The organism is candidate division WOR-3 bacterium (assembly GCA_013177935.1).
Classification (GTDB): Bacteria; Hydrothermota; Tepidihabitantia; order Tepidihabitantales; family Tepidihabitantaceae; genus Tepidihabitans.
The window spans coordinates 288,357-519,042 of sequence record JABLXZ010000002.1 but is presented as its reverse complement, the minus strand read 5'-3'; the positions used below and the strand labels follow the sequence as shown (position 1 = coordinate 519,042).

Below are 230,686 nucleotides of genomic sequence, written 5' to 3'. Positions count from 1 at the left end.
TTGCGTACCGAAGCGGCAATTCGCGCCGCGCTCTGGGCAGCACCGGTCGGTTTCTCATTTCTCATCTCCGGCTATCTGTACAAGTTTCTTGCGCGGGTGCGCATAGGCAAATTTCTCATTATGGCGCTCATCGTTGGACTGGCTCATCTCGCTGTTGTTCTACTCTTCCGGCTCCGCACCGGTCAGGAGTTTCACCGCAACCTGCTGTCCTATCAGTTTTCCATCGGCGCACTGTTCGGGACCCTGTTCGGCATTATCATTGAAATTTCGGAACTCATCTTCCCCAACAAAGGTAAAGAAACTGCCTTTGACCTCCCCGCTTCCTAATGCGCCTGTTTGATATCCTCAACTGGCATATCAGACACTATCCATTGCTACAAGCCGAAGATATCTACAAACTTATCTTTCAGGGCGTTTTCGGACCAAGCCACCTACTGAACGACCAGCAAAAAGAAAGGGAGAACCTGAACCGGGAAGTTGCCCTCGCCTCCACTTTTAAGATTAGGGTGGAATCAGAACCGGTTGACCCTGACGGACTGCTAATCCGGGTTAATCTCGCCTCTCTTGCCGGCTCAGCAGCAAAAACCGAGCAACTGTTTCAAGCATTGATTGAAACCGCCCGAACCTTCAAGCCACGCCCCGAAATTCTGCCTTCCCGCATTGACACCGCATTAAAATGGTGTCTGTGCACCTTACCACGGGAGGCGCCCCGGCTTAATCTCATTGCTGCTAAACCGCAACATCCTCCCCAGCACTCAGCAACTTATTTGCAAAACTACCGGCCCGCCTACCGCGTGGTCTTATCCCGACTCTGGTTCCCCGTTTAAGACACATTGAATCGAGCGGGCATTTGCGGCAAAGCGGCTTGCGCGGCAAACAGACCGTCTGTCCCAGTGCAACAAACAACCGGTTCCATTCTCTCCAGAACCGGACCGGGACTATTTCACACAATCCTCTCTCGGTCTCTTCTGGCTTTTTGGTTCGAACCAAGCCGAGCCGGTTGGAAATTCGGTGCACGTGGGTATCAACCGCTATTGCCGGTGTTCCAAACCCCTGAGACCGCACAATGTTCGCAACCTTGCGCCCGACCCCGGGCAACTTTGTCAACTCATCAATTGAATCCGGTACCTGACCTTGATACCTATCGCGAATCGTCCGTGCCAGTACAATTAGTTTTTCCGATTTCGTCCGGTAAAAACCCACCGGATAAATAACTTCGGCGACCTCAGCCGGACTTAAACGAGCAAGGGCAAAAACATCCGGTGCCAGTGATTGTAAACGGCGAACCGCTTCAATCGTTACCGTATCCCGGGTTCGAGTCGACAGAACCGCACCGATAAGAACCCACCAGGGGGTTTTGTCCGGCATCCTTTTAACCGGGGCGTTCAATCCTAAATACGCTTTTTTCAACCTTCTAAAAATTGCGGTGACCTTTTCCCGGCTTCGGATTGGACTCAAAAAAAGTTAAATTCTTAACACCTTTAACAGCGCGGTGAACGCCATCGTCATAATAAGTGCGAGGCTTATCACCACCAGTACTGGATGCCACCTCATACTCTGGGGTAGCTCGCCGGGCTTTCTTTTGCCCATCGTAACAACAAAGGCAAGAAGAGCCGCAACTACCGTCGCAATCCCCAGAGGCATATGGGCAAAAATTACCACACCCCGACCCTGACTCCGGAGAATGGCGTTCACCACCAGCCCGAACACCCCGCTGATTAAGGTAAAAATAAAGTAAATCAAAGTTCTTTTTTTCACCCGGCGCAGGGGAAAATCCCAGTCATCCAGTTTGGTCATACTGACCTGACCAATAAAAAGCCCGTAAACAAAGGTCCCAAGCGCCATTATCGGATGGATAAAACCAAACCAGGGCATAACCCTACCTCAACTTAAATGCTGCTACCCCAGACTCATCCATCTCAGGAATATAGGTAACAACCTCGCGCAGGCTATTGAACCCCTGCTCGCTCTGGGCAAGATGGGTCCAGTTGTTGCCCACTTTCTGTAATATCAATGCCCGTTGCGCTCCTGCGGTACTGTCATAAGGATAACGAATCAGCACATAATTCTTCCAGACAAGATACTCACTTGCCCCTGGATACCCCTTTTTGACACTGGCAAGCGGGTCTTTGCTCCCGCAACCAACCAGCATCAGCGCCAGAAGCAAAATAGCAATACGTGCCATTTTCCTCCACCTCGCTTTCAACTCTGCCATTACCATTAACCCTGTTTTAAGAAACAAAGCGGCCAACGGGAATCGAACCCGTGTAACCGGCTTGGGAAGCCGGGGCTCTACCCCTGAGCTATGGCCGCAATCCTCTTTTAATATAAAACCATCATCCCTCCCTGTCAAGAACTAAAACATAATGAACTTTATTATATTACAATCGCTCTCTTCACACGTACGGGCGATAAGAGACAAAAACAACTCTGGATTGTCCGAACAACGGGCTAAAATTGAGGGAAAAAGGTATATCACATTGGCATGCGACATCTGCTTGACAGATGGGTTAAGGGGGGGTATAATAGCAGTAGCGATGTCGGACGAAGAATTCTTTGAGACACTCCTCGCGGAGTGCATCCGGCGGAACGCATCCGACCTCCATCTGACGGTGGGACGTCCTCCGACATTCCGTATCGATGGGTTTCTTCAGTCAATTGAAGGATATCCGGTCCTGACTCCGGAGAAAACCGAAAGCTTTAAAAACATCGCCACCAAGGACCTGCGCCATCTGCGCGCGCAAATCGACAACGGCGGCGGTGGTGACTTTGCTCTCAATTTTAAGAATATGGCTCGGTTCCGGGTCGCAGTTTACAAGCAGAAGGGGTATTTTGGTCTCGCCCTTCGTCTTATCCCCCGCCGCATCCTATCTTTTGAAGAACTGTTTGTTCCGACCCAACTAATACCCCGTATCAAGTCACTGCTTGACCGTCCCCACGGTTTAATTCTTGTAACCGGTCCAACCGGAATGGGTAAAACCACCACTCAGGCGACATTTGTTGACTACATCCTTGAAAGCCCGCGCCATGTTCTAACAATCGAAGACCCGATTGAATTCGTCCACGACCACAAAAAAGGGATTATCACCCAGCGGGAAGTTGGGGTGGATGTGTCCAGTTTCCGGGAAGCAATTATGAAGGGTTTGCGTTCCAACCCCAATGTGATTCTTGTCGCTGAAATCCGCGACCTCGCTACCGCTGAAGCGACTATCTGGGCTGCGGAATCGGGCCACCTTGTCATCGGCACCCTGCACACCACCAATGCGCCGGAAACTGTCACCCGGTTCATCGATATCTTCCCGCCCGAAATCCGTGACCAGATTCGTATTCAGTTCTCAATCTCGTTACTCGCCATCTTCTCCCAGCGTCTGCTCCTCCGTGCCGAAGGTAAGGGTCGAATCGGCTGTTACGAGGTGATGATGGCAACACCGGCGGTCCGCAACCTTATCCGGGAACGTAAAATCGAACACCTGCCTTCTGCCATTCAAACCAGCAGCGCCGAAGGCAGCATCTCCTTTGACGCCTATCTGGCTGAACTTTACCGGGCGGGCAAAGTTACCTATGAAACCGCCATCTCTTCGGCATTTGACCCCAAGGGGTTCAGAGAACTGGTGGAGTTCGGAACCAAGACCCGCCGCCACCAGTAATACAACTTCACTATTTTCCAATTAATTAACCATTGCCCTTACCAAAAGTTTAGTGCTGTCGCGGTTGCCCTCTAAAACTCAACTTTTACCTTCAGTCCTTTAACCGTCGCATTTCAATATCAGTAAACCGCTGCATACTCATAAATAGCGCCGGCACAAAAGATGTATATTTATAACCGGAACAATTGAGGGGCGCAGTTAGGCAGGGGGTGGAGAGAAACCCTCAGGCAGAATCTCCCCCGGCAGCCTGAGGGTTTTCTCTTTTAACCGCTAACCAATCGCCCGTCGCTCCCGGAAAATTACCGTAACTGAATGATTTGCCACCTCATTCCACTCTACACCCGGAATTTCAAAAGATGGCAAAGAGGTAAATATCCGTACAAGTTCGCCTTTACCCTGCCATAACTTGAAACTGTGCCCTTCGCCCTCTTTTACCCAATGTGCGACAATCATCATATCCGGAGACATCATTACGCACGAAAGTTCTGGCTCTTCAGTAAGTTGCGTTAACATCGCCTGAATCGACTCTATGGGCTGGTCTGCCTTGAAATGGTCAAGGAAGTACATAAAGAAAAGTTCACTCGGGTCCGGTCCATCAGGCGCACGCGCCGGGTGTATCAATCGTTCTGGATGCCTTATCGTGCCCATATGGCAGAATGCCCAGTTTAACCCTGCCTCCCGACGAAAAAAAGGCTGGACAAGACGCGGACTCGGCAACTCACTATGCTCGTGGAGATAAAACCCTAACATATCGGTTTTTATCTCGGCCAAACGGGTAAACTCATTAGCCATCTCTCGAGCCCGGTGCACGCGCAGCGACTCGAGCCTGTTGCCGTGGCAGTAAGCGATACCCCATGCGGTAATAGGAACATTTGCGCCATCTGTTAAACATGAACTACTCAACGCAGTTGAAACCAGCCAGTTTGTGTCAAACCTGCCTGCCGCTGCTAAAAGATTACCCATCACCACAATGCCAGTTGGATACCTATATGCCCCCAGCCCGCGCTCAATCGCATCTCCTGGTCAAAACCAAACATCTGCGCCGATACATAAGCGTCCGCCATTGAAAATGCGACCACCGCGCCGGTCCACCAGAGAAAGGTGTTCCTCTGGTCCCGGTACTTGAGATAGGCAACGGTATCCTGCCGGGCAAAGGCATCTCTTGCCTTCATATGTTCCGAATAAGAAAGATAACCGAGCACTATCTCTGCCGGAGCGATTAGCACCGCCTTCCAGTAATTGCGGGTGTAAATCTGACCACCCCCTGGAATCAGAAAAGAGTATAGCACCGCTCTACCTGGTGACTTTGACGGAACTGTTCGCAAAATGGAATCAGCACCCGGAGACAGAACCGAATCGGGTGACCCGACAAGCAAAATCAGCGCAATGGCAGCGGTCATTGGCTTCGGACCGCAATCTCCACCCGGCGATTTAACAAAATCGCATCTGCTGAACCCTTTTTAACAAGCGGCCGGGAATCACCGGCACCGCAGACCATAATTTGACCGGCTGGAATTCCAAGGTTCACCAGTTCATTGGCAACTGCGGCTGCCGCCGCAGCCGAGTACTCCCAGTTTGTCCGATAGGGCAAATTAATTGGCGGCTTTGCGCCATCGGTGTGCCCGATGACATCAAATTTAACATTCAGCGCCTTCAACTGGGGCGCAACCTCGCGCAAAAGCAACTTACCCTGAACCGACAATACCAGACTTTCCCCGCTAACAAACAGCTCATCAAACCGGTAAGTCCGATTAAGAGTGGTATCTCGGGCGCTATTCAAGCGTTCCAGACTGTCGGTAAGTTCGGTTATCTGTTGCGTCCACATATTGATTTCCTGTTGCAACCGCACAATTCGCTCTTGCTTGGGCAGATAACTTATATTGTAAAAAAGTAAAACCAGAACCGCCAGCGCCAGAAACATAATCCAGCCCAGACTGGAAAATAACCCCTTCATTTTGTTACCCCTCCAGCAATTTCTTCAGCCGTTCCCGTCGCGCGGCAAACTCCTGCCGGCGCATCTGCTCCCGTTCGATGACCTCATTCTTTGCCCGCTCCAGGAAATCGGGGTTGTTTAGCCGCCGGTCAATCTCATCGATTAATCTTTTGAGCTCCTCATCCTCGCGCCTTAACCGCTCCAGTTCCTTTTCAATATTTATCACTTCTGCCAGCGGCAAATAAACTTCACAATCGGAAAACACAATCACCGCTGACCCACTGGGCCGCACTGAGCCAATATTCACTGCCCGTACCTTTGCCAGTTCACAGATTAACAACTCCTGCTCCTTGAGAAAGTTTGCCAGCTCCTCATCACCGGTATTCACGATGCACTCTACTGTACTCTTTGCCGGCACCCGCATCTCCGCCCGCACCTGCCGGATACCACCAATCACATCCCGCATCCGTTCCACCAGCCTGACCTTGTCCGATTTTGCTGGCAGTGGTCTGGGCCAGGACGACTCGAGAATTGACCTGCCGCCCATCTCCAGTCGGTGCCACAACTCCTCGGTAATGAAAGGCATAATCGGGTGCAAAAGCTGTAACGACCCGCGAAAGAGGTAGTAAAGAACCGCCTTAACCGTTTCGTCCCCGGACTTCAAGCGGCGCTTGGCAAACTCCAGATACCAGTCACACAGGTCATGCCAGAAAAAGTCGTAAAGCGCCTGAGCAACAGTTGAAAATGTGTAACTGTCTATGCCCTTATCCACCCGCTCCAGGGTTTCGTTGAACCGCATCACTATCCAGTGGTCCAGCGCAGTCAGTGCGTTCGGGTCCGGGAAGTCCCTGCTGCTGCCGGTAATATGTGGTGCTACTAACCGGCACGCATTCCACACCTTATTGGCAAAATTCCTGCCCAGTTCAAACCGCTCATTCCACAACCGGTAACTCTGGGACTGGCTCTCAAGATAGGCGATGGTAAAACGACAGGCATCGGTGCCGTAATGTTCAATAATCTCCAGCGGGTCAACACCTACCCCCTTGGAACGGCTCATCCGGGCACCGTTTTTGTCTAAAACGGTCGAGTGAATATAAACATCAACAAACGGTATACGGCCCGTAAACTCCAGACTGGAAAAAATCATCCGCGCCTCCCAGCGAAAGATGATATCCGGGTCGGTGGTCAAAAAGTCTGTAGGGAAGAATGTCCGATAATCAATCGTCTCTTCGGGCCAGCCCATCGTTGCAAAGGGCCAGAGGGCAGAAGAAAACCAGGTGTCGAGCACATCCTCATCCTGGCGCAAACTCTTACTGTGGCAGTCCGGACATTCAACCGGGTCCTGCCTTGCAACGATAACCTTACCGCAATCACAGTACCAGACCGGAATCCGGTGTCCCCACCACAACTGCCGGGAAATGCACCAGTCCTTAACATTACGCATCCAGTCAAGATAAACCTTATTCCACCGCTCGGGATAAAAACGGACCTTACCCTCTTCCACGACCCTGATTGCCGGTTCCGCAAGCGGCTTCATTTTGACAAACCACTGTTCACTCGCCAGTGGCTCAATTGCGGTCCCGCATCGGTCACAGGTCCCAACCGAATGCTCATAATCCTCAATCTTCTCAAGAAGCCCCTGCGCCTTAAGGTCATCCACTACCGCGCGCCGGCACTCCTCCCGTGTCATCCCCTGATACTGCGTCGGCACCAATGTCGTCATTTTACCGTCATCATCAATCACCTTGAGCCGCTCCAGGCGATGCCGTTCTCCGATTTCAAAGTCAACCGGGTCGTGCGCTGGTGTCACCTTCACCGCCCCGGTGCCAAAATCCATCTCCACCGCCTCATCTGCGACAATCGGAATCAGTCGCTCGGTTAAAGGCAGCCGTAACATCTTACCCACTACCGCCTGATAACGCTTGTCTTCCGGATTGACCGCAACCGCGGTATCACCGAGCATCGTCTCCGGTCGGGTCGTGGCAACCACCACACCACCCGTACCATCAGCAAACGGATAACGGATGTACCACAACTGGCTCTTTTCCTCCTGATACTTCACCTCTAAATCCGAGAGTGCAGTCCGGCAGCGCGGGCACCAGTTAACAATCCGCAAACCCCGGTAGATTAACCCTCTTTCATAATAACGAACAAAAGCCTCGCGCACCGCCCGGGCACAAACCTCGTCAAGGGTAAACCGAAACCGGCTCCAGTCCAGACAGCACCCCAGGCGCCGCAACTGCTTTACAATCTCATTGCCGTACCTCTCCTTCCACTCCCAGGCGCGGCGTAGAAACTCCTCTCGTCCCAGGTCAAACCGGTTCTTTCCCTCCTTTGCCAGCATCTGCTCAACCTTTACCTGCGTACCAATGCCCGCATGGTCGGTACCCGGTAACCAGAGTGTTTCAAAACCCTGCATCTTTTTTCGCCGAATCAGAATATCGGGCAAAGTGTTGTCCAGGGCGTGACCCATATGCAAAGAACCGGTCACATTGGGCGGTGGAATCACAATCGAAAACTTAGGCTTGGGCGAATCGGGATTGGCGGTAAAGAACCCGTTCTCCTCCCAGAACCGGTACCACTTCTCCTCAACCGGTTTCGGGTCATAACGGGGTGGAAAATTGGAATGATTCTCTTCAGACATTGTCCTTTATTATAGAAAACCCCAAATTATGGTCAAGAACCATCTTCGCAAACTGACAGTTCTTACATAGCGCTGTAATTAACCTTACTAATATTATTATATTAGCCTGCGGTGGTACGGAACAACTCACCTACCAAACATCGTCCAGCAATGTTGTTGTCAAATTACCCTTGCGAAACTGTGGGCTTGACAAAAGCCGGCGATGAAATTCAATTGTCGTCGCAATCCCACCAATTGTTGTCTCCGCCAGCGCCCGCTCCATCCGTCGCACCGCTTCATCCCGGTCCCGACCCCAGACAATGATTTTGGCGACGAGCGGGTCATAAAACGGCGGCACCTGATAACCCGGATACAGATAACTGTCAACCCTAACACCAGGACCGCCCGGTAAAACAAGGTCGGTGATCAATCCGGGCGAAGGTCTAAAATCGTCATCCGGGTCTTCGGCATAAATCCGGCACTCAATCGCGTGCCCCCTGGGCCAATCTTGCTGCTCCTTCACTTCCAGTGCTTCACCACCCGCAACCTTCAACTGCTCTACGACAATGTCAACGCCGGTAACCATCTCTGTTACCGGGTGCTCAACCTGCAGCCGGGCGTTCATCTCCATAAAGTAACAGTTCCCCGCCTCATCGCAGATGAACTCAACCGTTCCCGCGCTCACATAACCCGCCGCCTGTGCTGCCCTTTTTGCCCAATCACCCAGTTTCTTTCTCAACTCGGGCGTAATCCCTGGTGCCGGACTCTCCTCTAACAACTTCTGGTGCCGGCGCTGGGCAGAACAGTCCCTTTCGCCCAGACTGATACAATTGCCCCTGCCATCGGCAAGAATCTGGACTTCAATGTGTCGGGCATTGGTGATGTACTTTTCCAGATACAGACGGTCATCGCCAAAAGAGCTGCGCGCCTCAGCCTGACACAGATTCCAGCCCATCTCCATCTCGCCTTCATCGTTGATAACCCGCATACCTTTACCACCACCACCCGCTGCCGCCTTGAGCAGAACCGGAAACCCAATCTCCTTTGCCAGTTTAACCGCAGAACGGAAGTTATCCAGAGCCCCATCTGAACCGGGCACAACCGGCACCCCTGCCTCCTTCATGCGCTGCCGTGCCATCACCTTATCACCTAAGAGTCGAATCGTCTCCGGTTGCGGCCCGATAAAAATCAAACCCGAAGCGACCACCGCCTCGGCAAAATCGGCGTTTTCCGAAAGAAACCCATAACCGGGATGGACCGCATCGCAACCTTTCACCAGGGCAACCGATAACACGCGGGAAAAGTTAAGATAAGAACTGCTTGCCGCTGCCGGACCGATGCACATCTTCTCCTCAGCAACCATAACCGGCAACGCCTCCCGGTCTGCCTCAGAATAAACAACAACACTCTTTATCCCGAAGTCGGCACAAGCCCGCATAATCCGCAGGGCAATCTCGCCCCGATTGGCAACCAAGACCTTCTTCAACATTGTCCTATGTAGAATAAATGGTTATCTTCAACTGTCAACAGGATAAAACCGCGCGCGGTCTTCTTTTGTATCTTCCTGATTAACTTGGGGTACTATCTGTTAACGATTAATTTCTCGGTTTGGTCACCCACCTGGGCGAAATACACTCCTGACCTTATTCCATCAAGTTGCAGAATAACGGTTTTTACATTACCACCTGTATTATAGGTCTTTACCAACTTCCCGGCAACATCGTACAAAAAAATCCGGTCAAATGAAAAGGAACTTTTGACCGTAAATGAGGTTTGAGCAGGATTGGGATAGAGGATAACACCCAAAGAACCGGGCTTTTTCTCGCTTGATTCAGCAATGCCCGGTCCGGTTGGGGGATATTTCATCACACACCAGTCGTAGTCAAAACTGTCAACGGTACCAGTGCCAACAAACCCGGTTGTGTAGATGTAACCCTGATTGTCAATTTTCAGGTCATAAAGCCACGCATCAAGTGAATCGTCTCCACAGTAACGCGCCTCCCAGATGAGGTTGCCAAACGGGTCGTATTTAAGCAGGGTGTAATCCGTTCCCCAATCGGTATTGCTTCTGGGAGAACCGCTGTACCCACCTACATAGCAACAGTTACTGGAATCAAGGCTAATGGCAAAGGGATACTCATCCCAACCATAGCCAGTATACCTTTTCTCATATACTACCGTCCCATCTGGAGCATATTTTATTAAGACGATGTCAAAATAGGTAACCATCCCGGGCCTCTCCGCGGTTCCCACCGCTACATAGCAGTTATCATCCCGGTCAACTGTAAGGTTCTGCCCGTCATCATAGCCCGGACCATCAAAAAACCTGACCCATTGCCGTTCACCGTTAAGATTGTATTTAGCCGTTACCGCCACATATGGCCCAATATTATCAATAAGGTTACCGGTTACATACAACCCATCACCCTGTAATGAAAGTTTAAGTTTGTTAATCGCACCGTTAATTGAATCTTCACATACCCGCCAGAGCAGACTGCCATCCGGCGCATATTTCATCATCAGAAATCGATATACTACTGATGAATCTGGAAGGTACAGCCAATTATAACCGGCAACATAAACATTGCCCGCGGTGTCAAGGGCGATGCTGGCGGTCCAGCCGGTGCTACTGGAATCAACTCTAACCCATTCCTGGTCGCCCCGGGGGTTGTATTTTATCGTAACCGGATACTGCCAAATCGGCACGGCAACATCCACATAACCAGTTACATAGACATTTCCCTGCGGGTCAACAATTAGGTCGCTACCCCAGAAATATTCTCCATAGGTTCTGACCCAGGCACAATTGCCATTTGGGTAGTATTTTATTGTTACCCTATCACCGGTTACATACACATTACCGCAGGAATCGGTGGTAATCGCCAGACCAAAGCCGGAATCAAAAAACCTTACCCATTGCAGAGCACCATCGGGGTCGTACTTAATTGTACAGTAATTGGGGATGGTGTCACCATTGTGGGAAATAGTGACATAGCCGGTAACCAGGACATTTCCCTGCGGGTCAAGACAGAGGGCATACGAATTGTCCATCCCTCGTGCCGGACCATCATAGGTCCTAATCCACACCTGGGCATAAACAAGATTTGCCAAGAAAAAGGGGAGCAGAAAACCAAAAACCGTTAATGTCCTCTGCTCCCCGTTCCTCATATCTTCTCTTTACTCTTGCGTGTAATAGGGCGGAATCGGGTCCGGTGGTGATGTCCGGTGGATGTTTAAGACGTCGGAGTCGAACGGATGTTGTGGTGAATACTCCATCTCTTTACTCCAGTCACTATAGTACCATTGCTGTGTAAGTTGGTCCTGACGCTTAGCGTAAAAACGCCATCGGTATCTTGAGTCACAGGGAATGTAATAGCCACCCGACTGTCTAAATATACACAGATTGTAATAGGGCGGATAATCGGTCAAGCCTCCTGGACCAGTGTTGCCAACTGTGTAGCGCTGTGCCGGTTCACTTGTCGTAATATCTCTTATGTATGCCACAACTGAGCACCGGTTTGCAGGATTAAGCCCGAGATATGTTGTATAGAGCCACAGCCCGTTTGGGTCTTGGTTATCATCTGCAAATGCGCTGCCCACACCCATTATTGTGATTGCCAGAATCGCAATCACAAGGCTCTTGAAACCTGCCATCTCATACTCCTTTCACTGCCGGTATCTTTTCCGGCAGCGGGCAAATTATAATAAACTCTCTCTCTCTCCTGTCAAGCGAAATGTTGTGTTCTGCGGTCTAACCATATAATAAGAGATATGTTAAATTGTTTAGGGCACACCGTTATCGTTAACAGTTATGTAGGCCCTATTCCGACATCTTCTGTAATGTTAACCGCCTCTAAATCAGTAACTTGTTGTCATTACACCATATCCCCTGTTACCCCACCGGTAGGCGTTTGGTAAACCGCTCCGGGAGCGGTTCCCGGAGTCGTTCCTCAATTTACTTGAAGATTCACCTGCTGAACGCTATCCACTACCCTATCCGATGTAAACTCAGATAGTTATATGCAGAAGCCCTGGCTTATCATTAGCACAACCACTTACTCCTGGCACGCTAACATATTAGCCTTTATAGTTCAGCGGTGTCAGCGGTAGTGCCTGTTAATCAGGGTAAAAGCAATAGAAGGGAAATCGGTTCATCAGGCAGAAAAATCAACTTCCCGACCCGTTTTTATTGTGACCTTTTTCCGCCAGCCTCTGGAGAAGTTTCTCAATCCGTTTCTGGTTTGTAAGGTAGAGTGCGGTAAATATCAGGGCGATGAGTATTAAAATCGCCCACTCTCGAAATCCGAACCCAACCGCACGGGCACCAACCCAGCACTCAAGGATGTTACTCGGAAGCCGGGCGATAAAAACCAGTAAAAGAAAAAAGAGCAGCGGAATTCTGGTCAAACCCGCCAGATAGTAAACCCAGTCGCCAAGCGGATTGGGCACTAAAAGCAATAAAAATATGTAGAAAACACCCCGGCGCACAATCAGGGAGTCAAATCTTGCGAGAGCATCCGAGCGGACAAACATCTTCAACAGATGTCGACCGGAAAATCGCGCAATAGAAAAGGCAACAGCAGAACCCGCCAGCACCCCAACAATCAGCCAGACAATTGTGGGCCAGAACCCTAAAGCATACCCGCCGACAAACGCCATTAAATTCCCGGGCAGGGGCGCAAACACAATCTGAATCAGTTGTAGAATCACAATGCCTAAGGGCGCCCACACCCCCCAGTTTTTTACTAACAGCCGCAGCTCCTCGGGACTGCGAAAGTATCTTGCAAAATAGCGTCCAAAAAATAAAAAAACTGTGATAAGCCCGATAAGCAAGAGTCCAATTAGCACCGTAGAAACCAGCCGGTTTTTCTTTTGCGTTTCTTTCATAAGTCCACTTAACCATAGGAGATTCCATCTAATTGTCAAGAAAACGAAATAATTGACAGTGCATTATTATTGTATATTATTTTGTATATGACACTTACGGAACGGAGGGGTAAAAAGGAACTCCTCCGCAAAATATAAGCACTAAATAGAGGAGGAAGTATATGAAAAAGGTTGTCCTGTCACTACTCCTGATTGTAACAGTTTTCCTCACCGGTTTGTATGCTGACCCCGCGCTCGGTGGTGGTCGTGGTCTTTTCCGTGTGCAGGACGCCCGGGTTGAAGAGGATGGCGCCCTGGTTTTTGCCACCCGCTGGATGTTCAGCCGCGCCAACCTTGGAGAAAATGTCACCCTGTACCGGGGACCGCTCTATGGGATGGAAATGAACTATGCGCCCTTCCCGTTCTGCGAACTGTTCGGTTCTCTGGTCGGTGTTGTTGACTTCCGCACCAACCCCAACGCCCTTTTCTACGACTGGCAGGGCCAGATTCTCGGTGCGAAACTGTCATTCCCGTACCTGCCGGTGGTTAAGGTCGCCGCGCTCGGTACCTGGGTAATGCCCAAGAGCACCTACAACTTTAAGGAAACCGACGGATTCCTTGACCGGCTCGCATCCGATAAAAACTCCTGGCGCGCACTGCTCTCGTTACGCTTCTGGGAGCTGCACAAAACTCTGCCCACGCTGATGTTTAACTATGGCCAGACCCTGACGGGCGAAAAGGAGAACTTTGCCGGCATCGGCATTGAAATGGCGAGCAACGCCATTGACCTGTTTGTTGAGGCAACATCAGAAGCGGACGCCAGCGCCGGATTTTCCGCACTCCTGGGCAAGGATTACACACCGCGTGCCCGAATCACACCTGGTGTCCGGATTAAGATGGGCGTTTTGCACCTGAACGGCGGTATTGAACTGGGTTTAACCGATGCGGTTCCTGATTACGAAGGTATTTTCGGAATCAGTTTTGTCTCGCCATTTCCCAAGCCGCCGGAAAAGCCCTGGGGCAGGCTGGTCGGCAAAGTTGAGGACGCCCGTTCTGGTATGCCACTTGAGGCAAAGGTCCGATTCATCAAACGCCGGCTGCCAACACTTAAAACCGACCCGGAAAATGGCACCTTCTTTTTGGAGAAGCTACCCGCGGGTGTGGTCGTAGTTGAAGCGTCAAAAGAAGGCTACATTCCGGAAGCGGTTCCCCTTGTCATCCCGGATAAGGGCTATGCCACATACACCTTCAAACTGAAGCCGCTTGTGCCTTATGGCACCGTTGCCGGCAGGGTGTCGGACGCTTACAACGGCAAACCGCTTGAGGCAACCGTCTCATTTGTCGCCACCACCGTTCCACCGGTAACATCAAACCCGACAACCGGATTTTTCCGTTCCGACAATGTACCGGCCGGGCTGGTTGTAGTCCGGGTAGAAAAAGAGGGCTACTTCCCGGAGGAACGGGCGGTCGAAGTTGAAGATGGCGGTGTTACCAAACTGAACATTGCCCTCTCCTCACTGGAAATGAAAGGTGTGTTCAAAGTCAAGGTTGTGGACAAACAGACCGGTGCACCATTGACCGCCACCATCTCATTCACGCAGGGTGAACGGCCCTCATTTACGACCGATGCAACAACCGGCGAATATCAGATGGAACTGCCTGTTGGCTCCTATGAGGTAAAGGTGGAAGTTCCGGGCTATCTGCCTCAAACCAGCAGTTTTGCAATAAACAAAGGCGAAACCACCACCCGGACCTTTGAACTGGTCGCCAAGGGTATGGTCCTGACCCTGAAGGGTGTCTACTTTGAGTTTGGCAAGGCGACACTGCGCACCGAATCGTATCCGGCACTGATGGAAGCCGCCCAGATTATGAAGGATAACCCGGACATCCTCGTGGAAATTCAGGGACACACCGACAACATCGGCTCGGATAAGGCAAACCAGATTCTCTCTGAGAAGCGCGCCTACTCAGTGATGAACTTCCTGGTGCAGTACGGTGGTATTGACCCGAAACGACTGACCGCGAAAGGGTATGGTGAATCCCGACCTATCGCCTCCAACGACACCGACGAAGGCAGACAGCTCAACCGCCGTGTTGAGTTTGTCATCCGCCAGTAGCTTGGCTAAAGAATAAAAACAGCCGGGGAGGCAGCAGTTCACCTCCCCGGCTTTATTAATTCACTATTAACTGTTATATGCCCATCGCCCGCAGGTAAAGGTTAAACAGCATCTCACCCCAGTACAATCCTACCAAACCGCCCAGGGCTAAAAATGGCCCAAACGGCACTTCTGCACCAGCCTTTGTTCTGCCTGAGATGCGGCTAACAATGCCGGCGATTACACCGCTCACCACCGCTATCGCCAGTGCCACTGCCATACCTTTTGGTCCAACAAACACACCAATCATTGCGGCAAAAGGCAAATCACCCCAGCCCATTCCTTCTCTCCTTTTTACCCCAAGACTCTGAAACGGCTTTGCCAGTACAAACCGCCAGAGCGCCCAGCCAAAAAGGACAAACATCGCACCGATTAACCCACCCCAGATCGCCTTCGCAATGCCAGACTGAAATACCGGGAAAATTGCCGTAATTAACCCCAGAATCAGACCGGCGAGCGACAGCCGAAAGGGCAGAATCTTATGGTCAATATCAATGCCCGCGAGAACGATGAGAAAGCCGACCAGAATAAGGGGACGTAAGACCGCCCAGTGAAATCCAAATCGGATAACTGTAAAAAGGAAAAAAAGTCCGGTTAACAGTTCAATCAGCGGATAGCGAATCGAAATTGGTTGGCCACAGTCCCGGCAGCGCCCCCGGAGAATCAAAAAACTGAGAATCGGTATGTTGTCGTAAAACCGGATGCGTTTACCACAACGCGGACAGTGCGAAGGTGGATAATTGATTGATTCACCGCGTGGTATGCGCCAGATGCAGACATTAAAAAAACTGCCGAAAACCAGCCCGAGAATCAGCGCTAATAAATAGGTCACTGACCTTTTGGACCGGGCGGCGAAACAGGACTGGCAGGAGGGGTAAACAGTTTTTTGTCGGTGGCTCTCGCGTAGGCAACTTCCGAAGCAATAAGTCCGTTCGCCACCAGCGACTCTAAACACTGGTCCATTGTCTGCATACCGTACTGTGAGCCGGTTTGCACCAAGGACGGTATCTGGTGGGTCTTCGCCTCCCGGATAAGGTTTTTCACCGCCGGCGTTGCAACCAGAACCTCCATCGCGGCTACCCGTCCTCTACCATCTTTCCGGGGCAACAAAGTCTGGGAGATGATACCGCGAATCACATTGGCAAAAATCTGCCGCACATATTCCTGCTGGTCCGCGGGAAAAACATCAATCACCCGGTCCACGGTTTCAGCAACACTGTTGGTGTGAAGCGTAGAGAGTACTAAATGGCCCGTTTCCGCAGCGGTGAGCGCCAGACTGATCGTTTCCAGGTCCCGCATCTCGCCGACGAGAATCACATCCGGGTCTTCCCGCAGACAGGCACGCAGCGCCGCGGCAAATGACCGCGAATGGGTACCAATCTCACGCTGGCTGATAAGGCAGTTCCGCGGCTGAAAGATGTACTCAATCGGGTCTTCAATCGTAATTATCCGCACCGCCCTTTCCTGGTCAATCAGGTCAATCATACTTGCCAGCGTGGTCGACTTACCACAGCCCGTAGGACCGGTTACCAGAACCAGCCCGGAATGGCTCCGGGTCAGCTCCGCCACCGAAGGCGGCGCCGGTAGCTCTTCGAGGGTGCGGATTTTTGCCGGAATGATGCGAAATGCTGCCCCAACCCCACCTAAATCAAGAAACACATTCACCCGCGCCCGGACCCGCTCCGGACTGATGTAATCAAGGGTTACCGCCTCCGGGGCTAAGTGCTGGGAAGCTTCACCCCAAGTATAAGAAAGGTCCAGTTCCCGTTTGCGCTGGACCGCCTCACGCTGTTCGTCCGATAAAATAGAGTAGACCAGCATCTGGGCATCCTCTGCCGTCAGTGCTGGTCCGGGAATTTTTTTGAGTCTGCCGTTGACCCTGATTATCGGCGGATTGCCCGCAGTAATGTGAAGGTCAGATGCGCCGTACTTCGCCGCATACCGAAGGAGTTCGTCGATATTCATTCATCAGCAGAGGGCAAAACCGCCTGCGTTTCCTACCTCATTTCCTATCCATTTTCGGGCGTTAGGATGTGCGGGATGATGAAAATCATCAGGTCGCTCTTGGTTCTTTCCACCGATGTCTTCTTGAACAGATGCCCGATTATAGGAATGTCGCCAAGGAGCGGAATCTTGCCGACATTTCTTGTCTCCTCATCTTTGACCAGACCACCAATCACCACCACTTCATCTTCGGCAACTTTCACCTGGGTCTCGGCTTCGCGTTTCGCAACAATCGGTTGCCGGTCATCAGCCGACCCAACCCAACCGGTTATCGCCTCAACGCTGGGTTTTATGCGCATCGTAATCATACCATCTGAAGTCACATGGGGCGTAACTTCCATTTTAATGGGTATCGACCGTGTGCGCCAGGTGTAGGTAATTTCTCCGGTATTCGGGTCTTTATGAATCTCCCGCACCGGAACGTCAACGCCCATACTAACCAGCGCGGTCTGGTTATCCAGTGTCACGGTGCGCGGGTTGGCAAGAACCCGTGATTTGCCGCGGGACATAAGTAATTCAAACGAGGCGCTAAACTGGGCAAAAGATATCTTGCCCAAAAGCATCTCTTTAACGATAACCGGGAATGACACCTCTTCACCAATTTTGGGCACCTCGGTAGAAAAGGATGCGATGGGCCTCCAGTCAATACCATAACGGTCTTCGCCGGAATAGGTTGTCTCGATGAACTTCGCCTCAATCGCAATCTGGGGCATCGGCCGGTCCAGTTCGGCAATAATCTGCGCGATGTTGTCAAGAGCCTCGGGCACATCGGTCACAACCAGTATCGCACTCCGCTCTTCACCGCCTGCTGCCTTGGTTCCTACCCGCCGGAATCCAACCTCAACCGTTCCGTTCTCGGAGAGCGCCTTGGTAATTGCATTTTTAGCGTCACTGGCTTCCAGATAGTCAAGCTGAAATACCCTTGTTTCCATCTCGCCATACATCGTCTTCTTCAGCGGCTTAACAATAATCACCCCGCTCTTATCTTCCACCATATTACACCCTGCCGCCTTCAAGAGCGCCTCAAAACCGGTGCGCAATGGTACCTCGTTCAGCCGTACGCTCACCACCGATTTAACATCCTGGGTAATCAGCACATTAAGGTCAAACTGCCGGGCAATCATTCGCACCACGCTCGCAATTTCGGCATCCTGAACGAGAAGCGTCAGTGGTGGTTTGCCACTGAACGGGTCTTCACTTTTAATCTCGGGTACCGGTGTCACTGGTGTCGTACCGAGGTCAATCGTCACCACACCACCTTCATTGGTAATCCGGTGCCTGACCATATCGCGTAAGAATACGGTAATCCGAACACCATTCGTCGCATCGCTTGGTTTAACCGTAACCGCACTTACCGGGTAGAAACGAGATGTAATCCGTTCTTGCGTTATCCTGGAGGTTGCATCCATAACATCCACAATCACCGCCGGTGGCTCCTGAGAAACATAGGAACTGATGTTGGGCGTCTGGTTACAGGCAACGGTCACCCGAACACCCTCAATTAACTTTTCTACCGCAACATCTTTTACGACAACCTGTTCCTGGGCGGCAAGTATGCCCAGACAGACAAAAAACGCCGCAACCAACACTGTTGTTTTATTTTTCATAAGTTACTCCCCCAGTGTCAAAGTAAATGTTCGGCCACCCTGCTCCAGGGTTACCTGGTCCTCTTTGATATCAACCACTTTTTTACCACTGATTTCATCCCCGACTTGCAGAATCTGGTCGTTGATTAAAGCGCTCGCACCAGTGGCGGTAACCGTAATTGCCTGCAGATTTAGATTGGCAACCTCAGTACTCAAAACCCAGTCGCGCACGAACGGGTCACTGCCCCAAACCACCTCTACTTCGGCCGGGGCATCAATTCCCGGCATTCCTTGCGGAGCGCCCGGTGGTGCTGTCACCTTTTGAGCTGCGGGTGCATCAGTTTCCGATTGCATTGAGCGCGACACCTCGGCCGTCACCCCTTTAGCAATTTCGGTGTAAGCCATCCCATCTGCAATCTTCGGACCGGCACCCTTTGTTCTAAAGAGAAAGGTGTAACCACCCAGGGCAACAACCGCGATTGCTAAAATTGCTAAAAATTTCTCTCTCAAGGTGCTCCTTTCCTGTTTAAATCCTTTTCTTTCGCTCCGTAAAATAAGAAGTGGGTAAAATGCTTTCACCCACCCGGACTATCGTCCTTCGTCCAAAAGCCTCAATCTCAATCCGGTCAGGTTGAATGTCTACAATCCGGCGCCCCATCACCACATCACCGACCTTTACCCGCCGGCTATCAATTAAAGCGTAACTTTCATTACCCAGCGATACCACCGCTTTTACCACATAGTAAGTTCCCTTCCGGCTCGATTTTCTCGTGCTCCGCTTTGCGCGCGCATATTTTAGCATCCGGCGCCGCTCCCGCTCCCGCCGCTTCAACTCCCGACGCTTCTTTTTTTCTTCCTCCCGCAACCGCTTCTTTTCTGCCAGCCGCTCCTCTTTGGTTTTGGCTTTTAACCGGCCAACCGTTTTACCTTTTGCTCCCCGCGCCGCAGTCGTAGCCATTTGTCCTTCCGCTGTTGAGTCGGTTTGCGCTGTCTTGCTCTTCGACCTTTTAGCCGCTGAAGCCTTCGGCTTACGCAAAAGCAGTATCCCGCCGACAACAACAACCGCTGCCAGGAGAATCAGTATACCAACTCTTCTCACAAGTTACCCCCACCCGCCAGACTGGAAACATATATGTTCACAAGCAATTTTGCCTCAATCTCCGGTCTGATATCGTCCCGGGCATTGATGTCAACATCCGGCACCCGGACAAAGTATTGATAATTATTCAGATTCTGAATGTATCGTCCGATATCAAGGTAACGACCCTGAACCGTCACCAGGAACGGCACCGGTCTAACCTGGGCAGTTGGTCCCTCTTCCTGGAGGAGGGTATCAAGCCCGGGCGGCACAATCTCTAAGAAGTGCACCCGCGCCTGTTCTGCCTCCTTGGAGATGCGCCGGAACAACCCTAACATCTCGGAACGGGGAACAACGCGTGCCCAGATACCCGCAATCTCCTGTTCCAGCTGCTCCTTTTTCTGGCGCAAGCGGGGCAACTGGGCAATCCGGGCTTTGGTGTCGTCAAGTTCCTTACGCAATTCGGCGATTTCTTTTGCCGCTTTATTCCGGGCGTTTATCCTCGGTTGGTAAAGGAGAAACCAGGCTGCCACACCTAAGACAATGTATACAACCAGTCCAATGATGACTACCCTTCTTTCAAGTATCCCCATAATTTACTCCGTAACACACTGGATTTCAAACTCTAAGACCGTTTCCCCCTGTAGAGTACTCCGGTTCTTAGAAACCAACTGTACCTGTTTAAACACATTGCTTCGTTCGAGGTCAATTAAAAACTGGGCGAGGTCGACATCAAGCAGGTGCGGTTCACCACTCACCACACCGGTGATTTTCACATTAGAACGATTGCTCAATGTGAAACTGCTCAACTGAATATTGGTCGGCACAATCGTCGATAGTTCACCCATAACCGGAACCGTGGGCATGACCTCACCGACCACACCCTTTAATGCCCGCTCTCGCGCCTCGAGGTCCGCTATCTCCTTCTCAAGCGCAAAATAGCCCCGGTTCTGTTCCTCAGTCGCCTTAATCTCGTTGCGTAATTTAGACACCTGACCACTTGAAATACCAGTCCACCCCGCGACCAGAATGTAACCGACGATTAAAATGCCAACCCAGACGATTCCACCCAGGGTCATCATCCGGACATCGCGCGCGATAAATCGGCCCGACTTCATCTCCATCGGTAAAAGGTCAACCGCAGAATGGTCGTAATACAGACCCAATGCCGCTACTAACCTGTACCCGACCTCCTCATCAGGACTTGTACCTTTCCGATAAAGACCAAAGTCCCGGAATGGGTCAAACACCTCAGTCGGAATTCCCAGACTGGTCTGGAGGTACTCCCGCAGACCTTTCATCGCCGCCGAACCGCCGCAGATGAGCAACCGGTCGATCTTCTGCTCGCCAAACTCCCGGCGGTAATAGTCAATCGACCGGTTGATTTCGGCAACAAACCTCTCCAGGGCCGGCCGCTGCAAGGTCAGCAACCGCTTCACCATAATGCCGGAAGGAAGCCGCTCCTGACTGTCTTCAGGCGGAATTCCATACTTGCGTTTCAACTCCTCAGCATCGTAGGCATCCAGTGCCAGCTGCCCTTCCTCGGTTGTAATCGCCACCGTCATCGCTTCGGTTATCGCATTGCCCGCCGTTGTTACGGTGCGCGCCAGGTCGAGCCGTTCCCCCTTCATAAATATCATATCGGTAAACTCGGCACCGATGTCAAGCAGGCATACCGTTTCGTCCGGTCTTACCCGTCCGAACTTCTTAACCGCTGCCTGCAAAGCAAATGGTACAACACTGATCGTTGTCGGCTCGAGCCCTGCCTTACGCAATGTTGAGATGTGGTCGGAGACGATATCCTTACGTGCCGCAATAACCATAACATTGTCTTTTATCGCCCCGGCTTCACGCACCGGTCCCAGGGTCTTGAAGTCAAATATCGCCTCGTCGAGGGTAAATGGCGAATACTTATCCAATCGCAAGAGAATCGCCTCTTTCAGCTCCCGGCGATTCATCTTCGGAAATGGCGCCTGCCGCACACTGACCGAAGGACCGGAGACGAATGTGTACACCTCACGCGGTTTGTAATCCTTAATCAACTCGCGGAGAATAGAAGGGACATCAAACGCCTCTCCAATCTCCTTCAGACCATAGTCAACAACTCGGCCACCTTCTACCTTAACAAACTTTACCGAATTGGAACCGATATCAATACAGAGGGTGCCTTTGCCACCCCCGCCAAAGACCTTAGTTGCCAATGTACCTCCTTATTTCCGCCGTCACTGACGCACCGGCGTGACGGCAAACTCCGAACCATCATTAAACCTCAATCGAAACAGTTTATTGTAAATGTTTGCCTTTGTCGAATCCATAACATTCGGGGTCTTACAGAACCCGTAAAAGCTAAACTGAACCTCCTCCGTTTTGTTGGGCTGAATTGAAAACGGAGGATACACATAAAGACTATCTCCCATCCCCACGCGCGGGCTAAACTGTTGCTCCTGCGGCGTACCACCCTGGGTAACGCTGTAAACCCTCAGATAACTCATATAAGCGCTATCCGGGGCAACGAGCAACCTTATCGATTTAACCGTGTCCACACTTGTACCACTGTTGACAACCTTAATGGTGAACCCCGCGCTGTCGGCAAAAAGCACCGGTTCGCCAATCATCTCCAGGTAGTTACGGAATGTACCGGTAAACCGGAAGTCCAGCACCACTTTGCTGCGCGGTGTTACCGTAACCCAGCGTACAATCGAATCCCCTCCCGGCCGCTTGGCAACTATCTTATGAACGCCAATCGGCACCGGTCCATGGGTTTGAGGCGTAAACTGATAAAACCCACCGGGGTCCGGTCGGGTAAAGTAAAATGTACCGTTGGGTAGATACAATCTGATGTCAATTGTTGCCGCCTTTTCACCCGGTGGGGCGTTCTCGGCATCGGAGACATTTCCCATCACCCAGTTGTCGGTTAAATGGCTAATTGCCTCGGCAACCCGCATTGTCATCGGATACTTGCCATTACCCAGTGTCGCAATCGTACCGGTTGTTCGGTCATAGGTGTAGGGATTGCCCCAGGCATCCAGGCGATAACCCATCGTATCCTGCAAAAACTCCCGGCGGATATATGGACCACGCCAGTAGGGTGAACCGGTCGTGTTTTCGACCAGTTCCGTCAAATCATTGGGCAGGCGCATCATATCGCCGTAAAACCCAAAATCCACCCTCCGACCATTAGCCACAATTTCCGGATTGCCAACCATCGCATAAACCAGTTCCTTCATCTCCTTTGCCGTCTGGTCGAAAAGAGAACGGTCCCGGGTCGCATCAATCGTCCGAACCGCAACGGTGCTTAAAACACCAATGATTAACAAAACTACCAACAATTCCATCAGGGTAAAACCGTGCTGTTTACTCATAAACACCTCACGGGTTGTTCCAGTCAACATTCATCCTTACCTCAATACCCCTTGCCCCAACCCGCGGCAATACCGTTAACACTTTAACAACCGTATCACACCGGGGTGGCGGAGGATAATAACTCCAGAACATCGCTCGTAATGTATGCACACCCTGCGGGACACCGATGAAATCAAAAGCACCGTTGGTTCCAGGTCTAATTGAAGTTGTATCGCGGAAGAGCACCCCGTTCCGCGGGTACTCCAGTTGAACGATTACTCTCGGTGCAACACTGTCGGGCGGCGGTTCACCTCTTTGGTCAACCACCCAACCATCTACCGTATTGGCTAAAAGGTCGTTGCGGGTGTAACCCAGAGACCTTGTGAGCCAGCGACTCGGAGTAACAAGCCCCCCACCACCATAACTGCGTAAGAACAAACTATCCTGATTATAAACAATCGAATCGCCCCAGCCATCTATTCGATAAGCCTCCGGCGATTCGGCAAAGGGCGCCTTTACATAAGGACCGCGCCACCGGCTGCTTTCTGGAGGAGTAACCCAGTTGGGCTGGTTGGCAAGGTCAGCAAGGGTTCTGGGCAGACAGCCCATATCGCCCACAAATCCGAAATCGGCTCGAACACCACCGATCACATAGTCCGGGTCACCCGTAATTGCCTTTGACAACCGGTCAAACTTCTGGCGTGTCTGCTCAAAACGACCTCTTTCTAATGTCACATCCCAGGTTTTAATCGCCGCGGTTAAAATCAAACTGAGAATCATCAAGACAACCAGAAGTTCTACCAGGGTTACACCCTTATCTAACCTCTTCATTAAAACCTCACCTTGATATCGTCGTCCTTTACCGCACCGGGCTGGCCATAAAAAAGTCCATCCGGTCCCGCACTTTTCAGTCCCAATGTTTCATTATTTTCTACCCAGTATTGATAAGGCGTACCCCAGGCATCAGAAAGATAGCCCATCTGCCCATCTTCTCTAATGTAAGGGCCATTCCACCCCTTCTGAATGTACGGGTCCCAACCGGGCAATGTCTCCTTGCCAAGATACATCACCTGCGCATACATACCATCAAACGGATTGCGGGTAACCAGTTCTATCAGGTGCCGCGGCAATCTACCCACATCCTGCTTGAACCCGGTGCCAACAACCTCGCCACCAACTCGCACATCCGGATTGCCCACAATCGCTTCGCGCAGGGCGTTCATCTCCTGAACGGTCGCAGTGCGTCGGGTATTGTTTGTAATTCGGGAAATCATTGTCGGGAAAAAGAAAGCCATAATGATGCCCAGGACCGATATTACAACTAACAGTTCAATGAGGGTGAAACCCGAGGGTCCGCGGACACGCTTAACCACTGAATGCATTATAGGATGCCTAAATCGGTTGTCAAGCATATCATCACCCCTGCTTAATTGTGCAAGACAAATATTATTGCATCCCCGTCTGCATCAAAATCACGGATTGAAGAACCGCTATGGTCAATACCGACCAGTCCGTAATTGAGAGGATAAGCCGAACCGGGTGGGTCCCAAACACTGTAAACGATATTACCTGGGTCGTAACCGGACACATCGTTAGGACCATACTCACTGGTGTTACTTATATCGGTGATGTCATCGTAGTCCTCGGGATTAAACTCATCCGGGTCCATCTCTTTACCGGTCCAGGGATTGGTGGGAAGTTTACCAATTCTCACATCGTACTCCCCGCCCGGAAAAATACAGCCATAGCCATCCTCGTAGAAATCCTCGGCGTAGTACCCGAACTCCTGATGAAAAGTCTCAATCGCAACCTGAACATTGTGGAGATTCATCTTCATTGCTCCGACCCGCGCCTGTTCCCTGATGCCAGAAAACCTTGGTACCGACATTCCCATCAACACGCCCAGAATCATGATTACCACCAGGAGTTCAACCAGGGTAAAGCCTTTATTTTTATAGTCCATGCCGTCTCCTATTCTGATAAATAATTATCAGATATTTACTTCGCTTGTCAAGTTAAACTTAACAGGTTAAATTCCCCATATTTGACCAAGCATTTATTAATAACCGGTATTTACTCGTGCTGGTGTCTCGGGGCGGCTGAAAGCCCAAAGATGATTTAAATTTAAATAATTATTTTATTAGACCGGGTCGCGTTGTGCTTTGTACCCTACCTTCTTCCAAAAAGTAGTTGCCACCAAAAGGCTCCTCGGGAATCTCTTTGATATAACCATACCAGACCAGTTCCTCAATTCTATTGGGCAAGCGCTTCTCTTTCTCACGGAATCGGTCAACCGCCTCTTGCAAGCGGGCGAGGTTTTCTTCGAGTTTCAGCAGCTGCAGTTGCCGAATTATCAACTCCCTTAACTTCTTATTCTCAGTTGTGTAATACAAATCCCGCCACATCTGCCTTGCCGTCTCGAAATCGCCGCTCTTGGCGGTAATGTAAGGCACCCATCGGGAAACAACGCTCCAGGCATCCGGTAATTCGGCAGCAACCCGAAACAGCTGCGCTGCCGACTTGTAATCGCCCGTCAACATATAATTTATAAACCCGGCATCAAACGGTAACTGCCAGCTTAGCGGATTTGCCTTCATCCCGTTTAAGAGCAACCGCAACGCCTCAATCGGCTTATGGGCATCCCAGGCAAGAGTAATTGCCCCAAAGTGATAGGCGCTGACAAATCTGGGGTCAAGGGTTGTTAAAATCTCAAAAATGTGCCCCAGCCACTCGTAACGGCGGTCTGTCTCCTGATGTCGGCCATAGTAGTCTATTGCGGTCAACCAGATAAAATCGGCCACAATTTCCCGATACTCTATCGCCGCTTCCCGTAACGCCACACCAGAAGGAAAATAGGCGAGTTCCTGCATCAACCGTTCGCCCTGCCTGCGACTGGTAGAATCAATCGCCAGTTGCAGCAAATACACCCCAACAAAACCCCAGACCACCACAACCGCCGGCAGAATAGCTGTCAACAGCCCAGGACCTTTTGGTTCCGGGGTTGTTACCTCGGTAATTTTCACTTTTAAAAATCCTTGCGGTTAAAAATTATCACCGATATCAAAAGAAGCGTTAGACTGTAAACAACTCCGTACAGCGCGGAAAGCCCTAACGCCTGAAAATTAAGAGGTACACCATAAACAACATCACCCTTGATATTGAAATTACTTAAGTTGGGTAGTAGGTAGTAAAGAACAACGCCGAGAAACTTTATCGCCGGAGCCGGACTCATCGCTGCCAGCTGTTTAAGTAAATAGGTGCTGTGTCCAATAAAGTATATAATGAAAGTAAATACCGCACTGGCAATCGGGGTTACAAAAGTTGAAAAGAAAATCGCAACCGCGGTTAGCAGCGCCAGTTCGAACGCCGTCATCAGAACTGCCCACAGCAAATAAGCCGTTGGCGCCACCCGGGAAATCAAAAGGATGAGATAAAACCCAGCGGTCATTATCAACAAACTCAAAACCAAAACCGCCATTAAGCCAAAATATTTGCCAAGGATGAACTCTAATCTTCGTACTGGCCGCGCCAGAATTAAATAAATCGTTCTCTTCTCCACCTCGCGATAAACTATTCTCCCACCAACCAGAACCGCAATCAAAACACAGAACAGTGTAATCGCCGATAACCCCAGGTCTTTGATAATTTTATCCGCCTCACCCATCGCCACCGGTTGTACCACTTTCGCCCCCGCCATCACCACAATTGCCGTAACAATCAAAGCCACTAAAACCCGGTCCCGCATCGACTCCCGAAATGTGTTCACCGCCACACCGTATATCCGGTTAAACATTGCCCTTCTCCTCCAGAAGTGACTTTACCTGGCTCATAAAGAAATCCTCCAGCGTCTTGGTACGAGGTACAATCGCCGTAACCTTTGCCCCGGCCTCCCGGGCAATCGCCATCACCCGCTCCACATCCTCATCATCCTTAACCGTGAGCATCAAAAACTCTCCGGACTCTATCGCCTTTTGGGCAACCCGCTCCAGCGCTTTACGGAACTTCCCCTGGGCTCCTTTTACCGTAACTTCAATCGACTCCACCTCAGCAGTAAGAATTTCGCTCAATTTGCCCACCTTTACCATCTTACCCCCAACAATAATGCCCACCCGGTCACATATCATCTCCACATCCGCGAGAATGTGGGTCGAAAAGAAAACCGTCTTTCCCTTATCTCTTAGGCTGAGGATGATGTCCCGGAACTCTTTCCTGCCAATTGGGTCAAGCCCTCCCATCGGCTCATCTAAAATCACCACCTCCGGGTCGTGAATCAACGCCTGAGCAATCCCAATTCGTTGCAACATCCCCCGGGAAAAGCCCTTCATCTGGATATGGGCGGCATGCTCCATCCGCACCATTTTTAACATCTCCCGGACCCGCGGCTTTAGTTCCCCTCTTGGTACTCCGGAAAGTTGTGCGGTCAACTCCAGAAACTCGGCGGCAGTCAGATATTCGTAAAAATAGGGCGACTCAGGAAGAAAACCCACCGACTTTTTTACCCGGTGGTCTCTTGGTGGTTTGCCCAGAACCAAGGCAAATCCCTGGGTCGGCTTTGCAAGCCCGATAATGATTTTAATCGCCGTTGTCTTCCCCGCACCATTTGGCCCTAAAAACCCGAATATCTCTCCCTTCTCAACCTGAAGATTCAAATCAACCAGCGCTCGTACCCGCTTCATCCTGAAGCCGGTGCGGTAAAACTTGGTCAGCCGCACCGTCTCAATTGCCGGCTGGGTAACTACTGATGACATATATAAATGGGATTATAAAACCAAATATCTGCCAGTCAAGCAAACAAAAAGCGGGGTGGGTATTAACCCACCCCGCAAAGGCTGCGGAGGTATTAGTTGTGCAGGACGAAGAAAATCCAGGACTCTTCGTCGGTTGGATCGTCCGCCATCGGGTCCAGGTCGTACATCGGATATGCGACATCACGACCAAAGCCGTAGATGCCGTACTCCTGAGGCGTCTCGTTCCCGATTTCCGGCACATAGGTCATAATGCCGATACCACCTGGATACTCAGGTGTACCGCCGGCATCAAGGTACGGACACTCCTCGTCGCTACCCCGAAGCTGGGCGTTCATACCCGGCTCCAGTTCGCCGAAGAAGTCCTCGTAGTTCAGGTCCATCTCGTCCTTGTCCTCGTCGTTGTAGCGCTTACCATCGTACGGATTGACCGGGAAGTTACCGGGCTTGGGTTCGCCATCGATGCCCACTGGGTCACCACCCGGGAACCACAGACAAATCCCCGCCTCGTCGTACGGATCCCAGCTCACATCCTCGTTAGGATAGTTGCCGAAGTGGTCCACCGCATAAGCCTCGAGAGCGGTCTGGATTACGTGCATATTGTTCTTCACCGAAGAACGACGGGCACGCTCCTGGAACAGAACGAAGTTCGGGATGATTAGAGCGAGCAAGATACCGATAATCAGGATGACCACGAGCAGCTCGATTAGTGTAAAGCCTCTGTTCTTCATTTTACTGCACCTCCTTTCTTTTTAGGAATATGAGACCAGAAGAAATGGCAATGCCCCAACCAAACCTTTTGTTGAGTGGATAAAAAAAGGGTAGTTGAGCGCATCGCATTTCTCTGCTCTCGGTAATAGTATACCAAAAAATCTCATCCTGTCAAGAAAAATTTTGAAGAAAATAAAAACCCGGCAGCGACCTACTCTCCCACGCCGTTACCAGCGCAGTACCATCGGCCCTGGAGGGCTTAACGACTCTGTTCGGAATGGGAAGAGGTGTTTCCCCTCCGGTATCACCGCCGGGAATCTTACTCCAGATTGTTAACAATTTAAAGGAGAAGAAGCAAGCTGACGAACTCAAGCCGCACGGCCGATTAGGACTACTTGGCTGAACGCATTACTGCGCTTACACCTGTAGCCTATCAACCTGGTAGTCTACCAGGGGCCTTCAGGGTGAAACGCCTTGCGGCGCTCACACGGGAGACCTAATCTTGGGAGGGGCTTCCCGCTTAGATGCTTTCAGCGGTTATCCCTGCCGCACTTGACTACCGAGCGGTGCCCTTGGCAGGACAGCTCGTACATCAGAGGTGCGTCCACCCAGGTCCTCTCGTACTATGGGCAGCTTCCCTCAAGTCTCCTGCGCCCACGATGGATAGAGTCCGAACTGTCTCACGACGTTCTGAACCCAGCTCACGTACCGCTTTAATGGGCGAACAGACCAACCCTTGGGACCTTGTCCAGCCCCAGGATGCGATGAGCCGACATCGAGGTGCCAAACCGGGCCGTCGATGTGAACTCTCGGGCCCGATCAGCCTGTTATCCCCGGAGTACCTTTTATCCGTTGAGCTATGGCCCTTCCACGCAGAGCCACAGGATCACTAGGTCCGACTTTCGTCTCTGCTCGACCCGTCGGTCTCACAGTCAGGCCGGCTTATGCCCTTGCGCTCCCCACACGGTTGCCGTCCGTGCTGAGCCGACCTTTGAGCGCCTCCGTTACATTTTAGGAGGCGACCGCCCCAGTCAAACTACCCGCCTGCCACTGTCCACCGCCTGGATAACAGTACGGTGTTAGAACCCCAACAGAACAAGGGTGGTATTTCACCGACGGCTCCGCCGGACCTGGCGGCCCGGCCTCAAAGCCTCCCACCTATGCTACACATGCTCGGCCAGGATCCAATGACAAGGTGTAGTAAAGGTTCACGGGGTCTTTTTGTCCAATCGCGGGCAGGCGGCATCTTCACCGCCACTACAGTTTCGCCGGGCTTCTCGTTAAGACAGCGCTCCACTCGTTACACCATTCGTGCAGGTCGGAACTTACCCGACAAGGAATTTCGCTACCTTAGGACCGTTAGAGTTACGGCCGCCGTTTACCGGGGCTTCGGTCGGGAGCTTCGCCTTGCGGCTAACCCCCTTCCTTAACCTTCCGGCACCGGGCAGGTGTCAGTCCCTATACTTCGCCTTACGGCTTAGCAGAGACATGTGTTTTTGTTAAACAGTCGGTAGAGCCACTTCACTGCGGCCACCTTGCGGTGGCACCCCTTCTCCCGAAGTTACGGGGTTAGATTGCCGAGTTCCTTAACGAGAGCTCACCCGAGCGCCTTTGGATACTCTCCTCACCCACCAGTGTCGGTTTACGGTACGGTCACCCTGGCATCTGGCATAGAGGCTTTTCTCGGCAGTCGGTCCGGTTTAGTTCCCCTGCCTTACGGCAGGGTCCCCATCACCAGGGTGAATTCCGTGCGCGGGTTTTCCTACGCACCATCACCCTGGCTTAGACCCCGATCCAGCACGGGGCTAAACCCTTCCGCCTGCGTCCCCCCTTAGCTCGTAACGATGCCAAGGTGGTTCCGGAATATTGACCGGATTTCCATCACCTACGCCTTTCGGCCTCAGCTTAGGTACCGACTAACCCTGGGCGGATTAACCTTCCCCAGGAAACCTTGGGTTTTCGGCGAACAGGTTTTTCACCTGTTTTAACGCTACTCGTCCCGGCATAATCACTTCTGGTTCGTCCACCCGGCCTCGCGGTCGGGCTTCAGCCTACAACAGAACGCTCCCCTACCACTCCTGCCAGGCGAACCTGACAGAAGTCCACAGCTTCGGCGGTATGCTTGAGCCCCGGTGAATTTTCAGTGCAAGGCCACTCGACTGGTGAGCTGTTACGCACTCTTTAAATGATTGCTGCTTCTAAGCCAACATCCCAGCTGTCTGAGCAGCCTCACCTCTTTTCACACTTAGCATACACTTAGGGGCCTTAGCTGGTGGTCTGGGTTATTCCCCTCTCGGCTATGGACCTTAGAGCTCACAGCCTCTTTCCCGCAATCTAAAGTTGCGGAATTCGGAGTTTGGTCGGGTTTTCCCCCACATTGTGGGGGAGCGCCCGTCCAGTGCTCTACCTCCGCAACAAAACTTGCGAGACTGCCCCTAAAGGCATTTCGGGGAGAACCAGCTATCACCCGGTTTGATTAGCCTTTCACTCCTACCCACAGCTCATCCGAGGCTATTGCAAGGGCCACCGGTTCGGTCCTCCCTTGGGTGTTACCCCAAGTTCAACCTGGCCATGGGTAGATCACACGGGTTTCGGGTCGAATGCGCGCGACTTAACGCCCGATTAGGACTCGCTTTCGCTCCGGCTACGCCTCAGAGAGGCTTAACCTCGCCACGCACATTCACTCGCCGGGTCATTATGCAAAAGGCACGCGGTCACAGCCTTCGCCAAACCTTGCGGAAAGGCGAGAGACTGCTCCCACTGATTGTAAGCACATGGTTTCAGGTTCTATTTCACTCCCCGCCAGGGGTTCTTTTCACCTTTCCCTCACGGTACTGGTGCACTATCGGTCAGTTGAGAGTATTTAGCCTTAGAAGGTGGTCCTCCTGGATTCCCACAGGGTTTCTCGTGCCCCGTGGTACTTGGGAACCAAGCCGCGGGAGAACCAGCCATTTTCGCCTACGGGACCATCACCCTCTATGGTGCTTCTTTCCAGAAGACTTCGGCTAACGGCTGGCTATGGTAACTCCCTCGCCTCACAGCGGTTGGCGTGGCTTAGTCCCACTACCCCGTTCCGGCAACGCCCGCTGGCTTTAACACCGGAATCGGTTTAGGCTGTTCCCCTTTCGCTCGCCACTACTCAGGGAATCGCGGTTGCTTTCTTTTCCTCCGGGTACTGAGATGTTTCACTTCCCCGGGTTTGCCTCCCGGAACTATGGATTCATTCCGGGATGTACGGATATTACTCCGTACGGGTTTCCCCATTCGGGAATCGCCGGGTCAAAGCTTGTGTGCAGCTCACCGGCGCTTATCGCAGCTTACCACGCCCTTCATCGCCTTCAACTGCCAAGGCATCCACCATGTGCTCTTAGTAGCTTGAGGTGAATATCAGCCTGCCTCTTCTCCAAATTGTCAAAGAGCAAATTTCTATGTCAAATTGGCTAACTTAATAATAATAAAACCAAAATCGTTAGTCAAGCAAAAAATAAAGAGATTTTATTATAACCTTTAAATTCACAACCAATTGATAAACAGCAACTTAAAAACATATTTACGAACACCCCCTATTAAAAGGCTAACCCCCAATAATAGGGGGTCGCCTTATTATACCTCTTCTGGACGCTCGGTTAGAACAGGTTGTTCTTCCGAATGTATGCCCAGAGCAGTTTCATCATCTCACTGACCTTGACCGAAGCCTTTTTGCCAAACAGCGCTTGCAGGTCCGGGGTCAGTTTGATTGAGCGCTTCATTAACGGACCGGTCCCGGTCATCAGCTTATGCTTCTTCACATAAGCCCACAGTTTCTTATTGATGTCTTTTACCTTGATTACCTTTCCAGGACCGAAGACCGGCTGCATCGCATCGGTAAGCTTCACCGTGCGATTCATCAGAGCTTGACCACGTGGCATTACCTCTCCTTTCTGCCCATAAGGGCGGTTAGAAACCATCGTCTCCAGTTACACCCTCAGGTGTAACTGCTTCTATTGTGATGACAAATTGCCTTCTGTCAAGCAGATTCAAGGGGGGATAAACGGTTTTTCAGCCCCCAAAAAGGGCTTACGCTCCGCTTGACAAAGTACAAATTCCCTTTTATCATAAACACGGCTTAACTATGGCTGAGGCACCAATTGTCAAAAGAGGGAATCGCTACTTCTGCCCGGAGTGTGGTCATCTTATGGATCGGCCGCATCGCTTTTGTCCGGTCTGCAATCTGGTATTTAAAGGCGAGGTCAAAGACGAAGTCCGCCCCAAACAGGAGCCGCTCAAAATTCCCGAAATCGAAGAAAAGTACGAAGAGGTCCACACTCAGCGCTACCTCTTGACCGGAATCATCAGTATTCTGGTCCTCGGTGCCCTTGCCCTGCTTTTGATATTTCTGCTCCGCCGCTAAAAACGGGTATTAAGTCCTCTTGACTATTCTGGGAAAACCAATACTCTATTACATTACTCGTATGGCAAGCGTTGCAATTGTCGGCCGACCCAATGTCGGTAAATCAACCCTTTTCAACCGCCTGGTAGGTGGCAGAGTTGCCATCACTTTAAAGGAACCGGGCATCACTCGCGACCGTCTGGTACGCACGGCAGAATGGTGCGGCCGGACATTTTCCGTTATGGACACCGGTGGCTTCATACCCGACGCCGAAGAGTTGCTGGAAAAAGAAATCGCCCGCCAGGTGGAACTTGCCCTTAACGAATCAACGGTCGTAGTTCTGGTTGTGGACGGTGTCGCCGGTTTACTGCCCCTTGACGAAGAAATCGCCCGGCGCCTGCGCCGTCAGGGCAAACAGTTCCTCCTTGCCGTCAACAAATGCGATGTCAAGCGCCATTTTGACATTTCCGACTTTCACCGTCTCGGCGCCGCCAAAATCTTTCCCATCTCCGCTGAGCACGGCATCGGTGTTGCCGAACTTTTAGACGAAATCGTCCGGCTTTTGCCTCCAGAACCGCCCGCCCGTACCACAAAAGAAATCGCTCTGGCAATCCTGGGCCGGCCTAATGTTGGTAAATCCACCTTCTTAAACCAGCTCCTGGGCAAAGAACGGGCGATTGTTACCCCACAACCGGGCACCACCCGGGACACAATTGAAGAAACCTTCCAGTTTGAAGGCGAAACCTACCGTATCATTGACACCGCTGGCATTCGGCGCCGCGCCCGCATTGAAGAGCCGGTTGAGTTTTACTCAGTCCGCCGTGCCCTTGACGCCATTGACCGGTGCGCCATCGCTCTGATAATTATCGCCGCCCAGGAAGGACCAACCGCTCAGGACAAACGCATCATCAACCTCGCCGAGAAGAGAAACAAAGGGCTGGTCATCATTGCCAACAAAATTGACCTCGTTCCTAAAGAACTCGAGAAAAAAACCCGGGAATACATCACCCGTCAACTGCAATTTGTCCATTATGCGCCCCTCGTCTATGCCTGCGCCCTGAAAGGCAAAGGTGTCCTTGACGCCATCCGTCAGGCAAAAGCGGTCTACCACTCCGGGGCAATGCGTATCAGCGCCCAGTTCCTGCGCACCACCGTCCTTGAGCAACTCAAATCCACGCCGCCGAAGCCACACTGTCGGGTCTTAAGTTTGACCCAGACCGGTATCAGACCACCAACATTCCGCCTGCGCCTCTCAGACCCGGATGCTGCGGACCGGCGCTACCTGCGCTATGTCCTTAACCTTATCCGTGACCAGTTTAAATTCACCGGCTACCCTATTCAGCTCAATGTCACCGATTAAACTCCGACGCCTGCTTCTGCCCATCGTCCTTTTTGTTCTCCTCATCACACTTGCCCTCATCTACTACTTCTTCCTTGTCCCTCATCCTTACCGCAAAACCGAATCCACCCTGAAACCCGGACCCGAAGGCGTTATCAACATCCTCATCATTGGCAAAGATGCCCGTGCCTTAAATCCGGCTCAGGACCGCGGCGGCACAACCCGCATCCCCCGGGAAAAAACCGCCCATTCGGACATCATCGTCATCTGCCATATCAACTTAAACGAAAACCGCATCAACCTTTTCGCGGTTCCCCGTGACCTTCTCGTGGTCGTGCCCGGTGTCACATCGGCAACATCACCCACTGACTTCAACGCAATGGAAAAAATCACCCACACCTACGCAATCGGTGGTGAACCGCTTTTACGCCGTACCCTTGAGCACCTCCTTGACATCAAAATCGACCGATTCATCGCCTTTGACTTTGACTCATTCCGGATGACCTTTCGCCTGCTCCGCTCCATCCTTGGCACCATTTCACTGGGTACGATAAAACTTGCTGACCCGGACCAGGCACTAAAATTTGTCCGCCAGCGCAACGGCTTGACTTACGACGACCTGGACCGCTGTCGCAACACCCTCAACTTCATCAAAACCATTGCCCTTCGCCTCTGGCGTCTTGCCGACACCCGGATTGCTGACATCCTGCTCCGGCGCCTCTTCACCATCATCGGTCCTGACACCGACCTCACCTATTCGGAAACGAAGCAACTCATCAGCCAGTTGCGCCATCAAAAGTTCACCCCCGACCGCATCCGGACCGCAGTTCTGGTCAGCGAAGGCAGACCTGTAACCCTGGACCGCTACGCCATGACCTTATCCTGCTATCTGCCCATCTACCCGGAAATGGAAAAACAGATTGCTTACTTCCTGCACGACCGGGACTCGGTTTCGGCACTGGACTTTATGACCCAGCAACGCTACTCCTGGCCCGGCTATATGACGCAAAACTACGACCTTTTACCGGACTATGACGCCGACACTCTGGAACGCCTGGAGATTGTCAGGAGAATTTTAGAGCTTCAATACCCTGTTCCGGAAAGCAACTGATTACCCATAATGGGCATCAGTCAACGCCTGTTTTAAAGCCTGCTCGCCCGCATCACGCCGGTCAACCTTGCCACCGCCTTCGGCAATGTCCGGCTTACCACCACCGCCACCTGCCATCGCGCTACCCACGATTTTTGCCAACTTGCCCGCCGGCAGTTTATTCTGCAAATCCGGGCTCACCGTCACCACAAAACGTAACCGTTCGCCACTCACCGCGCCGGTCAACAAAACCGCATAACTTCCCATCAGCAACTCCCGCAAACGGTCGACAACAATGCGCAACTCCTCAACCTCAAAAAAGGGAAAGTCGCCCTGCACAACCTGAACTCCGGCAATCGTTTCCGCTCCGGACACGAGCTCGGCAGCGGCATTGCGTGCCAGTTGTGTCGACAACTGCCGCACCCTTGCCTCAACCCGCTTCAACTCCTCGGTCAGGGCAACAACCTTCTTGAAAAGCGCCTCCTCGCTCACGCCCAGGTGCGTCTCAATCTGGTCCAGGGTTTGTCGTTCCCGCTTCACCCGCTCAAACGCCTGCCGGCCCACAACCGCTTCAATCCGCCGGATTCCTGCGGCAACACCGGTTTCAGCAACAATTCGCAACAGCCCAACTTCGCCGGTCCGTCGCAGATGGGTCCCACCGCACAACTCCATAGAAAAATCGCCAATCTTCAAAACCCGCACCCGCTCGCCGTACTGCTCGCCAAAAAACGCCAGCGCACCCATCCGCTTCGCCTCCTCCAGAGGCACATCAACCAGCCGCTCCACCTTTATGTCGCGCAAGACCGCTTCATAAACCAGCCGCTCCACCTCGTTAATCTGCTCCGGCTTCAGCGGCTCAAATGCGGCAAAATCAAAGCGCAACCGGCCCGGCTCCACGAGCGAACCCTCCTGCTTAACATACTCGCCCAGCACGCGGCGCAACGCCGCATGCAAAAGATGGGTCGCGGTGTGCGCCCGCTCAATCTCCCGCCGCCGCTCTTTATCAATCGCCGCAAACACCACCCCGGTTTTCGGTTCACCCGACTTCAAAACCGCCCGCAAAACCCGCACCCCATGCTTAAAGTAACTGTCCATCACCTCAAACTCAAAACCCTCACCCACAACCCGACCGGTATCGCCAACCTGACCACCCGCTTCTGCATAAAATGGGGTTCGGCGTAGAATCAGTTCGTAACTTCCATCCTCCTGCCGGACAAAACTCACCAACTCGCTTTCGGTCTCGTCGCTATCATAGCCAACAAACTCCGTCTCACCGCCAATACCCACCTCAAGTGGTGCGCCACCTGCCCCGGTGGTGATAAATGTTGCCTTCCGGCTCCGTTCCTTCTGCTCCTGCATCGCCCGCTCAAAACCATCCCGGTCCAGTTTCAATCCCGAACCCTCTGCCAGTTCCGCCACCAGTTCAATGTGAAACCCGTAGGTGTCGTGCAACTTAAAAAGCTCCTCCCCGGGAATCAGTCCATCCTTCTGACAGCGTGCCCGGGTCTCTTCCCACCGCTCCAGACCCGCCGCCAGTGTCCGCAAAAACCGTTCCTCTTCGGCGCGGACAATCAAAGCCACCTGCTCCCGTTTTGTGGTCAACTCCGGATAAAACTGCCGCATCAACTCAACCACCGCACCACACACCTGATAAAGAAACGGCTCCTGCACTCCGGCACGAAACGCAAACAGCAAGGCGCGGCGCAAAATGTTCCGCAACACATAGCCCCGGCCCTCATTGGACGGAATTGCGCCATCGGTAATCGCAAAAGTCAGGGCGCGGGCGTGGTCCACCGCAACATAAAACATCGGCCGGTTTTCTGGGTCTAAATCTTTGCTCAGAATCTCCTCGGTTGCCCGCACCAGCGGTAAAAACAGGTCGGTTTCAAAAATCGTCCTCTTGCCCTGGGAGACCATTGCCAGCCGCTCCAAACCCATCCCAGTGTCAATCCCCCGATTCTTCAACGGCTCCCGGGTGCCATCGGGCAACTGATTAAACTGGGGAAACACGATATTGTAAACCTCTGAAAACCGGTCGCAATCACAACCCGGTCCACAACTTTCCTTGCCGCAACCAAACTCCGGACCCAGGTCAACATAAATCTCCGAACAGGGACCGCAGGCACCAGTTCCGCCGGCCGGGCCCCAGAAATTGTCCTTCTCACCCAGCCGGTAAATTTTCTTCTCGGGCAAACCCACCTTCTTATGCCACACCTCAAACGCCTCATCATCCTCCTCAAAAACTGAAACATAAAGTTTTGCCGGGTCAAGTTTCACCACCTGCGTTAAATACTCCCAAGCCCAGGGAATCGCTTCTGCCTTAAAATAGTCGCCAAAAGAAAAGTTGCCCAGCATCTCAAAAAAGGTACAGTGCCTTGGCGTCTTCCCAACCTTTTCCAGGTCCGATGCCCTTAGACACTTCTGAACCGAGCACGCCCGACGATATGGCAACTCCACCGCACCCGCCCAGAGCGCCTTAAACTGCACCATCCCGGCGCTGGTAAAAAGAAGTGTTGGGTCGTCCCTGGGAATCAAAGAAGAACTGGGGACAATCTTATGCTCCCGCTGAGCATAGAACTCAAGAAATGTTCGGCGCAACTCCCGATGATTCATAGTACTTATTGTAATGACAAAAAATTATCAGGCAACTTTATGCGACAGTTCAGCCGCTCATCCCCCTTTACCCTTCGTTGCCTGCTTTTGGCGGTGCTCCTCATCTAAAACCTTTTCTTGTTCAGGAATCTTAAACCGCTCCCAGTGCCCTTTCAGGGTCTCACAGGGATAATCATCACACCAGCCACAGTTCTTCACTTGCCGTGTCACACCGCAGTTCCTTGTTGGACACTCATAACAGAACTTTGCCCGCCGTTTACCCTGAACACAACCGTCACAGATAATATCCTCGGGCTTAACCTCCCAGGTCGGTGATGACCACTTCTTTGCGGTCTCGGCAAGCAACTTCTCGTCCCCATTCTGAGTCGCAATAAACGCCGGACAGTCACTGCATACTATCCCGCAATATGCGACCATTTTTTCCTTCATCTGGCATCTCCTTTCTTTTTGTTCAATCCTTGGCAATCGTATAGGGCTGGCAACGAATATCACAATAACAGAACCCGGCCTTTGCCCTTTGTGCCTGTTCCTTCAGCCATCTATCCAGACCAATTCTCTTCATCCGCTCCGCATCAGGAATCAGGGTATGATAACCCTTTGCCAGCCCTTTAATCCGCTCGCAGGGCCAATCCGAACAGAATACGCACACCTCAACCTTTCTTTCCCGGGCACACTTTCTGATTCCGCAAAACGGTGGACCGCCACCCTGCCGACAGCCTGAACAGGCTCCTTTTACCAGCCCATTGAGAAACTTCCAGAACTCCTTAAATCCGGCAAACTCATTTCCCCACAAATCCCAGCCCTCATTGTGCATCGTCTGCCGCAGCGCCTTTGCCTGTTGCGGTATCCGATTCTTGGATGAACAAAGACCGCAAAACAAACTGCAATACGCCACATCCTTCAGCTTTGTCTTCTTATCTTTCTTTAACACAACATCTCCTTTCTTTTACTTTAGCACCTTGATTCTAACCCGGAATCAAGATTAAGCAAACTCTACTCCCTCTTTATACCCTCTCTTTGCAACCGGCTATCCTGCCCATTAAACTGTCTTCCCTGCCGGTGCGGACAACACATACCAGACATTATACCGATAAGTTTATCGCACAGCCCAGATAAGAGTTGGATGGAAAATGCATCGGGGATTATCAGCGTACATTTACCCTAAATCGATTATTGGTGGTGATTGCCGCTTGCTCCCGCACCGGATAAAAAGAAGAGCGGTCATTATCGCACCGGTTACTATCCCCGGAAGGAGGGAGGGGACCGTATTCGGGACTGTATCCAGCAGGCATTTCACCGGTTTTCAATAGATTATATAATATGTGAACTTTTCGGTTAAATCGGGGTCTAAATGTATTACCCCGCAAATCAGGGAAAGATTTTCCCTGGGTTTAAAAGACCATCCGGGTCCAGTGCCCGTTTTATCTCCTTCATTACCCCAATCTCAACCTCGGAAAGCCCCTTTTTCAAAAGGTGCTTTTTAAGCGAACCGATACCGTGCTCCGCAGTTATCTGGCCCCCGACCCTGACAACAAACTCAATCAACTGGTCAACAATCCGGGCACAGGTTTTCTGCCAGTTTGCCCGGTCATTGCCCTGCCGGCAGATGTCAACATGGATGTTGCCATCACCGATGTGGCCAAAGGGCACGATTACCGTTTGAAATCGCTTTTCTAACTCGGTGATAAACTCCACGGTTTCGGGCAGCCGCGCCAGCGGTACCACGATGTCCTCTGCCATCACCTCCGGATAAACCTGTTTCAGGGTCTTGGCAACTGAGCGCCGGGTTTTCCAGAGCCTTGCCTGACTGGCTTGATTGTCGGCAATAAGCGGCTCCTCGGCGCCCAGTTCCTTTGCCATCTGTGCCACCGCTATCGCATCCTCCAGCACCTTCTCCTTTTCGCTGCCTTCAACCTCAATTAGAACCTGCACCGCCGCCTCTTTAAACGGCAGGTTTTCCTGAAACACCCGGGCACAGGCTTCGATCCCTTTTTTCTCAATGAACTCAATCACCGCTGGCACAAACCGCTTCTCTTTTACCAGTTTCAACACCAGTTCCACTCCGAGCCGCAAATTCGGAAAGGGGATTAACAGGTCAACCTGATAACGGGGTTTGGGCACGAGCCGGAAGGTGATTTCGGTGATGATGCCCAGTGTGCCTTCGGAACCGATGAAAAGTTTGTTCAGGTCATAGCCCGTGACATTTTTCCTTAACTTGCCGCCGTAGTTGAGCACACTACCGTCTGCCAGTACCGCCTGAATTCCGGTTACATAGTCGCCGGTCACGCCGTACTTGAACGCCCGAGCCCCACCCGCATTGGTTGCGACATTCCCGCCGATTGAGCAGTCGTCAAGCGATGCCGGGTCCACCGGATAGTAAAGATTGAACCCGGCGCAGGCTTCCTGAACCCGCACGGTTCTCACCCCGGGTTGCGTCCGAACCATCAGATTGTCCGGGTCAACCTCAATCACCTTATCCATCAGTTCGGTTGACAGAACAATCCCACCCTGAACCGGCACCGCACCACCAGCCAGCCCGGTACCGAGACCACGCGGTGTCACCGGTATTTTCTCCTCCTGTGCCAGCCTGACGACTTCACTAATCTCGTCAACCGTTACCGGCTTCACGAGTAGGTCCGGCAGGTGGGGCTTTTCCGGACTTTCGTCGTGGCTATAGTCAATCAGTTTTTCCGGGTCGGTTATCACCCGTTCGGAAGCACAAATCTCTTTCAACCGGGCAACGACCCGGGGCAAAAGCATAATCGGTATGTTTTAGCCTAACAGCTGATTCAGTTTTTCGGCGAGAACTCCCTCGGGCATTGCTCCGACCATCCGTTCGGTCTCCTTGCCCCCTTTGAACAGTATCAGGGTCGGAATGCTCATAATTCCGAATCTACCTGCCACCCCGGGGTTCTCATCCACATTGACCTTTGCCACCTTCAATTTCCCTTCAAACCGCACCGCAATCTTCTCAAGAATCGGTGCCAGCATCCGGCAGGGACCACACCAGGGCGCCCAGAAGTCGACCATTACCGGAATGGTTGAGTTGTTGATTTCGGTGTCAAAATTTTCATCGGTCAGATGGCTTACCAGACCTTTCTCCTCTGCCATTTTTTCCTCCTTTGTTCAATAACGGGACTGAATTAAAATGTCGCCGTTGGTTGTGTTAATGTTGATTGGTGAAGCGCCCGAGCCAATCTTTGCCCGGATATGGCTTCGACTCTGCTCCTGATACTGCACCTGATACCCGGTGACAACCACCGTACCGTTTGTCGTGGTTGCCGTAATCGTCGCCGACACATCCGGTGGCAGCCGCAGCGTAACCTTACCATTGCTGGTTCTCAGTTGCACCGACTTCATTGCCGGCAGATAGGCGATGTCGCAATCAATTTCGCCGTTTGATGTCTGGATGGTCATCGCCCCGGAATGGACCTGAACCGTAACCTTGCCATTGGTCGTGGTGATTGTGCCATCGCCCTTTGTACCGGTAAAAACCACCGGGCTATTACTCGTGTTAACCGTCACATCGGCTTCAAAACCGTTCACCGTAATCTTACCGTTGCTCGTGGCGAGGTTCAAATCAACCGTGCGCGGGGCTTGGATATCAAAAACCGCACCGATTGGCTGGGTCGCGGGAGGAATTTCCGCATTAAGCGTCCAGTTACTCCCAATTAAGGTATCGGTGATGACAACCTGCTCAACACGCCTTCGGGCATCGCCACTGTCTCTGCCATAGGCATAGCGGGTTATCAGTACCGAAATAACGGTATCCGTAGTTGTGTTTGCCGTTACCGCACCGTTGTGGCTGTTAACATTCAGCACCAAGACTAGGCGTGCCGGCTTGGTATGCAACTGAGGCAGTTCCAGCCGGTAGGTAAGAACACAGGTCAGGGCAAAAATCGCAATACCGCCAGTGAGAAACAACCGGTGTCTCATTCTACCGTCGCAACCTCTGGTGCCGGGATCAAAGTGATGCCGACCGAAAACCAGAACCCCTGAATTTTTGTGTTTGGTGTGCCGGTAATCCGCGACCCGTTGGCAAGGTGCCAGCTCAGACGAAAAGGTGAGTAGAGATAACCGCCGCGCAGGGCAAGACCGTAACTGCCGGTATTTGTCGGCACCAGAAGATGGAGTTCTAAGGCACCAAGACCGGTGATTTTCATCCCGGGTGAGAGAACTGCGGTGTTACCCGGTGCCTGCAAAAGCGAATCAAGGGAAATCTCACCGGTTTTTTCCCGGATGTGAAAGCCGGGCTGAACCCCACCCAGACCGATGAGCGGCACGATGGTAAGGAACTTAAACAGCGGCAGTTTATAACCCAGTTCTGCCAGAATACCGGTGTGCTCGGTGCGCAGATGAAACGAGTCGTTCTCCACATCGTTATAGGTGCGAAAAAACATCGGACCCGCAAGAAAACCACCACCGATGCCCGACCTTAACTCTACCCCCCAGCCCAAATGGCGCTTTTCGGCTGCAGGCAGACCCCTCTGGACAAAGGCGTTATTGAAATCGGCGATGTCCGGCTGAAAAGCACAGCCAAACGGCACCAGCCAACCTTCTGGCTCCTGTGCCCGAATAAAAACCGGCAGGATAAAAACCACCAGGACAATCAAACGCCGCACAAAAAAAGTATAGACACGAACCGTTCGGTGTCAAATTGCAGAGGTTGACCACCGATTCAATCAAGGGTATAGTGTTGGCGAAAACAAAAGGAGGAAAAATGAAACTGATAAAGCCGGCTGTTCTTGTCCTGTTTTTTTTGACCGCTGAGGTTCAGGCAACGCCCCTTATCATTCGTACCGGTGCGGTCAACAAACCTTTCCAGGTCCTTGCCTGGACAACCCTGACCTATTATCAGAACAACCAGAAATACTCCTGGGAAACTAACAAATTTAACAAAGTTGACACGAGCCTTGATGTTTTGTCTGCAGACCTTCTTGCCAGTGTTGGTCTGCCCTTCAAAATTGAACTGGGTGGGGTTGTGCCGATTTTAAGTAAAAAGCATGGCGACCTGTCTAACAGCGGTATCGGTGATGTGCTCGTAGTCGCCCGCTACGGCTTTTTGCAGTTTCCACTCCTGCCGGTCAAAGGCGCCCTGTCCCTTGGTGCTTCGCTGCCCACCGGCGACAAGGACGCATTACCCGATCTCTGTCTCGGTGACGGCTCAACCGACTTCGGTGCTGCACTCGCCTTCAACACCACCAAACTGCTGTTTATCGTTGCCCATTTGCGCGGCGCCTACTGGCTCAACGGCAAATCGAACGACTCGACCAAACTGGGCAATATGTTTGAGTATATGGCTGGACTGGACTTTCCGGTCATCCCGAAACTCACCCCTCAGGTCGCGCTTACCGGCTACGCGCAGGACCCCAAAAAGGTCAACGGCACACCGATTACCAATAGCGAATTGAGTCGTAATAATTTAACCTTCCTCCTTATGTACCAGCCGCTGCCCCTGCTCACGGTCCGGCCCAAGTTCAGCCTGCCCCTGAAATCAATGTCAAAAGGTGGCGGTATCGCCGACTATTACCTCGGGCTTGACATCTGGGCAACACTGCCTTAAAGAGTATCTTTGACAACCGGCAACCGGTGGGTAAAATTAATTTATAAAGGAGGACATTATGGGTCACAAAAAAGATGAGGTACTCTACTGTACCGAGTGCGGTCTTGAAGTTACCGTGTCCAAACCGTGCGGCTGTGGCGACGACTGCGTAATTCTCTGCTGCGACAAGCCGATGAAGAAAAAGGGTGAGGACAAACCGTACCGTTCCTGCTGCTGCGGCGGTTAGTTCAAAGCCATTTAACGGCACTGTGCCCGGCGTTGAATGCGCCGGGCATTTTCTTATAATCTAAACTGATGCCAAAACGGGCAATTGAACTTTCGCCAGCGGTCGGCAGGATTGTTGATGCCAATCTCAACCGGCTCAGCGAAGGGCTAAAGGTCATTGAAGACATCACTCGCCTGACATTAAACGCGCCCGCGCTCCTGAACCGTATCCGGCAGTTACGCATCAGGCTGGGCAGGGAGTTCTCAAACCTGCGCCGTTCGGTTGTACTGTTCCGCAACAGCAAACAGGACCCGGGCAGAAACGACCGGTTTGACCGCCTGAAACGGAAAAACCTTGCCGATGTCCTATTTGCCAACTTCAAGCGCACCGAAGAGGCGGCACGGGTACTGGAGGAGGTAATGAAAATTGACAAACCCGATTACGCGCGAAAGATAAAAAGAATACGCTTTGCCCTATACGACCTGGAAAAGGCAGCGTTACGGGCAGCAAATAAAATTAACCTTGACTTGCCATAGGGTATCTTTATACTGGACAAAACAGCAGATGAAATTAAACCACCGGAGGCTTTATGGCAAAAGAAGAAAAGGTTAAAGCGCTGAGCAGTGCGCTTGGTCAGATTGAAAAACAGTTTGGCAAAGGAGCGGTGATGCGTCTGGGCGAAGAAGGCGCGGTCATCGACATTGATGTTATCCCCACCGGCTCGCTGGCGATGGATATGGTCTTAGGTGTGGGCGGCGTTCCCAAAGGTCGCATCGTTGAGATTTTTGGTCCGGAATCTTCCGGTAAAACAACCCTTGCCCTTGAAATCATCGCCCAGTGTCAGAAATTGGGTGGCACCGCCGCCTTCATTGATGCCGAGCATGCGCTCGACCCAAAATATGCCGAAAAACTGGGTGTTAACCTCAAAGACCTTCTCGTCTCCCAGCCCGATTCGGGCGAACAGGCGCTGGAAATTGCTGAACTCCTCACCCGCTCTGGTGGACTGGACCTGTTTGTCATCGACTCCGTTGCCGCACTCGTGCCCCGTGCCGAAATTGAAGGCGAGATGGGCGACGCCTTTGTTGGTGTCCAGGCACGGTTGATGTCCCAGGCGTTACGCAAACTGGCGGGTGTCATCCACAAATCCCGAACCTGTGCCATCTTTACAAACCAGATTCGCCACAAGATTGGCGTGATGTTTGGCAATCCCGAAACCACACCGGGTGGTCTGGCGTTGAAGTTTTACTCAACAATCCGGCTTGATGTCCGGCGTATCGCCGCACTCAAAAAGGGTGAACAGGTGATTGGCTCCCGCACCAAGGTCCGGGTCGTGAAAAACAAAATTGCCCCGCCCTTCCGCGAGGCGGAATTTGACATCATCTACGGTGAAGGCATCTCCCGGGAAGGTGAACTGATTGACATCGGCGTTGAGCAGGGTGTCATCGACAAATCCGGTGCCTGGTTTACATATGGCAACACCAAGTTAGGTCAAGGCAGAGATGCGGCGGTTGAATTTCTCAAAAGCCATAAAGATGTTGCCGCCAAAGTCGAAGCCGCCCTGCGGGACAAACTAAAACTCGGCCGTCCGAAGTCCAGGGATGAAGATAACCGGGCTCAAGCCCCAAAGAAGAAGTAAAAAAAGGGTCTCGGTATTCGTTGACGGCGAATTTGCCTTCTCCCTTGACCGGGAAACAGTAAAGCAGTTCCGGCTCAAAGAAGGGGCACGGGTTGATACCCAACTCCTTGAAGATGCCATTCTCACCGAACAACTCCGCAAATGCCGGGAGTACGCCCTGCTTCTGCTCTCCTATCGGGCAAGGTCCGAAAAAGAACTCCGGGAAAGGATGGAAAAGAAAGGCTGGACTCCGGCGGTAATTGAAGCGGTTCTTAAAAACTTTAAGGAAACCGGGCTGGTGGATGACGAAAAACTGGCGCAACGCTATGTCCAGGACCGTATCACCGTCGGGCATAAAGGCAAGTGGCGAATCAAGCAGGAACTAACCCGAATTGGAATAGCAAAAGAACTGATCAACCGCGCCCTTGCCACAGCACCGGATGAAACTGCGGCAGCAAAGATGGTGTTGGAGCACTTCCTGCCTCGTTATCAGAAACTTGACCCGTTGACAAAAAAGCGGCGCCTTGCTGGACTCCTTGCCCGCCGTGGTTTTTCTCCGGAAACGATTAACCGGCTCCTCAACGAATTGAATTTTCCCGGTTGAAACCGGTGACCGGTGCGCTCAGTACTCGTCGTAAGGACGGACAAAGTCATCATCTCCATTATTGTTGTTCTGCTGCCGTCTTTCCGGTTTGTAGTTGTTGAAGTTCCAGGTTAAGCCGAACCAGACCGTTGGTCCCCGCCGGCTAAACCGGTAATAGGAGTAGAAGTTCTCCCCCTGATTCTTGCTTTCGTGGAACGACTGGGCAAAGAGGTCACGCACCGAGAGCGTCAACAGAAGTTGCCGATTGAACAGCGCCTGACGCAACCCGGCACTGGTCCAGATACGTCCCGCCTCGGTTCCTTGCGCCGTCGCGCTCGGGCTTTCGTAATGAACCGAGAACTGAAGACGGGTCATTGTGGGCAGGGTTAAATCGGTAGTTATCCCGCCCTCCCAGTTAAAGCCCTGGGTATTGCGCGCTTCAGGTAACTCAGTTTTAAGCCGATAGTTGTACACATCTCCGGTTAAACTGATGTTTAAAAAGGAGAATGGCACCAGATCAATGTTGAACTCGGAACCGAGCGCATACTCGGTGCCGATATTTTCCACCGTGTTGAGCATCACCGAACCCTGCCAGACCCGCTGGAACCGGTCAATCACATTGTGGGTCACCCGATAATAACCGTCAAGAGAGATGCGCTGTTTCCCAAAAGGCAATACCAGCCCCGCTTCATATGAGTCAATAAATTCGGGCAAAAGATTAGGGTTGCCGGTACGCACATTGTTGGCATCCATCCAGGTTGTTTCCGGTGTCAAATCCCAGCCCCGGGGGCGGTCAATCCTCCGGGTATAACTCGCCATCACCTGCTGTTCTAACGGAAAACTGTACGAGAGGTGAGCACTGGGGAAAAAGTCCCAGCGGTTTACTGGCACCATCGTTGCTGTGTCAATGGTTATACTTCTGCCCGTAAATTCGGTGCGCAGGCCCAGCATCGCACCCAGGGCGTGCCAGTTAAAGGTGTAACTGGAGTAAAGCGCCTGGGCATCGTCTATCTGCTTTGTCATGTGGCTGTACTGCGCCAGTGACTCATAACCTCCCAGTACCGGGTTGAACTGCGCAAATCCGGTACTCTGGCTCATCCGGCGCAAACGCGCCTCGTAACCGGCTTCCAGCCGGTCCTTTTCCCGCAACGGCAAACTGTAATCCAGTTTCAGGTCTAAACGGTTGCCCTGGCGGTCATCGGTTGTCCTCTTGCCACTGAAAACGCTGTCGCCAATACGGTTTTCGGTCTGGTCCGAGCCATCGCGCCAGTTACCGCTGTAATTCAACCTAAAAGTCGCCTTGTGGTCCTTTTCCCCAAAGCTGTGGCTTGCCTCTAAATAAGCCGACACCTGAGGGTGCTTATCGGTCGAAGATGTTACACCCTGGTACTTACTGGTGTCGTTCGAACTTGACTTCCACTCCCGGTAATCTGCCTCCTGGGAGCGAGTTCCGCCCATTCCTCCCAGCCGGGTGCCAAGGCTTAAGTAATTGTTAGCATTCGGTTGGAGATCAGCACCAAGCCGAACACCGTAAAACTGGCGGTTAAAGTTCATCGTGCCTGAGGAATTGCTGTAGTAGGTGGTGTCTGCCCTTTTTACCCAGCGCTCAACAACCCTCTCGCCCGGGAAGTTCATCTGGTTAAAATTGGGACCAAGATAAAATGTGGCGATGCCCTGGCGCAGGGTGAGAAGCAAATTACCGCCGTAACTGGAATTGGTACCAGCATTCAGATTCAAAACCCCGCTGAGTCCCTTAGCGCGTTGTTTTTTCAAAATCACATTGATAATCCCTGCCTTGCCTTCCGGGTCATACTTTACCGAAGGGTTGGTGACAATCTCAATCCGGTCAATTGTTCCCGCTGGAATCTGCTGAAGCGCCTCACTGCCTTCAATCGGTGAAGGCTTGCCATCAATCAACACCGTGAAACTGGAAAGCCCGCGCAGGGTCACATTCCCTTCGATATCAACCTTCACCGCCGGCGCCTTTTCCAGGGCATCAACCGCTGTTCCCGACTGCAGCGCCGGGTCCTGCGCCACATTGATAATCTTCTTATCAATCTTGTATTCAATTCTTGGCTTCTCGGCTGTTACCTCAGCACCGGGCATTGAAATTACCGCTGGCTCAATCGTCAACCGCCCCAGGTCCAGTTTACCGTCGGGCGCAAGGCGGATGTTTTCCAACCGCCGGGTCTTGTACCCGATAAACGAAACCTCAAGGTAGAAGTTGCCCGGCGGTAGTTCGCGCAACACGAACCTACCCTGAGCATCGGTAACTGTGCCCGTAACCACACGATTGGTGTCAACACTGGCGCTCCGCCGCAGGGTTGTGTCCCGCATCCGGTACAGCACCACATTAGCGTACTCAACCGGTGTTGCCTGTTCGGCATCAACCACCTGACCGGTAATCACACCGGTTCTCGGTAAAGAACTCAGTGCACCGCGCTGCTGGGCAAGGCACACCACCGCACCAGCACAAACAATTAAGGTTGTCAGAATTCTTTTCATACTATATAATTAGACATTATAACTACAATTATCCTGCGGGGCAATGATGAAACCGTTACCGCCGGAAAGCGACGAAGAAAGAGCCCAGAAAATCCTTGAGGCGCTGAAAAAATTCGAACCGAACCAAAGCCGGAAATACCCCGGTATCAACCTAATCTGGCTTGTTACCGTCATTTTACTCCTTGCCATCGTCATCGTATTTTTGACTAACCTTCCCCGCTTCAAAATGCTCTATCTGCTCCTCACCCAACCGGACTCACTCCTCAGGCAATAGTTGATTGGGGTAGCGAACTCCACTATTATTAAACTGTATGACCAATGAGGAACTCCTTGCCGGTTTAAAAGAGGCGATGCTCACCGAAATGGCGGGCATTGAGTTTTACACCACCGCTGCGGAAAAGACCGCTGATGTCCAGGGCAGAGAAGTTTTTGCCCTGCTCGCCGATGAAGAGCGAAAACACCTTGACTACCTGAAACGCCAGTATGGCCACCTGATGAAAAACTCCCGATTTGAACCATTAAGTGAAACTTCGCGTATCAACCCGGAGCAGGCGAGCCCGATATTTTCTCCGGAACTTACCTCCCGGCTGAACACCGCGCACTGGGAAATGACCGCGCTCGCCGTGGGTCTGGCTCTGGAGCAGGCTTCAATCCAGCGCTACCGTAATCTCGCATCCGCTACTACGACCCCTGAAGTACAAAATTTCTTCACGGTCCTTGCCCGCTGGGAAGAAACTCATGCCGCGGCACTGCAAAAGCAGTTAAGTCAGTTGCGGGAATCTTACTGGGAAGATGCCCGGTTTGCACCCTTTTAACGGTTCTTGGGCGCCCGGGAAAACTTGGAAATCAGGTTGTTGATTTCCCGCTGCTGTTGGGCAATCTCTTTTTCCAGCTCCTGCCGGCGTTGCGGATTTATCGACCCGGTCATCTCAAATATCTTACGCTGAAAAGTGCTTAATTCCCGGTCAATCTGCGCCATCAGGTCCCGTTGTTCGGGCGTCGGGCTTTCACCAAGAACCTGACTTTTGACCGTCTCGTAGCGTTTCTTCAACCGCTCCAGCTGCTCCTTTGCCCGGGTCACCTCTTCATCATCGGTTCTCAATCTAATCGTATCCGGTGCCGAATCACCCACCATACTGCTGATTGGCGCCGGTGTGCTGGACCGCTTCGCCCCAACCTTTTGCACTGATTTGGTTTTGCTCTTCTGGAATGCAGCTTTTTGACCGCTTAGGTGCACCACCCAAAAACCTATTAGCCCGATAACAACCAGTGCCGCTCCGAAAATCACAATCCGGATATCAAATGTTTTTTGCCGGCGAAAACGTTTTACCCTTAACTTTTCGCCACAGGCAAAACAGGTCTCCTGACCGGGTCTTACCGGTTCACCGCAATGAGGACAACGCATAACCTACCGTTTTCCCGTATCTCGTTCTTTCTGTAAACCCTCAACATCAATCTCCGCCATAACCAGCGGCACCGTTAACCCGAACCGCTCCAGCACCTCAGGATGTATCTCACCTAAAATCCCAACCCGTTTGCCGCTAGAAGTCTGCAGCACCGCACACCTTCCGGGAATAAAAGGCATCTCATCAGCCGGTGCAAATGAGACCGTAAAGTCCAGTTCCCGATTCAGCGCCTCAATCACCGCCTTGATGTCGGCAAAACTGGCTTTCGCATCCGCAATCCCTACCGCCAGATGGCGCTGGCTAATCGCTCCGGTCTCGGCTCCTGTCTCAACCTGAAAAACATCACCTACCTCAAAAATCTGCTGGGGTAAAGGCTGAGTGGTGTTGATGCTGAAGGTCTCAAGTAATCCGGAAAAAAGATGCCGGCGCAAAATCGTCTGTTCCACCGTTGCCGGATTTTCCAGCTGGACAGTCAAGCCGTCGTCTTTAAGGTTCAGTTTTGTGAAATGGGCTTCCGGACTGGTCAGTGCCAGTGTCATCGTTTCAATGAACCCCAGTCCGGTAAGCACCCGTCGGCACAACTGGCTAAACTCCTCAATCGGCAGGGGCTGGCTGGATGTGATTGTTGGTATCAACTTTCGGGGCAGACGGTGATACCCATAGGCGATTGCCACATCCTCAACAATATCCCAGGGGTGAAGTACATCTGCCCGATAAGACGGGATGAGAACCTCAAGCGCCTCAGGCTGGACATTCTCTTTAACAACCTCGTAGCGCATCCGGTGTAAAAGTTCTTTAAGTTCATCGGCGTTTAGTGAAATACCGATAACCGCGGCCGCATCATCAGGGTTAATCGTCATCCGCTCTGGACTCATATCTGGTGTAACATCAACCCTGCCATCCGGATAAACGATTCGTACCGTCTGCACCTCTCCGCCCAGGTCAGCGAACGCCGCTGCCACCACCGCCAGGCACTTCTTCACCGCCCACTCATCTGGACCGGTGATATCCACAAAAAGCGCCCGACTGTTTTCGGTCACCCGGGTCTCATCACTGTTGATTATCGGTGGCATCGAAAGCACTTTGCCGTTGCGGTCGGTCAGCAGCGGATAAACCTGATACCCGGCTAAAAGGTGCCGGTAAGTTCTGCCCTTGGGATGAAATTCCAGAATCTCGGCTGGTGTCAACGGCACCATACCCTTTGACTCCACCCCACCGAGCGGTACAAATCTCACACCATCTGGTGCTACGGGCTGATAGACAAAATCGGGCGCGACCGTGCTCAGGTCATAAATGCCAATCGATGCTCGGCGCCGGTCTCTACCTAAACCCCAGTGCAGATTTTCCTGCAACTCCATCAATACCGCAACCTGCTCCTCATCGAGTTTGACATTTTTAATCACCGCCGCAACAATGAATCGCCGCACATCCTCCAGACCCTTTTTCACCTGAACCATGATACCGGAAGAACCAAACGAATAGTGCTTCAGTCCGGTCTCAATACCAAGATAGCCTCTCAGGCACCTTGCCAGACCACACACATCAAACATATCCGGTCTTGCTGGTAGCAAGTTGAGTTTTAATGTACCGCTCACCGGGTCAAACCCTTCAACATCGCACCCCAGCTCACCTAAGAGCCGAATAATCTCCTCACTGGTAAGCATCTTTCCAGTAAGACGGCAAAGTAACCCGAGCGGAACTGCAACTACCGGCACAGTTTTGCCTCCCGGAGCCAGTTAATATCCGCCCAGTATAGATGGCGGATATCCTGAACCCCAAAGCGCATCATTGCCAGCCGTTCCAGCCCCAAGCCCCAGGCAAGAACCCTTGACCGGCACCGCAATGGTTTGACCACCTCCTGCCGAAATACCCCCGCACCTCCCATCTCAACCCAACCCAGACTGCCAAGGTTGGCAAACACCTCCACGCTCGGTTCCGTGTAAGGAAAGTAAGAGGGCCGGAAACGTACTTCGTGAGCGCCCATCTTCCGGTAGAACTCGGCCAGGGTCCCAAACAGTGTCACCAGGGATGCGTGCTCATCTATAATAATACCATCCAGCTGGGTAAACTCAGGCAGGTGGGTTGCGTCAATATTCTCCCGACGGAAAACCTTGCCAATGCAGAACACCTTACGGGGCGGATTGGGATTTTCTGCCAGCGCCCGAATTGTCGCCGCGGTCGTGTGGGTACGCAAAAGCAGCCGTTTTGCCTGTTCCTGGTCCCAGTGATAGCGCCAGCCCCGTGAGCCTGTATCACCGCCCATTTCGTGAACCTCAGCAACCCGTTGCACCAGTTCTGCTGCGGGCAGCGAACCCTTTGCCGGCTGGGCGAGATAAAATGTGTCCTGCATCTCCCGGGCGGGATGGTCTTGCGGCTGGAACAGCGCATCAAAATCCCAGAACGCGACTTCTACAACCGGCGAGGCAACCTCCTCAAACCCCAGTTCAAAAAACGCCCGGCGTGCCTCCTGAATTATCCGCTGTAAAGGGTGCTCCTTGCCCGGATAGCGGGGTTTTGTCCCGAGGGTAACATCATAGCGTCGGAAACTGACCTCACGCCATTTGCCGGTGGCAAGCAGGTCTGGAGTCAACTGAGTTATCTCTGGCACGCTTTTCTCAACCGCCTGAACCGACTCCACGCCCTTTATGGTAAGCACCACCCGGCGCATAACGCGTCGTTTAATTCTCACCACCCCTTCGCGGCCCTTAAGAAGGTTTACCGCCGCACCAACATCTACCCCGGGTAATTTCTCTCGCAACTCACTCACCAGTAGTACCGGTTTTCCTTTTAACTGCTGCACGACAATCTCATCCGGTTCGAATTTTCCGCGCAACGCCTCCTGCCCTTTGGCGCTGATACGCAACTCATTAGCATTTCGCTCGCACCATCCTTTGCGCATCAGGAACTTAACTTCGGAACGCACATCCGGCTTGTTCAGAAGATTCGGAAGTTGGGTTAAGGAAACCACTTCATCTTCCGATTTAATCTCCCGGGCGATAATCTCCAGCGCCTTGCGCTCGGGCAGTTTTTCTTCCCATTCGGGTCCCCGCGCCAGTTCTTGGTCCTCCTCTTCTTCAACCTGCACCAACCCTTTTTGTGATAGACTCACCGCCGCTGCAGTTACCAGCGACTGGTCCAGACCCAGACTTTTGACCAGTTCCGCAATTGTTACCGGCTTTTGCGCCGTGCTGCTCAGCGCCTTGAGCAACGCAACCTCTTCGGGCCGGAACTGCTCACCACTCATTGCTTTTTCTCGGTTCACACCTGAATATTCAACTGCCGAAGCCGTTCGGTAATCAATCTCTCAAGGTCAGGCTGAGACTTTTCCTGCAACCGATACCGAACCCGAACAATCGGTTTATTGGTCTTCAAAAGCCGGCTCAGGTCAATCGGTGTTCCGCTTATGACCAAATCGCATGGGGCACGGTTTACCGCCTCTTCCAGTTCTCGCAACTGTTCAACTGAATAGCCCATCGCCGGTAGAACCCGGTCAAGATGGGTACTCCTCTTCAACTCCTCAGCCAGACTGCCCCGGGCATAAGGCTTCGGGTCGATAATCTCCTTTGCTCCAAGCCGTTCCGCCGCAATCCTGCCCGCACCGTAGGGCATCTCGCCGTGCGTCACCGTCGGTCCATCCTCAATTACCAGAACCCGCTTATGCCTGATTCGGTCCGGGTCCTCAACCATCAACGGCGAATCGGCATCGACGATTACCGCTCGCGCGTTGCGCGTTCGAATGAACTCCTTTAAGCGGGCGATCGTTTCCGGTTTTGCCGAATCTTCTTTGTTGATAACAACCACATCCGCCATCAACAGGTTGACCTCACCGGGATGGTATATCACCGTATGGTCGGCACGCAAGGGGTCGGTTAGCACAATCAAAAGGTCCGGCACATAAAAGGAAATCTCGTTGTTACCACCATCCCAGACAACAACATCCGCCTCAGCCTCGGCATGCTTCAAAATCTCCTGATAGTCGCAACCGGCATAAATCACCATCCCCTGCTCAATGTAAGGCTCATACTCCTCACGCTCCTCAATCGTTACACCAGCACGGTCCAAGTCCTCGTAACTGGCAAACCGCTGCCAGACCTGTTTTTCCAGTTCACCGTAGGGCATTGGCTCCCGTATCGCCACAACCCGCAACCCCATCTTCTTCAAAATCTCATAAACCCGGCGCGAAGTTTGCGATTTACCGCAGCCGGTGCGCACCGCGCAAACCGCAATCACCGGCTTTGTTGCCCGAATCTGCAGCACCCGGGGCGGCAAAAGCAAAAACTGAGCACCCGCGGCTAACGCCTCAGAAGCCCGATGCATCACAAACTCGTGCTTGACATCAGAGTAGGCAAAAACCACCTGGTCAACCTCAAATTTTTTAATCAACTCCGGCAGCTCCCGCTCATAGTATGTTGGAATCCCCTGAGGATAAAGTTTTCCCGCAAGAACCGGCGGGTAGGTCCGCAACTTGCCAACCGTGCCCAAATTCTGCTCTGCCGCCATCGTAAAACCCACCACCTCAAACTCCTCGCGGTCCCGGAAGAACATATTGAAAACATGGTAATCCATCCCGGCAGCACCCATTATTATTACCCGCGTTCGTTTAGCCATTGTTACTCCTTTTCATTTTACAGGTTAACCGCATAATCTTTTACCCTTAAAACCGTTCGGTCATTGACTTCGCCTGGAGGAAAAGCAGTAGATAATCCCTGCCGCCGGCTTTCGAGTCTGTACCCGACATATTAAAGCCGCCAAACGGCTGCACATCAACCAAGGCACCGGTGCACTTTCGGTTGAAGTAAAGGTTCCCAACATGGAACTCCCGCTTCGCCCGCAAAATCTTTTCCCGGTTGCGAGTGTAGAGGGCGCCGGTTAAGCCGTATTCGGTGGAGTTGGCAATGTCCAGCGCATCGGCAAAGTTGCGTGCCTTAATTACCGCCAGAACCGGTCCAAATATCTCCTCCTGGGCAATCCGGGCAGAACGCTTAACATCGGAAAAAACTGTTGGCTGGATAAAATACCCATCGTGGTCATCACCTTTACCACCACAGACCAGTTTGCCTTCCTTTTTACCCAGAGCGATATATTCCATAATCTTCTGGAACGCACCTTGATTTATCACGGGACCCATCCAGTTCTCGGGCTGCTCAACCGGGCCAACTTTAATTTTCTTTATCCGCGGTATTAGCATATCCAGAAACTCGTCGTGGATTTTGGCATCGAGAATCAGCCTTGAGCAGGCTGAGCATTTCTGCCCCTGATAACCAAAAGCCGAGACCACGACACCTTCAACCGCACTGTTCAGGTCCGCCTCAGAGTCCACGATGATGCAGTCCTTACCACCCATCTCTGCTACCACCCGCTTTATCCATATCTGACCGGGAACAATTTTGCCTGCCGCTTCAACAATCCTTAACCCTACATCTTTTGAACCGGTAAAGGAGATAAAACGGGTTTTCGGATGTTCCACAAGGTAATTTCCTACTGTGGAGCCAGGACCGGTAACAAAGTTTACAACCCCGGCTGGTAGGCCGGCTTCTTCCAGGCACTCCATAAACAAAGCGGCAATCAGCGGCGCATCCGACGCCGGCTTCAAAATCACCGTATTGCCACTAACTGCCGCTGCGGTTGTCATCCCTGCCATAATCGCACAGGGGAAATTCCAGGGCGGAATAACCACACCCACACCAAGCGGAATGTAGCGTACCTCCTGAATTTCACCCGGATAAGGTGTCACGCCACAGGGCGCATCATACCTTATCGCCTCACGGCTGTAAAACTCGAGGAAATCAATCGCTTCAGCAAAATCGGCATCCGCCTCCAGCCAGTTCTTGCCTACTTCAAGAACCATTGCCGCATCAAACTCAAACCGGCGCTGTCGCATTATCCTTGCTGCCCGCAAGAAGATGGAAGCCCGCTCAATCGCTGGCACAAATCGCCACTCCTCAAACGCCTGCCACGCTGCTTTGAGCGCCGCTTCACCCTCTTTTATTGTTGCCTGTTGAAAAGTCCCAACCGGACTCTTATCTGAAGGATTGAAGGATTGAAACTTCTCCTTTGTCTTCAACCGTTTGCCGCCGATAATTATCTCGTACTCAGCATCTGACTTTTCTTTCAGTGCCTTAATCGCCTTTTGCATCTTTTCAACATTCTCCGGCACCGAAAAATCAAGATAGGGTTCATTCTTAAACTCTGGTAACATATTATCCTCCTGATTTTTGAAAACTTAATTACCTAAAAACAGTTAACATTTCTTTTTACCCCGAACTTCCCCCTTATTGAAGGATACTTTTTAAAGGGCAAAAGTCAAATTGTGTCCTTCTAAACCCGGACCGAAACCTTTACCTTTAACTAAAAAATCGGGGTATGCGTCAAACATACCCCGACTTTAACTTAGCGTTTTTTATTTATCTATTACCAAACGGCTCAAAAACCTGCCCGCCCCGGACTCCAGTTGAACAAGATAGACCCCGGCACTTAATCCGGTGATGTTTAACCCAATCTGCCGCGTGCCTCCAACCACCGCCTGGTCCATTTGCACCCTACCGGCAGCATCAAATAGTTTAACCCTGACTTTGCCCTCAATATTGGGAGACAACAGCAAGTTTACCTTTGTCCCGCGCACCGGATTGGGCGCACAAACAAACCCGCTCAATGCCCGGTTTGCGCAATGTCCCTGACCACCGGCAAAGCCCGAATAAACAGTGGGCGGAATCGCATAGCGCCAGAACTCAACCGTTTTGTTTCCCTTTAACGCGTACAGCGCATCGCCCCCGAATACAATATCGCCACCCCGTTTTATCCGTTTTCGCTTCTGAGTAGAACCAACCGCGGGCATCGGGTCAAGTTCGGTCCAGGAGTCACCCCTAACATCGTAACGCCAGAAGTCGCAGGAGTTGGACCCTTTGAGCACATAAATACTACCATCGTAGTAAACTCCGCACCCACCGTCCTTAAGTTTCACGCTTTTACCACTCCGACCAACTAAAGGTATTGAACTGAGCCGGTGTAAAGTATCCCAGGTTCCCAGGACCCGGTCGTATCGCCAGAACTCGTTGTACTTAGCCTTACCGGCATAAAGACTGTTTTCGCCGTCAAATACCAAAAACGAACCATCGCTCCATTTAGGTCGGGAAGAAAGCGGTGCCTCAGGCAGCGCCTGCCACTCGTCAGTTGCTATCAGATAGCGGTAAAACTCATTTCGATAGCCCTTTAATAGGTAAATACTATTTTCCTGTGGCACGAAAACCATATCGTCGCCGCCTTTCACCGCCCTATTTGATGGCCCGGGCGGGATATTTGCCATCTGCACCCAGGTGGTACTGTCAATGTCAAACCGCCAGAACTCAAGCGTCTTATTACCCCGCACAAGATAGATATACCGGTCGTTATCGCTTACAATGCAAGCACCCCTGCCCGGAGTTTTTCCCGAAGGTCCATTGGGAATTACGGGCAGTGTCACCCAGTTCTGCTGGGTCGGCTGATAATAGTAGAAATCACCGGTTCTGTTTCCCTTTACACAATAAATCCGATCGAACCCGGCACAGTAGGCTAAAGCACCGCCATCCTTAACCGCTCGGCCAGACGGCGCCAAGGGCACCGAAGCCACTTCCGCCCAGCCATAAGGACCAGCCGTAACCTGAAAATCACGGGTTAGTACATTGTTACTGAGGTTCCGGTCAAAGGCACGATAAGTTGAACAACTGGCCACATAAAAACCAACCGAATGCGGTTTTGGCCACTCGGCAAATGTCACCACCGCGGTTTCATTCGGACCAACCCCACTAACCAGCACGCTGTCGTAAAATAGCCGGGAGCCACCAGGCCTTCGGATTGTAAAGTAAACCTTAATATCGGTTGGAGCACTGCCAAAGTTGGCAACAACCGCTGCCGGCATCACCGAACTCACCGTATCCACTCTCACACCTGGTGAAATAATCTCAGTCGCTGCGACATCAGGTTGAATGTACTTTATCACCACGGCATCGGTTCCGGTTTGAGAACCGCCATAACCGTAACCAGCGGCAAGAACATTACCGGTCCGGTCGACCTTTGTTACATTTGCATAATCACTACCATTACCGATGTCATTGTAAAAAGTCGCCCAGCGCAGGTTTCCATTTGGGTCGTAAGAAAGCGTTGAGAAGTCGATATTGGTTCTACGGGAATAGCCCGTTACATAGATGTTACCGCTGTTATCCAGGGCAACGCTTCGGCCAACATCTTCGCGTTGCGTGGTGTCATAACGCCGGAACCAGATTAAATTACCGTTCTGGTCGTATCTAACGGTTGTAATATCGCTACTTGTTCCAACCCCATCACTGGCTCCAGTCACAAGAACATAACCTGCTTCGTCCACCGCCACCGAATAGCCATAATCGTTGTCATTGCCATCGCCGTTGTAGCGAGCCACCCACTCGCGGGTACCGCTGGTCGAATACTTGACCGTAAGATAGTCGTAGTCAGCGTTACCACCTCCCCAGCTGTTACCGGTTACATAACAATTACCCATTCGGTCCAGCGCGATTGCCCGGGGGTAATCGGTTCCGTTCCCACCATCGTAACGCGCAACCCATTGCTGGGTTCCCGATGTGTTGTATTTAACCGTAAGGTAATCATAGTTACTCGCCACGCTGTAGCCAGTAACATAAACATTACCCTGCTGGTCAACAGCGATTGCGGTTGCCTGGTCAACAGAATTAGCCGAACTGTTGTTGTAGCGGGCAACCCACTGCTGAACACCACTTGGATTGTACTTAATTGTGCAGTAGTCATAGGATGTTCCTGCTCCTTCACTATAACCGGTCACATACACATTACCCTGTTGGTCGAGCGCAATTGCCGTCGCAACATCGGTCGGTGTTGTCGTGGTACTCAACCCATTGTAAAAATTAACCCATTGCTGGTTACCTAAAGAGTCATATTTTATCGTGCAGTAGTCATAACCGGTGTTGGTTGTTGCATATCCCGTAACATAAACATTACCGTTTAAATCTACCGCTATACCGTACGCATAATCAACACCATCGGTTGGTCCATTATAGCGCTGAACCCACTGTAAAACACCATCAGCGGTGAATTTCATTGTTAACATATTGATACCTGTAAGCGTGTCTGTAACATAACCGGCAACATAAACCTGGCCCCGGGCATCAACCGCCAGCGCTGTAAAACCATCACTGGCTGCGCCCGGTCCGGTAAACCGTCTTACCCAGTTGGTATCAACCTGGGCATTTAAATGAAAAAATAGACCTGAAAAAAATGTTAGAACCACTGCACGGACAATGAAAATTCTAATGTCGCGCTGCTGTCCTTGAACTGTAGAACCAAACCGTGCCATTCCTTCCTCCTTTTTACTGGAAATAAAAACTACGCCTCACCATGGATGTAACCCGAACCTGAGTTAATTATATTTAACTTCTAATAAATGTCAAGAGATAACCCTGGCTGTTGAACGACTTATGTTGCTACAACCCTGTATACACCTCAAAAATCCATCCCCCAATCAACATAACAGTTATAAACTCATAAGATTACCCCCGAATCCAACTGAACAGACTCGGGTTCTGGCTTCGTCCCAAGCACGCAGAACCGCAGACCTGAACGCGACCCCTAAGATAAAACAGGAAATAGAACGTTAAAGGTTGTCAGAAACAGTTAAAGATGTTACCCAACTCACCCGTAATGATGGGTTATCTTATCGGACATCGGTCATAACCAAATAGACTATCAATAAGATAGACTTCCCCACCATCGCCAAAACTGTTTTCGATAGAGAAAGAAGGATGGTAAAAGGGGGAATGGGGAAAAGGGTGTTAGAGACTATCCCAGGAATTACCCCCGGACTGTTGGGGGAACGAATTTTTGTCACTTTTCCTCGATTTTTCGTATATATAGAAATGTGCCGTTCCCTTGACCTTGCCTTGTTTACCGCTAAAATTATTTCAGGTTGCGATACATTATCCCTGCCGAGGATGTTGACCAGGTTGAACTCCTCGGTCCGGCAGACATAAACCTCACAACCCTTGCCCGGTTTTACCGGTCTTATGTTGTTTACCGGGATGGGCTACTGCGTCTTTCTGGACCCCGCTCTGAAAAAAAGGAACTGGAAGAGATTTTCTCCCGCCTTATCGCCCGTTGTCGCCGCGGTGAACGTATCACACCGGAACTGGTCGAGGCTGAAGTCAAAAGATTGCGCGCGGAACGCCGTGCCCAGCTGGAATCAGTCGAAGAAATTGTGGAGGAGGTAAAATCTGCCCCCCCACCTCCCGAAGTTGGCACCATTCACACACCGCGTAAAACCATCGTACCCAAAGGCGAAAACCAGCGCCGTTACCTTGAAGAAATTGCCCGCAACGATATCGTGTTTGCCATTGGTCCAGCCGGCACGGGTAAAACCTATCTGGCGGTAGCTGCTGCGGTCTCAGCGCTCATCTCGGGCCGATGCAGCCGGCTTATCCTCACCCGACCCGCAGTCGAAGCTGGCGAATCGCTGGGATATTTACCCGGAACCTTCAAGGAAAAGATTGACCCCTACCTGCGCCCGCTTTACGATGCCCTGTTTGATATGGTACCACTGGAACGCACTCAACGGTTGATTGAACAGGAGGTAATTGAAGTCGCACCACTGGCGTTTATGCGCGGCCGAACCCTTTCCGACGCCTATATCATCCTTGATGAAGCACAGAACACCACCTCAACCCAGATGAAGATGTTTCTCACCCGGCTGGGCTGGAACTCCAAGGCGATTGTCACCGGTGACATCACCCAGATTGACCTTTCCCATCAGTACACCTCCGGTCTGGTGGAAGCGGAAAAACTCTTGACCGGTATCCCCGGCATCAGCATTGTATATTTCGACAAAGGCGATGTTGTACGCCCGCCCCTGGTCTCACGCATTATTCACGCCTATGAGTCAAGAGACGACAAACTAAACAACCAGAATCAGGGTAAAAAACCACACCCATCAAGCGATGTTACAGGTTGAGATATTCGGCACTGAAGACACTTTTCTTCAGCGAGAGATAAGAAGACTAATCCGGCACATCCACCGTTTGCTGGGGACAAAGATGCCAGAGGGAAAAATCAACATCATCTTTGTCAACAACCGTTATATTCATCGGCTCAACCGACAGTTCCTGGGAAGAGACCGGCCAACCGATGTCCTCTCGTTCCGTCTTGATACACCCCTTGTGCCAGGTCGGAAAAACGCCCCCCAACTTGTCGGTGAAATCTACATCTCCCGCGAGCAGGCGCGGCTCCAGGCAAAACAGGCAGGCATCAGGCTACGCGATGAACTCCTCGCTCTGGTGGAACACGGTTTACTCCACCTTGCTGGGCTCTCCCACGCCCAGATGAAAAAACTGAACTGATTTCTCACCGCCAATGTTTATCCTCCTTGCCGGCACCGGTGCTTTACTAATCCTGTCCGCGGTCTTTTCCGGCTCCGAGGCAGCGTTTTTCTCTATCCCCAGCTGGCGCGCCGACTCCCCAAAGCTAAAGCATCTGCTTAATCAGCCCCAGCGGCTCCTTGGAACCCTGCTCCTCGCCAACCTTATGGTCAACACCACCGCCACCGCTCTTTTCACCCTGTTTCTACTCAACCTTGCCCGCCGCACCGGAATAAATACCGCAGCCATCCTTGGCATTGGCGGCGTTGTAATGACCGGACTTCTTCTGGTATTTGGCGAAATCTCACCCAAAGTTATTGCCCGTCTCAACCCGGAAAAGTCGGCGCTGCTTTTGGCACCGATTATCAGAGTAACTTATCTCGTCCTTTCACCTTTCACCCAGCTTTTAGACCGGCTCAACGCCCTCCTTACTACCTTTCCCCAGGAAAAAACCACCCTGACCGACGACGAACTACATACGATGATAGAACTAGGAAAAGAAAAAGGTGTGCTTCTGCCCGGCGAAGAGGAAATTTTACGCAACCTGGTTGACCTTGACCGTCGTACAGTATCAGAAGTAATGACCCCGCGCAAGGATATTGTTGCTGTCGCCGAACATACGCCGGTTTCAGAAGCAATACGGGCATGCCGGGAAAGTGGCTTTTCCCGGTTACCGATTTTCCGGGACAACCTTGAACAAATCACCGGCGTCGTTTACGCAAAAGAACTGATAACCGCCCCGAACCCTGACGCCCCGGTTAAAACTTTTGCCCGTACACCCTATTTCGTCCCGGAAGTGAAAAAACTCCTTCCCCTGCTCGATGAGCTGAGGCGGAAAAACTCCCATATCGCCATCGTTGTTGACGAATTTGGACAGACCGCCGGTTTGGTCACGCTTGAAGACATCCTTGAGGCAATTTTCGGCGAAATCACCGATGAATTTGACCTTGTCGAAGAACTACCTTACCAAAAAATTGCTGACCACGCCTTTCTGGTTGACGGTGAGATTGACCTCGCCACCCTCAACCGGCTCTTTTCCAACGCCTTTCGTGCCTTTTATTTTGAACGGCTTGCCGCGCTTATTCAGGACCGTCTGGGACGCTTACCCCAGCCCGGGGACCGCATTGAACTGAACAATCTGGAAATTATCGTTCAGGAAGTCTCGGAGCATAAACTGGAAAAGGTCCTAATAAAACACCGGAAGACTTAACCGATGGAACTCCTCGCCGGTTTTCTTTTAATTATCCTTACTGGTTTCTACTCCGGTTCGGAAACCGCCCTCTACCGCGCAAACTGGGTCCGGCTTAACCACTGGGCAAAAAATCGGGTCGCCGGGGCTCGAGAGGCGCTGACGGCACTTGACAAAATCGGACCGACCCTCATCGCCGCCATCATTGGCACGAACCTCGCCAATGTGTTTGCCACCGTCCTGTTTCAAAGGTATTTCGTCACCCACCTGGGTGCCAGTTTTACACCAATTGCGGTACTTCTGGTCGTGCTTCTCACCCTGATTCTCGGTGACTACCTGCCCAAGGCGCTCGCCCAATCGATACCCAGTCGCTGGTTACGGTCAGCCGCCTTTTTACTGAACATCAGCCGTATTGGGTTTGCGCCGGTTACCTACTTTCTGGTCCGACTCCTGCCCCGGACTCGAAAAGCCGTTCTCAGCCGGGACGACTTTCTCAAAGTCATCGCCCAGCGGGAACAGACACCTGCCCGCCGGACCACGACCGCAAATATGGCGGCGCGGTTGTTCCGTTTCTCTCAAATGAAAGTAGGCGAAATTGCCATTCCGATTAAACAGGTTAAATCTGTGCCCGCCGATTCGGACCTCGATACGGTTCTGACATTACTTAATCAGTTTGGTTACAGCCGGATACCAGTCTATACGGGAACACCGGACAATATCATCGGTGTAATAGTAGCAAAAGATTTACTTGAAGTCGTTACTCGGGGGACGAGTTCCGAAAAACGGGTGCGGGTGCGACCGGTCCAGTATCTTCCGGAAAACAGTCGGGCACTTGATGTCCTGCGCCAGATGCAGCAGCGCGGGGAACACCTGTCGGTTGTTATCGACCTGTCTGGTAACACCATCGGCATCGTGACCCTTGAAGACCTGATTGAGGAACTGGTCGGCGAGATTCGCAGCGAGGATTGAGTGCGGCGAATCGTAAAGACAAGCGCCATCTGTCTGCGGGTACGCAACTGGCGTGAATCTTCCCGCATCGTCTCTCTGCTCACGCCGGACATCGGTTTGGTTACGGCGATTGCTCGTGGTGCCCGGAGACCAAAAAGTCGGCTCGGTGCCGCACTTGACCTTTTCGCCCGTTCCGAAATCACCATCTATCTCTCAAAAACGAGCGAACTCGCCACCCTAAGTGACGCCGAACTTATCACCCGTTACCCGGCGCTTACCGGTAACTACGAACGATTTCTCGCCGCCACCCGCATCTGCCAATTTTTACTGCACGCCCTGCTCCATAACCACCCTGAACCAAGACTCTTCACCCTGCTTGAAACCACACTGACCGCGATTGCTCAGGCACCTCAGGAATCTGGAGAACTGAGCGGACTGGTTGGGTCTTTTATCCTTAAAGCCACTTCCTTTTTGGGATTCCGCCCCCGCTTTGATCGTTGTGCCATCTGTCACCAACCCGTTCCCTCCTCTTCTGCTTGGTTTATCTTCCGCCGAGGTGGACTGCTCTGTCCGGCTTGCATCAAAAAAGCAAATAAACCCTCATCACCAAACGAAGGTATTGAACTGACCACCCCGGAAATTGAACTCTTGAAAACGCTCCTTCATACACCGATGGTGCAACTTACCAACCTGACGCTACCACCCCATATTGTTCAACTAATCAACCGCTACGCCGGCTTTCATCTCAATCTCGAAAAATAGCAAGATTAAAAGATTGGGCGGTCCCGCAGGACCGCCCAACCTGATTTACTGGGTAAACTTTTACCGCTGGATTACCAGTTTTGCTACCGAATAGTCGCTGTTCTTTACGCGCACGAAATATACACCCGCCGGCACCTGTTTGGTATCAAAAACAACTCGCTCATCTCCGACCTCAACGCTTTGCACCACCGTACCAACCGCATTGTAAATTTCGACCGTGTGCTTACCGCCTGCCGGATTAACAAACCGAACCGTAACTGCATCTGATGCCGGATTGGGACTGAGTTCAAGAACCCGGCGTACCGGCGTAACCTCTGGAGTAAGTTCCATAACTCCGACCGCACCGGAAACGGTAACATTCGCCATCACATCTCTTGCAGAAGCGTCCCGCGAGGGAGCCCAAACACCAGTATACTCCCAACCCTGATAGGAGAGCGGCGGCACCGAATCCATACCAAACGAAGGCGAGCCACTTACTTCAGAAGTAGCACCAACAAAGAAGGCACCATCCTCAATCACAATCGGGCTCGGGAAGTTAACAGTGTACCAGTTTTCGGTACTCACCTGAACTGTGGTAATGTAAAGCGTATCACCCGGACTGCCACCTAATCCGTTGTCGTCATAGACTCCAATCGCACAGGGAGTCGTAGAAGTCGCTGACATATAAACCCGGGCACTGGTCAAGGTGCAGGGGTAAACGGGCGGAACAAAGCGGTTGCCAAATCCACCTGGACCATTCCAGTACATTGAGTTGGTTGGTGTCCCCCGGTCATAAGTCAAAGTCGCGGGCAGGGTGACAACCCGTAACTCAATCGTTACCGTGTCATTAACCGGCACCGCATCACCGGGCAGTTTGCTAATTGCCTGAATCGTGTAGACCCCGTTCGAACTCGGTGTCCACGTACGACTGAACACGACCGAGTCCGTTTCTGCTGGATTAAGCGGCCTAACCATCGTGGAATCGATAAACAACACCGAACCTGCCTGGGAGCGCACCCGCACCAGAGCCTTAAACTGACTCTCCGGCTGATTACCGGTATTGGCAATCACCGCCCAGAAGGTTATCGGTCGACCGTTGACAACAAACATACCTCCGGACCGGTCGTTCATCGCATTGCGTACCGCCGCATCATGAACCTGCAGCCGAGTCGACTCGGGCGGAATGAATTTAACCGCCAGCCCTGGATGGTACATATTCCCGGGTGGGATGTTTCCCGACAGGTAGTTCAAACCAATCCTTCCAGAAACATTCTCAATCCCGCACTGATTGGCATCTGGCACCCACCCATTGTAAGGTGCACCCGACTGCTCCTTATACTGGAAGGTGATTGAAGAATCAGGCCGGGACAGAATAATCTGGAATGTATTGTTACCACCTGTTGACCAGAACCGGACGCTGTCATACTCGACTATAAAAGTGTCGTTGTCGGCACTGCGCCAGTACCAGACCGAACCATTAGGCGAACCCGATGCCGAACAGTCAATATCACTCATCATCGGCGCCACGGTGTTGTTCGGCCGATTGGGCGCAGGAACCCTTGGGAACGGCGAAGCCGCCAGCGCATTGTCGTGGAATGCGATATATCCGTTGGAACCGATGTAAACCTGGCGTACTTTGTACCAGTAGTAAGGGAAATCGAATCCGATATCAAATGGGCCAACAACATTGTCATCGCCCAAGCCGGTCACCCGCGTGCCGACGCCTTTGATGTTAATCCAGTTGTAGGTGGGCGCCTCCGGGCAAACCGTGTCGGAGTCAAAGTACCGATACCCGAAAGAGTCCGGACCACCACCACCCCAAACCGGCGGGAGATTGCTTTGCATTCCTCCCGGGCTCAAGGCAATGACCAACGATACGACGAGAGTTACTAACATTTTACCTCCTTACTGCCCTGTTGTCAGGGCAATTAAACATATTAACTTACCTTTACTAATATAAACGCGGAAAATGTAAATGTCAAACATATTTATCAGCCAAATCCATCCGGAAAATAAAATTTCCACGATTTCAACCACCCAACTGTGCAGCATCTCCTTGACTTTAGCAGATAATGGTCGAAAATAATAAGATGGACCGTTTTCTAATTCAGGGTGGCGAACCATTAAAAGGGACGGTATCAACCGCCCGGGCAAAAAATGCTGTCCTACCTTTGCTCGCTGCCTGTCTCTTAACCGAAGACACCTGTACGATTGAAGATGTTCCCGCTCTCGAAGATGTCAATACTATGCTCAAACTGCTCCGGGTGATTGGCGTTCGTATTGAGCAAAAGAACCGCACTGTACATCTCACCGCCCGGGGGAAACTGAATCAGGAGGCACCCTATGACATCGTACGAAAAATGCGCGCCAGTTACTATGTCCTGGGACCGCTCCTTGCCCGGTTTGGCACCTGCCGGGTATCGCTCCCGGGTGGTTGCGCCATTGGACCCCGACCGGTTGACCTCCACATCAAAGGCATCACCGCACTCGGTGCTAAAGTTTCGGTGGAGCGGGGCTATATTCACGCCCGGGCAAAAAGATTAAAAGGAAACACGATGATGCTCGAAGGGTACAAAGGTCCCAGTGTCGGTGCCACTATCAATACGATGATGGCAGCAACGCTCGCCCGGGGCGAAACGGTCATAGAGGGCGCTGCCTGTGAACCCGAAGTGGTTGACCTGGCAAATTTTCTCAACGCAATGGGTGCCCGGATTTTCGGTGCCGGCACACCGGAAATTCGAATTCAGGGGGTTAAAGAACTCGCCGGTGCCGCGCATCGGCCCATTGCCGACCGAATTGAAGCCGGCACATTTGCGGTTGCTGCCGCCGTTACCCGGGGGTCCATTGAAATCACCGACTGCCAGCCCGAACACCTCACCGCGGTTCTAACCAAACTAAAAGAGATTGGTGCCCGGATTGACATCGACCAGACAAGCATTCAGGTTGAGATGAAATCCCGTCCCCGGGCAACAAAAATTTCCACCGCGCCCTATCCCGGATTCCCCACCGACCTGCAAGCTCAATTCACCGCCCTTCTGACAATTGCTGATGGTACCAGCACCGTCACCGAAAACATCTTTGAGTCCCGATTTCTCCACGCCCTGGAACTTAACCGGATGGGTGCTTCCATCGACATCAACGGCAATATGGCAATAATTCATGGTGTAGAGAAACTGCAGGGCGCTCAGGTTATGGCATCGGACCTGCGCGCCTCAGCGGCGCTGGTCCTTGCCGGACTTGCCGCTCGGGGCAAAACCGAAATTCTTCGTATCTATCACCTTGACCGGGGCTATGAACAGCTCGAAAAGAAAATCGCCCATCTCGGCGGTAAAATCAAGCGCATCAAACCCGCCTAAACGCCTGTCACTTCCCGTTCTGGTGCGTAACATCCAGCTCGGCGGCGGTGCGCCCGTGCGGGTTCAATCAATGACCAAAACTCGTACCGACGATGTCAACGCCACGGTGCGTTCAATCCGTCGGCTCGCGGCTGCCGGATGTGAACTGGTGCGGATTGCGGTACCCGATGCCGCAGCGGCTGCCGCCTTACCCGAAATCCGGGCGCGAGTTGACCTACCCTTGATTGCTGACATCCACTTTGACTATCGTCTAGCACTTGCTGCAATCAAAGCCGGCTTTGACAAAATCCGCATCAATCCGGGCAATATTGGCTCAATGCGGCGGGTCGAAGAAATCATCCGTGCAGCGCAGGACCGGGGTATAGCCATCCGCATCGGGGTTAATGCCGGCTCCCTGCCCCGAGAAATTCGGGCGCGCTACCGTCATCCCGAAGTCAAGGCGCTTATTGAAGCGATGGCGCGCGCCCTTGAACCGTTTGAAAGACTCGGCTTCAAAGCCCTTGTCCTTTCTGCAAAAACCACCGTCGCCGAAGACCTGATTGCGGTCAACGAAGAACTCGCCCGCAATTTCCCCTATCCCCTGCATATCGGTTTGACCGAAGCCGGACCACCGCTGGAAGGCAGTGTTCGCTCCGCCGCAGCGCTTACCCCGCTTTTGCGTCAGGGCATCGGTGACACCATCCGTATTTCCCTTACCGGTGACCCGGTCCTTGAAGTCATTGCCGCCTACGAACTTCTCGCCGCCCTTAACCTGCGTCAGATTGGACCCGTCATCTACTCCTGTCCGGGTTGTGGCCGCACCCGGATTGACATCGTCCGCTTGACCCATCAGGTCAAGAAAAAACTTCGGGGCATCACCACCCCGCTAAATGTTGCGGTTATGGGCTGTGTTGTCAATGGACCGGGTGAAGCGCGCGAAGCCGACTTTGGCATCGCCGGCGGCAAAGGAAAAGGTGCCCTGTTTGTCAAAGGCAAAGTAATCGGCACCTATCCCGAATCCCGGCTGGTTGACGCACTCTGCAAAGAAATCAAGCGGAGTCTGAACAATGAGATTTAATCTCTTCTTTGGATTTCTCCTCAGTCTGAGTATCGCCACCGCCTGCACCATCGGCGCCTTCGGTCCGACCGCGATAAGCGAAGGTCGGCCCGTTCTCTGGAAAAACCGCGATGTCACCAATCCAGACCAGGAAATGAAGTTTTTGTGCGGTCCCCGGTTTCGGTTCATCGCCAATGTCTATGCGGGCGAGACACTCGATGTCTGGGCAGGCATCAATGAGGTCGGGTTTGCAATTATGAACTCCAACTCCTACAACCTCACCGACAACTTAACCGATGCCGATGACGGCAACATAATGCGCCTTGCCCTGGGTACTTGTGCCACGGTGGAAGATTTTGCCCGGCTCCTTGACTCCTTAAACATCGTCGGCCGGGAGACCCCGGCAAATTTCGGGGTGTTTGACGCTACCGGCACCACCGCCATCTTTGAAGCCGGCTACACATCCTATACCCGCTACGACAGCAAAGACGACTCACTGGGATTTCTCATCCGCGCGAACTACTCAATGTCCGGTGGTCCAAGCCGAATTTTAGGAAAAAACCGTTTTGAGCGGGCCCAACAACTGTGCCGCGCCGCCTTTCACGAAAACCGGCTCAATCTCCCTTTTATCATCGGCACCCTTGCCCGTGACCTGGGCCAGGTCGGGTTTGACCCATACCCTTTACCTTTTCTGGGTAAATTCGGCTCCCTGCCCTTTGGTTACCTTCCCACCGACACCACCATCTGCCGCTCCCAGACCCGTTCCGTTGAAATAATGGTTGGACCCGCGCCCGGTGCTCATCCGCGAACCGGAATGATGTGGGTGCTTCTTGGTCAACCGGTTGCCACACTTCCTATCCCGCTCTGGGAGGTTGCGGAAACCGTACCAGCATTACTGGACGGCACCATCACCGCACCCATCTGTGACGAAGCCCAGCGCCTGGTAAGTTACCTTTACCCGCTTCCCGAACATCCCAAGGCTATCAACACCCAGCGCCTTGCCCGCTGGTTACAGTTCATCGCACCAATTGAGTCAACAATTTTTGAACTGGTTGCCCGCTACGAAGCCGAATGGGGGAGCATTGGTCCTTCCCGAGAAGCGGCGCGAGCCCTGACCGACTCAATCTGTCAACTTGTCCTTGCCACCTACCAGAACTTCTGGCAGACGGTCAAATCCGAGGAACAGTATCTCAACTATCATCCCGCCGTGGCAACCGTTCATCTCAACTCGCTACCGGCAAATTCACTCCCCCTCTACGACATCACCGGCAGAATCGCCGCGCCTTCCCGTGCTACTGGACTCTTTTTCACCTTGAAAGACGGAACCCGGCAGCGCCTGATTGTCCTTAAAAGGTAGCGCTCGTACCCAGTAGCGCCGCACCCATCGCTGCGGCAAACAACGGCTCCTGAGAACTTTGAACCTTTAACCCCAAAACCCGTTCCAGCGCCTGTCGCATCCCTTGATTGAGCGCGGTGCCACCGGTAAAAATCACCTCGGGCAATACCTTAACCCGGGCTGCCATATTGACAACCCTTGTCGCCAGCGCCAGATGTAAACCGGCGATGATGTCCTCCCGCGGTATATCAGCCGCAACCAGGGAAAGGATTTCCGATTCCGCCATCACCACACACAGGCTCGAAAGCAGCACCGGTTTCTGAGACCGCGCACTCAACTCCCCGAACTGCTCAATCGGCACATTCAGTGCCCGGGCGATGAATTCAAGAAAACTACCGGTACCCGCGGCACACCGGTCGTTCATTACAAAATCCTGCACCCGACCCTCTTCATCAAGCACTATCACCTTGGAGTCCTGACCACCGATGTCGATGACCGTTCGACTGGAAGGATGCCATTTCCTGATTCCCCTTGCGGTCGCGGTAATCTCGGTTACCGTTTGCTGGGCAAAATCAACCGCCTGCCGGGCATAACCGGTCGCAACAATCCTGCCCAATGCCCGGTTCTCCAATCCGGCATCTGCCCGACACCGTTCCAAAACCTTCTTCGCCTGCTCTTTGGGTTTCATTCCGGTTGGTGCCACGCACCGGGCAACAACCACATCCCTTTCCGAATCATAAATCACCACTTTGGTGTTCACCGAACCAACATCAACTCCGACACACAACATCTTGTGCTATCTCCTTTCAACAATTCGCTCCGGCGGAAACTGGTACCTTCCTGCCTCCTGTGCCGCGCTGACAAAAGCCCGCAAGTTTTCTTCCGGTGTGGCGATTGGCACCTCACACCCGGTCGCTGCCACATAACCACGCGGACAGCCCTTCGCCTGCGCGACCATCTCCCTAACCTTATCGCCAATCTCCTTTGGTGTTCCCAGCCACAACTCGGTCGTATCAAAATTGCCAATGACCCGCACCTTTTCTCCCACCGTCGCAATAACCGAGCCAAGGTCCACCTTATCAACGCTAATCAAATCCGCGCCGGTTTCCGGCATCATCATCACGATTGCACTCGTGTCGCCACAGATGTGTAAAACCACATCCAGGTCATAACGGTGCCAGAAATCTATTACCGCCTTTTCGGCGGGCAGGGCAAACTCCTGATACTCCCTGGGGCTGAGCACACTACCGGAAGCGAGTGGGTCAACCAAAATGGGCAACGCGCCGGCGCGAATCAATAGTCGGGAAAACGCCTTTACCAGTTGGGTCACACGGTCAAGGACTACCTTTACCAGTTCCGGTTTTTCCAGCAGGGCAACCAGAAACTCCTCGGGCTCTATTAACTGCTGGGCGGTGGTAAAAGGCGCCGGTACATAAGCAAGAACCGGCACAACATCGGCAATCGCCTCCCAGACATAACTAATCGCATCCAGATAAACCTTCACCCGACCCGCAAGCGCCATTTCGCTCTTCAAACCCCGGGCGGCATCTTCAACTGTGTTCCAGCGCGGACGCGCCAGCACCGGCAGGTCGTCTTCCGGATAAACAAACTCCGAACCTATTGCCTCGGCAATCAAACCCACCTCAGAAAAAATTGAGATGAAGTCGGTGTTGTAAAACTCCCGGGCGCGCAACTGACATTGCGCCATCATCAACCCATCGGTGTAGTAGTCGCGCAAACTCACCCCGCAAAATTTTGCGGCACGGGCGGTCAATAACGGAAAAATCGGCACCCGGTCCTGAGGTTCGTCAATCACGAGCAGAGAAAACCGTTCCCGGGGATTGAGCAACTCCTTCATCGCCGGCTCCGCACCAGTTCCAGAAATGCGTCAATCCTGGTCTGGGTTTGACGGTCAATCGCCTTATTCGGCGGCGCAACATCAAACTCCAGAATCGGAATGTCCAGTTTCTGTTTAATATAATCACCAATCAATCGCGACTCCATCGCGCAGTGCGAACCACCTAAAATTCCGGAAACAATCACACCTTCGGCTTGCCATTGCTGCGCTGCCCGGACAAACATCGCCGCCCTTTCTCTTGACGAACCAATCAAAGAAGCGTTGAGCAGGGACCGGGCGATACCTAAAAGGGGCGGTACCGTCTCATCAATCAAACTCAATGCCTGATTAATCACATATTCGGTCGCGACAACCCGTGCTCCCTGGTCTTCAACATAACACAAAAGCAACGGGTCGGCGGGTGGTGTCACCCAGCCAATCCGCAAACTGTCACCCGCCAGCACCGTTTTACCCTGCTGCAATCGCACTGTGGCGGTCTCTACCAGATGCTCGACAATCGCGGTCCACTCCGCAAAATCGGAGTAGCCGTGCAGACAGCCAAACTCCACAACCATCGTTTCCAGCGCCGGGAACACACCATAACCGTAAGCCAGTTCCTTAAACCGCTGGGTAAGACGACGCAAATGATTTGCCCGTCGCACCCCCTGTTGCAACATCTCCTCGGTCACCTTGACACCGGTCAGCCCCTCAAGTTTTTCAATCACCCGTTGATACTCCTCAACCAGCATCAACTCAACCCTTTCCCTTGCCTTGGATTCAACGCAGCGGGGTGGTGTTTCCACCCAAATAACCTCGGGCACCATCTTTGCCACCAGGCTCTCCACCCCAGAATAGTCGTCGCACGATGCACCGGTTGCCGCAATCACCAAATCCGGGTCCGGAAAGTAACTGTGCTTGGCAAAGGCGCCCAGTGCCGCCCGGGAAAAACAGGTGGCATCGCCGATACCTAACTCTGCCGCCTTTTCCAGTAACACCTTACTCTCCATCGCAAAAGGGGTCCACCACCAGCAGTCCGGATAAAACGCCACACACTCCCTATCGTCTTTATCCGAACCCGGCTTTGCCCCCACCGAATCCACAATCACCGCTAGTGGTCCTAAATCGCCCATCACCGCCACAACCTTTTTCCCAATCTGTCGGGCACGAAACAGCCGTTCAATCTCATTCTGGACAAAACCCCACATTCGCAATGCGGCAAGCGAGTTGTCAAACTTCAGACGGCGCAGATGCCTTGCTCCGTAGATGGCAAAGACCTGCGGGGGGAAAAGGTATTTTGACCATGCCTCCTGATTGGGTGCAAAGTAGTGAAATTTTTCAATCAACTCGTCCGGGATTTTCTGAAACAAATCGTCCCACTCATCAAATGTAATCCGCGCCGGTTCCGGGTCGTAATAATCCAGTTTCCTCATCGCAACATCTCAAGAAACGCCTCAATCCGGGTGCGCAACTGCTGGAGGTTCTCCTGGGAATAGTCGCCATCAACCTCCAGCACCGGAATGCCAATCTCCTGGCGCAGCCATTTTCCCTCAAAACGATAGGCGTCGCAGTAAAGCAAACTCTTGTTGACAATCCCCTGAACCTTTCGCTCCTGTACCTGCTCTCTGATGTAATCAAAAAGCGCATTGTTGGGCCTGCGGCAGGCGCACGGTGTTCGATTAAAATAAAAGCGGGCAAGCCCGGCAAACGGCTCCTCTTCAACCTTTAACTCCTCGTGAAACCATCTACTACCGGTACATACCGTATCCGCAACAATATCCGCTCCTTCTTCAACAATTTCGATTAGTGTCCGGTCCTCTTCTGATAAGATACTACCGGTCAACAGCAGCCGGACCCGATTCTTGTCCACCGTTCCTGGCGCCGCCCAAACCATTGATAACAACTCATTCAGCAAATTTAGCATCCTTCTGGGTGGTAGCAGTGTTGCCAGTGCTACGATATCAAACAGTTCACCGCCCCGAATTTTCGGCGGTTTTTCCGCCCGGCTCTGGTCCAGTTCCTGAAGTTTGCGCCGCAACTGGTTCATCTCATTAATCGCTTCTTTCAGCCGCTCGTTTTGCCACTCCTGACCGGTCAAACTGCCCAACCACTCCTTCAAGTCCACCAATCCGGCTTGAAACGCACTCAACCGATTGGGAAACGGTTCACTGGTGCGCGGCAGATAAAGCGAAAACACCGGCAACGAAAAGTTTGCCGTTATCGACTCCGGCAACCGGCGCATCATATCACAGGTATTGACACTGACCACAGCGTCAATTAGTTGATACAACGGGTCGTGGGCAAACTTCCCCAGACTCGCCTTACAAAACGGACAGGCATCCGCCCGCAGAAACCGCTCGCCTTCCAGTTCACTCTGATAATCGGCACGCGCCAGCCGCACCGGAACCGCGCCCGCCGCCTGGATAATTTCCACCGGCGCATAAAGGCAGAAGTAACCCACCACCTTTTTCCCCTGCGCCTTCAAACTCTTCAGTTCCTCAAGCCGTTCCGCGCGCAAACCTTCCAGCCGTTTTCTTTCTAAGAGTGCCATTCTGTTAACGCCAGTGATTCAACAAACATCTTTTCAAAATCGGGATGCTCCGCAAGCCGAATCTCGGTCACCCGATTACTCAACTCCTCAGCCTGTTTTAGCACTTCCGGCTCAAGCACCGCCTTTATCGCTCCTGCCAGTGCCAGGTCTGGTTTCTGGTAAATCACCGACTCCGGCAAAACCGGCAAAAGCCCAATCGCCATTGCTGCCCGGTGGTTTAACTTACCGCCAAACCGACCGGTAATCACCACCCGCTCGATTTTCCTTCCCGACCACTCTTGCCACAACAACTTTATGCCCGTGGCAATCGCCGCCTTTGCCAGTTGCACCTCTCTGATGTCCGCCTGCGTGAGATAAACACCTGCCGGTTCCTTACCATAAATTTGAAGCCGCTCGCCCTGGTTCAGTCTACCCCCGGGCTCAATCAAACCTACGCGCAACGCTTCAGCAATAACATCCAGTACGCCCGAACCACAGATTCCAGTTGGAACTTTACTTCCCACCGTCTTCACGACCCATATGCCCCGCCGCAACCGGCAACTCTTAATTGCCCCTGGTACCGCAAGCACACCACAACTCAAAGTTGCCCCTTCAAAAGCCGGTCCGGCTGCGGTGGAACAGGCAACAATTTTGTGCCGGTTACCCAAAACCACCTCACCATTAGTTCCGGCATCAACTAAAAGCGTCAGCCGTTCGGTTTTGTGTATCCCCGCGGCAAAAATTGCGGCGGTGCAGTCGCTGCCGATGAACGAACCGAGCAGCGGCAGGGTGCGCAACTTCAATCCGTTTCGGGCACCTTGAATCACCCGCCTCAAGGGCAACCTTGTGCGATAAGGGAATTGCCCCAGACCTTTCGGACTCTTGCCAAAAACAAAGTGCATCATCACCGTATTACCCACCACCGTGACCAGACCTGACCGGGGAACTCCGTTCCGGTCCATAAACTCCTGAAGCGACTCATTCACCCCTGCCCGCTGCACCTTGCTTGCCGCACCTATCCGGGTAAGAACATCCGTACCAAATCTTATCTGCGGATTTAACTGCGTCTCGGTTTTAACCCGACGCCCCTGTGCCTGGTCAATTACTGCCAGCCTTAAAGTTGTTGTGCCAATGTCCGCAACCAGCACCAAATCCTTGTTCATTGGGCTGGGCGCTGACCTGCTCCTCTTAACCCGAGCGTTGTACCGGTTAAACCCTTGCTCAACCTCAACCGTGACTGGATGTTTGGGAACAAACTGACAGGCAAGCACCGTTTTACCATCCGGCACGAGCCGCACCCGGCACTTACCGCACCTGCCCCTGCCGCCACAATCACCGGATAAATTCACCCCTTTTGCCCAGAGCAGCTCTTGAAGGGATTTCATTCCGTTTGGAACACAGCGCACTCTCATCACCACCCCTGCGCTGCAGACACCAGCGCCTGGACATTCGCCACCGGTGCCCCGGCTGGCACATCGCAGGCGCTGGCAAGAATCATCCTGGGCAACCCCTTTTTCAGACAGTCCCGAGCCGCCTGCTGCACCTCTTCTGGTGTCCCGCTCTCCAGCAAGCCGGTTGAAACATTGCCCATAATTACCCGGTCCGGACCGACCTCCTGACGGACAAAACTGATATCCATCTCATCCACACTTAATATTTCAGCACCGCTGTCGCGCATCATCCGCAAAATCCCGGTCGTGTCCCCGCAGATATGCAACCCGGTCCAACAGCCCAACCGATGAATCTCTGCCACCAGTTCCTTTAAATAGGGCAGGGCAAACCGCGCAAACAAACCTGGACTGATAATACTACCGGAAGCCATTGGGTCGCCGATAAACGGTACTCCACCCCGCTGCACAATCGCCCGGGCAAAATTTTTCTGGTTCTCGCTCGCCCTTTGTAAAAACCACTCTGCCCTTTCCGGTGCCGAAATCAAACTTTCGAGAAACTCCTCGGGTCCCGCAAGAAAACTGGCAAGGGAAAATGGACCCTTGAGCGATGTCAACACATACACCTCTTTGCCCACCCTTTTGACCAGTTCACCGGTTGCATCAAGAATTACCTTCATCCGGCACCCGCGCTCCACATCGGCAACCTGTGCCGCGGTGCCTGCGGGTCGTGCTAAAATTGGCGGTTCATCCTCCACCATCTCAATCTCACACCCCATCGCCTCCGCCTCAATTAGAACATCAGCGAACACCATTATCAGGTCGTAATTGTAGAGCCGATACGCATGATAGAGTACCTCAGCAAGAACCCAACTATCGGTCAGGGCACGGCGCAACCTTTCACCCGCAACCCGAGCCGCATGATTTGCCACGACAATCGGAAACACCACCGGCGGCGTGACTCTGGACCGTTCTGCTTGCAAAACGGTATTTAACCGCTCCCTTGCCCGTTCCACGCCTTATTTCAACAGCCGCTCCACCTCTACCACCGCGCTGTGGGCATCCGGCGCATAGCCGTCCGCACCAATCCGTTCGGCAAAGAGGCGCGTCACCGGTGCGCCGCCAACCAGCACCTTGACCCTTTCCCGTAACCCCTTCTTTTTCAGCGCCTCAATCACCTTTGCCATATTGGGCATCGTCGTCGTCATTAAAGATGACATTCCGATAATCTGCACCCCCTCTTCCGCTGCGGCAACAAACCGCTCAATCGGCACATTCCTGCCCAAATCCACGACCTCAAACCCTGCCGCCTGCACCATCACCTTGACAATATTCTTGCCGATATCGTGGATGTCGCCCTGCACCACACCCAGCGCCACCCGGCCCGGGTTTTTGGTTTTTGGTGCCATTTTCTCTTTTATGATGTCAAACCCGGCATACATCGCCTTTGATGCCAAAAGCACCTCGGGCACAAAATACTCTTTTGCCGCAAACTTCTCACCCACCACCCGCATACCCCGTGCCAGCCCCTTCTCCAGCACCTCCTCCGGTTGCACACCCTGACGCAAAGCCTCTGCGCACAACCGCTGCACCTGTTCCGGTTTCAGGGCAACAACCGCATCGACGAGCAAGGAGAATAAATCCGCTCTCTCTGCCATAAGTCAGATATTATAGGAAATCAAAAACTTTCGGCAACAAACTTATCATTCGACCACCCGTACCCTTCCGGTTCCGGCTCGCACCTCACCCACCGCCCGGACACCATCAACTCCGGCTCTCACCAACTCGTTGATAAGTCGCCTTACCTTCTTTTCTGGCACGGCAATCAACAAACCGCCTGAAGTCTGGGCGTCGCACAGTAAAAGACGCATCGTTTTGTCTATCCCCGGGGCAAAATCGGCACGGCTTTTCATAAACTTATAATTGTTCAAGGTCCCTTCGCAAAACCATCCCTCCTGAGCCAGTTTCTTCACTCCGGGAATAAACGGCACCGCTGTTGCGTTGATAACTATGTCAACCCCGCTCGCCTGTGCCATCTCCCAGCAATGACCCAGCAACCCGAAACCGGTAATGTCGGTTGCCGCGCTTACCCCGACTGTGGTCATCGCCTCTGCTGCCAGCCGGTTCAACTGCGCCATCAATCGGTTTGCCCGCGCCACGAGATACGGTGGCGCCCGGCGGTTCTTCTGGGCGGTTGTAATAACCCCGGTTCCGAGCGGTTTGGTCAAAAACAACCGGTCCCCAGGTCTGGCACCGGCATTGGTCACAACCTTTGCCGGATGAACAATCCCGGTAACAGCCAGACCGAACTTTAACTCCTGGTCTCTTACCGTGTGACCGCCCGCAACAACCGCACCCGCCTCCTTAACCTTGTCCCAGGCACCGGCAAGCACCCTCCGCACGGTCTCAAACTCAATCTCTTTAACCGGTACCCCGAGAACTGCCAGTGCGGCAAGCGGCATACCGCCCATCGCATACACATCAGAAAGGGAGTTTGCCGCTGCAATCTGCCCGAACACATAAGGCTCATCTGCAACCGGGGGTAAAACATCCACAGTCAGAACCAGCGCCCGTCTTTTATCCAGCCGAAACACCCCGGCATCGTCTGCGGTTGCGCCGCTCACCAGCAAATCGGGATGTTTAAAACCGGGTAACCCGTCTAAAATGGCAAACAGGTCAGCCTGACACGCCTTGCCCGCACAGCCCGCAGCGCGGGCAAAACTCAAAAGCCCCCTTTTTCTCAAATTAATATCCTAACGCAAAACTACAACCTTCTGAAAACCACCACCGTCATCCCGACGGACAAAATAGATACCGGGCGTCAATACCGCCCGCACCCTTCTTCCCGCATAATCAAAAACCAGACCCGGCACCGCCTTATACCCAAAACGAGTTACCCCTTCCTCAATACCGCAACTTACCCGGGTATAAGTTCTAATTGAACTGACCTGTGACGGGTCGCCTTGAGAGGTAACCGTCATTTGAATCACCTGCTCACCCTCGGTACTGGTCGTGAACACCGTGATGTCAATTGTCGTGTCCGCTTCACCCGGCGCCAGCGTGTCAAACATCGGTATCCCGGGTTCAACACACCGCCCGCGCAAACAGTAGATGGCGCTCCAGCCCGGCACCTCCTGTAAAACCCGGCAGTCAAAAAGGTAAATGTCCGGCTCGGTTCCGGTGTTGGTCAGGGTGAAGTAGTAAACGGCAACTCCTTCCGGCACCACCTGCTGCAAAGTCTCGCTCCGGCACACAAAACTAAAACTGTAATCGGCTTTAGCCGGTGTCACCAATCCGGCAAAAATTAAGAGACAAAAAAACATCCTTCTCATCTTCACCTCCTTTTATCAATCCAGTCTCTTTTTACACGCCTGTAAAACCCGCCCGGTTGAGGGTTGTTGCACAAAACCCACAACACTCAACCGCTGGTGATTCCAGTAGGACGGCAGCGGTACCGTCTGGTCAAATTGCAAACTGTCGCCCCGGCGCAACCAGCACGACCAACCATTGACATCCGGCAGCATCAGCCGCATCACATTGTTAAAAACCGAGTCGGTTGCACCGGGTAAAACCGTTCGTATCGAATCTTCGGTTATCACCAGATAAAGCCGCAAACTCTCTTCCGGTGTCGAATCGACCCCGAAAACACGGGCGAGAACTGTTGCCCGAGAAGAGTCGCGCTGCGTCGTAATCACCAGTTCCACCCCGGGCAAAACCGCCTTCGCCCCGAGAATGTAATTCTTAAATGTCTCGTAGTTGTACTCCGGTCCAGGCGTGCGCACCACCGGACCGCCATCAAAAACCGTTGCCGGCTCACCGCCGGACTCGTAATAGAACTGACGCCGCTCCTCAACATACTCCGGAGAAAGGGTGTCGCCCGCAACGCGCCGGTGATAGGCAATTATTGCCACACTGTCCGAAAACTCCTTTGTCAAACTGTCCAGTGCCTGTGCCGCATAAGGGCAGTAAACGCACCGCTGCCAGGTAAAAAACTCAACCAGCACCACCCGATTGGTGGGCACGAGTGGAATCAACGGCGCATCTGAACAGCCCAAAATCAGGGGCAGGCTGCTGAAGAAAAACAGCAACCTGCCCCTTTGCACCCGCATCCCTTATCGCACCACCACCATCGGTACACAGACCGTGGTGTTGTCATAACTCATCCGGATAAAGTAGCCACCAGCACTCACCATCCTGCCTGTGACATCGGTCAGATTCCAGACCACGGTTCCGCTGCCACTAAGGTTGTCACTCAGTTGTCGCACCAGTTTCCCGCTGATGTCGTAAACCCGCGCCTCCGCCTTGACCCCGGCGGGCAAAACAAACCGCACCTTAGCCCGCGTTCGTACCGGACTGCTCACCGCCAGCACGGGCAGCACCTTTTGCCCTTCTTGTTCGGCAACGCCGACCCTTGTACCACACTCAAAGTCGTCAACATACCAGCCCTCGCCCGTAACATTGTAGTCGCTGATAAACCGGAACCGCAACCGCACCGTCTGATTGCGCAACGGGCTTAAATCGAACGCCTCCTCTTGCCAGCCGTTACTTGACCCGCTCCACATCCCGACCGGCACCCAGAACGGTGAACCGTTGTTTATCTCCAGCACACAGAAATCAAAGTCCGCCTCCGTGTCGTAGTAATGCTGGAACCGCACCCAGGCAGAGTCGCCCAGGGTGAAAAACGGCGTCACAAGTCGGGCATCGTTCTCGTTTGTGTACTGGTGGTTTGACTCTACCCCACAGTACCAGGAGTAACTGGGTGAAGAGGCGCGGTAATTCGAAAGGTGCCAGTTGTCCCGGGTGCCGCTATGGGTCCAGCCACCGATGCCGTGCTCCATATCATCGGCAAAACCCGGGCTCGTGGTGATGTTCAAAGGAAATGTCACCGTATCAACCACCATATCGGTTGTTGTAATTACCAGTTTTAGTGTCGCCTGATGCGGGTCCGGGCACGAAGAACTCACCTGCAGTTGAAACGGCGTGTTACAATAACCTTCCGCACCCCGGTTGATTTGCCCGAAACTGCTCGTGCCCTGGAGAACGGTAAGATACGGGTCATCGGTTGACAGCACCGCACTGGCACCGCTCAGCGCCCCACTGCCGATGTTACGCAACCCGAGCGTCAGATTGAAGTTTTGCCCAGGGCGGGGCAGTACCGGCTGATAACCGACAAACTCCAGTTCCGGCTCCGGTATCACTTCGATACTCGCACCCTGATACATCCACTTCGTGGTGTTGTTCTGGACGAAAACGACAAATTCGCAGTTCCTTGCCACCCAGCCCGAATTGATGGTGAAATTCCTTGTTCGCACCACCGAATCCCCGGGGTTGACCGTTATCGCCTCGCCCGCAGCGTTAGGAAGCATCAACCTCTGGACATCGTGCAGGCTATCCATCCCCTGCCAGGGGTAGTAGATGTGACTTTCGGTAAGAACGGTGTGCAACTGACCGCTGACCGCGCTGGAACTGGTATTCCGAACCACGATTGTCAACACCCCGCTCCTTGATGAAGAATCATAGGTGACCGTCAATCTGATATCGAGCGGACTCGGCTCCAGTTTTCGGGTGTCAAAGAACTGCCGGTATGCCGGATACATCGTGCCGTAATGCAGACCTCCAACCACCGCCTGTCCGCCATCAAGCCGCATCGTCGGATAGCCGGTCACGCCATAATAACTCATCCGGCTCGCCGCCTCTGGGGTGTAAAACGGGTCGCTGGTTGACGAGTGATAGGCAATCACCACCACCGAATCAAACGCCCGAAACTTCAACTCCTCAGCACCGCGTGCCGCGCCCGGACAATAGGTACACCAGGTGGCGGTGAAGTCCTCCATCACCATCACCCGCTGCGTTGCCATTACTGTGCCGGATAGCAAAAACAGCCCGGCAACTATCAGCAACTTACCCCTCATAAACACCTCCTTTTTATTAAACCAAACCCATACAGGAGAGGCATATCTGACTGCTGAAGTAGCCAATCCGTGCCCAGGCACCAATGAAAGAGCCAAAAACCAGCGCGCCGGTACCGAGCCCGATTAGCACCCAGAATAGAATACGCCTGGTCACTTCTGCCCGATGTAAAACCCTCTGCCTACCTGATGCCGATGCGCCGCATCGCGCCACATATTCACCAGGTTGACCGCAAAATCAAACAAGTCCTTGCCAAAGTTTTGCAGAATCGCCGGTTTCAGTTTCTCTTCCACCATCACCTTGTACTCATCAAAGCAGCGGGCAAACTCCTCAGTCTGGTCCTGGGCATCAAGCACCTTAAACCCGGCGCGCTTCAAAACCTCCTGCCACCCTTCAAATGTCTCCATATAGGGAAACGCCATCGACTCGTAAAGTTTTGCGAGCAGGTCCTCCTCAATTTTGCCGGTAATCACCCAGTCGGTAAAACCAATCTTGCCGCCCGGTTTCAACACCCGATAACACTCCCGCGCCAGGAGGTCCTTGTCCGTAACATAGCACCACGCCTCCTGACCCCAGACCACATCAAAGGTGTTCGCCTTGAACGGCATATCAAGCGCAGTGCCTTCAACAAAGGTAATCAGATGGTCAAGCCCTGCCTCTTTGGTCCGCTGTCTTGCCTTCTCCAGCATCGTCCTGGTAAAGTCAAGACCGGTAACCTTAACCCCGTACTTCTGGGCGATGTGCCTTGCCGGCGCGCCCAGCGCACTGCACACATCAAGCACCTGCATCCCGGGTTTCAGTCCCAGCGCCTTTGCCAGACGGTCGGTTGCCTCTGGTCCGCCTGAGTGAATCTGCTCGCCCATCACCGCTTCCCAGAGCAGACCGCCCGGACCGTCATAAACCTCCTGGACATCCTTACCGGTATAGTCGTAACGCTTTGCCATTTTACCTCCTTTGTTTTGTCTGGTTGTTTTTTTGTTGGGCTTTTAGTTGGTGCTTACTTTTACGAACCGGCAGACCGCCGGCACAAAACCGGAGCTTCATCTTTCCCGACTGCCGGTCCCTGACTGTTTTGGGGAAACTAAACGAGCCGCGCTATTCTGTCCTTGAAGGTGGAGCAGACCGCTCCGGTAAAATGGGCGGTTCATCTACGCCACCTCCTGCAAACCACGGCTCTAACTGAGTTCATCATCCCAATTTTAACTGGCAAATTATACCCGGTCAAGCCTGAAATTCGGCTCAACCCACCCCGCCCGGTTTTCCGGTCTTCTATCTTATCACCACCCAACCCAATTTTACCCTGCACTCAAACCCGTTAATGGTGCCGATTATTAGCCGGTCAGGTGAATCAGGTTCTCACCCCAAAACCACCTCAACTTCAATTTCCCATACCATTCCGGAGACTACCCCGGGGTTGGGTAGGGAAAATTGTATCCCATTATGTTAACTATCTAAATTACAATATGTTATATGAAAACAGCCATTTACGGCTATTATACTTTAAAGTATACAGGTTGGAAAAACAAAACCGCGTATCACGGTTTAAACCTTCCTTTATAATATCTGCCCAGCAAATTTTACTTCGCAAACCTCTTCCTTTGATTTAAGAACGCAACCCTGCCCGACTTTTTTCCTTGACATTAAAAAACGGTGTTACTAAACTTATTGCATTAAAAAGGAGGTAATTTTGAAACAGAAGTTCTTTATCACCCTCATCGCTCTGGGATTGGTGACGCTGAGCACCGCCCAGTGGCAGATTACCGGCTACCTGACAACCGAAACAGAACCGGTTGTAGTCGATTCGGTCTACTTTTTCTATGGCTCCACCGGAACCTGGTTCCCAACCCCGGGCTGGGAAGCTAATCCGGGCGAAACCAATCCATTCCAGTTCCCGGAGTTTCCGGGCTGGCCCGCAATAATAAAATACTCTGCAATGGTTGCCGGGATGCCCGTTTCTGATAGCATCTACCGTCCGGTTAACGACTCCTGGTACTCGTTCCCACCGCCGTTTGACCTGGTGAAAATCAAGTTTCAGGGTCAGACCGGCATTGAGGAGACACCGGGTATGATTGCCTTTCCGGCTCTGCTCAACAACCTGCTTGCCGACTCCCGGATTGAAATCCTGAACGCTTCGGGAATGGTGGTGCGCTCCCGGCCTCTGACACCCGGGATTTATTTCTTCCGTTCCACTGAACAGCCCAACATCGTGCGCCGCTTTCTCGTCATCCATTAAGTTAACAACTTAAATAAAAAAGAAGGGGGGCTTAAAGCCCCCCTTCACTTTTAACCGGTCTCTACTACCGGACGATGAGCTTCTGGCTCGCGTTGTATCCGGCGCTCTCAAACTTCACCAGATACACACCCGCTGCCAGCGACCGCAGGTCAAGGTTGCGCGTGCCGGTGCCCGAAGCGACAAAGGTGAGATGCATCACATCTCGACCGGTCACATCATACACCGTCAACCGCGCCGGTGCCTGCTGCGGCACGCTGTAGGAGAGCAAGCCATAACCCTTGACCACCGGATTCGGCGCCACGCTGAACCCAAACCGGTTCGCATTCACCTGCTCCGCCATCACGCCCGAGCGCTCCGGCTTCGCAGCATACACCACCACTGTGGTGTCGTAGTAGCGCCAGAACTCCTGGATTTTGCCACCCTTCAGGGCAAAGAAGATTGGGTTGTCACCGTAGCCAGCAAGTGCGCCACCCGCCTTGACCCGTTTCTTCTTGCCGGTAGAACCAACCTCCGGCATCGGGTCAAGTTCGGTCCAGGCATTACCGGCAACCTCATAACGCCACCACTCAACGGTGTTGCCACCCTTGAGCGCATAGATGTAGCCGTTGTAGTAGGCGCCATCAGAACCGTCCTTGGACTTCTTGTTCTTGCCGGTCTTGCTGCTTGAGGTCGGCATACCCGGAAGTGACGCGGTGCCCCACTGCTGGGTTGTCAGGTCAAATGTCCACATCTCACCGTACTTCGCCTTGTGAGCATAGAGCGTGTTCTGACCATCCCAGACCAGCCAGGAGCCCTTGTCCCATTTCGGACGAGTACCAGCCGGTGCTGAAGGCAGCGACTCCCAGGCAGAGGCGGCAACATTGTACCGGAAGAAGTCGGTCTTGTAACCCTTCAACAGGTACACATAGCCGTCCACATACACGAGGTCGGTACCACCTTTGACCTTCTTGCCACTCGCACCCAGCGGTACCGCTGCCAGCGGCTCCCAGGAGTTACCCTCAATCGAGTAACGCAGGAAGCCCTGGGTGTTGTTGCCGATGGTGGCGTAGATATAGCCGTCACCATAGCAGCCGTTCGCACCCTTGTAAGGCAGTTTACCCTCGGTCGCCGGAATCGGAGTCAGAGTTGTCCAGTTACCCGCACTGTCCGCGTTCGGGTCATAGGCGTAGAAGTCGCCGGACTTGTAGCCGCGTGCCGCATAAATCAACCCGTTGTCCGGATTGAATGCAAGGAACGCACCGTCTTTCGGCGCACCCGGAATCGACTTCACCTCAACCCAGCCCGGAGTTACCGGTGGTGCGGTGCTCACCCGGAATGTGCCGGTCCTGATGTCGTTTGCGGCATTGACATCACCGCCGGCAACGGTTGAGCACTTAACCGCCCAATCACCCTCAGTGTTGACCACATAGGACGGGAAGGTCAACTGAATCTCAGCGCCACCCGCCAGGGTTGCGGTCTGAGACTCGGAGTAAACCCTTGTCCCGCTCGGGTCGTTCATCAGGTAGTAGGCGGTGAAGTTCATTGATGTTGTGCCAAAGTTCTTCCAGGTCGCCTTGGGCACAACCGCATCGCCCGGACGAGCGCTGCGCGGGGCATCAATCGACTTCACACCCACATCACCGGTCTGCAGGGTGCGCAGGATGAATGTACCGTAATACATCGGCTGTCGCCAGAGGGTATCAGGCATATCAGCGGGCCACCAGCCGTAGAACGAAGAGCCGTCAAGGCTAAACAGCCACAACTTGCCGGTGTCATTCACCGGATTCATCGAAATCTGGTAAGGCAGTGTACCAAACGGCACCTTCACCTCAAACACCAGATAGCCATTGAGAGTACCAGATGCAGACTGAGCACCCGGCACGGTTAACTGCTGACCGAAGGTGTCCGGGGTATGCCAGCGGTATAGCACCTCGTCATTGTTGTACTGGTTCACCCAGAACCAGTAGTTGCCTTCCGAGTTGTCGGTTGCCCATTCACCATCACCACTCTCATCCAGATAGAAACCAATCTGGTCTCCGGCATCACGGGTCATCGCCTGCGGCATACCGAATGCGAGGTAGAGGTTATTGCCGTCGTGCTTCAACCGCATCCAGGCGGCATTACTACTCTGTGTCATTCCACCCCATCCGGCAATATTGGAAACATTCACATAGTAGGCGTCGTCCCATTCGCCCGCGGCAAGATAGCCGTCAATTGAGGGCGCATTGTTGCTGCGGTAGGAGTAGCAGGTGTCGGTCGTAGTCATACAGGCGCGCCGCACCGTGTCGTTGCCTGGTGCCTCATCGCCTGTCAGTTCCACCCACGCCTTAATCTGGTATCCAGCCCAGTACTGATTCGCCGGTGTCCAATCCGGGAAAGTTACGCTGAATGTGTCACCGGAAAGGACCGAGTCGGTAATCAGTACACCTTCAAGATAAAGGTTCTGGTCTGCCGAGTCCACCCGGAAAGCCACCAGGAAGTTCGCCTCATTGTTGGTGCCGTAGTTGATGTAGGTTACTGTAGGTGTGATTGTCTGTCCGGGTGTAAGTTTGACACCCTCTGGAATGTCAATGCGATAGGCTGCGATGTCATGATTGCGGATTGTCAGGTCGTTCGGTGAACGGAAACAGAATATCGTTCCGTAACCCGATTTGGAAACAAAGTACCCAGCGGGCCGAGACGCACCAGTGAACATATACTCACTGGATGATACCTGCCGATACTGCACCGTGTTACCATTAGCCGCATTGACCACCCAGATGTTGGCACCAGTGTAGTACCCTGGTGTCAGGTAAACATAACGGGTTGAACCGACCGCGCCGGTGACACAAGGTACACCATCGTATATTGCGCTGTTGTCAGGAACCGTAATGTATCCCTGCGTGTTCCAGGCACCGGTACCATCCGACTGCTTTACCGCATACAGACGGCCGGGTGTAGACTGTGTGGTGTAATATACATTTTCATAGTCAATCGCCGGGTACTGGATGTCGTGCCCGCCACTGGTTGTGAAGGTCCATATCGGACCGGCAGCAAGATTATCGGCATTATAGCAGCGAATGGAACCAGAACCGGAAGTGGAAGCGGAACCACCACAGAACAGCCTTCTCGTTGTCGGGTTAATTGCTACCGAACCTCTTGGATAGTCGGTAATCACCGGCGTGGAGTCAACCAGCGCGCCCGTCGCCAGGTTGATCTTCATAATCTTCGGGTTGGAAGGCGATGCCGGGTTCCAGCAGGGCCAGTAACCATACTGACCATTCGGGTCGATGGTAAGAGCACCACCGCAGGAAGAACCCCGGGTGCTTAACCGCATTGTGTCGCCGGTCAGAGCGTTCACCCGATAGAGTACGCCACCGTAGGGAGTACTAAATTCAAGGGTTATGTGATAGATGTAGCCATTATAGTAAACCGGACGGTTGAAGTTGAGGTTCGTACTACTGGCACCAGCAGAACCCAGCGGTACTGCTGCTGTCCAGACCGATTGACCGTTATCCAGCCGATAGCAGCTAACCCTTGGGGTGTTGCCGCTTGTTCCATAGTTCGGAACTGCGACCCAGAGCTGACCGCCGGTACCCTCAAAAATCACCGGTGAACCAGGATAGTAAGAGGATGCCTGAACTTGGGTGCTCCAAATTACGGTTCCATCGGTTATATCACGGCAGTATAGATAGCCCGTGCCGCAATCGACATAAACCACTTTCCCGGCAGCGATTGCTGGATAGCCGAACCATGGTGCCCAAGCCGCGCTTGTATAGGTCGCAGTCCAGAGCGAACGCAGTGTATCCTGAGGGATTAATGGGTTCCATGCGTTCTGGTAGACATCGTGTCCATGCATGGGCCACATAAACTCGTCAACCGGTAAGGGCTGAGGCTCACCGCCGCCGTTACCAAGAACCGTTCCCGGCGCCAGAATTCCCGCCTCAATTGCCTCCTGCACATCCTTCAGGGTCGGGGTGTGAATTACCTGACCGTCACCCGTAACCCAGAACTGAACGGTCTGTGCATAGGCAACCTCCGGCGGCAAATCGGTAAGGGATGCCGGTGGTAGGGTCGGAGTGAGCGCAAACCCGACGCCGGTCAAAACGAGCAGCGTCAGAACGCCCATTCCTATGCTTCTGTTCATCCAAGCCTCCTTTTTTGGTTTTTACTTTTTACCGCACCTTATGAGGTGTTTTGTGCCACCTCATATTTTCAGGTGCATTCTCTCACCCATTTTAATTCGGATGTCACCCTTTTGGTGAGCGTATATATTATATTTCTATAATTCCTCTTGTCAAGCAATTTTTTAAAAGACCGTCACAATTCCAGCAACGGGTTTTATTTGACAATAAAAATTAATTTGGTATATTTATTACCTGTGGTTTATAACGGCACACAACCCGGTCGCACACCACTAATGTATTATTATAAAAAAGATAAAAAAGGAGGAAGAAAAATGCAAAGACTGCCAATAGTAATAAGCATCGGTTTGATGCTGATTTGTAGCCTCAATGCCTATGCCGACTGGGGAGCAATCCGTCAGCTAACCGTCTCACCAGACAACTCCAATATGCCCTTCTCTGGTAGAGCGGTAGCGGTAATGGGTAATAACCTGCATATCGTTTATTCTGATGTGGTTGGCGGCGATAGGAAAGTACTCTATCTTCGCTCCACAGACCGGGGAGCAACATGGGCTTCGCCGTCTGTAATTGACGAGATGCCTTATAGTTATACATTCAGCATCGCTGCCGATAGTTCCGGTAATGTGCACTTTATCAATCGCCGGGCTGATGGCGGATTGTGGTATCGACGCTCGACCGACGCCGGCGCAACCTGGTCCACCGCTCAACAGGTAACCGCTGAAGTTGATGTCCCTCTTTTATTAACAAATGGTCCCCAAAATGTATATATACTAAATGTTAAACCCACCACCCCGCCTCAATTAGAACTCTACAAGTCAACCGATGGCGGGACAAACTGGAACCGTACTGATGTTATCACTCAGACCGGTTTCCAGAGCATCTGTGCTGCTACCAGTGGCAGCGCAATTCATATCGCTTACGCCTATGGCGGTATGGGTAACGCCCAAACCTATTATCTCCGTTCCACCGATAATGGCACAACATGGAATTCACCGCGGCAAATTTCGACCTCCAGTCAGACGGTTCCCGTAGGCATCTGGGCTAATGGTAATTATCTATTCCTATCCTTTACAATTTTTGGCCAGACCCGCAATTTCCGACGGTCCACCGATGGCGGCGACAACTGGCTTAATGAAACAACCCTGCGCGCCCTTATCAACGATATCGCATTTTTACCCACCGGCGTAACCCATGCGCTCAGTCTTAAAGAAGACAATCGCGTCCTCTGGTTTTATTCCACCGACAATGGCTCTTCTTGGTCCGATACGGTGAAAATATCGGGTGATGCCGAAGGCACTCGTGCCAAACCTCAAATCGCAGTTGACGGAATGAACGACCTCCACGCCTTCTGGACCAGCCGCCAGACCGGTAATGTTGAAGTTTTTTATCGCTTTAACTCCCTCGGCATAGAAGAAAACGGCACCGAAGGTTTGTGCCAACCGAAAACCAAACTCATTACTCCTAATCCGGCATACAATACCCTCCGGGTTTTAAGCACCACGCCCGTTGCCCTGTACGACGCCACCGGCAAATTAACCGTCATATTAACCCCGGGAGAAAACAACATCAGCAACCTTATGCCCGGTGTCTATTTTGTGCGCCAAGGCGAAACCAATACCGCGAAGTTCATTAAACTTGAATAACCTCACACTGGACTTTAGCGCTAAATTCTGGTATAATTCTACTTGGGAAAAGGGAAAGGAGTGAATATGAAAAAAGGATTGATTCCCGCCGTAGTTTTAGTTGTCTTGCTCATTCCTGTCCGACTGCCGGCGCTGGACATCTACGGCTACCTTAACACCGGTATGAATTCTACTCAGATTGACAGCATGCGCTGGTACTTTTTCCTTCAGCCTCAACCGGTAATGGAATCAACTCCGGGCTGGGGTGGTCCGCCAAGTTCTCTTGACACATTTCAGTTTTCTCCCAAGGAGCAATGGCCCATAAGAATCGAACTGTTTGCTCAAATCAACGGTATGCCCCGTTCATTTGTCATTGACCAAGTTCTCTGTGACACCTGGTATGACATAGAAGGAAGTGCGGTGCGCTTTGACACAACGCTCAGCGGATTGAATGGCCCAATTAATCACAATGTATTTCACCTTACGGTTACTCCTAATCCTGCACCCAAAGGCTGGATTCAGGTAAACGGACTTCCACCAACAAATCGGGCAATTGTCCAAATCTACGCACCTAACGGCACTTTAGTTCTTACTCGCTCAATTACCCCAGCCGGTTCCGGCGCTGCTCATCTCAATGTCTGTCATCTATCAAAAGGTGTCTATATCCTGAAGGTCCGTTCCGAATACATCACATGGCAGGGGAAACTCCTATTATTGAACTGAGAAACTGAAAGAAAGTAAAGGCGGGCGTTTTGCCCGCCTTTTGTTTTATTATTTATAAACTATTCGACAAACGCCAGCGGGGTCTGCAGTTCGGGTCTGCGGTATTCGGGTAAGACCATCGGTGAGCGCCGGTTTTTCGGCACCCCTGCCTTTTTCAATTCCGCCTCAAACTGGCTCAGATGCTTGAACCCGCAACTGCGCACCGCTGTCTTTTTTGCCTTTTCCGCCGCACTTCTGCCCGCCCTGCGACCAAAAACCAGGATGTCCAGAAGCGAGTTGCCCATCAGCCGGTTTCTGCCATGAATACCACCTGCCACTTCACCCGCGGCATAAAGGTTCTTTACCCCGGTCTCGCCCTGGTCGTTGATTAAAACCCCACCGTTCTGATAGTGCTGGGTGGGATAGGTCAAAATCGGCTCTTTGTCCATATAAATCCCGAACCGGGCAAACTGGTGGTACATCGCGGGCAGATTAGCCTTGACCGCACCTTCACCTTTAAGGATTTCAATCAGCGGTGTATCAAGCCACACTCCAAGCCTGCCAGTTGGGGTCACAACCCCGTTTTTTCTGCCCACGCACTCCCGGATGATTGCCGATGCGGTAATGTCCCGGCTCTCCAGTTCGTAGATAAACCGGTTGCCGTGCACATTGACCAGATGGGCACCAAGCCCGCGCACCTTTTCGGTAATCAACTGCCCGACAATCTGCTCCGGATAGGCAACACCGGTGGGATGGTACTGAATCGTGTCGATAAACGCCAGTTTTGCCCCTGCCCGATAGGCTAAAACCAGACCATCCGCGGTTGCGCCATAATGGTTGGTGCAGGGGAACCCCTGAATGTGCAGTCTGCCACAGCCGCCGGTCGCGAGAATCACCGTCTTTGCCCGCACCGTGAACAACTCATTCGTATCTAAGTTGACAAACGCCGCACCGGTGCAGGCGCCCTCATCGTCGGTCAAAAGTTCCAGCGCCGCACAGAACTCCAGGACCATCAGTTCCCGGTTGCGAAACTCGTCCCGCAGGGTGCGCATAATCTCGGCACCGGTGTAGTCCCGGCAGGCGTGCATCCGCTTACGGGATGTGCCACCGCCGTGAATCGTCTTCATCGTGCCGTCCGGCTCTTTGTCAAACATCACCCCCAACTTTTCCAGCCAGGCGATGATGCCCGGTGCGTCGGTAACCAGCGCCCGTGCCAGTTCCGGAATATTTTTGAAATGCCCCCCACCCAAAACATCAAGGTAGTGCCTTTCCGGCGAGTCGTTCGGCTTGTCTGCCGCCTGAATTCCGCCCTGTGCCATCATCGTATTGGCATCACCAAGCCGCAGTTTCGTGGTCAAAAGCACCTTTGCCCCGTACTCTGCCGCAGTTAACGCCGCTGCCACGCCGGCACCACCACCACCGATAATTAACACATCAACATCAAACTTTGGATTGTCCGGGTCAAACCGCTTCGGCTCAACCAGGGGCCAGGCTTCCAGCAGGTCTGCCAGTTCGTGCGGTGTTCGGTCGCCCTTGTTTGGACCAACGGTGAGCGCCCGCATACTGGTCTCAATGTAATCGGGATGGAACGACTTCAAGAGCGCCTTCTTACTTTCGGCATCAAGCAACGGAATCTTCCCCTGCTTGATTCGCTCCTGCCTGGTCGCCTCCAGTTTTTTTATTGACTCCTGCATTGACTCTGGATACATCTTTTACTCCGGTTCAATATCCCGCGCCTCGTAGTAGAGACGGGAAAGCTCTTCTTCACTCATCCTTGTCAGTTTGTCCAGCCCCGGCTCAAACGCCCCGGTTTCAATCTCCTTCAGCCGTTCCTGAAGATGCGCCGCCCGGGGTGCAATCTTCGCACCGTAAAGCCGGCGGGCAAGTAGTGCCACATTGTAATGGACAATCTCGGCTGGACAGCGGCTGGCACAGAGCCCGCACATAATACAGTCAAACGACATATCTGCGACCTTAGCGATGTCGCCCCTAATCGCCGCCTGCACATAACCCATCACATCAATGTCCTGGGGACAGATTTTTGTGCAGGAGTTGCAGGCGATACAGCGCATCAGTTCCGGATAGTACCGCACCAAAACCTGGGTGTCCGCTTTGAGTTCGTCAATGTTGTAAATCTTTTTGTTTGCCGGATAAAAGGGAATCTGGGTCAGATACATCCCATCTTCCACCACCGTCTGGCAGGCGAGCCCAACCTTCAGTTTATAGGAGTCTTTGGTTCGATACACCGTGCCGCAGGCACCGCAAAAACCTCCCCGGCACCCGCACCCCCGGATAAACCGATAACCGGCATACTCCATCGCCTTCATAATCGTCAACTCTTTGGGCACCTGATACGCCTCACCCATCACATATATCGTCACAAACTGCTGCGAACCGTTTCCCGGTACCTGCTCCTGGTTCTCTTTTATCTTAGCCCGGCGTCCTTTGGTCTTTTGCTTTTCCATAATCCTCAACCCTCCTTTCGAAACCTCCTCACGCCCTCCTCGTAAAGGTCGCCACCATAACAGTCATTGACCACAATCAGCGGCAGGTTTTCAACTAAAAGTTCCTGGATTGCTTCCGGACCTAAATCCTCGTAGGCGATCGGCGTTGCCTGTTTCACGCACTGGGCAAGAAGCGCTGCCGCACCACCCACCGCGGCAAAGTAAACCGCACCGTGCCGCCTTATCGCCTCAATCACTGCCGGACTGCGGTTGCCCTTGCCAATCATCCCTTTGAGTCCGACCGACAAAAGTTTCGGGGTGTAAGGGTCCATCCGATAAGATGTGGTTGGCCCGCACGCACCAATTGGTTTGCCCGGTTTTGCCGGACTGGGACCAACATAGTAAATAACCGCACCCTGAATCTCAAACGGCAGTTTTTCACCCCGCTCTAAACTCTCCACCAGTCTTTTGTGTGCCAGGTCCCGGGCGGTGTAAACCCTGCCCGACAAAAGCACCGCATCTCCGGCACGCAAAAGCCGGACCACATCATCGGTCAACGGTGTACTGATTCTTTTACGCTCACCCGTCATAAAACCGCACTCTTATGCCTTGCCGCATGGCAGTTGATATTGACCGCACAGGGCATCATCGCAATGTGACAGGGGAAAGCCTCAATGAACACCGCCAGAGCAGTAATCCTGCCCCCAAGACCCTGCGGACCAATTCCCAGCCGGTTGATTTCATTAAGCAACTCCTCTTCCAGTTGCGCATAAAACGGGTCCGGATGCACCGAACCCACCTCGCGTAAAAGTGCCCGTTTTGCCAGTTGTGCACACTTCTCAAATGTCCCGCCAATACCAACGCCCACGATAATCGGCGGACACGGGTTCGCCTGCGAGCGCCACACCCGGTCCACCACAAATCGCTTTATCCCTTCAACCCCATCCGCGGCAGAGAGCATCTTCACCTCACTCATATTTTCACTACCCCCACCTTTGGGCTGCACTGTTATCTTCAACTGGTTACCGGGCACAATCTCATAGTAAACAATCGCCGGCGTGTTGTTGCCGGTGTTTTTTCGGCGCAACGGGTCCGCAACAATTGACTTTCTCAAATAACCTTCGGTATAGCCTTTTGCCACCCCTTCCTGAATCGCGGTGCCCAGCTCACCACCGGTAATTCGCACCTCAGAACCAATCTCAACCCAGACAACCGCCCAACCGGTGTCCTGACATATCGGCATCATATCGGCGCGGGCAATCTCCTGATTCTTCAGCAATTGCCGGAAAATCTCCTTGCCGGTCTCCGACTCTTCTGCCTTTAAGCCATTCTCCAGCGCCCGCACCATATCCGCGCCTAAAACGCAGTTCGCCTCAATACACAACCGGGCAACCGTCTCTTTCACCAGTTCAAAAGGAATCTCCCGGCATTGACTGTTACCCGATTGCGCCACCATCACCTCCGCTTACAGTGCTGGTAAAAGCACCCAGGTTTCGGTCCCTGCCGGTAGCAGTTCCGCTTTCACCTCAACCTCAGATTTGCCAGTCTGCTTCACTCCGGGCGCCAGTTTCAAAAACTCATCAACCCCGGCGATACCAAACCCTAATTTCGGTGTCTTGTAGTGCATCGGAATTACCAGCCGGGGTTTAACCAGTCTGACAAGTTCAGCCGCCTGATGGGCGTCAATCGTAAACACACCACCCACTGGCACTAAGATGACATCAACCCTGCCCAGAACCGACAACACCGCCTTATCAGGAATGTGCCCCAAATCACCCAGGTGCACCAGACGCAGGTTGTCAACATCATAGATAAAGACGGTGTTTGTGCCCCGCTCTTTGCCCTTTACCGGGTCGTGAAAGGTCGCAACCCCTTTTATCTTCACCCCTTTTATCGTCCATTCACCCTCGCCTTTCAGAACCTGCGGTCTTCCCGGCAAATCGCGCGCGCCATTGTGGTCCGCGTGCTCATGGCTGACCGTAACAATGTCCGCCACCTCCTGAATCTTGCCGTACCCGACCGCGCCATCATAAGCACCGGGCACATAAGGGTCGGTAAGAATCTTCAACCCCTCATCAGTGGTAAAAAGGAATGCGGCATGGCCCAACCACTTGACCTTCATTGCATCCCCTTTGCGGAAAATGTCATCCTTTAATTCGCCGGATAGACCGAAATCCGCTTCTTATCCCGGCTTGCCCATTCAAAGCGGACCACCCCATCCTGCAGGGCATAAAGTGTGTCATCGCTACCCCGACCAACATTTTTGCCCGGCAGAATCCTGGTCCCGCGCTGCCGCACCAGCACCTCACCGGTGCGTACAAACTCACCGCCATAAGCCTTTACACCCAGCCGCTTGCCCGCACTGTCGCGGCCATTTTTGGCGGTACCGCCACCCTTCTTATGCGCCATAAACGCTCCTTTCTCTTAATTCTACTAAAATCTGTACAAGATTACATTATAATTACCCCATCTTTGAAAGTCAAATCAATTATCCGGCTGATGCTGACCATCGATTAAGAAGGTGCGCCCGTGATACCGGTTACCAACAGAAAAAGGGGCAGGATTAAACACATCCTGCCCCTTTAATCAGCGGCGTTTAATGGGAAACTACAATCCTGCCTGTTTCCGCTGATGTTCCATTCAACCGGTACAGATAAACACCTGCGGGCACATCCGCGCAGTTCCAGACCGTCTGGTAATCACCCGGATTCAAATGTCCCTGAACGAGTGTTGCAACTCGTCTGCCCGTAACATCGTGAATCGTCAGTTGCACTGTGCCGCTGCTAACAGTTGCCCAGTTGATTACCGCTCTACCCGTTGCCGGGTTTGGTTTCACCGCAACCACCTGTTTGATTCCTGCCGGATTCTCCTCATTCACTCCGGTTGTATTATCCCAGGAGTCAAACCACAGGTCCTCTGGTCCAACACCGGCATAGAGCACAGTTGAAAAAGAAGCGGAACCGACATTTTTCCACCCGGCGGCTGGTGCAAAATTGCCGGTGTGCCGATGGTTGTTCACCTTGTGCGGCGTTGTCCAGTTCGTATCTCCAGGACACCAGGTGAACATCAGTGATTCCGATGGCACGATGGCATAACATACGGTCGGAACGCCCGATGACCAATGGGTAGCGATACTGGGCATCTTTTCGTTGTTATCGGTATCACCGTGGCCAATACCTTCATCACCACCGTAATACCAGATTGTGTCATCAGTCGTGGTGTAGTAATAGAATACACCCAGCCCCATCCCATTAAAGGGCTCCATATCCCGGACATGAACCAGCCAGATGCTCGGGTCGGTATTATCCGCTCCAATCACGCCATCAAACACCCGCACCTGCGGTCCTCCCACCTGCCTTGACTGCTCCCAGGTATTCCCCCGGTCCGTAGAACGCTTAATCCGGAAAGAAGCCGAGTCAACCGAACTCTGCCGTTTATCAAGCCAAGAGACATAGACCCGGTTGTTGTAACCGACCGCGATGTCCGGTTTAGGTGGAATACGGGTATCATTAACAAAACCCGATGGTGCGGTCCAGGTTATTCCATAATTGGTTGAACGCATCAGCCAAACATCATAAGTGCCATCATGTAACTCATAAGTAACATAGAGATAATAAGGATTGCCGTTGTCCTTGCATGCGGCAAGATTGACAATGGTATCGCTATCCACCTTAACCGAAAACATATTAATACCGCCGGTTAATCCGAATCTGGCACAGTAAGCATCGCCATTATTCGCCGATGTGCGGAAAAAAAGGAATACAAAACTGGAGTCGCCCTCTGCGACAACCAGTTCTGGTGAACTCAGCACATTGCTCGGATGCTGCACCCCATTCCAATTACTCCAGGTATTGCCGCTATCGGTTGATCGGTAAATCCTGATTGTGTCACCATTCTCAACCACAAATGCCGCAAACAGAACACCGGCGTGGGTCTGGTCATAGGCAATCATCCGCTCCGAACCCGCTGGTACTGGGCTTTTGATTCCGCCATCATAAACCTGAATATCCTCTCCCCACAATGGCTTGGGTTCAACCGGATTCCCCTCATCAGTCATTTCTAAAATTTGGGGCGGCGCGCCAAAAGCGGGTGCTGCTGGTTTATCAACCTGTCCAGGTAGTGCATCGCCTTCGTTTGTGAATCGGTACGGAACCGCTCCTTCCGATGAACCTCCGTTCTGAAAAACGGGAAATCGGTCTTGAAACAGAGTGCCCGGGGCGTTGCGGTCAACCGCCGCCCAGATACTGCTGAGCATTAAAACTAATGCCAGCGTGACTATCATACTTCTCATCTTATGCTCCTTTTCTTTTTACTTGTGAAATATCCTTAAGGCATCTCAGCACCCGTTGGTGGACTGCTTCAGGGATACTTCGATTAAAGTGTAATCTATCTAACATTAAAGTCAAGCAAACCTTTGCGTAACGGTTTTCAATCCTTTAATATCGTGTTCCGGTCCGGGACGGAAAAAGGCAGGGCGGGGTTTACCGCCCTGCCTGTTAGGTTGTGATGGCTCGGTTAGTGAATGATAGGTTTTCGCTTCTCCTGATACTGACCCGCAGTAATCAATGTTTACGGCGTGCACTGCACTTAATTGTAAACCTTCTGGCCGCGCGTTCTTGACTTAACCTTTTGTACAAAGAAGATTTAGCGTGCGTTACCTTATAATCCCAATCCTTGCTGGCGGGTTGCTTTTGCGGCTGTTAACCGCCCGCGGCACATTTCTCAACCCGGATGAAGCGATTGTATTTCTCGTTGCCAATCAACCGAACCTGAGCGCAGTAATTCAAGCCGGTTTAACCCAGCCCCATCCGCCATTAACCTTTATCCTTCTCTACTTCTGGCGTCTGCTCGGAACTTCGGAACTATGGCTCAGGCTGTTTTCGGTTCTCACCGGCACCGCTGCGGTCTATTTCTTCTACAAGTTCCTCCGCTTAAAAATGAATCAACAAAGCGCCCTGTCCGGTGCGATTTTGTTTGCCTTCCTGCCCGCGGTGGTCGGACTTTCTGCCGAAGTTCGCCAGTACGCCCTGCTCCTTTTCTTAATGACCGTCGCCCTTTACCTTATGGAACTCGGCTTTTCCCAATCCCGTCCTGGTGCCCTTTTTCTTTCCGGAATTTTCTCGGCACTGGCGGGCGCCACTCAGTACTCCGGTCTGGTGCTTTCGGCTGCACTTGGCATCCTTTTTCTGTTCCGGGCGATAAGCAAGAAGGTAAAAAAGCGGCTCTGGCTCTGGGGCGGCTTGGGTCAGCTGTTCGCACTTATAACCTATGCCTTCTTCTACTTTACCCACATCGTGCATCTAAAAGGTAGCCCGATGCAGCAGTTTGCCCTGACCGGCTGGCTCCGCGCCTCTTACTTCCATCCAGAACTGGAATCACCCATCCGCTTCCTTCTCCGCACCACCTTTGACTTATTCTCCTATCTCTTTTCTTCCCGTCCCTTCGGTATTGTCGGACTACTTTTGTTTCTTTTTGGCACCGTATTCACCATCATCAAACGCCGCTGGAACCTGACCATTCTGCTCATCGCACCATTTGTTATTAATATCCTCTGCGCCTTTTTCCATCTCTTGCCCTATGGCGGCACCCGGCATTCAATCGTCCTTGCCCTTTTTGTCGTAATCGGCATCACCGCCGCATTAAGTTCAATACCTAAAATTGACTGGCTCAAACCCGCCAGCGCCGGCATCCTGATGCTCGCAACCAACATCTTTCTCACGCCGCCGGCACAGCACATCTCCCGACCAAACGCCCGTCAAGAACTTATGCACCGGGCGATTGCAACTCTAAAAGACAACGCCCCAGAAGGCGACACCATCTTCGCCGACTATCAGAGCAGCGTCCTGTTGAGTTACTACCTTGCCGACCACACCAAACCGGTACCGTTCTTTGGCAAGACGGTTGGTCCTTTCTGGGAGTTCAACTACGGGGAGTATCTTGTGGTGTCCAGCACCGAGTGGAGTTTTAACCGGCTCCAGTTCCTCACCGCGCTTGACTCGCTTTTCCACTACTACCCTTTCCGTGATAACCGGACCATCTGGGTGTTTGATGGCGGCTGGGGCATGCCACTGGTTTCCAATCAGCCCGAACTGGGCAGTAACCTTGCGGTCTTTCCGGTCACCGCGCCCACCGCGGCGACCGAAAGCCTCCTGATTGCCGCCTGTGCCGAAGTTAAGCCGCTTATCAAAGGCACTTTACGCTCGGTCTTTCTGCCCAGCCGTTATCATAAAACTTCCACGGTCAACGCCGCACGCCCCCTGGCGCCGCAGGTACTCAGTTATACCGAACTGTACCTCCGGGCAAAACAGGGGCAAGAAGAGTTTGATGCCTGCCTGCCTGCGCTTGCCTTCTGGGTTTTTCAGGACCCGGCGTGGCATCCGGAGTTTATGGCGTATATGGCAGATGGTGAAAGTTACATCTCTGCCGGCTACCGCTTCACCCTGCTGTTAATGGATGTTAACCGTCAGATTGCGGTCTATCAGATAGAGAAAATTGAACAGTAAAAAGGGGCGGCATTGCGCCGCCCCGTTCAACTTCCCGCTAACTCTTTATTTCACCACCAGGGTACTTTTGCTGATACCATTCGCCCTGGTCAGTTGCGCAAAGTAAACTCCTGCACTCACCCGCTTTCCGGACAAATCGGTTCGGTTCCACTGCACACCGCTTGTTGGATTGTTGCAATACCACACCTGTCTGCCGCTGGCATCATAGACTGTCAACCGGGAAGCATTGCCGCTCCAGAAAAATGTGGTGTGATTGGTAACCGGATTGGGCAGCACCTCAAAACCGCTCTTATTTACTGACAGTGCGGCATTCTCCCCCTGAATACCAACCATCCAGGGTGCGTTCCAGTAGAGACCCCGCAAACCCTGACCAACAAATACACACCCGGCACCGGTAGCGGGCGCACCCGGTGAATACACTAACAGGGGCTTTATCTCTCTACCGGTTCCTGCGGAATTGGAGTTAATCCGCAAGGTGTCAGACCAGTTAACCGGGTCACTCTGTGCTGCCCAGTGCCGGTAAACATAACGGTAAGTCGCCTCACTGACATAAGAGGCGTTGACATACTCGTTACCAACCGATGTGTAGTTCTTGAGGTCTGGATACCGCTCATAGCGGTCAGTCCTGCTCGCAAGATAGTAACTGGAACTCCAGGAGTTGCCCGCATCGGTTGAATACGCATACATGATGTCCCAGTCGCCCGAGTTCAGATAATTGTGCGCATATACCACCCAGATCACCGCGTTCTGGGGTGGTGTAACAAATGAAGGTGCCATCACCGGGTCCGCAACTTCAAATGTATCATACTGAACCTGCCGTTCATGCCAGGAGTCGGGTACGCCAAAAAACCTATTTACTAATAGATTAACACGCCCGCGAGCGGGACTGAAACCTGGATATCCTGCAAGGTAGAGATAAGAACCCGCACCCGCCTGATAGGAACCCCAGCTGACAAAACGAAATGTGTTTGTCGTAGTCCAGTTTTTGGCAAAGTCGGTGGAACGCAGCATGAAATCATCCAACTCCTGTGTATTGTCTTCGTCGCCCGCGCAGATATATAAATAGTAAGGGTAAACATAGTCCCGGCACATTGTGAAGTTGTTGATGGTGTCCGCACCCTGAAGCGCCATGAAACCTGTGAAACCGCTGCCATCACGATTGAACCGGATGCAGAGCATATCACCGTTGTTATTCGGGTGAATAACCCCAACATACACAAATGCCGAATCTCCGGCACCAACCACCATTCCCAGCCGTTTAATTAAAGAACGGGGATTGGTATAAAATCCTATTACCGGTTGCCAGGTACTGCCATGGTCGGTTGACTTCACCACCCGCACACTTGAATCACGCTCCCGGGAATATGCCACCCACATCGTGCCGTCCATCTCGTAGTCGGCAGCGGTTGCCCAGATGGTACCGGTGTCAATCACCACATCCGGTCCATCAGAAAATAACTGTTGCTCGTCGTTGGCGGCAAGGATTATGGCATTATCTGCCCTGCCACCCGACTGGTCGTATTCAAGATAGATTTCTTGAATTCGATTCTCAATCTCCCTCACCTTTGTCGGATTGTCCTTTACCTGTTCCTGCTCCTGCCGCAACGCCTTAACCCGCGGGTCAAACGCACCCCGATTTACAGTTCCAATGGAACTGGCTTGTTCTGCCGCCCAGACGAGGGTGCCAAATGTTAACAGCAGAACCGAAATAACTTTAGCCCGTTGCATTAAACCTCCTTATAGTTTACGGGCATTGGCGGAAAATTAACTCAACCTCTCCCGTTGCCAAAGGGGGGACGAGTTTTCTATCAACAGTATAAGTCTTCTTAACCACTCTGTCAACTTTTCCAATCGCCTTTGATTTTCCTCCTCATCGCAGATTTTATTGAACAAACTCAACAATAACTGTAATATCTCTCAAAGGAGGTCAAAATGAAGAATTTTGTTAGCATCCTATTCCTGGCGGCACTTATCCTGCCCGCCTGTGCCCAGATTAACAATCCCGCGCACAACTACGAACTGCGGGCAATATACGAAACCGGGGCATTCCGGTTCCAGAAACACTCAATCCGCTTTGGACCTGATGGCACAACCTTTGACTATGTCCAGAACGGTGGCCAGAAAAACCTCTTCCCTTTCCAGCGCGGCTCATTTGAACTGCACTTAAAACCGCGCCATACCTTTGTATTCCTCTATCAACCGCTTGATGTCCGCACCCTGACCACCCTGCCTGAACAACTGATTCTTGACTCCGACACATTTCCTGCCGGCACACCGATGAGTTTACGCTACGGATTTGACTTCTACCGCATCAGCTGGCTCTACGACCTTTTGCGTGATGCCGACCAGGAACTGGGAATCGGTCTTTCCCTTCAATTGCGCAACGCCTCCATCTCCTTCACCGCGCTTGACGGCACCAAACAGCGGGTTTACAACAACCTTGGTCCGGTACCGGCGCTAAAAGCGCGCATCTGGATGCCTTTAAACCGCTATCTCTGGTGGGCAGCAGAAGTTGATGGCATCTATGCGCAGGGCACTGTTGTCACCGGCTCCACCAATGTCGAAAGCAGTTTCAAGGGCGCAATCCTTGACGGCTCCTTACGCCTGGGTGGTCGCATCAACCGGTTCCTTGATGGCTTTGTCAACCTGCGCTATCTCGGCGGCGGCGCCGAAGGCACCCAGAAGAAACCGGAAAACCCCAACAGCACCGGCTACACATCAAACTGGCTTGGCGCCCTATCATTCTCACTGGGAATGATACTGCACTGAAGGCACAGCCTTAAAGAAACAGGAAGATTTACTACAGGTGTAACCCGGCTGTTCAACTGGAAGTTATTTGAACGACGATACTGAAAACTATCCCTGATGTCCGCCCTTAAACCACGCTTGAGACCCGATAAGAAATTGACCCGTTAATAACAGTGAAAATCGGGCTCTAAATATATGGGCAACGAGCCAGCAGGGCAACAACAAAGACAGTACCAACCAGCACCATAAAAATAGCGGGGAAAAATGCCCCGAAAAGGGCGTAAGAGACTATCCCGGGAATTACCCCCGGACTGCCCACTGGACGGCAAAATTCAATAACCATTTGAAAAAAGGATAGTTATATTATAAATTTTATCTCTTGCCGCATAACATCTTTTCCTGCCGTATGTTAAACATTGCTCGAATGATATAATTATGTTATTATCTATGCATATGGCATCAGGTAAAGTTTATCTCGTTCTGCTGTTCATTGTCGGTACCGCATTTGGCCTTTTTGTCCATCCGCCCTATCTGCAGAACCTGACCGACTCCACAATAACTGTGGTCTGGCAATCTGCGGAGTCAAACATCGGCAAAGTGCGGTATGGTCTTAACACCAACTACCCGCTGGAAATCTCAGAAACCGCACCAACAACCGCGCACCACCTTGTTTTGAACCAGCTACTTCCCGACACCGTTTACCACTATCAGGTGATTTCCGGACCGGACACGACCGCCGACGCCACATTTTTTACCCGGCGTTCTGCTCCGGCACCTTTTCGCTTTCTTGTTTACGCCGACAATCGCACCGACAGCGCCGCACATCAGGCGGTAATTGACCGGATGGTCTTGACCAGCCCGCCTGCTCAATTTGTGCTCAATGCCGGCGACCTGACCGACAACGGCACAGTTGAAGAGTACCGGACATTTTTCCAGATTGAACAGGCGCTTTTGCGTCAGGCACCACTTTACCCGGTTCTTGGTAATCACGACATAAGAACGCTACCAAACTGGTTTGACAACTTTTTTCTCCCCGGCAATGAACGGTGGTATCACTTCCAGTACAGCAACGCCGCCTTTTACTTTCTTGACAACTACTCCGACTTTGCACCCGGCAGTGAGCAGTACGAGTGGCTCCTTGCCCATCTCCTTGCCGATAGCGCCAACCCCACAATCCGACACATCTTTGTCACCTTTCACGAACCACCCTTTACCACCAGTTCCAACCATTCCAATAATGAACAGGTCCAGGAGTACCTCTGCCCGCTTTTTGAACGGTTTCGGGTGCGCGCGGTGTTCAATGGCCATGTCCACGCCTATGAGCACAGTCTGGTCAATGGCATCCACTACATCACCAGCGGCGGCGGTGGCGCCCCGCTCCATACCGAATGGGACTCAATTCAGCCCTATACCGTTTATCGGGAAGCGAACTACCAGTTTGTCATCGTTGATGTCGCGGGCGACCTTGTCACCTGTGAAGTGGTGCGTGCCGACGGCAGTATTATGGAGACATTCAACCTGATTCCCGGCATCGGTGAAGATGGCAACACCAGCCGCCTCACAACCAATCTGACCGCCTTTTTATCTTCGCCCAATCAGATTTGCCTCAAATTTCACCTGAAAAAGGCAAGCCCGATAAAACTTGCCCTATTTGACCCCCTGGGCAGGGAGCAGATTCTGCTGAAACAGAACTGGCTCGCATCCGGCGAACACCGCATTCATCTCAACGCCCGAAACCTGACCGCCGGCACCTACTTTGCCCTGCTCCAGACACCGGAAGATGTGCACACCGCCCGCTTGACACTTTTAAAATAACACGATATTATTGGGCAGTGCCTCTTAAACACCCATCCTGCCGAAAGGAGTTTTTATGAACAAAAGCCTGTTTTTCTTGTGTCTGATACTGGTGATTGTCAACTGTGTCACCAACCAGCCACCAACCGCACCGGAAATCTCCGGTCCCACAACCGCCCGTCCCTATGACACCGTCACCTTTACCTTTGTCGCCACTGACCCCGAAGGCAAAGAGGTCTCCTACAAAATCGTCTGGGGCGACACCTCCAGTATTGACTGGTCACCATTCTATGCCAGCGGCCAGCCTGTGCGGCGTTCCCATACCTATCCGGACACCGGCACCTACACCATCAAGGCAATCGCCCGGGACCCGCAACTGAAAGAGTCGCCCTGGAGCGACAGTTTGATTATCAACATCCGCTTACTGCCGCCCGGAGTTCCGGAAAAGCCGGCTGGTCCTGCCTTCTGCACCACCGGCGTATCCTATCAATACCGCTTTCGTGCCTCCCATCCCCAGAACGACAGTTTGTGGTACCAGATTGACTGGGGCGGCACAGTTGACGACTGGCGCGGACCGGTGCCAAGCGACACATACCTTTTCGTCAACCACACCTTTGACACTGCGGGCATCTATGCGGTAGCGGTGCGCGCCCGCGACAGCCGGATGCAGATGACCAACTGGTCCGACACCCTTCTTGTTACGGTCGTGGCGATTCCGGGTGGTCCGCCAACCGCCTTCACAATTGAAGCCGCAACCGACACCACCGTGCGCCTGTCCTGGCAACCGCCGGTTGAAGGTGTGCCCAACTTTTACCGGTTGCAGTTCAAAGAGATTGGCGGCACCGGCTGGAGCACCGTCGCTGAAACCACCGCTTTGAGCGTGGAACACAACCCGCACGGCTTAACCGGAATGTACAAAATCGCTGCGGTCTTTGGCGCCACCGTTTACGAAGACACCGTTCCCCTTTCCACCATACCGGTCCAGACCGGCTCCGTGACTGTGGGCGAACTTTCTGGACCAGATAAACCGGGCTACGGCTGGAACCGCTTGACCGGCACGGGCAAGGCTTATCCGATGGACGACACCCTGTACTGCGACTCAATTGACTGGTTCTGCACCGACTTCGCTCTTGGCTCCAACGGACCTTTCTACTTTGTTGCCAGCCCCAACATCGCACCTTATGACACCAGCGCCAATGTGCCTGCCGGACCCTGGCGCCAGACCGCGCTCGCCCTGCTCGCCGATGAACAGGGACCAGTGCCACCTGCCGGCGACACATCCTACCATAACATCATCCGGCTCAACACTGCACCGGTCTCCTTTGCCATTCGCACCGAAGACGACTACTATGCAATTGTCAAAGTGACCCAGATAAGAATCTCCAATCAGGACATTCGCGTCCAGGCGTGGTTCCAGCCCATCAACGGCTTACGCCTGCTCCGGCACTAAAAAGGGACTTTTTCGGGACCTAACCTTCCGCCCCGGACCATCGCAAACTTTTACCCAAAATCCTTGACTTTGTGATGTAAATAAATTATAAATATCAACGATGCCAAATATCCAACAGCGTTTATATGGTAATTTAGGCATTCATATCAAAGTTGGATATGTAGCAGGCCAAGACAAAAAACTGAATAAAAGGTAATTTATGGAGTGCTATAAGGTAGAAAAGAGTACTTTAATCGTATCCCGCAATCTTGACGAGGCATTAGAGGAAATTGCAAATTCGCTTAGAAATTCTTGTCTTATTTTCTTCTTTGGAGCAGGAATCTCTTTAGAATATCCCTCTCTATTACCTCTCTCTGATAATTGTGAATTATCCTCGAATCTTGTATTGCCCGGACTCAAACAACTTATTAGGAATATGCTTTTCAGAGAAGCAGGAATCGAGAATATACTCACTGAAAAAGGTACCAATGAAGTCAAAAGACTTGCATTAGAAGTATTATTAGACTTTATATCAAGGACGATAGGCGAAACTTCATTAGAGTTTTACGATATTTTGAAGCCAAAATACCTTAAAGAAAATTATGGCCCAAATTACAGACATTATTTCCTCGCGTTAATGGCAAAATACGGATATTGTAGGCACTTCATCACAGTAAACTTTGATAATTTGGTGGAAAACGCCTTTCATCTCTTAGGTGTCCCTTTAATTGTACCCGAACAAATGGGAGGTCATGAATCTAAAATTTACTCGAACGCTTTACGTTATCCCAACAAAAATAATTACCTATACAAATTGCACGGCACGTTAGATGAAACAGAAGATCCGCAAAATACCAAGTTATTAGCCACGGTAGAAATGGTAGGCATAGGCTTACCCTCGTATAAAACAGAATTTTTACAATCAGTTTCAGCTAATTATGATATTTTCTTTATGGGTTATAGTAATAACGACATTGATGTTTTCCCAGTTATTGCTCGTACCAAGTCAAATAAAAAAGTAATATGGCATACTCCTAAAAAATCTATTTTAGATAATCAGAGTTTCAAAGAAATTATAAAATTTTTGTCCCATCGGGAACATTACATTCTTGTGGGCGATTTAAGTAAAATACTCCACAATATTGCTAAACGATTGAATTTAGATTTATCTACTATTATTTTCCCTAAGATAAATATTTCCTCTTTTGATGAAATTAAAATAAGGGAGCGCGAATTGGCGCTCATCAGAATAAATGAAATTAATACATTTATTGATTATTACACAAGGAAATATTTTTTTCACCCCGCTACGGCGAGATTAATTTTGGCTAATATTTTGGAAAAACCAGGACTGTGGGAAATAGCAGAGAAGCTACTTCAGACCTTGCGGGGAGACATCCCAAAAAATAATTTTGACCTAAGATACGCTTTTTCATCAAACTTGGGAGAAGTTTACAGAAATGCAGGGAACTTAACTTTAGCTATAAAAGAACGTAACCAAGCAATTGAATATTTGCCATATACGACATATAAACCTGAGAGGCGGCTGGCTGCGTTCATCCATGAAACAATTAGAAATGGGTCTGACTACATGGGGCTATTTAAGCATACATGCACAAAGAAAGGGTTAAGAAAAGTTTTGGCATTAAAGTATTATCTATATGCCTGTTATTGCTTCGCCGTCTCTGTTTTGAAAACACGAATATGGCGAACAAAATTGACTGACTTTGACATTGGAACATTTACTTCCATGTTATACTTCGAATGCGCTGATTTTTTTCATTTTATCGTCGAAGGATTATTTTATCTAACGTTATTGTACGCGACAAAAAGTAGCAGAAAATTCATTACCAAAATACTAAAATTTTTTATCCCAATTGTCGCTCGAATCTCAGTTTTCTTTTATAGGCTGTCGCTCCAAATTCCTCTGCAGAAATCAAGCTGGTTCTTTTTTCAAAAACACCGTTTAGCTGAAGTCATAATGCACAGTCGAACAAAAAATTTCACAGAGGTAAATAGGTTAATTGAAGAAGCAAAAAAATTTTTTGAGTGGGGAAGAGAGCTATCAATGGAATTTTCAGAAACAGAAGGTATAGCAAATTTAGGGTGTTGTTTAGGTATAAAAATGTACTACGAGGGAAATCTGCAAGAAGCAATTGGCTTATTTATTAAAACTTTCGAAACTTATAAAACTGAGAATCACAAAGCCGGTATGATCAAAGCAATGCTTTGGCAAGCCGTATGCCAAGAAAAAATGGGGAATATAAATACTGTCCGAAAAATTTTGTCGGAAATGGTAAACACTTTACAAAATATGAACAAAACGCCAAATTATGAAACCAATTTTTAATTCCATTTTTCTGGGGGGCGATAGTCCATGTTTTTGCTTAGCGCAAAACTTCCCTTCACAAAAAATTATCTAGAGATCCTTTGTTCCTTGTTGAGAAAAGGTAAGACAGCATATCACGCAAGCGTTTAAGAAAAAGTTTAATTAATCAGTAAAACGTACTAAGTCTTTTCACGAATTCAGTTTTACTATCGCGGCGTTGAGGACAGTGGCAAAGGTGACCCAGCCAATGTAAGGCAAAAGTAAGATACCGGCAGGGACAGAAATCCGGAAGAAGAGAATGATGGTAAGAAGAATCGCCAGCCAGAGGATAACAATCTCCACGAGTCCAGCAAGGGGGGAGCGTAAGCCAAAGAAGAGAAACGACCAGAGGACATTGAGCACCAACTGAATCACAAAAACGAGTAGCGCCAGTTTGATACCCGGGGCATTAAACCCTTTGCGCCAGACTAAAAACAGAGCGATACCCATCAGGATAAAAAGCAATGTCCAGGCAGGACCGAAGAGCCATCTCGGCGGGTTGAACACCGGTTTGTTTAAACTCTGATACCAGTCAGGAATTGCCGGCGCCGTGGCGATATTGCCGAGCGCGCCTGCTGCCAGGGGCAGGGCGATGCTGATAATTAACTTTACAATGTCAATGGCTTTCACATCAACCTCGCTTTCTTGTTGACTAATCCTAACCGAGTTCGCCCACCGGTCAAATACCCGCTTTCATTGTTCAGTTAGCCGTGCGGCAAGGTTTTGAAACACTCCGGCAAAGGCGTTCTCTGGGTCGTCAATTACCACCCCCCGCCCAAAAGAGTTATTTATTGACAGACTATCAAATAATATTATAAAAATTGAAAACTTAAAGGAGGTAATTATGAAGCGAATCGTTCGTTCCGGCACCTGGATTTTGCCTGTAGCATTGGCATTGGTTTTGTTACTGGCGTGTAACCTTATCTCCGGCAATCGCTATGAATACTGGAAAGGAGACATTCCCAACAGTTATTACTGTCTGAATATGTGGGGCGAACGGGCGCTGAAAGTCACCGGCAAACCATTTATGTGCGTAAAGTACAATCCGGTCAATCACGAGATTCTGGACATTGAGTTTGGGTTAAGCGAAGTGGTCCAGGAGCATTTGCCCACCCCAAGTGGCGACCCAGCAGCACCCGAACCCACCCTTGCGGCGGAAAATATCTCTTATTATAAAAAACTGAATTTAAAATCGCCTGTCGTGCTACTGCTCAACTGGCCAGTGGCTACCGCGAATGGCGCAATAACAAACAGCGTCCAGAGTTTTAAGGTGGAGCACACAATGCCCCGCGAGGAGTACAATTTCATCTACACCTCATTGCAGATGGAGGGTGATGTCAAAAACCTTGATGATGCAACTTTTCTTGGCCGGGAGTCAGAAACTAATACGTTTAAACTCCTGAAACAGTAGGAGTACTTAAATCCGTAAATCCCTGCCGCCTACTTCGCGCAGGGGTGATTTTTAGTCGTGCCGTGGCACTTGCGAACCTGTTCGGGCGTGCACTTTTCCGGCTTACCCTTCAGGTTTCCCGGCTTCTGGCACTTCTTTTCGCTGCCCATATTTCTCCCTATTGGCTAATTGTTATTTTCTGCCGCAACACTTCGGTGTCGGCGTTAAGAACCACAAAGTAAACCCCGTTGTTTACGAAACGACCGTTTGGTAAATCTCCCTGCCAGGTGAACTCATATTGACCCGGACCAAGGCGCTGGTTGCAAAGGTTAGAAACCTTTCTACCCAGCGCATCGTAAATGGCAAGGCTGATATCGGTCTGGTTGGGAAGAACAAAACTAATCCGAGTTTGTTGATTGACAACACTGGGGCAAACCCGAAGATAGTAATCTTTCCCTCCCCTGGTTTTTGCTTCCGCTGTTGCCACTGTACTGATTGAGGCGGCAAAAACACCGTTACCACTGGTGCCCGCATACAAAAGTTGCGGGTTGAACAAATCAAAGGCAAGATAATAAATCCGCCGATTTCCCAGCCCCTGATTTGCCTCAAACCAGGTCTCACCCTGGTCCGTGGAAAGATAAACGCCCCAGCCGGTACAGGAGTCATTCTGAGCCCAGTCAAGAGTACCCAGCGCCACCAGATTGGTATCAAACGGACTGAAGGCAACCGTCCGCACACAGGGACGATAACCATCAATCCGGAAACGGGGTATGGAGTCCCAGGTCATACCGCCATCAAATGAGCGGTAAACGCCACCATACATTGAGGCACGTGCTATCAGAAACACCGCACCATTGAGCGGTGAAACCGCCACACCCCAGGTTTCCAGCCTTCTGGACAAAGGAAGTTCAAACCAGTGGTCACCGCCATCGGTGGTTTTATAAATTTTGCCCCGTTTGGGCAGACACAGGTAAAGGGTGTTCGGCTCATTAGACGCCATCGCCATCATCTGCGGATGGCTGTGGATAAACGAGTCGCTGCGGATGGTGATATTCAACCCGTTGTCCTTGCGCTTCCAGTTCTCACCGCCATCGGTTGACTTGTATACACCCCATTTTGCCACCCAGACATAAAGAATGGTGGAGTCTTCGGTACTGTTCGGGTCAATCAGGATGGTACTTTTGTAACCGGTGTCCGGCAAACCAGAAAGCAGTGTCCAGGTTGCACCCGCATCGGTCGAGCGCCAGAGTTTACCATAAACCCAGGTCCAGGGTCCGGTGCCCGCATAGAGGATGTTGTGATTAGCAGGATGAATGGCAATGGTATAGGTGGTGTTGCCGTAGGGATACATCGGCGCAAAGATATACCGGAACGAAGCGCCCCGGTCGGTTGACTTTATCAGTCCGACATCGTTCATTGCAAAGTAAATAGTATTTGAGTCCACCGGGTCAGGAACAACCTGGCGCAGACAGGTTACCTCAAGACCGGTGCCACGCCAGTTACCATTGCCCAGCGACTCAGCGTAACAGTAAGTCCAGTTACCACCCGCATCGGTTGACTTCATCACCGCATGGGAATTACAATAGAAAATTATCGCTGTGTCCCTCTGGTCCAGCGCCAGACCATCAGGTGTATAACCCCAGAAGTAAATCCAGCCCCGGCTGACATTGTTGTTATTCGTTACCCGAACCCAGTTTTGGCCGCGATTGGTGCTTTTGTAAACACCGCCGCGCCCGCCATAACCATAAAGCGCACCGGCGTAAAGGACATTCGGATTCTTATGGTTAACAACTATCCGCCGGAAGTTAATCCGCCAGGCACCGGTGGTGCAGGGCTGCCACATTTCGCCATAATTGGTTGTCAACCATATCCCGCTACACACCGAGTTGCGTTCACTATCATTAATTGGACAGAGTGCGGCGTAAACCCTGCCCGTGTCAACCGGGTCAATCGCAACCTCCCGCACGACAACACTGTCCGGCATTGGGGGCAAACCGGAATTTTTCATCTCCCAGGTCAACCCGGCGTCGGTGCTGCGATAAACACCTAAATGGGTACCGGCAAAAATCACATTCGGATTGTGCGGGTCAACCGCAAGGGAATAAAACATCGCCGTGGTATCAATACCGGTTGTGCCTCTTAGCATCTGCCAGGTTTCGCCACCATCAGTGCTTTTGAAAATCGCTCCTTTGGTCGAGGTCTGAATCCAGCGGGATTCGGTGTACATAAGCCGGGGCATACCGATTCCCGCATAAATTACATTAGGATTTGTCGGGTCAAAGGTCAGTGCCCCAATCGGTGCGGTGTAATTTGACCGGCTGGGCACAGGAAAACCGTCCCGTTTTGGCACCCAGGTTTCACCGCCATCGGTTGATTTGTGGACACCGCCCCAGGTACCAAGATAAATCACATTGGGATTTTGGGGATGGGGCACAATCTTTTCTACATAGTAGTCAATCAAACCGTTGTTGAGTATCCGCCAGGAAGAGCCGTAATCGGTTGACTTATAAAACCCGCCCACATCCGAACCAACATAAACTGTACCCGGGTTCAGGGTGTCAATAGCGATAGTTGTAAACCAGCCACCACCACCCATTCCGATTGAACGCCATTCTATTGCCGGCTGCGCCCAGGTCAGGGTAAGGAAAATCCCGATAGAAACAAACTGCCACTTAGAACCGCTCATACTTTTCTTCCCTAAAGATAAACACCTGCCTCTTTTATAATTGTAGTATAAGGCAACCTAAAAAGTCAACCGTTTTTGTGCAACCACCACAAGAGCCGCTGGATAAACGTTTTGCCTTTGAGAATCAGAAACGAGCCGAGCGCGCCAAAAAAGGCAGCGATGCCCAGACCAACCGGACAACTTGCCCTACCACAACAGGGGCAGGTGTTAGCCAGCAGCGCATAGGTGCCGCCAATTCCAACCCAGAGTCCGAAGAAGCGGAAGATACCGGCAAAGCGGCGTAAGATGTTTTTCAATTATCGCACCCTATTTACCGGTAAGCAGTTTTTTCAGTTCCTCTTTGGACAGAACTTTCCCCTGACTTACCACTTTGCCGTCAATCACCAAACCCGGGGTCATCAACACACCCATTGCCGCAAACTTTTTAATGTCGGTCACCTTTTCCACACTGGCAGCGATTTGCAGTTCTGCCAGAGTGTCAATCACCCGCTTCTCCAGTTCAGTGCAGCGGGGACAACCAACACCAAGAATCTGAATGTTCATCTTGCTCCTCCTTTTTGCTAATTTCCCAATTCGGGTTCATCTTTTTTCTCTCAGCCTGCCGATATCGGCAAACAGTTTCACCACCTCCTGTCTTATTATCTCCCGTACCCGACGGAACTCATCCAGACTCTTGCCCTTCGGGTCCGGGATGTTCCACTCAATCCTTTTTACGCCGGGAATATACGGGCATTCCACCTCACAACCCATCGTCACCAGATAGTCAAACTTTAAATCGGGCAGGTCGCCAAAACTTTTCGGCTTTGCCTTTGATATATCAATCCCCACCTCCTGCATCACCCTAATCGCCTCAACAGAAACTGCTTCTTCGGGCTGAGTTCCTGCCGAAGCACACTCCACATCACTGCCCAACGCCCGGCAAAACCCCTCTGCCATCTGACTCCGGCAGGAGTTGCCCACGCAGGCGAAAAGAATTTTAATCATCATCGCCTCCAATCCTAAACTGTTGGTTCCAGCCAGTTTGAAACCATTTTTTCGCATTGCGTCTAAAATAATGCGCCATAAACGATTCCGACAACGGTTGACAGAATAACCACCAGAAGGATATAGGTAATCGCTTTTTTAAATCCAATTGTCCTGATGATGACAATCATTGAAGGCAGGGAGAGCGCCGGGCCGGAAAGGAGTAGTGCCAGTGCCGGACCCTTACCCATTCCTGAACCCAAAAGCCCCTGCAGGATTGGAATCTCGGTCAGAGTCGCAAAGTACATCAGGGCACCAGAGACCGAGGCAAAAAGGTTGGCGAACAACGAGTTTCCGCCCACGAGCCCGGCAATCACCGAATCGGGAATTACACCCCGATTCAAACCCGGTCTGCCCAGTAAGAATCCAGCAACAAACACCCCGGCAAGAAGCAAAGGTAGAATCTGCCTGGCAAAACCCCAGGTGGCTAAAACCCAGGATTTGCGCTCCTCACCATTAAACCAGCGCCAGACCATTAGCAAAGTCAGTACAAGAAAACCCCCGGCAAGAAACCACTTCACCGAATAGACCGTGTTGAAGAAGCCAATCGGTTCTTTGGGCTTGCCCCAGTTGGCAAATACGAGGAAAAAAATCATCGCCCCGAAGTAAAGGACATTCTGCCATAACCGACGCCTTGGCGGCTCCGTGCTGATTGAAAACTCCGCCGCCTCAGCCCGCTGTTTTTCCGAACGAAAGAAAATTGCCGCCATCAAAAGCCCGATAACCACCGAAAAAACAACCGCACCAATCGCCCTTGCCGCACCCAGTTCTAAACCAAGAACCCTGCCGGTCATAATTATCGCTAAGACATTAATCGCCGGACCCGAATAGAGAAATGTTGTCGCCACCCCTAAGCCCGCACCCGCATAGTAGATGCCCATAAACATCGGCAAAACCGTGCAGGAGCAGACCGCAAGAATCGCACCGGATATTGAGGCAATGGAATAGGCAAGCACCTTGTTTCCTTTGGGACCGAAGTACTTTAACACCGCCTCTTTTGAGATAAAGTTCTGTATCGCCCCCGCAATAAAGAAGGCAGGAACAAGGCACAAAAGCACATGGAGCCGGGCATAGTCCTGGAGCATCAGAAAACCTTCAAGAATTGCATTCTGAACCCGACTCCGCTCAAAAGGTAGAAAATAGAAAAGAAGAAAAACCCCGAGGATGATTAGAAACCTGTACCTTTCTTTCATCTATGCACTCCATATTAGACAAATAAAACTGCACCCACCACAACAACAAGCAACACGATCACGGCAATGTTAGCCCATCTTTTTTTCATCTTTTATCCTCCCTCTTTACCATATCCTGAACGATTTCAATCAACTGTAAAACCCTCGGGTCAGCAATCCGATAAATCACCTTTCTTCCCTCCTGTCTTGACTCAAGAATCCCAGCCCGCTCCAGAATAGCCAGATGCCTTGAAATCACCGTCCGATCCCGCTCCAGATGCGGGGCGATTTCACAAACACACATCTCATTACCACTGCATAAGCACCCCTGACCCTGAGCAAGCAGTGCTAAAATCTCCAGCCGCACCGGGTGCGCCAGCGCCGCAAACACAACATCAGGGCTCAGACCTGTCTTTATGTGCATATGTGCACAATAATACACATACTTTATTGTCTGTCAAACAATTTGACATTAAGAAATTTATCCGCTATTGTTTTGCAGGCTGTAAAACTAACTAAGGAGTTATTAATGCATACCAAAAAGTTCTTGGCTCTGGCAATGTTTGCCGTAATTTTGGCAACTGCCGGCTGCAACCTATTTGGCCGTGTTGGCGTGCCTAACAAACCAGCCAAGCCAAACGGACCTGATATGAGGGGAATCGGCATCATCGGTGTGTACAGCGCCAAAACAACTGACCCTGATGGCGACAGTATTTCCTACCAATTCAAGTACGGCTCCGCTGCCAGCGACACCTCTGCCTGGAGCGTTTTTGTGCCGAGCGGTGATTCGGTGTTGATATCAATCTTCTGGAATGCTGCGGGAACATATTCAGTTGTTGCCCGGGCAAAAGACACCAAGGGCAATGTGTCCGACTGGTCAGCAGCGCTCGTTGTTACGGTGCGCGCCAACCAGGACCCTGTAACTCCGGCAATACCAACCGGACCAATAAGCGGCGTCAAAGGACGAACCTACTACTTCTCGGCGACAACCACCGACCCGGATGGTGATGCGGTTCAGTTCCGGTTTTACTGGGGCAACGGCGACACCTCAGATTGGGGTGTGCCGGTTCCCAGTGGCGCACTGGACTCCGCTTCTTACTCCTGGGCACAGGGTGGCGTTTACTATGTCTCAGTTCAGGCACAGGATAAACTGGGTGGTGTGTCAGACTGGTCTGAGCCTCTGGGCTTTGTTGTCACCGACACCGCCTATCCTTACACCATCGCATTGACCTGGGGTGAATATCCGCGCGACCTTGACTCCCACATCTGGACCCCGGAAATTGAAGGTGACTCCTGGCATGTCTACTTCGGTCGCAAAGGCTATAGTCATATCGCACCCTACTGCTCGCTTGATGTTGACGATGTAACCAGTTATGGACCAGAACACATCACTATCACTCAGGCATTCCCGGGCGAATACATCTACGCGGTCCATCAGTGGTCATCAGACAGCACAATCACCGGTTCCGGTGCTGTGGTCCGGATTTATCAGTACGGCAACCTCATCCGTACCTACAATGTTCCCACCGAACCAGCGAACAACCGGATGTGGTGGCATGTGTTCAAACTGAATGCGGTCAACGGCACAATCACCGACCTGAACACCATTGAAACCGACCCACCTCTACCCTGGACAATGGACGAACGAAAGTAACTATTGCAACAGAACAAAAAGCGGGGCGAGTTTTCGCCCCGCTTTGCTTTTCGGGCGTTTACTATCTTACCTGACGGCTTGGTGTTACCCGCTCCATTTTCCCGGATTGCGCCTCCAGATACAATCGAATTTCCTGCTTGAGTATTTCCCGCTCTGTTTCGGTCTCACAAATCCGAATCGCACCGAGGTAAATCTCCTGCCGGGGATGGGCAGCGGCGATTGAAGGCAAAAGCCAGCTGTACAGTTCCACAATATCGGTGCAGAAACCCCTGACCTCAAGGTCTTGACCCTTTTCCCACACCTCCAGAAGCCCTTTAATTGTTCCCCAGGTTTCAAGATAACCAGGCTCATTTTTCAGTTTACCCTTTAGCATCGGCTAACTTCCTATTTATTGCTCTGGTCTCAACCCGGGAAATACCCTAAATCACTGACGGTAAATTGTCCGATACCGCGCGTTACTACCGATTGACAACTAACTTCTGCGCCCGTGCCCTTTTGCCCTGTTCTAATTTTACCCAGTAGATGCCGTTAGGTATCGACGACAGGTCCAGGGTGCGCCCGGCAGTTTTTGTGAGGTTTAACTGTTTTTTCAGGCGGAGCGCGCCGGTTATGTCGTAAAGCGAGATTGTCAATAAGCCGCTTCGTGTATCCGGACAGAAAACAGTGACTTCGTTAGCACGGCAGGGATTGGGAAAGAGACCAAAATCAAATCGCGGCGTTGAGGAGGCACTGGTTATCCCCTGTAAGGGCGCCGCCGAATTTAATGTCGGCGTGTAATAGCACCAAAGTTCCCGGGTTTTGTTACCTTTCAGGGCAAAAATCATAGTTGGCGAATATACGGTAATGTCGCCGCCGCCCTTCACCCTTTTCTTTCTGCCGGTTGAACCAACCTCGGGCATTGGTGCCAGCTCGGTCCAGGTATCGCCGATAATGTCATAGCAGTAGAACTCACAGGTATTGCCACCCTTTAATGCAAATATCGCGCCATCCCGATATGCCGCACTACTGCCATCCTTTGCTTTTTTGTTTTTCCCGGTCCGGCTCAAAAATGGCATCCCCTGCAGCCGCGTTGTATCCCAGGTAAGGGTGTAAAGGTCAAACCGCCAGAATTCGTGATACTTTGCTTTGTGCGCATATATGTACTGATTGCCATCGTACACCAGCCACGACCCTTTGTCCCATTTCGGGTGAATCGCCTGGGGTGCTTCGGGCAAAAGCTCCCAGGAGTCGGTCGTTAAGTTAAAACGATAAAACTCATTTTTATACCCCTTCAAGAGATAAACAAAAGGCGTACCTCCCTGTTCAACATACACAACATCACTGCCCCCCTTGACCTTTTTGTTTGATGGTCCAAGCGGCACATCCGGAAGTTGACGCCAGGAGTCCCCTTCATGATAATAGCACCAGAACCCCCGGGTGTTGTTTCCTTTTACCGCAAAAATCCGGCCATACCCATCCGCAATACCGACCGCACCCTTTGACGGACCTTTACCTTCTATTCCCCCGGGCCAGAAGTTCAGTTCGTGCCAGGTATCAGCCTGCGGGTCATAACAGTAGAAATCACCGGTCTTATTCCCCTTGGCAGCGAAAAGTAAACCGCTTCCCTGGTCAAAGGTCAGCCAGCCACCGTCTTTTATCGATTTACCCGAAGGCTGTAACGGCATCGGTGTTTTTTCATACCAGCCCGCTTGGTTGGCACCACCACCCTCATAAACGGCAAATTGACCAAGACGCCAGTCGTTATCCGGATATGTGTCACCGATTGCCACGGTCGAACAACATACCGCCCAGCGCCCGGTATCCATACCCACATTATAAGGAACAAATTCAATTGTAGTATCAGCCCCTGCCGGCAGATTGGTAACAATATACGAATTGGTGTATGTTCTAATACCGGCTGGATTGGTCAAGCCCACATAGGCATAAAATGTCGCTGAATTGGCAGAGTTATTCTTCCAGGAGGCGCGGGGCACAATCGTTGCGTTGGTGTCATAAACCCCAACCGGCGAAAAAATTTCGGTGACCGCCACATCAAAGTTATTCCCAGAACCACTGGAGAATACCCGGAAGAACCGTAGAATAACATCGTTATTCTGGTCAATATCGCCCTCGGCATAAGTGGAACATTTAACGGTCCAGCGGCCGGTATCGTTTAAAGCAAACGGGGTAAAGAACAGAATAGTATCACTCAAACCCGGGTGCCCCTGGACAAACTTTCCGGGCAATGTGTAGCGTTGATTTGTCGGGCTAATGAAGATAAACCAGGCATAGTAATCATCCGGATGGGGTTGCCGATTACGCCACCTTCCGGTCGGTACGATTATTGTTCCCTGAGGGATATTACCCACCGGTTCCAGCACCTCTTCCGCAGAAATATCGGTGCGCGCTGGCAGGTTGTAAGCGATTTCAAGGTAAGGAACGTACTGCCCGGTACCAATACCATACGCCCTTAAAATCGCTCCGGTGCGGTTGGTCCATTCGTGCAAACCAAGCGCAATCCAGTTCTGGGTCAAGCAGGACTCTACCGCGGCGCGGCCCGTACTGTTCAGAACGCGCGTTATCCAGCCCAGTCCATGCGTCTGGGCGAGAGTTAGTGCGGTACCGGTCGTTATCCAGTTCCAGAGCGTTTGAGGTGTTTGCGGCACCGGGTCACCAGGCAACAGACGGATAAAGGTACTGGGACCGCTTGCCGCTTCGTAGCAGTAGTAATTAAGACTCACCGTGTCAATTATCGCATCGTCCGGAATGGTGGACAGGTCAAATTTAAACCAGCCTTGATACCACCACTGGGAGGCGCTTTGGGGTTGACTGGTCGCGACAATATCCCCCGAGTTTTTTTCCCAATTGTTGGTTCTGGTCCTCACATTGCCGGTCCAGAAACCGTCATTCTGAGGATAGGCGCGCCGGGTTGATTCTGCCATAACCGGCAGCCTTTCACTCTCACGATGCTGGTCAATAGGTTGGGCATAAATTCTGGTGACAAAGCGGTTGTTGTTTAGATAAAAAGTCTCGGAATTGTTTTGGCTTGGGGTGGAGGGTGGCAACTTTGTAACCGGGGAACTAACCAAAACCGAAAACAAAAGGGCTAAACCGATTAACAAACACAACGGTTTATTTACCATATCACCTCCTTCCCCACTTTAAAAAGTGAGTGGCTTTAGCGTCGCGCTTAACTTCAGTACTCATCAAACTCTGCGTCCAGTTTAATTATAATGCAAAATTAATTTTTGTCAATAGGTTTTGTGCTCCTCAAAAATAGCCTATTTGCAAGGTTCTACCTGCTATGAATGTGTTATATCTTTTGTTATATTGCATTAAAATCATTGTGCATTCCATTATGTGCACACCTTTTCGGTGTATTATCCACCGCTAATCGTCCTTCTCATATATCAATTTCCTGCAAATCGATATTGTTTACCAATACCTTAAAATTATTCACTATCGCTTCTCTTTTCAGAAGTCGTAAATCGTTTACCCTTGACTTGCTTAAAGATGCTAATGAAAACTTCCGGTCGCTTGTAAGTTTTAAGATCGAGACAGGCTTATACTTAACATCCCCAATTTTCACTTCCGTCAAATTAGTAAATAAAATCATTTTCACTAATCCATCTTTTATGTCTTCCAATGAAGGAATGATGCTTTGCTTGCTATGTTTTCCCTCTATTAACTGTATAACTCCCTTTTCGATATTAACCTCGTCGCAGGTAAAAAAATAATAACCGCCAATATAGTTTTTTATCGTTAGAGTTGCTTTTATTCCGGATAACTTTTCTTTGGGTTGGTTTGTTTGCGATTCCCGTTCTTGTGCTTTCCTCGCCAAATCTCTCGAAAGCGTCATAAAATTTTCTTTACCTTTAAGGAGCTCTGCAATTCTTTCCCTGGCTGACTCTCTGGAGTGCATTTCAACACCAAGCTCTTTTGAAATCCTTTCATAGGAATCAATTGCCCGTTTGCCTATCTCTCCAACATTCTCAATTTGAGCAAGGTTCCAATGTAAGGCATCTGATTGATAGGACATAAGGTTGTTTACTTCCCTTGTAAGGTGTGTGATATCAAACCGCTGGCTTGTTATTTTGTGCCGATATCTACGACTTCTTTCCGCATAATTGTAATAAGAGATAATTGTGTAAACACCTAATAAACTCATTAACGAAATAGTATCCCACTGTAAAAAGTCTCGGTCTCCTTCTTTTCCTTCATCTTTCACAATTGGGATTATGGTGACTTTTTTACCTTGAAAGCTAAGGGTATCGTAAACCCGGGCGTAAGGATAAGACCTTGTTCTCTTCGCTGAAACCCACCAACTTACTGCAACTTGCCCCATGTTATCCACATTTAAAATAAAAGCGCTATCTCTTGATAACGCCTCATCAAGTTGCCTTAATGAATATGTATTCAGATTTCGGCATAAAAGGGGCGAATATTTAATGCCGGTAATTTTAGCCGACACATCCATACTTGACGCCTTCCCTTATTATAACCTCAAATGTGTCATCGCTGTTCTCAATCTTCAACTGTCCTTCAAAACCCACCTTTTTCTTGATAATCGGAATCAATGACTTTTTTATCTCAATCCCGATACTGTTTCTGCCGAGTTCTCGGGCAACCTTCATTGTGGTACCACTGCCGACAAACGGGTCTAAGACTGTTTCTCCTTTATACGAAAATAGTTTAATTATCCTATAAGGCAACTCTTCGGGAAATGCCGCAATTTCCTTTTCTAACGGCGAGTTGGGCAAAACATTAACCATTTCCCATAATGTCATATACCATTTGTTATCAGAAAATTCCTTTAGGTCTATCTTTGATGCTTCCCTAATTTCCTTGGGGATGGAATGATAGTTAAATTTCCCTTTTTGAAAAATAATTATACTTTCTAAAAGATTATCCGGGTAAAAGTACATCGGATAAGGATTTTGGAGAAGTACCCCGCTTCTCCTGCTGATTCTTAAATAGCCATCAGGTTTTTTCCAGATAATCCTATCCCGATACCGGAAACCCGCACTTTGAAATATTTTCGTTGCATCCGCAACAATAGGAAACTTTTCACTATTGACAAGCATATCATCAATGTTTAAGACAGCAATCCTGCCTTCTTTTAATACTCTATAAACTTCTTTGGCTACCCTATTAAGAACACCAAGGTACTGGTCATAATTTTTAAATAGCCCTTTATAGTCAAAAGGTGCATTGAAATATGGTGGGGAAGTAACCATCAGATGGACACTCTCATCTGGAATCTCTTTCATACTCATGCAATTGCCAATTATCAACTTATGATGGGTCATAATCTCTTCTTATGCGTGTAAGATGATGCCGCCTTTTAAGATTCTTTTTTATTAATTACCTGTTTAATTTCGTTTACAAGTTCTTGAATGTCTACAATGCTATAGAACTTCAAAAAACCTTTATTTTCTGCCCATTTCACATATGGGTAAATCTTACTCTTCTTCTTATTGCGAAAGGCGTTATTGGAGTTGTTTCTAGTAATCCCAATATAATAATAGTGGTAGTTACTTCCTATTGCCTCCTTTAATAACTGGGCAGCAGTGATTGCAGAGAGTATATCATTGGAACCCTCTCCTAATCCTTTGACCTCGTAAAAAAAGTATATTTTGTTATACTCAAATTTCCCGTCACACTTAACCTTAAAATTGACCTCCTCTCCATTAATGGTCAGTGTAAGGTCTTCGATATTCAACTCGTTAAGCTCTTGAATCTCTTTTATGAGCAACTCATTTATTGGTTTATCAAGAGCAATCCTTCCTCCCCGATTTTGTCTTTCCGAGCATAAATCAAAAAATTTTTCTGCTAAAAATTGTAACATTTTATTTTCTTTGTTCTCATTTAATATATTCTCAAAATGTTTAAATCCACACCCATAACACCCTATCTTTGGGTTTTTACCCGCTTTGCATTTTTTCCAACGCGAGCATCTGCCGATCATATTCACTACCACCATTATATTATTAACTGACTTTTTTCTTTTGTAAAGTATTATTTTATCAAGCTAACTGAACCCCGTCATTTTAGGTGCGTTGTTCCCGCTGTTAAGATTGACCGGTCTTCTTATAAACACTGTTCTATGAAATGGTTTCGCAAAGTTTTCAATCTATTTGGATAAAGATTGCGTTGCTATTCGATAAAACCAGAAGGTTTGTCTAAAAACCCGTATAAAAAGTAAATAGTGCCTTTTTCTTCTGCCCTACTTGATAAACCCGTGCGTCTTGAACCGGGCGATGATTGAGTCTTTGCTCATCAAGCCGACATTACGGGAAAGTTCCTTGCCTGATGGGTCCAAAAATACCAGCGTTGGAATCGCCTGAATGTTGAATTTGCGTGCCAGTTCCTGCTCCTTGTCGGTGTCAATGGAACGGACCTCAACCACGCCCTCAAACTCACGGGCAATCTCCTCCACAATCGGTGCCTGCTTCTTACAGGGCGGACACCAGGTTGCAAAAAAGTCCCACAGTTTGGGCAGTTCTGCCGGCTTTTCACTCTTTCCCGCCACCTTTTCTGGCGAAACATTTTCTGCCGGCGTTGCCGGTGTCGGTTCTGGAGCAACTGCTGACCCGGTTGACTCCGGCTTAGCCGTTTCGGCTGTTTTCAAACTTACTGTGTCCGAAACCGTTGACGGCGCCTCAGTTTGTGCCGGCTTCTGTCCACCACAGACGATAAAAAGCAGCGCGCTGACAATGACAATTAACCTTTTCATCTTACAACTCCTTTCACTCTATAATTTTCCCGATTAAAAATCCCTGGTCAAGCATCACCCATTCCCAGCATCGATTGAAAATTTGCGTCCGGAACTAAGTATACTTTAAAGTATACTACCGCTGAACGCACTTTTTTCTTCTAACATTTCGTATTTTAAAGCGTTAGGCAACTGGGGCTTAATTTTCCATACCCAACCCCGGGGCGGTATCGGGGATGATGTTGGATATTGTGTGTTTTGCCATTGTTGCGCCGCCACTGGTCTTAGTTCGCAAGGTTTAATACCAGTCAAAGACGGGACCGGCAACTGCCGGCGTTTATCCCACTGGTCATTATCCATTTGACAAAACCCCGGCACCGGGTATAGTATTGGCGGATGCCGTTTGTCTTTCTTAATTAAGACAAGGTATTCAAGAGCTCTAACCTAAAAGGAGTCGAGATGAGAAAAGTTACTATCCTCTCTGTGGTCGCCGCACTGGTTGCGATACTGGCAACCTGCGTGACCAGTGACACCACCAACCCCCAAGTTACAATTGTCAGTCCATTAAACAACGATACCATTGCCGCCGGTAACATCTTGATTAAAGCCTATGCCACTGACAACAAAGCGGTAACCAAAGTTGAATTTTTTATCGACAACACCCTAAAGGGCTCAGACCAGGCTGGCACCGCCGACACCTTCCGCTACATCTGGGACGCTGCTGCCGAAACACCTGGCTCGGTTCACACTGTCTATGCCAAAGCCTATGATGCGGCGGATAATTCGGCAACATCAACCGCCATCACAATTGTTATTGCCGGCGGTGGCGGCGGCACCGGACCAACGCACCACTCCGGCACAATCACCCAGGACGAAACCTGGTACCCTTCAGGCAACCCGCACATCATTGACAACGACATCTCGGTTGAAAACAACGCCACCCTGACCATCAAACCGGGCTGCATTGTCAAATTTGCTCCGGAAACTGAACTTTATACCGGCTACGCCGGCACCGCCGGTGCCATCATTGCCAACGGCACTCCGGACTCCACCATCCTTTTCACCTCAAATGTTGCCACGCCAGCACCAGGCGACTGGTACAATGTGGGACTTTATGACCTCGCGATGAGCACCTCCAGTTTCAGTTACTGCACATTTGAATACGGTGGCGGCTCGTCAAGCTGGCCCGGCGAGCTCTACGCCAGCGCCATCACCAGCGTTAAAATTACCAACTGCACCTTCCGTTACAGCGGAAATTACGGTGTTTATCTCACCGATGATGCCGGTTTCCAGACCTTTACCAACAACACCATTACCAGTTGCAACCAGTTTCCCTTGCGCATCCATGCCGAATATGCCCGGACCATTGGCACCGGCAACAGTTTCACTGGTAACACCCAGAATGGTATCCTGATTAAAGGAGGCTCGGTTATCACCTCCGGCACCTGGATAAATCCCGGTGTCCCTTATGTTATCAACAGCGATGTCAGCGTTGGCAGCAACACCAACAACCCGGTTCTGACCATCGCGCCCGGTACAACGATTCAACTTATGCCCGAAGTGGAGTTTTACTGCGGCTACAGCGGCAGAGGTGCAATTAATGCCGATGGCACCAGCGGCCGCATCCGATTTATCAGCTCATCACCATCACCCAGCCGGGGCGACTGGCAGTCAATCGGATTTTACGACAACACCATTGACACCGATGCTAAACTTATCAACTGCACAATTGAATATGGCGCCGGTGACGGCTATGGCAACATCTACATCGACGACGCCCTGCCCCAAATTCAGGGCGACTCAATCGGCCACAGCGCCGCCTATGGCATCTATCTTACCGGTAGCGAATATCCATCACCCGCGGAACTCCGTGCCAACAACACATTTTACGACTGTGTTGACGGCGATATCCGGGAACCTTAGACCGAGACGAAAAAAGGGGCGGCGTTCTGCCGCCCCTTTTGTTTTTTCTCCCTTTATCTTAAAAGAACAAACCGCACCGGTAGTACCTCTTCTCTGCCCAAACGGGCAAAGTAAACCCCGGCGGGTACCTGATTCCCCTTTTGGTCAACACCGTTCCATTCCACTGTTTCTCTGCCCGGTTGAACCTTCACCACCAAACGGCCTGTGTGGTCGTAAATCTCAATGGGTGTCGTGCCTGCCCGGTTCAAAATAAACCGTACCCGGGCTCGTGCCGGATTGGGCTGGACACCCTGGAGCCGAACTGCAACCCCTGCCTCTTCCTCTAATCCAACCGGCGTCACATAGCAACTGTCTAAAATCCAGTTGTCCGGGTCCGGGGTGATGCTCAATGGCTCCTGTGCCAGCACAAATGTGTCAACGACCAGTGTGTCCTGAACATCCAGTGTCGCCAGCACGCTTTCCCCGACGCAGTTAAACCTGATGGGCAGCGGAATGTGGAACAGCGGTGCCGAGTTGGTGTCATTGCGCTGATAAAGGTTAATCACCACCTGATACGAGTCTGCCTGCGCCCTTTTTGTCCAGTATAAATGAAATTTCGGATAGCCCCGGTCATAAACCCACTCGTTGAAAAAGGTGTCGAAGTCAATGCCGGTAACCTGTTCCACAATCCGCTGGAAATCGGCGGTTGACACCGTGCCGTACTTAAATGAGTCAGCATAAACCCGCAGCGCCCGAAACAGTATCCCGGGCGTTTGCCAGGTGGTATCACCGGTAAGAAACTGCAGCATCCGCAATATCCAGGAGCCCTTACAGTAAACAATCCCGTAGTTGTAGATTTCACTCCAGGGCGGATTGTAAATCGGAAAGTCCCGGCTGCGGTGCTGGGTGAAGTACTGCCGCGCCTTAACCGCAATGTAATTCTGGAAGTAATTCCTTCCGTTCAGGTGCCCCATATATAAACACTCTGCCCAGGAGGCAAACCCTTCATTGAGCCAGACATCAGCATAACCGATATGGGTAACCATATCGCCCCACCACATATGGGCAAGTTCATGACAGATGGTCGCCTCACCACCACCAATATAACTGGTGTGAATCATCACCTGGGTCTGATGCTCCATTCCACCCCAGGGAAACCCATAATACCCCGGCACCATGCCATACCGCTCAAACGGATAAGGACCAAACCGACTGGTATCGCTGAAATAGAGCATCATATCCGGCACCAGCCGATAACCGGTGCGGGTTGCCGCCGAATCCCGGGGCCACATAAAGTACATTAAAGGAACGGTGTCACCATTCGGACAGACAACCACCGTATCCCAAAAGGCGAACCTTGAAGCGGAAAAGGTCATCAGATATGTAGCGATGGGATAGGTGTGACGCCACCAGTAGGTCTTTTTCCCACCCGGGGCACTGGTTATTGAATCAAGCAGCCCGTTGGCACATGCCTGAAAGGTGTCCGGCACCGTGATATTGATTTCACAACCCCGCTCCGCCTTATCGCTGGGCCAGTCCCAGCAGGCAAACCAGTAATGGTTGTCACGAGGACAGCCACAGGTCATCGCATGGGCATAAAGCACCGTGGGCGGCCGCGCAAAGAAAAAACCCCGCTGTGGTGCGCTCGCTTCCCGATGGAAAAAAATGTCAATCGCCGTGGACTCACCGAGCGCCAAGGGGCTATCAAGTTGAATTAAAAGCCGTTCCGGCGGGGTGGAAAAAGTTAACGCCACCGGACCCCTTTTCACCGAATCGCAAACCAACCCGGCAAAGTCCAGACTGAAAGTGTCAAGGGACGAAACATTGCTTTTTATTGTCACCCGTTCAAAACAACGGTAACTGGCATCACTCATCGGCAGGTCAAAGTCAAGCCGGTAATGCCGGACATCGTAAGTGTGCAGCGACTCGGCAAAAGTTGTACCAGGTGGAAACTGGTTTCGCCAGCCGTGCTCGGGTATAAATTGGTCAAACTCGGCTTGGGCAAAAATTGCGCCCGGCACGAGCAAAATAGTTAGAAAACAGAAAAGAAAACTTTTCATCTGCCCCCTTTTAAGATTTAAACAAAAGTTCGGCAATCTGCAGGGCATTGGTCGCCGCACCCTTGTACAGGTTGTCGGCAACAATCCAGAGGTTTAAGTCATTCTCGTTTGCGCCCTGCCGCACCCGACTGACAAACACCTCGTTTTTACCGCGACAGTGAAGCGGTGTAAGCGGTTCTATACCCTCTTTTAACACGACACCGGGCGCCTTCTTAAGCAGTTCCAGCGCCCTTTCCCGGTTTACCTTATTCTCAAACCGGCAGGTAACCGCAAGGCTGTGCCCGACCGTAATCGGCACCCGGACACAGGTTGAGTTGATTTTCAAATCCGCAAGCCCGAGGATTTTCCGCGTTTCGAGAACCGTCTTTTGCTCCTCACCGCTCATACCAGACCTATCACCGCCGCCAATCCAGGGAATCACATTGTCCACAATCTGCACCGGAAACGGGCTTCCTTCGGTGTCGGGCTGGCGCTGGACACAGAAAAACTCGCTCTCGTAATAAAGTTGCTCGACCGCTGCCCGACCCGCACCCGATACCGACTGATAGGTAGCAAGAAAAATCTCTTTTAACCCGAACTCCTGGTGCAGGGGATTGACCGCAACCACGAGCGGAATCGTTGTGCAGTTAGGATTGCCGATGATGTTTTTGTGCTCTTTAACTGCGTCGGGATTAACCTCGGGCACCACAAGCGGCACATCCTCTTTCAGCCGGAACTCGCTTGACTTGTCAATCACCGGACAGAACTTCGCCACCTCGGGCACAAACTGCCGCGCCAGTTCGTTCTCAACACAGAAAAAGGCGATGTCCAGCCCTTTGAACCCGTCAACCGTTAGGGTCTTAACCTCAATTTCCTTATCCCGAAACTGCACCTTTCTCCCGGCACTCTTCTCCGAGGCGAAAAGCCTTAATTCATCAATTTTATATGGTCCTGATTCCAGAAGGCTGATTAGCGTTTCGCCAACGAGACCGGTTGCTCCTGCAATACCAACCTTTTTCATATTAAATTATTTAAACAACCTCTACCTATCTTGTCAATCTAAATAACCCCGGGGGTGTGTTTTGTGCCACTCCCAGGCATCACGCACCATATCTTCGAGCGTTTTCTCCGGCTTCCAGCCCAGTTCTCTTTTAATCTTTGCCGAAGAGGCAATCAGTACCGGCACATCGCCGTGCCGGCGGGGCGCAATCCGATAGTTAATTTTCTCACCCACCACCTTTTCACAGGTGGCAAAAACCTCTTTGACGGTATAACCGTTTTCCGACCCAAGGTTGAACAAAAGGTTTTCCTCTTTTAGCGCCCTCAAGGCGAAAAGATGCGCCCGTGCCAGGTCATAGATGTGGATGTAGTCCCGCACACAGGTGCCGTCCCGGGTCGGATAGTCCGCACCGTAAATCTCAAAGGTCTCGCCTGGATGCAGAACCGAGCGCAAAATCCGCGGAATCAGATGGGTTTCGGGCCTATGGTCTTCACCCAGCCCTTTATACGCACCGGCAACATTGAAGTAACGCAGGATGCAATAGGAAAACCGGTAGATGCGGGCATACACCTTTAACAACTCTTCAAAAAACCTCTTGGTCTCACCGTACGGATTTTCCGGTTGCAAGGGCGCGGCTTCTGTCACAGGCACATCGTGCGGTGTGCCGTAAACCGCCGCGGTTGAGGAGAAAATAAATCGCGGCACCCGGTTTCTGCCTACCGCATTCAACAGATTGAGCCCGCAACCCACATTGTTGTAAAAGTACAAATCGGGCTTTTCCACCGACTCACCAACCGCAATCAAAGCCGCAAAGTGCATCACACAGTCCGGTTTTTCCGCTTTAATTATCCGGTCAATCAAATCGGCATCAGCAAGGTCACCCGGAACCAGCCGCACTGGCGGCAAAACTGCGGAACGATGCCCGCCTTTCAGGTTGTCAAACACCACAACATCACAACCGGATTCGGCTAAAAGTAAACTGGTAACGCTGCCAATATAGCCCGCACCACCGGTAACTAAAACCTTCATTATCGGAAAATATACCGGAAAACTTCTTCTGGGCAACAAAATACGCCCGGATTGACAGAAACGAGTTTGGACTCTACCCTTTTATCAGAAAGGAGGCTTATGCGTAAAGCGCTAATTATCCTGACCCTGTTCGGCACCCTCGCCTTATTCGTCTCCTGCGACATCTTCGGCAGCAAACCGGACTATTACCCGCTTTCCATTGGCAGCACCTGGAACTGGTATGCCTGGACCTTAATGACAACCAGCACCGTCGGCACACCGGACACGGTGCAAACCTTAACCATCAATACCCGGGCAACAAAGAACGACAAACTGAGTTCAGGGGAAGATGTTGTTGAACTGATAAAAGTTGGCACCGTTCACATCCGTTATCCGCGCGAAAGCACCTATACGATTGATGAAACCTGTTATGTAAGAGAAACCGACAAATTTGTTTTGAGCTATGACAGCAAAGACGACACTGAACCCGATACCATTTTGGCACTACCGCTTGCCGCGGGAAAACAGTGGCGGGTAAATCAAGATATGACCGCTGAAGTGTTGAAGAAGGAAGACATCACCGTAGCCGCTGGCACTTACCGCAATGCCTGGAAGATTGAAACCCGTTCCATCTCCGGTGCCGACACCTTACGAATGTACGAATGGTATGCCGACAGAGTGGGTAATGTCCAGTACCATTTTGAACAAACTTTTGCCGGTTACACATTTATCTATCACGGCGAACTAATTTCGGCAACTATCAAATAGGCGGTAGTAAAAACCGCACTGAGGAGGTTGGATGTTCAAAAATGGCTGCCGATTCGTGATACTTGTCCTGTTGGCTTTGGCGGGGTGTTCAATCCCGTTTTTTGACCGGGCAGAAATAGTGCCCGGACCTAAAATCACCGGCGGAATAAGCCTGAACACCGGATACGCCACCTCTGGATTTTCACCAGTACCACCTTATCCGATAGGTTTCGGCTATAGTGATTACTACTTAGACATAGCAGGAACCTTGCGCCTGAACTACGGATTTTCAGAAAAGGCAGGGCTGGTTTTGCAGGGTATTGTTGGTAACGGTATATGGTTGACACACAGTCATGAGGGTCCATACTTTTCACCACTTATTTACGACTTTCAAATCGGCGCCAAGTTCCGCACCGGCAAAAAGGGAGCGCTTCAAACTACCCTGGGTTTTCCGGGACTTCTGGACATCTGGTATATTTATGACTTCAACCCCTATTTTACCGGCACCGCCGGCATCGGCCTGCGCGGCATCGCGCTTGGTTTAACCGGCACCTTACCCCTGAAGCGCAACCTTTTGCTGCACATCGGTGCCAACCTCACATCGGGTGAGATGTGGGGGAGGCCGATGCGTCTCCCTGCCGCCTCGCTTGGTGTCGGACTGGGATATAAACCCAGAAGGTAACCCGCAACATTTCTTGAGTTTTACTGCCTGCAATCTAAAATTGGCAGGTGAGCAGTTCACAAGACACCGATAACACCAAACCGGTCTCATTAAAACAAATTGGCTTGACCTTCTTTAAAGTCGGCTTAATCGGCTTTGGCGGCGGACCTGGAATGCTGGCAATCATCCGCCAGGAGGTTGTTGAAAAGAAAAAGTGGATTGGCGATGAGGAACTCGCAACCGCGGTGGCGATGGGTCAGATGTTACCCGGTCCTTTCGTCTCTAATTACGCCGAATATATTGGCTATCGCCTTGCCGGCATAAAAGGGATGGTTTGTGCTGCGGTCGCCCTGCTTTTACCCGGCTTTATTCTGATGTGTGCCCTTGGCATCCTCTATTTCCGCTTTGGTACGCTGCCTTTGATTGCAAAAATCTTTGCCGGTATCCAACCGGTGGTTGCCGGCATCCTTGCCTGGGCAACCTGGTCTATTGGCAGGTCAAATATCAAGAGTTTAAAGGGAGTAATAATTGGCACAATCGCCGCAATTGCGCTCTTTTTCAAAGGTGATGTCCTGCTCGTTGTTCTCGGTTGTGGGGTACTGGGAATCGTCCTGTCTGGCATTAAGCCCAAGAAAACCCCTCCAATTATGACCCTGACACCAGTTCCCTTTCTTATCACTACCGCCAGTTCTTTAGGACCGTCAATTCAGAAAGCGGGCGAACTGGCGCTGGTCTTCTTCAAAATGGGAACCGTCATCTTTGGCGGTGGGTTTGCCGCCATCCCATTTTTACAGCATGAAGTGGTCCAGTTACGGGGCTGGCTTACAATGCAGGAGTTCGTCGATGCGGTCGCGCTCGGTCAGATGACCCCAGGACCGGTCGCAATTATGGCAACCTTCATCGGGTTCAAAGTGCTCGGCTTGCCCGGTGCCCTCATCGCGACCATTGGAACATTTCTACCCTCTGCCCTGATGCTTCTCGGCTTGATTCACGCCTACAACCGGATAAGAGGAAACACCTGGGCACAGGCGTTTCTCAGCGGGGTTATGCCAGCGGTCTGCGGTATGCTTCTGGTGTCAACCGTTTTTATTGCCAAAACCACCTTAACCGGACTGGTTCCGGCGCTCATTGCCGTTATCACCCTGATTTTGCTGTTGCGTTTCCGGGTTGAGCCAATCTGGCTCCTTCTCGCCGGCGCGATTTTAGGACTGATTTTACCTTGACCACTAACATTTAACTATTAAAATTTTTTAGTTATGAAAAAATCGGCACCCGCCCTTATCATTTTTTTATCCCTGTTCCCGCTTTTAACCTTCGGTGCCAGTTCAACCCGCTTAATCTCTGAAACCCCAACCCAGGTCCAGTTTGAGTTTTGTATCGACTCCCTTGACATCACCACCGGAAGAACCGGAATAGATTTACCCGATGCCGACCGCATCGCTCTACCTGGTGAACCTGACCTGCCGGGCAAAATCGTTTTAGTGGGCGTGCCTCAGGAAGGTGAAGTCCGGCTTCAATACTCGACAGCCAGAACCGAGAAACAGACCGGAGTTGAAATTCGCCCGGCACCAGCACTGAGCGAACAACCGGTTGCACCGGGCGGAATGTATGAAAAAGATGAGTTCTGGCCCAAAGCCCCAGCAGAACTGCTGAGTATTGAAACAGTCCGCAACATCAGGGTCGCCCGCATCAAACTGAATCCAGTCCAATACAATCCGGTCCAAAAAAGGGCGTTGATTCACCATCAGGTAAACTGTGTCCTCAACTTCAGCCGTCCTGCCCGGCAAAATCTCAAGCCCGACCCCTTCGATTCGGTGCTAACCCGATTACTCCTTAACGGCAAAACCGCAATCCACTGGAAAACACCCGGACCAGAAAAGGACTCTTTCAACTTCTTCAACCGGTTTCCGGTCTGGTGCCAGGTGAAAACCGAGACGACCGGTATTTACAAAATCACCCCCAACGATTTGAAGAACGCCGGTTTTGACCCGGTAACAATCGACCCGCGCACCTTCCGGCTTTACACCATCGGTCCCTATCCCCTGAACGGACCATATCCGGACACGATGATTGAGGTTGCCATCGATGTTTCGGGTACTGAAGATGGAAAATTTGACCCCCAGGACCAAATCCTGTTCTACGCCCGGGCGCCATCCTATTGGAACGACTCCTTGACGGAATGGCAGCAAAACTACTACACCCGGTATCGGGTGTTCTGGCTCACCTGGGGTTCGGACAATGGAAAAAGGATGGCTCAGGTCCCGGCCGCAAACCCGGCAAATCCGCAAACCCGTGCCCTGAACCGGGTTCGTCTTGAAGAAGACAAACTCTGTCCGGCTCGCTCCGGACTGCTTTGGGTCTGGGAACGCTACTCCAACGCCGGTGCGCCGAGCGCAACCTTCTACCGCGAACTCAATCTGCCCAATCGCGACACAATAAATAAACTTACCGTCCGTTTTTACGCCTGGACCGATAAAACTTCAGAAACCTATTATGCGGTGCTGTATCTTAACGGCACGATACTGGACACTGTGGCAATTGCCGCCACTAACCAGAACTGCCCGGCAAATGTGTTCGTGTTTGAAAATCTGCCGCTCGCTGCCGCCGCTCCCGAAAATAAGAAAGACACCCTCACGGTAACGCTCCTGGGCGCGGCTGATGTTTATCTTGACTACATCGAGGCGGACTACACTCAAAACCTGACGATTACCCGCAATCAATCCGCCATCGAATTTTACACCCGCAGCGGTGGCGCCTTCTCAATCAGCGGTGTCGGTGAAGATTTTATTATCCTTGATGTCACAAATCCGTTCCAACCCCAGCGCATTTCGTTAACCTTTGCGGAAAACCAGGGCCGTTTCCAGTGGAACGGCTCGGGAAACTTCTTCGGCAGCCCCGCTGCCGGACTGCGCACACCGGTCTCGCTTAAAAAACGCCAGCCCGGCACCCTGCGCAATCCGGAGGAGAAAGCCGACTACTACATCATCTGCCCGGACGAGTTTCTACCCGTTGCCCGGCAATTTGCTCGCTATCGCGAGAACAACATCTCAGGTATCACCGGCGCAAGCGCCAAGGCGGTCCCGTTGAGCCAAATCTACGACGACTATGCCTTCGGTATGGAAGAGCCCGGTGCGATTAAAACCTTCCTCGCCACAAAACAGCCTGCCTACGGACTCCTTGCCGGTGATGCCACCTACGACTACAAAGACAACCTCGGGCTGGGAAAACACCCCGGTGTGCCCGCTTACGAAATCGGTTTTGACCTTGACTACGAAGTCTACAACCCTTATGTCAAAGCCCTTGACGCCTGGTTTGCTGACTTTGATGGCAGCGGCTCCAGTCCGGATATGATTCTCGCCCGTGTCACCAGCCGCACCCCTCAGGAACTGCGTCAGTTTCTGGATAAAGTAAAAAGATATGAGACCCAGGAACTCGGGCTCTGGGCAAAACGGCTGCTTTTACTCGGTGATGACGAGTACCTTGGTGACCCCACAAAAAGGGAGAGTACCATTCACATCGAAGGTTGCGAGCGCATCGCCCCGCTTGCCGGCAACCAGCTCGACATTGTCAAGGTATATTTAACCGAATACCCCCTGGAGGCAATCAAATCAAAGCCCAAGGCTGAAGTCGAACTTTTGCGCCAGTTAGACCTCGGCGCCCTTCTCTGGTGTTTCTTTGGGCACGGCGCCGGTTTCCAGTTGTGTCACGAACGGGCGTTCAATATCGAAGATGTTCCGCTGGTCAACAATGGCAGCCGAAACCCGCTTGCCTTCTTCGGCTCCTGTGGCGTGGGCCGCTTCGACGACACCAAATACGAGGCGATTGCCGAAGAACTGGTACGCAGTGCCGAAGGATGCATCGCCACTATCGGCGCCTCAAAAGCGACCTACTCGGGCTCCAACGAAAACTTTGCCCACAAACTTTTTACCCATCTCCTTGCCCACCCTGAAGAGCCGATTGGCCCGGCATTCTATGAAGCCTGGTTCCAGAGTAACCTCTACATTCTCTTTGGGGACCCGGCAACAAAACTGCGACTCCCCCAGATTGGCAACCGCCCGACCGCAACCCCGGATACTTTTTACCCTGGTGGCTGGGTTCAGTGGGAAATCACGCCGGAGTTAAACCAGGGTTATTATGAAATCAGAGCAACCGAAGCCGCCCGAGAACGGTACTACTTCTCGGATGCCGCGAACATCACCTATATCCTTCCCGGACAGGAAATCTTCCGTGGCACCGGCAGCTTCCAAAACAGCACCTTTTCAGGAACCTTCATCGTCCCTAAAACCGACTATCCGGATACCATTGTTGTCGGCAATGGCAGATATGTCCGCAAACGCGAAACCTGTTTAATCTCCGCAATCCTCTGGCACGGAACCGACGCCAGAACCTTACTCTCCGCACCGATGTACCTTAGCCCGAACCCGGCGCCAACAACCGACAGCCAAGCACCTGAAATCACCCTCCGGGCTGACAATGTCCTACTCCGGCTTAAAGACACAACCTGGGTTCCAAAAAGGTTTACCCTGCACGGCACCGTTACTGACCCGTCCGGGGTTCTGCTTTTACCCGACCCCGCTTATGGACTAAAACTGTACCTGAGCGACCCGGCTAAACAAATTCAGTTAAACGACCGCTTCACCTACGACGACAACTCCGCCACCACCGGCAGGTTTTCTTACCCCTTGACACTGGAGCAAACATTCGACTCTCTGATTATCCTGGTCGCCGACAACCTCCTCAACCGCCGTATTGGAACTTACTACCTCAAAACTGACCTGCGGGAACAACTCCGCATCGACACCTGCCTTGTCTTTCCCAATCCAGTAAAAGACCGGGCAATTTTTACTTTCACCCTTACGCGCCCGGCTCGGGTCACGGTAAAAATCTTCACCATTTCGGGCCGCCTGGTGCGCATCATCGGGCCCCAGGAGTGCGGTTTCGGCTACAACCAGATTGAGTGGGATGGCTGCGACCGCGACGGCACCCCTCTTGCCAACGGCATCTACCTCTATAAAATTGACGCTCAAACTGGCGAAATCCTGAGTGGCGACCAGTTTCAAACCCGCTCCGCATCCTGCCGTGACAAACTCATTGTTCACCGGTAAAAACTAACCACGGAGGATAACACTTGCTTCCGTGTGACAAAATATCAGCAAGGGAAAAAGGGGAATAAATATGTGCCTTTTGAAAGTTATACTCGTAACAGCATTCTTGATATCAACCCTCAGCGCTTTCCATGGAGCGGTTGAAGGTAAGGTTACCGATGCTTTAAACTCACCGCTCCCCGGAGCCCATATCTATCTGGAAAACCTCTCAGTTGGTACAACCAGCGACAGCCTGGGAAACTATTTCCTGGAACTACCGATGCACGGAGCGTTCCGGGTGATATACCAGTTTATTGGTTTCAAACCGGAAACAGTGACGGTGTTCGTTGAGCATGGGCAAAGAGTGAAAAATAATGTTCAACTTAAAAAGAGTGCGATTCCGCTACCAGCGGTTGAAACTAAGGTACAGCGCGAGGTTATACACGAGGCAAAAGGACCCACACCCATCGTCGTCATTCCTAAAAGGGCTGCCGAAGAAGCCGGGAAAGGTACAATAGGTGAGGCAGCCGCATTAGAGAGTGGTATCCAGTTACAAAAACGTTGTAGCGCCTGCGAAGCAAGCGAAGTATCAATTCAAGGACTACCCGGCCGTTTTTCCCTAATTCTCCTTGACGGTATGCCGCTTTTTTCCAATCTTGCCTCTCGCTATATTCTTGACCTCGTTCCAATTGAGTTTGTAGAGCGCATTGAGGTGCTTAAAGGTGCATCTGGTGCTTTTTGGGGAAGCGATGCGGTTGCAGGGGCGCTCAATCTCATTCTGCCTGAACCCGCCCGAACTCTGGAAGCAAGAGCAAGTTATACCAGACGCAGTTATGGCAATGACGTTTCGGCGAGCCTTGGGAGTAATTTGAATCCAGTGTCCTTAAGCTTTATCGGGGCGCATGGAGACAGATATTTTGTCGACCTGAATCATGATGAAATAGCCGAAAATACCGCATATCGACGCGACCTACTGCTTGCTACTGTCCGCTACTTTCCCGGTACCCACTGGCGGTTTAGTACCGGTGCCTCCTTTGGCGATGAATTGCGCCGGGGTGGCGCAATTGTTCCTGATTCTGAATACGGAGTCAATCCGTTAGCAGAAAAGGTCCACACCCGACGTTGGGATTTGTGGCACAGTACCAGCTTCACTAAAGAAAATAAGGAACTAAAACTCCGATTAGCCGGTTCCCAGCACCAGGAAGATGGGATAATAGAAACCGCCAATTATTCAGCATTCCAGACAACGGTTTACGGCGAACTTACCGGCGGTATCGAAAAGACAAATGCCGGGGTCGTTTTTTCTCAACAGCATCTGAGAGACAGTCGTCTATTTGTGTCTTATAACGAGTTTAACACCGGCATCTGGGCATCAGGGAAAAACTTAAGTTTACCTTTAGGTATAATTGGTAACGACTTTCTGCCTGCATTAAGGGTTGACTTTAACTCTGACTACGGAACGATTGTTTCGCCTTACGGGGCGTTGAAACTGTTTTTGGGACCGCTCGATTTAAACATTGCTGCTGGCACCGGTTTTCGCACACCAACCATTATTTTTGAAAGTATGGAAAACATCCCTGCCGGTTATAAATATACCATCCGGCGTGATGCGAATTTAACCCGCGAATCATCTTCGTCTCTGCAAGTAGGCGCTGCCCGCAGACTGTTAACCAAATCTTTTATCGCCGACCTCAGACTAAATTTTTTCCGCCACCGGGTGGCGAATTTCATAACCGCAAAGTTAGACGGTCTCGATAGCATTAGTAAACGAGCGGTGTTTTATTACTACAACCTCGATGAAGTGGCATATTCTACTGGAGCAGAGCTCACCACTAATATATCATTCAATGGGAACCTTTCGGCGACTATTAACGCCTTTTATCTGGTGCCGAAAACTGCTGCCCACGAAATACTTCCTTTTGTTAAACGCTGGGCAATCAATTACTCTGCCGCCTATCGGTTACGCTACTGGAACACAGAACTCAGCATTACGGGGGAAGTTAATGGGCCAATGATGGTTCAGGCGGTTCATGGCATGGATAGCGTTTACCATTACAATTCACCTGTATACGCTGTGATGAATCTCCGGTTAGCAAAGGAATTGGGCGTCTTTCGCCTTGCACTGGGAATAAACAATGTCTGGGATTACTATCAGCCACCACTTCAGCACCACCAGGAAATTGAATACTACTGGGGACCGATTATCGGGCGGGAGTTTTATGCATCGATAACAGTAAATCTCTAAATATCATAGGATTTTAGCACCCTTGGCATCGGGGTACGGCAAATTCAGCATTTACCGACAGAAAAAAGGTCGTTAAGATAATGCTTGACAACAGGCTATGAAATTATAAAATGTTACAAATTAAAAAGGAGGACTGCTTTGCGTCGAAACCTTTCTGTCCTTTTACTCGTCTGTGCCGCAATGTTTACAATGGTCTCCTGTCAGCGGGAGAACGCCTTGCGGGTTGTATCCATTGAATCGCCCTATTATTCGGACCTGAGTGACCGGGGTATTGAACGCGACCCGGAAACCGGTGAAGCAGAAGAAATTGAAGTGGTTCCAACCGATGTTGTATCTGCTGAATTCCAGTATGTCGAAATTGGACCCGGGTTACCAACCTGGACTCCTTATCAGGCTCACATTGAAAAGGCGACCATCACCTTTAAGCGCATCGGCGGCGACGAACTGGGTGAACCGTTGCCTCAAATCGTTGTCCCCTGCAAAATCGTGGTCCAGTCCGACCCAACCGGCAAAAAAACCGTCACCGGCGAATTTGAACTATTCTCTGCCTGGTATAAAGAAGAGTATCTTAGTGGCTACGACTACCTTGTCCTCGAAGCAACGGTCAAGTTCTCGGGCTATGACGATGCATCGGGCAGACCGATTGAAGCCACCAACAAAATGGAGGTTTCGGTCTCAGACTTTTACGACGACCCGACCCGTATCGGGCAGTAAAAAGTTGTCCTGAAAATTTTTGCGGCACAGGAAAGAAAACCTGTGCCGCTTAAACTAAAAAGGAGGTAAGAGATGAAATTTTACAAAAGTGTCTTTATATTAACCTGTCTAACAACTGCGCTCTTAGGCTACACCGGAATCGGTGGTGGCAAAGGGTTGTTCCGGGTTCAGGATGCCCAGACCGAAGATGCAGGTTTAAACATCGCCCTTCATCTCCTGGGCCGGAACCCATCCTATTACGATGGCGCACAGTCCAACAAGGGCTACATTGCGGACCTTATCGCCCCAACATTCCACTACACCCCAATCTCAACCCGCTATGTCGGCGCCGAAATCTTCACCACCTGGGGTGGCATCTTTCAGTATGCTAAAATCGGGGAAAAATCCTATGACTTTGGACTCCACGACCTCAAAGCCGGTGCAAAACTGTCAATCCCGTATTTGCCGGTCTTGAAACTGGGCGGCACCGTATCCTACACCTTCAAGTTTCGAGCTCAACCCGAATCACCTTATTACTGGACGGACACTTCAGCTGTTGCTTACGACACCTTGTCCTGGGCAGGGCTGGCAACACTTCGGTTTCAGGACCTCCTTCCCGCCGCACCAAACCTGATTTTCAACTATGGCAAATCCGGCTCCTGGACAAATTACGGCACCGGCATCGAACTGGCAGCCGAAGGTCTGGCACTGTTTGCCGAACTCACCTCCCGCCAACCTGAAACCTCCACCGGTATTTTTGACACCGACAATGGCATCGTGCGTCTGACACCCGGAGTCACCTTTGGCTCACCGCGCGGCTTTGCCTTATCACTGGGCTACACCTTCAGTTTGAGTGAAAGTATTCCCAACGAGGTGATTTTCGGGATGAACATCGCCACCCCCTTCTTCCGTAAAGCGCCGGTTGTTTACGGAATGCTCAACGCCCGGGTTATTGACGCCTCAACCCAGAACCCACTCGCCGCAACCGTTGAATTCCCGGACAACCCAAAATTAAAGCCCCTTGTTGCCGATTCCTCAGGACTTGTTTCCCTGAAAAAACTGCCGGTCGGTGTTCTTAAGGTCAAAGTAACCGCCGAAGGCTATCGGCCCCTTGAAACATTTGTCAACATCGAAACCAAACCAGCCGGTCCCATCCAGTTTGAACTCCATCCCCTTGTTACCTACGGCATCCTTGCCGGCACCGTTACCGACGCTCGCACCGGGAAGCCTGTTGCCGCATCCATCACATTTACCGAAGCCGACCTCGGCACAATTGCCGTTGAGCCCACGACCGGCGCCTTCCGCAAAGACAACATTCCGGTTGGTACCTACACTCTTACCGCTAAAGCCGATGGCTATTTCCCCGCCACCGCGACGGTAAAGATTGAGGAAAATCGGGTAACGAACCAACCGTTCATCCTCACTCCACTTGCAGTAAAATCTATCATCACCGGTGTGGTAACCGACCGGGGCACGAGCAAACCACTGCCAGCAAAGGTTACTTTCAAAAACGCCGCCGATGGTACGGTGTTCACCGAGGTCAACAATGACCCGAGTACCGGTGTCTATTCCACCGAACTGCCCGCCGGACCATATGCGGTTGTCGTCCAATCTGAGGGCTACATCAACCAGACAGCGGCACTGGTAGTTGAAGAAGGCAAACCGGCAAAACACGATTTTGCCCTGGTCAAAGTCGGAACAACCGTAACTCTGAAAGGTGTTTACTTCGACTTCAACAAAGCGACCCTTAAATTCCCCGAATCCCAGGAAGCATTGCAGGCTGCCTATCAGATTCTAAAAGACAACCCGACCATCAAAGTGGAAATCCAGGGACATACCGATAATGTTGGCTCGGACGAGTACAACCAGAAACTGTCCGAACAGCGTGCCTGGGCGGTGGTAAACTACCTTGTTCAACAGATGGGAATTGATGCTTCCCGACTCATTGCCCGCGGTTATGGCGAAAGTATGCCCAAGGCTTCAAACGATACGCCGGAAGGCCGTGCCCTTAACCGCCGTGTTGAGTTTGTGGTGATTGGCGAAATCGAAAATAGATAACACCTCCTATCAGCCAGAAAGAGGGGCGGTCTTCCGCCCCTCTTTTTTCGATTTCAATCCAAATCAAGGTATATCACTAAGTTATTATCCGCAACTGACGGCTCAAACTCGTAGTCTAATAAATTGAATACAAACCAGAGTTTGTTATAATATTTTCTATGGCTTTAATTGCGGTCTACCGTGCGGAAAATGAGTTTATGGCGAATACCATTAAAGACCTTTTGGAAAACAATGGTATTCCGGCGATGATTCACTCCTTCCAGATTCCGGCTTATGACGGCATCGCTCAGGTGATGCGGCCCGCCTGGGGCGAAGTTCTAGTCCGAGAAGAGGATTCAGCACCGGCAAAAGACCTCATTCAAGGTTTTCTCGCTGCGGGCGAACATCCTGAATCAAACACTCCTCCTGAGACCCCGAACGATGATTAACCTTCAACTGCTCGGCAGGTTCTTTCTTTTAATCGGCGCTTTGTTCATCATCATCGGCGGCGCACTAATGCTTTTCGGCCGAATCGGCATCGCCCGATTGCCCGGAGACATTGTAATTCAGCGTCCTAATCTAACCGTTTACATCCCGCTCGCCTCCGGGATTCTCATCTCCCTTATCCTGACACTGCTTTTAAACCTCATTTTCTGGCGCGGACGATAACTATTATGAAAGGAAGAATGATGAAAAAACTTGTTTATCGATTTGGGTCAGGACATGCCGATGGCACGGCAAAAATGAAAGACATCTTGGGCGGCAAAGGCGCCAACCTTGCCGAAATGACCCGATTGGGAATGCCGGTACCACCCGGTTTCACCATCGCCACACCGGTGTGTGTCTATTATATGAAACACCACCGACTGCCTCCCGGGTTAAAAACCCAGGTGTCGCAGGGTATTAAATTCCTTGAAAAGGCTACGGGCAAAAAGTTTGGTGACCCGGAAAACCCTCTTCTGTTATCGGTCCGTTCTGGGGCACGCGCTTCAATGCCCGGTATGATGGACACCGTCCTGAACTTAGGGCTAAACGATGTTACGGTAGAAGGACTCGGTCGGATTACTAAAAATCGTCGCTTTGCCCTTGACGCCTACCGGCGGTTACTCGAAATGTTTGGCGATGTCGTGTTAAAAACCGGTCGGGATAAGTTTGAAGCGATTGTCCACCAAGAGCAGTCTGCTGCTCCAATGCCCATGGACGAAGAAACCCTGATTCGGGTTGTTACCGCATTTAAAGAGGTCATCCGGCAATCAACCGGCGCGGAATTTCCTCAGGACCCGTATGAACAACTCTGGCGCGCAATTATCGCGGTGCTGGAATCCTGGAACAACCCGCGGGCTCAAGAGTATCGCAGGCTTTACTCCATACCGGACGACTGGGGAACCGCAGTCAACATTCAGGCAATGGTGTTCGGCAATGTAAGCGAAGATTCGGCGACCGGTGTTGCCTTCACCCGGGACCCGGCAACCGGCGAAAAGAAGGTTTACGGCGAGTACCTGAACAATGCCCAGGGTGAAGACATCGTTGCCGGCATCCGCACACCCTTACCTGTCTCATCCCTTGCGCAAACCCAGCCGAAAGTCTATCAACAACTAACAAAACTTCTTAAACGGCTGGAGTGCCATTACCGGGATATGATGGATGTTGAATGGACTCTGGAAAAGGGCAAACTGTGGATTCTCCAGTGCCGGAGTGGCAAACGAACACCAACCGCGGCGGTTAAAATTGCCGTTGATATGGCAAAAGAACGGCTTATCAGCCGCCAGGATGCCATCCTTCGGATCGAATCGGAAGCGGTGGGTGCCCTCCTCCACAAGACCATCGCTCCCGGGGTTAAATACGATGCGGTGGCAAAAGGTATAGCGGCTTCACCCGGCGCCGCTGCCGGCGAAATCGTATTAAGCGCCGCCCGGGCGCGGGAACTTGCCGAACAGGGCAAAAAGGTAATCCTCGTCCGGCATCAGACCTCAGCCGACGATGTCGCGGGAATGGCAAAAGCCGAAGGCATCCTCACAGCAGCCGGCGGTACCACATCGCACGCCGCAGTTGTTGCCCGGGGTATGGGTAAACCGGCGGTAGTTGGGTGCGGGGTCCTCCAGATTGACTATGAGAAAGGAACCGTCCGTATCAACACCCATGAATTGAAAGAGGGCGATGTTATCACCATTGACGGTTCAACCGGTGCGGTCATCATCGGCACCGTTCCGATGCAACAACCCCAGCTTTCTGAAGAGCTCAACACTTTACTCGGTTGGGCAGACAAAATGAGTCGCCTGCGCGTCCGGGCAAATGCCGACACACCCGAAGATGCCGCCCGGGCAAGACAGTTTGGTGCTCAGGGTATCGGCTTGTGTCGTACCGAGCATATGTTCTTTGCCCCGGACCGCGTTGGGGTGATGCAGGAGATGATTCTTGCCGCCGATGCTGCGGGCAGAAAACAGGCGCTCGACCGACTCCTGCCGATGCAGCGCGATGACTTTGTCCATATCTTCCGGGTGATGGATGGATTTCCGGTAACGATTCGCACCCTTGACCCACCGCTGCACGAATTCCTGCCCAAGGACCCCGAGCGTATCGCCCAGCTTGCCGACCGTTTGGGTATTGCGGTTGAGAAAATTCAGGAAAAAATCCATCTCCTTGAAGAGCAGAACCCGATGCTCGGTTTTCGTGGCTGTCGTCTGGGCATCATCCACCCGGAAATCACCGCGATGCAAGCCCGGGCGATATTTGAAGCCGCGAGCCAGGTAAAAAGCGAAGGCTGCCGGGTTCATCCGGAAATTATGATTCCCTTGGTCAGCGACGCCGAAGAGCTTGCCCGCCAGCGCCGTCTGATTGAAGAAATCGCTGCTCAGGTGTTTGCGGAAACCGGTGTGCCGGTTGACTTCTCGGTCGGTACAATGATTGAAGTACCGCGCGCCGCCCTTCTCGCCCAGGAGATTGCCCGCGCTGCCGACTTTTTCTCTTTCGGCACCAATGACCTTACCCAGTTGACCTTCGCCTTTTCCCGCGACGACTACGGCAAGTTTTTTAACGAATATCAACGCCTGAACATTATGAAGGAAAACCCGTTTGACACCCTGGACCAGAAAGGGGTCGGTATGCTCCTAAAAATTGCTGTCCAGAATGGGAGAAAGGCAAACCCCAGACTCAAAATCGGCATATGCGGCGAGCATGGTGGTGACCCGGCAACGATTCAATTCTGCCACAAAATCGGACTTGACTATGTATCCTGTTCACCTTTCCGTGTGCCGGTTGCCCGACTTGTTGCTGCCCAATCCGCAATCAGTAAAGGCTCCGAACGTCCCGGCTCAGGTTCCGTATGAACCCATTTCATCGTCAGCTTGAAGAGGTCCTGAACAACCATCCCGGCATTCAGCACAATCCCGCCCGGCGCCAGTTAATCGCCGAAGCGGTTGAACGCCGTGAGGCGCTGGTCGCAAAACCGGGTTGTCTTGCCACCTGGACTCCTGCCGATTCTACGGGCCGTTCACCCCAGGACACCGTAACGGTTCTGCGCCCGGAGTCAGAAGGAAAAATTGACTGGTCCTCCCCGAACAACCTGCCGATAACACCGGAAACATTTGATATGCTTTTCAACGATGCGCTCGCCCGGCTCGCAACAAAACCCCGACTTTACCAGCTTGACCGGGCAATTGGTGCTGATAGCCATTATGCCCTGCCCCTGCGCGTCATCACCGACCGCGCCCTGCATGCTCTATTCTGCGACAATATGTTCCTGCCGATTCCGCCTGATATCAACCATTCCATATTTGCCCAAACACCATTTACCCTCATCGCCCTACCTTACGACCGCCTTGACTCGGAAAAGTACTCGGGCCGGTTGCGCCGCCTTCCCAAAACCGGCAAAACCAGCACAATGGCAATCGCGATTGATTACGACAACCACCTCGGGATTGTGTTCGGCTCTGCCTACTGCGGCACAATCAAAAAACTGATGTTCACGGTAATGAACTACCTGTTACCAGATTACGGTATCCTGCCCTTACACTGTGCGGCAAATGAGGGTGCCAACGGCGATGTCGCCCTGTTTTTGGGCCTTTCCGGTACCGGCAAAACCAGTCTATCAGCCGACCCCCGGCGTAAACTGTTAGGGGATGACGAACACGGCTGGTCCGACCATGGCATCGCCAACTTTGAAAACGGCTGCTATGCCAAACTCATCAACCTCAACCCGGAAAAAGAGCCAGACATCTACCACGCCTGCTTCCATGAAGCCCCCTACCTGGAACACGGGGCAATTATTGAAAATGTTCTCGTCTATCCGGACGGTAGCTTTGACCTTACTGACCCGCGCCTCACGGAAAACTCCCGCGGCTCCTATCCTCTCTCCTTTTTAAAGAACATTAAAACCCCGGCAATTGGTAATAACCCGGAAACCATCATCTTCCTCACCGCGGATGCCAATGGGGTCCTTCCCCCGGTTGCCAGACTTACGCGCGAACAGGCGATGTTCTGGTTTTTAATGGGTTACACATCAAAACTTGCCGGCACCGAAACCGGCATCGTTGAACCCAAAAGCACCTTCTCCCGTTTCTTTGGCCAGCCCTTTATGCCGCGCAAGCCCGAAGATTATGCCTACCTCTTAGGCGAAAAACTCAAACGCCACAACACCCGCGTCTACCTCGTTAACACCGGCTGGACCGGCGGTCCTTATGGAGTAGGCAAGAGGATTGACATCACCCTCACCCGCGAGATTGTTCAGGCCGCGCTCGCCGGCATCCTTGACAGCGTGCACTACGAGACCGAACCCTTCTTCCGGCTTTCAATCCCGGTCGCCTGTCCCAATGTCTCAGACCCCAAAATCCTCAATCCGAAAAACACCTGGGACAACAAAGCGGCATACGAAGAAAGGGCAAAAAAACTGGTCGCCGAATTCCAGAATCACTTCCATCGCGCCTACGAAGGCCGGGGTTTGGACCCGATAATCTGCCGGCAGTGTCCGGGTAGCTAAAAACTTCTTTACTAACCCCGGACCACCTCGGCTCGTTATTGCTTGACTGCACACTCTTTGGCAATTAAAATTAGATGAGGCTAACAATGTTAGTTAAGAATAACACTGGTCGTTTTCGGTCCTCTTTGGGCGAAAGCGGAGAGGATTACCTCGAAGCCATCCTTTTGCTCGGTGCCGAAAAAAGTCCGGTTCGAGTAAAGGATATCGCCCGTTTCTTAGGAGTGAGCCGGCCCTCTGTCGTCAATGCCCTGAGCCAGCTGAAAACCCGGGGACTGGTGCGGCACGAGCACTATGGTGGTGTCGAACTAACTGATACCGGACGGCACTACGCCGCGGCAATTTATCGTCGTCATCTCCTTCTGGAACAGTTCCTGCGGCAGGTTCTCGGTGTCAGTGCTGAAATTGCCGCCCAGGACGCCTGCCGTTTAGAGCACGCCCTCTCGCCGCAAACCGCGCAGCGCCTGATGGGATTTATCCGCCGACTCGGAGTCCGATGAAAAGACTGAGCGAACTTGCCGTGGGCGACTGGGGCGTTATCCAAACGGTTGAAGGAAAACCGGCACTACGGCGCCGACTGGAAACGATGGGTTTTGTTCCCGGGGTTCGGGTCCGGGTTTCGCGCTGCGCACCAATGGGCGACCCGCGTGCTTACGAACTGCTGGGCTACTGTATCTCCCTGCGTCAGGAAGAAGCAGAACTGGTGATTGTGGAACCGATTAAAACCTATCGGTTAAGTGAAGCGCCACCGGGCCGATTCAGGGTTATCGGAATTTCCGGCGGTCGCGGGCTGGTTGCAAAACTTGCCCGTCAGGGGGTTGTGCCTGATGCGGTGGTGGTGCGGAAAGAGAACGGGCACACCGGTCCGGTCACACTGGAGATTCAGGGTCGGTTGCTGCAAATTGGTCGGGGAATGGCAGGTCGCATAACGGTAATCGCTGAGAGTGATGAAGTCCAAACGACCGATTAAAATCGCCATCGCCGGCAACCCCAACTCCGGCAAAAGTACCATTTTCAACGCCCTCACGGGCGGCGCCGTGGCGGTTGGCAACTGGCCCGGGGTCACGGTGGAGAAGCATGAAGGACGCTCGGTCTATCAGGGTCATGAGGTCACGGTTGTTGACCTGCCCGGCACTTATGCCCTTGACGCCTGGACGATTGACGAGCGCATTGCCCGTAACTTTCTCATCAGCGAAAAGCCGGATGGTGTTGTCGCGGTCGTTGATGCCTCAAACTTGGAGCGCAATCTCTATCTTGTTGTCCAGCTGCTGGAGATGGGCGCTCAGGTAATCGTCGCCCTGAATATGATGGACATTGCCCGGGCAAAAGGGATAGAAGTTGATACCGAAGGGCTGAGCCGGCTGCTGGGAGTTAAAGTTGTACCGCTTGTCGCCGCCCGGCTTGAAGGAGTTGAACAGTTGAAGGAGGCGATTCACAATCTGAGCCGGGAAGAAAAAAAATCCAAACCCTTGCGCATTGATTACGGCGAAGAGATTGAGCGCGATGTCGCCCGGATAATGAGTGCATTACCGGCGACGGTTCCGGAAGATGAGCGCCGCTGGCAGGCGCTGAAACTGCTGGAAACTGGAGAAGCGGGGACTGATACATTACCGCTGGCTGATGCCGCCCTGACCCAGGCAACCCGCGTCGCGTCCGCCTTTCGCGCCGAATTAACCCGGCGCCACCGGCACGACGCCCAGAGCGCCATCATTGAACGGCGCTACGGTTTCATCCGGGGGGTATTGAAAGAGTGCGTTCACCAGACACCAAAAATCCAGCGCTCGCTGGAACTGTCCGAAGTGATCGACTCCATCGTACTCAACCGCGTCCTGGGCATCCCGCTCTTCTTTTTAATGATGGCGTTAACCTTCTTTATTGTCTTTGCCCTCGGGACACCTTTAAGCCAGCTCCTTGACAGATTATTTAACCTGTTTGCCCGCGGTGTCGCAACCCTCCTCAGCAACCTCTTCGTCCCCGAATGGTTTACTTCGCTGATCGCCGATGGGCTCATCACCAGCATCGGCGCGGTTCTGAAATTTATTCCCAACATAATCATCCTCTACATTATCCTTGCCCTGCTTGAAGACTCCGGTTATATGGCGCGGGCGGCGTTTCTTATGGACAAATTTATGCACAAGATGGGCTTGCACGGTAAATCGTTCATTCCTTTACTTTTAGGCTTTGGCTGCAATGTGCCGGCGGTTCTTGCCGCCCGGACGCTCGAAGCGCGCAAAGACCGCATCCTCACCATCCTGGCAACCCCGCTAATCTCCTGCTCGGCGCGATTGCCCATTTACATCCTGTTTGCCAGTGTTTTCTTCAGCCGGGCACGATTTCTTGTCGTCTTTTCCCTTTACCTCCTGGGCGTACTCATCGCGGTTGCCATCGCCCGGCTTCTGCGGCATCTCTTCTTCCGCCAAGAAGATGCCCCATTGATTATGGAATTGCCACCCTATCACACGCCTGCCTGGCGCACCGTTCTCCGTCCCGCCTGGGCGCGAACCTGGCTGTTCATCCGGCGCGCCGGCGTGGTGATTGCACCGGCAGTGGTTGTTGTCTGGCTTTTGGGCAGATTACCCTGGGGAGTGCCAAACGCCTCAGCCCAGAGTCTATTAGGAAAAATTGGCAATCTGCTTGCGCCGCTGTTGAAACCCGCGGGATTCGGGTACTGGTGGGCAGCGGTGGCGCTCCTTGCCGGTGTTGTGGCAAAAGAGATTGTCATCAGTACCCTCGCCACTATCCACAGCAGTAGCCCGGAAGGGTTAACCGGCGCACTCCAGTCATACTTCACACCGCTTTCCGCCTACGCCTTTATGGTTTTTTCCCTTTTGTACTTTCCCTGCGTTGCCACCTTTGCAGCGATTCGGCGCGAACTGGGCGGACGCTGGGCGGCTTTTGCCGCACTCTACACCCTTCTCGTCTCGTGGCTCACCGCCACCGGCATCTACCAATTAGGCAGGACCATTTTATGATTCCGCCACCCCTAACCCCACCTCCCGCGAAAACAGCAAAACCGCTTTCCCGCTGGCTACTCCTTATCCCGATTATCAGCGCGGCGACGATCGCCCTTTTCCTCTTCCGGGTCAAACGCCCGCCGGCACCGGTATGTGGTCCCGAACTTCCGAACCCGGACTCAATTTACCATACCGGCGCCACCCTTGACAAAAATGAAGTGCTTGCCCAGCTCCTGCGGCGCTTTTGCCTGACCGAAACGACGATCAACACCATCTACGCCGCCCTCCGCCGCACCGACTTCGACTTCCGCAAGATGAAGCCGGGCGACTCGGTTTCCTTCTACTATCAAGGCTTGAACCTTGCCCGTGTTGACTACCACCCGAACTTAATCACCACCTATGAAGTTTCTCTGGACTCAGCGGGTAATGCAACCGCACAAAAAATAATAAAACCCGTTGACACGGTTAAATGCATCTTCACGGGCACAATTGAAAACTCCCTCTGGAACTCGTTACTCAAAATCGGCGGGACTCCCGAACTGGTCGTCAACTTTGCCGAAATCCTGCGCTACGACATTGACTTTTTCACCGAATGCAACAACGGCGACACCTTTGAACTGCTCGTTGACCAGTTGAATGTTGATGGTAAGACCTACGGCTATGGCCGAATCTATGCGGTCCACTACAAGAGCAAAACCGAAAATGTTTACGGCTTCTACTTTAAAGACCCCTCAGGTCGCTGGGACTACTACAACGAAAAGGGCCAATCACTGCGCAAGACTGTGCTCCGTTCGCCGCTCTCCTTTGCCAAAGTGTCCTCCTACTTCGGCATGCGGTTCCATCCCATTTTAAGGATTTACCGCCCGCATCAGGGCGTTGACTATGTGGCACCGCGCGGCACTCCGGTGAGCGCCATCGCTGACGGCACCGTGATCAGGGCGCGCTGGTGTGGTGGTTATGGCCACCTGGTAGAAATAAAACATTCCGGCGGTCTTGTCTCCCGCTATGGCCATCTGTCTAAGTATGGTCCTGGAATAAAAGAGGGCAGATTTGTCCGGCAGGGCGCAACCGTAGGCTATGTGGGCGCTACCGGGCTTGCGACCGGTCCCCACCTCCACTTTGAAATTCGCAAAGGGGGCAAACCGGTCAATCCACTAAAAGTTATACCGCCAAGAGCAGAGCCGGTCGCCAAAAAGTATCTGCAACTATTTAACGAAACTAAGGATTACTACCTCTCTTTAATAAAGAAGGTTAACAGCCTCAACCATCAGGACTCATCCATCACCAACTATAAACCAATATCTATTTCTAAATAGACATTCATGTCTGGTAACGGATAGTCTTTTATCTCCTGATACTGCTGGTTGAATATGTTCCTGCAGCCCAATGCCAGTTGGCAGTGCCAGTTGTTCTTCCAGGTTAGTGCGCGAATCGGGTCAATCACCATCTCGGCATCAAAGATTGCAAATTTAGGGAGCGTGTCGGTGTTATCCTTATTGGTAAACCGATTTGATACCGCCCTTCCGCTTAAGAGTAACTTAACAACCGGCGGCTCGTTGTTCCCCAAATACGCCAGCCAAACCCTACCTTTTCCGGAAAGTAAGGGCCTGTAAGGCAACACCTTTCCTTCGGTTCGACACCGCTGCAATGTCGCATTCAGATTGAACCCAAACCACCCAAAACCAAAATCGGCTTCTAACTCCCCGCCACTAACCGTGGCTGATGCCACATTAACCGGTTGATATTTGAGGTTGTTGTCCGGTAGCCATTGAATTAGATTAGAAAACTGTGTTCCATAAACTCCCAATCGCAGCCTGCCTTTACCCGCCATCTCATAACCAACACCGCCATCAATTCCGGTTCCAAATTCGGGTGCCAGACCCGCATTCCCTGCGGTCCAGCCATCATCGGGCCACCACAACTCATTAAATGTTGGCGCACGAAAAGAGCGGTTCACCCCCAGATAAAAACTCATCGGGTAAAATCGGCTTACAATCAGCGCCAGTTTCGGGCTAACCGCCCCATAACTCCGTTTAACTGGTACCTCCCCGGTTAATCCACCTTTGCTCATTAACAGGTCGTAGCGCACCGCCGGTTTCAGTTCCAGCCCGCCCCCGGAGATTCCGACTTCAAGGTACAGTGCGGTTGTTGTCCGGTTCGGACTGCCGACCTTTGTACTCTTTGCCTGCTCAATAAACGACTCCAGACCAAGATTACCGGTAAACCACCGCAGCGGGCTAAACCACTGATTGAGATTAACACCGGTCTGATATATCTGGTGGGTGTCGTTCGCGGTAAAGTAGATTGAAGGGTTAAAGTAGTTCTGCCAGGTGCGCTGATGAGAGAAACGGCAGCTGAGCCGGGCATTGTCCGACTCCTGCAGGTCGTAACCAAGAATCGTCATCAACCTTGAATCCCGGAGCCGGGCGCTGTCCGAAGGAAAGGAAATCGGACCGGGCGAACCCCGGTCTGCAACACCAAGCACCCCGGAGAAAGACAGGTAGTGCCGGTCCCAGAACCTTGTTTGCGACTTCAAAAGCAAATCACCCCGGCTGATGTCACAGTTCAAACGGGTCCGGACCGAATCAAGCGCATCACGATAACTCCACCGATTTTTTGACTGTAACAAACCACCGGCAAAAAGGAAGTTCACCGTTCCCGGCACAGAAATCACTACGCTACCATTACGCCTGCCCAGCGAACCCACCCCTAAACCAACTCTGGCACCACCTTTTTTCGGCTCCGGGGTTTTTATGTTCACGACACCGCCAATCGGATTCGCTCCGTACAAGGCTGAGGCACCACCCCGCATCACCTCCACCTCCTCGGCAAACACCAGGGGAATCAAACTGAGGTCAGCGATGTTGTTAAGGCTTGAGTTTAACCGCACACCGTCAAGCATCACTACCGTTTGTTCGGCATTCGCCCCGCGCAGCATAACCGTGGTCAGATTGCCGTAGTCGTTTATCTGCGCACCACCATCCGCCCCAATAACTCCACCGACATCGTTAAAACCTTGGGTCCGGCTCGGCTCATTTTTTATCACTGCTAACGGCTGGGCAACCGCGACGAGCGCACCAAGCCGGCTCGCGGTGCTTGTTACCCCTGAGACCGGAATCGCCCGGGGTAAAAGGTAAAACACCGTTGTTTTATCAACAGTAACATCCTTCCACACCCGCGTTTCGTACCCGAGCCGTGATACTGTTATGGTAAATTTTTCATCGAGACCATCGGTATTAACCTGAAAACTTCCCAGCGAATCGGCGATTACCTTTAACCCGGCGGGCGCAACCTCAACCTCGGCAAACGGCACCGGTGCTCTTGTCGTGGCGTCAAAAACCTGACCCTGGAAAACCCCGGATGGGGTAAGAAGGGAAACTAAGAACAGTAGAACCATTACGGCACTCCTTTCCGTGCAAAGAGTTTACCGACCTTGACAGCGACCAGGTCTCCTGACTTGCGGCACCGTCCATCGCCTTCCCGGCATTGCCAGTGGCGTTGATGGACCAATCTTCGCCGCTCACAGTGGGCGCGACCGTCGCCGATTTGCACGGCGTTCCCTGTGCCTCCGGCTCTTGCCAGAGACAACCGGCTTGCGACTTCCGCTTCCGGTCTGTCGCTGTCCCTTTTAATGAAATTACCTTGCCGCGCTCTTCAGTCAAGAAAAACCAATTTGACTTAACCGCTCCTCAGGCTAACATATTGTCCGGTGAACCGAAAAGAAATGGACCAGGAAGATAAACGCGGAAATGTCCTTATCCGGCAGATGACCGAAGCGGATCTTGACCGGGTGATGATGATTGAAACCCAGACCTTTCCCAACCCCTGGCGCCGTTCCTTCTTTGCCTCGGACATCTTTCGGCCTGATGCCCTGTGCGTCGTTGCTGAAGACTCCCGGCGCGTGGTCGGCTATCTCATCGCCTGGGGACGGGAAGAGGTCCACATCGCCAACATCGCGGTTGCCCCTGAAGTCCGGCGCCAGGGTATCGGTAGCCGTTTGATGGAAACCGCACTCCAGTTTGCCCGGCATCAGGGCGCCGATTCGGTCTATCTTGAGGTCCGCATCTCCAACACCGGCGCGCAAAAGTTTTACCGCCGATTCGGCTTTGTTCCGACCTACATCCGCCGGGGCTATTACGAGAACGGCGAAGACGCCATCGTTATGGAACTGGAGGTCAGGGAAAGAAAGTAACGGGCAGTTTACCTACCGGTAACGGTCAAAACAGACAATCTCGCTCAGCGGCTTGCGGTCCCGGGGTTTGGGCTCCTGTGCCGGATAACCTAATGGCGTGAGCGCGACCGGCTTTACCCCCTCAGGAATTTCCAACACCTTGCGCACCTCCTCCTCAATAAATGCGCCAATCCAGCAGGTCCCTAAACCTTCGGCGGTTGCCGCCAAAATGATGTGCTCCAGCGCAATTGTCACATCCACCACCGCCGCGGACCAGTAACCACCCATACCCTTCCACGCCTGCTCCTCAATCGCACAACCGCAGATGACCACCGGCGCCTGGGCGATAAACGCCTGATTGCGGCACGCCGGCACCAGCGCCTGGCGCACCGCCACGTCCTTCACCACAATAAACTTCCAGGGCTGATAGTTCTTCGCTGAGGGCGCCCGCCTTCCCGCCTCCAGGATTCGGTTCAAGACCTCATCCGGCACCGGGTCGCTTTTGTACGCCCGAACACTCAAACGCCGATTTATCACCTCATAAAAATCCATCTTACCCCCTTATGAAAACCAGCGCCCGACGCGATTCGAACGCGTGGCCTGCAGATCCGGAGTCTGCCGCTCTATCCATCTGAGCTACGGGCGCACCGCTCTTAATTTACCCCGCTCCGCAATAAAGTCAAGTTTTTACCCCAAAACTCCACAATTGCCTTGACACCAAACCGCCGCTAACATTAATCTGTGCTTGGCACACTCGTCAATGTCGCCACCGTCATCATCGGCAGCCTCATCGGCATCTTCCTTCACACCCGTTTGCCCCAACGCCTTACCCAAACCGCATTTGGCGCAATTGGTATCTTCACCCTGTTCCTCGGCGTCTCAATGGCGCTGAAAACCCACCACATCCTGATTCTCGTCTTTTCCATCCTGCCCGGTGCCATCATCGGCGAACTGCTCCAAATTGACCAGCGGCTCAACCGGGCAATTGAAAAACTGAAAACCCGTTTTGCCTTAAAAGCCGACCGCTTCACCGAAGGATTGATTTCCGCATTTCTTTTGTTCTGTATGGGCTCAATGACCATCCTCGGTGCCATTGAAGAAGGCTTGGGCAAACCACCCACCCTTTACTTCACCAAGGCGCTCCTGGATGGAGTTGCTGCGGTTGCACTCAGCGCCGCGCTCGGCATCGGCGTTCTGTTCTCGGTCCTGCCCCTGTTCCTTTACCAGGCCGGTCTAACCCTTATTGTGCGCCTGCTCGGCAACACCTTAAACCCCATCATCGCCGATGAACTAACCGCAGTGGGCGGGCTCATCCTTATCGGTCTCGGTATCAACCTCCTCCAAATCAAGGAGATAAAAATCCTCAACCTCCTGCCCGCCCTCATCATCGCCCCGCTCCTTGCCCTCATCTTCATCCACTAACCAGCCCCGCTCCCAATATCACCTGTTATGTTGGACCAAACCCTCCCTTTAACAACACCCTTCTGGGTAAACAAACTTATCCCCATTACCACCCCCGGAACGGCTCATTGGTAAGCCCTATGCCCGGGATACAAAATCTCGTAACAGATTTAAAAATCGTTGGTTATAAGTATGCTACCAAACTTAGCCGTTAATCCCGCCCAATTTTGGGTTCTAAATAAAAAAACCGGCAAACCAACCAGCGCCTAAATTTCAGCGGCAACAAACGGCCCTGGCTACCCTGCGATTACGGACACTTACTGAAACCGCACGAGACGCAAACCAGACACCCCTCCTGAAACTCCACCCTGCCACCACAGTCTGGACAGGCGCCCTCTTTACCCTTCTCCACCTCCACAACCTCACCCAACTCCTGTTCCAGCGCCTTGGCGATGGCATCGGCACAACTGGTAATCTTATCATTTTTTGACCAGGCGTGCGACTGGCACGAAATCCCCTTCAACTGTTTGACAATCTGCCTGGGTTCAACTCCGCTGCGCAAAGCAAGCGAAACCAGCCGGCCCATCGCCTCCGCCTGCGCCTGAGCACACACCCCGGCTTTACCGATGTTGGTAAACACCTCAAACAACCGGCCGCTCTCATCCCGGTTAATCGTCACATACAGGTTGCCGCAGCCGGTTGCCATCTTCCGCGTCACCCCGGTTAACAAAGGCGCCCGACCCCGCGGTTTAACCGCCTCTGCGGTACTCTGCACCGACAAAACCTGGGCTGCCCTTGACCCGTCCCGATAGACCGTCACCCCTTTACAACCCAGTTCATAGGCTAAAAGGAACACCCGGCGTACATCCTCTTCACTCGCCTGATTTGCCAGATTCACCGTCTTGCTCACCGCATTCTGCACATAGCGCTGGAACGCCGCCTGCATCCGGATGTGCTCCTCTGGAGTCAACTCCAGTGCGGTAACAAACCGCAACTTCAAATCGTCCGGCACATCGGGAATCTTACTCAGCTTCCCCTCGGCAAATAAAGCCTGTTCCAGCGCCTGATTCCAGATGCCCCGCTTTTCCAGTTCCGCCCTTAAATAAGGGTTAACCTCTTTCAGCCTGGTACCGTCGAGGATGTTGCGCTCAAAGGCAAGGGCAAAGTAAGGCTCAATCCCGCTGCTACAACCGGCGATGATGCTCAAACTGCCGGTCGGCGCAATGGTGGTAATCGTGGCATTGCGCAACTTTTCATCCGGATAGTAAACGCTCTTTTCAAAGTTCGGAAACACACCCCTTGCCTTTGCCAGTTGCTGGGACGCCCGCTTGCCCTGCTCAAGAATGAACTTCATCACCGCTTCGGCTAACTCAAGCGCCTCTGCCGCATTGTACGGAATCCCGAGTTGCGCCAGCATATCAGCCCAGCCCATCACACCGAGACCAATCTTCCGATTGGCGCGCGTCTTTTCGGCAATCACCGGCAGCGGATACCGGTTGGCGTCAATCACATTGTCAAGGAAGTGTACCGCCTTTTGCACCACCTGACCTAAAAGTTCCCAGTCGACCGTGCTCTCTTTAACCATCCGCGCCAGATTGATTGAACCAAGGTTGCAGGACTCATAGGGCAGAAGCGGCTGTTCGCCGCAGGGGTTGGTTGCCTCAATTTCGCCCTCAGCCGGCACCGGATTCGCCGCATTCACCCGGTCAAGGAAAACTATTCCCGGTTCGCCATTCTTCCACGCCTGATGGACAATCAAATTAAAAACCTCCTGCGCCCGCAACCGCTGCACCACCTCATGGGAACGGGGATTGATCAGCGCGTACTCCCGGTCCTCCAGTACCGCGCGCATAAACCCCTCGGTCACGCCGACCGAGATATTAAAGTTCGTGAACCGATTTGGGTCGTCCTTGCAGGTGATAAACTCCTGAATATCGGGATGGTCAACCCGTAAGAGCCCCATATTGGCGCCCCGGCGTCTGCCACCCTGTTTTACCGCCTCGGTTGCGGCATCAAAAACGCTCATAAAAGAGAGCGGTCCGGAACTGACTCCCTTGGTAGAGCCAACCACATCCCCTTTGGGTCGCAGCCGCGAGAAACTGAACCCGGTGCCACCGCCCGACTTGTGAATCAGCGCCGCATACTTCACCGCATCAAAAATCTCTTCCATTGAATCACCCACCGGCAGGACAAAACAGGCGCTCAACTGGCCCAGTTCGGTCCCGGCGTTCATCAAGGTGGGGGAGTTGGGCAGAAATAGCAGACCGCTCATCAACTCGTAAAACTCCTCAGTCAACCGCTCAACCTCAGCCGAACTGGCACCGTAGCGGGCATCGATCTCAGCAATCGTCCTTGCCACCCGGAAAAACATCGCTTCGGGTGTCTCAATGATGTTACCCTGCTCGTCCCGGCGCAAATAGCGGCGCCTCAGCACCTCAATCGCATTGGCTGATAACTCAACCTTCTTCATACTTCTGCTCTTCTGCACTGTTTCCCTTCTGTTCTTCTTTATCTCAGTGTAATCGGTGCCGGTATCGTGTCAAACTTGTACGGTTGAATAATCATTCGCCCCTCCTTTTGACTTATCGGACTTTTTCTCTCCCCTCCCTTGATGGGAGGGGACAAAGAGGAGGGTGGAAAATACATCTTTGACTTATCGGGCTTTTTCTGGTATAATTATTCTGGAGGCTAAAGATGATTAACGACCCGAAGGTGTTGAGCCTGTTAGAACTCCTCGCCGAGAACAAACTCCCGGCGCTGGAACCAGTGTTTGCTCCTCGTCCAGACGGCTGGGTAAGTTATCCGGTGGTGGAAAACCACCTCGGGGTTGATGCCGAATATGCCCAGCGGCTGCTCAGTGACCTGCACCGTCTGGGCTATCTTGAACGCCATTTTGCCGAACGTCTTCTGTTCTGCCCGGTCTGCAACTCCCATAACCTTGAGTGGACGATTTTCTGCCCGAAGTGCGGTTCACCCAACCTAAACCGCGTGCGACTTTTAAGACACCGCCCCTGCAACTGGACCGCACCGGAAAAGGATTTCCAGCGCAAAGACGAACGCATCTGCCCCAAGTGCCGTGCCGAACTTTTCCTTGTTGGCAGCGACTATGACGACCTGGGCAACCGCTACCAGTGTGAAAACTGCCGGGAGATAACCCGGACTCCGGTCGAAAAGTGGCACTGCCCGGGCTGCAACCGCAACTTCCCGAAAGATGGGGTGCGGGAACTGGTCCTCTATCGGTTCGTACTCGACCCGGCACAAATCTCCAAACTCCGTCTCGAACGCATCCCCCGCGCCAAGGTGCTGGAGATACTGAAACGCGAGGGCTACGATGTCCAGGAATCGGCGCGTCTGCTCGGGAAGTCCGGTGCCGAGCACACTATCGACATCCTCGCCATCAAGCACACCGGTCCGCTTGAGCACAAGGTCGTCGTCGGACTCGCCTCAGCCGAGCGCGCCGTTGACTCGGAAGAGGTCATCAAACTCTATGCCAAGGCTTACGATGTCGGTGCCCAGGACATCATCCTCATCGCGGTCCCATACCTCTCAGAAGATGCCCAGCAGTTTGCGCAGCATTACCACATCCGGGTTTATAACGCCGAAGCGCTCGACCGGCTGCTTGCGGGCGCCGAGCACATCATCTGATGGCTGCTGCCCTGCGCCGGTCGTTTGTCTGGGCCGCCATCGCATCACTATTTGCTGACCAGCTGACAAAAATCCTTGTTTACGGAATCACCGGCGGTGTTGAAGGTGGTGCACCGATTCGAATTCTCGGCGACATTCTCAAGATTTCCTACACCACCAACACCCGGGGTGTTTTTGGCATTCCTTTTGGTCCGCGGCTGATGTACTTCATCCTGCCCGGCATCGGCATCATCCTTGTCCTAATTTTTGCCCTGAAAACCAAAAGCACCTGGCTCGGCTCAGCCTACGGCCTGATTCTGGGCGGCGCTTTGGGCAACCTTATTGACCGGTTCCGGCTGGGATTTGTTATCGACTTTATTGATTTTGAACTGCGTTCGCTCCGTATCCGCTGGTTTACCTTCAACCTGGCGGATGCCTTTGTTGTTATCGGGGTGATAATGATTTTCCTTTACGAAATCGCCGGTACGATCAAAAACCGGCAGCAGAAATCAAAGGAGGCAAAAGAGCATGAAACGACGGATTTATCTGGACAACAACTCAACAACACCAATTGACCCAAGAGTCCGGCAGGCGATTGAACCTTTTCTGAACGAAATCTTTGGCAACCCTTCCAACCTGCACTCCTTTGGCCGGGAAGCGGCCGAAGGTATCGCCCGGGCGCGCGAACAGGTTGCCGACTTCTTAAATGCCAAACCCGAAGAAATCTTCTTTACCAGCGGTGGCACCGAAGCGAACAACTGGGCGATTAAAGGAGTGGCGGTGGCGCTGATGCTCGAACGCGGCCGGCACATCATCACGAGCCCGATTGAACACGCCTCAATTTTGGGCAGCGCCCAGTATCTATCCGAGCAGGGCTGGCAGGTAACCTTTCTGCCGGTTGACTCGTACGGTATTGTTGACCCGGCAGCGGTGCAAAAGGCAATAACAAAAGAGACCGCACTCGTGAGCGTAATGCTCGCCAACAACGAGATTGGTACGATTGAACCTATCAAAGAGATTGCCGCTATCTGTAAAAATGCCGGGGTGTTATTGCATACCGATGCGGTATCCGCCGCCGGTAAAATGAAAATTGATGTCCGGGAACTGGGTGTTGACCTATTGACCATCTCGGGCCACAAAATTCATGCACCCAAAGGTGTTGGTGTCCTTTTCATCCGGGAGGGTGTCAAAATTCATCCCCTGATCCACGGCGGTCATCATGAGAAGGGGCGGCGTGCCGGTACCGAAAACATCATCGGCATCGTGGGAATGGGTATGGCATGCAACATCTTGAAAAACGAGTGGCAAAGCCACGCTGCAAAGATGCTACGCTTGCGCCAGCGTCTTGAAGAACAAATCCTCTCCCGGGTGCCTGATGTCCGGCTCAATGGCCATCCGGAAAAACGGCTTGTCAATACGAGCCACTTCAGCGTCGCCTATGTTGAAGGGGAAGCCCTCTTGATGAACTTAGACCTCGAAGGGATTGCGGTTGCCTCGGGTTCCGCCTGCTCTTCCGGCGAACCAGAACCATCACCTACGGTCAAGGCAATCAACATCCCGCCCCTCTTTCGTAATTCGGTTGTCCGGTTCTCATTGGGCGACGAAACTACCGAAGCCGATATTGACTACACCGTCGAGGTTTTTGAGCGGGTGGTCAAAAGGTTGCGGGAGATTTCGCCCTTAAAATCGGCACACTAAACATCTAAGACCACGGTTGCAGTCCAGCCGGTCGGACCTTTCTCCAGCCGGTACTGATGATAGGTCGGGGTCTTGATTTCTATCTTCAAACCGTGCTTTTCCGGTTGATAAATCTCGCCGGTTAGTTTTGCCTTCAGTTCGCCCGCCTCCGGTTTGAGTTCTTCAATCACCACCGCAACGGGCACAAAACCACGGGTGGAAAATCGATAGAGCAGTTCGCGCAACCAGTCAAGAAATAGTTCCTCCAGGTTAAACGAATTCAACTTCACCTCTTCGGTCAAGTTCGGCTCAACTTGTTTCAGCTCCACCATCACATCAAAAAGCATAAATGCCGCATTGCGGAAAAGTTCGGGCAGGTCCCGGCCGTAAATTGCCACCATCAGGTCAGCGGTGTGTTCCAGGAGTTGATACTTTTCGGTTTTCACTGAAACAGTGCGGCGATTTCCCGCACGATGTTCTCGGTCTTAAACCCCTTGATGTCAATCGCCTCGCTGCGACAGTTTGCCGCACAGGCGCCGCAGCCTTTGCACAAAGCCGGGTTGACCACCGCGGCAAATTTGCCGGTACGCTCATTGACCAGTTTCACCTCAATCGCCCGATAGGCACAGAGCGTTTCGCACATATGGCACGCCGAGCACCGTGCCGGGTTAACAACCGCCTGATAGGGCTCGCCCTCAATAAAATCCCGGGCAAGAACCGTTGCCGCCCGTCCTGCTGCCGCCTGTGCTGAAGCAATCGCTTCGTCAATAAACTTGGGATAGTGGCACAACCCGCACAGAAAGACCCCATCGGTGGCAAAGTCCACCGGCCTGAGTTTCGCATGGGCTTCGAGGAAAAAGCCATCCTGATGCAGGGGCACCTTGAGCATCTTTGCCAGTTCACCGGCGTCAGGTTGCGGCACGACCCCGGAAGAGAGGACCAACAGGTCCGGTTCAATCTCAATCTCGGTACCTAATATCGGCTCAAAAACTTGAACGGTCAGTTTACCGTCCTTGACCTCAACCACCGGTTTGCGCTCCTTTTCAAACCGGATGAAATTCACCCCGAGTTCGCGCGCCTTACGATAGTACTTCTCCTTAAAACCATAGGTCCTGATGTCCCGATACAGGATAAAAACCTCCACCGCCGGGTTTATCTCCTTCAAAGCGATGGCATTCTTAATCGCCTGGGCGCAGCAGATGCGCGAACAGTAAGGACGCTCATCCTCACGCGAACCCACGCACTGTATCATCACCACATTGCCCGACCCTTTAGCCAGCTCGCCTTGCGCAATCATCGTCTCCAGTTCCTTCTGGGTTTTTATCCGATTTGACTGGCCGTAGAGATACTCCACCGGTTCCCGGTACCTCGCGCCCGTCGCGACAATCACCACCCCGTGCTTCACCTTGATTGAATCACCCCCGCATTCCAGGGTCGTTTCATATGAGCCAACAAAACCGTCAATCCTTTTCACGGTTGTGCCGGTGTAAACCTTTATCCGGGGATGGGAGTTCACCATCTCGCGCATCTTATTGAGCCGCGCCTGGACATCTTCACCTTCAATCGTCCGTGCGATTGTTCGGGCATTACCACCCAGCTCCGTTTCCCTTTCCACCAGATACACATCAAACCCGGCATCCGCCAGTGCCCGTGCCGCACTCATCCCGGCAATGCCGCCTCCGATAACAAGCCCGGCTTTGGTCACCGGCAACTTCACCGGCACTAATGGCTCCTGACGACGCACCCGCGCCACCGCCATCTTCACCAGGTCCTTTGCCTTGAGGGTTGCCTTATCCGGTTCATCCATATGCACCCAGGAACACTGGTCCCGGATGTTCGCCATTGCAAACAAATGCGGATTCAAACCCGCCTCGGCAACGGTCGCCTGAAACAGTGGTTCGTGGGTACGGGGTGAGCAAGAGGCAACCACCACCCGATTCAAGCGCTGTTCCCTGATGCGCTGCTTGAGTTTTTCCAGTGTGTCCGCGGAACAGGAGTAAAGGTTCTCCTCGGCATAAACTACGCCGGGCAAACTGCGGGCAAACTCCACAACCTCTGGCACCCGCACAATGCCACCGATATTGATACCACAGTGGCACACAAATACCCCAATCCGTGGCGCGAATCCGGTAATGTCATTCGCCTCGGGCTTTTCCTCAGCAACCGGTTTCGGAGTTGTACCATTGACCAACTTCAACGCCCGGGCCGCTGCCGCCGAAGCCGAAACCACCGTCTCCGGAATGTCCTTCGGACCCTGCCCGCTTCCGGCGATAAATATCCCTTCCCGGACTGTTACCGGTTCCCATTGGTCCTCATCCGGATAAGCAAACTCGTTCAACCGCACCTGCAAACGCTCGTTCAACGCCTGGACCTTTTCCGGTGGTACAAACCCGCAGGAAAGAACCACCATATCAAACCGCGCGGAATGCTGCCCGCTTTCATCGGCGTAGCGCACAACAATGTCTTTCGTGTCCGGCTCCTCGCGCAGCTCGGCAATACGCGCCCTCACAAACCGCACCCCGTATTGCCGCTCTGCCCGCTCAATATACCGGTCAAAATCCTTCCCGAACGCCCTCATATCCATATAGAAAATTGTCGGCTCAATCTGCCGGGCATGCTCCTTCGCAATCACCGCCTCTTTCGTCGCATACATACAGCAAACTGAAGAACAGTAACCTTTCTCCACCGTTTCATCCCGGGAACCAAAACACTGAACCCAGGCGACCCGTCTCGGCTCCTTGCCATCGCTGGGCCGCTTGATGTGCCCGCCAAACGGACCCGAGGCGCACATAATCCGCTCAAACTCCAGACTGGTAACAACATTCGGGAAACGACCATAACCATACTCGGGCCGCACCTGCGGTTGTACAATCACACTTCCTGGTGTCATTACCACCGCACCCACTTCAACTGTTATCTCCTCATCCTTCTGGCTATAATCAATCGCACCCGCGGTGCACACCCGGGCACAGTTGCCGCAGCGGTCTCTGGTAAACTTCAAGCAGTGGGTACGGTCAATCATCGGTGCATTCGGCACCGCCTGAGCATAAAGTCGGAAAATCGCCCGGCGCTGGCTCAATCCGCCTTCAAACTCATTGGGCATTTTCACCGGACACTTCTCTAAACAGAGACCACAACCGGTACACTTCGTAAGGTCCACCGAACGGGCATAGCGAATTAGTTGCACCTTAAAGTTACCCGGCTCACCCTGAATTGACTTCAGTTCGGTCAGGGTCATCAGTTCAATGTTGGGATGACGGGCACAGGTGACCAGTTTCGGCGAAAGGATGCACATCGAGCAGTCATTGGTCGGAAAGGTCTTGTCCAGCATCGCCATATAACCACCAATCGCCGGCTGCCGCTCTACTAAATAAACCCGGCATCCGCTATCGGCTAAATCCAGCGCCGCCTGAACCCCGCCAATTCCTCCCCCAACCACCAGCGCCGCATTAACCGGTCCGGTACCCCTGGGCTCTTCGGCGCTATTTACCATCGGCTCTTTTTCCATCCTCACCGCTCCAGTTCCTTCAAAGATTCGGGATAGGTATAACCATCCTCCTCTGCCAGTTCCCGTAACGCCTGCATCAACCGGTTAATCTTAACCCCCTGCGGGCACCGGCTCTCGCAGCGGTAATGGGTGGCGCAGATGTCCTTAAACTCGTCGCACAACGCCTCCTCCCGCAGCCCGAGATTTATCTTCCGGATAAACCGCCGCGGGTCTTTTTTCTCATCAATAAGCGCCTCCGGACAAACTGCGGTGCAACTTCCGCAAATAAAACAGGCGGCTACTTCCGGCACAAGCCTCCGCACGGCGTTTCGAAACTCCTGCCCTTCCTTCGTAACCCTCGCCCCTCGTGGGAAACGCTCATCTTTTCCATTTTCCCTCGCCCCTTGTGGGAAAGGGTAGGGTGAGGGGCTGCTCCGCTTCTCTTCTTCTGCCAACCGCACCACCGCATCACAGACCGCACCAATATTCACCTTCTGGGGACAGCGCTTGAGACAGGTCGCATGATAGGAACAAATCCAGATAAACTCCGACCGGTAAACCTCCTCTTTCAGCCCTAAAATCGCCATCCGAATCAGCCGCCGCGGATTGTACTTCTCATCCAGTCTGCGTACCGGACAGGCGGCGGTGCAGGAGCCGCAGGCAAAGCAGTGCATAAAACTGTTGTCACCCAGTTTCGCCGCAATCCGGTCGCGAAACTTAGTATCCAGTTCATTGAGAATAATCTCTGGCATATTCACTCTCCGATTGTCCGAAATTCGTCCTCCCGGAATGTCACCAGTGGCAACGGCTCATCGAGCGACCGCCCGGACAGATAGTCAAACTCCTTCTGGGCGTTGCGGGAAACCTTCTTGAACAACACGCTTAAACCAATCTTCACTGGGCAGGAGTCTTCACAAATTCCACACTGGACACAGGATGTCATCATATGATTCATCCGGGTGATGTGGAAAAGCAGCGTGCCCTGGGGCATCCGGGTCTGTCCTTTATGGCGAGAGATGCGCACCACCTCATCCAGGTCCCGTTCCAGCGCTTCGGACTCAAAAAAGCACTCCCGACAGTAGCACACCGGACACACCTTCATACAGTTGTGGCAGTTCAAACAGGCGGCGAAGTACCTCACTAAATTCTCCGGACCCAACGCCTTTTTGTCCAACTCTTTAATCTGTTCTTCGGCGCGCATCTGTCGTTTTGTTCGCAACTCCTCGATAAACTTCTGCCTCGACTCCGGCTCTTGCATCACCTCAATATTAAGCCCTTTAAGCAGCTCTGCCCCTTTCTCACTTCCCACTGCCACCCACAACGCCTCACTGGGATTCATCCCTAAGAACCCAATGTGCAGGTCAAAAACCAGCGGGGTCGGAAACTCGCACATTGTACAGGCGGTACGGAACCTGTTCTCGGCAAGGTACCGGTCCTGCTCCTGCAAAAAACGATTGACAAAACTGGTGGCATCGCTCCCCGCGACTTCAAAGAAATCCAGCGCACGGTAGGTGCCCGGACAATCAACGCCGATTAAAACCAGACCGTCTAAAACCACCTGTTGTAATTTTACCAGTTCTACCACCGCCCGCGCCTCACAGGGCCGCAAGAACACCCCAACCTTCACACCCGGTGCCGGATTGAAGGCAATTTCATCCACCACCGAAGCCGTATTGACCCCCATCGCCGGCAGAAATGGTACGCCACTGTCGCGTATCGCTTCCGGGTCTGAGAAGAGCACCGGCGCGGCAACTCCATTGCGAGAAAACGCGGGCATCATAACCGCGTTTAAAACCCCCTCTTTTAACCACCGGGCACAAACCGCCTTAACTGTCTCTACCGGATTTCCACCCTCAACCTTTAACTTGTACGGTCGAATAATCATTCGCCCCTCCTCTTCTGCGCTTCTGCTCTTCTGCTCTTCGGTACTCATTTACACCTCCCACAGCGTCTTAAATGGACTGGGTCCCTTCTTGCGCAGCTTCTCGGTAAATTCGGTAATCGTATCCGCAAACTTCTTTCCTTCCGCAGCAGAAATCCAGCGCAGCAGCACCCGCTCCTGGTCCAGACCCAATGAACGCATAATGGAATTAAACAAAACCATCCGGCGTCGGGTTTTGTAATTTCCTGAGACATAGTGACAGTCACCAGGATGGCAACCGCCGATAAACACACCGTCCGCACCTTCCATCAGGGCGCGGACAATGTAAACCGAATCAACCGCTGCCGAGCACATCACCCTAATCGGTTTCATATTAGGTGGATACTGAATCCGTGATGTTCCGGCAAGGTCGGCACCGGCATAGGTACACCAGTTACAGAGAAAACCTACAATCCTTGGTTCAAATTCACTCACAACGCCTCCTCTACCATTGACAATAACTGTCGGGACTCAAACCCCTGCAACTCAATTGCATTTGACGGGCAGGCTGCGGCACAGGCACCGCACCCCTGGCATAACACCGGCGTTACCTCGCTCTTGCCCGTTGCCTGATTGACCCGCACCGCCTCGTACTGGCAGATGCGCTCGCAGACACCACAACCAACACACCACCGCTCGCGCACCCGTGCCACCACCGCCTGGGTTGTTATTTCGCTCTGGCTTATCACCGCACAGGCCCGCGCCGCTGCTGCCAGTGCCTGGGCGATGGTCTCGGGTATAAACCTTGGTGAATGGCACATTCCCGCCATAAAAATCCCGGCCGTATTGAAATCAACCGGTCGCAACTTCATATGCGCCTCAAGGAAGAACCCATCCTCGTTCAACGGCACTTTTAAAAGTTGTGCCAGTTTCGGGTTATCCGCTGCAGGTACAACACCGCTGGAAAGCACCAGAAGGTCTGCTTTCACGCCCACCCGCGCCTGTAAGACCGGGTCAAACGCTGAAATGTGAAACCTGCCACCCTCTCGTTCAACAACGAGCGCCCGTTCCTGTTCATCCGGGTCAAATCTGATGAAGACCACACCGGCTTCCCGCGCCTCGCGGTACAATTTCTCCCGGAACCCGTAAGTCCTGATGTCCCGGTAAAAGATGTAGACTTGGTTGTTCGGGTTTATTCGCCGCAAACGCAGGGCATTCTTAATCGCCTCAGTGCAGCACACCCGTGAACACCAGGGATGCTCTTTATCCCTTGAACCAACACACTGAACCATTGCAATCACCTGGCCGGTTTCCTCGTTTCCCACCTGCCCGTTCTCAATCGCCTGTTCCAGTTCAAGCTGGGTCATCACCCGTTCTGCAGCACCGTAAAAATACTCGCTCGGCTTGTACTCTGAAGCACCACATGCCACGACAAAAACCCCGTGCACCAGTTCCCGCTCCCCGGCTTCGGTCTTCAATCTGGTCCGATAGTTGCCCAGATAACCGGAAACACCTTCAACCTCAGCCCCGGTCAGAACCTCGATTTTCGGATTTTCCCGCACCTGCCTTTCCAAACGGGAAAGCAACTCGGAAGTCTCTCTGCCTTGTTCATCGTACCTGAGCCGGCGCAATGTTCCGCCCAGCACCCGCTCCTTTTCCACAAGGTAAACCTCGAAACCCTGTTCGGCAATCGCCCGCGCTGCGGTCATTCCCGCCAGACCGCCACCGATTACCAGCGCCTTCTGCACAATTGCCTGCTTTCCCGCACGCAGCGGCTTCAACCGCCGGGCATTTGCCACCGCCATCCGCACCAGTTCCTTGGATTTTACTGTCGCCTTTTCGGGTATGTGCATATGGACCCAGGAGCACTGGTCACGAATGTTTGCCATCGTGAAAAGATGGGGGTTAAGAGCCGCCTCGCGCATCGTTTCCTGAAACAGCGGCTCATGGGTGCGGGGCGTGCACGACGCCACCACAACCCGATTTAACCGGTGCTCGACAATCGCCTTGCGAATCCGCTCCTGGGTGTCCTGGGAGCAGGTGAACAGGTTCTCCTCGGCGTAAACCACACCGGGCAAACTGCGGGCAAACTCCACAACCTCCGGCACCCGCACCACACCACCGATGTTAATCCCGCAGTTACAGACAAAGACACCGATCCGCGGCTCCTCAAGAGAGACATCCCGCTCTGGTGGATACTCCTTTTTCGTGACCAGGGTACCTCGTGCCGGGGCAAGGAGCGCCTCAACCGCACCGGCGCAACCGGTCGCTTCGGTTACGGTCTCCGGAATGTCCTTGGGCTCAACGCAAACCCCGCAGGCATAAACCCCAGCACGGGATGTCGCGACCGGATATTCGGGGTCGGTTTTCACAAACCCCTGCTCATCGGTCTGCACGCCCAGCCGCTCACACAACTCTCTCGTTGCCGGGTCCGCGGTTAGCGCACTGGACAAAACCACCATATTGTAAACCTCCTGGTGCAATACGCCGTTCTCATCTTCATACGAGATAATCAGGTCCTGACCGTCGGACGCCGCTTCTACCCGTGCCACTCTTGACCGCCGATACTTTACCCCGTACTCCTTTTCTGCCCGCTCGTAATACCGTTCAAACCCCTTGCCGAAACAGCGCATATCCATATAGTAGATGTGGCATTCAAGGTCACCGGCACAATGCTCCTTCGCAATCACCGCCTCTTTGGTGGCAAACATACAGCAGACCGAGGAACAGTAGTAATGCTCTTCGTTTCGGGAACCAACGCACTGGATCCAGGCGATCTTCTTCGGGTGACTCTTATCTCCTGGCCGCAACACCTGACCTTCATAAGGACCGGTTGCGGACAGAATCCGTTCAAACTCCAGGCTCGTCACCACATTCGGATACCGCCGGTAACCGTACTCCCACTCCTTAACCGGCTTATGCTCCTTAAACCCGGGCGCCAGAACCACCGCCCCAACCTTCAACTCCAGTTCCCTTTCCCGGTCCTGATGCACGAGCGCCTCTGCCTCACACGCCGCAACGCACTGCAAACATTCCGAACACACCCCGCAATCAAGACAGCGCTCCGCCTCTCTTACCGCCGTTTCCTCATCAAAACCCCGATTAATCTCTACCCAGCCTCCCAGTCTTTTCTCACCTTCAAGCACCGCTTCCTTTTTCCGGGTTTTTTTCTCAATCTTTCCCCACCGTGCTGCCGCTGATTCCTCCAACTTTGCCGGCAGCGGCTTGGGTTGAGCCCGCCCCACGGTTAAATCCTCCCCTTTTAGAAATCTCTCAATCGAAATTGCTGCCTCGTGTCCGGCCTGAACCGCTTCAATCACCGATGCCGGGCCCGAAACCATATCACCACCCGCAAACACACCTTTTAAACCCTGCACCGCCAGTGAAACCGGGTCCACCTTCCAGGTTCCTGCCGGACCCCGTTCAATACCGTCAAACCCCTCTGCTGCCACCGCCTGTCCAATCGCCACAATCACCGTATCCCCCGGCACAAATCCGGTGTTTTTCTGGTTAAACTCCGGATTGAACCGGTGCTCTTGATCAAACACCCGCACACACTCCACTGTTTCCAGACCGCTCACTACCCCGTTTTCGCCCCGAATCGCTTTCGGTCCCCAGCCCGGCATTAATTTAACGCCATCGGTTAGCGCCTCCTCAATTTCCCAGGGATGGGCGGGCATCTCTTCCCGTTTTTCCAGGCAGACCATTGTCACCTCTTCCGCACCTAACCTTTTCGCACACATCGCGCAGTCCACCGCCACATTTCCGCCACCAATAACCACAACCCGCCGTCCGATTTGTACATTGCCCTCGGTTCCTCCATTTACTGCCCTTAAAAACTCAACCGCATGCCAGACCCCTTTTAAATCCATTCCGGGAATTGTTAAAGTCCGGCTCTTGTGGCACCCCAGCGCAACAAACACCGCTTGATAACCATCCTTTAACAGTTGTTCCAGCTCCGCGGTCGAACTCACTGGGCTATTCAATTTCAGCTCCACTCCCGCATCAACAATCAGTTGAATCTCTTTATCCAGCACCTCCCGGGGCAACCGGTATGCCGGAATTCCCCAGCGCATCATTCCGCCGGGCTTTTCGCTCTTTTCAAACACCGTGACCTGATAACCTTTTAAGGTAAGGTCCAGGGCACAGGTCAAACCTGCTGGTCCCGCACCAATTACCGCTACCCGGGCACCACTGCCCGATACTGCGCCTTCCTCTTTTTTATAGGGCACCGGTTCATTTTTCTCCACCCAGTCAAACAAAAACCGTTTAACCGACCTTATCGCAACCGCCTCGTCAATCTCTTTACGGTTACACTCCTGCTCACAGGGGTGGTGGCACACCCTTCCGCAAACACCGACAAATGGCAACCGCTCCCGCACCAAAAGATAAGCCTCCCGGAACTTCCGCGCCCGGGTGAGCGCCACATACCCCTGGGCATTCACTCCGGCTGGACAGGCAAGCCGGCATGGCGCCCGATTGGTATTCTTTTCAATTACGACCGCATTGGGAATCGCCTGGGCAAAAAGTTTGTAAACCGCGCCCCGTGCCGAAAGCGCCTGATTGTACTGGTCTGGCACCCGCACCGGACAAACCTTAACACACTCCATACAACCGGTGCACTTTTCAAGATTCACAAACCTGGGCTTCTGCCGTAACCGCACCGTAAACGAACCCGGCTCACCCTCAAACCCGGTTATCTCACAACCGGTAATGATTTCAATATTCGGATGTCTGCCGGTTCCCACCAGCTTCGGCGCGAGAATGCACATTGAACAGTCGTTGGTCGGAAATGTCTTGTCCAGCATCGCCATCACCCCGCCGATTGCCGGTGCCCGGTCCACCAGGTAAACCTTAAACCCGGACTCCGCCATCTCCAGCGCCGCCTGAATCCCGGCGATGCCGGCACCAACCACGAGCGCCGCACCCTGTACGGGCAATTCATGAATTGCCCGTACACCCTTCTGCTCTTCAGCCCTTCCGCTCATTCTCCCCTCGCCCCTTGTGGGAGAGGGGTAGGGGTGAGGGCTTCTGCCCTTCTGCTCTTCTGCTCTCCTGCTCTCCTGCTCAATCATACATCCACCATCCTTGCCAGCGCCTTCTTTGTCCAGTTCTTTAAATTCATCGCTCCAGAAGGACAGGAAACCGAACAGGCACCACACCCTTCACACATTGCCAACTGCACCACCGCCTTGCCGCGCACCGGGTCAACCTTAACCGCCTCATAAGCACAGGTTCGTTCACAATTGCCGCAGCCGACACAAATCTCCTCATCAACCTCAGCCACGACCGGTTCGTGGTAAAGTTCGGTTGTGCCAAACATCGACAATACCTTTGCCGCCGCTGCTGATGCCTGTGCCACGGTCTCGGGAATATCCTTTGGTCCCTGGCCGCAGCCGGCAAGGAAAAACCCCGCTGCCAGCGTCTCAACGGGCCTTAATTTGGGATGTGCCTCAGTCTGGAACCCATTGGCGTCCAGCGCCACTTTCAACTTACGCGCCAGCGTCACACCCGCCGGATTCGGCACAACCGCGGTCGCTAAGACCACCATATCCGCCTCAATTTCAACCTTTTTGCCGGCAAGGGTATCTGCTGCCCAGACCACCACCTTATCACCCCGCCGGAAAATCTTGGACACCTTGCCGCGCAGATACTGTACCCCCTCGTCAGTTGCCCGGCGGTAAAACTCTTCAAAACCCTTACCCGGGGTGCGGACATCGATGTAACACACAATCGCCTCACCGTTATGCACCCGGTGCTTGTACAATAGCGCATGCTTGGCGGTGTACATACAGCAAATTTTTGAACAGTAAGGCACACCCTGAGTTGAGTCCCGGGAACCGGCGCACTGCACAAACACCACCCTTTGCGGCACCTTGCCATCCGAAGGCCTGCGCACCTCACCCGCAAATGGACCTGATGCCGAGAGTATCCGCTCAAATGCCAGTCCGTCAATCACATCCGGCACCGCACCGCCGCCGTAATATCCCAGCCGGTTCTGGTCAAACAACTCATAACCAGTGGCAAGGATAATCGCGCCCACCTCCTCCTCAATAAACCGCTCCTGGTCATCATACCGTATCGCATCTGCCGGACACACCTTCGCACACACCCCGCACTTCTTGCCATGCAACTGCCGGCAGTTTTCGCTATCAATCACCACTTTGTTCGGCACCGCCTGGGGAAACAGCCGGTAAATTGCCCGGCGCCGGGTCAGGTTTCGGTCAAAACTCGCCGGGACCCGCACCGGACACTTCTCAAGGCAGATTCCGCAACCCGTGCACTTCTCAATATCAACATAACGCGGCTTCTGCCGAATCTTCACCCGAAAATTGCCGACAAAACCGGAAACATCTACCACTTCAGAATAGGTTAATAGTTTAATGTTGGGATGTCTCCCAGCCTCCACAGTGCGCGGGGTCAAAATACACTGCGAACAGTCCAGGGTCGGAAAGGTCTCGGACAGCTGTGCCATATGACCGCCAATTGAAGGCTCCTTCTCAACCAGAACCACCTCGTAACCCGCATTCGCCACATCCAGCGCCGCCTGAATCCCGGCAATACCCGCTCCAACCACCAGACACCGCTTCTTCATTGGCACCTTTACCCGCTCCAGCGGTTCATCCATCCGCACCTTCTCAACCACAGTCGCAATAATTCCCTCTGCCTTCCTTGTTGCCGCATCCCGGTCTGCGGTCACCCAGGAACACTGCTCCCGAATATTGGCAATTTCACACAGATACCGGTTCAGACCCGCCTCTTCGGTCGCCTTCCGGAAGGTCGCCTCATGCAGACTCGGCGAACAGCAGGCAACAACCACCCCTCTTAGATTCTCCTTCTCAATTGTCTCCCGGATTAAACGCTGCCCCGGGTCCGAACAGCAGTACACATAGTCAATACAACTCACCACCCCGGGCAAACCCTTCACCCGCTCCCGCAACTCCGGCACCTTAACCACACCCGCAATATTAATCCCGCAGTGACAGATAAAAACACCAACCCGCTTCATAGTCTCACAACAACCCCTTCTCCTTCAAAAAATCCACCGGATTCAACTTATTATCCTCAAACCCTAACTCCTCCTCGGGCAAACCCAGCGCCAGACCCAAAAGTTGTGTAAAATACAAAACCGGCAGTACGGGCAAGTTCCTACGTGCCCCTACGCTCTTCTGCGCCATCTCCAGATTATACTGACACAGCGGACATGTTGTCACGATTAACTCCGCTCCCCAACTCCGGGCATTCTCCACAACCCGCATCGAACACTCCTGTGCCACCTCGCGCCGATTTACTACCAGATAGCCACCACAGCACTCCGCCTTAAAATCAAACCGCACCGGCTCCCCGCCCAGCTCCGCCACCAGTTCATCCATCACCATCGGATTCTCCGGGTCGTCAAAACTCAAAACCTCCTTCGGCCGCACCATCAAACACCCATAATAACACGCAACCTTCAACCCGTTCAACGGCTTACTCACCCGCCTTCGCACCCCTTCCCACCCTATATCCTCCTTCAGCACCTCAAGATAGTGCACCACCCTCACATCCCGCTCCATCTTCTCCTCCACAAACTCTAAAACCCGCTGTCGCTCCAGCTCATTACCCGGTATGTTCAGCCGCGCCCCCGCCCGCTTCAAAACATTGTAGCAGGCGGCACAAAGTGTCACCAGCCTATCTCCCAGCTGACTTGCCTTTGCCAGTACCCGCACCGGTCCCACCTGACCCGCAATATCATCACTGCCCGTATTAAAAATCGCGCCACAGCAGTTCCACGACGGCAACTCCTCAAGGGTTATTCCGACCCGCTCCGCGGCTCTTCTGGCGCACCGGTCAAGGTTCTTTGCCTTCGAGTAGAGTGTACAACCGGGATAGTACAGATACCTCATACCGAAAACTTCCGGAAACTGGCAATAAACGCCTGCTGGGGCACATCCTCAAGGTCCGCGGGCACAACACAATCCGGGTCAACCACGCTGCGCTTCGTCCGCAAGATTAATAGCCGGCACGCCTCCGCAATGCGCGCATAATCCACACCACGGGGACAGCGTGTCCCGCAAACCAAGCAGGAGGCGCAGAGCCAGATACCCTCGCTCTGGAGCAACTCCTCAACCCGTCCTAACTGTAAAAGCCGAATCGCCTTACTGGGTGGCGGCTCCATTGCGGTCCCAATCGGACAGCCGGCACTGCAACAGCCGCACTGATAGCAGTCCGCAATGCGCTGTCCGGACAGTGTTTCAATTTCGCGCACCAACTCCTCTGGTGTTCTATTCATACCTCACCCTATTCTGCGCTTCTGCTTTTCTGCTTTACTCTATCCGCTCTCATCTCAATAATCCTCCGGTAGCCGGAGCAACTCCTCATAGGAAAAAACCGGACCATCTTTGCACACATACTTCGGACCGATGTTACAGCGGCCGCACTTACCAATCCCGCACTTCATCCGATTCTCCAGGGACAGGAAAACCTGCTCGGGCTTAAATCCCATATCCTTCAAAACCGGATGGGTAAAGCGCAGCATTATTGGCGGTCCGCACACCAGCGCCACCGCATTGCCCGCTTCAATCTTCACCCCTTTTAAAATCTCCGGCACCAGACCCTCGCGCACCGCTGTTTCGCCTTCATTATCCTGGACAAAAAAGTCGGCGCCACAGACCCGGTCCGCGCACAAATTCAACTCCAGTTCCGGGCTTTTGCTCCACGCTTTTAACTCCACTTTGTAAAGCAGTTCTCCTGGTGTTCGGGCGCCATAAACCACAACCAATCTGCCGTAATTGGGCCGGTTCTCTTTTTTCAGAATGTGGACAATCACCGCGCGCAGGGTGGTGAAGGAGAAACCGCCCGAAACAATTAAAATATCCCGACCCGACATCAATGTCCAGGGATAGGTGGAACCGAACGGTCCGCGCAAGCCGATGACCGCACCCTCATCCATCTCATGCAAAGCGGTCGTAAAAGCGCCCACGCGCTTCACGGTGAATTTCAACAACTCCTCATCCGGCGCACTCGCAATCCCGAACGGCGCCTCACCCACACCAGCAATGGAAAGAAAGGCAAACTGCCCGGGCAAAAAACTCCACTTACCCCTTTCGCTCTCATCAACAAACCGCAGGTCAAAAGTTTTCAAATCCCGCGCGTCATTTTCAATCGTCACCCGCTCAATCCGCACCGGTACCGGCTTATAAGGATTGCCCGCCGTCATTCCCCTCTGCTCTTCTGCGCTTCTGCTCTTCTGCTCTATCATACACCCTCTAAAATCTCTGCTACCGCCACGCGGATGTCAATCCCGGCTGGACAAACCCGCACACACCGCCCGCACCCAACACACGACAGTTCACCAACCATATCCACGGTGTACTTAAACTTATCCATAACCCGATTTCGGTAACGGCCGGCGGGATTGAGCCGGGGGTTGTGTCCGGATGCGTGCTGGGAGTACAGGGTAAACTGGCACGAATCCCACACCCGGCTTCTCTTCTTCTTGCCCCGCACCGTTTCGTCGGTAATATCAAAACAGTGGCAGGTCGGGCAGAGAAATGTGCAGGCACCGCAGTTTACGCACTCCAGTGTCAGCCGCTCCCATACTGGGGAATTAAACCCTTTATCCAGCACCTCCTTCAGCCGTTTCAGGTCAATCCTCAGCGCCATTTTCCCTTCTGCCTCCTGCCGCCTTTTTTCCGCCTCCACCTCAGCCTCTTTGCTCGGCGCCGGAAACCCCGCCAGAACTTTTTCGCCCTTCTCGGTCACCGCCTCACCCACAAAACCGCCGTTTACCTCCCTTAACAAAACATCCAGCCCCTTACCCTCGTGTGGACCACCACCCACCGCTGTGCAGAAGCAACTCTCCGCCGGACTGTTGCAGGCAACTCCAATCAAAGTTGCCTTCTCCCGCCTCTCCCGCACCAAAGGGTCCTCTGGCTTATTCTCCACAAAAAACCGCTCTAAAAACGCCATCGCCCTACCATCACAGGGCCTCAACCCGAAAACTACCACCTCCGGCACCTCAGTAACTTCAACCGCCCGCTCCCCATCAAACTCAAACATCACCTCGCTTTGGGGAAACACAAAAACCTTTGCCGGCTTCCGTGTGTTGACCTCTTCACCTTGCAACACCGCTTGCGCGCCGCTCAATACAACCTCATCTATTGAACTCACCCGCGCCCAGCCTGAATACCCGCCCTTCTTCACCGGTGCAAACAATTTGCCCGCGCCGGCAAATTGCTCCAGCAGTTTCTTCAAATCCTCGCTCTTCAGAAACACCTTCATCGGATAAACTCCTGCGGGTCATCGGGCTTAAAAATCGTCAGTGCCGGCATCTCATCCGGCTTGGCACCGGCAACCAGCCCGAACCGTTCCCGGACAATCTTTGCCACCTGGCGATTAAACCGCATCAGGTCAATCCCCATCGGGCAGGCACGATGGCACGCACCGCACTCAACGCATCGGCCCGCCATATGCAGCGCCCGCATAATGTGAAACACTATATTGTCCGAAACATTGTGCGTCTTACCAACCAGCGCCGGCATCGATGCATCAACAAAACACACCGGACAGTAACAGTTCGGACACACCTGGCGGCAGGCATAACACCGAATACACCGAGCCACCTCCGCACTCAAAACCTCCCACCACTCATCCGGCGTCAACCGGTCAAACTCATCCTCCACCGTCTCCGGCTCAAAATGCACCTCTTCTCCTACCATCTCATCGTAAATCACCGGATTCGGATATCGGCAACTCCTGCAGGCAACCGACTTCTCCCCTTGCACCACAACGCCTTCACAACCAACACCTAAGATATAGACCTTTTCCCTTTCAATCTGCTTTTCCTGCAAAAGAACCACAATAGAGCGGGAGTCACAACCCCGCGCCACCACCGCCACCTTCCCCTTATCTTTTACCTTCAACAGGTAATTCGCCAGATTCTGACTGCAGGCTGAATCAAAAATCAGCCGGTCCACTTCCTCTGGTCTCGTAATAAACGCCACCTGGGAAATTCCGGGCCGCGAACTCGCCCTGTATCCCAGAACCCCGACCACCTCCTGCTTTTCCAGCAACTCTTTTGCCCGCTCCCGCAACCGCGCCACCTTATCCACCGCTCACTGCTCCTTTATTAACTTTCGATTCGGACCAAGTTGCCTGACGTTATCTGTAACCTCGCGCACCAGTTGGGCAAAACGCTCACCTTCGGATGCCGAAACCCAGGCAAAGGTCACCCTGCCCGGTTCCAATCCGCAGAACTGAAGCAGGTCGTGCAACACCGCAAACCGCCGCCGGGCAACATAATTCCCGGTCAGATAATGGCAGTCTCCAGGATGGCATCCTGAGACTAAAACACCATCCGCACCCTGTTGTAATGCCTGTAAAATAAAAAACGGGTCAACCCTGGCAGAACAGGGAACCCGCAAAACCCGCACATTGGGTGGATACTGCATTCGGGAAATACCAGCCAAATCCGCGCCCGCGTAAGAACACCAGTTACACAGAAATGCCACAATCTTAGGCTCAAACTTAGATGACTCCGCCATAGTTGAAGTCAAAATTATAACCCCGTAATTTTCCCCTGTCCAGTTTTACAACACAAATTAACCATCCTGTCTATCAAGAACCCAACCTTTTTCAGCAATATCCCGGGTAACTGGTCCGGTCTTATTAAAATTTAAACTGAACAAAGGGCTAACAGTCTATTAAACCCTGAATGGACCTTCACTATCATTTGGGAAATCACTGAGTGAATCATTCCGGGAGTCGTTGGGGGAACCGTTCCCTGAACCCTTACCGGGAGTATATCTAAAGTACTGCGCCCCTCCTCTTCTGCTCTTCTCCCCTCGCCCCTTGTGGGAGAGGGGTAGGGTGAGGGCTTCTGCACCTCTGCTCTTCTGCGCTACTCTTTTCCACTTCCCCTTGCGGGAAAAACTCTCCTCTTACATTTCTCCTCTCCCCTTGCGGGAGAGGTCTGGGTGATGGGAAAGCAGTTTGAGCATCATCCGGGCATTATTGAGCATAGCCTCATCATTGTTGAAGAAAACATATGCCGCCTTCGGTTTCTTCGCCCGGACTTTTTGGACCACTTCTCGTAACTCGCGGCTGGTGTAATTGTGGTGATACCAACCCTCTCTCCCGTGCATACGAAGATAAATAAGCCCGGAACTATTGAAAATCTCGCGGGAGAGCGTCGGCGCATCTACCGAAACAAGAGTAATTCCCAGTTCCTTTGCCCACAGTTCGGTCTCGGGGTTCAACCATTCGTTGTTCCGGCACTCCAGGGCAAACCTTTTGCCCAAACCGGTCTGGCGAACAAAATCGCCAATTCGCTGCTTTGTTTGCGGGGTCAATTGGGGTGGAAGTTGAAATAAATAAAAATCAATCAGGAAATCCAGCGGCTCAAAAAGCGCACGGAACTTTTCCCACGCTTTATAACCTTCTTCGCTGAAACGGTATTGGTGTGTAACCAGCCGGGAAACCTTTACTGCCCAGCGCAAATTTTTGCCCTTATTCGCCCACGATTTAACCTGATTCGGAAATGGAAACCGGTAAAACGAGGCGTTCAGTTCAACCGCATTCAGACCCGACCGGGAAACAAACCAGTCCAGCCGCCGCTCTGGATTCCAGGAGTAGAACCAGCCTGAGGTTCCAACAAAAACGCGCACTGTTAATGATAAATCAGCCCTGTGGACTGTCAAACCGGTATTTTACCGGCAACAATCCTTTGCTTGACATTGAACAACTTAAACTTATAATTTACCTAACTTGGCAAGCTGCAACCTAAAAGGAGGAAGAATGCGCAAAGAAGGTATCGCTTTTGCGGCAGCTGCGATAATATTTCTGGCTCTTACCCTGCCCGTCTTTGCCGAAATGGCAAACAACAGCCCTTGCCTTTGCGGGGCAAAGATAACGCCAATCCAGGGAAGCGCCAGAAATGTTTATATCGCCCAGGTCCGGTATTCTGATCCGGACAACGACCCGCCAGCAAAGGTTGAGGTTTATATCGATGGCATCGCTTATCCAATGCGCCGTGTAAAAGGCAAGCCATCCGCCGGTATTTATCAGGCACGGTTGACCCTGCCCCCGGGTGAACACAAGTACTACTTCTACGCCGAGGATGTGCGGGGAATGTCAATTCGCTTCCCCCGCTACGGCGAAAAACCCGGACCGTTTGTGGGCACTGGGAAACAGATTTACGACCGGCTGCCGGTGCTCAGTAACGGTGGCGTTCATGAAGATTATATCACCGGGACCAATATGTACACATTTACCGTTGAGTACCTCGATAAAGACGGCAAAAACCCAAAGGCGGTGCGCGTAGTAATTGACGGGATACCCTACGATATGGCACTACTTCAGGGTACACCCGCTGCTGGAATCTATTACTACAAAACCACTTTAACCCCGGGTAACCATGTGTACTACTTTGTAGGCATTGACGACTGCGGCTCCTGCGTGCTTCACCCAAAGCACGGCGTCATCTTCGGACCAAAAGTTGGTGAACTGGAAAATCGCTCGCCCGCTTTGATGGGTGAAAAGGTTGAACCCGCTGCCGGCTATCCCAATACCGTTTTTACCTACTATGTAGAATACCGGGACCCGAACAACGACCCACCGGCTCGAGCCGAAATCTATATAAATGGTAAACCCTTTGAGATGCGTCTGGTCGGCGGTAAACCCCACACTGGTCTCTACCGGTACCAAACCCGGCTATATCCGGGCGCGTTCCACAACTATTACTTCTACTTTGAAGACGGTAAAGGCGGTTTCTGCCGTTATCCGGAAATTGGCTATTTCCACGGACCAGTTGTAACAAGATAATAAACAAAAAATGAAAAGGGAGGAAATGTTATGAAAAGAAGTTTCGGTCTAGTCGCTTTGGTTGCGGCATTCGTGGGACTCATATCCCTTGGCTGCCCCAAGTCCAAGGCACCCTCAACGCCGATAATCTCCTATTCACCGGAATCAACCTGGGTCAACGCCACGACCTCAATCCGGGTGTTCACATCTGTTTCCGGGAACAAAGATGTCCGGTTCATCGTTGACCTCGGTCAGCCTGATGGCAAAATGGACACCTCCGATGTGTCGCCAAGTGGTGACACCGTTGTCATCACTCCAAAATGGACCCAGGTCGGAACATTCAGCTACAAAGTCGCTGCCTATCTTGACGAAGACCCGACAAAAATCTCGGAATGGTCTGAGGCAAAACAGATTCGCGTGCTGCCCAACAACCCACCGGAAAACCTCTGGTTCTGGGTACCAAACTTAGTCCCGAAGAAGGTTGACCAGGAGTTCATCGCCAGCGCCACCGACCCAGAAGGCGATTCGATTGAGTTTTATTTCGACTTCGGCGACGGTTCCAAGGGATGGGTTGGCACATTTGTCGCTTCTGGGGAAACACTTTCCTATACTCACCAATACGACGACACTGGCAACTTTACGGTAAAGGTAAAAGCCCGGGATAAAAAGCGCTCAGAGTGCGCCCCGGAATCAACCGTGATTACCGTTGTTGCCCAGGGACGCGTCCGCTGGTACTTCGCCGGGACAGTTAGCGGAGACTCAGAACCACCCATCGCATCACCGGCGGTGGTCATTAGCGGTGTCGACACATTGATTTACACCTACTGCGATGACGGTTACTTCTACTCGGTCAAATACGGTGACGGCAGAAAAAAGAATTCGGCAAACAGCAGTAAACCGGACCCGGAATCTTACATCTTCCAGGGCAATCCTGCCTACTGTGCAAACCTGGCACACATTATCATCGGAAGCGACGACGGCTACCTTTATGCACTGGAAGCCAGCGGTCTGAGTCAGGCGTGGAAATGGCAGCCCGACACCACTGAGCACGGCTGGGGTACACCGGCAATCAACGGCAATAACATCTACATCGTATCCGATGCCAACGACACCTTATATTACCTCCAGGATGCGGGCAGTGCCTGTAATCGTCTTGGTGCCTACAAACTGCCGGCGAGTGTTGTTGGTGCACCGGTCATTGACCGTTCCGGCTATGTTTTGGTCGCGCTCGACAACGGAACAGTTTATAAGATGGAACCGAATATCCAGAGCCCGGCATGGGTCTGCACGCTTCGTCTGAACTCTGCTCTGGGTTCACCGGTAATGGGTGACGACGGTGTCATCTATGTTGGTGACGACTCCGGTTATGTTTATGCGATAAACGAAGACGGCTCCAAGAAGTGGGAAAAACTTGTTGACCCGGCAGGAATTGCCGGGCTGGTTTTAAGCCCATCGTATCTGTTTGTCGCCACCAGTGGTGGTAAGGTTGTTGCCCTCCAGCCCGCTAACGGCAACGAAGGCTGGAGCCAGCAGCACACAACAAACGAAATCATCGGCTCCCCGCTCCTTGCTGCCAACGGCTACCTCTATTTTATGGATGATGAGGACCAACTGTGGGCGCTGGACCAGGCAACCGGAGACCTCAAGTGGGTTGCTGACTGCTATACACAGGTTGCAGGGCGAAGCAGGACGCATCGGCCGCGCCGTCTGCTTGAAGAAAGCTACCCGAGCCTTGCGGTTGGTCCAACCGGTGATATCATCGTCGTCGGTAGTAACTATATGTACTGTGTCATCGGTCCCACAGACGGCACCCTAATGCAGGGCGCGCCCTGGCCCAAGTGGCAAAAAGACGAGTACAACACCGGTAAAAAGTAGGGCACATAATTATTTGCTCCTACACGCGCAGGGGGATGGTTTCCATCCCCCTGTTTTTTATCTTGACTTTAAGCCGATTGCCGGTAATGTTTGTTTGATGCGCCCCATCGCTATTTTGTTCGCACTAATTTTAACTTTCCTCTCCGGCTCCTGTAGCAGTGCCGACCCGGTAGTTGCTCGGGTAGACAATATTTCAATAAGAAAGTCCGCCCTTATCAGTTCTGTGCCACAATCGATTGAGCCGGGAAAAGAGTCCATTGCGGTTCAGGAGTGTCTCGAGGGATTAATAAATCAGGAGCTGTTCGTTCAGGAGGCGATACGCCTGGGTCTGGACTCCGCCATCGCCTATCCCTTAGAACTGGAAAAGAAGGGTCTGGTAATTTCTGAACTTTTTTCTGATATCGCTCGCTCCAGTCCACCGGTTCGCGCCCAGGAGTTACAGCAAACTTACAATTTGTTGAGCGTTCAGGTTCATTGTCGGGTCATCGTCGTAAAAGAGGAAACTGTTGCTCAACGTCTTTACCGGGAACTGCAAAGCGGTGCCCAATTTGAAAGCCTCGCGGTCCGTCATTCAATACACCCGAGCCGCACCCGCGCGGGCGATGTTGGTACGATTCCCGTTTACTATATTGAGGAGCCGATGCGCAGCGCGGTTATGGCACTGCAACCGGGCGAGTACACCAAACCGATTTTTTTTGACTCCACTTATCAGATTGTCCTTTTGCTGGACCGGGGTCCAACCGACCCACCCCTTCCACCATTTGGCGAGGCGAAGCAGCAACTTGAAGAGCAGATTAAAATCTCCCGACAGCGCAAGGCGGCAAATGAGTATGTTACCCGGTTAAGAGCACGCCTTGTTTACAACCCCCAGGGCTTATCTGTATTCTACAAACCGGTCGATTCAATCACCGAGGCGGAAAAAGAGGTGTGGGTTGCAGTGCGGGATTCAAGTAAGTATGTCAAAGTGGGGCGGCTATTGCACATCGCACGCCGCTTTCCAGCCGGTTTGGACACCGCCATCCGCACCTATGCGATTAAGCGGGCAATTGAAGACGACCTGATGTACGAAGACGGCTTGCAGCGTCGTCTTGACCAAACACCAAAGGTCAAAGAACAAATTGAGCGCCGACGGCGTAAACTGCTTTACGAAACTCTTTATAACCGTATGATAACCAGTAAGATTCAGGTTTCGGACTCTGATGTCTATAACTACTATCAGAATCACCGCGACCGTTATCCGGGAGAAGATTTCGCTCTGGTTGCCCCGCTCATCCGCAACAACTTAATCCTGGAACAACGCACCGCCCGGTATCAGGAGTATCTCGCCCAGCTCCGCTCTCGGGCAAAAATCAGTGTCAACCAGGGCGTACTCAAAAGGGTCGCCGCCGAAATTGCCCAAAAGCATAAAGAAAAGCAAACAAAGGAGTGAACGATGAAAAACCTGTTGACAATTTGTTTTATTTTAATTGTGCTTCTTCTAAATTGCACCAATAGTCCATCTGGATTACATCCTCCCAAAGGCAAGGTCGTCGCCCAAGTCAACCGTGACCAAATCACTGCACCCCAGGTGGACTATGTCGCCGAACAACTGCGGGCTCAGGTTTCACCCAGCAACTTACCCAAAATCCTTGACCGGATGACCTCAATCGCCTTGCTTGCCGAGGAGGCGGTGCGCCGGGGTTATCTAAAAGACGAAAAGGTTGCTTCGGGCCTTGCCTGGATGGAACGGATGTTTTTAGCCAACGAACTCGCCTCCCGGATTGCGGAATCAATCGAACCCACGCCCGAGCAAATCTCCGCATACTTTCAAGAGCACCGCACCGATTTTACCCTCGGTTTAAAGTTGATGCTGATGGTGTTGCCCGACTCCATCACCGCCGAACAGACCTTAAGCGAACTTAAACAGGGCGCCGATTTTGTCCGTCTGACGCGCGAACGCTCTATGGACACCACCGCGCTCAACATCCCCGGTTACCCAACGCGCGGCGTCGGTATGTCGCTGGGCTGGAGCCTGCGCGATGAAGAAAAGGTATTTGCCCTTAACCCGGGAGAGGTGTCGCCAGTTATTGCCACCCCGCTCGGCTACCAGATTGTCAAAGTGTTAGAGAAGAAAAAAATCAATGAAAATCCCAGTTTTAACGAAATTACCCAGTACTACATTTCGGAAGCGTTAAAGAGTGAGCAACGGCGTACCACTCTGGACAGTCTTCTCAACAGCCTCCGGGAGAAGGCAAAAATCACTCTGAAACCGGAAGAGTACAGCCGGCGCTAACAGTCAATGTTTCGGTCCCGTCGCGGTCTGGCTTCTCTTTTACTCTTGCTACTTTCGCTTTTCGACGGCGCTGCCTTTGCCGGCAGTGCTGACCGCATCGCCGCCATCGTTGGCAATAAAATCATCCTCGAAAGCGAAGTTCTACAACTGATGACCTACCTGCGACTTATGAGCGGCGACACTGTTACCGATGACAGTACACTCCGGAACGGCGTCCTCCGCCGGTTGATTGATGAAGCGCTCCTCTCCGAACAGGCAGAACAGGAGTCGATTGATGTCACCCGTGAAGAGGTTGCCGCCGAAGTTGGGGAAAACCTTAACTCGTTAAAGCAACGATTCGCTTCGGAAGAAGATTTTCGGCAGACCCTCGCCGCCGAAGGTCTAACCGAAAAACAGCTTCGCGACCGAATCGGCAAAGAGGTCCGCCGTAACCTCCTTGCCCGCAAACTGCTTGAAAAAGAAGGACTGACCCAGATTTACATCTCGCCCGCCGAAGCCGAACAGTTCTACAACACGCATAAAGACTCAATTGCCCGTGTTCCCGGCAGGGTAGAACTGAGTCACATCCTCATTGCTCCAAAACCATCCGATTCTGCCGAAGCGGCCGCTGGCCAGCGTGCCCAGGACATATTGACCCTCCTTGCAAAAGGCGGCGACTTTGCCACCCTTGCCCGCTCCTTCTCGGATGACAAAAAAACCGCCAGCCGTGGCGGCGATTGGGGCTGGCAAGACACCAATGCCATACCCTGGGAGTTTAAACTGGTCCTTAATCAGTTAAAACCCGGGCAGATTTCTCCGCCCTTTCGCATCCGTACTGGCTACTGCATTGCTCAATTAACCGAAAGAAGTAAAAACCGGCTCCGTTTTCGTTCAATCTTAATCGCGGTACCCATCACCCGCAGCGACACCCTGCGTGCCCTTGCGACCGCGCGTAAGATAAAAAGTATGCTCAAACAGGATGTCCCGTTTGAATCCCTTGCCCGCCGCTACTCCGATGACCCCGAAACCGGTAAACAAGGAGGCTACCTCGGGACCTTTTACATTGATGGATTGATGCCGCCTTTTGACCAGGTAATCAGTCAACTGGACTCTGGTGCGGTCAGCGAACCGGTACTTTCCGAACATGGGTTTCACATCATCAAAATTCTCGCCAAAGAACCTACCCGTATCCTATCATTTCTTGAAGTCCAGGATGCGATTCGCAACTATCTCTATGAACAGACCTTTGCCGAGCGCCTACGGCAATACCTTAACCGGGTGGAACGCAACATCTATGTTGAGGTCAAAAGCCCAAATCAGGAAAACAACTCTCCTTGACATAATGATAGTAAACATTTTATAATAACAAAAAGGAGGATACATGGGAAAAAGGTTAGTTCTGGCAGCAATTCTGATTATGGTTGTCGCCCTCGGAGTTGGCTGCCGCAACAAACCACCGCAGATACCTGCAAAACCAATTGGCAATACCCTCGTCACCCTCGGGGACAGCGCAACTTATCACTCGGTTACCACCGACCCCAATCGTGACCGGGTGCTCTACATCTGGGACTGGGGTGATGGGAAGTTTGACACTTCAGCCCTTGTGCCATCCGGTGACACGGTTTATGCCACTCATCTGTGGGAGGCGGTCGGAACCTACCCGGTGCGGGTGCGCGCCAAAGACGACAAGGGAAACTTCAGCGCGGAGTGGAGTGATACCTTGGTTGTGAATGTTGTTCTTGGCAAGTCCAAGGCACCCTCAACGCCGATAATCTCCTATTCACCGGAATCAACCTGGGTCAACGCCACGACCTCAATCCGGGTGTTCACATCTGTTTCCGGGAACAAAGATGTCCGGTTCATCGTTGACCTCGGTCAGCCTGATGGCAAAATGGACACCTCCGATGTGTCGCCAAGTGGTGACACCGTTGTCATCACTCCAAAATGGACCCAGGTCGGAACATTCAGCTACAAAGTCGCTGCCTATCTTGACGAAGACCCGACAAAAATCTCGGAATGGTCTGAGGCAAAACAGATTCGCGTGCTGCCCAACAACCCACCGGAAAACCTCTGGTTCTGGGTACCAAACTTAGTCCCGAAGAAGGTTGACCAGGAGTTCATCGCCAGCGCCACCGACCCAGAAGGCGATTCGATTGAGTTTTATTTCGACTTCGGCGACGGTTCCAAGGGATGGGTTGGCACATTTGTCGCTTCTGGGGAAACACTTTCCTATACTCACCAATACGACGACACTGGCAACTTTACGGTAAAGGTAAAAGCCCGGGATAAAAAGCGCTCAGAGTGCGCCCCGGAATCAACCGTGATTACCGTTGTTGCCCAGGGACGCGTCCGCTGGTACTTCGCCGGGACAGTTAGCGGAGACTCAGAACCACCCATCGCATCACCGGCGGTGGTCATTAGCGGTGTCGACACATTGATTTACACCTACTGCGATGACGGTTACTTCTACTCGGTCAAATACGGTGACGGCAGAAAAAAGAATTCGGCAAACAGCAGTAAACCGGACCCGGAATCTTACATCTTCCAGGGCAATCCTGCCTACTGTGCAAACCTGGCACACATTATCATCGGAAGCGACGACGGCTACCTTTATGCACTGGAAGCCAGCGGTCTGAGTCAGGCGTGGAAATGGCAGCCCGACACCACTGAGCACGGCTGGGGTACACCGGCAATCAACGGCAATAACATCTACATCGTATCCGATGCCAACGACACCTTATATTACCTCCAGGATGCGGGCAGTGCCTGTAATCGTCTTGGTGCCTACAAACTGCCGGCGAGTGTTGTTGGTGCACCGGTCATTGACCGTTCCGGCTATGTTTTGGTCGCGCTCGACAACGGAACAGTTTATAAGATGGAACCGAATATCCAGAGCCCGGCATGGGTCTGCACGCTTCGTCTGAACTCTGCTCTGGGTTCACCGGTAATGGGTGACGACGGTGTCATCTATGTTGGTGACGACTCCGGTTATGTTTATGCGATAAACGAAGACGGCTCCAAGAAGTGGGAAAAACTTGTTGACCCGGCAGGAATTGCCGGGCTGGTTTTAAGCCCATCGTATCTGTTTGTCGCCACCAGTGGTGGTAAGGTTGTTGCCCTCCAGCCCGCTAACGGCAACGAAGGCTGGAGCCAGCAGCACACAACAAACGAAATCATCGGCTCCCCGCTCCTTGCTGCCAACGGCTACCTCTATTTTATGGATGATGAGGACCAACTGTGGGCGCTGGACCAGGCAACCGGAGACCTCAAGTGGGTTGCTGACTGCTATACACAGGTTGCAGGGCGAAGCAGGACGCATCGGCCGCGCCGTCTGCTTGAAGAAAGCTACCCGAGCCTTGCGGTTGGTCCAACCGGTGATATCATCGTCGTCGGTAGTAACTATATGTACTGTGTCATCGGTCCCACAGACGGCACCCTAATGCAGGGCGCGCCCTGGCCCAAGTGGCAAAAAGACGAGTACAACACCGGTAAAAAGTAGGGCACATAATTATTTGCTCCTACACGCGCAGGGGGATGGTTTCCATCCCCCTGTTTTTTATCTTGACTTTAAGCCGATTGCCGGTAATGTTTGTTTGATGCGCCCCATCGCTATTTTGTTCGCACTAATTTTAACTTTCCTCTCCGGCTCCTGTAGCAGTGCCGACCCGGTAGTTGCTCGGGTAGACAATATTTCAATAAGAAAGTCCGCCCTTATCAGTTCTGTGCCACAATCGATTGAGCCGGGAAAAGAGTCCATTGCGGTTCAGGAGTGTCTCGAGGGATTAATAAATCAGGAGCTGTTCGTTCAGGAGGCGATACGCCTGGGTCTGGACTCCGCCATCGCCTATCCCTTAGAACTGGAAAAGAAGGGTCTGGTAATTTCTGAACTTTTTTCTGATATCGCTCGCTCCAGTCCACCGGTTCGCGCCCAGGAGTTACAGCAAACTTACAATTTGTTGAGCGTTCAGGTTCATTGTCGGGTCATCGTCGTAAAAGAGGAAACTGTTGCTCAACGTCTTTACCGGGAACTGCAAAGCGGTGCCCAATTTGAAAGCCTCGCGGTCCGTCATTCAATACACCCGAGCCGCACCCGCGCGGGCGATGTTGGTACGATTCCCGTTTACTATATTGAGGAGCCGATGCGCAGCGCGGTTATGGCACTGCAACCGGGCGAGTACACCAAACCGATTTTTTTTGACTCCACTTATCAGATTGTCCTTTTGCTGGACCGGGGTCCAACCGACCCACCCCTTCCACCATTTGGCGAGGCGAAGCAGCAACTTGAAGAGCAGATTAAAATCTCCCGACAGCGCAAGGCGGCAAATGAGTATGTTACCCGGTTAAGAGCACGCCTTGTTTACAACCCCCAGGGCTTATCTGTATTCTACAAACCGGTCGATTCAATCACCGAGGCGGAAAAAGAGGTGTGGGTTGCAGTGCGGGATTCAAGTAAGTATGTCAAAGTGGGGCGGCTATTGCACATCGCACGCCGCTTTCCAGCCGGTTTGGACACCGCCATCCGCACCTATGCGATTAAGCGGGCAATTGAAGACGACCTGATGTACGAAGACGGCTTGCAGCGTCGTCTTGACCAAACACCAAAGGTCAAAGAACAAATTGAGCGCCGACGGCGTAAACTGCTTTACGAAACTCTTTATAACCGTATGATAACCAGTAAGATTCAGGTTTCGGACTCTGATGTCTATAACTACTATCAGAATCACCGCGACCGTTATCCGGGAGAAGATTTCGCTCTGGTTGCCCCGCTCATCCGCAACAACTTAATCCTGGAACAACGCACCGCCCGGTATCAGGAGTATCTCGCCCAGCTCCGCTCTCGGGCAAAAATCAGTGTCAACCAGGGCGTACTCAAAAGGGTCGCCGCCGAAATTGCCCAAAAGCATAAAGAAAAGCAAACAAAGGAGTGAACGATGAAAAACCTGTTGACAATTTGTTTTATTTTAATTGTGCTTCTTCTAAATTGCACCAATAGTCCATCTGGATTACATCCTCCCAAAGGCAAGGTCGTCGCCCAAGTCAACCGTGACCAAATCACTGCACCCCAGGTGGACTATGTCGCCGAACAACTGCGGGCTCAGGTTTCACCCAGCAACTTACCCAAAATCCTTGACCGGATGACCTCAATCGCCTTGCTTGCCGAGGAGGCGGTGCGCCGGGGTTATCTAAAAGACGAAAAGGTTGCTTCGGGCCTTGCCTGGATGGAACGGATGTTTTTAGCCAACGAACTCGCCTCCCGGATTGCGGAATCAATCGAACCCACGCCCGAGCAAATCTCCGCATACTTTCAAGAGCACCGCACCGATTTTACCCTCGGTTTAAAGTTGATGCTGATGGTGTTGCCCGACTCCATCACCGCCGAACAGACCTTAAGCGAACTTAAACAGGGCGCCGATTTTGTCCGTCTGACGCGCGAACGCTCTATGGACACCACCGCGCTCAACATCCCCGGTTACCCAACGCGCGGCGTCGGTATGTCGCTGGGCTGGAGCCTGCGCGATGAAGAAAAGGTATTTGCCCTTAACCCGGGAGAGGTGTCGCCAGTTATTGCCACCCCGCTCGGCTACCAGATTGTCAAAGTGTTAGAGAAGAAAAAAATCAATGAAAATCCCAGTTTTAACGAAATTACCCAGTACTACATTTCGGAAGCGTTAAAGAGTGAGCAACGGCGTACCACTCTGGACAGTCTTCTCAACAGCCTCCGGGAGAAGGCAAAAATCACTCTGAAACCGGAAGAGTACAGCCGGCGCTAACAGTCAATGTTTCGGTCCCGTCGCGGTCTGGCTTCTCTTTTACTCTTGCTACTTTCGCTTTTCGACGGCGCTGCCTTTGCCGGCAGTGCTGACCGCATCGCCGCCATCGTTGGCAATAAAATCATCCTCGAAAGCGAAGTTCTACAACTGATGACCTACCTGCGACTTATGAGCGGCGACACTGTTACCGATGACAGTACACTCCGGAACGGCGTCCTCCGCCGGTTGATTGATGAAGCGCTCCTCTCCGAACAGGCAGAACAGGAGTCGATTGATGTCACCCGTGAAGAGGTTGCCGCCGAAGTTGGGGAAAACCTTAACTCGTTAAAGCAACGATTCGCTTCGGAAGAAGATTTTCGGCAGACCCTCGCCGCCGAAGGTCTAACCGAAAAACAGCTTCGCGACCGAATCGGCAAAGAGGTCCGCCGTAACCTCCTTGCCCGCAAACTGCTTGAAAAAGAAGGACTGACCCAGATTTACATCTCGCCCGCCGAAGCCGAACAGTTCTACAACACGCATAAAGACTCAATTGCCCGTGTTCCCGGCAGGGTAGAACTGAGTCACATCCTCATTGCTCCAAAACCATCCGATTCTGCCGAAGCGGCCGCTGGCCAGCGTGCCCAGGACATATTGACCCTCCTTGCAAAAGGCGGCGACTTTGCCACCCTTGCCCGCTCCTTCTCGGATGACAAAAAAACCGCCAGCCGTGGCGGCGATTGGGGCTGGCAAGACACCAATGCCATACCCTGGGAGTTTAAACTGGTCCTTAATCAGTTAAAACCCGGGCAGATTTCTCCGCCCTTTCGCATCCGTACTGGCTACTGCATTGCTCAATTAACCGAAAGAAGTAAAAACCGGCTCCGTTTTCGTTCAATCTTAATCGCGGTACCCATCACCCGCAGCGACACCCTGCGTGCCCTTGCGACCGCGCGTAAGATAAAAAGTATGCTCAAACAGGATGTCCCGTTTGAATCCCTTGCCCGCCGCTACTCCGATGACCCCGAAACCGGTAAACAAGGAGGCTACCTCGGGACCTTTTACATTGATGGATTGATGCCGCCTTTTGACCAGGTAATCAGTCAACTGGACTCTGGTGCGGTCAGCGAACCGGTACTTTCCGAACATGGGTTTCACATCATCAAAATTCTCGCCAAAGAACCTACCCGTATCCTATCATTTCTTGAAGTCCAGGATGCGATTCGCAACTATCTCTATGAACAGACCTTTGCCGAGCGCCTACGGCAATACCTTAACCGGGTGGAACGCAACATCTATGTTGAGGTCAAAAGCCCAAATCAGGAAAACAACTCTCCTTGACATAATGATAGTAAACATTTTATAATAACAAAAAGGAGGATACATGGGAAAAAGGTTAGTTCTGGCAGCAATTCTGATTATGGTTGTCGCCCTCGGAGTTGGCTGCCGCAACAAACCACCGCAGATACCTGCAAAACCAATTGGCAATACCCTCGTCACCCTCGGGGACAGCGCAACTTATCACTCGGTTACCACCGACCCCAATCGTGACCGGGTGCTCTACATCTGGGACTGGGGTGATGGGAAGTTTGACACTTCAGCCCTTGTGCCATCCGGTGACACGGTTTATGCCACTCATCTGTGGGAGGCGGTCGGAACCTACCCGGTGCGGGTGCGCGCCAAAGACGACAAGGGAAACTTCAGCGCGGAGTGGAGTGATACCTTGGTTGTGAATGTTGTTCTTGGTGAAAATCTGCCACCGGTAGTCGGTGCGCCAATCGGTCCTGATTCGGGCTGGGTGGGTGAATGGCAGGTGTTTAAGGCGGTGGCAATCGACCCGAATGGTGACTCGGTAAAGATAAAGTTTCTCTGGGACGAAGGGCAGACCTCACTTTTGAGCCCGCTTGTTGCGTCCGGTGATACGGTGACCGATTCCGTAAGATATTTTTATCGCGGGGTAAAAAATATCCGCTGTGTCGCCTGGGATAAAACCGGTCTTATATCCGACACTTCACCGGTGAAGGTTTTCATCGCGCTGCAGACAAACACCGCGCCGCCGGCACCGGTAGTCAGTGGACCAAACCGGGGTATCGCCAGCGGTCCTTATTACCGATTTTACGCTCGCACCATCGACCCGCAAGGCGACCGGGTGCGTTATAAGTTTATCTGGGGTGATGGCCGAGAATCAGAGTGGACGCCGTTCCTGCCCAGCGGTGGCATCGGAATGGATTCGGTTCGCTACAGCCAAACCGGCACCTATCAAATCCGGGCAATTGCTCAGGACTCACTCGGGCTTGTGTCTGAAACATCGGCTGTCAAGTCGTTTACTGTGGTTGGTGAAGGCGCACTTTTGTGGGGTTTACCGGGTGAAGAGTTTGTCTCCTCACCCGCCTTCAGTTATGCGGCGCGGGGCAGTGAAACTCGGCCCGCATTGATTGTTGGTGGCACTGATGAGCGGCTTTATGCCTACGACCCGTATCAGGCTGAAACCCTGTTTGTCTCGGCGGAAGGTGTTGGCACCTGGGAGGAGTTTCTCTCTTCACCCGCAATCGGCAGTGATGGCACAATCTATATCGGAAACGAAAATGGAAGATTCTACGCCTTCAACACGAGCGGTAACATCAAGTGGGGATTTCCGGACACCTTGACGCAGAACGCCTTCTCCGGTTCCGCCGCGGTCGATGGCAACTCAATCTACATCGCCGGTGAAGACAAAACCCTGCGCAAACTACAGGACAACGGCAACTCCTGGACCGAACTCTGGAACTACGCCTTACCCACCGATGTCAACTCTTCGCCGGTTATTCTGCCCGATGGTCGTGTTGTGGTTGTGGACGACTCCGGTTATGTTACTTGTGTTACGGCGGGCGGCACACTGTCCTGGCAGTACCTGATTGACGCCGGCGTCACATCGTCACCCGCGGTTGACCAGAACGGCAATATCTATATCGGCACCGACCAGGGCGACCTGATTTCGCTTACATCCGATGGTAACTGGCGCTGGACCTACCATGTACCAGGTGAGTACAACGACATCAACTCGTCACCGGTCATTGACATTGACGGCAATATCTATTTCGGCTGCGAGAACGGCCGGGTCTACAAACTAAATTCTTCCGGTAACTTTGAGTGGGATTGCGAAGTTTGGCCCAATGCTTCATTAAGCAGTACCCCGGTACTAACCGCGGATGGTGTCCTCTACATTGCCGGCGCTGCCGATACCACAACCGAGAAACTGTGCGCCATCAACATCTCCAACGGCGCCAAACTGTGGGAAACAACCTTGACCTTTTCGACCGACCGTAAAGGCTCCGGTTCTAAACCCCGGAATCTCTTCATCGACATCTTCCCTTCGCCCGTGCTTGACCAGTACGGCATCATCTACATCGCCACCACCCGGGGCATCTTTGCGGTTGCCGGTCGCAATAGTGGTTATCTGATGCCAAGTGCCTGGCCGATGTTCCGGCACGACATCCGCCACACCGGCAAGTTCGGTACATTCCGACGCTAAAACGACACCTCTAAACATCGGGGGATGGTTTTACCATCCCCCTTTACTTTTTAGATATTGAAGAGATAACGGATTTTGACCACCTGAATTAACTTTAAGCCACCAGCCGCATCCCGGCTCCAATTTACCGCAAAGTAAAAATGGGAGCGGGGCCGGAACTGCCAGGTGTAGAGTCCGAAAAGCGTCCAGTTGTTCCAGTACTGCGCCGATTGACTATCGTAACCCCGCACCAGTTCGCCACTGAGACGCAGTGACGACTTAGCAGAAAGACTGTAATCAGCAGATGGGCGTAAAATGACCGTCACATCCTGCGGGAAGTTCACCTTGCTCGCACTGTCCGCCTCAACAACAACCGAATTCTCCAGACCTATTGCCAGCCGGTCGCCAATCCGCATGTTAATCCTTATGCCCCCTTGTGCTGCTGGCGCAAGTATTCCCCGGCGATAGTTTGCCGCCCTGCTCTCATAATTGCCCCAGAGCGAAACGCTGACCGGTTTTGTCTCATCGGTACCGGCGTAACCACCGAAATAAGACCGATGATACCAGAGCCCCATATCCCGGCACCGCCCAAAACCAACCCAGCACCCGGCGTAGTGGTTGTTCTTAAACTGACTCTCCCAGTTGACAAACCCAATCCCGGCAAAACCGGGGTCTGAATCACCCCATTCCCGCTGAATCTCTATCCCGGGTATGAGGGTTGCGGAAATCAGTACACCCCGATTGTAAAAAGCCGGACCGGCATAGGCGCTCAAATACTGTCCGCGCCAAGTAGTATAACCCGGTCCATTCATATCGAACTCGGGCTGAATCTGCCGGTAGGTAAACTGGCTGATAAGCGAGGGCGACTGAAACCCGAGTTCGGTCGAGAGCGCCCAGTCCACACTGTCTCCCCATTGACTGCCGGCAAAGAAAATTCGGCTATTAAAGCCGCCCTTGCGGAAGATACCGTCAATTGCCCCACCATGATTGGAATAAACCGGGTTGTCTTTACCCGCATAGAGCAGACCGACCTCGGAGTTGCCTAAAATTTGGCGCCGGAGCGCCAGAACTGAGAACAGACTCACCGGTTCATCCTGACATTTCCCGGTAACCGCAGCGAGGGCACCGATTTGCCCTGAAGCGACCCGGTCGGTGTACTTGACCCCTCCTAAAATCGGCACCACCGCGCCACTTGATAGCGGTTTTCCAATCCGCCGGGAGTAAAACAGTTTTATCGGCTGACTGCTCCCACCAAAAGTTTCTACCGCCTCGGTAAAAAAGGGCCGGCGCTCACTGAGCCACAACTCGTACCGGGAAAGGTTCACCTGATAAGGGTCGGCTTCAATCTGCGCAAAATCGGGAAACGCTGTCAACTGAATATTGGCGCTTGGTGTCGGGAAGTAGGCGCCGTCAAAACCAACCGCCCCTTGCACCCGGTCTTGCCAGCCCGTTTCATCCTGACCGGCCTTCTCCTGACGCAACAGACCAACCGGATACAGTTCCAGATGCAACCCACGGCGGCCTGGTTTGATTCCCTTGAGCCGCCCCATCCGCGACACCTTGAATCCGGTCCGCTCATGCTCTGCCCAGAAAGCCATCTCATTTTCCCCAACCAGCCGCCGGGCAAAGTCAATCCCCCACTCATCCGCATCCGGATAATAGCGCAGCGTCTTAAATGGAATCACCATTTCCACGCCATAACCCCAGGGAAAACGCTGGACCGCAGACCACCACACCCCTTCCCAGGATTCAAACACCGAACCATCCGCAATTCCCCGGTAACTTGACTCCACGCCGTTGAAACCGACGCTAAAACTGTAACAGGTGGTTCGGTCTCGAAATGTGTCCAGGAGCAAACGCACACCATCGGCATCTTCACTCAACCGGTCGTGAACCTGGGTGATATCCGAAACCGCACACCGAAACGCCACATACAGGTTGTCGTCGTCATAAAGTAGATAAACCGTTGTCGCTTCGCTTGCCGGTTTTCCCGCCTCGGGTCGCTGTTGAATAAACCCATAAGCCGAATCCGCCCTTGCCCAAACCTCTTCAATCACACCATCAATAACCGGCCGGGTTGTTGTGTACCGCGCTTCCAGGACCCTTTCCGCACCCGACGCAACACTAAAAACAAGAATAGAAGAGCAGAAAGCACTGAGCGCACTAAAATGGATTACTGCCAAATTTAGGAAGCCCAATTTTCGCACCATCTAACTTATGCGCTGCCGCACTCTAACTGTATTACTGGTTTACTCTAAAACTTTCTCCGAGCAGGGTTGCTATGACCCGCCCCCGTAACTTCTTTCCTAACCACGGGGTATTATGGGAACAGGAAACAATCTTATCCCGGCTGAGGACCCAGGATACTTCGGTGTCAAGGACAACGAGGTTCGCCTCCGCTTCTGGCGCAATCCGCGGCGGCTCAATCCCTAAAATCTGCGCCGGCACAACCGTCAACCGGGCAATCAGTTCCGGCAGGGTCAGCGCCTTTTTCAAAACCAGTGTCTCGTAAAGAACACTGAAAGCGGTTTCAAATCCGATGATGCCGCTCGCCGCATTACTAAACTCCTTGTCCTTGTCCTCGGGTGCGTGCGGTGCATGGTCGGTGGCAATCGCATCAATTGTCCCATCAACCACTGCCCGAATGAGCGATTTTCGGTCCGCCTCACTCCGTAAAGGTGGATTAACTTTGTAATTGGCTTCAAAGCCGTTGAGCGCGTCAACCGTCAGGGCTAAATAGTGGGGACAGGTTTCCGCGGTCACCGCAATACCCCGCTCCTTTGCCCAGCGCAGTACTTCTACCGTCTCCGCACTGGAAACATGGCAGATGTGGAGCCGGGTCCTGGTCCAGTGGGCAAGAAGGATGTCCCGCATCGCCGCAATCGCCTCACCTACACCCGGCGCCCCGTGCAAACCCAGACGGGTACTAACAACCCCTTCATCCGCCAGTTCCGGCACCAGTTCTGGCACCTCGCAATGGGACATCACCAGTAAGTCAAATGTCTTGGCATACTCGAGAATCCGGCGAAACAACCCAGCGTCACTCACCCAGGAGCCGTCATCAGAAATCGCCCTTGCTCCTGCCTGCCACATCTCGCCCAGCTCCGCCAGCTCTTTACCCTGCCGGCCCTTGGTGCAACAGCCCACTGGAATAACCCGCGCCGCATCTGCTGCCCGTGCCGCCTCCAGTTCAAATCGCACCAGCGCCTCAGAATCAATCGGCGGTACCGTATTGGGCATCGGACAAATCTGGGTCCAGCCACCGGCAAATGCTGCCCGGCATCCGGAAGCGATACTCTCCTTTTGCTCCTCACCCGGCTGGCGCAGATGGCAGTGCAGGTCGATAAAGCCCGGTGCCAGATATCGGTTACGGCAGTCAATCTTTTCCGCATCGGCGGCACGCAAATTTTTCCCCACCGCCTTGATTCTGCCATCCTCAACCAGAACATCGGCAATCTTAATTGTGCCTTTAAGCGGGTCAATCACCCGACCACCGGTAAAAAGCCGTCGGCTCATTTTGCCTCCTCACTCAAGATGCCCCGCTTCAAAGCAAGGATGTAGAAAACCGCCATCCGCACCGCTACGCCGTTCTTCACCTGATTCATAATCAATGTCTGGGAAAACTCCCGCACATCGTAGTCCATCTCCACACCCCAGTTTACCGGTCCGGGATGCATGATAACCGCTTCCGGCTTAATCTTCGCCAGCCGTTCCCGGGTCAACCCGTAAAACCGCCGGTACTCACGCAGACTCGGGATAAAGTTCGCCGTCATCCTTTCGGTCTGCAGCCGCAGCATATTGACAACATCCACCTCGGACAATATCCGGTCCAGATGATAGAAAACCTCACAACCCATTTCTTCAATGCCTGCGGGCAAAAGGGTCGGTGGACCGCACACCGCAACCTGCGCCCCTAACTTGTTCAAAAGCAGGATATTGGACCGTGCCACCCGCGAATGGGCAATATCGCCCACAATCAACACCCGTTTCCCTTTTAGAGTGCCAAAATGTTCAATAAGCGTAAATGCATCGAGCAACGCCTGGGTCGGATGCTCGTGGCAACCATCACCGGCATTGACGACAAAACAGGAGACATGCCGTGCCAGAAAATGAGGCACACCTGCCGCACTGTGGCGAATGACAATTCCGTCAACCCGCATCGCCTCGATATTGGCAACAGTGTCAAGGATACTTTCGCCCTTTTTGACCGCTGAACCACCCACCGCAAAGTTGAGACACTGCGCCGAAAGCCGGCTTGCTGCCAGGTTAAATGAAGTTATCGTGCGGGTCGAAGGCTCAAAGAACAGATTGACAATCGTCTTGCCCCGCAATACCGGCACAATCGGAATCGGCCGATCCAGAACCTCGCGAAACCGGCGCGCCTGCTCCAGTATCGCCAGAATATCATCTCCGGTCAGTTCGGCAATTCCGAGCAGATGCTTGAGTCCTGCCATTTACTCCTTCCGGATTAACACAACCTCATCTCGGCCATCAGTCTCTTTTAGATAGATGTCAACAATATCGTCCCGCCGGGTTTCAATCCGGCGCCCAACAAAGTCTGGCTGAATCGGCAGTTCCCGATGTCCCCGGTCAATCAGCACCAGAAGTTGCACCGCCCTGGGCCTGCCAAAATCGAGCAACTCGGTCAGCGCTGCCCGTACCGTCCGTCCGGTAAAAATCACATCATCCACTAAAACGACCGTTTTATCGTTGATATCAAATTCGATGTTTGAGCCCCGGACTATTGGTGTCTCCGCAACCAGTTGCAGGTCGTCGCGGTAAAGGGTAATGTCAATCGAACCAACCGGTACGCCGCCCAAGCCTACCGCAATGCGCTGTGCCAAAGGCACGCCCCGGCGCTGAATTCCCACCAGCAGCAAATCTCCCCGGTCCTGGTTGCTCCGTGCCACCTCGGCGGTCAAACTGCGAATCAGCGTGCCAATCTCTCCTGCAGAAAGGATTCGCCGCTTCATTTCAAAAGCAACGCCAGCGGCATAAGTACGCAATAGCCTAAAACCAGGAGAATTGGCGCCACCGTTGTCGAGCCTCCTGCCAAGGTGATAAAACCGGCAATAATCGTTACTAAACCAGCCGCCATTAGCCCGTAGTTCTTTTTGGTCAATTTCAACTCGGGCATTGCTGGAGTTTTACTGGCGGGTGGTACCTTCGCTTTTTGAATCTTCTCAGATTTCTGTTTCATCTTATCCGCTCATCATATTCAGCCAACACCCAAAGTCAAGAAACATCATCAGCCCGGGCAAACCGGTTTTTTAGATAGTCAAGGATTGGCGTCGCTTCTGCCGGCAGCAGAAGATGCACCCCGCGAAAGTTGTCCAGGAAGTTTTGCTTCGGAAAAGGTGAAAGTACAACCCCGCCACTTGTAAGAAAGAAGCGCCGGAACCGGCTCCACTCATAGGTGTAGGAAAATATCCCTTTGTCCACCGTCACACCCTGAGAAGAGAGCGTATAGCGCACCGGCAAAAAATAGGTGTGTGTGGCACCGAACAGTACAACCACCGCCACCCCGAACAGCAGAAAGCCAAACGCCAGCAAGGTGAAAACGAGAAAGGCAATAATAAAAATACCCACCAGCACCGTGCGCACCGGCATCTCCTTTGCCCGATGCACCTTCCAGGAAATCTGCTCCTCAGTTGCGGTCAAGTCGGCACCTTTATAAGTGGTGGGCCCGGTCCGGGTCGAACGGACGACCAACTGATTATGAGTCAGTTGCTCTGACCATCTGAGCTACGGGCCCGTATGATATGATAACTTGAACCCCGGCGCCGGTCAATTCAGTTCACCATTCCGTCTCGTCATCCGGTCGCAGATTGATGTCGAAGTTATCCGGCTCATCAAGCTCAAAGAATTCGCTGTTCAACTCCTCGTCTTCCTTGAGAAACTGGTCTTCTTCTATAACCGCTTCCGGCTCGGGATGACCCCGCAGCCGCACCGACCTTTTTCTCCGGATCTTCTTCTTTGACTTCATCGCCTTCCTCCTTCGAAAACTTCTCTCCCTCTCATAATGTATCCCCACCTTCCGGCAATCGATGTCTTGCTCAAGAATCTCATCGCCGGTACCGCCTGTTCTCAAACTGAAATTACCAATTTCTCCATTCCTGTCAAGCAGAAAATTACCATCCGGCTTTCGCCCCTTTTTTACTCCGGAACAACCTCAACCCGAAACTGCCAGCCGTAAGGCTGATAACCAACCGCTTTAGCGGTAGCGATTGAGGCAAAGTTTAAATCTGAAGTCACATATACTGGCACCCGGCCACTCTTCAGCACCGCCTCAGTAGTGCATGCAACAACCTGCTTACCAAAACCTTCCCTTCTTCGGGCCGGAATCGTTCCGGGCACGCAGATATCCGCAACCCGGTCTGCCATATGGGGCACATCCCAGGTACCGGCAACCGCCACCGGCTCGGTACCAACAAAGGCGGCAAAACAGGTACCCTCGGCAATACTCTTATCAAGATACTTGCCGTAAAGCCCGACCGCCTGCAATGCCGGAATATCCGCCTCGCTAACAAGCCGGCAGTTACCCGTCGGAATCCGCCGAAAAGTGGCGCTCGTGGCAAAAAATATCGGTCCGGAATTGCCCGTTACCGCCTGCGGCTTTTTAACCTTTCCCGCCAGCGCCTCCAAGAGCGCCTTCTGCCCGTAAGGGGTACGAAAATCGCCCAGCGCCAGCCGGCTCACAACCCTTTTCACCGCCTCCTCAACACCCCTCTGGACCGAAACGACACACCGATTACCGCTCGCAATCAGCCAGAGGGCAATGATGTTGTCATACCGCTCTTCCCGGGCATCGCGCCGGTCCGAAGGAATCACCCAGACCCGACCTGGCGCCACATTACCAAAATCACACTCTAAGTATTTTGAGAAAAACTCGTCAAGAACCGCAATCGTATCCCTCATCATTATATCATCAATTGCGGTTTATTCGCGGTTCTCTTTTTTACTGAAAAGGTCTAAAAACCGGTCTTCGTAAAGCGAGAAAAGTCCCCAGCGGTCCAGTTCCTCTTTCAACTCCTGAATCTTACTCCGGTCGCGCTGCGCCTCTTCAAAAAGCCGCTCGATGTGCGCCATCAGCTCATGGGGCTCGGGCCTTTCCCCGTGTTCAACCCCTTCCCCTTCCTCAGCGGCAAACCGCTCCTCGGTATTACGGCGCAGCGCCTCAATCGCCGCCGCGACCCGGCGTTCAAACTCGCCCATCATCCGGTCGGTTTCATTAATCCGTTCATCAATCTCGGTCATATCCACCGTCGTATTGAAAATCCGCTCAAAAACCTGAACAATCGCCTTGGACGCCTTCGGATTCGGCGCTTCAATCGCATACTGGGGAATTGTCGCGAGAAACGAAGCCGCGCTCAAACCCCTTGACTTTGCCAGCCCGAGCAAAAGCCCGTTAAGCCCGGAAACCCTGCCCTCCTTCAACGGCTCAACCCCTAACGCCGTAAACCGGCTGCGCAGTGTCTCATCGGTCGCAACCCCGTACACCTTTACCGCCTGACGAAAACTCATCGGCATCGCAAACGCCGCACCGGTATAAACCGTTCCCACACCCGCCTCCTGGGCAACATCTAAAAGTTCACTGGCAATCTTAATACCCGGTTCACCCGAAATCTGCGCCTCACCCTCAAACACCAGAAGTGGCGGCTCCGCAATCTGATAAACCATCTGCCTTGGTGGCGCTGGAATCGTACCAATGCCATCGGTAACCTCAATCGCATCGGGTAAAAAATAGGGCGTCGCATCAATCTCCGCATACGGCACACCATTCAACTTCATCCGCAGATAACTCGCCGCGAGAATCCCCACATGACCCATCCCGGGCCAGCAGGCAACAAGCGCGGGCGCTTTCACCTTCGTTTCACTCAAATATCTAACTGGCATATACCCTTTAATTCTAACATAAAATTATCCGATTATCAACCATTATTATACCTGACGGATATTAGCACCTTTTTGCCCCTGTTTTAACTCTACCCGCAGTGCCGTTTGTAAAACCGGTTTTAATTATTGAAGTCGCCGGTTGAACCGCAACAAAAGCAATTTCCCATACCATCCCCGAGACCGTACCGGGGTTGGGTAGGGAAAAGTTGCCCAAAACGGCTCAACCCATTGATAATAAACACCTTAACCCAAAATACCGCTCTACCAAGTTTATACTTTAAAGTATACAACCTACCACAGCCGGAACTTTCATCCGCCCCGCTGGATTAGACTTTTAATCGCCTCCTTCACCTCATCAATATGCAAAATCCGCGCCATCAAATAGTAACCAATTAGCCCGAACCCACCCGTAATAATCACCTCAACCAGTTGGAACACCACCCGGTTTATCGGTAAAAACGATTCGTAGACAAAACGGCTGCCCAAAGCAAGCGCACCGCCTATCAGTGCTGCAAACAAAGTCCGGCAAAACATCCCCAAAAGGGTGCGGTCACCCAGATTAGGCTGGCGCCGCATTAGAAGGTAAAATAGAAGTAGAAAGTTTAGAAAACTGGTGAACGATGCGGCAAGGGGAAAAGAGCGAAACCCGATAAATCGCATCAAGATTAGATTGAGTACAATGTTGCCCGCGACCACGCCGAGCGCAACCAGCGCCGGCGTTTTGGTATCGCCCAGCGCATAAAACCCCGCGGCACAGTTGCGGGTCAACGCCGCAGGCAAAACCCCGAGCGCATAAAGCGCCAGCGCCTGAGCCGTGAGCATCGTATCAAAAGGTGTAAACCTGCCATGCTCATAAACCAGTCTTACCACCGGCACCGCCAGCACCAAAAGCAGCACACCCGCGGGTAGTGTCAATACCGCTGCCAGTTTCAGGGCGTGGTTAAACCGCGCCGGCACAATGCACCTTTCGGTTGCCGCGCTCCCCGAGTACTCGGCAAGCGCCACGGTGCCAATCGCTACGCCAAACAGCCCGGCGGGTAGATGCTGAATCCGGTAGGCATAACTCACCCAGGTGACCGAACCCTGGGGCAGAAATGTCAAGAGCAGGGTGTTGACCAAAAAGTTCACCTGCCAGCTGGCAAAACCAAGAATCATCGGCACCCAGCGCCGCACCACCTGGTGCAAATCGCTATCCCTCAGGTCCAGCACCGGCTGATAACGAAAACCAAAAGTGCGCAATCGCGGCAACTGCACCACCAGTTGTGCGACCGCGCCCAGGGTGACACCATAAGCCATGCCGGTTATCGGCTCAACCCCGCGCTGCCGCAAAAATCCGTAAAGGGCAATCGGCAATAGGGCAGAAAAGAGATTGAATGCGGCTGGTGCGCTCGCCGGAATAAAAAAACTACCGCAGGCGTTGAGAATGCCCATCGCCCAGGCAGCAAGGACAACAAACAACAGAAACGGGAACATTATCCTCGTCAATGTCGTGGTCAGTGCTAACTTTTCCGGGTTGGTGCGAAAACCCCAGGCAATGACCTGGACCACCTGGGGCGCAAAAATCATCCCTAAAATTACCAGTAAACCGATAAACAGCGCAATCGTGTTAAACATATTGGCGGCAAACCGCCAGGTGCGCCGCTCATCGCCTGCTTGACGCCGGGAAACAAAGGTCGGAACAAACGCTGCGGAAAGCGCACTCTCGGCAAACAGGTCGCGCAGAAAGTTTGGAATCCGGAACGCAACATTAAACGCATCGGTTGCCATTCCCGCACCGAACAGATACGCAAAAACCGACTCCCGCGCCACGCCCAAAAGCCGGGAAATCAAAGTGCCGATAGTAAACAGCCCGACCCGACGGGTAAACCGTCCCGAAGTAACGGTCGATGTGTCTGAATCCGAAGCCACAGCCGAGTATAAATCTTACCTGCGAAAAAGTCAAAAAACGGTTGCCCGCAAACTCCGGCAACCACCCCTGTTTTAAAATTGATTTTCTGCCCGCGATTGCTAAATTCAATTGTGCCAAAAGAAAAACCGCCCATCATTCAGACCAGCCGTGGTCCGGTTGAGCGCATCCGGGTGAAAACCCATGTCCTCAACAAAGGCGACGATTTAATTGCCGCAGTCCAGCACTATGCCGGTGCCCTGCTGCAACCCGGTGACATCCTGACGATTGCCGAAAGCCCGGTTGCCGCAACCCAGGGCAGGGCGATTCCGCTAACCGAGATAAAACCCGGCATCTGGGCGCGCCTGCTCTGGCGGTTTGTCAAGAAGGTGCCTTATGGTATCGGCTTGCGCAGCCCCTACTCAATGCAGTGCGCCATTGACGAGGTTGGCTTACCCCGTATCCTTATCGCCGCCCTTGCCGGCGGTTTCGGCAAACTCTTCGGTATCAGCGGCATCTTCTATCGCATTGCGGGCAAGCAGGCGGCGATGATTGACGCCGCCCACACCTCGGGTGTGAAAGAGTTTTACGAGTGCGTCATCCTCGGACCCAAAGACCCGGACGGTGTTGCCCGGCGCCTTGCGCAGGCGCTTTCCTGTCCGGTGGCGGTGGTTGACGCCAATGACATCTTTGGCTGCACCGTGGTCGGCGCTTCCCCGGGTCTGGACGCCACGCTGGTTTCCGAAGCGATGCGCGACAACCCGGCAGGGCAGGGTGGTGACCTGACACCAATCGTCATCCTCCGGCCACACCCAGCCGCCACACCTTGAAACAAAAACGCCACGCCTTATAATTAACCATTGGTGCGACAACCCTTGACGACGTTTCCTGAAACCAGCCCGGGTGCCCGTCACCCTGTCCACTTGGGGTTAAGATTGCCCGCCTTTTTCCTCGGTGCCATATTCCTTTTCCTTGCCGCGGTTACCAGCTACAACTCCTCTAACTACCTCTTTGCCAACCGCTGGTTTGTTACCGACAAATCCACCGTATTCTTCCGCCTGCCAGCAATGCCGCCCGAACAGTTTTACTACTTTCCCCTCTCTTGGCTCCTTTTGGGCATCGCCCTGCTTCTGCTCCTATTTGGCTTTCTGTTTCGCCCCTTCCGAACCGGTCTTGCCCACCTGTTTAAATCAAAAGCGGCCGCCCTGCCCTTCTTCTTCACCCTTGCCTTTTTCCTCTTCACCCTCTACCCCTGGGACTTCCTTACCGCGAAACAGAATGAAACCGGTGCCCAGTTTATGCTCTACCTCTCTCTTGCCACTGCTGGCTTTATCTTCCTTATGTTTGCCCTGTACCCGGCGCTCGATTTCTTAGAAAAACCGCTCACCACCACCTTCAACTGGCTCCTCAACCTCAAACCTCGTTACTTCCTATTACTTACCGCCGGCTTTTTCTTCCTCCTTGCCAACCTCGTCTCCTATTTTGTCTTTGAACACATCCCCCACATTCAGGACTCCATCTCCCAGCTCTTTCAGGCGCGCATCTTTTCCCAGGGCAAAATCCACCTCCCTTCTCCACCCTTCCCGGACTTCTTTGACTACACCCACATCATCAACAACGGCAACTGGTACTCCCAGTACCCCTGGCTTCACTCCTTCCTCTTGATGTTCTTTGTCTTCCTCGGCACACCCTGGCTCTTAAACCCCTTGCTTGGCACCCTGTTTCTGTTCGCGCTTTACGCTCTCGGCAAAGAACTTTACGACGAAACTATCGCCCGCACCGCCACCCTCCTTGCCACCTTCTCGCCCTATATTATCAATATGTCCGCCGAATATATGAACCACGCCTCCGCGCTCCTCTTTGCCACCCTGTTCATCCTCTTCTACTTTCGCACCGTCAAGGGCAGAAAACCGGTTCTGAGCGCCCTCTTTGCCGGCATCACCCTTGGTGCGGTTGCCAACATCCGGCCCTACACCGCGCTCGCCATCGCTGCGCCCTTTGCTCTATACGCCCTCTTCCTCCTCGTGCGTCAGCCCCGTCGCTACCTCTTACCCTTTATCTTAATCGCCCTTAGCACCGGTGCGGTAACCAGCCTCGTTTTCCTCTACAACTACCTCGCCAATGGCAACCCGCTTTTGTTTGGCTATGTGGTCAAGTGGGGACCGGGCCACGAAGTCGGATTTGGCCGTTCTGGCTGGGGACCGCCGCACACCCCATATCAGGGACTCTTGAATATGGGCAACAACTTCAACCTGATCAACAAATTCCTGTTTGAATCACCATGGCCCGCCTTACTTCTCATCCTTATCCCGTTCGCCCTTCCCAATCGCAACCGCTACGACTGGCTCCTTTTTGCCGGCTTCCTCGCCTTACCCATCGCCTACTTCTTCTATTGGTTTCACAATGTCTGCTTTGGACCCCGCTTCCTCTACGAAGCGAGCGCCTGCCTCTTTTTACTTGCTGCCCGCGGCATTAAAGAACTCCCCCGGCTTCTCAGCCACACCTTCGGACTCAACCCCGCTCCTAACCCAAACCGCTTTCTCCTCCGGGCGATACCCCTGACTCTACTCTTCACCACAACCATCGCCCTGCCCCCCTTGTATAAACTTTACCATGTTTACGGTGGGGTCAGTGCCATTGTCCACAAAGCGGTCCGCCGTGCCGGCATCAAAAACGCCCTCGTCTTCTGCGACCACTTCGGCACCGGCTTTTCCTACAACCGGCTCGACCTGCAGGGTCCGCTCGTCTATGCCAAAGACTACGGCTATCTCAACGCGGCCCTCACCCTTGCCTATCCGGACCGGCAGTACTACTTTGCCCGGGCTGACACCCTCCGCCTCCTCCCTGATATTAAGTATGAAAACTCCCGACTCAAACAGACCCTTGACGACCTCGCCGCAACCCTTGCCGACACCGGCTTTGTCAACACCTACAAAACCGTCCTCTGGCCCTTTGCCGATATCCCGCCTTTGCCCAGCACCACCCATTTAAGACCGCAAATCCTTGACTACCGCACCGTCTCCCGGCAAATCTTCAGCCGGCAGAAGTCAATTGACGACTACACCCCGATTCTTGCCCTCTGGCTCTTTGACGACCCGCGCGAACACCTCAGCCTCTTCTCCTCAATGGACGATGCCGAGCACACCATCGCCGGCAGCTTAAGATTCACCCTGCTCCGCGTCACCAAAAACAACCTCGGCGCCGTCTACGACATCCGGCCGTAATAAAACCTACCTTAAATAAAATAAATTGGTTACCTGATGAACTCGCTCATTAAGAAAACGCACAGCTGTCCTGTCCAATGCAATAAAGAGAACTTTTACGTCAGGCAACTTGTGCTTCACATTTCTTATGTAGTGCCGGCTTTTAACTTTATAAACATCAACCCATTATCTTTTATGCCCATCTTGCCCTGTAGTTCCCGCTATTATCAGCAGCGCCTGGATGTTATTTTCGGCCATCTTAATTTCCCTCTGGGTGCCGATTTCTTTAAAGATTTTTAGCGCCGCACTAAAACACTCGAGCGCCTTATTGAGTTCGCCCCTAACCTGATAGACCAAACCAATGTTGTTAATGTTAATTGCCACACCCATTCTATTGCCTACACCCTCATTAAGTCCCTTTGCCTTCGCGTAATACTCCAGAGCCCTATCCAATTCGCCCCTCATCTGATAGATGAAACCAATGTTGCCGAGAGCATTTGCCTCGCCCGGTCTGCTACCAATGTCTTTATAAATCCCCAATGCTTCCTCAAAACACCTCAGCGCATTATCCAGTTCGCCCCTAACCTGATAGACCAAACCAATGTTGTTAATGTTAATTGCCACACCCATTCTATTGCCTACACCCTCATTAAGTCCCTTTGCCTTCGCGTAATACTCCAGAGCCCTATCCAATTCGCCCCTCATCTGATAGATGAAACCAATGTTGCCGAGAGCATTTGCCTCGCCCGGTCCGTCTTCTAACTCACTAGCAAGTATTAATGATAATTCATATTTATCTAACGCCTCTTTTAGCCGTCCAGTTATGTAGTAACAAATCCCTATCAGGTTGAAAATGGCACCCATCTCATGGCCCTTTGCCTGTTTTAATGCTTTGCGAAACTCCCCAATCGCATCGTCCCATTTATATTCTTCCATAAGTTTTAAACCGTCGGAGAAGGAAGTAAATACCTGCGGTTCTACTTCCGGAGGTGCAATTGGACTATAACTAGTATCAGCAGCAGAACGTACACTATTTTTTGAATACCAGCCTAGAACCTTTCTCGTTAAATCCTCTTTTGAATTGTCCTGAGAAAACCTATTCCATTGCTTATTTCCTAAATTACATTCGTTAAAAAAATTTTTAACCTCTTCATCAGAAATACCATCATAAACGAAAGGTATTATATTTTCTTTTTTACCTGCTCTTACAGCCTCCTTTATTTCCGCCTTGACCTCTTTAGAGTGAAAAATACCATGTGTAACAATTAAAATGATATGATTTACCTCTTTTAGTGTTGAATAACGGACTTTTATTTCATCTTCTCCTAATGGGATGTCTTGAGTTGCCACAAAGGCATTGATATTAATTCTCCTCAGCCCATCTTTTAAATGTTCCGCAAGGTCTTTACCGCTAAAAGTCTCATAAATTATAAATACGTCATATTTCACACCCGAATCTTATGCTCAAAAATTATTTCTGTCAACGATATCAGACTAAGTACCGCAAAAACTGTGCCAGAACTAACCTTTTTTGGGCTACCGTAGAATAAAGTGTCGCCAATATCGCTGTGATTCTGGTTGCTAAACCAGATAGCGTCCTGCGGGTATAGCATCTTTCTATCGCATTGATTGCCGAACTGTTGACTTTTAACAATTTTTGTTTATAATATAGTACAGCAGGGAAACATCGGGGAAGGAGGAAGTGCTCGCCTCCGGGCGGGCAAAACAAGGAGGAACGCAAATGGAACAATTGGCTACCGGGGGAGCCAGAACCATACCCTCCCCGGAAAAACAAAAAGTTAAAAAAGCAGTAACCGCACAAGAGTACCGTTTTTCGCCCCTGCGTGGGGTATAAAAATTTTTAGGGAAGGAGGGAAAAATGAGTCGCTCAATTGCGGTTGTCGGCGCCGGCACTTGGGGGAAAAACCTGGTGCGGGTGTTTGACAGTTTGAAAAGTTTGCACACCGTTTGCGATACCAATCCCGCCGCACTAAGCGGGTTACCAATCTCAAATGGTGTCCGTCTCACAAACGATTTTACTACCGTTCTCAACGACCCGGAGATTACCGCGGTTGCCATTGCTACCCCAGCGGTCACTCATTATGAATTTGTTCGTTCCGCGCTGCTGGCAGAAAAGGATGTGTTCGTGGAAAAACCGCTTGCCCTGGACCTCTCTCAGGCTGAAGAACTGGTCCGCCTCGCCGAGAAAAAAGAGCGGATTTTGATGGTCGGCCATATCCTGCGCTACCATCCCGCTATTGTCCAGTTAAGCGAGATGATTGAAAAAGGCGAACTGGGCAGGATTGACTACATCTATTCTAATCGTCTCAACCTTGGCCGCCTGCGCACCGAAGAGAATATCCTCTGGAGTTTTGCCCCGCACGACATCAGCGTCATCCTTGCCCTTGTCCAGGAGCGTCCCGCGATGGTATCTGCCCACGGTGAGGCTTTTCTCCAGAAAAACATTCCTGATGTAACACTGACCACTCTTGAATTTCCTTCCGGGGTTCACGCCTACACATTTGTCTCCTGGTTGCATCCGTTCAAGGAGCAGCGGTTGGTGGTGGTTGGCTCAAAACAGATGGTGGTATTTGAAGACGGTAACTCCCAGCCCACCCTTGCCTGTTATCCGCATGACATTCGCTGGCATCAGGGAAGGATTCCGGTTGCGCTGAAAGGGGAAAAGAGTCTGATTGAACTTCCCAATGAAGAACCCCTGCGTCTGGAGTGCGAACATTTCCTCGAAAGCATCGCCACACGCATTCCGCCGCGCACCGATGGCAACGAAGGCTTGCGGGTGTTAGAGGTCCTGACTGCGGCGCAACAGTCACTGCAAAAGGGTGGTAAGGTAATACCGCTTCACCAGATTCGTAACGGCAGCGCCCAAAAAATGGTGGTTACGCTCAAGGAGCGAAAGCCGGTCCTGACCGCGACCGTTGCCCAGCTCCAACCCAGCACCGCTTTCCCCTTATCAACACCTGTTGAAGAAGAAGTTGCCTATGCCGTGCCAACGCTATCTGAGGATGCGAAAGAGCCGGAAACCGCGCCCTTCATTCATCCCACTGCCATTGTTGACCCCGGGGCTTCAATCGGCTCGGGAACCAAAATCTGGCATTTCAGCCACATCTCCGCCAATGTCCGTATCGGCAAGAACTGCGTATTCGGGCAGAATGTGTTTGTCGCCGAAGGGGTAACCGTCGGTGACAATTGCAAAGTTCAGAACAATGTATCACTCTACAAAGGGGTCTGCCTTGAAGAAGGGGTGTTTTGTGGTCCTTCCTGTGTCTTTACCAATGTCATCAACCCGCGCGCCTTTATTGAGCGCAAAGCCGAATTCAAACCCACCCTGGTGAAAAAGGGCGCCTCAATTGGTGCCAATGCAACGATTGTGTGCGGTAACACTATTGGCCGTTACGCCCTCATCGGCGCCGGCGCGGTTGTCACCAGAGATGTTCCTGATTACGCCCTGGTCGCCGGTGTTCCGGCGCGGCCTATTGGCTGGGTGTGCAAATGTGGCACCAAACTGGTGGTCGATGACCACCGTGCCCGCTGCCCGCACTGTGGCAATGAGTATCAACCCGATGATGAAGGTGGTTTAAAACCGCTAAAGGAGAAGTAAATGGAAGTCCCAATCCTTGACCTGAAACGTCAGTATCGTTATCTCAAAGCTGCCATTGACCAGCGGCTGGAAACGGCACTTAATCATCAGCAGTGGATTATGGGTCCGGAGGTTCGAGACCTGGAGCAGAAAGTCGCTCAGTACATTGGAACCCGATATGCCATCGGTGTCGCTTCAGGAACCGACGCCCTTGTCCTCGCCCTGCGCGCCCTGGCGTACAAACGCACCGGCAATGATTTCTGGACCCCTGATGCTGAGGTAATCACAACCCCTTTCACTTTTGCCGCGACCGCTGACGCCATCCTTCGCGCCGGTGCAACACCGGTGTTTGTCGACATCGACCCGCTAACTTTTAACATCAACCCCGCACTGGTTGAAAGGGCGCTGACAAAAAACACCGTCGGCATCATCCCGGTTCACCTCTATGGTCAGACTTGCCCGATGGCGCAACTGAAAGAGCTCGCTCAAAAACACAACCTCTTTATCCTTGAAGATGTCGCCCAGGCGTTCGGTGCCTCTTATCAGGGCAGAAAATGTGGTGCCTGGGGTGACGCCGGTGCCTTCAGCTTTTTCCCGAGCAAAAATCTGGGCGGATTTGGTGACGGCGGTATCGTAACAACTGACGACCAAACCATCGCCGAGTTCGTTGACATCCTGCGCCGCCACGGCGGCAAAGACAAATACAATGTTGACTATCTCGGTTACAACAGCCGGCTTGACACCCTGCAGGCGGCAATCCTGCTTGCCCGCTTCTCCGCACTGGAAGAGTTCAATACCCGACGGGTCAAAATCGCCACCGCCTACAATGCCGCACTCAGCACGATTCCGGCGCTCACCGTTCCCCAGCTTCCGGTAAACGGAGAACATGTGTTTCACCAGTACACCATTCGCCACCCGGAACGGGACCGATTGAAACAGCACCTTGACCAGGCAAAAGTGGCGACGATGGTCTATTACCCCATACCCCTGCATAAGATGAAACTGTTTGCTTCTCGCTGCCGCATCGCCGGTGATCTGAAAGAAGCAGAAAGAGCAGCGCGTGAAGTCCTCTCCCTGCCCATTGAACCGCTTCTGGAACCCGAAGAGATTGCATTTGTCGTCCAGCGTGTTGAAGAGTGTCTTTGTTCCCGAGAAACGGTAGCGGTCTAACCAATGGCATTTTCCCGCCCTGCGCTCCCGGAAGACTCCTTACCGCACATCGTTGCCAATACTTCACATGCTACTTTGGGCATTTCGCACTCAACCATCTCTCGCGCCCTTACCGTCACCCTGTTAACCGCCCTTTCCAAAGTCCTGGGATTTGTGCGCGAACTGCTTCTTGCTCATATTTTTGGTACCATGCCGATTGTTGACGCCTACCGCGTGGGCGAAACCATCACCACCGTTGGTGGTGGTTTTATCTCCAGCACCTTTGATGTTTGTGCCCTACCCCTTCTTGTCGAACGCAAGATGTGCAAAAATCAAGTTAGTTTCCGCCAACTCTTCGCCTCACTCTGGACCCTCGGCTTTCTCTTTTCAATTGTCATCCTCCTCTTCACTTTTTTCGCGGCACCGCTCCTCGTCGCCATCTTTGCCCCCAAAATCAGCCCCCAAACCCGCACTCTCGCGCTCACCATCACCCGTTTTATGGCGATTGTACCCGCAGCGTTAATCCTTATCTCTGCCACCGGTGCCTATCACAACTCCCGGCGCAAATTTGCCATTCCCCGTCTCATCGACCCGATTATCAATTCCGTCGCAATCCTGTTTATAATCTTCTGGGCAAAAAAAAGTGGCACATTTGCCCTGGCTGCCGGCTGGAGTACTGGACATCTCATTGGTCTGGCAGTAACGCTCGCACCACTAATCTTTACCGGGCATCGTCTTTTCCAGACAATCCGCGACCCTGGCGTTCGAGAATTTCTTTATCTCGCCACCCCGCTCCTTGCTTTCCTTTTCATCCGACCGGTCAACCTCGCGCTTGGTCGGCTCTTTTCCTCCTTTTTACCCTCGGGCAGCATCGCCATCCTCGGTTATGCCGACCGGCTATTTGCCTTTCCCTGCAACCTCATCGCCGCATCAATCGGCACGGTTTTCTTTACCCGGGCAAGTGAACTTGCCGCAACCGGTAACACCGTGCGTCTCCGGCGCGAAACCGAACGCCTTCTCAAATTATCGACCATCATCCTTATCCCCGCCAGCATCCTTCTTTCCTTCGTTGCTCGTTTGCTTGTCCGGCTTCTTTACGAACATGGTGCCTTCACCAGCGAGGCAGGTTCAACCACCGCAATCGCCCTTGCCATACTCGGTTTTGGTCTATTGCCCTTCACCGCATCCGCTATCCTTACCGCCTACTTCCGGGGTAAAAAAGACACCCGAACACCGGTCTTCGCTGCCCTCCTTGGCGCCGCTGCCACCGCAATTTTTGACCTTGCTCTTGTTCGACCCCTTGGCATTCCCGGATTAGCGCTGGGCTCAACCATTGGTCTTACAATCAATATGGGGTATCTCTGGTTCGCTTTACTAAAAAACAATAAAACTGGAATGAACAACACCAACAGAGCAAGTTGCGATGTGCCCAAAGTAGCACTATGAACACCTTCATCCTCATCATCCTCGCTCTGTTTGCACTCGGTTTACTCCTCCGCTATCCCGAAATCGGCCTGGCGTTGTTCCTTCTCTCCGGTATCTTCAAATCACAGTTCACCGCGATGTTTCCCCACGCACCGGACATCACCATTATCCTGGCGGTTATCCTCATTACCGGAACAGCGCTTTCGTTTCCCGCCTATTGGCGCAATGTCCGTGAGCCCAATGACGGTACGGGCACATTGCGTGAGGCAAATGATGGTACGGGCACGTTGCCACGTGCCCCTATTGCGCCATTCCTTTTAGCCTTCTTCAGTCTCGTTGTTGTAATGACCCTCTCCGCCTTTGCCGATAGTGACAACTCCTATGGTCTGGAGAAAACAATTCGGTTCGCGACCCTGACCGGCCTCGCCCTGTTTGCCCCAATAGTAACAGTCCAATCTGAGAAAAACCTCTTGCGCCTCCTCAGTACCTTTATCGCCGTTGCTCTTCTGATGGTTGCGCTCGGCCAAACCACGTCCGAAGGATTAACCGCGTTTGGCGCCAATCACATCGCCACCGGCAGAACCATCGGCATTGGTTTTCTCGGTGCTCTTTACTTCACCCTCCGTTCCCAGCCGCGCACCCTGAAAACCACTGTTGTCCGCATCGTTATGCTTATTGTCAACATCATCCTTGGTTACGGGGTCTTTTACTCGGGCTCACGCGGGGTATTGGTCGCCTTACTCTGCGCCCTTGGCGCCGCCGGCCTAATCGCCTTCTCCTTTCGAAAAGGCAGAAAACTTATCCTCACCGGTGCTGCAACCGTTATCGCCATCATCATCATCACTTCCATCTTTGCCCCGGATGCCGCTTTGACGATGAACAAACGCATCCGCAACACCGTTTCCGGACCAATTGACCAGACCGCCCACACCCGCGTCATTCGCGCCGAAGCGGCAATTGCGATGTTCCGCGAACACCCCTTTACCGGCGTCGGCATCGGCGGCTTTGACCAGGAGTTCAACCTATACGAAAGCGAGCGGGGTGACTATCCCCACAACCTGTTTTTAGAAGTAGCAGCAGAACTGGGACTCCTCGGTTTACTCCTCATAACTCTCCTCCTGTTTATTCCAATTCGTCATCTCATCACCGGTCTTGCGCACGGCAACCGGCCGATAACGCTCTTAATTTTCGCCCTTACCGTTTACTTCCTCGTCAACGCCCTGTTCTCAGGCGACCTCAACGACAACCGTTTGCTCTTCACCGCTCTGGGCTTGTGTCTTGCCCTACCGGTCCTCGTAGCCCCAAAAACAACCACAGGTGAATTAAAATGGCAACCCGCATCTGCATCCTGACCTCGGGCCATCAGGTAACCGACACCAGAATTTTCCATCGGCAAGCCCGAACTCTTCTCCGCGCTGGCTATCAGGTACTCCTTGCCGGCATCAAAGACGGTTCAGCGCACCTGCCCGGCTACGAACCAACTTTCTCCTCCAATTCTGCTACCCATCTGCGGCACCATCATCCTCCTCTTACCATCTACACCCTACCTCCATCTCGCTCCCGACTCACTCGATTTACCCTCACCCCTCTCCGCCTGCTGCTCTTTGCACTCAAGGCAAAAGCCGACCTTTACCACCTTCACGACCCAGAACTACTTCCCCTTGCCCTGCTCCTTAAAGCGCTCAACCGCAGGGTGGTATGCGACATCCACGAAGACTACTACCGCCAACTTCTGGACAAGCCCTACCTACCCAAACTCTGTCGTCAACCTCTTGCCTCACTATTCAATGCCTACCAAAAACTTGTCGCTCGCCACATTGATGCCGTCATCACCGCCACTGATACAATCGCATCCCGCCTGCGCACCTCGGCCCGCCGCCTCGTCACAGTAAAAAACTATCCGGAACCGCTCGCGGTTTCTCGGTCTGAACCGCAGAATGGAGGTAAGACGCCATCAACTCGACCTTTTCGTATCGTCCATCTCGCCCGGGTCCTCACACCAGAACGAGGTATCACGCTCCTCCTGGAGGCACTCATCCAGCTGCCCGATTGTGAACTTCTCCTCGCCGGCAAATTTGTTTCTCCTGACTACGAGGCAAAAATCAAAGCCCATCCCGCATATCCCCGCGTCCGACACCTTGGCACTCTGCCCCATCCCGACTGCTTCAGGTGGTACACAGAGAGCGATGTGGGTGTTGTCCCTTCCTTACCGGTCCTCGGCTACGAATCTGCCTTACCGGTCAAAATGTTTGAGTTTATGAGCGCCGGATTACCTGTGGTCGTTCCTGACTTCCCCCCCTTGCGTGCCATTGTCCAGGAGTGCGCCTGCGGTTTAACCTTTTCACCGGGCGACGCCACCTCGTTAGCCCGCGTACTTGCAACCCTGAAATCCCAGCCCGACCAGGCGCGCAAGATGGGGAAAAACGGCAGAGATGCCGTCAATAAAATCTACAACTGGCAAAATGAAGAAAAAAAACTTTTAAAACTTTATGAATGGATTATTTAACCGTGTTTTAGTTTTAGGTGCCCACACCGACGATGAGTTCGGTTGTTCTGGCACCATCGTCCGTCTGATCGAAGAAGGAAAGGAAGTTTACTATATGGCATTTTCTCCCTGCGAAGAGTCGGTGCCTAAAGGATTCCCGCCCGACATATTGAAGAAAGAGTGCTTTACCGCCGTAACAAAACTTGGGGTGCGACCGGAAAACTGGCGCCTCCTTGACTTTCGGGTTCGCCGCTTCCCGGAATTTCGCCAGGAAATCCTTGAGGAACTGGTCCGCTGCCGGCAACAACTCAACCCCGACCTTGTGTTTCTTCCCGCATCCTCGGACATTCATCAAGACCACCGGGTGATTTTTGAAGAAGGTTTGCGCGCATTCAAATACACATCTATCCTCGGCTACGAACTACCGATGAACACTCTTACATTTCGTCATGTCTGTTTTGTCCCGCTCGAAGAGCGTCATATCCAGCGCAAAATCGAAAGCCTTGCCTCTTATCAATCGCAACGCTTCCGCTCCTATACCAGTGAAGATTTTATCCGTAGCCTTGCCCGAGTTCGGGGCGTTCAAGCCGGTGTCCAGTTTGCCGAAGCCTTTGAGGTGGTGCGATGGATATGGAAGTAAAAATCGGTTCTGATGTCCAGATTGACTGCCCGGAGTTAATCCTCAGTGAAAAATGCTCGATTGGCATCCCGGTACAAGAAGACCTTAACCACTCTTCAAAAGTCTTAATCCGCTGTTCCCGACTGGAACTTGGTATGGGTTGCGTCATTCAGCCTGGTGTTGTTATCATCGGCGGTTCAATCAAATTTGCCCCGGGTTGCCGTATCTCTTCCGGTGTAATCATCCGGGTCCAGGAATCACTGGAACTCGGGAAAAACAGTGTTATCGGTTCGGACTGTCTCATCGAAGGCAGGCGAATAAAAATCGGCCGCGAATTGTGGTGTGGGCCTTATGTGAGAATTGGCGGCGGCTCCTGCTTTGAACCTCAATCCCAGTTGACCGCCGGCTACTGGCTCCACCTCGGTATGCGAACATTTATCAACACCGCCCGGCCCGTAACAATTGGCAATGAGGTCGGAATCGGCACCAACAGCGCTATCTACACCCACGGTGCTTACCAGTCGGTTCTGCAGGGATTTCCGGTCGCTTTTGCCCCGGTAACAATTGGCGACAACTGCTGGCTGCCCGGAGCAATAGTTAACCCCGGGGTAACAATCGGCGCCAATACGGTCATTGGCGTTGGTTCCGTCGTAACAAGAAGTATTCCTGCCGGTGCTCTTGCTGCTGGTGTTCCCTGTCGCGTGCTGAAAGAAAGTGTTTTTCCCCGCCCCTTAAGTGAAGAGGAACGCCGGGCGTTTTTCCGCGACTTTCTTCCTGTTGCCGCTGAAATCCTTGCCCACTACACCAAACAGGAATCCCGTTTTGAGCCCGAAACCCTCACAATCAAAATCGGCACTACCGCCATCACCTATTATGACAACACCATCACCGTATTCACCGACCGAACACAAACCACCATCTTCCACCTCCAGGCACGCCAAGTCCAGGGTACTGTCACACCCCTAACCGAAAAACTGCGTGACCTTCTCCGTCGCTACGGCATCCGCTTCAAGAGCGAACCAGTTAATGGAAATTACCAACCCTGGGAGGAGTAAATGAACAAGCCCCTTCCTCTGGTCAGCATCATCATCCCCTGCCGCAACGAGAAAAAGTCCATCATCAGAACACTCCGTTCCATCATCGAACAGGACTATCCGGCGCATCTCGTCGAAACCATAGTAGTCGATGGCTTTTCTGATGACGGCACCATCTCCTTAGTCCAGCAGTTTGCCCGCAATAATCCGGAGCACAACATTCGTATTATCTCCAATCCCTTTCGCACCACCCCTTACGCCCTAAACATCGGCATCGCCCACGCCCGTGGCGCAATCATCTTTACCTTTGGTGCTCACAACCGTTACTCGCCCAACTACATCTCCGAAGCGGTTCGAGTTCTCAATAACACAAATGGGGCGGCGGTTGGTTCAGTCGCAATCACTTTGCCTTCAGACCGCACCCCAATTGCCCGTGCCATCGCTCGTGTCCTCGCCTCCCCATTCGGCGTCGGCAACTCTTTGATGCGCATCGGCCGCAACCTCCGCACCATCCGCACCGCTGACACAGCCTCCTGTCCCGGTTATCGACGAGAGGTATTTACCTGCTACGGCACCTTCAACACCCGCCTTGTCCGCAACCACGACATTGAATTTAACCTCCGCTTGCGCCGTGCCGGCGAACAAATTCTTCTCGTCCCCTCAATAAAAACCTACTATTACGCCCGTGCCCGCCTCATTGACCTGTTCCGGAACAGTTTTGCCAACGGCTACTGGGTCATCCGCAGCACTCGATTTGCTTCAAAACCATTCTCCTTGCGCCATCTCATACCCGCCATCTTCATCACAACCCTGCTCCTCGCCACCGGTTGCCCGAAGCCACTTACCTTATTCCTTTCAAAATTTAATTTACCCTCTCCCCACCTCATCGCGCACCTCCCGCTGCTTAGCACCGCCGGTAGCTACCTTCTGCTACTAATTCTGTTCTCTGCCCTTACTACCCCATCTCCCCTTCAACTTCCTTTATACCTTATCACTTACCCTGTCCTCCACATTGGCTACGGTCTCGGCTCGCTCTGGGCACTCCTTACCTACTGGCGTTCCCCAGGCGAATTACCCCATTCTTCAACCAGTAGACCAGCAGATACAGAAGGCGGAAAACAAAAAACCGGGAATGAGAATGACTATCTCGCTGCTGCACTAAAAACAACCCGGGAGTTAATATGACACCTGTTTTATTCATATTGTTTACTATCTTCGCATCTCTGCTACTGAATACGGTCCTTGCGCGTTTTGCCCTCCAGCACAACTGGTGCGACCATCCGGGAAATGCCAAAATTCACCGCCAGCCTGTACCCTTCACCGGTGGCATCGGCATACTCTTAACCTGGGCTGGCACTCTGCTCATCCTCTCAATTTTCTTTCCAACCGTTCCTGTTTTACGGCTTCTCATCCCCGCGACTATCGCTTTGCTTGTCGGCACCTGTGATGACTTCTACTGGAAACAGCGCACTGTTCCCGGGATCAAATTCCTCCTCCAAATCGTTCTTGCCCTGTTTATCTCCTTCCTGTTCATCACCCACAACCAACTCTCCTTACCCGCCTCGCTTTTCACTATTTTCTTCAACATAGCCTACATCCTTCTGGCGCTTAATGCCTTTAACCTTGCCGATGGCTTAGACGGGCTTGCGGGCGGAGAGGCGCTTATCTCATTTTTGGGGTTAGCAACAATTTACGGCGTTCTGGGTCGGGCTGAAATTTTCCTCCCCCTTCTTCTTCTCACCGCCACTCTAACCGGTTTTCTTGTTCTTAACCTTCAGCGGCCCTCCCGCCTTTTCCTCGGTGACGGTGGTAGTCATCTTCTCGGTGCGACCTTTGCTACATTTGCCCTTTTATCGTTCAATCCGCCTTCGGCGCCTCGGTTCTTCTCCTCTATCGACATCTGGACCGCCCTTGCCCTCCTGCTTCTCCTTGGTGCACCGCTGGTTGACCTTATTTGGGTCACGCTGCGCCGCCTCTATTTGCGCCAGCCGCTTTTCCACGCCGACCGCAACCATCTCTATGACCTGCTCGCCGCCACCTCCCTTGGTCCGCGCCGCACCGTGCTTGTCTTCTGGTTCGGGCATGCGCTACTTGTTCTCACTGGCGTCACAATGCTTCTTCTGGAGGTCTGATGAAAATCCCCCTTGCTGCCCCGGACATCAGTTCTCTCGAACGCCGCACTGTTCAAGCCGTTCTCAAAACCGGCAGGCTGGCACTCGGTCCTTATGCGACCCGATTCGAAAACCGCCTCGCCCGCCTTGTCCAACGCCGCTATGCCGTCGCCACCAGCTCTGGCACCACCGCCTTACACCTTGCGGTTCGCGCCCTTGGTCTCAAACCGGGCGACGAAGTCATCACCACACCATTTTCCTTCTGCGCCTCAGCCAACTGCCTGCTCTATGAAGGTGTGAAACCGGTATTTGTCGATATCGACCCGGAAACCCTCTGTATCGATCCAGCGCAAATTGAATCAGCCATCACCCCGCGCACCCGCGCCATCCTTGCCGTTGACATCTTTGGTCATCCCGCCGACTGGAATCGCATTACCGACCTTGCCTGCCGCCACAATTTGCTCCTGATTGAAGATGCTTGCGAAGCACTGGGTAGCGCCCTGCGCACCCCGCAGGGTCTAAAACGGTGTGGCGCCTTCGGTACCATCGCGACCTTTGCCTTCTATCCCAACAAACAGATTACTACCGGTGAAGGTGGTATGCTCCTGACCGACAACCGCCGCCTCAGTCAACTCTGTCGCAGTATGACCAACCAGGGCAGAAACGCCCTTAACGGCAAATGGCTTCACCACATCCGACTCGGCTACAACTACCGCCTCGATGAAATGAGCGCTGCGCTGGGCTGGGCACAACTGCGCCGTCTTCGTACCATCCTCAACCGGCGCCAGCGCGTTGCCCGCCTTTACACCCAGCTCCTCGCCTCAATACCTCGGATTAAAACCCCAACCGTAGCTCCGGGTGCTTTTGTCCACTGGTTCGTTTACTGCATTCGTCTTGACCCGAACCTCAACCGTAAGAAAATCATCGCCCGGCTCGAAGAACAGGGAATTGGCTGCGCCCCCTATTTTCCGCCCATTCATCTTTTGCCTTTTTACCGCAGCCGGTTCGGCTATAAGCCCGGTGCCTTTCCCGTAACCGAACAAATTGCCCGTCAGACGCTCGCGTTGCCCTTTTACAGTAAATTAAAAAAGGAACAAATTTATTTTATCGTTGATTGTCTGCAAAAGGCGTTAAAACATCAGGAGGTCTAAACAATGGCAAAAGAAGAACATGGTTTCAGTTATTACCTTGACATCATCAACCGGCGGTTTGGCTTTTTCCTTCTGCTCCTTACCGCCAGCGCCGCGTTGATTTTCATCACCACCCAGACCGCACGCCCCATATACCAGTCCAGTGCCACAATCCTTGTCAACCGTACCACCAGCACTACCGGTGCCGAGTTTATCTTCAACCCTGCCGCCGGCAGTTTCTCGGCTCGTCCCAACCTTGCCAACCATATCGAAATCATCAAGAGCCGCACCCTTGCCCAGCTCGTCCTCGACACGCTGCCTGATGAACAGCGCGCCGAGCTTGAGCGCTATGCTCATACCGACCCGGTTCTGGAACTGGTCAACAATCTTTCGGTCCGTGCCGTTCGCGACGCCGACATCCTCAAACTGTCGGTCAACGCGCCCACCCGGGAACTGGCACGCGCCATCGCAAACGCCTATGTTGCCGCCTATCAAGCATGGACTTTGGAGCGCAATCGCGCTGACATCCGTGCCGTGCGGGAGTTCGTTGCCACCCAGCTGGCGGGCATCAGCACCCGGCTCGACTCGGCCGAAAAGGCACTGGAAATTTACAAACGCACTGCGGGCAACACCGACCTCTCCGCTCAGGCAAAGGCGCTGATTGAGCGGCAGAGTGCGGTTCTTTCCCTTTATGAGCGAAATGCTACCGAACTCGCCGGCTTGAGACAGGAACTCGCTCTGCTCCAGAATCTTGACTCAACCTCAACCAACGACCGCACCCCAGGCACCGAACTGCCCCTACTCGCATCGCTCACTGCCCAGCTTACCAACCTGGAAACCGAACGAACCAATCTCCTCGTCCAGGGTTATGATACAATCAGTCCACGGCTCCGGGAACTGAACAAGCGGATTGATGACCTTAAAAGCCAGCTTACCGCCCTGCGCATCAGTCAGAACCCTACCGCCCTGCAATCCCTGCCCGAAGTTACAACCCGGATTGCCGCCATCACCACCGAAATCACCCGCCTCGAAGCCCAGGCAAACGCCCTCGCGCAAACAATCACCCATTACGACTTTGAACTCGCCCGGTTACCGTCAGAAGAACGTCAACTCGCCCGCCTTACCCGTGATGTTGAAGTTGCCCGGCAGGTCCATTCCCTTCTTGAGTTAAAGTTTGAAGAGGCGCGCATCCAGGAAGCGGGCCGACTTTCACCGGTAGCACTGATTGACGCACCAGGTCCGGGTAAAAAAATTCGACCCAGCCCATTGAGAAATGCGGTCACCGCTCTCATGCTCAGCGTCCTCTTTGCCCTGGGCACAACAACCGTAGTTGACAAACTTGACACGCTTGTGCGGCATCCGGAAGACCTTGAACGCCGTTCCTGGACGATTATCGGTTCCATCCCCCGGCTCAACACAACTTCGCCCCTCGAACTGCCCGAAAATGTGTGTGAACAGTTCCGCATCCTCCGCACCAACCTCCAGTTCTTAGGCGCCGAAAAGAAAATTCAGAAAATCGTCGTCAGTTCACCCAGCCCATCCGAAGGCAAGTCCACCGTCGCAACCAACCTCGCCCTGGCGCTTGCCCGTAGCGGCAAAAATACCATCCTTCTTGATTGCGATTTACGCAAACCGGTAATCCATAAACACTTCGGCCGGCACCGCAAACCGGGTATCACCGATGTAGTGCTTCTCGGCACGCCGCTGGAGCAAGCCCTGTACAAACCGGCACCTGATGCGCCCGCGGTCATCTGCGCCGGCACAACACCACCTTCACCCGTTGACTTCTTCACCTCCAGTGCGTTTGCCACTTTCCTCAACCGCCTTGCCGAGATGTATGAGTACATCGTTATTGACACACCACCGGTTCTGGTGTCTGCCGATGCGGTTGCGCTTGCCGCAAAATCGGATGGCATCCTGCTCGTCACCCGGATGAACCAAACCGACATCCGTGCCCTAACCGAAGCCCGCAAACTCATCAACCAGGCACAAGCCCGTATCCTCGGTGTCGTGGCAAACGGCATCAACCTCAAGCACCGCTACGGCTACTACCGGTACAAATACCGCTACTACCATTACCGCTATGCAACCAGTGCCCCAAAAGGAGCAGGTGTAAAGACGGTCCGGCTACCGTAGCTCGCGCCTTCTTACGCCCTCACCCTACCCTCTCCCACAACGGGAGAGGGAAAGAATCGTTACCGCTTCCCTTTACGGGAGGAGTCACAATCTGCATTATTCCCCTAACTTTATGGAAGGACCACAACCTGCATCCTCCCCCTTTTCTGGAAGAACCACAATCTCTATCATTCTCCTCCCTTTATGGAAGAATCACAACCTGCATCATTCCCCTCCCTTTATGGGAGGGGAAAAGGAGAGGGTTTGACAAAAGGCTCATTTCTGTCTAACCTGTAATGATGAAACGCATTAAAATTTATGTACTTCTCCTTGCCGGGCTGTTTAGCATCGCGACCCTTTGCGAAAAACTGCCCGAGCGCCAGTGGGAACGGGGCGCATTCGAGCCCATCCCCGGCAAACCATACCAGTTACCCGAAGGCATTACCGTGCGGGAAATCAGAGGCTTGGGTGAGGAGACAACATTCTCGCTGATGCCGCTCCAGGCTGCCTTGCTTAACACCACCTCCAACCGTATCGCCGTCAAGATGCCAGCCGGATTGGTATTTTCGCCTCTGGACCACGAGTATCAGTATATGATGCTGGTCCAGGAGTTTTCTTTTTCGGTGCCCCCTGACCAGGATACAACAATCCTTCTGCCCACCTATGGTTGCAACGAAGATTTAGACGAACCGGATGAAGATATGACCTACGAAATTGACATTCAGGTCTGGGAGCGGGAGTTCAACGAACTTTTCACCATCCTCAAACCCAAAAACCTGAACAACATTGATGCTGTGGAACTGGTCCAGGATGCGGTTTACGAAATCACCGATGGCGACGGACTTACCGACACCACCCGAACGCTTTTGAAACAACTGCCGTGAGCAAACTCAAAATTACCTCCGCTCTTCTGCGCCTCGGCGCTACCGCACTTCTGCTCCTCGCCGCCTGCGACAACCTCTTCCCACCCACCGATTTTGAACCCACCGGCACCCCTTTTTCCCTCAACCCGGGCATCAACACCATCACCATCATAGGCAACCGCCGCCTGTTCAGCGACCAGGGGCTTTATACCCTGGAACTTATCTGTGAGGCAACCGGTACCAATACCCTTTACGACACCCTGCCTGGTGGCTTACTCTTCACCTCCAGAAAAAACAGCACCCAGCATGTAATTGTTCTTAAAGACCATTTTATCACCGCCAACCCTTCCCGGACCAGCGTTGTCGTCGGTGTGTTCTGCTGTAACCGCTACCGTCAGATACCAACCGAAGCCGACACCTTTCTTCTTGGACCTTTAACTGACAACCCTGACCTCCAGCAACTGGCGCAACTGGTTAAAAACAAGGACATCTCCCAGCATCTCGGCATGGTACAACGCGCGGTCTGGACAATTACCGATTCCACCGGCTTGCCTCAGGCGTATATCGACTCAATCAACGCTTTACCGCCGGAAACTGATGGTCACCGTCACTGAGGTTAAAACCTCACAACAGTTGCGGCAGTTTATCGACCTGCCCTTTGTCCTGTACCGGGGAAACCCGTACTGGGTACCGCCGCTTAAGAAAGAGGTCGCCGCACTCCTTGACTTCCAGCACCACCCGTTCTGGGAGCACGCCATCGGCACCCTGTTCCTCGCCGAAAATGCCGGTAAAGTGGTGGGCAGAATTTCGGCGCAAATTGACCACAACTACAACAACCTCTGGGACGAAAAACTTGGTTCGTTTGGCTTTTTTGAATGTGTGGACGACCAGGATGTGGCAAACGGGCTGTTTGACGCCGCCGCGCAATGGGTCAAGACGCGCGGGATGAACCGGCTGCGCGGACCAATGAGTCCTTCTTCCAACGATGAGTGGGGCTTCCTTTTGGAAGGTTACGACAAGCCACCCGCTTTGATGATGCCCTACAACCCGCCTTATTACCTGCGCCTCGCTGAAAATTACGGATTCGTCAAGGCTAAAGACCTCCTCGCCTTTATTAAATACGCCTCAACCCCGATGCCGGAAAGACTCGTCGCGCTTGCCGAACGGCTGCGCGCCAATCCCAATATCACGGTGCGACCCATCAATATGAAAAACCTGCCCGCGGAGATGGCAATCATTAAGGAACTGTACAACGCGTCCTGGGAAAAGAACTGGGGATTTTCACCGATGACCGAAAAGGAGATGAACCTCCTTGCCCAGAACCTGAAAACCTTTGCCGACCCCAATATGGTCCTTTTCGCCTTTTATCAGGGCAAACCGGCTGGACTCGCCATCACTTTGCCCGATATGAATCAGGTTTTAAAGCATCTAAACGGTAAGCTGGGACTTATCGGAATGTTAAAATTCCTCTACTACCGCCGGAAAATAACCGGCGCCCGGGCGATTGTATTCGGGTTCAAAGCCGAGTACCGCCGGCTTGGCTTACCGGTTCTTCTCTTCTACGAAACCGAAAGGTATATGCGGCAAAATGGCTATCAATGGTGCGAACTGTCCTGGAACCTTGAAGACAACTGGCTCATCAACGAATTTGACCGGGAACTGGGTGGTGAAGTGTACAAAAAGTACCGGGTGGTTGAAAAGCCCATATAAAGTTTAGACCCCGCCCGGACAAAAAATTCACCGCCTTTCTGATAACTTACAATATATCATAAACTTACCCGGCACCACCCACCGCCCACTGGACCGTTTCCGGGGCAGTATCCATTACCCCGCCGTTCTCCCTTGCCCTGACAACAAGGAAAAAACATCTCCACTCACTCCGCTCTTTTTATCGAAGGGAAAAATGGTAAGAAGCCCCTTTTACATCCTTTAACACCTACAACTATTTAGCCGATGGTAAACTGCTAAACGGTATCAGGCACGGTATGCTTTCTAACTACTCCCACTCAATCGTTGCCGGCGGTTTGGAGGAGATGTCGTAAACCACCCGATTGATTCCCGGCACCTCATTGGTGATACGGGCGGCGATGCGGGCAAGCAAATCTTCTGGCAGTCGTGCCCAATCTGCGGTCATCGCATCGGTTGATGTGACCGCGCGCAGGGCAACAACATTCTCATAGGTCCGCTCATCACCCATCACCCCAACCGAACGCACCGGCAAAAGCACACACAGCGCCTGCCAGACCTTGTGGTAGTAACCTGAACGGTGCAACTCGGTGATGAAAATTTCGTCGGCGGCACGCACCAGTTTCAGCCGCTCCGGTGTCACCGCACCCAGGATGCGTACCGCCAACCCGGGTCCCGGAAACGGGTGCCGCTCAAGAATCGCCTTCGGGATGTGCAGCGCCCGTCCTAAACGCCGGACCTCATCTTTGAACAGTTCCTTTAGCGGCTCAATCAGTTTAAACTTCAAATCCCGGGGCAAACCGCCCACATTGTGATGGGTCTTAATTGTTGCCGAAGGGCCGCCAAACGCCGAGCGCGACTCAATCAGGTCCGGATACAGCGTGCCCTGCGCCAGAAACTCAATTCCACCCAGGTCCCCTGCCACATCTTCAAACACCCGGATAAACTCATTGCCGATAATTTTCCGCTTCTTTTCCGGGTCGGTAACACCCTTGAGCCGGGTTAAAAACCGTTCTGCTGCTGGCACAAACCGCACCGGTAACCGGCGCCGCAGCGTCCTTAACACCGTCTCCGGTTCCCTGGCGCGCAAAAGTCCATTGTCAACAAAAACCGCTACCAGTTGCCGGCCAATTGCCCGGTAAAGCAATGTGGCGAGAACTGTTGAGTCAACCCCGCCCGATACCGCACACAACACCCGCTTTTTCCCCACCGTGTTTCTGATTTCCGCGGTCTTTTCGGCAATAAACTCCTGCATTGTCCATTCCGGCCGGCACCGGGCGATGCGGAAAAGAAAGTTCGCCAGAATCTTCTTTCCCAGTGGCGTGTGCTCCACCTCCGGATGAAACTGCACCCCGTAAATGCGCCGTGACTCCTGTGCCATTGCCGCGATGGCAAGATGCCCGGTCCTGCCCAACTTCTCAAACCCGGCAGGCACTCTGGTCACCGAATCGCCATGGCTCATCCACACCGAAAACCGCGCTGGTAACCCGGCAAAAAGCGGGCTCGACCCAACCTTCTCAAACTGCGCGCCGCCGTACTCCCGCGCACCCCCGCGCGTCACCTTTCCCCCTAAAAGATAGGCGGTAAGTTGCATCCCGTAGCAAATCCCGAGAATCGGGATACCCAGACTGAAAATCGCCGGGTCCGGTAAAGGTGCCTTCTTCTCAAACACGCTTGCCGGACCACCGGAAAGGATGAGCGCCCGCGCCTGACGGCTCAATATCTCTTCAGCCGCGATGTTAAAAGGCACAATCTCGGAGAAAACCCGCAACTCCCGAATGCGCCGAGCAATTAACTGGGTGTACTGGGAGCCGAAATCTAAGACTAAAACCTTTTCCAGTTCTTACCTCACCTTTTCTGCTGGTAGCAGGGTATCGGTTGCCAGCAGGTCACAAACGCCGGACGCCTTGCCATAAAGCAAAAGACACTGGCGATAGATATCGGCTGCTGACTTGACATCCTTAGAGGCGCGCCACTGCGCCAGTGCCGTCTTCAGGTCCCGAATCTGCCCTTCAAGATAGTCAAGCCGGCGGTTGAGGAAAATCCGCTCAATCAACGCCGATGAACTCAGCCGGTTGCGCAGCACCACCGCACTGCTTTCCAGTTCTGCAACCCGGCGCTCAAACGCCTGAATAGACTCTGCGGTCACCTCAAAAACCACCAGCCCTGCCTGTTTCACCCGCTGCCGGGTGAAGTTAAATATCAACAGCCCGAACAAAAACGCCAATACTATCAGGAGAAACCAGAAAACTCCCTTCATCATAACCTCCTTAACGGACCACGATGTTTACCACCCGGCCCGGTATTAAAACCACCCGCACCACCTCTTTCCCCTCAATATGGGGTGCGACATCTTTGCTTTCCAGTGCCGCCTTTTTCACCTCCTCCTCACCGCTTGTCCGGCTCACAACCACCTTACCCCGCAGTTTGCCGTTGACCTGGATTGGTATCTCAATCGTGTCAAAGTGCACAAACCGCTCATCCCATTCCGGCATTGGTTCGGTAAATATCGAGCCTTTTTCTGGGTAGTAACGATGCCACAACTCTTCGCTCAGATGGGGCGCAAACGGCGCCAAAAGTTTAACAAACCGCACCAGCGCAAACTTAAACACCGCTGAATTCCGGTCCGGGAACAGATACAGCTCATTCAGGAACTCCATCAGCGCGCTGATTGCGGTGTTAAACTGGAAGTTCTCGGCATCGGTTATCACCTTCTTATGGGTCTGATTCAGTCGGATGTAAAGTGTTTTCTCCTCGGCGCTCAATTTGTCCACCGCCAGTTTTTCCGGCGGCGGTTGATAACCCGCATCTTCAAACAGCCGCCAGATTCGAGCGATAAAACGCTTGACACCGGTAACCAGTTCATTTGACCACTCCAGCGGCTTCTCGGGCGGTGCGGCAAAGAGTACCCCGAGCCGGGCACAGTCCGCACCGTGCTCCTCAACAAACGGTCCAACCCACACCCCATGGCGCCGGGACGAAGACATCGTCTTACCTTCCAGCGAAACCATCCCCTGGGTGTGCAAAACCCGGCAGGGTTCTTTTACCGAAACCATCCCGAGGTCATGCAGAACCCGGGTAAAAAATCGGAAGAAAATCAGATGGCCACAGGCGTGCTCAATACCGCCGATGTACTCATCAATCGGCAACCACTTGTCCGCATTCTCCCGGGTAAAGGGCAGTTGGTCGTTGTGCGGGTCGGTGTAGCGCAGATGGTACCAGGAAGAGTCAACAAAGGTGTCCATCGTATCCGGGTCGCGCTGCGCCGGACCACCGCACTTCGGACAGGTGGTGTTGATAAACGACTCCACTCCGGCAAGGACCGACTTGCCTTTGGGTTTGTAATCTTTGACCTCGGGCGGCAAAAGGACCGGCAACTGCTCATAGGGAACCGGAACAATGCCGCAGTGCGGGCAGTGAATCATCGGAATCGGTGTGCCCCAGTAGCGCTGCCGGGAGATAAGCCAGTCTTTCAGCCGGTACTGTACCTTGCGCCGGCCAATTCCGCGCCTTTCCAGTTCCTCAATCACCAGTTGAATCCCCTTTTCCGAAGGTGTGCCGTCAAACGGACCGGAGTTGACCATCACCCCTGGTTCGGTGTAGGCAGCGGTCATTTCTTCGGGCAAAAGCGTTTTGCCTTCAGGCACAATTACCACTTTAATCGGAATTTGATACTTCCGGGCAAACTCAAAGTCCCGCTGGTCGTGTCCGGGCACACCCATCACCATTCCGGTTCCATAACTGGCAAGCACAAAGTCCGCAATGTAAATTGGTACCCGTTCGCCGGTCAAGGGATTTTGGGCAAACTTGCCCGTGAAAATCCCCTGTTTTTCTCTACCCGCAGCGGTCCGCTCAATCTCAGGCTGAATCAAAACCCGGTGACAGAACTCTGCGACCGCCTGTTCCTGCGGTGTGCCCCGGGCAATTGTTTCTGCCAGCGGCGCATCCGGTGCCAGCGCCAGAAAGGTTACTCCGTAAAGCGTATCAGGCCGGGTGGTCCACACCGGAATTTTCGTGCCGTCGTCCAGTTGAAAATCGACCTCAATCCCTTCGGACCGGCCAATCCAGTTGCGCTGCATCACCCGTACACTCTCGGGCCAGCCCGTCAACTCCTCAATTCCGTCCAGCAAGTCCTGGGCATAATCGGTGATTTTGAAAAACCACTGGGTCAATTTCTTCTTCTCCACCGGCGCCGCACAACTCGAACGGTAACACCTGCCTTCTACCACCTGCTCATTCGCCAGCACCGTCTGGCAGCGCGGACACCAGTTGACATAAGCCTCCTTGCGGTATACCAGCCCCCGTTCATAAAACTTCAAAAACAACCACTGATTCCAGCGGTAATACTCGGGCCGACAGGTCGTAACCTCCCGGTCCCAGTCATAGCCGATGCCTAACAGTTTGAGATTTCTCTTGCACAGGTCAATCGAATCAAAGGTCCAGACCCAGGGTGGGATGTTGTGCTCAATCGCCGCATTTTCCGCGGGCAGACCGAACGCATCCCAGCCAAACGGATGCAAAACATCAAACCCCTGCATCATCTTGAGCCGTGCCACGCAGTCACCGATACAGTAATTGCGGGCGTGACCTAGATGCATATCGCCCGAAGGGTAGAGAAACATCTCTAAGACATAGTACTTTTTCTTCGGGTTGGGATTCGTCTTAAAAACCCCTTTTTCATCCCAGAACCGTTGCCATTTCAACTCTATTTCTCTTATTGAGTAATCACTCATAACTCGACCTTCCTTTCACCGCTTCTCTTGTTCTCCCGGGTCCCAGCGCCCAGACCAGCCACATATCAAGTAAAGCAAATGGTTCCGGATGGCCGGAAACAATCCGCCGGTTGATTTCGTAAAGTGCGTCAATCGCCTTATACAGGCGCCGGGTCCGGACCGCACCTTCACCCCACGGCATCTCTTTCGTATAATAGTCCGGTTTGCGCAACCAGTTCAAGAGCGCATAACCTAAATTGACCACAATCCGCAACGGCTCCTCGCCCTTCTCCTCAAGCCGTCGCAGCAAACGCAGCGCCGCTGCGGCATTGCGCTCCCGCACCATACGAATAAACTCCTGCAACTCAAACACCCGCGTTGAACTGACATACCGCTTTACCACATCCTCGGTAACCTTTTCTCCTGCATCCAGCACCGTCTCCAATTTATCCATCTCCCCTTTAAGAAACCGCAAATCACTCCCGCACACCTCCACCAAACACTGTGCCGCCCCATCGTCAATCTTCAGCCCTGCCGCCTCACCCCAGCTTTTCAACAACCGCACCAGCCCATCACCCTCGGGCGCCCGCAACTGCACCACAAACCGTTCCACACCGGCTTTCTTAAAAACCTCCTTCAACCCTTTTTCATACTCACAACTTGCCACCACCGTCACCGAATCTGGCAAACTAACAAACACCCCGCACAACTTTTCCAGCGCCTCCTTGCGCAACTCCTCTAAGTGCTCAACCACCACCAGCCGCCGCGGTGCTGCGACCGGCAACTGCCGTGCCGCCGCCTCAATCGTTCCGACAACATCACCCCGAACCTCGTGTGCATCAATCTTTTCAAAATCAAAAACTTCCAGCCCGGGGATTAGCAACTTTGCCTTTAAAAGCCGGACAAACTCCTCAACAAAAAGCGGTTCACTGTCGTAAAACAGATAAACCGAACGGAGCCGTTTGGACGCTACATCAGCAAAAACATCCTCGGGCGCCTGATACTCCTTCTGACGCATACCGAAAACGATTTTACCTCAATTTCTCCTTGGGTCAACGCTCACCCGTAATCGGGAAAACTCCTCCTGGAGCCGCTGATTGATGCGCGCCAGCTCCCGCCGCAACTCTTCTGCAGAAGAAGGCGGTACCGCGGGCGGTTCAATTGGCTCACCAATCGCCACCACGATATTGCGATTCAGCAAATTCCCCAAAACCGAAAAGAACCCCTCCCAGGCTTCGTCCAGACCGGCTTTGGAATTGGGTTCCGGTCCCAGTTTCAACCCGGCAACATACACCGGTACCACCGGTACCTGAGCCCGCACCGCCAGCCACGCGGTACCATCGTAGAGATGGTCAACACCACCCCGGCGGTTCAACTCACCTTCAGGATAGACCCCCAACACCGCGCCCTGCTTCAACATCTGGACACTGCGCCGCAAAGTCGGGATGTTTTCATTACCCTTGCCAATCGCCACCGGCATCGTGTCACACAGATTCTTCATCCAGAAACCGACAAACCGCGAATGGAACCACCTTGCCGCTGCCAGAAAAAATACCCGGGTCCGCAACGCCAGTTGAATCACAATCGAATCCGCTCCGGTCAGATGATTTGCCGCAACCACAAACCCGCTTTTGATTGGTAGTCCAACCCGTTCCTTACCAACCACCCGAATCCGGATTAGCAGCCCGTAAAGGGTGAGCAGCACCGCCTTCACGCCCGCCCACACTCTGCGGGCAAACTTCTCCTGCTCAAGCACAACCGGCTGTGCCCTTTTATTCTCCGGCGCGAAATTAGCACTCATTTTAACACCCACAACTCCTGTTTTATTGTAAAGACCCCATTGATATCTGTCAATACAGAATCCCGCTCGCCTTAACTTGATTGACAAAAATTTGCTGGTAAACTACTATCAGCGGTAGGGTGAAAATCGTTCGCCCGCAAAGCGGTCAACTATGTAATTGCCGTTTGCCCCGATGGCCGCTCTCTTTCATCAAAAACGCGGACGAATGCTCTATTCCCCGTGCCAAGGTCGGTTTTCGTGGCAGCACAAATTTCTTTGTGACCTCGTAGCCGGCAAGGTCCGTTAAAATTTACCTGTTAAAGGAGGCAGCATGGCGGAAGAGCACAATAGCCATAACGAAGCGGTCGTGGAAGCGCTGATTGAGATTGCAGCGCTCGTCGAGGTGTTGATTGACAAGGGAGTTTTCACCGCTGAAGAGTTTCAAAACAAAATCGGCGAGGTGATTGAACGGTTCTCCACACCCGAACCAGAGTAACCTTGCCCGATTTAGGGTTATGTGATTTCGGTTCTACGCCGTAACGCCTCTTCTTCGAGTAGCCGATTACGGCAAGCACGGAGGAATTCCAGACAAATGGCGGTGCGATAGTCAGGATAGGTCCAGGCAAGAGGCTGAAACCCACCCTTTTGATAGATGAGGGTCACTTCCGCATAGATGCCGTCGCCCAGATAGATGCGGTGCGAATAGTCTTTAGTTGTGGCAAGGATTAAGTTGTGCAGGGAAAGGATTCCCGGGTCGAGGTTCACTTGCCGCCTGCCCAGCGCATCTTTGAGTTGCCCTTCAAGTGCAATAGCGGTTTTCTTATATGAAATTAGCCGGTCCGGTTCAAAAACTCCTTGATGCGCCACCCAGGAACGCAACAGGTCTTTTCCCAGCTCCTCTTGATAGTAATTAGAAAAGTCCCAGGGTATAACCGGGCTTTTTAACTCAACCGGACCAAATGTTTGCTCAAGAAGTTTAACGCCCTGTTCCAGCATGTCCGGATTACGGGCGATAATCCCAACGATGAGTTTAACCGGCTTCAAGAGGTCGATTGGGTTGAGTCCGAATCCGGTGTTTCCCGTTCCGCAAGGAAGGTGCTCAGTTCTTCAAGGTTGGGCAGCTCATCGAGCGACTCCAGACCAAAGTAACGGAGGAACTCCCGGGTTGTGCGATAGAGAAACGGGTTTCCTGGTCGATGCGCCCGCCCCGCGGTCACAATCAGTCCGCGTTCCAAGAGTGTTAACAGCGGCGCCGAGCAGTCAACCCCGCGCAGTTTCTCAATCTCCGGCTTGGTAACCGGCTGTTGATAGGCGATGATAGCAAGAACCTCAAGCGCCGCGGGCGATAGGCGCTGGACCCGCTGGTGCTGGTACAGTTTTCTTATCCAGTCGGCATATTCGGGCAGGGTGTAAAGCTGGTAACCGTGGGCAACCCGCGTGATGCGAAACGCCCGGCCTGTATCGGCATAAGTTTGGTTCAGAGTGGTAATTACCGTACGAATCTGTTCCTCATCCGCGCCGGTAATTTCCGCAAGTCGACTTAAAGGCACCGGCTGGTCACAGGCAAAAAGCAGCGCTTCAACAATCCCGGCAAGGTCATCAGTCGAGTACTGAGGCGCAGCGGTAGCCGGATTTGCTAACTTCTGTTCTTCCTGATTGCTGTTTTCCATCACTTCTTTGTCAGCCGGAATCGGGTTAAAAGTGCGGTAACAGCGAGACGCAGTTCTGGTGCGCGGATGAAACAGGTGAGCCGGAGTGCCGAAATCGCAAACGCCTCAATGTGAACCTGTGCCTGATGTAATGTCGCAAAGGTCTCACCAATTATGTCCGCATCGGTTCCTACCCCAGGACCGACAAGCGAAACCGCACTGAGGTTGTCGTCAACCTCCAGCCGCCGTGCCCCCAATTTTTGGGTAAGTGGCTGCAAAAGGCCGGTCGCCTTTGTTAAATGTGTCGCCGGGATGTAAAAGAGCAGGTCAAATCGGTCGCGATGGGGGATACCGTGATTAAACAGCAACACCGGCACCCGGGCGGTACTTAAACTGGTAACGACCTGATGCAGACACCGTTTCTTTTTGACAACATCAA

The 230,686-nt window shown here is 52.5% G+C and carries 196 protein-coding genes, 3 tRNA genes, 2 rRNA genes and 1 riboswitch (2 of these 202 only partly in view); of the genes, 80 read left to right on the top strand and 121 right to left on the bottom strand.

The annotated features are described in order from the left end of the window. Nucleotides 1–327, top strand: the 3' portion of a protein-coding gene (locus tag HPY86_05515) for a hypothetical protein (GenBank protein NPV14371.1). 243 nt of this gene lie to the left of the window's left edge; the window shows 327 of its 570 coding nt (coding positions 244–570); its start codon lies beyond the left edge, outside the window; its stop codon occupies nt 325–327. Further along, nucleotides 327–827 (top strand): hypothetical protein, encoded by a 501-nt coding sequence (locus tag HPY86_05510; GenBank protein ID NPV14370.1) that lies wholly within the window; start codon nt 327–329, stop codon nt 825–827. Before HPY86_05515 ends, HPY86_05510 begins: the two co-directional genes overlap by 1 nt. On the opposite strand, the gene HPY86_05505 is transcribed toward HPY86_05510, so the two are convergent. The 4 genes from HPY86_05505 to HPY86_05490 form a co-directional block, all read right to left on the bottom strand. Then, entirely contained in the window at nt 730–1,368 is a 639-nt protein-coding gene (locus HPY86_05505; protein NPV14369.1) for an endonuclease III, read from the bottom strand. The two genes, HPY86_05510 and HPY86_05505, sit on opposite strands and share 98 nt — an antisense overlap. A 96-nt stretch (nt 1,369–1,464) precedes the next feature. Further along, nucleotides 1,465–1,875 carry a hypothetical protein gene (locus HPY86_05500; GenBank protein ID NPV14368.1) on the bottom strand — a complete coding sequence of 137 codons (411 nt, stop codon included), beginning with the start codon at nt 1,873–1,875 and terminating at the stop codon, nt 1,465–1,467. Nucleotides 1,876–1,879: 4 nt separating this feature from the next. Continuing rightward, entirely contained in the window at nt 1,880–2,185 is a 306-nt protein-coding gene (locus HPY86_05495; protein ID NPV14367.1) for a hypothetical protein, read from the bottom strand. 57 nt (nt 2,186–2,242) lie between these two features. Next, nucleotides 2,243–2,313: transfer RNA gene (locus tag HPY86_05490), tRNA-Gly, on the bottom strand. Between the two features lie 224 nt (nt 2,314–2,537). On the opposite strand from HPY86_05490, the gene HPY86_05485 reads away from it, so the two are divergent. Then, on the top strand, nt 2,538–3,647 hold the full coding sequence (locus HPY86_05485) for a PilT/PilU family type 4a pilus ATPase (protein ID NPV14366.1): 1,110 nt from the start codon (nt 2,538–2,540) through the stop codon (nt 3,645–3,647). A gap of 270 nt (nt 3,648–3,917) precedes the next feature. Here HPY86_05485 and HPY86_05480 read toward each other — a convergent pair whose 3' ends face one another. The 8 genes from HPY86_05480 to HPY86_05445 form a co-directional block, all read right to left on the bottom strand. After that, nucleotides 3,918–4,610, bottom strand: coding sequence for a hypothetical protein (locus HPY86_05480; protein ID NPV14365.1), 693 nt, complete (start codon nt 4,608–4,610; stop codon nt 3,918–3,920). Next, the gene (locus tag HPY86_05475) at nt 4,610–5,047 is read right to left on the bottom strand and encodes a hypothetical protein (GenBank protein NPV14364.1); all 438 of its coding nucleotides are present in this window, start codon (nt 5,045–5,047) and stop codon (nt 4,610–4,612) included. The genes HPY86_05480 and HPY86_05475 overlap by 1 nt, the downstream gene beginning before the upstream one ends. After that, complete coding sequence (locus tag HPY86_05470) at nt 5,044–5,601, bottom strand: OmpA family protein (GenBank protein NPV14363.1); 558 nt, start codon at nt 5,599–5,601, stop codon at nt 5,044–5,046. The genes HPY86_05475 and HPY86_05470 overlap by 4 nt, the downstream gene beginning before the upstream one ends. Nucleotides 5,602–5,605: 4 nt before the next feature. Continuing rightward, on the bottom strand, nt 5,606–8,224 hold the full coding sequence (locus tag HPY86_05465) for a valine--tRNA ligase (GenBank protein NPV14362.1): 2,619 nt from the start codon (nt 8,222–8,224) through the stop codon (nt 5,606–5,608). Nucleotides 8,225–8,354: 130 nt separating this feature from the next. Continuing rightward, entirely contained in the window at nt 8,355–9,692 is a 1,338-nt protein-coding gene (gene accC, locus HPY86_05460; protein NPV14361.1) for an acetyl-CoA carboxylase biotin carboxylase subunit, read from the bottom strand. Nucleotides 9,693–9,784: 92 nt separating this feature from the next. Further along, a complete protein-coding gene (locus HPY86_05455; protein ID NPV14360.1) occupies nt 9,785–11,371 on the bottom strand; it encodes a T9SS type A sorting domain-containing protein in 1,587 nt (528 codons plus the stop codon). Nucleotides 11,372–11,380: 9 nt separating this feature from the next. Continuing rightward, nucleotides 11,381–11,857, bottom strand: coding sequence for a hypothetical protein (locus HPY86_05450; GenBank protein ID NPV14359.1), 477 nt, complete (start codon nt 11,855–11,857; stop codon nt 11,381–11,383). 513 nt (nt 11,858–12,370) lie between these two features. After that, nucleotides 12,371–13,090 (bottom strand): TVP38/TMEM64 family protein, encoded by a 720-nt coding sequence (locus HPY86_05445; protein ID NPV14358.1) that lies wholly within the window; start codon nt 13,088–13,090, stop codon nt 12,371–12,373. A gap of 161 nt (nt 13,091–13,251) precedes the next feature. Between HPY86_05445 and HPY86_05440 the strand changes: the two genes are divergently transcribed. Beyond that, the gene (locus HPY86_05440) at nt 13,252–15,186 is read left to right on the top strand and encodes an OmpA family protein (GenBank protein ID NPV14357.1); all 1,935 of its coding nucleotides are present in this window, start codon (nt 13,252–13,254) and stop codon (nt 15,184–15,186) included. Nucleotides 15,187–15,259: 73 nt separating this feature from the next. Here HPY86_05440 and HPY86_05435 read toward each other — a convergent pair whose 3' ends face one another. From HPY86_05435 to HPY86_05350, 18 genes are all read right to left on the bottom strand, one after another. Continuing rightward, nucleotides 15,260–16,057 (bottom strand): prepilin peptidase, encoded by a 798-nt coding sequence (locus tag HPY86_05435; protein ID NPV14356.1) that lies wholly within the window; start codon nt 16,055–16,057, stop codon nt 15,260–15,262. Next, a complete protein-coding gene (locus HPY86_05430) occupies nt 16,054–17,190 on the bottom strand; it encodes a type IV pilus twitching motility protein PilT (GenBank protein ID NPV14355.1) in 1,137 nt (378 codons plus the stop codon). The genes HPY86_05435 and HPY86_05430 overlap by 4 nt, the downstream gene beginning before the upstream one ends. Nucleotides 17,191–17,234: 44 nt before the next feature. Next, the gene (locus HPY86_05425) at nt 17,235–18,836 is read right to left on the bottom strand and encodes an AMIN domain-containing protein (GenBank protein ID NPV14354.1); all 1,602 of its coding nucleotides are present in this window, start codon (nt 18,834–18,836) and stop codon (nt 17,235–17,237) included. 3 nt (nt 18,837–18,839) lie between these two features. Beyond that, nucleotides 18,840–19,325, bottom strand: a complete 486-nt coding sequence (locus HPY86_05420; protein NPV14353.1) for a hypothetical protein — start codon at nt 19,323–19,325, stop codon at nt 18,840–18,842. A gap of 16 nt (nt 19,326–19,341) precedes the next feature. Further along, nucleotides 19,342–19,914: a hypothetical protein gene (locus HPY86_05415; protein NPV14352.1), complete on the bottom strand. Its 573-nt coding sequence runs from the start codon at nt 19,912–19,914 to the stop codon at nt 19,342–19,344. Beyond that, nucleotides 19,911–20,486: a type 4a pilus biogenesis protein PilO gene (pilO, locus tag HPY86_05410; protein NPV14351.1), complete on the bottom strand. Its 576-nt coding sequence runs from the start codon at nt 20,484–20,486 to the stop codon at nt 19,911–19,913. The genes HPY86_05415 and pilO overlap by 4 nt, the downstream gene beginning before the upstream one ends. Before the next feature lie 3 nt (nt 20,487–20,489). Further along, on the bottom strand, nt 20,490–22,094 hold the full coding sequence (gene pilM, locus HPY86_05405) for a type IV pilus assembly protein PilM (GenBank protein NPV14350.1): 1,605 nt from the start codon (nt 22,092–22,094) through the stop codon (nt 20,490–20,492). 21 nt (nt 22,095–22,115) lie between these two features. Next, nucleotides 22,116–23,285, bottom strand: coding sequence for a prepilin-type N-terminal cleavage/methylation domain-containing protein (locus tag HPY86_05400; protein NPV14349.1), 1,170 nt, complete (start codon nt 23,283–23,285; stop codon nt 22,116–22,118). Beyond that, entirely contained in the window at nt 23,263–24,066 is an 804-nt protein-coding gene (locus HPY86_05395; protein ID NPV14348.1) for a prepilin-type N-terminal cleavage/methylation domain-containing protein, read from the bottom strand. Before HPY86_05395 ends, HPY86_05400 begins: the two co-directional genes overlap by 23 nt. Then, entirely contained in the window at nt 24,066–24,608 is a 543-nt protein-coding gene (locus tag HPY86_05390; protein NPV14347.1) for a prepilin-type N-terminal cleavage/methylation domain-containing protein, read from the bottom strand. Before HPY86_05390 ends, HPY86_05395 begins: the two co-directional genes overlap by 1 nt. A gap of 53 nt (nt 24,609–24,661) precedes the next feature. Continuing rightward, nucleotides 24,662–25,198, bottom strand: a complete 537-nt coding sequence (locus tag HPY86_05385; GenBank protein ID NPV14346.1) for a type II secretion system protein — start codon at nt 25,196–25,198, stop codon at nt 24,662–24,664. A gap of 169 nt (nt 25,199–25,367) precedes the next feature. Then, nucleotides 25,368–26,258, bottom strand: coding sequence for a hypothetical protein (locus tag HPY86_05380; protein NPV14345.1), 891 nt, complete (start codon nt 26,256–26,258; stop codon nt 25,368–25,370). A gap of 2 nt (nt 26,259–26,260) precedes the next feature. Next, nucleotides 26,261–27,028: an ABC transporter permease gene (locus HPY86_05375; protein ID NPV14344.1), complete on the bottom strand. Its 768-nt coding sequence runs from the start codon at nt 27,026–27,028 to the stop codon at nt 26,261–26,263. Next, nucleotides 27,021–27,983, bottom strand: coding sequence for an ABC transporter ATP-binding protein (locus HPY86_05370; GenBank protein ID NPV14343.1), 963 nt, complete (start codon nt 27,981–27,983; stop codon nt 27,021–27,023). The genes HPY86_05375 and HPY86_05370 overlap by 8 nt, the downstream gene beginning before the upstream one ends. Nucleotides 27,984–28,075: 92 nt before the next feature. Further along, the gene (locus HPY86_05365) at nt 28,076–28,711 is read right to left on the bottom strand and encodes a prepilin-type N-terminal cleavage/methylation domain-containing protein (protein NPV14342.1); all 636 of its coding nucleotides are present in this window, start codon (nt 28,709–28,711) and stop codon (nt 28,076–28,078) included. Nucleotides 28,712–28,889: 178 nt separating this feature from the next. Then, nucleotides 28,890–29,006, bottom strand: a 5S ribosomal RNA gene (gene rrf / locus HPY86_05360). Nucleotides 29,007–29,054: 48 nt separating this feature from the next. Continuing rightward, a 23S ribosomal RNA gene (locus tag HPY86_05355) occupies nt 29,055–32,070 on the bottom strand. A gap of 247 nt (nt 32,071–32,317) precedes the next feature. Next, nucleotides 32,318–32,599 (bottom strand): hypothetical protein, encoded by a 282-nt coding sequence (locus tag HPY86_05350; protein NPV14341.1) that lies wholly within the window; start codon nt 32,597–32,599, stop codon nt 32,318–32,320. Between the two features lie 203 nt (nt 32,600–32,802). Between HPY86_05350 and HPY86_05345 the strand changes: the two genes are divergently transcribed. The 3 genes from HPY86_05345 to HPY86_05335 all read left to right on the top strand — a co-directional run bounded on the left by HPY86_05345 (nt 32,803) and on the right by HPY86_05335 (nt 35,510). Next, nucleotides 32,803–33,081 carry a zinc ribbon domain-containing protein gene (locus HPY86_05345; protein NPV14340.1) on the top strand — a complete coding sequence of 93 codons (279 nt, stop codon included), beginning with the start codon at nt 32,803–32,805 and terminating at the stop codon, nt 33,079–33,081. Between the two features lie 61 nt (nt 33,082–33,142). After that, complete coding sequence (gene der, locus HPY86_05340) at nt 33,143–34,420, top strand: ribosome biogenesis GTPase Der (GenBank protein ID NPV14339.1); 1,278 nt, start codon at nt 33,143–33,145, stop codon at nt 34,418–34,420. Next, on the top strand, nt 34,407–35,510 hold the full coding sequence (locus HPY86_05335; GenBank protein ID NPV14338.1) for a hypothetical protein: 1,104 nt from the start codon (nt 34,407–34,409) through the stop codon (nt 35,508–35,510). The genes der and HPY86_05335 overlap by 14 nt, the downstream gene beginning before the upstream one ends. Here HPY86_05335 and alaS read toward each other — a convergent pair whose 3' ends face one another. The 7 genes from alaS to HPY86_05300 form a co-directional block, all read right to left on the bottom strand. Continuing rightward, on the bottom strand, nt 35,511–38,102 hold the full coding sequence (gene alaS / locus HPY86_05330; GenBank protein NPV14337.1) for an alanine--tRNA ligase: 2,592 nt from the start codon (nt 38,100–38,102) through the stop codon (nt 35,511–35,513). It lies immediately after the preceding gene. 57 nt (nt 38,103–38,159) lie between these two features. Then, the gene (locus tag HPY86_05325) at nt 38,160–38,531 is read right to left on the bottom strand and encodes a DUF3795 domain-containing protein (GenBank protein NPV14336.1); all 372 of its coding nucleotides are present in this window, start codon (nt 38,529–38,531) and stop codon (nt 38,160–38,162) included. A 22-nt stretch (nt 38,532–38,553) separates the two neighbouring features. Beyond that, entirely contained in the window at nt 38,554–39,033 is a 480-nt protein-coding gene (locus tag HPY86_05320; GenBank protein NPV14335.1) for a DUF3795 domain-containing protein, read from the bottom strand. 437 nt (nt 39,034–39,470) lie between these two features. Beyond that, entirely contained in the window at nt 39,471–40,862 is a 1,392-nt protein-coding gene (locus tag HPY86_05315; protein NPV14334.1) for an FAD-binding oxidoreductase, read from the bottom strand. 12 nt (nt 40,863–40,874) lie between these two features. Further along, nucleotides 40,875–41,213 (bottom strand): thioredoxin, encoded by a 339-nt coding sequence (gene trxA, locus HPY86_05310; GenBank protein ID NPV14333.1) that lies wholly within the window; start codon nt 41,211–41,213, stop codon nt 40,875–40,877. Nucleotides 41,214–41,228: 15 nt separating this feature from the next. Then, nucleotides 41,229–42,038 (bottom strand): DUF4097 family beta strand repeat protein, encoded by an 810-nt coding sequence (locus HPY86_05305; GenBank protein ID NPV14332.1) that lies wholly within the window; start codon nt 42,036–42,038, stop codon nt 41,229–41,231. Further along, nucleotides 42,035–42,724, bottom strand: a complete 690-nt coding sequence (locus tag HPY86_05300) for a hypothetical protein (GenBank protein NPV14331.1) — start codon at nt 42,722–42,724, stop codon at nt 42,035–42,037. Before HPY86_05300 ends, HPY86_05305 begins: the two co-directional genes overlap by 4 nt. 98 nt (nt 42,725–42,822) lie before the next feature. On the opposite strand from HPY86_05300, the gene HPY86_05295 reads away from it, so the two are divergent. The 5 genes from HPY86_05295 to HPY86_05275 all read left to right on the top strand — a co-directional run bounded on the left by HPY86_05295 (nt 42,823) and on the right by HPY86_05275 (nt 46,089). Beyond that, a complete protein-coding gene (locus HPY86_05295) occupies nt 42,823–43,665 on the top strand; it encodes a hypothetical protein (protein ID NPV14330.1) in 843 nt (280 codons plus the stop codon). Between the two features lie 58 nt (nt 43,666–43,723). Further along, nucleotides 43,724–43,891 carry a hypothetical protein gene (locus HPY86_05290; protein ID NPV14329.1) on the top strand — a complete coding sequence of 56 codons (168 nt, stop codon included), beginning with the start codon at nt 43,724–43,726 and terminating at the stop codon, nt 43,889–43,891. Between the two features lie 68 nt (nt 43,892–43,959). Then, on the top strand, nt 43,960–44,406 hold the full coding sequence (locus HPY86_05285) for a thiamine-phosphate pyrophosphorylase (GenBank protein ID NPV14328.1): 447 nt from the start codon (nt 43,960–43,962) through the stop codon (nt 44,404–44,406). A gap of 53 nt (nt 44,407–44,459) precedes the next feature. Further along, entirely contained in the window at nt 44,460–45,506 is a 1,047-nt protein-coding gene (recA, locus tag HPY86_05280; protein NPV14327.1) for a recombinase RecA, read from the top strand. Then, the gene (locus tag HPY86_05275; protein ID NPV14326.1) at nt 45,469–46,089 is read left to right on the top strand and encodes a hypothetical protein; all 621 of its coding nucleotides are present in this window, start codon (nt 45,469–45,471) and stop codon (nt 46,087–46,089) included. The genes recA and HPY86_05275 overlap by 38 nt, the downstream gene beginning before the upstream one ends. 18 nt (nt 46,090–46,107) lie before the next feature. Here HPY86_05275 and HPY86_05270 read toward each other — a convergent pair whose 3' ends face one another. After that, entirely contained in the window at nt 46,108–48,573 is a 2,466-nt protein-coding gene (locus HPY86_05270) for a TonB-dependent receptor (GenBank protein NPV14325.1), read from the bottom strand. 46 nt (nt 48,574–48,619) lie between these two features. Here HPY86_05270 and HPY86_05265 point away from each other — a divergent pair, with 46 nt between their 5' ends. After that, nucleotides 48,620–48,847, top strand: coding sequence for a hypothetical protein (locus HPY86_05265; GenBank protein ID NPV14324.1), 228 nt, complete (start codon nt 48,620–48,622; stop codon nt 48,845–48,847). Between the two features lie 37 nt (nt 48,848–48,884). Beyond that, nucleotides 48,885–49,388: a ferritin family protein gene (locus tag HPY86_05260; GenBank protein ID NPV14323.1), complete on the top strand. Its 504-nt coding sequence runs from the start codon at nt 48,885–48,887 to the stop codon at nt 49,386–49,388. Here the strand turns inward: HPY86_05260 and HPY86_05255 are convergent. The 6 genes from HPY86_05255 to HPY86_05230 all read right to left on the bottom strand — a co-directional run bounded on the left by HPY86_05255 (nt 49,385) and on the right by HPY86_05230 (nt 59,316). Then, complete coding sequence (locus tag HPY86_05255; GenBank protein ID NPV14322.1) at nt 49,385–49,978, bottom strand: hypothetical protein; 594 nt, start codon at nt 49,976–49,978, stop codon at nt 49,385–49,387. The two genes, HPY86_05260 and HPY86_05255, sit on opposite strands and share 4 nt — an antisense overlap. Nucleotides 49,979–49,981: 3 nt before the next feature. Beyond that, on the bottom strand, nt 49,982–51,694 hold the full coding sequence (locus tag HPY86_05250) for a phenylalanine--tRNA ligase subunit beta (protein ID NPV14321.1): 1,713 nt from the start codon (nt 51,692–51,694) through the stop codon (nt 49,982–49,984). Continuing rightward, on the bottom strand, nt 51,685–53,241 hold the full coding sequence (locus HPY86_05245; GenBank protein ID NPV14320.1) for a phenylalanine--tRNA ligase subunit alpha: 1,557 nt from the start codon (nt 53,239–53,241) through the stop codon (nt 51,685–51,687). Before HPY86_05245 ends, HPY86_05250 begins: the two co-directional genes overlap by 10 nt. Next, the gene (locus HPY86_05240) at nt 53,238–54,587 is read right to left on the bottom strand and encodes a GTPase (protein NPV14319.1); all 1,350 of its coding nucleotides are present in this window, start codon (nt 54,585–54,587) and stop codon (nt 53,238–53,240) included. Before HPY86_05240 ends, HPY86_05245 begins: the two co-directional genes overlap by 4 nt. A 46-nt stretch (nt 54,588–54,633) precedes the next feature. Next, nucleotides 54,634–56,178, bottom strand: coding sequence for an L-glutamate gamma-semialdehyde dehydrogenase (gene pruA, locus HPY86_05235; GenBank protein NPV14318.1), 1,545 nt, complete (start codon nt 56,176–56,178; stop codon nt 54,634–54,636). A gap of 201 nt (nt 56,179–56,379) precedes the next feature. Continuing rightward, the gene (locus HPY86_05230; GenBank protein NPV14317.1) at nt 56,380–59,316 is read right to left on the bottom strand and encodes a T9SS type A sorting domain-containing protein; all 2,937 of its coding nucleotides are present in this window, start codon (nt 59,314–59,316) and stop codon (nt 56,380–56,382) included. Between the two features lie 618 nt (nt 59,317–59,934). Between HPY86_05230 and HPY86_05225 the strand changes: the two genes are divergently transcribed. The 5 genes from HPY86_05225 to recO are packed head-to-tail and all read left to right on the top strand — an operon-like array spanning nt 59,935 to nt 64,265. Next, a complete protein-coding gene (locus HPY86_05225) occupies nt 59,935–60,963 on the top strand; it encodes a PhoH family protein (GenBank protein NPV14316.1) in 1,029 nt (342 codons plus the stop codon). Then, nucleotides 60,950–61,348 (top strand): rRNA maturation RNase YbeY, encoded by a 399-nt coding sequence (gene ybeY, locus HPY86_05220; GenBank protein NPV14315.1) that lies wholly within the window; start codon nt 60,950–60,952, stop codon nt 61,346–61,348. Before HPY86_05225 ends, ybeY begins: the two co-directional genes overlap by 14 nt. A 13-nt stretch (nt 61,349–61,361) precedes the next feature. After that, nucleotides 61,362–62,576, top strand: coding sequence for an HlyC/CorC family transporter (locus HPY86_05215; GenBank protein NPV14314.1), 1,215 nt, complete (start codon nt 61,362–61,364; stop codon nt 62,574–62,576). A gap of 3 nt (nt 62,577–62,579) precedes the next feature. Next, a complete protein-coding gene (locus tag HPY86_05210; GenBank protein ID NPV14313.1) occupies nt 62,580–63,524 on the top strand; it encodes a DUF21 domain-containing protein in 945 nt (314 codons plus the stop codon). Beyond that, entirely contained in the window at nt 63,525–64,265 is a 741-nt protein-coding gene (gene recO / locus HPY86_05205) for a DNA repair protein RecO (protein NPV14312.1), read from the top strand. A gap of 60 nt (nt 64,266–64,325) precedes the next feature. Here recO and HPY86_05200 read toward each other — a convergent pair whose 3' ends face one another. Next, a complete protein-coding gene (locus HPY86_05200; GenBank protein NPV14311.1) occupies nt 64,326–66,140 on the bottom strand; it encodes a T9SS type A sorting domain-containing protein in 1,815 nt (604 codons plus the stop codon). Between the two features lie 194 nt (nt 66,141–66,334). Between HPY86_05200 and murA the strand changes: the two genes are divergently transcribed. The 3 genes from murA to HPY86_05185 are packed head-to-tail and all read left to right on the top strand — an operon-like array spanning nt 66,335 to nt 69,993. After that, nucleotides 66,335–67,600 carry a UDP-N-acetylglucosamine 1-carboxyvinyltransferase gene (gene murA, locus HPY86_05195; protein ID NPV14310.1) on the top strand — a complete coding sequence of 422 codons (1,266 nt, stop codon included), beginning with the start codon at nt 66,335–66,337 and terminating at the stop codon, nt 67,598–67,600. Continuing rightward, nucleotides 67,536–68,657, top strand: coding sequence for a flavodoxin-dependent (E)-4-hydroxy-3-methylbut-2-enyl-diphosphate synthase (ispG, locus tag HPY86_05190; protein NPV14309.1), 1,122 nt, complete (start codon nt 67,536–67,538; stop codon nt 68,655–68,657). The genes murA and ispG overlap by 65 nt, the downstream gene beginning before the upstream one ends. After that, on the top strand, nt 68,647–69,993 hold the full coding sequence (locus HPY86_05185) for a hypothetical protein (protein ID NPV14308.1): 1,347 nt from the start codon (nt 68,647–68,649) through the stop codon (nt 69,991–69,993). Before ispG ends, HPY86_05185 begins: the two co-directional genes overlap by 11 nt. On the opposite strand, the gene HPY86_05180 is transcribed toward HPY86_05185, so the two are convergent. Genes HPY86_05180 through HPY86_05120 form a run of 13 tightly spaced genes read right to left on the bottom strand, consistent with a single transcriptional unit; the run spans nt 69,983 to nt 82,578 of the window. After that, complete coding sequence (locus tag HPY86_05180; protein ID NPV14307.1) at nt 69,983–70,762, bottom strand: 2-hydroxyglutaryl-CoA dehydratase; 780 nt, start codon at nt 70,760–70,762, stop codon at nt 69,983–69,985. The two genes, HPY86_05185 and HPY86_05180, sit on opposite strands and share 11 nt — an antisense overlap. Before the next feature lie 6 nt (nt 70,763–70,768). Beyond that, on the bottom strand, nt 70,769–71,830 hold the full coding sequence (locus HPY86_05175; GenBank protein NPV14306.1) for a hypothetical protein: 1,062 nt from the start codon (nt 71,828–71,830) through the stop codon (nt 70,769–70,771). Continuing rightward, complete coding sequence (locus HPY86_05170) at nt 71,827–73,239, bottom strand: 2-hydroxyacyl-CoA dehydratase (GenBank protein ID NPV14305.1); 1,413 nt, start codon at nt 73,237–73,239, stop codon at nt 71,827–71,829. Before HPY86_05170 ends, HPY86_05175 begins: the two co-directional genes overlap by 4 nt. Then, a complete protein-coding gene (locus tag HPY86_05165; GenBank protein NPV14304.1) occupies nt 73,236–74,357 on the bottom strand; it encodes a 2-hydroxyacyl-CoA dehydratase in 1,122 nt (373 codons plus the stop codon). Before HPY86_05165 ends, HPY86_05170 begins: the two co-directional genes overlap by 4 nt. Further along, nucleotides 74,345–75,748: a DUF4445 domain-containing protein gene (locus HPY86_05160; GenBank protein ID NPV14303.1), complete on the bottom strand. Its 1,404-nt coding sequence runs from the start codon at nt 75,746–75,748 to the stop codon at nt 74,345–74,347. Before HPY86_05160 ends, HPY86_05165 begins: the two co-directional genes overlap by 13 nt. Beyond that, nucleotides 75,748–76,740: a hypothetical protein gene (locus HPY86_05155; protein NPV14302.1), complete on the bottom strand. Its 993-nt coding sequence runs from the start codon at nt 76,738–76,740 to the stop codon at nt 75,748–75,750. The genes HPY86_05160 and HPY86_05155 overlap by 1 nt, the downstream gene beginning before the upstream one ends. 3 nt (nt 76,741–76,743) lie before the next feature. Continuing rightward, nucleotides 76,744–77,382, bottom strand: a complete 639-nt coding sequence (locus tag HPY86_05150) for a corrinoid protein (GenBank protein ID NPV14301.1) — start codon at nt 77,380–77,382, stop codon at nt 76,744–76,746. Between the two features lie 45 nt (nt 77,383–77,427). Beyond that, on the bottom strand, nt 77,428–78,468 hold the full coding sequence (gene selD / locus HPY86_05145) for a selenide, water dikinase SelD (protein NPV14300.1): 1,041 nt from the start codon (nt 78,466–78,468) through the stop codon (nt 77,428–77,430). A 9-nt stretch (nt 78,469–78,477) separates the two neighbouring features. Then, complete coding sequence (locus HPY86_05140) at nt 78,478–79,056, bottom strand: hypothetical protein (GenBank protein ID NPV14299.1); 579 nt, start codon at nt 79,054–79,056, stop codon at nt 78,478–78,480. 15 nt (nt 79,057–79,071) lie between these two features. Further along, nucleotides 79,072–79,833: a hypothetical protein gene (locus HPY86_05135; GenBank protein ID NPV14298.1), complete on the bottom strand. Its 762-nt coding sequence runs from the start codon at nt 79,831–79,833 to the stop codon at nt 79,072–79,074. 3 nt (nt 79,834–79,836) lie between these two features. Continuing rightward, on the bottom strand, nt 79,837–81,636 hold the full coding sequence (locus tag HPY86_05130; GenBank protein NPV14297.1) for an Omp28-related outer membrane protein: 1,800 nt from the start codon (nt 81,634–81,636) through the stop codon (nt 79,837–79,839). Between the two features lie 16 nt (nt 81,637–81,652). Further along, nucleotides 81,653–81,790 (bottom strand): hypothetical protein, encoded by a 138-nt coding sequence (locus HPY86_05125; GenBank protein NPV14296.1) that lies wholly within the window; start codon nt 81,788–81,790, stop codon nt 81,653–81,655. Next, the gene (locus tag HPY86_05120) at nt 81,787–82,578 is read right to left on the bottom strand and encodes a methyltransferase domain-containing protein (protein NPV14295.1); all 792 of its coding nucleotides are present in this window, start codon (nt 82,576–82,578) and stop codon (nt 81,787–81,789) included. Before HPY86_05120 ends, HPY86_05125 begins: the two co-directional genes overlap by 4 nt. A gap of 743 nt (nt 82,579–83,321) precedes the next feature. Here HPY86_05120 and HPY86_05115 point away from each other — a divergent pair. Further along, a complete protein-coding gene (locus HPY86_05115; protein ID NPV14294.1) occupies nt 83,322–83,867 on the top strand; it encodes a hypothetical protein in 546 nt (181 codons plus the stop codon). Nucleotides 83,868–83,931: 64 nt separating this feature from the next. Here the strand turns inward: HPY86_05115 and HPY86_05110 are convergent, their stop codons facing one another. Further along, a complete protein-coding gene (locus tag HPY86_05110; GenBank protein NPV14293.1) occupies nt 83,932–87,972 on the bottom strand; it encodes a T9SS type A sorting domain-containing protein in 4,041 nt (1,346 codons plus the stop codon). 312 nt (nt 87,973–88,284) lie between these two features. On the opposite strand from HPY86_05110, the gene HPY86_05105 reads away from it, so the two are divergent. Both HPY86_05105 and HPY86_05100 read left to right on the top strand, forming a co-directional pair. Continuing rightward, nucleotides 88,285–89,613 carry a T9SS type A sorting domain-containing protein gene (locus HPY86_05105; GenBank protein ID NPV14292.1) on the top strand — a complete coding sequence of 443 codons (1,329 nt, stop codon included), beginning with the start codon at nt 88,285–88,287 and terminating at the stop codon, nt 89,611–89,613. A 66-nt stretch (nt 89,614–89,679) separates the two neighbouring features. Beyond that, on the top strand, nt 89,680–90,315 hold the full coding sequence (locus HPY86_05100) for a T9SS type A sorting domain-containing protein (GenBank protein NPV14291.1): 636 nt from the start codon (nt 89,680–89,682) through the stop codon (nt 90,313–90,315). Between the two features lie 59 nt (nt 90,316–90,374). Here the strand turns inward: HPY86_05100 and HPY86_05095 are convergent, their stop codons facing one another. From HPY86_05095 to HPY86_05065, 7 genes are all read right to left on the bottom strand, one after another. Then, nucleotides 90,375–92,003: an FAD-binding protein gene (locus HPY86_05095; protein NPV14290.1), complete on the bottom strand. Its 1,629-nt coding sequence runs from the start codon at nt 92,001–92,003 to the stop codon at nt 90,375–90,377. 3 nt (nt 92,004–92,006) lie between these two features. After that, the gene (locus HPY86_05090) at nt 92,007–92,759 is read right to left on the bottom strand and encodes a 4Fe-4S dicluster domain-containing protein (GenBank protein ID NPV14289.1); all 753 of its coding nucleotides are present in this window, start codon (nt 92,757–92,759) and stop codon (nt 92,007–92,009) included. 5 nt (nt 92,760–92,764) lie between these two features. Beyond that, on the bottom strand, nt 92,765–93,328 hold the full coding sequence (locus tag HPY86_05085; protein NPV14288.1) for a Fe-S-containing hydro-lyase: 564 nt from the start codon (nt 93,326–93,328) through the stop codon (nt 92,765–92,767). Beyond that, nucleotides 93,325–94,194: a fumarate hydratase gene (locus HPY86_05080; protein ID NPV14287.1), complete on the bottom strand. Its 870-nt coding sequence runs from the start codon at nt 94,192–94,194 to the stop codon at nt 93,325–93,327. The genes HPY86_05085 and HPY86_05080 overlap by 4 nt, the downstream gene beginning before the upstream one ends. A gap of 9 nt (nt 94,195–94,203) precedes the next feature. Next, nucleotides 94,204–94,860, bottom strand: a complete 657-nt coding sequence (locus HPY86_05075) for an MBL fold metallo-hydrolase (GenBank protein ID NPV14286.1) — start codon at nt 94,858–94,860, stop codon at nt 94,204–94,206. 29 nt (nt 94,861–94,889) lie between these two features. After that, entirely contained in the window at nt 94,890–95,147 is a 258-nt protein-coding gene (gene rpmA, locus HPY86_05070) for a 50S ribosomal protein L27 (protein ID NPV14285.1), read from the bottom strand. A gap of 187 nt (nt 95,148–95,334) precedes the next feature. Continuing rightward, nucleotides 95,335–97,029, bottom strand: coding sequence for a T9SS type A sorting domain-containing protein (locus HPY86_05065; GenBank protein NPV14284.1), 1,695 nt, complete (start codon nt 97,027–97,029; stop codon nt 95,335–95,337). A 358-nt stretch (nt 97,030–97,387) separates the two neighbouring features. On the opposite strand from HPY86_05065, the gene HPY86_05060 reads away from it, so the two are divergent. Then, nucleotides 97,388–99,241, top strand: a complete 1,854-nt coding sequence (locus tag HPY86_05060) for a hypothetical protein (protein ID NPV14283.1) — start codon at nt 97,388–97,390, stop codon at nt 99,239–99,241. 45 nt (nt 99,242–99,286) lie between these two features. On the opposite strand, the gene HPY86_05055 is transcribed toward HPY86_05060, so the two are convergent. Then, entirely contained in the window at nt 99,287–100,969 is a 1,683-nt protein-coding gene (locus tag HPY86_05055) for a T9SS type A sorting domain-containing protein (GenBank protein ID NPV14282.1), read from the bottom strand. A 204-nt stretch (nt 100,970–101,173) separates the two neighbouring features. On the opposite strand from HPY86_05055, the gene HPY86_05050 reads away from it, so the two are divergent. The 4 genes from HPY86_05050 to HPY86_05035 all read left to right on the top strand — a co-directional run bounded on the left by HPY86_05050 (nt 101,174) and on the right by HPY86_05035 (nt 107,562). Then, entirely contained in the window at nt 101,174–102,010 is an 837-nt protein-coding gene (locus HPY86_05050) for a hypothetical protein (protein NPV14281.1), read from the top strand. 432 nt (nt 102,011–102,442) lie between these two features. Continuing rightward, a complete protein-coding gene (locus HPY86_05045) occupies nt 102,443–103,804 on the top strand; it encodes a hypothetical protein (GenBank protein NPV14280.1) in 1,362 nt (453 codons plus the stop codon). Between the two features lie 55 nt (nt 103,805–103,859). Continuing rightward, the gene (locus HPY86_05040; protein ID NPV14279.1) at nt 103,860–105,233 is read left to right on the top strand and encodes a fibronectin type III domain-containing protein; all 1,374 of its coding nucleotides are present in this window, start codon (nt 103,860–103,862) and stop codon (nt 105,231–105,233) included. A 199-nt stretch (nt 105,234–105,432) separates the two neighbouring features. Then, a complete protein-coding gene (locus tag HPY86_05035) occupies nt 105,433–107,562 on the top strand; it encodes a hypothetical protein (protein NPV14278.1) in 2,130 nt (709 codons plus the stop codon). Nucleotides 107,563–107,730: 168 nt separating this feature from the next. Here the strand turns inward: HPY86_05035 and HPY86_05030 are convergent, their stop codons facing one another. After that, on the bottom strand, nt 107,731–108,210 hold the full coding sequence (locus HPY86_05030) for a tryptophan-rich sensory protein (protein ID NPV14277.1): 480 nt from the start codon (nt 108,208–108,210) through the stop codon (nt 107,731–107,733). 214 nt (nt 108,211–108,424) lie between these two features. Between HPY86_05030 and HPY86_05025 the strand changes: the two genes are divergently transcribed. Beyond that, on the top strand, nt 108,425–108,991 hold the full coding sequence (locus HPY86_05025) for a hypothetical protein (protein ID NPV14276.1): 567 nt from the start codon (nt 108,425–108,427) through the stop codon (nt 108,989–108,991). A 157-nt stretch (nt 108,992–109,148) separates the two neighbouring features. Here the strand turns inward: HPY86_05025 and HPY86_05020 are convergent, their stop codons facing one another. The 6 genes from HPY86_05020 to HPY86_04995 all read right to left on the bottom strand — a co-directional run bounded on the left by HPY86_05020 (nt 109,149) and on the right by HPY86_04995 (nt 114,275). Next, a complete protein-coding gene (locus HPY86_05020) occupies nt 109,149–111,656 on the bottom strand; it encodes a hypothetical protein (GenBank protein NPV14275.1) in 2,508 nt (835 codons plus the stop codon). 65 nt (nt 111,657–111,721) lie between these two features. Then, a complete protein-coding gene (locus HPY86_05015; protein NPV14274.1) occupies nt 111,722–111,952 on the bottom strand; it encodes a hypothetical protein in 231 nt (76 codons plus the stop codon). Between the two features lie 10 nt (nt 111,953–111,962). Further along, complete coding sequence (locus HPY86_05010) at nt 111,963–112,199, bottom strand: thioredoxin family protein (GenBank protein ID NPV14273.1); 237 nt, start codon at nt 112,197–112,199, stop codon at nt 111,963–111,965. 36 nt (nt 112,200–112,235) lie between these two features. Further along, nucleotides 112,236–112,643 (bottom strand): arsenate reductase ArsC, encoded by a 408-nt coding sequence (locus HPY86_05005; GenBank protein NPV14272.1) that lies wholly within the window; start codon nt 112,641–112,643, stop codon nt 112,236–112,238. A 59-nt stretch (nt 112,644–112,702) separates the two neighbouring features. Beyond that, complete coding sequence (locus HPY86_05000) at nt 112,703–113,872, bottom strand: permease (GenBank protein ID NPV14271.1); 1,170 nt, start codon at nt 113,870–113,872, stop codon at nt 112,703–112,705. Nucleotides 113,873–113,957: 85 nt separating this feature from the next. Then, complete coding sequence (locus HPY86_04995) at nt 113,958–114,275, bottom strand: winged helix-turn-helix transcriptional regulator (protein ID NPV14270.1); 318 nt, start codon at nt 114,273–114,275, stop codon at nt 113,958–113,960. 105 nt (nt 114,276–114,380) lie between these two features. Between HPY86_04995 and HPY86_04990 the strand changes: the two genes are divergently transcribed. Continuing rightward, entirely contained in the window at nt 114,381–115,505 is a 1,125-nt protein-coding gene (locus HPY86_04990; GenBank protein ID NPV14269.1) for a PKD domain-containing protein, read from the top strand. A gap of 61 nt (nt 115,506–115,566) precedes the next feature. On the opposite strand, the gene HPY86_04985 is transcribed toward HPY86_04990, so the two are convergent. From HPY86_04985 to HPY86_04960, 6 genes are all read right to left on the bottom strand, one after another. Continuing rightward, nucleotides 115,567–115,878, bottom strand: a complete 312-nt coding sequence (locus HPY86_04985; protein ID NPV14268.1) for a hypothetical protein — start codon at nt 115,876–115,878, stop codon at nt 115,567–115,569. 85 nt (nt 115,879–115,963) lie between these two features. Next, a complete protein-coding gene (locus HPY86_04980) occupies nt 115,964–118,627 on the bottom strand; it encodes a T9SS type A sorting domain-containing protein (GenBank protein ID NPV14267.1) in 2,664 nt (887 codons plus the stop codon). Nucleotides 118,628–118,887: 260 nt separating this feature from the next. Next, complete coding sequence (locus HPY86_04975; GenBank protein NPV14266.1) at nt 118,888–119,961, bottom strand: hypothetical protein; 1,074 nt, start codon at nt 119,959–119,961, stop codon at nt 118,888–118,890. Further along, complete coding sequence (locus tag HPY86_04970; protein ID NPV14265.1) at nt 119,945–120,796, bottom strand: site-specific DNA-methyltransferase; 852 nt, start codon at nt 120,794–120,796, stop codon at nt 119,945–119,947. Before HPY86_04970 ends, HPY86_04975 begins: the two co-directional genes overlap by 17 nt. Before the next feature lie 32 nt (nt 120,797–120,828). After that, nucleotides 120,829–121,464 (bottom strand): hypothetical protein, encoded by a 636-nt coding sequence (locus HPY86_04965; GenBank protein NPV14264.1) that lies wholly within the window; start codon nt 121,462–121,464, stop codon nt 120,829–120,831. Nucleotides 121,465–121,710: 246 nt separating this feature from the next. Continuing rightward, the gene (locus tag HPY86_04960) at nt 121,711–122,220 is read right to left on the bottom strand and encodes a thioredoxin fold domain-containing protein (protein NPV14263.1); all 510 of its coding nucleotides are present in this window, start codon (nt 122,218–122,220) and stop codon (nt 121,711–121,713) included. A gap of 438 nt (nt 122,221–122,658) precedes the next feature. Here HPY86_04960 and HPY86_04955 point away from each other — a divergent pair, with 438 nt between their 5' ends. Next, nucleotides 122,659–124,122, top strand: a complete 1,464-nt coding sequence (locus tag HPY86_04955; protein ID NPV14262.1) for a hypothetical protein — start codon at nt 122,659–122,661, stop codon at nt 124,120–124,122. Nucleotides 124,123–124,175: 53 nt separating this feature from the next. On the opposite strand, the gene HPY86_04950 is transcribed toward HPY86_04955, so the two are convergent. Genes HPY86_04950 through galE form a run of 3 tightly spaced genes read right to left on the bottom strand, consistent with a single transcriptional unit; the run spans nt 124,176 to nt 128,169 of the window. Next, entirely contained in the window at nt 124,176–126,161 is a 1,986-nt protein-coding gene (locus HPY86_04950) for a T9SS type A sorting domain-containing protein (GenBank protein ID NPV14261.1), read from the bottom strand. A 10-nt stretch (nt 126,162–126,171) separates the two neighbouring features. After that, nucleotides 126,172–127,161 (bottom strand): aspartate-semialdehyde dehydrogenase, encoded by a 990-nt coding sequence (locus HPY86_04945; protein NPV14260.1) that lies wholly within the window; start codon nt 127,159–127,161, stop codon nt 126,172–126,174. Between the two features lie 33 nt (nt 127,162–127,194). Continuing rightward, nucleotides 127,195–128,169 carry a UDP-glucose 4-epimerase GalE gene (gene galE / locus HPY86_04940; GenBank protein NPV14259.1) on the bottom strand — a complete coding sequence of 325 codons (975 nt, stop codon included), beginning with the start codon at nt 128,167–128,169 and terminating at the stop codon, nt 127,195–127,197. 99 nt (nt 128,170–128,268) lie between these two features. Here galE and HPY86_04935 point away from each other — a divergent pair, with 99 nt between their 5' ends. The 15 genes from HPY86_04935 to HPY86_04865 all read left to right on the top strand — a co-directional run bounded on the left by HPY86_04935 (nt 128,269) and on the right by HPY86_04865 (nt 148,857). Next, nucleotides 128,269–128,916, top strand: a complete 648-nt coding sequence (locus HPY86_04935) for a hypothetical protein (GenBank protein NPV14258.1) — start codon at nt 128,269–128,271, stop codon at nt 128,914–128,916. A gap of 31 nt (nt 128,917–128,947) precedes the next feature. Next, complete coding sequence (locus tag HPY86_04930; protein NPV14257.1) at nt 128,948–129,577, top strand: hypothetical protein; 630 nt, start codon at nt 128,948–128,950, stop codon at nt 129,575–129,577. A 47-nt stretch (nt 129,578–129,624) separates the two neighbouring features. Continuing rightward, entirely contained in the window at nt 129,625–130,779 is a 1,155-nt protein-coding gene (gene chrA / locus HPY86_04925; GenBank protein ID NPV14256.1) for a chromate efflux transporter, read from the top strand. Nucleotides 130,780–130,812: 33 nt separating this feature from the next. Further along, nucleotides 130,813–134,661 carry a hypothetical protein gene (locus tag HPY86_04920; protein NPV14255.1) on the top strand — a complete coding sequence of 1,283 codons (3,849 nt, stop codon included), beginning with the start codon at nt 130,813–130,815 and terminating at the stop codon, nt 134,659–134,661. 70 nt (nt 134,662–134,731) lie between these two features. Further along, on the top strand, nt 134,732–136,885 hold the full coding sequence (locus HPY86_04915) for a TonB-dependent receptor (protein NPV14254.1): 2,154 nt from the start codon (nt 134,732–134,734) through the stop codon (nt 136,883–136,885). Nucleotides 136,886–137,023: 138 nt separating this feature from the next. Further along, the gene (locus HPY86_04910; GenBank protein NPV14253.1) at nt 137,024–137,599 is read left to right on the top strand and encodes a hypothetical protein; all 576 of its coding nucleotides are present in this window, start codon (nt 137,024–137,026) and stop codon (nt 137,597–137,599) included. Between the two features lie 72 nt (nt 137,600–137,671). Next, the gene (locus tag HPY86_04905) at nt 137,672–139,636 is read left to right on the top strand and encodes an OmpA family protein (GenBank protein NPV14252.1); all 1,965 of its coding nucleotides are present in this window, start codon (nt 137,672–137,674) and stop codon (nt 139,634–139,636) included. A 158-nt stretch (nt 139,637–139,794) separates the two neighbouring features. After that, nucleotides 139,795–140,064, top strand: coding sequence for a DUF2007 domain-containing protein (locus tag HPY86_04900; protein NPV14251.1), 270 nt, complete (start codon nt 139,795–139,797; stop codon nt 140,062–140,064). Beyond that, nucleotides 140,057–140,284, top strand: a complete 228-nt coding sequence (locus HPY86_04895; GenBank protein NPV14250.1) for a DUF2905 domain-containing protein — start codon at nt 140,057–140,059, stop codon at nt 140,282–140,284. The genes HPY86_04900 and HPY86_04895 overlap by 8 nt, the downstream gene beginning before the upstream one ends. A gap of 17 nt (nt 140,285–140,301) precedes the next feature. Continuing rightward, nucleotides 140,302–142,941 carry a pyruvate, phosphate dikinase gene (locus tag HPY86_04890; protein ID NPV14249.1) on the top strand — a complete coding sequence of 880 codons (2,640 nt, stop codon included), beginning with the start codon at nt 140,302–140,304 and terminating at the stop codon, nt 142,939–142,941. After that, a complete protein-coding gene (locus HPY86_04885; GenBank protein ID NPV14248.1) occupies nt 142,938–144,590 on the top strand; it encodes a phosphoenolpyruvate carboxykinase (ATP) in 1,653 nt (550 codons plus the stop codon). The genes HPY86_04890 and HPY86_04885 overlap by 4 nt, the downstream gene beginning before the upstream one ends. Before the next feature lie 86 nt (nt 144,591–144,676). Continuing rightward, complete coding sequence (locus HPY86_04880) at nt 144,677–145,087, top strand: metal-dependent transcriptional regulator (GenBank protein NPV14247.1); 411 nt, start codon at nt 144,677–144,679, stop codon at nt 145,085–145,087. Continuing rightward, the gene (locus tag HPY86_04875) at nt 145,084–145,557 is read left to right on the top strand and encodes a ferrous iron transport protein A (protein NPV14246.1); all 474 of its coding nucleotides are present in this window, start codon (nt 145,084–145,086) and stop codon (nt 145,555–145,557) included. The genes HPY86_04880 and HPY86_04875 overlap by 4 nt, the downstream gene beginning before the upstream one ends. Further along, nucleotides 145,535–147,559: a ferrous iron transport protein B gene (feoB, locus tag HPY86_04870; protein ID NPV14245.1), complete on the top strand. Its 2,025-nt coding sequence runs from the start codon at nt 145,535–145,537 to the stop codon at nt 147,557–147,559. Before HPY86_04875 ends, feoB begins: the two co-directional genes overlap by 23 nt. Beyond that, the gene (locus HPY86_04865) at nt 147,556–148,857 is read left to right on the top strand and encodes a M23 family metallopeptidase (protein ID NPV14244.1); all 1,302 of its coding nucleotides are present in this window, start codon (nt 147,556–147,558) and stop codon (nt 148,855–148,857) included. Before feoB ends, HPY86_04865 begins: the two co-directional genes overlap by 4 nt. Here the strand turns inward: HPY86_04865 and HPY86_04860 are convergent. After that, on the bottom strand, nt 148,830–150,938 hold the full coding sequence (locus HPY86_04860; GenBank protein NPV14243.1) for a TonB-dependent receptor: 2,109 nt from the start codon (nt 150,936–150,938) through the stop codon (nt 148,830–148,832). The genes HPY86_04865 and HPY86_04860 overlap by 28 nt on opposite strands. Nucleotides 150,939–150,965: 27 nt before the next feature. Beyond that, nucleotides 150,966–151,148, bottom strand: a riboswitch (cobalamin riboswitch). A gap of 117 nt (nt 151,149–151,265) precedes the next feature. Here HPY86_04860 and rimI point away from each other — a divergent pair. Continuing rightward, entirely contained in the window at nt 151,266–151,733 is a 468-nt protein-coding gene (rimI, locus tag HPY86_04855) for a ribosomal protein S18-alanine N-acetyltransferase (GenBank protein ID NPV14242.1), read from the top strand. 12 nt (nt 151,734–151,745) lie between these two features. On the opposite strand, the gene HPY86_04850 is transcribed toward rimI, so the two are convergent. Both HPY86_04850 and HPY86_04845 read right to left on the bottom strand, forming a co-directional pair. Further along, nucleotides 151,746–152,264 (bottom strand): nitroreductase, encoded by a 519-nt coding sequence (locus HPY86_04850; GenBank protein NPV14241.1) that lies wholly within the window; start codon nt 152,262–152,264, stop codon nt 151,746–151,748. A gap of 20 nt (nt 152,265–152,284) precedes the next feature. Further along, nucleotides 152,285–152,358: transfer RNA gene (locus HPY86_04845), tRNA-Arg, on the bottom strand. A 95-nt stretch (nt 152,359–152,453) separates the two neighbouring features. Between HPY86_04845 and HPY86_04840 the strand changes: the two genes are divergently transcribed. Then, nucleotides 152,454–153,134 (top strand): DUF554 domain-containing protein, encoded by a 681-nt coding sequence (locus HPY86_04840; GenBank protein ID NPV14240.1) that lies wholly within the window; start codon nt 152,454–152,456, stop codon nt 153,132–153,134. A 286-nt stretch (nt 153,135–153,420) separates the two neighbouring features. Here HPY86_04840 and HPY86_04835 read toward each other — a convergent pair whose 3' ends face one another. Further along, the gene (locus tag HPY86_04835; protein NPV14239.1) at nt 153,421–155,583 is read right to left on the bottom strand and encodes a vitamin B12-dependent ribonucleotide reductase; all 2,163 of its coding nucleotides are present in this window, start codon (nt 155,581–155,583) and stop codon (nt 153,421–153,423) included. A gap of 224 nt (nt 155,584–155,807) precedes the next feature. Between HPY86_04835 and HPY86_04830 the strand changes: the two genes are divergently transcribed. Genes HPY86_04830 through HPY86_04820 form a run of 3 tightly spaced genes read left to right on the top strand, consistent with a single transcriptional unit; the run spans nt 155,808 to nt 158,435 of the window. Further along, the gene (locus HPY86_04830) at nt 155,808–156,758 is read left to right on the top strand and encodes a hypothetical protein (protein ID NPV14238.1); all 951 of its coding nucleotides are present in this window, start codon (nt 155,808–155,810) and stop codon (nt 156,756–156,758) included. Continuing rightward, nucleotides 156,758–157,312 (top strand): signal peptidase II, encoded by a 555-nt coding sequence (gene lspA, locus HPY86_04825; protein NPV14237.1) that lies wholly within the window; start codon nt 156,758–156,760, stop codon nt 157,310–157,312. The genes HPY86_04830 and lspA overlap by 1 nt, the downstream gene beginning before the upstream one ends. Then, entirely contained in the window at nt 157,266–158,435 is a 1,170-nt protein-coding gene (locus tag HPY86_04820; protein NPV14236.1) for a cysteine desulfurase, read from the top strand. The genes lspA and HPY86_04820 overlap by 47 nt, the downstream gene beginning before the upstream one ends. Here the strand turns inward: HPY86_04820 and HPY86_04815 are convergent. The 14 genes from HPY86_04815 to HPY86_04750 form a co-directional block, all read right to left on the bottom strand. Then, nucleotides 158,432–158,860: an archease gene (locus HPY86_04815; protein ID NPV14235.1), complete on the bottom strand. Its 429-nt coding sequence runs from the start codon at nt 158,858–158,860 to the stop codon at nt 158,432–158,434. The genes HPY86_04820 and HPY86_04815 overlap by 4 nt on opposite strands. After that, nucleotides 158,857–161,907, bottom strand: a complete 3,051-nt coding sequence (locus HPY86_04810; GenBank protein NPV14234.1) for a CoB--CoM heterodisulfide reductase iron-sulfur subunit A family protein — start codon at nt 161,905–161,907, stop codon at nt 158,857–158,859. Before HPY86_04810 ends, HPY86_04815 begins: the two co-directional genes overlap by 4 nt. Nucleotides 161,908–161,924: 17 nt before the next feature. Further along, a complete protein-coding gene (locus HPY86_04805) occupies nt 161,925–162,488 on the bottom strand; it encodes a hypothetical protein (GenBank protein NPV14233.1) in 564 nt (187 codons plus the stop codon). A gap of 167 nt (nt 162,489–162,655) precedes the next feature. Then, complete coding sequence (locus HPY86_04800) at nt 162,656–163,834, bottom strand: hypothetical protein (GenBank protein ID NPV14232.1); 1,179 nt, start codon at nt 163,832–163,834, stop codon at nt 162,656–162,658. Further along, the gene (locus HPY86_04795; protein ID NPV14231.1) at nt 163,835–164,257 is read right to left on the bottom strand and encodes a hydrogenase iron-sulfur subunit; all 423 of its coding nucleotides are present in this window, start codon (nt 164,255–164,257) and stop codon (nt 163,835–163,837) included. After that, complete coding sequence (locus tag HPY86_04790; GenBank protein NPV14230.1) at nt 164,254–168,750, bottom strand: FAD-dependent oxidoreductase; 4,497 nt, start codon at nt 168,748–168,750, stop codon at nt 164,254–164,256. The genes HPY86_04795 and HPY86_04790 overlap by 4 nt, the downstream gene beginning before the upstream one ends. An 83-nt stretch (nt 168,751–168,833) precedes the next feature. Further along, a complete protein-coding gene (locus tag HPY86_04785) occupies nt 168,834–170,771 on the bottom strand; it encodes a CoB--CoM heterodisulfide reductase iron-sulfur subunit A family protein (GenBank protein NPV14229.1) in 1,938 nt (645 codons plus the stop codon). Nucleotides 170,772–170,775: 4 nt separating this feature from the next. After that, complete coding sequence (locus HPY86_04780) at nt 170,776–171,648, bottom strand: CoB--CoM heterodisulfide reductase iron-sulfur subunit B family protein (protein ID NPV14228.1); 873 nt, start codon at nt 171,646–171,648, stop codon at nt 170,776–170,778. After that, nucleotides 171,645–172,034 carry a heterodisulfide reductase gene (locus tag HPY86_04775; protein ID NPV14227.1) on the bottom strand — a complete coding sequence of 130 codons (390 nt, stop codon included), beginning with the start codon at nt 172,032–172,034 and terminating at the stop codon, nt 171,645–171,647. The genes HPY86_04780 and HPY86_04775 overlap by 4 nt, the downstream gene beginning before the upstream one ends. Before the next feature lie 54 nt (nt 172,035–172,088). Further along, complete coding sequence (locus HPY86_04770) at nt 172,089–172,961, bottom strand: FAD/NAD(P)-binding protein (protein NPV14226.1); 873 nt, start codon at nt 172,959–172,961, stop codon at nt 172,089–172,091. A 38-nt stretch (nt 172,962–172,999) separates the two neighbouring features. Next, entirely contained in the window at nt 173,000–174,025 is a 1,026-nt protein-coding gene (locus HPY86_04765) for a 4Fe-4S dicluster domain-containing protein (GenBank protein NPV14225.1), read from the bottom strand. After that, nucleotides 174,022–174,855 (bottom strand): 4Fe-4S ferredoxin, encoded by an 834-nt coding sequence (locus tag HPY86_04760; GenBank protein ID NPV14224.1) that lies wholly within the window; start codon nt 174,853–174,855, stop codon nt 174,022–174,024. Before HPY86_04760 ends, HPY86_04765 begins: the two co-directional genes overlap by 4 nt. Nucleotides 174,856–174,858: 3 nt before the next feature. Then, nucleotides 174,859–175,287, bottom strand: coding sequence for a hydrogenase iron-sulfur subunit (locus tag HPY86_04755; GenBank protein ID NPV14223.1), 429 nt, complete (start codon nt 175,285–175,287; stop codon nt 174,859–174,861). 396 nt (nt 175,288–175,683) lie between these two features. After that, nucleotides 175,684–176,409, bottom strand: coding sequence for a DUF72 domain-containing protein (locus HPY86_04750; protein NPV14222.1), 726 nt, complete (start codon nt 176,407–176,409; stop codon nt 175,684–175,686). Between the two features lie 130 nt (nt 176,410–176,539). Between HPY86_04750 and HPY86_04745 the strand changes: the two genes are divergently transcribed. The 10 genes from HPY86_04745 to HPY86_04700 all read left to right on the top strand — a co-directional run bounded on the left by HPY86_04745 (nt 176,540) and on the right by HPY86_04700 (nt 190,928). After that, nucleotides 176,540–177,565 carry a hypothetical protein gene (locus HPY86_04745; protein ID NPV14221.1) on the top strand — a complete coding sequence of 342 codons (1,026 nt, stop codon included), beginning with the start codon at nt 176,540–176,542 and terminating at the stop codon, nt 177,563–177,565. A 30-nt stretch (nt 177,566–177,595) separates the two neighbouring features. Then, nucleotides 177,596–179,419: a PQQ-binding-like beta-propeller repeat protein gene (locus HPY86_04740; protein NPV14220.1), complete on the top strand. Its 1,824-nt coding sequence runs from the start codon at nt 177,596–177,598 to the stop codon at nt 179,417–179,419. A gap of 97 nt (nt 179,420–179,516) precedes the next feature. After that, a complete protein-coding gene (locus HPY86_04735) occupies nt 179,517–180,848 on the top strand; it encodes a hypothetical protein (GenBank protein NPV14219.1) in 1,332 nt (443 codons plus the stop codon). 3 nt (nt 180,849–180,851) lie between these two features. Continuing rightward, nucleotides 180,852–181,691: a hypothetical protein gene (locus HPY86_04730; protein NPV14218.1), complete on the top strand. Its 840-nt coding sequence runs from the start codon at nt 180,852–180,854 to the stop codon at nt 181,689–181,691. 6 nt (nt 181,692–181,697) lie between these two features. After that, nucleotides 181,698–183,008, top strand: coding sequence for a hypothetical protein (locus HPY86_04725; protein ID NPV14217.1), 1,311 nt, complete (start codon nt 181,698–181,700; stop codon nt 183,006–183,008). A 43-nt stretch (nt 183,009–183,051) separates the two neighbouring features. Continuing rightward, nucleotides 183,052–185,169 (top strand): PQQ-binding-like beta-propeller repeat protein, encoded by a 2,118-nt coding sequence (locus HPY86_04720; GenBank protein NPV14216.1) that lies wholly within the window; start codon nt 183,052–183,054, stop codon nt 185,167–185,169. Between the two features lie 97 nt (nt 185,170–185,266). Continuing rightward, nucleotides 185,267–186,598 (top strand): hypothetical protein, encoded by a 1,332-nt coding sequence (locus HPY86_04715; GenBank protein ID NPV14215.1) that lies wholly within the window; start codon nt 185,267–185,269, stop codon nt 186,596–186,598. Between the two features lie 3 nt (nt 186,599–186,601). Continuing rightward, nucleotides 186,602–187,441 carry a hypothetical protein gene (locus tag HPY86_04710; protein ID NPV14214.1) on the top strand — a complete coding sequence of 280 codons (840 nt, stop codon included), beginning with the start codon at nt 186,602–186,604 and terminating at the stop codon, nt 187,439–187,441. A 6-nt stretch (nt 187,442–187,447) separates the two neighbouring features. Beyond that, the gene (locus HPY86_04705) at nt 187,448–188,758 is read left to right on the top strand and encodes a hypothetical protein (protein ID NPV14213.1); all 1,311 of its coding nucleotides are present in this window, start codon (nt 187,448–187,450) and stop codon (nt 188,756–188,758) included. A gap of 43 nt (nt 188,759–188,801) precedes the next feature. Then, nucleotides 188,802–190,928 carry a PQQ-binding-like beta-propeller repeat protein gene (locus tag HPY86_04700; protein NPV14212.1) on the top strand — a complete coding sequence of 709 codons (2,127 nt, stop codon included), beginning with the start codon at nt 188,802–188,804 and terminating at the stop codon, nt 190,926–190,928. Nucleotides 190,929–190,978: 50 nt separating this feature from the next. On the opposite strand, the gene HPY86_04695 is transcribed toward HPY86_04700, so the two are convergent. From HPY86_04695 to murJ, 11 genes are all read right to left on the bottom strand, one after another. Then, nucleotides 190,979–193,090: a carbohydrate binding family 9 domain-containing protein gene (locus HPY86_04695; protein ID NPV14211.1), complete on the bottom strand. Its 2,112-nt coding sequence runs from the start codon at nt 193,088–193,090 to the stop codon at nt 190,979–190,981. Nucleotides 193,091–193,148: 58 nt separating this feature from the next. Next, nucleotides 193,149–194,423, bottom strand: a complete 1,275-nt coding sequence (locus HPY86_04690; GenBank protein NPV14210.1) for a dihydroorotase — start codon at nt 194,421–194,423, stop codon at nt 193,149–193,151. Continuing rightward, nucleotides 194,420–195,361: an aspartate carbamoyltransferase catalytic subunit gene (locus HPY86_04685; protein ID NPV14209.1), complete on the bottom strand. Its 942-nt coding sequence runs from the start codon at nt 195,359–195,361 to the stop codon at nt 194,420–194,422. Before HPY86_04685 ends, HPY86_04690 begins: the two co-directional genes overlap by 4 nt. Beyond that, nucleotides 195,362–195,880, bottom strand: a complete 519-nt coding sequence (gene pyrR, locus HPY86_04680; GenBank protein NPV14208.1) for a bifunctional pyr operon transcriptional regulator/uracil phosphoribosyltransferase PyrR — start codon at nt 195,878–195,880, stop codon at nt 195,362–195,364. Continuing rightward, nucleotides 195,877–196,107: a hypothetical protein gene (locus tag HPY86_04675; GenBank protein ID NPV14207.1), complete on the bottom strand. Its 231-nt coding sequence runs from the start codon at nt 196,105–196,107 to the stop codon at nt 195,877–195,879. Before HPY86_04675 ends, pyrR begins: the two co-directional genes overlap by 4 nt. Nucleotides 196,108–196,142: 35 nt before the next feature. Next, a complete protein-coding gene (locus HPY86_04670) occupies nt 196,143–196,619 on the bottom strand; it encodes a hypothetical protein (GenBank protein ID NPV14206.1) in 477 nt (158 codons plus the stop codon). After that, nucleotides 196,586–196,662, bottom strand: a tRNA-Ile gene (locus tag HPY86_04665). Before HPY86_04665 ends, HPY86_04670 begins: the two co-directional genes overlap by 34 nt. A 42-nt stretch (nt 196,663–196,704) precedes the next feature. Next, the gene (locus HPY86_04660) at nt 196,705–196,893 is read right to left on the bottom strand and encodes a hypothetical protein (protein NPV14205.1); all 189 of its coding nucleotides are present in this window, start codon (nt 196,891–196,893) and stop codon (nt 196,705–196,707) included. 170 nt (nt 196,894–197,063) lie between these two features. Continuing rightward, the gene (locus HPY86_04655; GenBank protein ID NPV14204.1) at nt 197,064–197,825 is read right to left on the bottom strand and encodes a hypothetical protein; all 762 of its coding nucleotides are present in this window, start codon (nt 197,823–197,825) and stop codon (nt 197,064–197,066) included. A gap of 21 nt (nt 197,826–197,846) precedes the next feature. Further along, a complete protein-coding gene (locus HPY86_04650) occupies nt 197,847–198,803 on the bottom strand; it encodes a hypothetical protein (protein ID NPV14203.1) in 957 nt (318 codons plus the stop codon). A gap of 309 nt (nt 198,804–199,112) precedes the next feature. Continuing rightward, nucleotides 199,113–200,711 (bottom strand): murein biosynthesis integral membrane protein MurJ, encoded by a 1,599-nt coding sequence (gene murJ, locus HPY86_04645; protein NPV14202.1) that lies wholly within the window; start codon nt 200,709–200,711, stop codon nt 199,113–199,115. Nucleotides 200,712–200,819: 108 nt separating this feature from the next. Here murJ and HPY86_04640 point away from each other — a divergent pair, with 108 nt between their 5' ends. Further along, nucleotides 200,820–201,518: a hypothetical protein gene (locus HPY86_04640; protein NPV14201.1), complete on the top strand. Its 699-nt coding sequence runs from the start codon at nt 200,820–200,822 to the stop codon at nt 201,516–201,518. A gap of 105 nt (nt 201,519–201,623) precedes the next feature. Beyond that, nucleotides 201,624–203,912, top strand: coding sequence for a hypothetical protein (locus tag HPY86_04635; protein ID NPV14200.1), 2,289 nt, complete (start codon nt 201,624–201,626; stop codon nt 203,910–203,912). Nucleotides 203,913–204,077: 165 nt separating this feature from the next. Here the strand turns inward: HPY86_04635 and HPY86_04630 are convergent, their stop codons facing one another. Then, on the bottom strand, nt 204,078–205,340 hold the full coding sequence (locus tag HPY86_04630) for a toll/interleukin-1 receptor domain-containing protein (GenBank protein ID NPV14199.1): 1,263 nt from the start codon (nt 205,338–205,340) through the stop codon (nt 204,078–204,080). A gap of 430 nt (nt 205,341–205,770) precedes the next feature. Between HPY86_04630 and HPY86_04625 the strand changes: the two genes are divergently transcribed. The 14 genes from HPY86_04625 (at nt 205,771) to HPY86_04560 (ending at nt 222,130) form a co-directional block, all read left to right on the top strand. Then, nucleotides 205,771–207,510: a Gfo/Idh/MocA family oxidoreductase gene (locus HPY86_04625; GenBank protein ID NPV14198.1), complete on the top strand. Its 1,740-nt coding sequence runs from the start codon at nt 205,771–205,773 to the stop codon at nt 207,508–207,510. Further along, entirely contained in the window at nt 207,511–208,659 is a 1,149-nt protein-coding gene (locus tag HPY86_04620; GenBank protein ID NPV14197.1) for a DegT/DnrJ/EryC1/StrS family aminotransferase, read from the top strand. Between the two features lie 3 nt (nt 208,660–208,662). After that, nucleotides 208,663–210,084 (top strand): oligosaccharide flippase family protein, encoded by a 1,422-nt coding sequence (locus tag HPY86_04615; GenBank protein NPV14196.1) that lies wholly within the window; start codon nt 208,663–208,665, stop codon nt 210,082–210,084. Continuing rightward, on the top strand, nt 210,081–211,415 hold the full coding sequence (locus HPY86_04610; GenBank protein NPV14195.1) for an O-antigen ligase family protein: 1,335 nt from the start codon (nt 210,081–210,083) through the stop codon (nt 211,413–211,415). The genes HPY86_04615 and HPY86_04610 overlap by 4 nt, the downstream gene beginning before the upstream one ends. Continuing rightward, the gene (locus HPY86_04605; GenBank protein NPV14194.1) at nt 211,391–212,569 is read left to right on the top strand and encodes a glycosyltransferase; all 1,179 of its coding nucleotides are present in this window, start codon (nt 211,391–211,393) and stop codon (nt 212,567–212,569) included. The genes HPY86_04610 and HPY86_04605 overlap by 25 nt, the downstream gene beginning before the upstream one ends. Beyond that, nucleotides 212,553–213,188, top strand: a complete 636-nt coding sequence (locus HPY86_04600; protein ID NPV14193.1) for a PIG-L family deacetylase — start codon at nt 212,553–212,555, stop codon at nt 213,186–213,188. Before HPY86_04605 ends, HPY86_04600 begins: the two co-directional genes overlap by 17 nt. 404 nt (nt 213,189–213,592) lie before the next feature. After that, a complete protein-coding gene (locus tag HPY86_04595) occupies nt 213,593–214,222 on the top strand; it encodes a hypothetical protein (GenBank protein ID NPV14192.1) in 630 nt (209 codons plus the stop codon). Then, complete coding sequence (locus HPY86_04590) at nt 214,223–215,386, top strand: glycosyltransferase family 2 protein (GenBank protein NPV14191.1); 1,164 nt, start codon at nt 214,223–214,225, stop codon at nt 215,384–215,386. It begins immediately after the preceding gene. After that, nucleotides 215,383–216,333: an undecaprenyl/decaprenyl-phosphate alpha-N-acetylglucosaminyl 1-phosphate transferase gene (locus HPY86_04585; protein ID NPV14190.1), complete on the top strand. Its 951-nt coding sequence runs from the start codon at nt 215,383–215,385 to the stop codon at nt 216,331–216,333. Before HPY86_04590 ends, HPY86_04585 begins: the two co-directional genes overlap by 4 nt. After that, nucleotides 216,333–217,463, top strand: coding sequence for a DegT/DnrJ/EryC1/StrS family aminotransferase (locus HPY86_04580; protein NPV14189.1), 1,131 nt, complete (start codon nt 216,333–216,335; stop codon nt 217,461–217,463). Before HPY86_04585 ends, HPY86_04580 begins: the two co-directional genes overlap by 1 nt. 3 nt (nt 217,464–217,466) lie before the next feature. After that, nucleotides 217,467–219,578 (top strand): polysaccharide biosynthesis tyrosine autokinase, encoded by a 2,112-nt coding sequence (locus HPY86_04575; GenBank protein NPV14188.1) that lies wholly within the window; start codon nt 217,467–217,469, stop codon nt 219,576–219,578. 278 nt (nt 219,579–219,856) lie between these two features. After that, nucleotides 219,857–220,441 (top strand): hypothetical protein, encoded by a 585-nt coding sequence (locus HPY86_04570; protein ID NPV14187.1) that lies wholly within the window; start codon nt 219,857–219,859, stop codon nt 220,439–220,441. After that, nucleotides 220,438–221,034, top strand: a complete 597-nt coding sequence (locus tag HPY86_04565; GenBank protein ID NPV14186.1) for a hypothetical protein — start codon at nt 220,438–220,440, stop codon at nt 221,032–221,034. The genes HPY86_04570 and HPY86_04565 overlap by 4 nt, the downstream gene beginning before the upstream one ends. Continuing rightward, nucleotides 221,018–222,130, top strand: a complete 1,113-nt coding sequence (locus HPY86_04560; protein NPV14185.1) for an acyl-CoA N-acyltransferase — start codon at nt 221,018–221,020, stop codon at nt 222,128–222,130. Before HPY86_04565 ends, HPY86_04560 begins: the two co-directional genes overlap by 17 nt. Nucleotides 222,131–222,416: 286 nt before the next feature. Here HPY86_04560 and guaA read toward each other — a convergent pair whose 3' ends face one another. Genes guaA through HPY86_04535 form a run of 5 tightly spaced genes read right to left on the bottom strand, consistent with a single transcriptional unit; the run spans nt 222,417 to nt 228,619 of the window. Next, nucleotides 222,417–223,946 (bottom strand): glutamine-hydrolyzing GMP synthase, encoded by a 1,530-nt coding sequence (guaA, locus tag HPY86_04555; GenBank protein ID NPV14184.1) that lies wholly within the window; start codon nt 223,944–223,946, stop codon nt 222,417–222,419. Nucleotides 223,947–223,949: 3 nt separating this feature from the next. Further along, on the bottom strand, nt 223,950–224,366 hold the full coding sequence (locus tag HPY86_04550) for a hypothetical protein (GenBank protein NPV14183.1): 417 nt from the start codon (nt 224,364–224,366) through the stop codon (nt 223,950–223,952). 10 nt (nt 224,367–224,376) lie between these two features. Next, a complete protein-coding gene (locus HPY86_04545) occupies nt 224,377–226,839 on the bottom strand; it encodes a leucine--tRNA ligase (protein ID NPV14182.1) in 2,463 nt (820 codons plus the stop codon). Then, entirely contained in the window at nt 226,832–227,836 is a 1,005-nt protein-coding gene (gene holA, locus HPY86_04540) for a DNA polymerase III subunit delta (GenBank protein NPV14181.1), read from the bottom strand. Before holA ends, HPY86_04545 begins: the two co-directional genes overlap by 8 nt. A gap of 18 nt (nt 227,837–227,854) precedes the next feature. Further along, nucleotides 227,855–228,619 carry a 1-acyl-sn-glycerol-3-phosphate acyltransferase gene (locus HPY86_04535; protein ID NPV14180.1) on the bottom strand — a complete coding sequence of 255 codons (765 nt, stop codon included), beginning with the start codon at nt 228,617–228,619 and terminating at the stop codon, nt 227,855–227,857. A 310-nt stretch (nt 228,620–228,929) separates the two neighbouring features. Between HPY86_04535 and HPY86_04530 the strand changes: the two genes are divergently transcribed. Further along, nucleotides 228,930–229,094: a hypothetical protein gene (locus HPY86_04530; protein NPV14179.1), complete on the top strand. Its 165-nt coding sequence runs from the start codon at nt 228,930–228,932 to the stop codon at nt 229,092–229,094. Between the two features lie 17 nt (nt 229,095–229,111). Here the strand turns inward: HPY86_04530 and HPY86_04525 are convergent, their stop codons facing one another. The 3 genes in view from HPY86_04525 to HPY86_04515 are tightly spaced (each overlapping or abutting the next) and all read right to left on the bottom strand, a layout consistent with a single transcriptional unit that may run on beyond the window. Next, nucleotides 229,112–229,642: a DUF4416 family protein gene (locus HPY86_04525; protein ID NPV14178.1), complete on the bottom strand. Its 531-nt coding sequence runs from the start codon at nt 229,640–229,642 to the stop codon at nt 229,112–229,114. After that, nucleotides 229,639–230,268, bottom strand: a complete 630-nt coding sequence (gene scpB / locus HPY86_04520) for an SMC-Scp complex subunit ScpB (protein ID NPV14177.1) — start codon at nt 230,266–230,268, stop codon at nt 229,639–229,641. Before scpB ends, HPY86_04525 begins: the two co-directional genes overlap by 4 nt. Next, nucleotides 230,268–230,686: the end of an aspartate kinase gene (locus HPY86_04515; GenBank protein ID NPV14176.1), read on the bottom strand. Its footprint extends 910 nt past the window's final position; 419 of the gene's 1,329 nt are visible here — the last part of the coding sequence; its start codon lies off the right edge, out of view; the stop codon is at nt 230,268–230,270. The genes scpB and HPY86_04515 overlap by 1 nt, the downstream gene beginning before the upstream one ends.

What these genes read in the sequence shown, in the direction of transcription:
- HPY86_04875 (NPV14246.1), top strand. Translation starts at nt 145,084, where the DNA reads ATGAAAAGACTGAGCGAACTTGCCGTGGGCGACTGGGGCGTTATCCAA.
- HPY86_05140 (NPV14299.1), bottom strand. Translation starts at nt 79,056, where the DNA reads ATGAGAAGGATGTTTTTTTGTCTCTTAATTTTTGCCGGATTGGTGACA.
- galE (NPV14259.1), bottom strand. Translation starts at nt 128,169, where the DNA reads ATGAAGGTTTTAGTTACCGGTGGTGCGGGCTATATTGGCAGCGTTACC.
- pilO (NPV14351.1), bottom strand. Translation starts at nt 20,486, where the DNA reads ATGGGGATACTTGAAAGAAGGGTAGTCATCATTGGACTGGTTGTATAC.
- HPY86_04820 (NPV14236.1), top strand. Translation starts at nt 157,266, where the DNA reads ATGAAACGACGGATTTATCTGGACAACAACTCAACAACACCAATTGAC.
- HPY86_04785 (NPV14229.1), bottom strand. Translation starts at nt 170,771, where the DNA reads ATGAAGCGGGTTGGTGTTTTTATCTGTCACTGCGGGATTAATATTGCG.
- HPY86_05005 (NPV14272.1), bottom strand. Translation starts at nt 112,643, where the DNA reads ATGATGATTAAAATTCTTTTCGCCTGCGTGGGCAACTCCTGCCGGAGT.
- HPY86_05505 (NPV14369.1), bottom strand. Translation starts at nt 1,368, where the DNA reads ATGCCGGACAAAACCCCCTGGTGGGTTCTTATCGGTGCGGTTCTGTCG.
- HPY86_04705 (NPV14213.1), top strand. Translation starts at nt 187,448, where the DNA reads ATGTTTCGGTCCCGTCGCGGTCTGGCTTCTCTTTTACTCTTGCTACTT.
- HPY86_04865 (NPV14244.1), top strand. Translation starts at nt 147,556, where the DNA reads ATGATTCCGCCACCCCTAACCCCACCTCCCGCGAAAACAGCAAAACCG.
- HPY86_05260 (NPV14323.1), top strand. Translation starts at nt 48,885, where the DNA reads ATGACCAATGAGGAACTCCTTGCCGGTTTAAAAGAGGCGATGCTCACC.
- lspA (NPV14237.1), top strand. Translation starts at nt 156,758, where the DNA reads ATGGCTGCTGCCCTGCGCCGGTCGTTTGTCTGGGCCGCCATCGCATCA.
- HPY86_04590 (NPV14191.1), top strand. Translation starts at nt 214,223, where the DNA reads ATGAACAAGCCCCTTCCTCTGGTCAGCATCATCATCCCCTGCCGCAAC.
- HPY86_04610 (NPV14195.1), top strand. Translation starts at nt 210,081, where the DNA reads ATGAACACCTTCATCCTCATCATCCTCGCTCTGTTTGCACTCGGTTTA.
- HPY86_04765 (NPV14225.1), bottom strand. Translation starts at nt 174,025, where the DNA reads ATGAAGGTGTTTCTGAAGAGCGAGGATTTGAAGAAACTGCTGGAGCAA.
- HPY86_04835 (NPV14239.1), bottom strand. Translation starts at nt 155,583, where the DNA reads ATGAAGAAGGTTGAGTTATCAGCCAATGCGATTGAGGTGCTGAGGCGC.
- HPY86_05385 (NPV14346.1), bottom strand. Translation starts at nt 25,198, where the DNA reads ATGGACTATAAAAATAAAGGCTTTACCCTGGTTGAACTCCTGGTGGTA.
- pruA (NPV14318.1), bottom strand. Translation starts at nt 56,178, where the DNA reads ATGTTACCAGAGTTTAAGAATGAACCCTATCTTGATTTTTCGGTGCCG.
- HPY86_04810 (NPV14234.1), bottom strand. Translation starts at nt 161,907, where the DNA reads ATGGTAAATAGCGCCGAAGAGCCCAGGGGTACCGGACCGGTTAATGCG.
- HPY86_05265 (NPV14324.1), top strand. Translation starts at nt 48,620, where the DNA reads ATGAAACCGTTACCGCCGGAAAGCGACGAAGAAAGAGCCCAGAAAATC.
- HPY86_05370 (NPV14343.1), bottom strand. Translation starts at nt 27,983, where the DNA reads ATGTCATCAGTAGTTACCCAGCCGGCAATTGAGACGGTGCGGCTGACC.
- HPY86_05010 (NPV14273.1), bottom strand. Translation starts at nt 112,199, where the DNA reads ATGAACATTCAGATTCTTGGTGTTGGTTGTCCCCGCTGCACTGAACTG.
- HPY86_04720 (NPV14216.1), top strand. Translation starts at nt 183,052, where the DNA reads ATGGGAAAAAGGTTAGTTCTGGCAGCAATTCTGATTATGGTTGTCGCC.
- HPY86_04690 (NPV14210.1), bottom strand. Translation starts at nt 194,423, where the DNA reads ATGAGCCGACGGCTTTTTACCGGTGGTCGGGTGATTGACCCGCTTAAA.
- HPY86_05455 (NPV14360.1), bottom strand. Translation starts at nt 11,371, where the DNA reads ATGAGGAACGGGGAGCAGAGGACATTAACGGTTTTTGGTTTTCTGCTC.
- HPY86_04955 (NPV14262.1), top strand. Translation starts at nt 122,659, where the DNA reads ATGAGAAAAGTTACTATCCTCTCTGTGGTCGCCGCACTGGTTGCGATA.
- HPY86_05500 (NPV14368.1), bottom strand. Translation starts at nt 1,875, where the DNA reads ATGCCCTGGTTTGGTTTTATCCATCCGATAATGGCGCTTGGGACCTTT.
- HPY86_05475 (NPV14364.1), bottom strand. Translation starts at nt 5,047, where the DNA reads ATGACCGCTGCCATTGCGCTGATTTTGCTTGTCGGGTCACCCGATTCG.
- HPY86_05090 (NPV14289.1), bottom strand. Translation starts at nt 92,759, where the DNA reads ATGGAAAAGCAAAAGACCAAAGGACGCCGGGCTAAGATAAAAGAGAAC.
- HPY86_05045 (NPV14280.1), top strand. Translation starts at nt 102,443, where the DNA reads ATGGCATCAGGTAAAGTTTATCTCGTTCTGCTGTTCATTGTCGGTACC.
- HPY86_04740 (NPV14220.1), top strand. Translation starts at nt 177,596, where the DNA reads ATGAAAAGAAGTTTCGGTCTAGTCGCTTTGGTTGCGGCATTCGTGGGA.
- HPY86_04595 (NPV14192.1), top strand. Translation starts at nt 213,593, where the DNA reads ATGCGAACATTTATCAACACCGCCCGGCCCGTAACAATTGGCAATGAG.
- HPY86_05160 (NPV14303.1), bottom strand. Translation starts at nt 75,748, where the DNA reads ATGAGAGTGCGCTGTGTTCCAAACGGAATGAAATCCCTTCAAGAGCTG.
- HPY86_04620 (NPV14197.1), top strand. Translation starts at nt 207,511, where the DNA reads ATGGAAGTCCCAATCCTTGACCTGAAACGTCAGTATCGTTATCTCAAA.
- HPY86_05055 (NPV14282.1), bottom strand. Translation starts at nt 100,969, where the DNA reads ATGCAACGGGCTAAAGTTATTTCGGTTCTGCTGTTAACATTTGGCACC.
- HPY86_04850 (NPV14241.1), bottom strand. Translation starts at nt 152,264, where the DNA reads ATGGATTTTTATGAGGTGATAAATCGGCGTTTGAGTGTTCGGGCGTAC.
- murA (NPV14310.1), top strand. Translation starts at nt 66,335, where the DNA reads ATGGACCGTTTTCTAATTCAGGGTGGCGAACCATTAAAAGGGACGGTA.
- HPY86_04660 (NPV14205.1), bottom strand. Translation starts at nt 196,893, where the DNA reads ATGAAGTCAAAGAAGAAGATCCGGAGAAAAAGGTCGGTGCGGCTGCGG.
- HPY86_04625 (NPV14198.1), top strand. Translation starts at nt 205,771, where the DNA reads ATGAGTCGCTCAATTGCGGTTGTCGGCGCCGGCACTTGGGGGAAAAAC.
- HPY86_05080 (NPV14287.1), bottom strand. Translation starts at nt 94,194, where the DNA reads ATGGTGGCGCAATCGGGTAACAGTCAATGCCGGGAGATTCCTTTTGAA.
- HPY86_04960 (NPV14263.1), bottom strand. Translation starts at nt 122,220, where the DNA reads ATGAAAAGGTTAATTGTCATTGTCAGCGCGCTGCTTTTTATCGTCTGT.
- HPY86_05065 (NPV14284.1), bottom strand. Translation starts at nt 97,029, where the DNA reads ATGAGAAGTATGATAGTCACGCTGGCATTAGTTTTAATGCTCAGCAGT.
- rimI (NPV14242.1), top strand. Translation starts at nt 151,266, where the DNA reads ATGGACCAGGAAGATAAACGCGGAAATGTCCTTATCCGGCAGATGACC.
- HPY86_04905 (NPV14252.1), top strand. Translation starts at nt 137,672, where the DNA reads ATGAAATTTTACAAAAGTGTCTTTATATTAACCTGTCTAACAACTGCG.
- recA (NPV14327.1), top strand. Translation starts at nt 44,460, where the DNA reads ATGGCAAAAGAAGAAAAGGTTAAAGCGCTGAGCAGTGCGCTTGGTCAG.
- HPY86_04830 (NPV14238.1), top strand. Translation starts at nt 155,808, where the DNA reads ATGATTAACGACCCGAAGGTGTTGAGCCTGTTAGAACTCCTCGCCGAG.
- HPY86_04545 (NPV14182.1), bottom strand. Translation starts at nt 226,839, where the DNA reads ATGAGTGATTACTCAATAAGAGAAATAGAGTTGAAATGGCAACGGTTC.
- HPY86_05050 (NPV14281.1), top strand. Translation starts at nt 101,174, where the DNA reads ATGAAGAATTTTGTTAGCATCCTATTCCTGGCGGCACTTATCCTGCCC.
- HPY86_05440 (NPV14357.1), top strand. Translation starts at nt 13,252, where the DNA reads ATGAAAAAGGTTGTCCTGTCACTACTCCTGATTGTAACAGTTTTCCTC.
- HPY86_04675 (NPV14207.1), bottom strand. Translation starts at nt 196,107, where the DNA reads ATGAAACAGAAATCTGAGAAGATTCAAAAAGCGAAGGTACCACCCGCC.
- HPY86_04980 (NPV14267.1), bottom strand. Translation starts at nt 118,627, where the DNA reads ATGGTAAATAAACCGTTGTGTTTGTTAATCGGTTTAGCCCTTTTGTTT.
- HPY86_05000 (NPV14271.1), bottom strand. Translation starts at nt 113,872, where the DNA reads ATGAAAGAAAGGTACAGGTTTCTAATCATCCTCGGGGTTTTTCTTCTT.
- HPY86_04990 (NPV14269.1), top strand. Translation starts at nt 114,381, where the DNA reads ATGCATACCAAAAAGTTCTTGGCTCTGGCAATGTTTGCCGTAATTTTG.
- HPY86_05040 (NPV14279.1), top strand. Translation starts at nt 103,860, where the DNA reads ATGAACAAAAGCCTGTTTTTCTTGTGTCTGATACTGGTGATTGTCAAC.
- HPY86_04885 (NPV14248.1), top strand. Translation starts at nt 142,938, where the DNA reads ATGAACCCATTTCATCGTCAGCTTGAAGAGGTCCTGAACAACCATCCC.
- HPY86_05110 (NPV14293.1), bottom strand. Translation starts at nt 87,972, where the DNA reads ATGAACAGAAGCATAGGAATGGGCGTTCTGACGCTGCTCGTTTTGACC.
- HPY86_04995 (NPV14270.1), bottom strand. Translation starts at nt 114,275, where the DNA reads ATGCACATAAAGACAGGTCTGAGCCCTGATGTTGTGTTTGCGGCGCTG.
- HPY86_05210 (NPV14313.1), top strand. Translation starts at nt 62,580, where the DNA reads ATGGAACTCCTCGCCGGTTTTCTTTTAATTATCCTTACTGGTTTCTAC.
- HPY86_04710 (NPV14214.1), top strand. Translation starts at nt 186,602, where the DNA reads ATGAAAAACCTGTTGACAATTTGTTTTATTTTAATTGTGCTTCTTCTA.
- HPY86_04755 (NPV14223.1), bottom strand. Translation starts at nt 175,287, where the DNA reads ATGGCGGAGTCATCTAAGTTTGAGCCTAAGATTGTGGCATTTCTGTGT.
- HPY86_05200 (NPV14311.1), bottom strand. Translation starts at nt 66,140, where the DNA reads ATGTTAGTAACTCTCGTCGTATCGTTGGTCATTGCCTTGAGCCCGGGA.
- holA (NPV14181.1), bottom strand. Translation starts at nt 227,836, where the DNA reads ATGCGTCAGAAGGAGTATCAGGCGCCCGAGGATGTTTTTGCTGATGTA.
- HPY86_05365 (NPV14342.1), bottom strand. Translation starts at nt 28,711, where the DNA reads ATGAAGAACAGAGGCTTTACACTAATCGAGCTGCTCGTGGTCATCCTG.
- HPY86_04580 (NPV14189.1), top strand. Translation starts at nt 216,333, where the DNA reads ATGAAAATCCCCCTTGCTGCCCCGGACATCAGTTCTCTCGAACGCCGC.
- HPY86_04890 (NPV14249.1), top strand. Translation starts at nt 140,302, where the DNA reads ATGATGAAAAAACTTGTTTATCGATTTGGGTCAGGACATGCCGATGGC.
- HPY86_04585 (NPV14190.1), top strand. Translation starts at nt 215,383, where the DNA reads ATGACACCTGTTTTATTCATATTGTTTACTATCTTCGCATCTCTGCTA.
- HPY86_04950 (NPV14261.1), bottom strand. Translation starts at nt 126,161, where the DNA reads ATGAAAAGTTTTCTTTTCTGTTTTCTAACTATTTTGCTCGTGCCGGGC.
- HPY86_04600 (NPV14193.1), top strand. Translation starts at nt 212,553, where the DNA reads ATGAATGGATTATTTAACCGTGTTTTAGTTTTAGGTGCCCACACCGAC.
- HPY86_05075 (NPV14286.1), bottom strand. Translation starts at nt 94,860, where the DNA reads ATGAAGGTCAAGTGGTTGGGCCATGCCGCATTCCTTTTTACCACTGAT.
- rpmA (NPV14285.1), bottom strand. Translation starts at nt 95,147, where the DNA reads ATGGCGCATAAGAAGGGTGGCGGTACCGCCAAAAATGGCCGCGACAGT.
- HPY86_05470 (NPV14363.1), bottom strand. Translation starts at nt 5,601, where the DNA reads ATGAAGGGGTTATTTTCCAGTCTGGGCTGGATTATGTTTCTGGCGCTG.
- HPY86_05165 (NPV14304.1), bottom strand. Translation starts at nt 74,357, where the DNA reads ATGGCACTCTTAGAAAGAAAACGGCTGGAAGGTTTGCGCGCGGAACGG.
- HPY86_05100 (NPV14291.1), top strand. Translation starts at nt 89,680, where the DNA reads ATGAAAAAAGGATTGATTCCCGCCGTAGTTTTAGTTGTCTTGCTCATT.
- HPY86_04920 (NPV14255.1), top strand. Translation starts at nt 130,813, where the DNA reads ATGAAAAAATCGGCACCCGCCCTTATCATTTTTTTATCCCTGTTCCCG.
- HPY86_04805 (NPV14233.1), bottom strand. Translation starts at nt 162,488, where the DNA reads ATGGCGATTTTAGGGCTGAAAGAGGAGGTTTACCGGTCGGAGTTTATC.
- accC (NPV14361.1), bottom strand. Translation starts at nt 9,692, where the DNA reads ATGTTGAAGAAGGTCTTGGTTGCCAATCGGGGCGAGATTGCCCTGCGG.
- HPY86_04735 (NPV14219.1), top strand. Translation starts at nt 179,517, where the DNA reads ATGCGCCCCATCGCTATTTTGTTCGCACTAATTTTAACTTTCCTCTCC.
- HPY86_05240 (NPV14319.1), bottom strand. Translation starts at nt 54,587, where the DNA reads ATGGCTAAACGAACGCGGGTAATAATAATGGGTGCTGCCGGGATGGAT.
- trxA (NPV14333.1), bottom strand. Translation starts at nt 41,213, where the DNA reads ATGGCAGAGGAGAAAGGTCTGGTAAGCCATCTGACCGATGAAAATTTT.
- HPY86_05400 (NPV14349.1), bottom strand. Translation starts at nt 23,285, where the DNA reads ATGTTGACTGGAACAACCCGTGAGGTGTTTATGAGTAAACAGCACGGT.
- HPY86_04790 (NPV14230.1), bottom strand. Translation starts at nt 168,750, where the DNA reads ATGAGCGGAAGGGCTGAAGAGCAGAAGGGTGTACGGGCAATTCATGAA.
- HPY86_05085 (NPV14288.1), bottom strand. Translation starts at nt 93,328, where the DNA reads ATGACGGGTGAGCGTAAAAGAATCAGTACACCGTTGACCGATGATGTG.
- HPY86_05345 (NPV14340.1), top strand. Translation starts at nt 32,803, where the DNA reads ATGGCTGAGGCACCAATTGTCAAAAGAGGGAATCGCTACTTCTGCCCG.
- HPY86_04770 (NPV14226.1), bottom strand. Translation starts at nt 172,961, where the DNA reads ATGACGGCGGGCAATCCTTATAAGCCGGTACCGGTGCGGATTGAGCGG.
- HPY86_04560 (NPV14185.1), top strand. Translation starts at nt 221,018, where the DNA reads ATGGTCACCGTCACTGAGGTTAAAACCTCACAACAGTTGCGGCAGTTT.
- HPY86_04930 (NPV14257.1), top strand. Translation starts at nt 128,948, where the DNA reads ATGTTCAAAAATGGCTGCCGATTCGTGATACTTGTCCTGTTGGCTTTG.
- HPY86_05350 (NPV14341.1), bottom strand. Translation starts at nt 32,599, where the DNA reads ATGCCACGTGGTCAAGCTCTGATGAATCGCACGGTGAAGCTTACCGAT.
- HPY86_05425 (NPV14354.1), bottom strand. Translation starts at nt 18,836, where the DNA reads ATGAAAAATAAAACAACAGTGTTGGTTGCGGCGTTTTTTGTCTGTCTG.
- pyrR (NPV14208.1), bottom strand. Translation starts at nt 195,880, where the DNA reads ATGAAGCGGCGAATCCTTTCTGCAGGAGAGATTGGCACGCTGATTCGC.
- HPY86_05450 (NPV14359.1), bottom strand. Translation starts at nt 11,857, where the DNA reads ATGGCAGGTTTCAAGAGCCTTGTGATTGCGATTCTGGCAATCACAATA.
- HPY86_05255 (NPV14322.1), bottom strand. Translation starts at nt 49,978, where the DNA reads ATGCGTTGTCCTCATTGCGGTGAACCGGTAAGACCCGGTCAGGAGACC.
- HPY86_04725 (NPV14217.1), top strand. Translation starts at nt 181,698, where the DNA reads ATGTTTCGGTCCCGTCGCGGTCTGGCTTCTCTTTTACTCTTGCTACTT.
- HPY86_05185 (NPV14308.1), top strand. Translation starts at nt 68,647, where the DNA reads ATGAGATTTAATCTCTTCTTTGGATTTCTCCTCAGTCTGAGTATCGCC.
- HPY86_05270 (NPV14325.1), bottom strand. Translation starts at nt 48,573, where the DNA reads ATGAAAAGAATTCTGACAACCTTAATTGTTTGTGCTGGTGCGGTGGTG.
- HPY86_05485 (NPV14366.1), top strand. Translation starts at nt 2,538, where the DNA reads ATGTCGGACGAAGAATTCTTTGAGACACTCCTCGCGGAGTGCATCCGG.
- scpB (NPV14177.1), bottom strand. Translation starts at nt 230,268, where the DNA reads ATGGAAAACAGCAATCAGGAAGAACAGAAGTTAGCAAATCCGGCTACC.
- HPY86_04650 (NPV14203.1), bottom strand. Translation starts at nt 198,803, where the DNA reads ATGCCAGTTAGATATTTGAGTGAAACGAAGGTGAAAGCGCCCGCGCTT.
- HPY86_04700 (NPV14212.1), top strand. Translation starts at nt 188,802, where the DNA reads ATGGGAAAAAGGTTAGTTCTGGCAGCAATTCTGATTATGGTTGTCGCC.
- HPY86_05495 (NPV14367.1), bottom strand. Translation starts at nt 2,185, where the DNA reads ATGGCACGTATTGCTATTTTGCTTCTGGCGCTGATGCTGGTTGGTTGC.
- HPY86_04575 (NPV14188.1), top strand. Translation starts at nt 217,467, where the DNA reads ATGGCAAAAGAAGAACATGGTTTCAGTTATTACCTTGACATCATCAAC.
- HPY86_05305 (NPV14332.1), bottom strand. Translation starts at nt 42,038, where the DNA reads ATGAGACACCGGTTGTTTCTCACTGGCGGTATTGCGATTTTTGCCCTG.
- HPY86_04745 (NPV14221.1), top strand. Translation starts at nt 176,540, where the DNA reads ATGCGCAAAGAAGGTATCGCTTTTGCGGCAGCTGCGATAATATTTCTG.
- HPY86_05295 (NPV14330.1), top strand. Translation starts at nt 42,823, where the DNA reads ATGAAACTGATAAAGCCGGCTGTTCTTGTCCTGTTTTTTTTGACCGCT.
- HPY86_05230 (NPV14317.1), bottom strand. Translation starts at nt 59,316, where the DNA reads ATGGCACGGTTTGGTTCTACAGTTCAAGGACAGCAGCGCGACATTAGA.
- HPY86_04615 (NPV14196.1), top strand. Translation starts at nt 208,663, where the DNA reads ATGGCATTTTCCCGCCCTGCGCTCCCGGAAGACTCCTTACCGCACATC.
- HPY86_04800 (NPV14232.1), bottom strand. Translation starts at nt 163,834, where the DNA reads ATGAGTACCGAAGAGCAGAAGAGCAGAAGCGCAGAAGAGGAGGGGCGA.
- ybeY (NPV14315.1), top strand. Translation starts at nt 60,950, where the DNA reads ATGTTACAGGTTGAGATATTCGGCACTGAAGACACTTTTCTTCAGCGA.
- HPY86_05095 (NPV14290.1), bottom strand. Translation starts at nt 92,003, where the DNA reads ATGTATCCAGAGTCAATGCAGGAGTCAATAAAAAAACTGGAGGCGACC.
- HPY86_04945 (NPV14260.1), bottom strand. Translation starts at nt 127,161, where the DNA reads ATGAAAAAGGTTGGTATTGCAGGAGCAACCGGTCTCGTTGGCGAAACG.
- der (NPV14339.1), top strand. Translation starts at nt 33,143, where the DNA reads ATGGCAAGCGTTGCAATTGTCGGCCGACCCAATGTCGGTAAATCAACC.
- HPY86_04935 (NPV14258.1), top strand. Translation starts at nt 128,269, where the DNA reads ATGCGTAAAGCGCTAATTATCCTGACCCTGTTCGGCACCCTCGCCTTA.
- HPY86_05175 (NPV14306.1), bottom strand. Translation starts at nt 71,830, where the DNA reads ATGAAGGAGTTGCTCAATCCCCGGGAACGGTTTTCTCTGCTCGTGATT.
- HPY86_05465 (NPV14362.1), bottom strand. Translation starts at nt 8,224, where the DNA reads ATGTCTGAAGAGAATCATTCCAATTTTCCACCCCGTTATGACCCGAAA.
- HPY86_05285 (NPV14328.1), top strand. Translation starts at nt 43,960, where the DNA reads ATGCCAAAACGGGCAATTGAACTTTCGCCAGCGGTCGGCAGGATTGTT.
- HPY86_05120 (NPV14295.1), bottom strand. Translation starts at nt 82,578, where the DNA reads ATGGCAAAGCGTTACGACTATACCGGTAAGGATGTCCAGGAGGTTTAT.
- HPY86_04915 (NPV14254.1), top strand. Translation starts at nt 134,732, where the DNA reads ATGTGCCTTTTGAAAGTTATACTCGTAACAGCATTCTTGATATCAACC.
- HPY86_05130 (NPV14297.1), bottom strand. Translation starts at nt 81,636, where the DNA reads ATGAGGGGTAAGTTGCTGATAGTTGCCGGGCTGTTTTTGCTATCCGGC.
- HPY86_05150 (NPV14301.1), bottom strand. Translation starts at nt 77,382, where the DNA reads ATGGCAGAGAGAGCGGATTTATTCTCCTTGCTCGTCGATGCGGTTGTT.
- HPY86_05335 (NPV14338.1), top strand. Translation starts at nt 34,407, where the DNA reads ATGTCACCGATTAAACTCCGACGCCTGCTTCTGCCCATCGTCCTTTTT.
- HPY86_05105 (NPV14292.1), top strand. Translation starts at nt 88,285, where the DNA reads ATGCAAAGACTGCCAATAGTAATAAGCATCGGTTTGATGCTGATTTGT.
- alaS (NPV14337.1), bottom strand. Translation starts at nt 38,102, where the DNA reads ATGAATCATCGGGAGTTGCGCCGAACATTTCTTGAGTTCTATGCTCAG.
- HPY86_05215 (NPV14314.1), top strand. Translation starts at nt 61,362, where the DNA reads ATGTTTATCCTCCTTGCCGGCACCGGTGCTTTACTAATCCTGTCCGCG.
- HPY86_04570 (NPV14187.1), top strand. Translation starts at nt 219,857, where the DNA reads ATGAAACGCATTAAAATTTATGTACTTCTCCTTGCCGGGCTGTTTAGC.
- HPY86_05375 (NPV14344.1), bottom strand. Translation starts at nt 27,028, where the DNA reads ATGTTTAACCGGATATACGGTGTGGCGGTGAACACATTTCGGGAGTCG.
- HPY86_05180 (NPV14307.1), bottom strand. Translation starts at nt 70,762, where the DNA reads ATGTTGTGTGTCGGAGTTGATGTTGGTTCGGTGAACACCAAAGTGGTG.
- HPY86_05170 (NPV14305.1), bottom strand. Translation starts at nt 73,239, where the DNA reads ATGAGGAAACTGGATTATTACGACCCGGAACCGGCGCGGATTACATTT.
- HPY86_05510 (NPV14370.1), top strand. Translation starts at nt 327, where the DNA reads ATGCGCCTGTTTGATATCCTCAACTGGCATATCAGACACTATCCATTG.
- HPY86_04985 (NPV14268.1), bottom strand. Translation starts at nt 115,878, where the DNA reads ATGCTAAAGGGTAAACTGAAAAATGAGCCTGGTTATCTTGAAACCTGG.
- HPY86_04880 (NPV14247.1), top strand. Translation starts at nt 144,677, where the DNA reads ATGTTAGTTAAGAATAACACTGGTCGTTTTCGGTCCTCTTTGGGCGAA.
- ispG (NPV14309.1), top strand. Translation starts at nt 67,536, where the DNA reads ATGAACAGCTCGAAAAGAAAATCGCCCATCTCGGCGGTAAAATCAAGC.
- HPY86_05135 (NPV14298.1), bottom strand. Translation starts at nt 79,833, where the DNA reads ATGCGGGTGCAAAGGGGCAGGTTGCTGTTTTTCTTCAGCAGCCTGCCC.
- HPY86_05445 (NPV14358.1), bottom strand. Translation starts at nt 13,090, where the DNA reads ATGAAAGAAACGCAAAAGAAAAACCGGCTGGTTTCTACGGTGCTAATT.
- HPY86_05315 (NPV14334.1), bottom strand. Translation starts at nt 40,862, where the DNA reads ATGCTTTTGCCCCGGGTCGTTGCCCGGTTGAAAGAGATTTGTGCTTCC.
- feoB (NPV14245.1), top strand. Translation starts at nt 145,535, where the DNA reads ATGAAGTCCAAACGACCGATTAAAATCGCCATCGCCGGCAACCCCAAC.
- HPY86_05035 (NPV14278.1), top strand. Translation starts at nt 105,433, where the DNA reads ATGGAGTGCTATAAGGTAGAAAAGAGTACTTTAATCGTATCCCGCAAT.
- HPY86_05275 (NPV14326.1), top strand. Translation starts at nt 45,469, where the DNA reads ATGAAGATAACCGGGCTCAAGCCCCAAAGAAGAAGTAAAAAAAGGGTC.
- HPY86_04775 (NPV14227.1), bottom strand. Translation starts at nt 172,034, where the DNA reads ATGAATAGAACACCAGAGGAGTTGGTGCGCGAAATTGAAACACTGTCC.
- HPY86_05430 (NPV14355.1), bottom strand. Translation starts at nt 17,190, where the DNA reads ATGAATATCGACGAACTCCTTCGGTATGCGGCGAAGTACGGCGCATCT.
- HPY86_04550 (NPV14183.1), bottom strand. Translation starts at nt 224,366, where the DNA reads ATGAAGGGAGTTTTCTGGTTTCTCCTGATAGTATTGGCGTTTTTGTTC.
- HPY86_04975 (NPV14266.1), bottom strand. Translation starts at nt 119,961, where the DNA reads ATGGATGTGTCGGCTAAAATTACCGGCATTAAATATTCGCCCCTTTTA.
- HPY86_04655 (NPV14204.1), bottom strand. Translation starts at nt 197,825, where the DNA reads ATGAGGGATACGATTGCGGTTCTTGACGAGTTTTTCTCAAAATACTTA.
- HPY86_04685 (NPV14209.1), bottom strand. Translation starts at nt 195,361, where the DNA reads ATGGCAGGACTCAAGCATCTGCTCGGAATTGCCGAACTGACCGGAGAT.
- HPY86_05025 (NPV14276.1), top strand. Translation starts at nt 108,425, where the DNA reads ATGAAGCGAATCGTTCGTTCCGGCACCTGGATTTTGCCTGTAGCATTG.
- HPY86_05020 (NPV14275.1), bottom strand. Translation starts at nt 111,656, where the DNA reads ATGAGCGGTTCTAAGTGGCAGTTTGTTTCTATCGGGATTTTCCTTACC.
- HPY86_05290 (NPV14329.1), top strand. Translation starts at nt 43,724, where the DNA reads ATGGGTCACAAAAAAGATGAGGTACTCTACTGTACCGAGTGCGGTCTT.
- HPY86_04730 (NPV14218.1), top strand. Translation starts at nt 180,852, where the DNA reads ATGAAAAACCTGTTGACAATTTGTTTTATTTTAATTGTGCTTCTTCTA.
- HPY86_04780 (NPV14228.1), bottom strand. Translation starts at nt 171,648, where the DNA reads ATGAGGTATCTGTACTATCCCGGTTGTACACTCTACTCGAAGGCAAAG.
- HPY86_04895 (NPV14250.1), top strand. Translation starts at nt 140,057, where the DNA reads ATGATTAACCTTCAACTGCTCGGCAGGTTCTTTCTTTTAATCGGCGCT.
- HPY86_05395 (NPV14348.1), bottom strand. Translation starts at nt 24,066, where the DNA reads ATGAAGAGGTTAGATAAGGGTGTAACCCTGGTAGAACTTCTGGTTGTC.
- HPY86_05325 (NPV14336.1), bottom strand. Translation starts at nt 38,531, where the DNA reads ATGAAGGAAAAAATGGTCGCATATTGCGGGATAGTATGCAGTGACTGT.
- HPY86_04535 (NPV14180.1), bottom strand. Translation starts at nt 228,619, where the DNA reads ATGAGTGCTAATTTCGCGCCGGAGAATAAAAGGGCACAGCCGGTTGTG.
- HPY86_04605 (NPV14194.1), top strand. Translation starts at nt 211,391, where the DNA reads ATGGCAACCCGCATCTGCATCCTGACCTCGGGCCATCAGGTAACCGAC.
- HPY86_04715 (NPV14215.1), top strand. Translation starts at nt 185,267, where the DNA reads ATGCGCCCCATCGCTATTTTGTTCGCACTAATTTTAACTTTCCTCTCC.
- HPY86_04860 (NPV14243.1), bottom strand. Translation starts at nt 150,938, where the DNA reads ATGGTTCTACTGTTCTTAGTTTCCCTTCTTACCCCATCCGGGGTTTTC.
- HPY86_04900 (NPV14251.1), top strand. Translation starts at nt 139,795, where the DNA reads ATGGCTTTAATTGCGGTCTACCGTGCGGAAAATGAGTTTATGGCGAAT.
- HPY86_04530 (NPV14179.1), top strand. Translation starts at nt 228,930, where the DNA reads ATGGCGGAAGAGCACAATAGCCATAACGAAGCGGTCGTGGAAGCGCTG.
- HPY86_05480 (NPV14365.1), bottom strand. Translation starts at nt 4,610, where the DNA reads ATGGGTAATCTTTTAGCAGCGGCAGGCAGGTTTGACACAAACTGGCTG.